The organism is Cohnella sp. LGH, from assembly GCF_017671885.1.
Classification (GTDB): domain Bacteria; phylum Bacillota; class Bacilli; order Paenibacillales; family Paenibacillaceae; genus Cohnella; species Cohnella phaseoli.
On record NZ_CP072117.1, the window covers coordinates 5933196 to 6163881 of the forward strand.

Consider the following 230686-nt stretch of genomic DNA (forward strand, 5'->3'; position numbering starts at 1 on the left):
GCGACATACACCTTGTTATTGAAGCGAACCGCATTCGTGAAGACACGCTCTTGATCCGCTTCAGCAGGAAGAAACGCACCGCGATAATCCTTCCACATATCCAGATAAGCTTCCATTGGCGTCATTTCTTCCAACAATCCGTTTTGTGCTTCATTATATTTGTAGAACGTACCCGCAGAGTTGGGGCGCCAGTTAATAATAGGATACAAGTAAGGAACCAACATGCCGATTGTATCGGAATAATTGATGAAACGCAGCATGTAGCCGTTGAAGGCAACTAATTTCTGGAAGTAGTCAGCGTCGCTTCCCGCCGTATTGTAAGTGCCTTCTTCCGTAATATAAATCGGCTTCACGTTATTTGAATTCACCATATGTGCATTGAGCAGGTCTAGCACGGCTTCCAATCGTCCGCTCAGGAAGCCATCCGAGTTGTTCTCTCTGTCATGTATGAACAGGTTGGCATTTTCATAGAAGTGATGTGAATACCAATCCAGTGAATCCTTCGTGTCATCCATAAATTTTAACTGGGCGCGCGCTTCATTGAAATCATTTTTCTCCAGATACATGAATGCGCTTGACGGTCCGCCCACCAAAACATCCGGATTCACAGCCTTTACCTCTTCAGCTACCTTATTATGGAACTCGGACAAGTAGCTCCAAGCCTGCTCCGGCTCCGACTGGAAGAACCACCATTCCTGCGGGATCGTTGATTCGTTCTTAACCTCCACATACTTGGGACCCAGTCCGTCAAATCTTGTATCGATGCTCTTGATCAGCTTGGCTGACGCGTCGGCAGCAGCATCAAAGTTGGCGCGGGACGGTGTGCCAAAGTGCTCCGATTGCCCGGAATTAGGGTTCTCCCACATCCACCTTGGCCAGCCATCCAGCGTCAGTACATAGTCCTTGCCGATAGATGGATACAGACCTTCGAATTTGTCGATGGCAGGCTGACTCTTGACATAAACCTCGTTCGTCGCGGTAAAGTCTGCATATCCAGGACGCGTCGAATCCTCCTTGAGACCAGCCCAGCTCGTCATCAGCGTGTAATGAAATGCGCCGCGCCCGGGAATAAACCCATAATCATGAGTCGTTTTGTGATACGCCTCGTCCAGCACCGTAAATTCGCCGCCCGCTTGCTCGATACCGATAGGACCGCTGTTCACATGGTAACGCTTGAACACTTCCTCGGGCAGCTTGTTAACGCCGTCCATGCTTAAGTTGGTAAGCGCATCTACATCGACGGAGACGTCTAGTATATCCTGCTCACCTCCAAGAACGGTCCATGCGGAAGTATCAAACTCCAGAGGAACGCCTTCTTCTTCCCAGTGATAAACGCTGCGCAGCGTTCCGTTTCCGACGATTTTCATTTTGTAGCCTTCATAGATAATATCGCCGTTCGTATCCTTAATCAGCCAAGGATGGGTAATCCCCTCCGTTGGGTTGTCTTCCTGGAAGCCCATCTTCGTATAGTTCGTATATAGACCAGTTATGCGGTCATTCCAGCCACCGTTCTGGAATACGGTCCATTCTGTTTCCACATCATTGGGGTCAATCACGTAAAGCTTCATCGTCTGCGCAACAGAGCCCTCAAAGCGCACATCACTGAACAGACGCCACACTTTCGCATTCATTGCAGGGATATCAATCGTTACTTCGCCACTAATCTGCAAATAATGCCCATCCGGGTATTGCAGAAAGTTAATGCGCTGAATACGGCTTTCGCCGTTAATGCTGTTGAAGTACGCCACCGCATTATTGCCGAACTGATTCCTGTAATGCTCAGCAACGGCTGGAATGGTATCAAAATCTGCCTTGTCGGTTCTAATGTTTACGGGAAGCTCGTCGCTTGCCTCTTCTGCGTAACTGACCCCCCCGACACCAGCAAGACAAGATACGATCAGTACGGCCGCACTCAAAAATACAGTCAACCATTGTTTAATTTTTGAATACGCTTTCAAAATTAATGCACCATCCCTTCTATTCGTGTGGCGAAAGTGGAGAGCTTCCCCCGGGACCAAGGATACCAGGGAAAGCTCTCAGTTGTTTGCGATTATTGTTGGGCACTCTTAAAGCGGTCGTACGCCGTTTGATAAATGTTGATCAACTCGTCAATCTTCATTTTTTCCAGATCGGCCAGATATTTGTCCCATTCGCCGTCTACTCCGCCTTGAAGCAGCCACTTGGCGCTTGTTTGGTTCACGTAGCTGTTAATGTCGGTATCCAGCACTTTAATTTTTTGAGACTCCTCAGCCGTGAACAATACGCCAGGAAACGTCTCCGATGTCATATAAGGCAAATAATTCTCTTTAATGCCATCTGTCTTCACTTTATCCTTGTCAGCCATCGCAAGACGAGTTCCATACGTATTTTCTAAAATAGCATAAGGAGCTTCAACTGGCGCCGTCTTGAATACATATTCGTCCGTTGTCATGCCAGCCGGCGCTTCCTTGAGCGTCAAGGTTCCGCCTTTGTCTTCCAATGTTGTTCCGATTGGTCCCCAGCCTGCTTCGATCGACGTATCCGTTGCGTAGGACAAGTCAATCCACTGCATCGTAAGCTCTGGATGCTTGTTAGCGGCTGTCATCGAGAATGCAAAAGGATTCACGCCTTGATTATTATTCAAAGACTTTCTCCACACTTGATCGCCGTTTGGTCCTTTCAGAGCTGGAACCACCACATACTTCGGATCATTGTCGACACCGACAACCGAGAAGGCATTCCAAGAGAAGAATCCGCCCAGGCGCTGCTCTGTTCCGCTTCCTTTGCCCACTAGCTGATTGCGGTCCTGCGCAAGACTCTCTTTATCAAACAATCCATCCTTGATGTAGGTGTGGAAATATTGAATTGCTTCCTTGTACTCCGGTTCCTTCGCAGAGAAGACCACCTTGCCATCTTCGACGAAGATATGGTTGGCAGAATCCGCTCTGCCGAAGCTGCCGAACAACGAGCCGATGCCCATTACGTTATAATTCGCGAAATCCCACAGGAAGGAGAATGGAATTTCGTCATTTTTGCCATTGCCGTTCGGGTCCTTTGTCTTAAATGCTTCCAGAACGATCCGCAGCTCATCCGTAGTTGTCGGAACGGCAAGTCCCAGCTTGTCCAGCCATTCCTTGTTCAGATACATCATGTCGGGAGAGAGCCACAGCATCAGCTCGCGGATGCTTGGCAGCGAATAGATATGGCCATCCGGCGCTGTCAGCATCGCTTTGTACTTCGGATTCTGTTCAATCAACGCCGTCAGATTAGGCATCGTTTCCTTCGTGATGTATTGCTCCAAAGGAACCAGCATGCCTTGGCCGCCATAGTTAATCACGTCATTGCCTGTCAGTGCAAGTGTGCCGTAGAACGCATCCGGCAGCTCGCCGCTTGCCAGAATCAGATTGCGTTGCTCCTCGCATTGCGCAAATTCGATGTCTGTCCATTCAATCTGCACATTTGTTTTCTCTTCATATTGCTTGAAGAAATCCATTTCCTCGAACGGCCCGTTGTTAGGGTGCTTACAGGTTACCATCTCGAGCGTAACCTTCTCCGCTAACGGGAATACACCTTGCTCAGCCCCTCCGTCCGTTGTTTCAGGCGTCTGCGACGCTTCCGTTTGATTCGGCTCCTTGGATGGCTCCGCATTTTTAGTGTTGTTTCCTGCACAAGCACTTAGAACAGATAAGCTCATAATGACTGAAAGAAAGGATACCAACAGTTTTTTTCTCCGATTGTTCAAATCGATGACCTCCTAATTTTGCATTCGTATGCGCTTACATTAACTACAGCAAACCAACAAAGTTGTCTGGCATGCACCTCCCTTCCGTTATAACGGCTCCATCCATTACCCCTTGATGCTTCCTATCATGACGCCTTTTACAAAATAGTTCTGCAGGAAAGGATACAGAATAAGCAACGGCAGCGCCGCAATAATAATCATGCCGTATTTGATTAGTTCCGCCGCTCGGAGTCGGTCCCCCATGGAGGACAGGTCCGTCATCATGTCGTTGCTAATCTGATTCTCGATAAGAATGGATCGAAGCACGAGCTGCAGGGGGTACAGCTCCTGGTCCCGCAGGTAGATCAATGCGTTGAAGTAGGAATTCCAATGCGCAACGCCGTAGAACAACACCATAATCGCAATAAGCGCCTGAGACAGGGGAAGCACCATTTTCCAAAAAAACTTGGCATCGGAGCAGCCGTCAATCTTCGCCGCCTCCAGAAGCTCATCCGGAATCGTAGACTGGAAAAACGTTCGAGCAATGATGAGATTCCATGCGCCTACCGCATTGGGTATGACCATCGCCCAGACCGAGTCAAGCAGGCCAAGCTCCTTGACCGTTAAGTAGGTAGGAATAAGTCCACCGCTGAAAAACATCGTGAACGTAATAACGAGCATAATCGTACTGCGGCCCTTCATATCCTTCCGCGACAGGGCGTAGGCTGCAGGAAGGGTCAGACATAAATTGATAATCGTTCCTAAGATTGCGTATACAAAAGAATTTTTGTAGCCCACCCACAAGTTATCGCTGTCCAGTATCTTCTTGTAGCCCTCCAGACTGAACTTCTCCGGCCAGAACAGGGTCATCTGAACAGCACCAGGGTCCGTCACTGAGGCCAGCACAACGAAGTAGAGGGGGTAGACAATAATGGCCAATCCGGTCAAAATCAACAGCATATTCACTCGATCGAACCAGATGTCTGCTAGACTCCGTTTAAACATATTGAACCTCCCCGCTTCTTACCATAACGATGTATTGGAAGCTTTTTTGGCAATTTGGTTGACTGTGATGAGAATGATGAAATTGATAATTGAGTTGAACAATCCTACAGCGGTCGAGAAGCTATATTGCGCGCCAACCAGGCCTGTCTTGTACACATAGGTGGAAATAATCTCCGATGAGGGCAGGTTAAGCGGCGTTTGCAGCAGATAGACCTTCTCGAAGCCGAGACTCATAATATTGCCCGTGCTCAGAATTAACAGAATAACGGCCGTCGGCATAATGCCGGGGATATCAATATGCAGAATCCGCTGAAATTTGTTCGCGCCATCCACGACCGCCGATTCATGGAGCTCGGGACTAATCGTCGTAAGCGCTGCCAGATAAATGATCGTGCCCCACCCTGTGTTCTGCCAAATCTCCGACAGCACGTACACGGGCCTGAACCAGTCGGGATCACCCATAAAAAATACCGGCTCGCCGCCAAACAATCCGATGAGCTTGTTGATCATGCCCGTATCCGGCGACAGGAATAAAAACAACATGCCCGCAATAACTACCGTCGAAATAAAGTGAGGCGCATAAATGACGGTCTGCACAAACTTCTTGAGCCTCTTGTGCATGAGCTGATTAAGCATCAGTGCGAGTATGATAGGAGCTGGGAAGCCTACAACGAGCTGCAGGACACTAAGCTTGATCGTGTTCAAAATAATTCTCGTAAATTCGAAGGAACGGAAAAAACGTTCGAAATGCTCCAGACCCACCCATGGACTGCCCGCTATGCCCTTGAAGGCCAGGAAGTTTTTGAAGGCAATCTGAATGCCGTATAACGGCACATAATGGAAGAGCACGTAATACAAGACAGCGGGAAGCACAAACAAATATAGCTGGTAACTCTTCAGCAGCCTTGAGGCTTTTTGCTTCAATGGCGTCCCGCGCTTGATGTCGGGTACGTCCAGCTGCCGGACTTCATTCACATTTTCCACAACAAGCACTCCTTCTTTCTGTATTAGCCGGTGATGGAGACTGCACTTTATGAACACTCACCTAATTACTCAAGCTCACCCCTCCCTTGCAAGCGATTACAAATCACTTATAAAAATGATGAGTTTTCGAAACTACTATTCAATATTATGATTAGCATATAAATAATCGAAACTCGTTTCGTTTTTATTATAGTTCTGCCATCATATTCCGTCAATACCCTATGCAAATGGAACAAAAAGAAAAACTGTCCAGAAAAGTGATGTAACCACTCTTCCAGACAGCCCAGGCCGGCCGCTTATGCTCCTGTTATCCGAAGCGTATCGAAACGGTCGGTACGAATCAGCTCCCGCAGGAGCTGTTCTGTCATCATACAACGAACGTGAGCGTATTCAGAATTATTCCATAGATTGTTTTGCTCACGAGGATCTGCCGCCAGATCGAACAGCAGCCCCTCATCGGAATTTATATACACTGTTAATTTATATTGCTCCGCAACGAGTGTGCGCATTCGGGTCGTCTCGGGCGCATACCAATCCTCATCGTATTCCACAAGCGCCGGACGGGGAGGCAGCTCCTTGCCCTCTTCAACGGCATCGCGCAGACTGCGGCCCGGCAAGCCTAGCGGCGGCGCGCTGTAGATGCCGCGGGTATCCATGACAGCCTGATCTATACCGGCAAAGTCCAGAATCGTCGGCACGAAGTCAAGCAGGCTGACGACGCGCTCACGATAGACGCCCTGTCCGGCAGCGCGTGGAGCTCTCCAGATATAGGGAACATTCAGGAGTTCCTCCCAAGGCCACTCTGCCTTGGTCAGCAGCCGATGGGAGCCCAAATATTCTCCATGATCCGCCATGAAGACAATAATGGTGTTCTCATAGAGTCCACACTCCTTCAGCTTGTCCAGCACGTCCCCTATACAGCTGTCCACATGTGTAATCATGCCATAGGTCTGCGCTAATATGTCACGCAGAGTGGCTTCATCGAACTGCGTGTGCCCAGGATGAACGGCTCTCAAGCCCTTCAGCCAATCGATGGAATCCGCTTCATCATTCCACCCCTCCGGCAGCGTCAGCGACTGCGGATCATACATCTCGCTATAAGGACGACAGGCTGCGAAGGGATGATGCGGATCTGGGAAGGAGCACCAGAGATAGAAGGGCTCCTCCTGCCTAAGCCCTTCCAGGAAAGCCGCTGAGCGGCGAGCGATCCACCGGTTGTAATGCAGCTCTTCAGGCAGATCGATCTTCCAATGCTGCTCGTACAGGCTATTTTTCTCATAGGCTCCCGCCCGCAGCAATCGCTCCCTTCCTCCCGGCAGCTCCTGCTCCAGCCATGTCAAATAATCGCCAAAGCAATCGACATGCCCACCAACATGCTCCGTCGTCTGGTAGCCGTAATAATCGCTTGGCAGCGCTGTAATCTCTCCAGCCTCCCAACGCGCTCTGCTCTCCCATGAGAAAGCCATCTCCTCGCCCATGCTGACAGAGCCGATTGGCTGATGATGAAGCTTGCCTACGGCATGTGTCCGATATCCGTCCTCGGCGAGCACCCTCGGCAGTGTAGGCAGCCCTTCAGGGACAGCGCTGCCATTGGTCAAGCAGCCATGCTGGCGGGGAGTAAGTCCCGTCAACAGGGTCGCGCGCGAAGGCATACATACGGGATTGTTGCAGTAGGCTCTGGAGAAGGACACCCCTTCTAGACCCAGCTGATCTAAATTCGGCGTCCGCACGTCCGGATGGCCATGCAGAGACATCGTGCGAGCTTGCATCTGATCCACAACAAATACAACAAAATTAGGCTTCATCTATTGACCCACCTTCCGTTAGCCTAGCTCTAACAATATTTTGGCTACGGCGCCTGGACCGCTCAGCAGCTTGTCGAAGCATGCCTTACCGTTCTCCAGCGGCTCATGCACGGTCCATGTCTCCAGGCCAGTGCCGCTCTCTTCGATCCACTTGAGCGCGATTTGAAAGTCGATTGGATTATAGCCGAAGGAGCCCAGCATCGTGAGCTCGTTGCGAATAGCGGTATTGACGGGCACAACACTGTCTGCCGTATGAAGACCTGAGAACACCACTCTACCGCCTGGTCTGGCGATACCCATACACTGCTGCCTGGTGGCATCGATGCCGACAGCATCCACGCACTTGTCGAAGCCTCGCGCCGGTGTCACTCTGGCCAGATCCTCATCACAGGAGACGGCAATACCTCCCATTGCCCTGACAATGCCAAGCCTCTCCGCATTTAAATCCATAACCGCTGTATGCTGAACGCCATACCGCTGCGCAGCCCGGAGCACAAACAGGCCAATAGGCCCAGCACCGGCAATGAACAGACTGTCTGATGGCTCCAGCGCGGCCAAGCGGGCAATACGAACCGCACAGGCAAACGGCTCCGCTAGCGCAGCAGCGTCTAATGAAACGGATTCAGGAAGCACGTGAATGTTCCCGGCAGGAACAACGGCATATTCGGCGAACGCCCCTGGCCTGCCTGCTCCGACAAGACTTCGCTTCGGACACAAGTTCGCCCTACCGCTGTAACAATCCATACAGATCCCGCAGGAGATCAGAGGATTAGCTGTCGCCCGATCACCTGACTGAAGTCCCTCCACTCGGGTGCCAGCCTGCTCGATCACTCCCGCAAATTCATGCCCCATCACAAGCGGAGGCTTCCTGAGCGAGTTATGTCCCAGATAGCCGCTCAGCTCTGAGCCGCATATGCCCGCCCAGTGAACACGTACAAGCACCTCGTGTTCCCCGGGCTGGGGAATCTCCATGGTACGAAGCTCCATCTGCCGGGGACCTTCATACACTAACGCTCGCATCGTTTCAGCCATACTTTCTCCCCCTGTCCTTCTTATTTACCATTCCGCGTAGGAGCCGTCTTCGTTGCGCCAGATAGGGGAATGCCAGTTATGCCCCTTTTTGGCCGCTTCTCTGACCGCAGCTTCATTGATTTCAATACCGAGGCCAGGCTTGCCGGACATGCGCACATAACCCGCTTCATATTGGAATACATCCGGGTCCTTTAAGTAGCCGAGAACATCGCTGCCTTGATTATAATGAATGCCTAACCCTTGCTCCTGAATAACGAAATTCGGCGTGCAATTGTCGACCTGGAAGCATGAGGCCAGCGCGATCGGTCCAAGCGGGCAATGCGGCGCCAGACTGACATCGTATGCTTCCGCCATAGCTGCGATCTTCTTTGTCTCCAGAATACCGCCTGCATGGGAGAGGTCTGGTTGGATAATATCTACATATCCATCCTGCAGCAGCTGCTTGAAGCCCCAGCGCGTATACATACGCTCGCCCGTTGCAATCGGCGTATTCGTCATTCTAGCAATGTCCCTCAGCGCTTCGTTATGCTCCGGCAGCACAGGCTCCTCAATAAACATAGGTCTGAACGGCTCCAGCTCCTTTACAAGAATCTTGGCCATCGACTTATGCACCCTGCCATGGAAGTCAACCGCAATGCCGACATCCGGCCCCACCGCAGCCCGCACAGCCTGCATCCGCTCAACGGCCTGGTCGATCTTCCTATAATCGTCTATATAATGAAGTTCTTCCGTTGCGTTCATTTTCAGCGCCTTGAAGCCCAGGGCAACCTGCATCAGGGCATGATTGCTCACATCGCTTGGCCGATCTCCGCCAATCCAGGCGTACACCTTGATCTTGTCGCGTACCGAGCCGCCAAGAAGATCGTAGATCGGCGCGTTGTAGTATTTGCCCTTGATATCCCATAATGCCTGCTCGATACCTGAGATCGCGCTCATGAGGATGGGACCGCCCCGATAGAAGCCGCCGCGGTACATGACCTGGAAGAGATCCTCGATCTTCAGCGGATCCTTCCCTATCAGGTAATCCTTCAGCTCCTCAACCGCCGCCCTGGTGGTGGAGGCCCTGCCTTCCAGAATGGGCTCGCCCCAGCCCTCGAAGCCCGTGTCCGTGCTGATCTTCACAAACAGCCATCTAGGCTCAATCTGGAACAGCTCTATATCCGTTATCTTCATTACTCGAACCTCCCTTGAAATGCGGCCCTTCCCGCATAATGCCTGCCGATATCTTCATGAATTCGGAGCAGCTGATTATATTTGGCGAGCCGCGAGGAACCAGCTACAGAGCCGATCTTAATCTGACCGCCGTTCAGCCCCACTGCAAGGTCCACCAGCGTATAATCCTCAGTCTCGCCGGATCGAGCAGATATAACGGTTAACAAGCCCGAGGATTCGGCGAGCTTGATCGCCTCCACAGTCTCCGATAACGTACCGATTTGATTCATCTTTACAAGAACAGCGTTGCCCGCCTTCTCCAGAATTCCTCTCTGAATTCGCTCCCGGTTGGTAGTAAATAAATCGTCTCCCACTAGTTGGATCTTGTGGCCAAGACGTTTCGTAAGCAGCACCCAGCCGCTCCAGTCCTCTTCAGCTAGTCCATCCTCAATCGAGATGATGGGATACCTGTCTACCCATGACTCCAGCAGCGCTACCATTTCTTCGGACTGCAGCATTCGATGATCCGCTCCCAGCCGGTATATACCCTTATCCTCTTCGTAGAAATGGGAGGCTGCAACATCTAGTGCAATCGCCATATCATCTCGCAGCTTATAGCCGCATGCTTCGATCGCCTCGCACAATATATCCAGCGCCTCTTCATGACTGCCAAGGGCAGGTCCGAATCCCCCTTCATCCGCGAGCAGGCGGGATTGATAGCCCTTGGCTGCTAGTAAGCGCTGCGTACGGAAGTAAACGGCTGATATCATTTCCAGAGCCTCCGGATAGGAGGAAGCTCCTACCGGCATAATGAGAAAATCCTGAATATCAATATTGCCCCCGGCATGCAGACCACCGCTAATGATATTGACCATAGGCAGCGGTAGAGCAGGCGTATCTCCTTCAGCTAGAAACCGGTTGGCGAAATAGCGATACAAGGGCAGGCCTTCGGCTGCCGCTTGGGCATGAGCTGCTGCAAAGGATAAGCCAAGAATCGCATTGGCTCCCACTCTCGACTTGTTAGGCGTGCCGTCAAGTTCTACAAGCAGCTGATCCAGCATATGATGTTCTCCCGCCTCGACACCTGCAACAGCCTTCGACAGCTCATGATTGATATGGTCAACGGCCTTCCGTACTCCCTTGCCCTGGAAGCGTGCAGGCTCGCCGTCCCGAAGTTCCCATGCTTCGAATCTGCCTGTCGATGCACCTGACGGGACCATCATACGCCCGCGATGTCCGCTCTCCAGGACAACATCGACCTCTACGGTTGGGTATCCCCGTGAATCCAGTATTTCTCTCCCGATAACATGTTTAATTTTGGCCATGGCCGACCCTCACTCCCAAACCTTGCGCAATTACTTCTCTTGCCTGCTCCTTGCTCGAACTTAACAACCATTGCTTGCCTAACCAACTTACATGCTCCATCATCGCGGCATTCGTGATGTACTCCACTGGCGATTTGCCATCTATCCTTGCCAACAGCATAAGGCCTAGATGCTTCATGAGTCCTGAAGGGACGGCACCATAACCAGATAATAACGCTTCAATGCTCCGCCTCGCATCCTCCTCACGCCCGTATGCTATTCCCTTCAGTACGAGATGGCCGATACAGAAGGCCAGATCGAACACCGGATTGCCCCAATGTCCGACCTCATAATCAAGTAATATGACCTCATCATATCCCGCAACCAGTATGTTTTTGGGCGAAAAGTCGCCATGCACAAAGCAACGGCCAACCTCCGTCACTTCCCGCTTCAAGTCCTCAATAGGGCCAAGCAGCTCAGGGTATTTCCTGGCTAGTTCATTATGGAACGGATCGATGCGCAACTCATCAAAATACTTCATATCCTGAAGTGAATCGATGCTCTCCATCGGAAGGCTTCGGCTTGCCACATGCATCCTCCGCATCATCCTTCCGACAGCCTCTGCCGTTTCTGTCCGGAAGTGTCCCTCCTGTAACTGCGACTTCCAGGTTACCGCTCCTTCTGGCGCGCAGGTCATCATATATAGATACGCATCCTTATCCTGATAGACGATTGAGGGAACTTGACCAACATCCAGCAGGGGGTACAAGGCGAGCATCGCCTCCTGCTCCCGTTCAATTCTAGCTACATCTGAGAACCATTCCGATTGAACCTTTAACTGAGGAAGAGCTTGCTTTAACACCCATCGCCCCCGGCCTGTTACAATCTTCCATACCTGACAGCTTACGCCTCCGCTAAGTTCGGTAATGACACTCGGCTCGTCAGCGGTCAGCCACTCCACACTCAGCAGGTAAGCTCTCACCTCGTTTGCAGACCCCAGAATCATGGTGCCAACTCCTCTCCATCATGTAGCATGACGATTTTGACTGTTGGCTTCGTCTTGTTCCGCAGCGCTTCAAAAGCCTCCTCGTATTGGTCAATAGAGAAGCGATGCGTAATAAGCACTTCCAGCTCCAGCTTGTGGGCTTCCAACAGCTTCAGCGCTTGATGCCAGGACTTCGTCGTATAGGAGAAGATGCCATGCACAGTCAAATCTCTCAGCATCATATAATCGCTCTCCACGACTAGCTTCTTGCCTGTTCCAGCGACACCAGTCAGCACAATATGGCCTCCGCTGCGCGCCAGCTCCATGCTAAGCCTGACCGCCTCTTCACTGCCAGATGTCTCGACAATGAGGTCAGCGCCTTGCCCTTCTGTCCAGACTTGGATGGCGGCGTGCACGTCCATAATGCGGCTGTTGACGAAATGCGAAGCGCCGATAGTTCGTCCTAGCTCCAACTGCTCATTCCTCCGTCCGATCAGACAGATGCAATCCACGCCGAAAGCTTTCAATAGCTGTACGGTCAACAAACCAAGCGTACCAGGTCCAATAATAACCGCTTTCATTCCAGGCTGAATTGGCGTTCTCGTAATGCCGCGAAGTACCGTCGCAGCCGGTTCGATTAATACAGCAGCTTCATAGGAGACTTCAGCCGGGATAAGATGGACGGCTCGGGCAGGAACAATGACCAACTCCGCCCCGCCGCCAGGGCGGGTGAAGCCAAGCTGATCATATTGATGGCAGAGATTCGTCCGCCCTTCTCGGCAGTAGGCGCAGCTGCCGCATGACAATAAGCCTTCGGCAATGACCCTGTCCCCTGGCCTGACGCTTGTCACCTCGGTGCCGCATTCTACGACTATTCCGCTCCATTCATGTCCAGGTACAACGGGATACTTCACGAAATCGGAGGAAATCTGCCCTTCATAAATTTCGAGATCCGTCCCGCAGATGCCGACGGCCTTGGATCGAACTCGAACATCATGAGGACCTAACGGCTGGGCCTCCATCTCCTCCAGTTGCATATGATGCGGGTTGCGGATAACCAAGGCTTTCATCGATCAGCATCCCTTCATGACATTGGTCAAGGCTCCGAGCTTCTCAATTTTAACGGTGACGACATCCCCGTCCTTCAGCCAAACCTGACGTTCTTCCGGATAACCGGCCACCACGCCCTCAGGCGTCCCGGTAAGAATAAGGTCGCCAGGCTCCAGCGTCATATATTGGGAGATGTATTGAATAATTTCTGGAACGGTGAAAATCATGTCTCTCGTGTTCGAGCTCTGCCGCAGCTCCCCGTTTAGATATAGCTTAATATCCAGCGCGTTGGGATCGCCTACTTCATCCGCTGTGACAAGATAAGGGCCAGCCGGACAGAAGCCGTCTAATATTTTGCCAAGCATCCACTGGCTCGTACGCATCTGAAGATCACGCGCAGACAGGTCATTGACGTTGCAGTAGCCGAATACGACATCCAGCGCTTCTTCTTGTTTGACGTTTCTGGCCGTCTTGCCGATCACGATGCCCAGCTCAGCCTCGTAATCGTATTTGACCGCTTGAGCGGGAAGCCCCACTTCCACTCCATGTCCGACGGGGCCATTGGAGAATTTGTTGAACAGAATAGGCACCTGAGGTACGGGGAGTCCCGCCTCCTCCGCGTGCTTCTTGTAATTAAGACCGACGCAAATAATTTTTTTCCCTGCCGGTATGGAGGGTGCGAACATTACCTCTTGCTCCGGCAGCCACTCACCATGGCTTGCAGCGGCAAGTTCCGTTGCATCAGCCCTTCCGGCAATAACGTCCTCCAGGCTCGCTTCAATCGGCAGAATCCCTTGCTCTCCCGCAACCGCGCAGGTTAACTTGCCCTCTAATTGAATGTGTACCAGCTTCATTCTTGTTGCCTCCTCATGGGATATCGAATTGATAATAGAATCGTATCACGGCTTATCCCGCAATTAAATGAAACAATTCGCCATATTGTTGGATTTTTCCGATTAAAATCGAAACAAGTTTCTATCGACTCACGCGAGGCCTATTCGACGACTTTAACCTTACAGGTATTGGATACGGCTTGGATAGAAGTGCATATCGCCTTTATCGCAAGCTCGCCTGGCTTGGTGCCCTGTACAAGGAGCAGTCCTCTGCCCTGCTCTGTCACAAGGCTTGTGCTCTGATAAGTCTGCACATTGTCAGGGCTGCCATTGTCTACCCCAAGAATGCGGCATTCACCCTCAACCTCGAAGGCAAGCTCCACATTTTGGTTCGTAATGGCATGCCCCTGTTCATCCAATAGCTGAACGGTTACATGAATGACATGATCGGGATGAATCTGGAGGGTGTCCTTGTCCACAAGCAGCTTGATGGTATGAAGGGGGCCTACCGTATAAATACTGGCAGAGGTTGATTCACCGGCTCGCTTGCCGACAGCTCTCATCTCTCCTGCGGCATAAGGCACTGCCCATTTGTAGATATGGTCCTCGAACTGCTCCAGGCGTTTGGCGGCAAGCAAGGTGTCGTTCAAATACAAGGAAACCTCTTCGCAATTGGAATATACCTCCACCACAACCAGCTCTCCATCCCTATAGTTCCAATGGGAATTTACGTCATGCCAGAACCACACTCTCTCCTGCCAGCCGCCAGGCACCTTCTCCACCAGCTCACCGGCCTCATTCAGGCGATACAAGGATTCCTCCAAAGCCTGCGTGACGAGATGGACATTCGGCTCTTCATTCCATAAGCTCTTGAACATATGATAGGAAGGCTTCTGGAACCCGGCGAAATCCAGCAGACCAAGATTGGAGCCCTTCCGCGGCCAAGGCTTCTGAATGGCTTCGCCCATATGATCGATGCCTGTCCAGAGGAAGATGCCCGGAATATGCTCTCTCTCCAGCACCGCCTTCCATTCATGCCACTGGGCTACATTCTCCGTTCCCAGTATCGGCTTGTCGGGATAATGCTGATGTCCGTAATCATAGATCACCCGGCGGTAGCTGTACCCTGCAATATCCAGCTCGTCGATATAGCCCGTTTCGTAGCTTGCGCTGGGCAGAATGCAATTCGCTGTAACGGGTCTCGTTGTATCCAGCTCCTTGGTCCAGCGTGTCAAGAGCCGGGCTGTCTTGTCAATGTCATAGGCGTCTCTTGGCAGCCCCTGAATGATCTCGCGAATTTTATCCTTGCTGTTCGGCGGAAGTGTCCAGAAATAATTTCCAGATGCATTCATGCCGAAGTAGCCGGTCGCCTCATTATATTTCGGATACGTCCATTCAATTTCATTGCCTATGCTCCATTGGAAAATACAAGGATGGTTCCGGTCCCGCAGCACCGTGTCCTGCAGATCCTGCTTGGCATACTCGCGGAAATATTCGGCATGCCCCCGCGTAATATAATCCACCCGCTGCTCCCCGCCGTTGCTGCGCTTATCCTTCGGATTATCCCATTCATCGAAGAACTCCTCCTGCACCAGGAAGCCCATCTCGTCGCATAGATCCAGGAAGTCCTCCGAGGCTGGGTTATGGGCTGTCCGGATGGCATTGCATCCGCATGCCTTCAGCGTCTCCAGCCTGCGTCTCCATACATCCAGAGGCACCGCCGCGCCAACAAGCCCGCCATCATGATGCAGATTGACCCCTTTAATTAACGTGTTCCTTCCATTAAAAAAGAAGCCTTTGTCGGCATCGAATCGGAACTCTCGTATGCCTATACGATCCTCTACCGTCTGGATGGTCCGTCCGTCTCCCACTACCTCAACAATTGCGCGGTACAGCTTGCCATCATGAATTTCCCATCGCTCCGGATTCGGAATCTTCCATTCCATCTGAAGCTCCTCTGATTGATTACCTACCAGAGAGCAGCTCACTCTCTCCTTGGCTACAAGCTGACCATCCGGTCCGAAGAGGCTGCCGATCAGTTCCGCTTGCTGCAGGCCCGCTTCATCATTCCGCAAGGTGATGACCCCACGTACAACAGCAAACGCATCATCGACGACCGGCGTCGTGTAATAGGTGCCCCACACGGGGATATGAAGCTTAGGCATAATATGAAGGGCTGCCTTTCGATAAATGCCGGAGCCCGTATACCATCTGCTGTCCGCGTAGCGGGAATGATCGACCTTCACCGCAATGAGATTGTCCTCGCCCTCAGCATGCAGGCAATCCGTTATATCCACCAGGCATGGCGAATAGCCGTAGGGATGGAACCGTACAAGCTGCCCGTTGCAATAGATGCTTGCCCGATTATAGATGCCGTCGAAGTTGATGATGATCTTGCTTCCGATCATCTCAGGCGTGGACGTGAAGCGCTTGCGATACCAGCCAATTCCCCCGGGCAGATAGCCGGTGCAGGCTTCCCCCTTCTCCTGATCAAACGGGAACTCCACACTCCAATCATGGGGCAGATCCAGTGTTCGCCATGAGGTATCATCCGTTACCAGCAAATGGGGAGACTCCGGCTCCCCCAGCATAAACTTCCAGTCCTGTATAAAAGGAATTCCTCTCATCTCGCTATCTCTCCCTTGGTTCATTCTCATTCATAAATGCGAAGCTCGACACATAGATGAAGCGTTCCCCGCGCGCCAACAGATGACACTTCTGCTCCGGATACTGCTCGTATACATACTGCACGAACGAGCCCGGCTTCTCTGTATTCCAATCGAACGTATCATAATGAAGAGGGATCACGGTGTCCGCGCCAATCTCCCAAGACAGCTCCGCTGCCTCCCGATAATTCATATTGCCGGCAATATTCCGGCTGGCGCGATAATAGTCGCGTCCATTAATAGGCAGACAGGCTACATCTATGCACGCACTCCGCAGCCGTGCGGCCAATCCGTCATAGACCAGCGTATCTCCCGCATGATACAGGGTCACGCCATTCAATCGGATGACGTATCCGACATACCGATGCTCCCCGCCAGCGTCAACTTCGAACTGCTCATGCATGGCCGGTATAGACCATACTTGAAGCCGATCGCCAAGCAGCGACAGAGGCTCCTCTGTATGGGCATTGAAGACACGATGAGGCGCAAAGCCAAGCTCCACAATCGTGCTGGCGCAATATTTGGGAACGACAACAAGGCTGTCCGGGCTGCTATGACAGATAACCTTCATCGTACCGGCATCCAGATGATCCTCATGGTCATGCGTAATGAGACTGACAGCAGCATTCGTAATATCGGCTGGAACAAGCGGCGGCTCATACAATCGCTGGAGACCCAGCTTGCTCCTCACATCATCGGATACGAAGGGATCGAAGTAGAGAAGGATGCCGTCCCCCTTCACCACAATGCTTTCCTGGCCCAGCAGCCAGATCGCAAGGGTGCCGTAAGGCGGAGTTGTTGCATTCATTTCGTCAATCAGCCTCTCATTAGCTCGTATGCGCGAGCCTTGCAGCATTTATCCTTCACCACCTATTCCTAATAAGGAATCAGCCTGCGGTCGGTAGACCGCAGGCCAATCTGACGACAATTACTTATAATTAATGAAAACAGTTCGCTTCTGCATGTACCCCTCAAGCCCATATTCGCCATCCTCACCGCCAAGACCGCTCAGCTTGTGACCGCTGTGGTAGGCTTGCATGCAGCCCGACATACCTTGGTTGACGAATACAGTGCCTGCCTGAATGACGTCAGTACCGTGCATCATCTTTTTGATATCGCTCGTGAACAGATAGGCGGCCAAGCCTAGTTCACTTGCATTTACAATTTTGATAGCCTCTTCGAAGCTTTTAATTTTTACAATCGGCAGCACCGGGCCAAATATCTCCTTCTGCGCAGCTGCCATGTCCGGCTTCACATCAACAAGGACAGTCGGCTCATACCAATAGCCCTTATCGAAGATGCCGCCGCTAGGACGCTTGCCTCCAAAGGCTACCTTGGCGCCTTGGGCTACCGTTTCTTGAACAATGTCGTCAATTTTTTGCAGATCATTGCCATTCGCCTTAGGCCCCATCGTTACAGTGCTGTCGAAAGGATCCCCCACTTTAATAGCCTTCATATGCTCCAGAAGCTTGGCTGTGAAGGCTTCCGCCACCATCTCGTGAACAAGCACCAGCTCATTGCACACACATACCTGCCCGCAGTTCGCGAATCGGGCTGAGACAGCCGCTGCCGCCGCTTGGTCAATATCAGCATCCTCCAATACGATGAACGGGGCTTTGCCGCCCAGCTCCAGAGACAATGCGGTAATGTTGTCGGAAGCCGCCTTGTAGATCTGCTGACCCGCGCGTACGCTGCCGGTTACCGTTACCATCTTCGTAATTGGGCTGCTCACCAGAAGCTGTCCCACCTCCGCGCCTGTGCCTGTCACGAAGTTCGCAACGCCAGGAGGGAAGCCTGCCTCATGAATCAGGTTAAAAAATTCGGCCGAAGCGATTGGCGTAAGCTCATGCGGCTTAATGATCATCGTATTGCCCGTCACAAGCGCCGGTCCAAGCTTCCTGCCGATCAAGGCCAGCGGATAGTTCCATGCGCATAAGCCAATAGTGACGCCATATGGCACCTTGCGAATCTGCAGCATCTCGCCTTCCTTATTGGAAGGAAGAATATCGCCTTTAATTTTGTTGGCGGATTCCACGGCGAACATCATATAAGCCATCGTATCTTCCACTTCTCCGAGCGCCTCACGATACGTCTTGCCCTGTTCCATCACCAGCAGCTTGGCTAGGAACTCGCGCTTCTCCTTCACCTTCTCCACCAATTTGACCAAATAAGACGCACGCTTCACGGCAGGCAGCGCCTGCCACGCCTGCTGCGCCCGCTCGGACGATTCCAGCGCCTTCTGCACATCCTCGGCAGAGGCATCGCTTACCCGTCCAATCACCTCTTCATTCGCCGGGTTCTGCACCTCAATCAGCCGATCCGATGATGCCTCCACCCATTGACCGTCTATATATAAACGATAATAGTCTTGTCCATTGCGATTGCCCTTCATCATTGTGCTCCATCTCCCTTTCGCTTCTATTATTATTGGCCCTTGAATTGCGGAGCTCTCTTCTCCTTAAAGGCTGCCTTGCCCTCCTGCGCGTCCTCTGTCGTGAAGCAGAAGGAGAACAGGCTGTTCTCATATTGCAGGCCTGCGTCAAGCGGCATATTCATGGCCGCTCGAAGTGCAAGCTTCGCGTTCTCAACAGCGATTGGACTATATGCCGCGATGGCGCCTGCCGTCTCGTAGACCAGCTTCTTCAGCTCACCAGGCTCCACGACCTGCTCAACCAATCCGCAACGCAAAGCTTCCTCCGCTGACAACAGCCTCCCCGTCAACACCATCTCCGCAGCCTTGCCTGCACCTACAATTCTCGGAAGCAACTGCGTGCTTCCGCTGCCTCCGATCCAGCCCAGCTTAATTTCAGCTGCGCTGAACCTGGCATTGGATGACGCCATACGAATATCGGCCTGCAGCGCAAGCTCCAGTCCTCCGCCAATGGCATACCCATTAACCATAGCGATGACAGGCTTGCGAATGCTGCGAATCGCCATACAATAATCATCTCGATTACGCAGATCCCATGGACTTCCGTAATCATCCAGCACATCAATGTCGCTGCCGGCGGAGAAGCTCTTCTCGCCTTCGCCGGTGAGAACGACGACTCGTACGCCCTTATCCTTGTTGATCCCCTGACAAAGCTCGCTGAGCCGCTCGCCCATCGCCCGCGTGACGGTATTCAGCTTGCCCGGTCTGGCAAGCGTAATCGTTCCTACATAATTGTCAACCTCATATCGAATATCGTTGTTGTCCATCGACTTACCTCCCTCCATCGTTGTCCACCGAACCCTCAAGACCGAAGTCCCTATTAATTCGTACCGTGTGCTCGCCGACTGGAGGCGCTCCTTTCTCATGCTTGAGCAGCTGTCCGTTCACCCTTGCCGGGTAACGCGTCGTCTTGAACACCTCGCCGCTTGGCCTTACGACCTCCTGGAACATATCCAGCACCTTGATGCCTTCATGCTGAAGAGTCTGCTCCCAATCGAACACCTCAGCGCACCAATAATCGGCCGGCTCGAGAATATCGAGCCACTCCTTTGTCGACCTCGTCTTCAGATGACGATTCAATATTCCCTTAATGGTGTCCCGCTCATCGAACCAAGCTGACCGCTCCGTATAGACGAGCAGCTCTTCGCACTGCAGCAGTTCGCCTAATGTCAGAATGGAGCCCATAGCCAGCGCGATATAGCCATCCTTTGTTTCATAGATGCCATATGGCGCGCCAAGGTAAGCATGGGCATTCCGGAACCTGCTTCGCTTGGGCAGCTCTCTCGGCTCTTTGTTCATATAAGCGCTCAGCACTTCGAATTGGAAATCCAGAGCCGCCTCCATCAGACTGATCTCCACTAGTCCGCCCTGACCGGTCTTCTCTCGCTTGTACAGCAAGCCCAGCAAGGCCTGAACAAATACGGAGCTGGTATGCAAATCAATTGTTGCTAATCCGAAGGGAACAGGCGGCTGCTCGCCGTCGCCGTTCAGCCAGGCTAAGCCGGACATAGATTGAACCAGCAAATCCTGACCCGGCTTGTTCTTCCAAGGGCCTTCCACGCCGTAGCCAGTAATGCTGCCGTATATAATGCCAGGATTCAGCGCCTTGACCGATTCATAGTCAAGACCGAGCTTCTCCATAGCGCCGGGGCGAAAATTTTCAATGATGACATCCGCCTGCTGGATCAACCGTTTTACTTTTGCGAGATCAGAGGGGTCCTTCAGGTTGGCAGCATAGCTTTCCTTGTTCCGATTCATAGACTGGAATACGGTGCTCTCTCCGTCTACCCTTAGATTTGACAATGTCAGCTGGCGGCTTCCATCACCCGCGTTCGGCCTTTCGATCTTGATGACTCGCGCCCCCAAATCGGCTAACCGAAGCGCTGAGACAGGACCTGCCAGATATTGGCTGAAATCCAGTACAACAATATCCTCCAGCAGCTTCATTCTGCTCACATCCCCGTTTCCTGATGCTCTCGTCTAACCTGTATATGCATTTCGTTTAAGGTTTGAATAACCGTTCTCCGCTCCGGCGCCTGATTCATCAGGCGGTACCGAATCAGATTGCCAGCCTGCTCCTGGAAGCTGATATAGCCATGGAAACGCGGTCTCATGGAGCCGTGTGTCAATGTGTCCAGCGTGTTCTTGAAGAAGCCGCCGGAGAGACGATTCACCTCGGGGTCCAGCCATGCCTCCCGATGGCCTGGCTGACCGTCATTCAGGAAAAACGAGGTGCGCTGGAACTCTGGTGAAGCGACCATAACGGCGAAACTGGCAGCGATGTCAGAATGCCGGCATTGCGACGAAATCGCAAGCCCTACACCGCCAATCATGCTGCCGCTTGGCACGCCGCTGTCAGATGGAATGTTGCCGAAGCTCGCCAGGTACGGTCGAAAGCCGACTCTCGCATAATTGGAATACCCGTAGATAAGCGGAATGTACGCTATTTCATTGCTGGTACCCATAAGATTCAGCATTTGAATGGGATCCTGATGCACCGATTCCGAATGTACATACGGCATCAGGCTTTCCATAAGCGCAAGCGCCTGCTCGCCTACCTCCATAGGAAGATCAAGACCTTCACTCCAATAGGCCCGGTTCGACAGCTGCGCGCATAACGTGAAGAAAGTTGAATACGCATGCACTGGCACAAGCGGTAGGCCAATTGACTGCCCTTTGGGCAGTTTCTTGGCGATGGCGAGCACGTCGCTCCAGCTTCGGGCAGGCGATAGACCGACCTGATCCAGCAAATCCTGTCTGTAGGCGCTGACTTGAGCTGCTGCATCCACAGGCAGCGCCCACTGCTTGCCTTCATACGTATAGCTGGCGTAGCTTAATCCTGTCGAATGAAGCTCCTGATCCTTCAGAAAAGCCTCCTCTACCCGATCATTCAAGGGCAACAGCAGTCCCTTCGCAACTGCTGTTCCTATATGGGGGTGATCAATCATAATGAGATCATAGGTATCTGCAAGCAGCTCCAGCGGATACAGCTCGAAATCAGACAGAGAACGCGCGTCCCATTCAATCTCGACGTTAGGCTCCAGCTTGCGGAACGCCTCAGAGGCGGCTGCCAATGGGTTCAAGCCGCGCTCATGAGACCATGTCATTCCTTTTAATTTCAATTTCATCACCATCTCTTCAACGTGTAATGTTCCATTCCGATTCAACAACGGCGTTATGCTCTCCAATACGCGGCGCTCCTCTAGAGGACTGCAGCCGATGGCCGTTCAACCTGATGGGACAGGAGATTGCCGTCATACGGGCTCCGTTGCTTCGATAGATGTCCTGCGTCATACGCAGCTCTCTGAACGCTTCCTCCTGCATAAGCTGCATCCAATCCAGCAGCTCCTCGCAAGGAATGCCGGCCTTTTGCAGTTCAACGCTCCAATAATGAGCAGGACGTGTTGTCAGCAACTCCTCCATGCGGGCAGCCGTAGCTTCGCCGAGCGTATCCAAGGTGAAGTGAGGGGCAATCGCCTGGGCCAATGTGTGAAGAGGCATATCGCCGAGCGCAATATAGCCTGCAGCTGTTGGATACAGCCCCTTCAGCCAGCGGATGGACTCCGATCCTTCTGCTCCTTCGACAGGTAAGCTAGAGCCTCGATCCGGCATCCACTTTTCCTCCCAGATCTCCTGCATGGCATCCAAGGTGGATGCCAGCATATTGACCTCTACAAATGCGCCGCTGCCTTGGATGGATCGACGCACAAGAGCCGCCAGCATGCCTTGCACAAGGTGGGCTCCGGTTATCATATCTGCAATGGCAAGACCAAATGGGATAGGCACCCGTCTCGACTTGTCTCGGTGCAGCCAGGGCAGCCCCGTGAGCGCCTGGAGCAGCAGATCCTGTCCAGGTCTATCACGGAGTGGACTGTTCCCTCCATATCCGCTAATAGAGCCGTAGATGAGACGCGGATTAATGGCTTTCACCTCTTCATAGCCGAAACCAAGCTTCTCAATGACACCCGGCCGAAAATTCTGAACCATCATATCCGCATGGCTCAGCAGCTTCCGCACCTTGCAACGATCAGCCTCGGACTTCAAGTCGACAGCATAGCTTTCCTTATTCCGATTGATGGAGTGAAACAGCGTGCTGTCCCCATCCAGCTCCAAATTCGAAATATACAGCCTTCTGCACAAATCCCCGCAGTCCAGCCGCTCAATCTTTATGACTCGCGCGCCCAAATCCGCTAATCGCAAGCCTGCATAAGGACCAGACAGGAATTGACTGAAGTCAAGCACAAGCAAGCCCTCCAGCGGTCTCGGCATCATGATGTATCACTCTCGCTTCAACTTAATATGCAGCTGCTGCGGCTATAGCAGCTGAAATTCCGCCTCAAGCCTGGCGTTGTCCATGCCCGCCTGCCCAACTCCACGGCGACTTCCCATATAGTTGTTGTCGAATCGAATGGGACAATAAGGCGTAAGGAATAAGCCTCGCTCCTCCGCTTGCACCTGCTGTATATTCCGCAAGGCTAGGAAGCCTTCGTGCTGAAGCAGTTCGTCAACCGTCTGAACCACGGCGCACCAGTAGCCGCCCGCTACCAGGTCCTCCGCCCAGTCCGCAGCCGCTTTGGTTCTGAGATGATCGGCGAGCAGACCTTTAATTTCATCCCGCCTCAAGAACCAGCTGGCAACATCCTCATAGTGGGCCAAAGCTTCGCATTGCAGCAGCGCGCCCAGCTCCAGCACAGAGCCCATAGCCAGAGCCAAATACCCATCAGCCGTCTCATAGATTCCATATGGAGCCGCCAGATAAGCATGGGCATTATTTAACGAGCTTCGCTGCGGCAACTGTCCTCCATCATTAAGATGAGTCGTCAACACCTCGAATTGATAATCAATCGCCGACTCCAGCAGACTAACCTCAACAAGCATTCCCTCCCCCGACTTGGAACGGAGCACAAGAGCGGCCAGAATGCCTTGCACGAGATTTGCGCTTGCGAACATCTCCACCGTGGACAGCGGGAATGGGATTGGGGGATCATTGGCATTTCCGCTCAGCCAAGGCATGCCCGTGAGTGACTGGACGAACAAGTCATCATACGGCTTCGCACTCCAGGCTCCTTTCCGGCCATAACCCGTTATGCTGGCATGGATCAGCTTGGCATTCAGCGCTTGCGTTCTCTCATAGGGGAGCAGCGTTGTCTGCAACCCGCTTGCAGGCGGCCCTTCGATGAGAACATCAGCTTCCGCAATCAGCTTGCTCAGCTTCGCATGCTCTCCTCCAGTGGCGACGCAGAACTGAAATCTCTCCTTGTTGCGGTACAAGCTGATGAGCGGAAGCGGCTCATCCTCCGTCCCCTCGATTCGGATGACACGCGCCCCAAGATCAGCCAGTCTTAACCCCGCGAAGGGACCGGCAAGCTGCGTGCAGTATTCCACAACGAGCAAACCCTCTAATGGAAGCAAGCCATCCCCTCCTGAGCCGTTACAATCTTCCAAGAAACAGGGGAAGGGATGGAACAAACGTAGTCGCATGTTCATCCCTTACTCCCTCAAGAATCGATAATTATTCAACCGCTTGCCGATATTATTCCAGCTCCCAAAGCTCAGGGTTGTAGCGGTAATAGCTGTGGCCATATTCATCGCGCAGCTTGTTGCTTTCGTCCAGATGCTCGATACAAATGCGCTTCGCTTCGGCCTGATCGCCAATAAGCAGCTTGTAGGCATTGCTGGCCAGCACGCTGCCGCCTTGCTTCAACGTCAGCGCAACCGAGAACTCGCCTGCCGCGTCAGCATCCACCTTCCATGCAATGTCGCTGAATTTGGCGGAGCTGTTAGAAGCGACTTGCGCCTCTATCGTTCCGCTCTGTACAACCTCGCCTTTATGATTGCTTAGCGTCCATTCCAGCTCGGTGTCCCCGTAGGCCTCATGGTAGTCATTCACAATCCACAGCTCGCCTTGGAACGTCTCGCCCGGGTTCCATCTTCTCTTCGCGAATGCCAAGCTTGGCAGAAGCGGCTGATAGCTCCTCTTGACATAGTCGAAGCTGATTTTTTTCTGACCATAATAATCGACAAGCCCCCACTTGATGTCAGGCCAGTGCGTAATGAAGTGACAGAGTGACACGCCGCTCATACGAGGCTTCCGTCTGCGGTACAATTCAAGGGCAAACTGCAGAATCGTGCCGTGGGCGATTTGAGTCGATTCCACGAACTGCTCCAGTGAATCCATTCTCTTATCGCCGAACACCTCAATGTTCAGTCCTTGGAGAATGTGGATATCGGCCCAGTGGTAGCCCCAGCTTGGTCCCATCGGCCAAAGCTCGTTCTCCGGAATAAACTTCCTCAGGCTTTCGATAGATGGCGCCGACGCCGCCGTCAATTCCGGAATGATGGAGCAATCCAGAGCCGGGTAATATTCCTCCATGAAGCTTCGGCCGCCGCCGTAATAATGCTCGTTGGCGTGCTGGGACTCCTTGGGCTTGAAGCCCATGCTCTGGCCGAACTCATTGCTAAGCGGCGATGCAAGCCCGTAAGGAACGGAGGTGTATGCCCCAATGGCAACGCCGATCGCTTCCATGAGCTCCTTGTTGCCGCTCTCAATATGAGCATCTGTGAAAAACACCTCTTCGCCGCCCATCCAATAAATATTGGAGGGGTGATTGCGGCGAAGCTTCACAATTTCAATACATTCCTTCGCTACCGAGTCTACAAATGCGGGCTCATTGGAGAAGGCTTGTGTAGAGAACGTGAAGTTCGTCCACACTGTAATGCCGAGCTCATCGCACAGCTTATAGAAGGTCGGAATTTCCGGCGGATGCCAGCCGAAGATACGCAGATTGTTGATATTGCTCTCCTTCACCAGACGAAGCAGATGCTCATATTTCTTCGTGCTGTTCCGTCCATACAGGAAGGACGGCTGGCCGCCCCAGCATGCCGAGCGCAGGAATTGGCGCTTGCCGTTAATAACGAAGGTCCACGGATATTCCGACTCCGCTTCGGTGAAGCCTGGATTCTTCTCCATCTGAATCGTACGGATACCGATTCTGTCCTCAACACGATCCTGCTCCGAACCGTTCTTCCGGACTGTAATTGCCATATCGTACAAATTCGGAGTGCCCATATCCCAAGGCCACCACAGCTTAGCGTCCGCAACGTCTACACTTGCCTTCACAGTATGGCTGCCGGCTTGAACCTCTGCCTCCACCGTACGAGTGATCGTCTCAGATTCGAAATTATGGCCCTTCAACGCGATCTGGAGCTGGACGGTTGCCGACTCTGCAGCCATATTGTCGAGCTCAACCTCCACATGAACGGCAGCGCCCCCATCCTTAAGCTCGGACTCGGTGCGATAATTCACAATGCGCACATCCTCAGTAGCCACGAGGCGTACGGGACGCCAGATGCCGAATGGCACCAGGCCGGTGAAATAATCGCCAGAGAAGTTCACCTTCTTGCCGCCGACATTGCGGAAATTCTTCGGCGGCGGGTCCAGCTTGACCGCCAGCTGATTGGAGCCGCCAGCCCATTCATCAAAGTTGAGGTACTGGCTGACCTCGAAGGAGAAAGGAGAGAACATGCCCTCATGACTGCCCAGCAATTGGCCGTTCAGCCATACGGTGCAGCTGTAGTCAACGCCTTCAAATTCCAGATGCACCTTCTTGCCCTTCATATCCTGCGAGACGTTGAACCTGCGAATGTACCACCACTCATATTCCTGCACCCACTTGGCCTTGTGCATGTTGCGACCGAAGTAAGGATCCTCCAATTCACCAGCGCGCTGCAAATCCGTGTATACATCCCCTGGCACAGAAGCATAATTCCAGCTGAATATAACACCCTGCCGCTCTGCCGGAAGGATATGGAACCCTTCTCGTTCCCCTTCGCCTACTCTCATCTTCTCCATCTGCCAGAGCTTGCCGCTTAAATCTTTCACTACACGTGACATGCCATAACCTCCCATTATAGGTCCACATTTTAATACAGAACAACAATCCGAAAATTTTGTTTTTTTTAATTATTTTCGGAACATTGTTCCGTTTTTAGTTGATTATACAGTTGGATAGGCTAGGCGTCAATACGTTTTTACTCATCTTCCTTAAACACAGGTCTTAAGGTGAATTGGAAATCAAATTGCTTCTCCTTCAGCTGGTACTTATCCATCAGCTTGGGACCACATGAGTGCGAGCCTACCCCGCTCATCTTGTAATCGAGCTGAACGATCGTTTCCTTCCTCTGCTGAAGCTCATACGTATGCTTGGCTGCCGTCAGATCCTGAGGCAAATAACGGGAAGCGTTCAACGAGAAGGGTTCTGTACCGTCCAGCAGCAGCCCCATGCCCAGCTCATTGGATACGACAGCCCAATCCGTGCCCCATCTGGAGCCGTTCTCTTGCGGCATAATATAAGACTCGCCCATTTCCTCAACGCGCTGTACATATCTGCCCTTGCGTACGCTCTGACGCTTGTCCACATAGCTCTCATGCGGTCCATAACCGACATACTCCACCGTATTCATGGCTGCCGGCAATCTTAGCTGCAAGCCGAAGCGAGGCAGGAAGTCTATCTCCTTCTTCACCTCTGCGCTTGCCTTCACCGTTACCGCGCCTTGGGCATCGAACAGCCACTGGGCTGACCCTCGCACAATAGGCTTACGCGTGTAGAGACCCAAGGAAAACTCAACGGTCACGACAACCTCGCCCTCGGCACGCTGCTCCCAATCACAGCGATACACCTTCATGCCGGCATGCTCCAGCCCTTCATATTGCCATCTCGCGACCAGCGGTCTGTCGTTATCTAGAGGCGCTCGCCACATATTGAAGGATAGAGGCTGCTCCAGCAGCGCCACCCCGTGCCTTGTCAGCTGATCCGGCATACCCTTCCGCAGATCGAAGGAATGGCTGAAGTCAAAGCCAGTAATAAGGAGCTTACGCTCCACCTCCAGCACTTGGATGGAGGTATGAGAGGCCTTGTTTTCAAATAGCTTGGAAGCACCGCTGCCAACACTTGCCGTCAGCTCAAATTGCTGGAACATGATTTCATGCCCACGCTCCGCCCACACGTTTTCCTCCTCCAGGCAGCAGGATATGGTCAAGCTAACCGCATCCAGAGTGAACAGCTTCGGTTGCAGCGGAAGCTCCACCACTTCTCCGGTATGCGGAGCCGTTCGCAAGTCCCGAAGCTCGCCTTGCTGGAGGATCACGCCCTCACGCTCCACCTTCCAATAGAAGACCAAATGGGAGAGGTCCACGAAGTCATACAGATTGCGAATCTGCAGCCGGCCCTTCTCCAGCTCAACGGCATCCATCCGAACAGGCGCTATGACCTGCTTCAGCTCCAGCAGGCCGGTATGCGGCGTACGATCGGGAGCTACCAGGCCATCAATGCAGAAATTGCCGTCATGCGGCTTCTCGCCGAAGTCGCCGCCGTACGCATAATACGTTTCGCCATGCTCGGTTTCCCTCTCAATGCCGTGGTCGCACCATTCCCACACACAGCCGCCCATCAGCTTTGGCTCGGCGTAGATGACTTTCCAGTAGTCCAGCAAATCGCCGGGGCCATTGCCCATGGCGTGGCTGTATTCGCACAGGAACAGCGGCTTCAGCTTCGACTCATCCTTGGCATAGGCTTCAATCTCCGGAACAGATGCATACATGCGGCTTTCCATGTCCAACGCGCTTGTATCGGGATGACCCAGGTACAGGGAGGCCCCTCCTTCATAATGAACAGGCCTTGCGCTGTCCCTCTCCCGCGTCCACTTCGCCATGGCAATATGATTAGGACCGTATCCCGACTCGTTGCCCATCGACCAGATCACCACGCAAGGGTTGTTTTTATCGCGCTCCACCATGCGAACCGCCCGATCGACGAAGGCCTCCTCCCAATCAGGATTGTTGGACAGCTCATGGAAGTCCGTATAGGATTGCATCCCAAGCCCTTTGGCCATATTGTCCCAGTTATCGGCGATAGCCAGCCCATGGCACTCCAGGTCCGCTTCGTCCACTACATAGAAGCCGTATTCATTGCAGAGCTCCAGAAATCTGGGATCATTGGGATAATGAGATGCCCGAATGGTATTGATATTGTGCCGCTTCATCACCTGAAGATCCTGAATCATATGCTGCAGAGGAATGGTCTGGCCAAGGCTTGGATGGGAATCGTGGCGATTGACGCCCTTCAGCTTCACGGGAACGCCATTGATCTGGAACACGCCCTCTTGAATCTCCACTCGGCGGAAGCCAACGCTGAAGCGCAGCACCTCTTCACCCGAGGACAAAAGCAGCTCATACAGCACCGGCTGCTCCGCACTCCAGAGCTGCGGGTCCAGCACCTGCATATGAAGCTGTCCCCCTTGTTGCCCTATTTCACCTTGCGCCGCAGCTATTTCAAGGCCGCTTGGATCTCGCAGAACAGCTTGTACAACGGCACCGCCGGCCATCTCCAGCTCGATATTCAGTTGAGCCTCACGGTCGCCGTTCAGCAGCGTTGTACGCACGAACACGTCGCGAATATGCGCCTTATCCCTCGCCAGCATATAGACATCCCGGAATATGCCCGTATATCTCCATAAATCCTGATCCTCGAGGTAAGTGCCATCACAAAATTTCAGCACCATAACCGCCATCCGGTTAACGCCAGAGACAAGGTGCTTGCTGATGTTGAACTCGGCAGGCACCCGGCTTCCTTGGCTATAGCCGACGAAGCTTCCGTTCACCCATAGATAGAAGCACGCATTCACACCCTCGAACACCACATATTTTTCCTTCTCCGTCCAATCCGGTGAGAGGTTGAACTCCCGAATGTACAGCCCTGCGGGATTGTCGTCCGGCACAAAGGGAGGGTCGCATGGAATGGTGTAGTTCAGATTGGAATAATGCATGCCGTCGTAGCCGTTATTCTGCCAGCAGGAGGGGACTAATAGGGAGGACCAGCTTCCTGCATCATAAGCCGCTTCATAGAAGCTGTCGCGAACCTCCTCCACACTGGCGTAGTATTGGAATTTCCAAGCGCCATTTAAGGTCTGATAATAAGGAGAGCGCCCTCTCTTCCGGGAGGCAGCTCCATCGGCATCCGCATGCGGAATATAATAAGCTCTTGGCTTCTCGCGGTTTATGTGCAGTGTACGGGGATCTTCCCAATATTTATCGATTTCCAACAAAGGTATCACTCCTATAATAGTTAGACTATTCCCTTAAGGGAGACGAAGAGCACCCGTTTCCGAAGGACCCGAGTGCTCTATGTGTTATTCAGCCGGGCAAGACATCAATTGCCATCAGCAGCAATCCAGTCTGGATAGCTGGTTCTCACCCGATTGGCGATCCATTCATTCACATCGCATAGATCTGCAACAGGCTGCTTCGTAAAGGCAAGCGTCGGCATATAGGGTACTGGCCCAAATTCAGGCGTCATCGTGCTTACAGCTTCCCCCTGCGACTGGCGACGGCTGAACATCCGCTTCCACCAGCCCTCGAAGCGTTCCCGCTCCATGCTCCATTCCGGTGCTGCAGGATGCGGAACCTGCGGGCCCTGGGAGAAGCCGATTCTGCCATGGATATGATGGGTGTGTGCGATGGCAAGCTCAATCTCCTCCTCCATGTCATGAAGGAGAGATTCACATACATTCGTCCAATGGCTGAAATCTGCCGTAATTCGCAACTCCGGGAACTTATGCAGCAGTCTTGCCGTTGTCCACGGCGAGAACATGGCCCGATGCCTATGTGTCTCGTGTGCAACTATTATACCGTTGTCCCCCTCTATTCGGAGCGCCGCCTCGAAGAACCGATCCTGCTCATCATGGCTCATACGATCCCGGGCGCTGTGCGAAACAATGAGCTGGGGCTCGAAGCCGGCAGCTCTCTCCACCTGCTCCTTGAAGGATTCAATATGATCCTCACCGCCAGTGAAAATCTGGGCGATATAGGCAAGCGAATAGGTCTGAAGCGCTTCGCGGAAGGCCGCCTCCTGCTCTGGCAGAGGCATTGGCGCTTCAATGCCGGTATACCCCGCATCCGCCGCTCGCTTGAACTGCTCGCTATAGGTGCCTTCCATCCCCCAGAGCGCTTTGTATAGATGTAATTTCATGGATTTCACCTTTTCTCAGCTCTGCAGTCGCAGCTTGTATTGATCAGGCTGGAGCGAACCCGCTTCCGTTATAGGATCGTATATGGTCACTATGCGTCCATGGAATTGGTCCGCCAGTCCCTCCGCCAGCTTGTAGGCGCATGCCGGCGCTTCCTGAGGATTCGCTACGCCATTACGTATCCATTCCTCCATATCAGGGAAATACCGTTTCCCTTCCGGCGTTGCTCGCAGAGCTCTTGTCATCTCCGAATCATTCAGTCCTGGATTCAACGCAAACACCTTGATAGAAGCTCCCGTCTCCTCCAGCTCCTCCGCCAAATTTTCTGTAAATCTGGCAACCGCCGTCTTTGCCGTTCCATAAGCGTTGCTGTTCTTCATCGCATGAGTGGTTCCGCCGCCAATTAAGTTGACGATGCGGCCGAAGCCCTGTCTCAGCATCATGGGGACAATCGCATGGACGCCATAGAAGGTTCCTCTAAGATTAATATCCACATCTTCTCCCCACGTCTCAGGGTCCACCTCCCATGTCGGTCCAATCGCTCGATTCACGCCTGCATTATTGATCCAGACATGAACAACCCCAAGCTCCGACTCCAGTCGACGGACAAGATCCTTCATCTCCTCATACCTGCGAACATCCACCTGGAAGACTCTTCCTGGCGTCGGGAAGGCTGCAAGCTCCTCCTGAAGGGCATTCATGCGATTGCGATCCCTGCCCGTGCCAATGACTTGATAGCCTTTATTCCCAAAATAAAGCGCCATGTTGCGGCCAATGCCGCTTGTAGCTCCCGTAATGACAACAGTCTTAGTCTCACGCGTCATGGGATCCCTACTTTCATGTCAGAGTGCTATCTGCCCATCCATCCGCCGTCCACCGTAACAATCGTCCCGGTTACGTAATCGGATGCGGAGGAAGCCAGATAGATAACAGCTCCATTCAGGTCCTCCGGTCTTCCCCAGCGAGCTGCAGGTATCCGGCCCAGAATTGCCTCATAACGGACAGGGTCCCCTCTCAGTTGCTCCGTATTATCCGTCTCGATGTAGCCGGGAGCAATCGCATTCACCTGAATGCCGCGCGAGGACCATTCATTCGCCAGCGCCTTGGTCAGCTGTCCAATGCCGCCCTTGCTCGCTGCATAGCCAGGCACGTTAATGCCGCCCTGATACGTAAGAAGAGACGCGGTGAAAATAATTTTGCCCACTCCACGCTCCAGCATGCCTTGTCCGATCTCCCTGGCCAATATGAATTGGGAGTTGAGATTCACTTCGATAACATGATCCCAATAATCATCGGGATGCTCCGCTGCCGGCTTGCGCATGATGGTGCCGGCATTGTTCACCATAATATCGATATCAGCATGTTCTTCCTTCAGCTTGGTGATAAACGCGTACAACGCGTTGCGGTCGCTGAAGTCGCAGGCATAACCGGCGAAGCTTCGCCCTGCCTGGCGCACCTCCTGCTCCACCTCGCTCCCTGGCTCCAGGGTTGCGCTTACGCCAACAATATCCGCACCAGCCTGCGCCAGCGCAATCGCCATAGATTTGCCGATGCCCCGCTTGCAGCCCGTCACCAATGCTTTTTTGCCCCGCAGTGAAAATAAATCCAATATAGCCATCCCGCTACCTCCCGCTTAATTGCACTGAATAAGAACCTTCATCACGCCGCTGCCGGATTCCATCTGCTGAAAGCCCGCTTGAATCTGCTCGATAGGATAGACCTCGCTGATCAGACGATCAAGCCCAAGCTCGCCGCTTGCCGCAAGCTGAATCGCTTGCTCGAAGTCCTTATGCTCATACACGCGCGCGCCGAACAGCTGAAGCTCTCTCCAGAAGAAGCGATGCAGATCTACCGGGACAGGCTTGCTGAATATGCCAACAATGACAATACGTCCTCTAACCTTCGGCAGCTTGGTCATGACCTCAGCGCCAGCCAGAGAGGAGGTCACCTCGAACACAACATCGGCGCCTTTGCCGCCAGTTGCTTCCTGCACATACTCCGCCAAATCCCGCTCCTTGGAGTTGCATGTTTCGAAGCCAAGCTCCTCCAACAGCTGGAGACGATATGGATTAATCTCCGCTACAACTACCCTTGCTCCAGCAGCACGGGCAACAAGCGCTATCAACGTACCGATGGGCCCTCCGCCGATTACAACGGCATATTCGCCCTGCGCTACTTGACCCAGTCGAACGTCATGACAAGCTACGGCGAGCGGCTCAATCATCGCGCCATGCTGCAGGCTGAGCTCATCTGGCAGCCTATGCAGCGTGCTTGCGGGAACGGTCCAATAGGATTGGAACGCGCCGTCTGTCTCGATGCCCATGAACTGCAAGCGATGGCAGATATGGCTGCAGCCATCCTGACATGCCGGACATTCTCCGCATGGCCCCAGCGGCTTCACCGTAACCTTGTCGCCCGGCTTATAGTCCGCAACCTCGCCGCCAACACGCTCGATGACGCCCGACATCTCGTGCCCCATCACTTGAGGCAGCTTCACACGATGGTCCATGTGGCCGTGATAAATATGCAGGTCCGTTCCGCATATGCCCGCATAAGCGACCTTGATCTCTACCTCGGCAGGCCCTGGCTCTCTGCGCGCGCCTGTACCCACTACAATGCTTTTGTTCCCCTCATAGAATGCAGCTTTCATTGCCATCCACTCCCTATTAGATGTTTAAAATAATTGCTTGTAAGGCTGAAGCAACTCCCACCGGAACACCACTCCTGTGCCCGGCACATCGGGCGCGACGGCTCTTCCATCCTGAATAACAAGCGGCCGCTTCGTATATTGATCAATCGGGAAGCTGTGCACCTCCAGATACGACGCGTTCGGCATCGCCGACATTAAGCTGACGTGCAGCTCCTGCATGCCATGTGTGCACACAGGCAGATTGTAAGCGTAAGCAAGATTCGCAATCTTCAGCCAGCCCGTTACGCCGCCAATATTGGACGCGTCAGGCTGCGGGAAATCAATGTTGCCGCGAGTAATCATGTTCACGAATTCATAGACGGTATGGAAGTTCTCGCCTGCCGCGATAGGCAAGCCGCCCTCCGCGCCGATCCGGCGGTAGCCGTCATAATCGTCTGGAATTGTCGGCTCCTCCAGCCAGAAGATATCATGTGGCGCTAACAGTTTAGCAGCCTTGATGGAGGTCTCCACCGACCATTTCATATTGGCATCCACCATGAAGGTGCGGTCAGGTCCAATCAGTTCTCTAACGGCTGCTACACGCTCGATGTCCTCTGCCAGACGCTCTTGTCCCAGCTTGATCTTCACGGCCTGGAACCCTTTATCCATATACCCTTGAATATTAGCTAACAGCTTCTCCTTGTTGAAATTGAGATCAATAGCTCCCGCATAAGCCTTCGTGGAGGAGGCATGGCCGCCGAGCAGCTTCCACAGCGGCTCGTCGCAGCTCTTCCCGCGTAGATCCCAGAGGGCGATATCAACAGCCGAGATGGCAAATGAAGCAATGCCGCCGCGCCCTACATAATGAATCTTCCAATTCATCTCTTCCCAATGCTTCTCGATGCAGCTGGCGTCCTTGCCCAGCAGGAACGGCTTCAGATCATGTTCGATCATCTGACAGACCGCTCTTCCACCTACGCCGCCCGTGTAGGTATAGCCGACACCTTCACTGCCGTTCTCCAGACCAATCGTGACGGTAATTAATTCGAAATGCGAATGAATGCCGTGCCGCGCATCTCCCAATTGCTCCGAGAGAGGCACGAGGAAATAATCGATTTGAATATGAGTAATTCGTTTTCCATTAGCCATTATGATCACCCTCTATTGTCAATGATCGGAAGTCAAACGTTCCAATTAATTAAATGTTATTACACTAAATATATTAAGTCAACAATAAATCGGAACAATGTATCATTTTTATTTCAAGATTGACTCATTTCAAAACATTATTTAAAATAACGGAATAGAGATGAAGCGAAAGAAGGTGTTTCCTTTGAGCATGGAAACGAATAAAACGAGCTCCACCTTAGAACGCGCGCTATTCCTGCTTGAGCAACTGGCATTAAATAAGGGTGGATCAGGAATCGGAGAATTGTCGGAAGCGACTCGACTTCCCAAGAGTACGACACACCGTATACTGGAGACACTCATGAAGGCGGGTTTTGTTATGCAGGAGCCGTCAACGGAGAAGTATTTTGTAGGACTGAAGGCTATTGAGATCGGGATGGCCGGCCTTCATAACATCGATCTGGTAGAAGCCGCGATTCCTCATCTTCAGGATCTGGCTGCACAGACGGGTCAAACCGCGTTCCTTTCCGTATACAATGAGGGCGAGGTTATCTATATCTATAAGGTAGACGGGAGCGCATCCGTTATTATGAATGCGATTCTCGGCTCTAGAAACCCCGTTCATTGCACGGGTCTAGGGAAAGCCATTATGGCTTACTTCTCACTTGAAGATGTCGACAAAATCATCAGCGAGAAAGGGCTTAAGCAATACACTCCAACTACAATTACAGACCATCAGCAATTTCTTCAAGAGCTGAGCAAGATCAGACAGACGGGCATATCCGTCAATCGCGAGGAATACGACGAAGGCTTAAGCTCTATCGCCGGACCCGTGTTCAACTATACAGGAAAAGTAATCGCGGCCATTAGCGTAGCGGGACCAACCGCTCGCATCTTCGACAAGCAGGATGAACTGGAGGCGCACGTCAAGGAGAAGTCTTCCCTGATCTCCAAGCGATTGGGCTTCGCACCCTCCATGCGCTCTGTCTATCTCTCCTAAATTCTCGTATCGTCGTCAGGAATGGCTTGCCGATATGACAAAAAGCCGAGTGTCTGCAGCAGACAGCTCGGCTTTTACCTCTTAATCCTTTTCTCGCTGCGCTTTCTTGCCTAACCAGAGCACCTCAGGGTTCACCTTATTCGCATAGTGATGCTTGTAATCCTCCACCGTTCTGAATTTTAGAATATGGTTCCACTTGGAATGGACGTTATGGCACAAGCCCCAGCGAATGCCCTCAAGCGGACTGCGTTCTGTATCCTCGGTCCGGAATGGCCCCGCCGCCTCTGGCGGATTTTTAATGACGGCCTCAATCTCAAAGTTAATGCCATCATGTGCATATTGGATCGTATTTTTCTCCGGACCGTCTGTCGAGAGAAGCCCCGCCATGCCCCCACGATAGTGCCAAAGCAGCGTCTCATGACCGCTATTGGTCACCGGATTGTATTCCGATTTCACGTACGGACCCTCCGGATGATCGGAGATCGCAACGCCCCACTTTGTCGTCCTTCCGCCGAAGGTCATCTCTTCGCCCTTCTGCTCGCCCTTATAATAGAGCCAGAACTGGTTATTATAATGGAAGAGAACAGGATCATGCACCTTCAGGCTGTCGAAGTCGCCCTTATGCTTCACGGTCAAACGATTATCGCCATCGCCGAACCATTCGCCGTTCATCGCAGGACGAAGAATCGGCACATCCAGCTTGCGCCAAGGTCCCTCTGGCGACTCAGCGATCGCCATGGCAATATTTTCGTATTTCCTGAGCAGGTATTGGCCTTCAATAACTTGATACACCAGATAAAACTTGCCGTCATGATGCAGTATCTCAGGCGTGAACACACTTCGGTCATCATAAGAGCCCTTGGGACCCCGGCCCACTGCAAGCCCTTGCTCCGTCCAAGTCTTGGAATCCGGAGAGGTTGCATACCACACCTCAGATTGATCCCACGGGAACACCTTAGCTTCCGGGTCGCCTGTATTAAAGCCTACAGCTTCGCCAACGGACTTCGTATACCATACATAATAAAGCTTTCCCACCTTGATCACACTGCTGGGATCACGGCGATGAACGCCCTCTTCATAGCCCAGACCATCAACCGGCTCATACGTAAACTCACAGAACCAGTCGGCATTTTTCGTATATTGTTTGCCTCGAATCGTTGCAGCGCTTTCTTTTTTCATGTTTAAACATTCTCCCTCCTGGATGATATAAGACAACAAACCATTTAATTAATAAATTTCTTTGAAATTCGGAATTCATTTCATTTTTATTGATACTTGAATTATAACCCTCACTTGTATTTTGGTCAACAAGCTAGTTGTCCAAACAAGCGATTTCTCCATACCAAGCCGATAGCAAGGAAGAACCCCCGCCTGCATACAGGTAGGGGCTCGCTATCTTAGAAGCTTATTCGCTCTTCTTATAAATAATCGGGTTCAGCTTGCTTGCCGCAAGATCGCCAGGTACAAGGCTCGGCAGCCATTTCTGCAGATCAGTCTTGCGAGCGTTCGTGTCCGGCTCTATGACCTTCGCGTCATCCGCGTAATAGATGACTGTCATGACCTCGCGCATCGTGTTTGTCGGATTGCCTGGAGCGCTATGCAGCGTCCAGCCATAATGCCAGGTTGCGTCGCCCGCTTCCAGTGCACCGTAATTTTCAACCTCAAGACCTTTGGCTTCAATATATTGACCCAGCGTTTTCTGAGATTCATCGGAGATTGCTAGCTTGCTGATGTAGCCAAACTTGTGGGAGGCGTTCGCAAAGTTCATCGAGCCTACTTCCTCTGATACAGGAACAAGCGGCATCCACATAGTGATGAAGTTATCCGTATCTACAGGCCAGTAGATTTGGTCTTGGTGCCATGGAGTAATTCCACCGCCCGGCTCCTTGAACAGCGCTTGATCGTGGTAGATGCGAACGCCGTCTACACCCAGCAGCTCAGCAGCAATCTTGGCGAATCGGCGTGCAAATACGAAGCGTTGGATTTCCGCGGATTTCTCCCAAATGTTCGAAACCTGAATGAAGGCTTTGCCGTAAGTGTCCCGCTCCTCGATCGGCTTGTTATGATAATTCAGCTCCTTCACCTTCTCACCGATGATGGAACGGTATACACCCACCTCTTCGTTGGATGCGACTTGACTCAGCTTAATATGTCCCTTTTCCTGGAACTGTTGAATTTGCTCCATCGTGAGTCCATAATCACTTGATAGTTCTGGCAGATTATTCAAATCCGACATTCCCATTCACTCCTCATATTGTTGTTCGACTCTTGATATCCCATATGTTATCATGGGTATACTTGTTTGTATTTGAACGATTGAGGTCAATAGTTGCACTTTACCGACTTATGAAACAGGGGGAGTTCAGAGTGCAAGCAACAGCTGAAATCAGACGATTAAATCCGGTTGTCCATTGGGCGCAGCAGCATCGGCAGGCCAAGGAGCGGCTTATTGAGCGGCGTATTCGAGATTTCGAAATTCTGCTGCTGGAGCATGGCGAGGTCGAGGTTCAGATTGAATCGGAGGCGCCCTTCCGCGTTCAGCCTGGCCAGTTCTTTCTGCTGCCCGCGAAGCTCAGGCATCGTGTAGAGGTGCTGTCGCAGCCAGACGCGTTGTTTCTGGGCGTTCACTTTGACTTCTACAATGAGCTCTATATCGCGAAGGACGAAGACATCATTGTCTCTCTCGATCATAACGAGGACGATCATCATTATGGCAGCATGCCTCAGACGCCGGAATTTCTGGAATGGATAAACGCTGGCAGCCTGCATGCGACCTCTGAGGTTTACAGCCTGCTGGAAGCCGTTATACATGAATTCACCCATCGGCCGGCAGGCTATATGATGTGCTGTCAGGGCCTGCTGCTGCAGCTATTCGCTCATCTGTCGAGAGCCATTCATCAGCGTCAGCGGGGGGGCGCAAGCGCGGGCATGCAGCTGGCGATTGCTGAATTAGCCACTGCTATTGAGCAGAACGCAGGGGAACTGTGGTCCAATGAGAGAATGGCAGACATGCTGAATATTAATGTGGATTATATGGGACGTCTGTTCAAAAAAATCATGGGCATCAGTCCCAACAAATTCGTCCAGCAGATCCGTCACACCCAAGCGAAACGACTGCTCCGCGATACCAACGACACGATCGAATGGATCGGACATACGATCGGCTACACGGATGTACATTATTTCGTTCGGATCTTCCACAAGTGGGAGGGCATGCCGCCAGGCGAATATCGCAAGTTTTGCAGGCTGCTGTAGATGGAAGATGCCAATGGAGGAGCAGACAATGCAGCTATCGCTATTATAATAAAGTTCATTTTTGACATCCTCGCATCTTCTCCTTTCCGGTTTTCCCCCTAGTGATTGAACTTATTACTGCACAAATGCTTCGTCGTTTCATCCACCTCGAACTTCTGAATATAATGCCATTGGCTGTTAATCTCATGACTGAGTCCCCAGCGCAGGCCTTCCAGCGGATGAATATCAGGATGCTCCGTACGGAACGGGCCTCCCGCTTCCGGAGGGTGCTCGATAAAGGCTTGAATTTCGAACTGCAGCCCGTCCTGAGCGAATTGGATCGTGTTGCGTTCCGGTCCATCTGTCGTCAACAAAGCCGCCATGCCTCCCCTGTATGGCCAGAGCAATGTCTCATGGCCGCTGTTCGTTATCGGATTGTAGACCGATTTGGTATAAGGCCCCTCCGGTCGGTCCGCTACAGCGACTCCCCATTTGGTTTCCCTGCCCGCGCAGGTTAGCTGCTCACCCATAGGATAACCTTTATAATAAAGCCAGAATTGATTGTTATAAAAGAAAAGACATGGATCATTGGTCTTATGGCTGTCGAAGTCGCCCCTGTGCTTGACTAGGTGGCGGTTGTCCACATCTCCGAACCACTCTCCATTGCTCGCAGGTGACAGGATCGGCTCATCAGCCTTCAACCATGGACCGTCAGGAGAGCTCGATTGAGCCAGTCCGATATATTCCTTGGAGCGTCTCAAATAGGGATGCTTCACGACCTGATAGACAAGGTAATACTTGCCGTTATGGGCCAGCACCTCAGGTGTAAATACGCTTCGATCATCATAAGCGCCGGGCTCTCCTCGACCTACTGCGAGGCCCTGTTCATGCCAGTTCACCCCGTCGTTGGATATTGCATACCAAATCTCGGACCAATCCCATGGCCATACCTTGGCATCCAAATCGCCAGTATCATAGCCGACGCTTGGACCCGAGGATTTGGTATACCAGACATAATAAACCTCTCCGATCTTGATTACACTGCTGGGATCCCGCCGGTGAATGCCTTCCTCATATCCCAACCCCGTTACAGGAGCATATTTGAACTGGCAATACCAAGTGCTGTCCTTCCCATACTCGCGTTCTCTTGCTCTGCGCATAGCCAAGCTTTCTTGTCTCATGATTAACACTCCTCTTATATACTTTAATTTCATCTTATATCACCCTATTTTCATATGACATGCAATAAACTATCATAAAGGATATACTTTATTTCATTGGAGAGGGCCGGCCATGATCGAAATACTTACCGGGGAAATTCAACTGCTTCATTATCATTATTGGGAGAAAAAACAAGTTTTTCGGTTTGAAGAAGACACTTACTCCTATTGGGTAGTTTTCGCTGTTCAAGAAGGACGCTTTCGCTACAAATTAGGCGACAGCGATGATGGGGAAGCCATTAGCGGCGATTGGGTCATTTGTCCGCCGGGGACATCATTTGGTCGCGAAGTTATACACCCGCTCAGCTTTTTTTATTTAGGCTTTAATTGGTCAACGCCGCCATCTAACCTTCCGTTGGGCAAACTTACTTTCACCGACCAAGAACGTCTTGCCTCTGCTTATCGCTACCTGCAACAGTTATACGCTCTCCCACCCGAGCAGGCCATGTTATGGCGGAACCGCTTCGTTCAAGAAATTTGGGATGGTTATGTCCTGCAGCAGCTTCTTCCAGAAACAGCAGATCGAAACGCCAAAGATTCGCTTATGCTCAGCGCACGCCGCAAGCTCCGAGAGCAGGCCTTTCAATGCCTATCATTGAAAGCGATCGCAGATGAATTAAGGTTAAGTCCCGTCCAGTTTACACGACGCTTCAAAGTTGCGTTTGGCTGCTCCCCCTCCGAGTACGTTCGGCAGCTTCGCCTCGACCACGGGAAACGACTCTTGATGGAAAGCACTCTTACCGTGGATCTGATCTCGCAGGAGTGCGGGTATGAGAATGGCTTCTACTTCAGTCGAGTATTTTCCCTTCATATAGGGATGAGCCCCTCGAAATACCGAAGGGCTCATCGATTGTGATCGCTTATCTGATTCAATTCCACCCTCGCTGCCCCTTTTATTAACTCAGCGGCACTTTTTTTACCGCAGCGCTGAGCGAATGGACATGCTGCGCGGCAAGTTGATCTTGCGCATGCCGCATACCGTTCTTTGACTGGTTTGGATGGCTCCAACACTGCATGAGATATATCCGACATTCTAACAGCTCCTATTCCGTGAAAGTTTGGTTTAATTCTCCTTATCATACTTAAATGTATGAATTCTGTATTTGAACAATCAAGCTTAATCGTTGCAGTATTCCGACAAACAACAAGGGCTGGCAGGTTCATCCCACACTTCCCCTTGAACGTTCGAATGAAGTGGCATACTATAGAGTTATGAATCGGTTTAAAATGGAGGCTATCCGCGCTCATGACGAATAAAAAATATAAAGCTCCCGCTGCCGAGAAGGTGCTGGATATTCTGGAGCTAATGGCTAGAGAAAACAAGCCCTTTTCGGTTACGGAGATCAGCAATTCATTATCCATAACGACTAACTCAGTCTTCCGAATCTTGAAGGAGCTTGAGGAAAAAAAGTATATTCAGAAAAAAGAGAGTGAAAGCACCTACCAGTTGACCGGCAAGCTGTATTACCTTGGCAGCTCTATCGCCAACCGGATTACGCTGAAGGAAGTAGCGGAGCCTTCCATGCGGGCTCTTAGAGATGGCACGAGGGAAACGACCTTGCTGACGAAGCCTAGCTCGCTGGGTAGAACACTGGTTGTCGATCAACTGGAGAGTCTGGAACCGATTAAGTTTCTCTCGACTGTCGGCTTGGAGTATCCCTCCCATACCTCCGCCATGGGCAAGGCGATGCTGGCCTACAGCCCGGACCTGCTGGAGCTGTATTTGGCCCATCACGAGCTCGAACCCGCAACTCCGGGCTCTATTGCCGATCCGGCGAAGCTCAGAGAAGAAGCGGAGCAGATTCGCGCGCAAGGCTATGCCCTCGACATGGAGGAATCCTGTGAGGGCCTTCGGTGCATCGGCGTGCCGATTATGAATGCGGCTGGGCAGCTAGAAGGAGCCATTGGTGTATCCGGTCCCATCTTCCGAATGTCCAAGAAGACGATGGACCGATATATTGGGCTCGCTTTGCAGCAATCCAAAGCGATTTCCGAGCAGTTGGGCTACAGGAGTCCTTAGCGGATGAAAGTGACAAGCTACAATTCTGTGATTTCTCCTGATGAGGCCGGAGTTACAGTGTAAACTATGTCCATCAACTCCTCTTTCAACAACCAGAAGAAAAGCCCGGAAGCACAAAGAGGCCACTGAAGAATTTTCGTTACTCTTCGCTGGCAAGTTAGGCAAAAGTAAAAAAAGCATCCCGCCCCATTTTTCGGGGGCGGGATGCTTTTTTCTCTAGCTTCTGTGGGCTTCTTTTTCTGGTATTCTCAGATTATTGGTTTCAGTATACGCTTGAGATTTACGGTAAATTGGTCATTGCACCTTGCGATTCCATGCCATGCAGCCCCGAGGATGTAGCCACATGTTACTTCGCCTGAATGATTTTATCTCCGCGTTCTTTAATGTTGGCGATCGTTGTTTTTAGATCATTCTGTTTAACCAAATACTTTTCAACTTCTTCTGTAATGATCTTCTCATAATTGACGTTGTTAGCGCCCATGATTTTCTCTCCAACAAATATCGCATCCGGGCTGGTAAAAATATATTCAAGCTGCTCAACTTTAATATCGTCACCCGCTAAAGACTCGCCAAACACTTTAAACAATTCATTCTGCTCCACGGTGCGATTCGCCGATTCAGAGGAATCGGCATACTTGGCAGACAGTCTGCTCAGATCAAGACCGATTTCTAATGCAAGCTTGGGGTCTGCCGAAGTCGGCGATATAGCAAGACCATTTACAATTCCCCAAGTTTTCATCTTATCACCGCTATCTACCGGCATTGGGGCAACGCCAATCTTCCAATCTCTAGGGAACTTTTCTTTGTCCGCAGCCCAAGGCAATACCCAACCGCCTTGAATATCCATGCCATATTGGCCGTTCATAAAGGACGTTGCGCCTGTTTTTGAAGTGATTGTATTCGCATGCGTTGGCGTGCTTTCATCGATATGCATCATATTGAACAAGCGTTCCATCGAACGGGCGAATGCCGGATTTTCGATATTGGACAACCCTTGGTCGTTGTAGAAGTTCTCTCCTCCGCCTAATTCCATAATGGCATCTCCATACCAGAACGTGCCCCATGGCAGATAGAATGCACCATAAGTCTTGTCAGCACCAGAACCACTTGTCAGCTTCTTGGCTACATCGCGATACTGATCCCAGGTCATCGGAATTTTGTCATCGGGATAAGGTACACTGGTTTTATCGAAGATGGATTTATTATAATAAAGCGCCCACCTTGTGATATTGTGCGGAACCATGAAGATTTGGCCGTTGTTGCTTGCATTCTCTACATAAGGACCAAACTCTTGATTGAAATCAACTCCTGTCTCTTTGATAAGATCGTCAAGAGGAACAATCGTACCTGCGTCGGCCCACTGTTGTTGAATAATCGGATTAGCAACAATAATGATATCCACTTGCTTACCGCCAGCGATTGAGATCGGAACCGAAGTCAAAAAGTCTGCTTCTCTTCCGTGAAATTCGAAGGCAACATGACTGTACTTATCCAGGGTTTGAATTTCTTCCATAGCTTTTTTCATCTTAATGTCCTCATCAATACCGTTAAGATGAATAATCATTTTAATTGGATCTTTTTTAGCAACACTCTCCGGCGTACTAACACTTTGGTTAGTTGCCGTTGAGTTGCTGTTTTCCGTAGAGTTGCTGCATGCACTAAGCACTACGAATGCCAGAACCGCTACAAGAAGTAAACTAACTGTTCTTTTCATCTAAATTTCCCCTTTAATATTTATTGATCAAGCAGTACAAAAACTGCTTAATTTCGATCTGTTGCAATTACCCTTTGACCCCGGACATGGCAACCCCTTCAATAAATCGTTTCTGAGCAAACAGATAAACCACGATAATCGGAATTAATGCTAATGTTGCTCCAGCCATTTGGACGGCAAAGTTGCCCGAATATTCACCCTTGAAACTGGCAATTCCTACGCTTAATACTTGCTTATTCGTATCGTTGATATAAATTAAAGCGCTGAAGTACTCATTCCAGCCCCAAGTGAATGCAAGGATAAACAAGGCTGAAATTTGCGATTTGGCTAGCGGAAGTACGATTCGGAAGAAAGTCGTATATTCATTGCACCCGTCAATTCTCGCCGCCTCTATGAGATCATTCGGAATTGAAGTAAAGAATTGCCTCATCAGAAAAATCGAGAAGGCATTGAACATCCAAGGAAGAGCAACGCTAAGCACATTGTCGATTAATCCCATGGACTTGAAAATCATAAACTGGGGAATGATACGCACTTCTACCGGAATCATCATCGTTGCGATGAAGATGAGAAATATCGCATCTCTACCTTTAAAATTGAGTTTCGCAAAGGCATAGCCAGCAATCGTGCTTACTGTCAGAACCAACACAACGATATATATCGTCACTAACGCCGTATTGGCATACCAGGTCGCAAACGGGAAGTCGGTAACAGCCATTGCATAATTACTAGGATTAAACTTTTTGGGAATCCATTCAATCGGCATCTTGAATACGTCACTCTCATATTTAAATGACGCCGATAACATCCAAGCAATCGGAAACACCATAACAATACCAACAACGGCTAACAATGCGGTAAGCAGCGTTCTGCCGCCAAGTGTACTCTTAATCATGACTTCGCTGCCCCCTTATACATATTTGACCCATTTCTTCTGACCGATCCATTGAATTAACGTGATGATCACTACCAGCACGAAGAATACCCACGATACGGCTGAAGCGTAACCCATATGATATTGCTTGAACGCCGTATCATAGATATGGTAGACGATTGTCATAGAAGCCGTGCCTGGCCCGCCTTGCGTCATTACCTGTACTTCAGCGAATACTTGAAAGGAAGAAATAACCGACGTAATGATGAGAAAGAATGTCGTAGGCGAGCTGATTGGTACAGTTATATGAAAGAACTGTTGCAGTTTGTTGGCCCCGTCTATCGAAGCTGCTTCATAATAACTTTTGGATATTCCTTGCAAGCTCGCTAGATAAATAACGGTGCAATATCCAACGTTCTTCCACACCCAGAATAATGCGATTGTAGGCAACGCCCACTTCACGCTTGTTGCCCAGCCCGGTGTGGATTCAATGCCTAACGAGCGCAAGAAAGAATTGATAGGACCAAACTCCGGATGGAATAGTGCCGAGAATACCAATGCCGAAGCCGTAATTGTCGTTATATATGGCACAAAATACATAGCCCTCAACAGTCCGCGTCCGAAAATTTTGGCGTTTAACAGGTTGGCGATAACAAGAGCTAACACAATTAAAAGCGGGACCCCCATTATCATTAGCAGCAGATTATGCAGCAGGCCAGATCGGAAGTATTCATTTTGAAATACCTCTTTATAGTTATCTAGTCCGATGAACGTCGATCCTGCGGCTCCTTTGAACATGTTCCAATCCATAAAACTTAGGTACAAGGAATTGAACAAGGGATAAGCCATAAACATTAGGAACCCAATGACGGCAGGTATTATAAACGAATAGCCTACCAAATTTTTTCTGATGCTTCTCTTCCACCTCAGATTCATCCACTCCCCGTAGTCATGCCATGATAGCTTTGTTTTTGATCAAGCTCAACATACTATACTTAAAATCACTATTTATATTTAGATAATATTGAAAGCACTTTCATGTGTCAAGTTAAAATTTTATATATCAATAACAAAATTATATATAGACATATTCAACTTAAGCATGTACTCCTCTTATTTTGTCTATATATAAATATGTTGACTATATTTAAAACAAGCATTACAATTTATTACAGCGTAGCTCGTGAAGACGTTAGACTGTAATCGCTTTCATTTATCGAGAAAGGAGAGTTGAGTCGCCCCCCTTACATGTCAAAATACGAATTCAATTCATTCGGCATTTAAATTTTTTATTCAGGAGGTAATTGAAGATGCTAAACAAAATGTTGTTCAAACAAGTATGCTTGACCATAATTGCTGCATTAGCAATTATGGCTCTTCAAGTTCCACAGTCTGCTAAAGCAGCCGATCCCGTAACTTATCAAGGACTTGGCAAGGCCGTGTACGCGGGTAAGACTTACTTTGAAAATAAAATAACATCAACAACAAAGGTACTCGTAACACCAAGCGATACGTTAAGTTCAATTCAAACAAAGCTTGACGCCGGTGGCATCATTCAATTCGCGGCCGGCACATACAATTTAGGCGTCATGAAAATCAACCAATCCAATACTCGCGTGGAGGTTGATCGCAATGCCATCTTCAACATGAACAGCAACATCTTGTTTGATATTCGCCCGGCAACTGTGACATCACCAAGAATCGAGAATGTAGAAATAGCATCGATTGGCCCAGGCCGCTTTAAAATTAATACAAATGGCAATGTTGGCGGCGATAAGCGCCCTGTTCGATTATCAAATGTGAAGAACTTTGCTGTTTCCGGAATTAATATTTCAGGAAATTACGAGGGACAGCCCTTTATCGTATTAGCACCCTATCAAGACGGTAGCCCTGGGACTATATTGGTAGATGGCCAACAAACCTATAATCCCATTTTCGGACTCGTTCCTACCTACGGCGTGATTCAAAATGTAGGGGCTACCAAGATTCACGGCGGATATGCCACAGTACAAATGTTTGGTGGAAACAACGTCCTTATGCGTAATATTGACGGAGATAATGGAGTAACTGTCCGTTTAGAACCGGGCAGCGGAAAGAATACGGATTATATAAGCATGTCCGGACCAGATCTGGGAGCCTTACACAATATCGCACTGGTAAATATCAGCAACACAAACGGTTTTGCAACGGTCTATTTGAAGCCCCATGCTAAACTTAACCACAATATTACCTTAGCGAATATTTCAGCAGTCAACAGCGCATTCGCCATACATGCAGATGTAGCTAAGTTTAAAGCAGATGACAATGTCACGGTTTCTTATGGAGGTGACACCTATAATGTTCACAGGCAGCGCGGGCGTTTTGAAAATGTAAAGCTCAAGGGGGAAATTTCACTAACACAACAAGGAACAGATAAGCTAGCCTGGTTCGCTATTAGTGATCTTCTGTATATCGAATATAGTAAGCGAGACGGAGCAGGAAATTATTCGGATTACGCTCCAAACATTGAAGGCTCCAAACGTCTAACGACTCCAGTCGTACCCGTGCTTATGATTTCGCAGGAATACCGGTCGGATACCGAGTTCAGTATTGAACGCGGAAATTATACGATGGATTTCACTACTGCCAACATTCAGTCTATTGGATTCACTCATTCCTTAGCTACGAATGGAGGCGTACTTTACAGAGAAGATGGCAGAACGAAAACAAACAAACCATTGACGGCGGAACAAATCATGGATTATTAACTTTTAAGTCGCAATAATACAAGCAATCTGCGAGCAACTGCGCTTGCGACTTGTCGCATTTATTTCCGGTAAACCTGGCTTTCGAGATTCATAATAGCCTAGAACACAGAATGACCGATGAAGCACTTTGCTGTGCTTCATCGGCCTTTGTGTGTCGTTAGTTATTTGTCGTATTTAGCTGAAACAATCGATAGATAAGCATAGCTGCTTCAGCTCTTGTAGCAGACTTGTGTGGCCCGAAACGTCCGTCTTCGAAACCAATCATGATTGCCGACTCCGTTTACGATCCCTCTGACAGCCAACGCTTCAATCCCCTCCCGGGCCCATAGAACAGTGTCAAGATCCTCGAAAGAATGCTTCTGCTACATCAGTGTCCAACTTATCTGGGTCGACAAGTTGGACTGACATCTCGACATGATCTGAGGAAGACCCTATGTACCGTAATCAACCATAGAGGGAACGATGCCGTTGCCAGTCCCATATCCTCCGTCAGGACGGCTAAGTTGAAGGGCTGCTATTCGTCTTCTGTCAGGATCGGTGCGATTCGCAGCTCAAAGGCCATCTCCTTATCGCTCAACTGGTACTGCTCCAGTAGATCGGTTCCGCAGGAGCTGGAGCCGATCCCGTTCATCTTGTAATCCAGATGCACGATCGTCTCCTTGCGCCTACGCAGGGAATGCGTATGCTTCGCCTGGGTCATATCCTCCGGCGTGTAATGGAGCGCCTGGAACGAGAACTCCGAGCCCGGGCTGGTGAACAGGAGACCCATGCCGAGTGCATTGCTGACGGAGGCCCACTCCGTACCGTAACGCGAGCCGTTCTCCTGCGGCACTACATACGAATGGTGCATATCGTCGACGGTCAGCTCATATTTGCCCTTTCTGACGCTTTGGCGCTTGTCAATATAGCTTTCATGAGGTCCGTAGCCGAAATATTCCACCTGCTCATTTCCTGCCGGCATGACGAGTTGCAGTCCGAAGCGAGGCAGGTATGGCAGATCCTCCCGCACCTGAACCGAAGTCTTCATTGTAATGACTCCGGCACCGTCAACCTCCCACACGGCCTTGCCCTTGAGTAGCGGCTGCTTGATGTTGCAGGTCAGTGCGAAGTCCACTTCAATCTGAACCCGCTTCGCCGACACATGGGTGACCTCTGCGCGGTAGACCTTGGTCATGGCGCGCTCATAGCCTTCCTTGCTCCAAAGCACCTTGATCTTGCGGTCATTATCCGCCGGCGCACGCCAAATACTGAACTGCGGCTTGCCTTGAATGAGCGGCACGCCATGCTTGGTCACCTTGGTAAACGCTCCGGCGTGGAGATCGAATACATGAAGGAAATCAAAGCCTTCCACGATCACCTCATCGTCCTTCTGCTCCACGGCGATGTCCGGCCATACCCGCAGCTCCGCAGCCGGTGCAGGCACTGAAGCAGGCACCGGCAGCTCGAACTGCTCATTGGTCAGCTCATGACCTGAAGCTGCCCAAAGCTTGTCTGTACGCTGCGTCACGAACAGGCTGAGGAACCAACGTCCCGCCGCATTCGGAAGCGAATAAGGAATGGTAACGAGCTCCGTTCCGTGAGGAGGCGTCTGCAACGACGGCAACTCGCCCTGCTCCACAGTTTCACCATCACGCTCGACCCGCCAGCTTATCACGACATCCGAGAGGTCGATGAAATCATAGCGGTTCGTCACGCGAACCTTGCCTTCGGCGGCAGCTTCAGCCTCCAACAGCACCGGCGCCATAACTTTCTTCAGCTCCAGCAGGTTGGTATGGGGAATCCGGTCCGGGCTGACCAGCCCGTCAATGCAGAAATTACCGTCGTTCTGCACATCTCCGAAATCACCGCCATAGCCAAAGAACATCTGCCCGTCTAGGGATTGAGTTTTGATGCCGTGGTCGCACCATTCCCAAACGCAGCCGCCCATCAGCTTCGGATACGCATAGATAACGTGCCAGTAATCCTTCAGGTCTCCGCAACTGTTGCCCATGGCATGGCTATACTCGCATAGCAGGAGAGGCTTGGTCTGGCTCTCATCGCTGCCGTAGGCGACCATCTCCTGCACGGTGGCGTACATTCTGCTATTCATATCAAGGCAGCTGGTATCGGGATGGCCGTTATATTTCAGCGCCGCCCCTTCATAATGCACAAGCCGGGTCGTATCGCGTTCTCGGGTCCAACGTGCCATCGCAATATGATTTACGCCATAGCCGGATTCATTCCCCATGGACCAGATCACGACAGACGGATGGTTCTTGTCCCGTTCGACCATACGGACAGCACGGTCCAGAAACGCCGCTTCCCACTCCGGATTCTTGGTGAGCATGTGATAATCCCCAGCATGCAACACCCCGTGCGCCTCCAGATCGGCTTCATCAATTACATAGAAGCCATACTGGTCGCACAAATCCAGGAATCTCGGGTCGTTCGGGTAATGGGAGGTACGGATCGTGTTGATGTTATGCTGCTTCATAAGCTTCAAATCCTGAATCATATGCTTCAGCGGAATCGTCTGTCCCAACTCTGGATGGGAATCATGGCGGTTAACACCCTTCAGCTTGATGTCCTGGCCGTTGATGCGGAAGACCCCGTCCAGCACCTCTACCTTACGGAGCCCGACATGGAAATGCAGCACTTCGCCAGCACCACTCACAAGCAGCGAATACAAATACGGATTTTCTGCACTCCACAGCATAGGGCTTGCAATGTCCAACCGAAGCGTTTCCTTGCCTTTCACCCGGGCAGTGCTTGCGCCGATCACGCGCCCCTCGGCATCCAGCAGCTGAATCTGCACCTCTACGCTGCCCTGGCTCTCGATATCACAGCGCAACAAGGCCGACTTGTAATCCGTAGATAAATCAGCTTGATAGAACACGTCGCGGATCCGCTCATTGCTGCGGGCGAGAAGATATACATCTCTGAAAATGCCGGAGTAGCGCCACGCATCCTGATCCTCCAGATAGGTGCCGTCGCACCATTTGAGCACCATAACAGCCATGCGGTTTCTTCCGCTGCGCACATAGGAGGTCAGATCAAATTCTGCCGGAATGCGGCTGCCCTGGCTATAGCCGACAAAAGTACCGTTAACCCACAAATAGAAACAGGAATTCACGCCTTCAAAGACGATGTGTGTGGCCTGGTCCTTCCAATCGGTGCAAACGTTGAACTCCCGGATATACAAGCCCGCCGGATTCTCGTCCGGAACGAAGGGCGGATCGCACGGAATCGGATAATTCACATTGCAATACTGCATCTGGTCATAGCCGTTTGACTGCCAGCAGGAAGGCACAAGCAGGTCATCCCAGCCGGAGTAATCATAAGCCTCCTCGTAAAAAGCCTCCCGCACCTCTTGCACGCTGCGGTGGTAGCGGAACTTCCATTGTCCGTTGAGTGTTTGGTAATAAGGGGATTTCCCTCGCTTCCCCTTCCTCGCCGATTCTGTATTAGCATACGGTATATAGTAAGCTCTCGGGGCTTCCCGATTGATATGAAGCACGTCAAGATTTTCCCAGACCTTCTTCAGATCCTTCATTTAAATAACCTCCTGAGTACAAAATATGATGTTTCAAAGTTTCGGATGCCCGATATCGGCATCCGAGGCCTTATTCCCATCATATCTGCTGGGCAGAGCCTTTTGCCATGCACATACCCTAACAATAGTAGTACTATTTTTACCTTCTCGCGAGAGTAGTACTATCATTACTTCTTAATACCCTGCCGTACCAGTTGCTTGACGGTTCCACCCGCTCTCATCAAGGTCTGCATTCTGGCCAAATTGTCCCCCTGCATCAAATGGTAGTTGTTCACAGTATTTCGAGCTTGCTGCATATCTTCAAGGTCGGCTAACGGCCCCAGTCCGTCCCGCCACTCTGTAAGCCGCTGAAGCAGCTCCTCCTTGATGTCGGCATAGTCCGGAGTATGGAACAGGTTATGTGATTCTCCGGGGTCCTGCTCCAGCTGATACAGCTCGCCCTCCACGACGTCCTCAAGGAACATATGCGTGAACTTCAAGCAGTGGTCATTCATAAGCCGATCGTGAAGCTCCTCCTGTCCTGGATACCAGGTGAGCTTCCATGGCCCCTTGCGGATCATTAGCGCCGGCTCGCGCTGCAGGCCGCCCGTGAAGATATGCCCGAACACTTCGTTCTTGGCAGCTCCCGGCTCTTTGTTGAGCATCGGCAGGAGTGATTGTCCCTGCACGCAGTCCGGGATGTCGATGCCGGCGGCATCCAGAAGGGTCGGCATGATGTCTACAATTTCTGCGAAGGCCTCATAGGTTCCCTGGAGCATGTTCTTAGGAAACTTGATCAGGAGCGGAATCCGGGACACCTCTTCGTACATAATCCCCCATTTCTCGATAAAGCCATGCTCTCCCATCATCGAGCCGTGATCCGATGTAAATACGATAATGGACTCATCGTACAGGCCAAGCTCCTTCAGCTTCGCCAGAACCTGGCCAACACGGTCATCCACATGCGTGACCAGACCGTAATAGCTGGCCATGCTCTTGCGGTAATCCTCCTCCGTCAAGCGGTTAAACCCGCGCGCCCGGTAGTAATAGCGATGCAGCAACGGCTTGGTGGAGAGGTCCTCCCTCCAGGTATCCGGCAGGGGCATTTCCCGGTAGTCATACATCGACGCATAGGGCTCCACTGGAAAATACGGCGTATGCGGGTCAATGATCGACAGCCGGTGGAACAAGGGCCGCTCACTGTCCTTCAGGTCATTCAGCCGCTTGATATAAGCCTGTGTCAGCAGCGAATCAGCCGTTTCCTCGGGCTTCTGCGGGTTCACTCCGTGAATGACGAGCGAAACCTCGCCTTCATTTTTCTTATATACACTCTTCTTCAACAGCTCGCGGTCCGTGACGCCGAACACGCCGACCTCTCCGCCGGCAAACTGCCCGCGGGGATAGTGCTCCTCAAAGCCGAAGGAGCCCGGCGTATTATAGTGGATTTTTCCGTAGTTGATCGTATGATACCCTTGATGGCTCATCGTGCTGTAGAGTGACATTTCATCCTCCACCGGGGCGAAGGCGTTATCCAGCACGCCGTGGCTGAGGCCGTAGCGTCCGGTAGCCAGGCTTACGCGCGCCGGGGCGCACATTGGGCAGTTCGTATACGCATTCGTAAATACAGCACAGTCCTTCGCAAACGCATCCAGATGGGGCGTCTGCACTGTGCTATGGCCCATATATCCCAGCGTGTCCGCCCGCAACTCATCGGTCATTATAAAAAACACATGCGGCTTCTTGGCCATCCCATTCATGCCTCCTTTTTACTTTGGCTTCTACAGTCTCGTCCTTTGCGCCGCGCGCAGACTTGCGACAGCCCTACTCGTATGCCCGAATCTCGTACACACCTATCCTCTTCGCGCCATTGGTCCGGTGGAAGACGACCTTCAGCTCATCCGTCCAGACCGGATCAAAGCACAGCTTGTTGACGCGCTGGTAATTGTCTGTCACCGAGATCAGCTCGTGGTAATCCCCATTCTGTTTGCAGTAGACGGTATAGTCCTTCACCAGGGTCTGGAATACCGTGAAATCCTGATAGATCTCAAGGTTGTCATAGTGATAGTTCAGATTGGAGTCAAAGACGAGCTGGATCCGGCTGACGTTCCGAGCTTCCTGAAAAGCCACGGTAATGGACTCATCCCCTTTGGTCAGTGCAGACAGCCACATGTTAGGCAGGCCGTGGTTTCTCGACAGTCCGTTGTTCAGGTTGCCCCCGTTATAAATGTCCTGGTCCGTGCCTGTACGGTAGCAAGGAAGCCCCTTCTCCGCTCGCCACATTTCTTTCTTCACCTCCAGGGTATCTATATCGCAGAAGGTCGTGCGACGGTTCATGGCATGCTTTTTCAGGAAAAATACGCCGTTTAGTTCGTCATCGCACATGCCCAACTGAATCGACTCATTCGGCTCAAATTCAATGAACAGCTTGCCGCTCTCGCTCTTGCCGTTCAGCGGCAGGTTCACCCAACGAAGCTCTGACGAGGCCGGTACGGTAATCTCGCCCTCATACAACTTGTGCTGCGGTGAATAGTTCTGCAGCTTCACCGGCGTGTAGACGGTATACCGGAGACGGCTTTCGCTCTGGCTGCTAAAGCGCAGCGCCACCTGTTGAATTGGCTCTTTCACAGGCACAATGAAAGCATACCGCCCATCCAGCGGCAGGCTGAAATCCGCACTTTCAAGGAAGGAAGGCTGCACCGAACTGACCTGAATATCGGCGTGACGGCACAAATCCAGCGGATCATGGCTGCGCTGCCCGATGATGTATTGGTCATTCGCCATCAGAAGCTGCTGCAGTTCCTCCATATGCTGCTCGTAAATGGTTCTTGGCTGCACATTGTATTTCCTGCACAAGTGGGCAGCGGCGGCACAGGATTGCCCCAGCATTGCAAGCGTAGCCATAACGCGGGTAGAACCGAAGGCCACGTGAGTGGTGGACATGCAGCGGCTGGCCACAAACAGATTGTTTACATTTTTGGAGTAGCAGCTGCGGTACGGAATGGAATACACTCCCCGCAACACGAAGTGGCGGGTCGTCATATCCTTCGAGAAAAAACCTTCGACCGCATGCAGGTCAATCGACCAGCCGCCATAACCGATCGTGTCCTCGAAATCCTTCTGCTCAACGACATCTCCTTCGGTCAGGATATAATCCCCCATCAGCCTTCTCGATTCTCTCTTCCCCGGAACGCCGCTCACATACTCAAGATCATATTGGGAAGCATCGTAATTTCTGCTGTTCTTGATATGATTCCAGATTCCGTATACGAGCTCTCTGTGGCTTTGCATAATTTCCTCGTTCTGGCTGATCGGATCCTTCCCGTGGCCAATCTCATAAAACCACTGCATTCGGTATGCCTCATAACGCGAATTGCCCGGAATGCGATCTGGAATCTGCCGATACTGGAGCGCTTCCTCTACCTTCAGGCTTTTGGCGAATTCCGGCATGACGAACCGCGCAGGGCGTCCGGTGTCCTTTGAATACCAGGACAGGGTGCTCAGCAGCATATTCTCGTCCGCTTCATCCGGGGCGATCCGCTCATTGAATTCCGACTTCGCTTCCCTTCCCGTGCGATACTCCGCACCGGCAAGATAGCCGATCGTTCCATCCCCGGTATCATCGAGAAACAGCGGGCTGTAAAAGTCAAAGCGCTTCTCCGCCCCCAGCTGCGATCCTGACACATACAGGATGTTACCGTTTCCATCCGTTTCGACTTTATCAATATTCGTATTCAGAAATAGAGATACATTGGGCTCTCCCAGGACAAAATCCAGCAGAATCGATTCCCACAAATACGCATTGCCCTGCGGATTCCGGTACAGGTTCTCGAGGCGCAGCTCTTCCATAATGCCTGACTCCCGTGCATAGAAGTTAAACTCCTGAGCACCATCGGCACCGACTACATTGATCCGGTTCTCCGGGCTCGCATTACCGCCCAAATACCCCCGGTTGTTGATTAATGACACCTTCATGCCGAGCCTTGCAGCCTGAATTGCAGCACAGATGCCCGGCATTCCGCCCCCGACAATCGTCAGGTCCCGCTCCACCTTGATGGGTGTAAATTCCATCAGACTTCCTCCTTCGCATTTACCATATATCCATATGATAGTGCAGCGTCAGAGCTTTAAAAATACATGGGAATGCAAAATTGATATCTTATTTCAACTTATATACAATGTTTCTAAACGAAAGGCTGAAGGGGGAACCGTGCAAATGGAGCAGCGTGTCATGATAAACCGCAGCGAACTGCCTGCTTTAATTACGATGGGGGTGTTCAAGCCGGCGCAGCCCTGGATTCACGTTGACCGGATCTTGCATATGGATACCCTGCTGTATGTCGTGGACGGAGCCGTTTCCGTGTGCGAGGAGGATACCGACTATACGATCGGCAGCGGACAAGCTTTTTTTCTCAAAAATCAGTGCCGTCACTGGGGAAAAGCCCCCGTCGCGCCCGGCTCGACATGGTACTGGGTCTCCTTCGTACCGTTCCAGCCCCGGGCGGAGCAAGAGCCGCTCTTTCTACCCAAGCAGCTCACCTTATCCTCACCGGAGTCGTTTATCGATATCCTGAACACCATGCTGAGGCTGTACCGTTCTGCTGCCCCATTCAGTACCGAGCGCATGAACGGCTTGCTCTATCAGGCGCTGTATGAGCTACTGCAGCAGGATCTGCGGCGAAGGGACGAGCACCGTGCCTCCGCGCTCTCCTCCAAAATCATGGCCTGCCTGAAGCATCAGATTGAACAGCCCTTTGACAGCCGGAGGATTGCCAACAGTCTAAGCATGAACTACACCTATTTAGGGCGGGTGTTCAAAGCCGATACCGGAAGCACGATCAATGAATACTACCGCAAGCTGAAAATCCAGCGCGCAATTGAGCTGATGCACGCTGAAGCGCTAAACATATCCCAGATCAGCGAGCAGCTGCAGTTTCCGAACCCCTATTATTTCAGCCGGGTGTTCAAGCAGGTCACCGGATTGTCGCCGCGCGATTACCAGCAGCAGCTGTATCGGTAACAAGAGAAAGGGACGATCCGCCGAGCAAGCTTCGGTAGATCGTCCCTTGTTGTTATCTTAAATTGACTAGCATGTGTGCTTTATGGCACCGGCTTAACCTCCAGTAGCAGCACCTGCTCCGAGCCCAGGCTGAAGCTCGCAGGCGAGCTCTTGCCGGTCATCAGGTTTTTGACGGTGACATTTTTGTTGTTCGCCATTTTCAGACTGATATTGGATGTGTTCTTCCCTATGTTAACGATCGTCATCAGGTAGGTGTTCGCGCCATTTGGCACGACCCGCCAGAAGGCTCCCTTGGATGGCAGGCCATTATTCTCCGTCAGGACAACCGGTGGCAGCTGACCTTTGGCCGACAGCTCTATCATTACCTTGGATACGATGCCGGACACCGCATTGTTTGTCATCTTGATCAGCTTGCCAGATCCTGCGGTCAGGGTCTTTGCGCGAGGCCGCTTGTATTCATTGAACTTGAGGCTGACATCATCAATGATTACCGTTCCCCCGTTGTCCAGATAAATTTGCAGCGCGTTAAATTCCGCTTCGGTTACTTCTTCGGTCTTGCGGACTACGATGACATCCCAATCCGTGTTCGGCTGCTTGAAAATAATGTTCTTCGTTGCAAAGCCGAGCGGTACCCCGCTAAAGTACATAGACTCATACAGATCGAATTGATCCTCCATATAATTATAATCATTGATTGCCGCTGCTTCGGAGTAGAACAGGCGAACCGGCTTGCGCTCCCGCTGGAATTTGACGATCTCATTCGAGAAGGCGTTCATGTCCATCATCGTCTTGGTGAGTTCCTGCGCCACTCTCGGCTGCTGTGCCACAGAGGCAGCATACGACTCACCAAGGCCGCCTGTCGCATTTTGCAACCGCTCTTCAATCGAGCCGTCGGCGTTACGACCCCATAACCATGTCAGACCTCCGTTCAAGCCGTGAAGCGTGGTTTGCCAGTATGTGGAGCGAACATACTCGGGCTTCATGTACAGATCTCGGTATTGTGTAGTCGAAAGCAGATGCACCTCGGAGTTAAAGTGTGGCTTGTTCGGGCTGACGGAATCCATAAAGTCATACGACATCGCCATCTCCTCCCAGTAGTAGGCGTACTTGGACTCCCAGCTCTCCGGACCCGTGCTGTTCATGTTACGCTTGCGGATCTTCGCATCGTCGCCGATGATCTCTGTCATCTCTGTCAGCGCCTCAAAGTCGATCCCGTGATCACGAGGGCCCTCGACGAAGAGGTCCGGCATAATCTTCAGCTGTGTCCGGGCCGCTGGATCATATTTCTTGATCTCATCATGCAGGAAGGTCAGCCATTCTGTTCCCCGGTCCATATTGAAGCGTGACCAGTCATACCGGATTGGAGTGTTCTCGTAGGACGCATCCAGTGGAATGGAAAGATTCACCTGGTTGAAGCTGGTGTAGCTCGTCTCCCACAGCCCATTCAGCTTTGCAATGGTGCCGTGCTTGGCCTCAAGCCATGTTCTGAATTTGCTCATCGTGTACGTAGAGACGTTTGAAACGGCGGCCCAATGCCCTTTAGCCGTAAACCAGTGCGGCTCATTGGCGAGAATGTAACCGAGCTTGGTGTAATTTTTGCCGGCCGTCGTCGGGATCGTTCCCTTGAAGACATCCTTCCAGATTTCCCGTACCTGAGGGTGGTCAATGTCATATTTGGTGAAGAAGCTCTGTCCCTTCAATATTTCTGGCCCATACTTGGATGCTGCCCATTGCGGCAGCGGATCATGCCACAGCATGAGGTATCCGGCTGTATTGGTCGGGCGATTCTTTAGATCAGCCAGCTTGGTCTGATCGATTGTCCCGGCCTCGTCCAGGGCGAAGATCGGGCTAATGGCCTTCGGATGATCCAGCTTGCCCAAGTATTCGTTATACAGTGTCGGATCGGAAGTTGTAATATTCAGCGGCTTAGAGAAGTAATCGTACAGGAACACCGGCTTTCCGTTTGACATGAATTGATCGTTCTGCACCGTAATGTTCGACCAGTTCACCTTCGGTACTGCCCGGCGCGTCACAGCTCCGTTGATTACCTGTGTCAGTTCGGATTTGGCCGTATCCAGCATTTGAATGACTTCTCTGCGCTCAAAATTGGGCAGGTCATTCGCAAGCTGCTGCGCGTTATTCTGGAACATTTTTACTCGTTCGAACTGTGCCTTGTTCTTGGCAACGTTGGCAGCGTCCCAGTCTGCGTATTTAATAAACTCACTTGCCATCCATACCGCACTTTCTTCCCGGGTGGTGTCAATTCCACTTCCTTTCGCCTGTGTGATCAACGCGTTCAGCTCGCCCATCTTTCTGACGGCCTCCTGCTTCGGGGTTTCAGCAGCTAATGCGATTGACGAGCGGTCTGCTGCGGTCATACCCATGATCAATCCGACACACAAGGTCAGGCTGATCAGCATCTGTTTTGTTCCCATTCACGCACCTCCGTTTAAATTTAAAATTTAATTTCACATTTATATTATTTTACATGAGTTGTTAAGTAAATACATTTTTTGTATTTTCTAAAATTATTAATGTAGTAACTTTAGGGCATGCAGGAAAAGAAGCACGCTCTGTTCAGGAGCGGCTTCTTTCCTTTCCTTTGATTTGTGTTGGTTCCCTGTGCCTTGCAAATACGGTTTAATGCCTTATTTATTGAAGCTCAAGCAGACGCTCCAGCAGCACAGCTGCCTGGGCCCGCGTCGTGAGATCCTTCGGACCAAATCGTCCGTTGCTCGAGCCCTCCAGCAAGCCGGAGGTCTGCAAAGCCTTTACGCTGGCTGCAGCATAGCCGGATATCAGCTGTTCATCCTTGAAGGCTTGTAAAGAGCCTGTGCCTGCAGGCAGTGAAATACGCTCTGCTTCCAGCAAGCGATGCACCATGACCGCCATTTCCTGTCTCGTTATGGAGTCATGAACACCGAAGTTGCCATCCGGCTTGCCGGAAATGATTCCAAGCGCCTGTGCTGTGCCGAGTGCCCCGCTGTACCATGCTTCCTGTTCCACGTCTTTGAAAGTAGAGACCGCAGGCTCGCCAGAGCCAAGCTCAAAGGCGTTGACGAGCATTTGAACAAACTGGGCGCGGCTCACTTGCTTCACTGGCTGGAAGGCTCCAGCGCCAGTACCCTGCACGATGTCCCGCGCTGCCAGAGACAGAATGCTCTCCTCAGCCCATGGAACAGTCGCCAGGTCCTTGAAGCTGACGCTTGCTGCAGCTACCGTATAGTAGCTGAAATGCTTCACATGGAATATAAGCATTCCTGACTTCTCGTCATAGCGGCTGTTCTTAACCACCTCCAGCTCGCTCTTGTCGTTAATGTAATAGGCAACAATGTACTTCGGCTTAGCGCCAGCCTTCAGCGTATAAGGCAACTGCAACTCCACGGTATGTCTGTTGCCGAAATGGCTGATCGCCGTCCCGTCTACGGACAGTGTGAAGTCATAGACAGGATTGTCTTTTACCACGGCCCGTGTCTTCTCGCTGTCCAGCTTCACGGAGGTCTTCTTCACCGTGATCTCTACATTTTGGGCGTTAGAGCCCAAGTCCTTCTGCAGCATGGACAGCGGGATCGAGACGACAGCGAGGCCGGTATCGATCGTCAGCTTCTTGATCTGCGCCTTACCTGCAGCGCTCACGCTTGAAGCGGGAAGCTGAAGCTGTATTTCATTCACGGCTGCCGGCACCTCTACCTGAATACGCACCGTGCCGTTTACAGCCTGTTCCACTGCACTTTGCAGCAGGCTGCCAGAGAGCTTGGAGCGCGCGACACCGTTCTTAATGGTGTCCGCTGTCACTTTAACTGGAGCGGAAGGCTGTTTTACCGGTCCGCTATTGTCCGGGGCCGGACTTCCGCCTCCTGCTGGTACCGCCTGAAGCTCCAGTAGCATGACTCCTTCCGGCTTCAGTGTCCAGGACGTACCGAGGCTTTGGCCTGTCATCATGTCTCTCACTGTGAATGATTGGTTGTCGGCCATCGCTGCCTTCAGCGAAGCCTCATGCTTGCCAAGGTTCACAATCGTCATCATATATCGGTCGTCGCCATACGGTACTACACGCCACATAGCCCCGCGCTGACTCGATCCGTTGGTCTCCATCAGGTTGACCGGAGAAAGGCTGTCTTTCTGCTCAAGCACGCCAAACGCCTGCTCTGCCATGTTCACAGCTGATTCGTCCACCGGCTTGAGAAGCACACCGCTTCCTTGGGTTAATGCGGCTGTGCGCGGCTTCTTGTACTCGGTCGCCTTCAAGCTGCCGGCATCTGTAATGACCGTTCCTCCCTGATTTAAATAAGACTGCAGCGCGGCAAATTCAGCGTCAGTGACTTCCTCGGTCTTGCGGATCACCACGGCATCCCAGTTGGAATGCGGCTGCTTCTCCAGTATGCTTGCGGTCACAAACCCGACCGGCACACCGCTGAAGTACAAGGCTTCGTACAGCTCAAATTGATCCTCCATATAATGCGTATCATTGATTGCCGCAGTTTCAGAGTAGAAGATACGCACTGGCTTGCGCTGCTCCTGGAACTTCACAATCTCCTCGGAGAAAGCGTTCAGGTCCATCATCGTCTTGCTCAGCTCATTCGCTACCCGTGGCTGCTGAGCAACGGTTCCCGGATATGACTCCAGCAGCCCCTGCACCGAGGTGGTCATCAGACGATTCTCAATCGAGCCATCCGGATTTCGTCCCCAGAACCATGTAAAGCCTGCATCCATACCGAGCAGAGTGGCAAGCCAGTATGTGTTGCGTACATATTCCGGCTTCATATACAGATCCCGGTAAGCGACGGTAGACAGGAAATGCACCTCTGAGTTTATATGGGCCTTCTCCGGGCTGACCGAGGACATAAAGTCGTAGGACATGGCCAGCTCTTTCCACATATAGGAGTAATGCTCCTTCCAATCCTCCGCTTGTCCGGTTGACTTGAAGTTCTCCTTCCGGGTCTTCGCATCGTCGCCGATGATATCGACCATTTCCGTGAGCTTCTCAAAGTCGATGCCATGTGTCCGGTTGTCCTCAACGAACAGGTCCGGCATAATTTTGATATGCGTGTTTGCTTCTGGATCATTTTTCTTCACCTGCTCATGCAGGAAGCGCAGCCATTCCGTTCCCCGCTCCATATTGAACAAGCTGACATCATATCCGATCGGCGTTCCTTTATACTTCTTATCCAGTGGAATGACGCTCCGCGAAGCCACATCAAAGCTTGCATAGCTCGTTCCCCACAGTGCATTCAGGTCACTGATCGTCTGATGGCGCTCCTGCAGCCATGATGCGAATTGCTGCAAGGCAATGTCGGAAATACCCTCTTGGCCATTTACTTTTTTAGGTGTTGCCCAGTGGCCTTTCTCCAGGAACCAGTGCGGCTCGTTCGCCAGCAGATATCCCAGCTCCGTGTAAGGCTTTCCGCTCGTGATTGGTCCGGTCTGCTTCAGCACATTACTCCAGATCGAACGGATCTCCGGGTGATTAATGTCGTATTTCGTAAAGGTTGTAATGCCGTCACGGAGCGTCTCCCCGTGCTTACTGGTGGCCCAAGCGGGAGCGGGATCATGCCACAAGATGGTATAGCCCATGTTGTTGCTCGGACGGTTCTGTAAATCTCCGTACTTGTCTGCAGTCGGCGTACCATTTTCGTCGCTTACAAAGCTCGGATTGATGGATTTGGGCACATCTATTTTGCCGAGATAGTCGTTGTACAGGGTCGCGTTGTCTTTCGACACATCAAGTGGCTTGGAGAAATAGTCGTGCAGGAATACAGGCTTGCCCTCGCTGTAGAAATTACTTCCCTGCAGCTCAATGCCGTCCCAATCCACGAGCCGCACCGGCCTCCGCACGACCGTTCCGTCCAGCACCGCTGTCAGCTCGGCAATTGACGTATCCAGCAGCGCGATGACTTCCGTACGCTGGAACTCCGGCAGTTCCAGCGCGAGCTCCTCCGGTGACCTGCCACCCGGGCTGTAGGATGGAATAACCCCGAACATCTTCTTGTTCACATCAATATTCTTCTCATCCCAGTCGGCATATTTGTCATATTCTTTCGCGAACCAGACCGCCCCCTTCTCCCGCTCTGTATCAAGCTGGCGGGCCTGCGCTTTTAGGATCAGGGCTTCCAGCTCGCTGATTTTGGACTGAATGCGTGCCTTTAGCTCTGCCGCGGACAGTGCGCCGTATTTCAAAATACTCTTCGACACAATGCCCCCGTTCTTCAGATCAGCTTCAATCGTCGCCGTCCGGCCATCCGTTGCCTTCACGGTCACGGTCACCTTCTTCTGCTCCATCGACTTCACCGTCAGATAGATGCGCCCGTCCTGGATATCAGCCGCCAGAGCAGCTTCATCCGAGGATTCAGCCGAGTCGCCAACCATACCAAGCTTGGACTCGGTATTCGTAGTGCTGGCATCAATGTAGGTTCCGCTGGATTGAACGGCAATCTCCTTCGGAATGGAGCCGATCACCGTAAGCTCCGCACCTGACTGTACGCTCAGTTCCGTCGTCAGCGACGTAATGAGCGGCTTCAGGACGGTCGCTTTACCTGTTGTGATCTCCATGCGATTCTTCGCATACATGCTCAGCTTGGAATTTGGCTCTACCCGAAGCATCCCGGTGTCACCGATCGTCTCTCCCTTGCCCTTGATGTACATGGCACTGCCTGGCTCGAACACCGCGGACCCAATACCGCTAGCTCCGACAATGCCATTGCCGATAATGAAGCCTTCATCGCGGAAGTCCTGCAGCTGCCCCTTTACCTGAATGACTGCATGAACCGTCATTTGGGCCGTGAATTTCAGCCGCACATTAGAGGGCACGGTCAGTTTTTTCGTAACAGTAACCGGCTTGAACACTTCCACGACATGGAACGTCTTCTCGCCTACTCTTTCGTCAGCCAAGCGTCTTGCCACAGACTCTGCGCCTCCGTTCAGACCGTTCATTGCCTCCAGCAGCTCATCCGCCGTCGCAATCTCCTCGGCCAGCACCGCACCTGGCTGCTTCGCATCGTTAAAGGCTTGAGCTGCAGCCTCCAGCGCTGCGGCTGCAGTCTGATAGTCGCTCTCCGTAGCCGAGCTGTTGTTCTTCGTCATGACCGCGTCTTCAATATTCTGGGCGAATACATCTTGATGCGCTGCCGTTACCCAGTATTGATCTGACGTAAGTCCGGCACCGTTCACGCTGACCGGCGTGGAGGATATATTAGCCTCAGCCAGCTGGATCAGCTCATTCAGCCTTACAAGGATAGCGCTAACCGGCGTATAGTCAACACCGGCCCCAATATTGGAGGCCGAGGCGTTAAATATGGCCTCTGAGGCTACTGTAATCCGCTGCACCACGGACGTCATAACCGGCTTGGCCAGGGTTACAATGCCGGAAGCGATACGCAGATGGTGATTCCCCCGCATCTCTACACTCGAATCTGCACCCAGCTTGAATATACCGTTCGGACCCACCACCTCGGTGCCTTGCTGATAGTAGCTGCTTCCCGTGCGGAACACCACGGCACCGGAACCGTTGCCAGCAAGCCCTGCTCCTCGCTTGTCCGGTGTGCGGCTGTCCTGAACGGTGCCCGACACGGTCACAGCCGCATTCACGGTCATGTTGGCAAAGCTTTGCAGCTTCACGCCCGCCGGAATGGACAGCGGCTCGGTAATCGCAATTGATTCATAAAGCTCCACAGTATTTCCACTCAACTTCACCAGCGTGTCATTCACGGTCACATTTCTGAGCCAGTCCGTAAGATCCTGTGCGGTCTTAATCTCCGCAGGCAGGCCCGTACGGGTGCCATCCTGCTTAGCAGCATCAAATACCTGGACTGCTGCTGCCAGGGAAGCCTCCGCTTCCGTGACCTGACTCTGGGTGGCCGCGGCATCATCCCTGACCCCGATGGCCGATTGAATGGCTGTTATTAAGGCATCCGCAGCCGATGATGTAACCCATTTTCCGGACGATGGCACATCTGTACCATCCACGCTAACTGCCGTGGCGTCTTTGTTGGCAATCGCTCCGGAGATCGCCTGGACCAGCGCGGCCTTGTCTACCGCTTGATCCGATCCCGTAGGGACAGGCGTTACAACGACAACATCATTATTGATTACTCCTTTGACTTCGAATTTCGCTCCCTCTGCAACTTCAATCCTCTTGAACATATCTGACGTCACCGTCTTGCCGGCCGCCACTGTGACCGTCCCGGAGGTTACGTACAGCTCGCTGTTTGCCAGCAGCCTCACGCTGGAATCGGCCCCTGGCTGCAGAACGCCGGCCGCTCCCACGACCTCAATGCCTTGCTGGTAGTAGCTGCTCCCCGAATTCAGCAGCACCGAGCCGATACCGGTGCCAACAACACCATCCCGGCGAAATTCAAGAGCTCGGCTGTCCTGCAGCTTCCCGTCTACCGTAACTTCTTCCTGAATGCCCAACTTCACGAACAGCTGCAGCTTCACACCGACCGGTACGTTGAACGTCTCGTTAATCGTAACCGGGGTGCTGACCTGTGCTGTCATGTTACCGTCAGCCGTTTTGATCTTGGAAGCATCCCCGCCTACATCCAGCTTCGTGCGGAGGAACTCCACTAACTGCTGCGCATCCGCAATCATGGCGGCTTGCAGCGGAGTAGGAGGAACCACCAGTGCTGCAATGAGACTCAGGCTCATAAATAAGGACAATAATCTTTTCATGTCGGCCTCCTTAGAAAAACGTTTACATTTTGTGAACTTATGGCACTCTATTCCCTGTTCTATCTACAATCAGCGGTTGAGAAAAAGCCGCATCTTTGCATGTAAAGGAGTTTACCCTCTACCCGCCAAAGATATGGCTCCTTGATTCTAAACTAATGCTTATTTCGAGGAATCATAGTATTTCTGATACAGGGCTACATACTCTTCCACTCTCAGCTTCTTCAGTTGGGCCAGGTGATTATCCCAATCTGCATCGGTGAAACCATTCATGACGAATTTGGCAAAGGTGCTGGCATAATAGCCGTTCTTGCCATTCAGGTCCAGGTTGATGCCGGCGAGCGTCTCGCCGTCTTCCAGCGACCACAGCATCTCGTGAATGAGCTCGGTGGATGCAAATGGCATATACATCTTATAATGCTCGCGCTTCTCGTCCGCCTGATCATCAATCAGCCGATCTACCATATTCTTCAGCACCATCACGGTAGCGCCGTTGCCCGGTGCCTCCGAGTGCTTAAAGTCACCAGAGTTCATACCCTCCGGAACCGGCTGCTTGTCAAAAGTACCGTCCGGATTCTCCTTCACGGTCAGGCCAATTGGGCCTACCTCGAACTGGAAGCTCAGCTTTTCTTCATACATTGTATCCATCCACTTCAGCGTCACTTCTGGGTGTTTGTTTTTTGACGTAATTGCGAATGCTCCCTTGCTGAGCGATACCGGCATACGGAGCCAGCCTTGCTCGCCATTAGCTCCCTTCAGCGGCAGCACTGGAACATAATCCTCATTGATCGAACCGAATACCCCTTGGTTGGAGTAGGTGAAGAACGATCCGATCGGCACATCCTCACTGCGCACCTTCGTCAGGTACGTGTTCTGGTCATGAGTAAAGACCTCCGGGTCAATCAGCTTCTCCTTGAACAGCTTGTTCATATACTGCATGTAGTTCTCGTACTCCGGCTGCTCCGGCGCATATTTAACGGTGCCATTGTCCACGTACAGGTTGTTGCGCGGATCATCCAGCTTGATGCCAAAAGAGCCTGCCAGAGAATTAGCCCCGTTCTGAGCATTATTGAAGAGGAAGGAGAATGGAATCTCATCCGGCTTGCCGTTTCCGTTCGGATCCTTCTCTTTAAACGCTTTCAGTACATTGTAGAAATCATCAATCGTTTCAGGAACGGACAGGCCGAGCTGATCCAGCCACTTTTTGTTGATGTACAGTACGGAACCGATTTCGTTGAAATCTCTTTCCACCAAGGTCGGTAGCGTGTAAATATGGCCATCCGGTGCTGTAAGCATCTTCTTGAACTCGGGGCGCTGTTCAAACACCTTCTGAAGGTTCGGTGCATACTGCTCTATCATTCCCTCCAGCGGAATCAATGCACCCTGGCTGCCCAACTTGACGATCTCCTGATCCAGCAGCACAGCCCGTCCGTAAAATACATCCGGCAAGTCGCCGCTCGCGATAATGATGTTCTTCTTCTCGGCCAGATGCTCCCATCCGACCTGAGTCCATTCCACTTCCACGTTGGTCATCTCGTTCAGCTCTTTGAACATCTGCATGTCGTTATAGTCCTTCTTGACCTGCGGCGCCGTATTCGCAAAAATTTTCAGCTTGATCGGTTTCTCCAGTGGGAACTTGAATTTGTCCTCCGTACCTGCGGACGGTGCCTCCGCCGAAGCCTTTGGATTCTCTGAAGCCGTCGGTGTGCCGCCTTCCGAACACCCGCTGATGAATAGCGCCATCGTTGCCATTGCACTTACACAGGGGACCAACCATTTCTTTCTCATGTGTACAACCTCCCAAAAATGTTTTTTTGACTACCATGACCCTCGTCATACATGAAGCGCTTACATCTCGTTGTGTGATTCACAATAGCAGAGAAGGCAGGCTTATTGCAATCAGCCAAAATTGGAGGCATATGCGAAACGGCGAAGTATCAAAAAGCTTGATATACCAAGCCTCTCAAGCTCTAAACCTCCGATAGGTGAGATTCGGCAGAGGGGGATCACGTGCCTTTGATGGGCATTTGCAAGCAGAAAAAAGGCCCGCTCCCCAGATATCAGAATCTTGCGGGAGCAGCCTCGTTACAGGATTAGTATGAAACCATCACGCTCTCGGGAACCAGACGCTCATGTCACTTTCTTCCCGGTTCGCCCAGGAGAAATACGGGATCAGTCTGACCGTCACGGTCTTGTTCTGATCCTGCACTAGCGGATGATACAGCGCATCGCCCTTCGGCCGGATGACCATCTCTGTCTGCAAGCCTACCATATGATAAGGCAGCTCGGCAATCGGCACCTCTTGGAAGGTGGAGTTTATAGGAAGTGCCAGCTCATCCAGTGTTGCTTCGCCAGAGATATCACAGCCCTCCAGGCAATATACTACCGGTCCGCGCTTTACAGCAACCATTCCGTTAGCTTGCTCTACCATCGGATTCGCCTGATACAGTTGTGCCTTCATCGGCAACATAATCGTAATTTCCTCCCCGACCTGAACCGTCACTTCATGAATGCCGCTTTGAATCGGCTGGCCGTTGCAGGTCGCATCCGTGCACCATGCAGGAATTCGGAAGGAGAGCTTCATGCCCTCTGAAGGCGCCTGGTCAATATAAATCTTCACTTCCTGGTCCCATGGATAGTTCGTCTCCATGCGAAGCTTCACCGGCGCTCCGTTTGCCAACTGGGAGTTTAGTTCGCAGCCTGCGAACAGGTTAATCGCTACGCCCTGTTCAGATGTGGAGTAGATCCATTTCGGCATGCCGGTCAGGGTTCTCCACAGCTGCGGTGGACAGCACCAGCATCCGAAGGTGACAAACCGTTCATTAGGCGCATGCGCGTATTGGCGGAAAGTCGGCTTAATGCGCTCGTGAACCCGATGCGCCAGCGGATTCGCGTAGAAGTACCGGGTCATATCCAAGCTTCCTCCGGAGATGCCGGCATTGTACAGAATGCTTTCCATCCAGTCTCCGTAAACAGCTTTATTCGTCACATGCAGCATCCGGTGCGCCCACATGGCGGCAGCGATATTGGCACAGGTTTCGTTATAAGCAATACGGTGCGGCAGGTTATACTCATCACCGAATGCCTCCTGAACCCGGTCCCCCCGTTCTGAAACACCTTCATAGATCGGACATACTCCGCCCGTGATATAAATTCTCCGAGTGATCATGTCATTCCAGATTCTCTCCAGTGCGGTCAACAGAGTCTCGTCCTGAGTATGTGCGTAAACGTCCGCTGCCCCGGCGTAGAGGTAAGAAGCCGTTACAGCATGGCCAACTGGCTTATATTCCTCGCGGAGAGCCAAACGATTCTGATTCTGGTCTCCGTTGCCCAGCTTGGTGCCGCGCATGGTAACAAATATGTCCGCCAGCTCCAGATAACGCTGGGTACCGGTCAGACGGTACAGATCCACGAGCCCCATAATCTGGCTCGGGTTGAAGCAGAAGTCGCCCAGTTCCGCATTCAGTGGCATAAATACCGTGCACAAATAATCTGCGCAACGTACCGCAACCTGAAGCAAACGGTCATCCCCTGCAGCTTCATGCAGCGAACAAGCTGCTGTAAACAAATGGCCGATGTTGTACAGCTCATGGTGCGCCGGGTGCTTCCAACGCTCCTTGTCTGTCAGCAGGATTTGGGTGTTAATATATCCGTCCGGCTCCTGAGAGGCTTCGATCCATGGAATGTATTTGTCCAGAATCTCCAAAATTTGCGGGTCTTTGGACACTGCATACTGATTGGCACAACCTTCAATAAATTTGTAGCAATCTCCATCGGACCAATCATTGTCGTGGAACTTTCCTTCAATCTCCCCCGCAGCAATGCCAAAATTGATCAGGCGTGCAGCATTGTCCGGGTGCATCAGGGAGCTTTCCATGCTCTTGATGACGTGCATATAATCATCCACCCGATTTCCCCAGAAGCCACCAGTTAATTTAGCCTCTCCCAGCCTGACAGGTTGAAACTTTACGATCGTATCCGTACTCATGTCATTTGCCCCTTTCATTACAATACATAATTTAGAAGAAAGCTAGACCTGGATCAGATCCAGGTCCAGCTCGATCAAGAGATTTACTTCCCGTTCGTTGCGTCGTAATATTTTTGGTACAGCGCTACGTATTCGTCCGCCTTCAGCTTCTTCAGCTGTGCCAGGTGATTGTCCCAATCGGCCTGGGTAAAGCCATTCATGACAAACTTGGCGAAGGTGCTTGCGTAGTATCCATTTTTACCATTTAAGTCAAGGTTAATGGCGGCCAACTTCTCGCCATCTTCTGCGGACCACAGCATATCCTGAATGACATCCTTGGATGCAACTGGATCATACATTTCGTAGTATTCACGCTTCTCATCAGCCTGCTCGTCGATGAGGCGGTCTACCACATCCTGCAGTACAATAACGGTTGCGCCGTTACCTGGAGCTTCCGAGTGCTTGAAGTCACCCGAGTTCATACCGTCCGGAATCGGCATTTTGTCGAAAGTACCATCCGGATTTTCCTTCACCGTCAAGCCAACCGGGCCAATCTCGAATTGGAAGCTCAGCATTTCTTCATACATCGCATCCATCCACTTCATCGTCACTTCCGGATGCTCGTTAGAAGCTGTGATGGCAAAAGAGCCCTTGATCACCGCGGCCGGCATCCGCAGCCAACCCTGCTCGCCATCCGGTCCTTTCAGCGAAAGAACAGGCACATAATCCTCGTTCAGGTTGCCGAAGATGCTTCTTTGCGAGTAACCGAAGAACGCGCCGATCGGAACGTCATTGCTTCTAACCTTTGTCAAATATGTGTTCTGGTCATGCGTGAACACTTCCTGATCCACAAGTTTTTCCTTAAAAAGCTTGTTCAAGTATTCCAGATATGCCTTGTAGCCCGGCTGCTCTGGTGCATATTTTACGACTCCGTTATCCAGATACAAGTTGTTTCTCGGATCGTCTTGTTTAATTCCAAAGGATCCCGCAAGAGCGTTCGAGCCGTTCTGTGCATTGTTGAACAGGAAGGAGAATGGAACTTCGTCTGCTTTGCCGTTACCGTTCGGATCCTTCTCCTTGAAAGCCTTTAGTACATCATAAAATTCGTCTATGGTCGTCGGGACAGACAGACCGAGCTGGTCCAGCCACTTCTTGTTAATGAACAGCACCGAAGGGATTTCGTTGAAATCCCGCTCCACAAATGTTGGCAGGGAGTAAATATGGCCATCCGTCGCGGTCAGCATCGTTTTGAAATCAGGACGCTGCTCGAACACCTTCTTCAGGTTAGGCGCATGCTGCTCGATGAGGTCCTCCAGCGGAATAATAGCCCCCTGGCTGCCCAACTTCACGATTTCCTGATCAAGCAGGACTCCACGTCCATAGAATGCATCCGGAAGGTCGCCGCTCGCAATGACGATATTTTTCTTCTCCGCCAACTGCTCCCAGCCGACCTGTGTCCATTCCACTTCAACATTGGTCATCTCGTTCAGTTCTTTGAACATCTGCATTTCGTTGTAGTTCTTCTTAACCTGCGGCGCTGTGCTTGCGAGAATTTCAAGCTTGACCGGCTTCTCCAGGGGAAACTGAATTTCTGTTGTCTCTGTCGACTTACCGATGTCCTTCTTTGAAGCTGATTGAGTGCTGTCGGAGCTTGTACAGGCGCTCAACAACAGCGCTGCAGCCAGTATGGCGCTCAAGCTTGCAGACAATTTCTTGTTTTTCATTTCATGACCTCCCAGGGTATAAGTTCAAATACTGCTTTTATATTCATGAAGCTCTGTTAGCCTTTAACGGAGCCGATCATGACACCTTTGACAAAATAACGCTGCAGGAAAGGATACAATACGAGCACCGGCAGGCTCGCTACTACGACCATGCCGTACTTCACAAGGCCAGCGACCTTTTGCTCCTCCACAGCGTCGTTGGAACTATCGATCATATCCAGCTGTGCTTCGCTGACAATCAGAATTTTGCGGAGAATAATTTGCAGCGGATGCAGGCTTGCATCATTCAGATAAATCAGGGCCTGGAAATAGGAGTTCCACAGCGCCACCGCATTAAACAGCACCATGACCGCAATAATCGGCAGAGACAATGGAATAACCATTCTTATGAAAAACTTGAAGTTGCCGCAGCCGTCCACCATCGCTGCCTCCAGCATTTCTCCAGGAATCGTGTTCTGGAAAAAGGTTCTGACAATAATGAGCTGATACACACTGACCGCACCGGGAACGATCATAGCCCAGACGGTGTTGACCATACCGAGCTCCTTCACCAGCAGGTACGTCGGAATCAGACCTCCGTTGAAGAACATCGTAAACAGGATCAGAACCATCAAGACACCGGAGAACGGAAGGTCCTTACGCGACAAGGCATAACCGCCAGTAATGATCAAGCTGACACGGAACAACGTCCCTAAGAAGGTATAAAATATAGAGTTCGAATACCCCCGCCAGATCTCATCATCGTTGAATATTCGTTCATAACCGATCCAGGTGACATCCTTTGGCAGAAAGCGAATTTGTCCGGAATTGACCAGATCCGGATCGCTGACGGATGCTACGATAATGAAATACAGCGGATAAATAACCACAAACAGGATTCCGCAGAACAGCAGTACATTAAACCAATCAAACAGCTTATCGGACCTGCTTTTGTTTAATACGTCCATCTCTTTTCCCTCCTACCACAGACTCGCTTTGCCGAAGCGTTTGGCGATCAGATTGACAACGACAAGCAGGATACAGTTCACGACAGAGTTAAACATCCCGATCGCTGCCGAGTAGCTGTACTGTGCATTGAGCAAGCCACTCTTGTACACATACGTTTGAATGATTTCGGCAGAGTTGATGTTAAGCGGATTCTGCATCAGATACACCTTCTCGAAGCCGACGGACATAAAGCTGCCGATATTCAGAATAAGCAGGACAATGACCGTAGGCATGATGCCCGGCAAATCAATATGAAGAATGCGCTTTAATTTGCTGGCGCCGTCTACGACAGCAGATTCATGCAGCTCCGGGCTAATGGCGGTTAGGGCTGCTAGGTATATAATTGTGCCCCAGCCTGCGTTCTGCCACACACCGGACCAGACGAAGATGGATGCGAACCATTCAGCCTTTGCCATAAAATATTGGCTTTCAATACCAAGGCCCATCAGCATATGGTTGATGACACCACTAGTAGGCGACAGGAACAAATACAGCATCCCAACAATGACCACAGTGGAGATAAAATGCGGCGCATACGTTACGGTCTGGACCAGCTTCTTGAAGCGCTGGCTCGTCAACTGGTTAATAAGCAGCGCGAGAATGACCGGAATCGGGAATAACGCCAGCTCATATAAGCTGATTGTCAGCGTGTTTAAGAGAATTTCCCAGAACTTGTAATTCTCAAAGAACCGCTGGAAGTTCTCGAATCCGACCCAGGGGCTGTCTGCAATCCCCTTGAAAGGCAGGAAATTCTTAAAGGCAATTTGCAAGCCGTAAATGGGGCCATATTCAAAAATGGCGAAATAAATCAGTGTTGGAAACAGCAGTAAGTATAGTTCATAGTGCCTTTTCCATTGCTTCAGCAAAGCTTTCCCTCCCGTTCTTTCAAAATGTTGATTGTGGTTTCAAGCGCTTTCACCGTAATGCAATTTATATTACCAACCACCTTATAAAGTGCGCAATCAGCCAAATTCAGAGCGGTATGCGAAATATATAAAGCCCGGAAACCCTTATATAGCAAGGGTTTCCGGGCTTACTTAGAGCAACCTGCCTTACTTCTTGTCCTCATTCTGCTGCAGTCGTTTCCGATACTCTCCCGGCGTCAGTTGAACCTCGGCTTTAAATTTGCGGATAAAGCTCGAAGGATCGCTGTAGCCGATTTTTTGCACGATTATAGCGATCGACAAGTCGGTGTCGATCAGCAGCCTTTTTGCTTTGTTGATCCGTATGGCATGAAGATGCTCCGATATCGTCTGGCCGGTCTGCTCTTTGAAATAACGCGACAGTGAGGAGATGGATTGAGAGAAATAGCTGGACATGCTCTGGATGCTGAACTGCGGATCGGCATATTTCTCCTGCAGAAGCTCAATCATCTCCTGCAGCAGAATGCGGTCCTGCTCAACAGGAGCTTCCTTCATCAACAACGGCCGGATTTGTTCAAACGTGTTCCAGACAATCTCATCCATTTGCTGATAGGAGGTGCATGAGGTTAATGCGATGACGTCAGGATACTCTACAGACATGCCTCTCTCCGCACCGGCCTCGGCTGCTGCCTTAACCTGCGTATTAATGAGATCAAAATAAATGTACTTTGCCGACAGCAGCGATGAGCTGCTGCTATGAATGTGTTCCAGCAGCTGCTTGATATGCTGCTTCACCTTGTCAGTATCATGGTCGCGCAGGAGCATGGGCAACGTCTGGAACTGCTGCGCGGAATAAACCGGCAGCTTTTGATGCTCCTGATTCAGTTGGTGCGGCAGAATTACACGATCATTCCCTAGAATAAGCCGATATTGCAGCGCCGTCGTTGCACTGATGTAAGACTTCGGCAACAGCGTCAAATCCTCTACTGCCTCCCCGACCCCGATAGTCCAAGTAAGGCCGGTCGACTCCTTCAACTTCTGATGCCACTCGTTCCAGCTTTCGCCGCCGCCGGATTCCGGCGGACAGGACTGGATCCATATCCACTGCTCGGGCTGAATCGTATCAATGGAATACAGCTCGATGAAGTGCGGCACTACAGACCTCCATAAAGCGGGAAGCTGTTCCCGAATCAAGCTCAATTCTGCGCCTTGATGGGCCTGGAGACAGACCACCCGGTACTGGTCGGTCTGCAGGGTTATGCCGAGGGGGGTCCCCAGCTCCTTGAACTCGGACCACTCCCGGATCTGTCCCGACAGCAGTTGGTTTAGCAGTTGCTGTCGCATCGCTGGGCGTCCGCGCTCTATCTGCGATTCCAGCGTGTGGCTACGGTCGCTCATATAATCGAAGGCAGAGCGAAGCTTCTCCAGGCCTCCGGAAGGGCTTTTAACATTTGCAAGATGAAGCTTGCTGTCCACCACATCAATCAGCTTGCGAAGCGGATGATAGTGAACGTTCATATTGATATAAATGATACTGGAGCCGACAACAAGTATGAGTGCCAGCGCAATTCCAGCCTTCAGTTGCATCTGTTCTATGGGCTTCATCAGCTCGGTTTCCGAAACAACCGTCACATAGGTCCAGCCGGAAGAAGTCGAGATCACCTTAGATACATAGTATTGATCTCCATCTAACTTTCGAATTTCACTGCTTTCCGATTTCACGTCTAAGAGGCCGTACGGTACACTTCCAGTATCGACAAGAGAAGCTACCAACTGTCCCTGGCCATCTATAAGATACACATTACTTTTCCGATAAGGCAAGAAGGACGAGAACATTTGCTTGACCTTCTTCTCCTTGATCAGAAATAACAGCGTTCCCTTGTTCTTGCTGGTGGAACCGAATGCCGGGACAGGAATGGCATAGCTCAAATAACGATCCGAGAGATACGGCTCCAGAGACTGGCTGGCGTTTGCAGCATTTACCGTGGGCACATCCGACTCCAGCAGCCGCAAGTATTGATCATAGGTCAGGTGCTGGCTCAGAAACATGTTATAGAACACGACGGAAAGATACGTACTTTTGGAAGAGATCAGCATGTCCTGATTTCTAGCTTTATACACTACCTCCGAGAAGAAGGCATTGGCTTCCGCATACAAGCTGATTTTGTCCTTTGCCTCATAAATGGAATAATTACTGCTCAGCCTCTCGGGATCAAATTCACGCTGCACGGATAGTTGAATAGCAATATTCCTCATCTCAGCCAATTGGCCATCCATCGTGTCCCTCACCTGCTCAAGCATTGCCCGGTTCGTCTGCTGCACCTGCGTTTGAAGCGTGGAAACAATAAAATGATTCACAAAAAGTCCGATGACGATAACAGGAAGGATCAACAACAAGGCATAGGAAATTAGGTATTTGTAAAATAGTGAAATGTTCTTTAATTTCTTCAGCCTGGCAAATCGCACCTTCCATCTCACCTCTTCTCTGAAGTCATGGCATAAAGACCTCTATCCAGTGCAAAAAAGCCGCACTGGATAGGGTATCTGTGTGTATCTTACTTCTCCTGAATCGTTTTGTCCCCCCGGGACTTGATGTTCTGAATCAGCCTGCTCAACTCTACGGCAATGTCCAGTGCAGGTTCAGGATTTGCCGAGGTCGGCGAGATACCGAAATCGTTTAAACACTGCTCTAGTTCTTGGTCATCTCCCCGCTGTCCACCGGAAACTGTGCTACCCCTAGCTTCCAATCCCGCGGAAACTTCTCCTTTTTTCGCCGCCCAAGGTGGCACCCAGCCTCCCTGGATATTCATGCCGTTTTATCCATTCATAAGGCAAGAGGATTAATCTTGAAGGTGACCTTACTCGCATGGGTCGGCATGCTTTGGTCAACATTCATCATATTATAAATTCGTTCCAGCGATCTTGTAAACACAGGGTCCTCGATATTGAAGTTGTTATATCCGTGAAGATTTGAAAGGTAGAAATGATCCATGTAATGACCAGAAAGAAGGTTGTCTGACTTCATTTCTGGTAAATCTAAATATAAAATAATAATGTATATATATAATAATAAAAGCGTTTTCAAATGTCAACTGATTATACAGAGATTCAAGATTATAATTTATTTATAAATTTGTTGACTATATATAAAAGGTCGAGTATGGTTAATTTATACGTCCGTTATCGTTGAAGATCTATCATGATTAAAGGAGTGATTCCATTGACGACAAATACCAGACCGCATGTATTCTTTCTGATGTGCGATGAGCTCAGGGCTGACAGCCTGGGATTTATGGGGAATTCTGTAGTTCAGACTCCTCATCTTGACGAGCTGGCCCAGGATTCCGTCATATTTGAGAATGCCTATACGAACTGTCCGATGTGTGTGCCTGCGAGAGCTAGCATGATGACAGGACGCAATCCGCTCAGCAACGGTGTGCTGGACAATGCTATGCGGATGGTAGAGGATGAGAAGCCTCTGCCTGACCTGCTTCGCAAGAACGGCTATACCACAACGATGTACGGCAAGCTGCATGTCCACCGGACCCCAGAGGAATGTGGCTTTGATGAATTTAAGTTTGGATATCCGGACCCGTACACCAGCTTCCTCGGCATTCAGGACACAGAGGTCCGCAAGAACGCCACCTTCAAGAAGAATGAGGGTGATATTCCGTTAGTCATTCACGGCGAGAGCCCTACGCACCCGGATCAGACTTCATGCTCTCGCCTGACTGCGGACTATATTCAACGAATGGACCGTATTCAGACCGATGAGAAACCAATCTTCCATTACCTGTCGCTTCTGGATCCGCATACGCCATACATGCCGACGAAGCCTTATTCGGAAATCTACAACCCGGAGGAGCTGCCGCTGCCCCAGAATGCCGGGCGCACGTTGGCTGACAAACCGATTACGCAGCGCTATTTTCACAAGGTGCGTGGCTTTGACAAGCTGAATGAAGAGGATTACCGGAAGAGTCTGGCCAGTTACTACGGTCTTGTAACCCATGTGGATGACCGCATCGGCAAAGTAATTGACCGCCTGAAGGAGCTTGAGTTGTATGACGATGCGCTCATAGTTTTCACCTCCGACCACGGATCGATGATGGGAGAGCACGGCTTTATCGAGAAATGGGGCCATATGTATGAGCCGGTTGTCCGCATCCCGCTGCTGGTCAAGCTGCCGAAGAATTATAATTCCGGCCTTCGCCTGGATACGTTTGCCGAGATCATTGACCTGCTGCCGACCGTACTGGACGCAGCCGACATTGAAATTCCGGAAGAGGTTCAAGGCATGAGCCTCATGCCGGTTTGCCGGGGAGAGCGCACGGTCCACCGGACCGAAGCGCACAGCCAGTACTTCTGTGGATCCATCCACGTAGAGCCTGCACTTATGATTCGAGACCATGACTTCAAGCTGACGGTATATCCGGAGCAGGAATCCATTCACGAGAAACTGTACGGGGACCATTATCTGAAATATTCTGCATTCTTTGATCAGCCGCTCGTGGAAGGAGAGCTCTACGATCTCCGCAACGACCCTTATGAGGAGCGAAACCTGTTCGGAGACCCGGATTACGCACAGCAGCAAGCCCGTCTTCAGTTCAAACTGGCACATTGGAAGGAAGGGCTAGGCCCGCTGGCCGATTACCGTGGGCTGAGGCAGGCGAACATGAAGACCCTGTATAAATTTATTCTGGATCAGGCGAACAACTGGACCAAAGTGTCGGATGCCTTGAAGGCAGACCAGGGACTGACCCAGTGCGACAGACAGAAAACTCAGGAGTCCGTTAAATCGTAAAGCATTCAAATATTTATAGAGTGATTATCTGTTGAGTGAACCATGAACAAGTTTATAATGAAAGGCAGCCATTCCAACAATGGTTTGCCTCCCTTACGTTAGGACAAGTGAAATAATTGCCTGTTGCCGTGATGGGGGGCATGCATGAGTAGAACATACGGTTGCACAAAAGTTCAGCTTCAATTAACAGATTGGGTGCGGACAAGTTGGGGTTAAAGAGGCTACACAAAATTGGGCATGAGCAAATTAAAAAGCCTTAGTTCGATCTCAGAACTAAGGCTTATTCATTTATTTTTTGTGCTGTCTATTTGCGGATACTGCTCCATATCGGGACTGCCTCCCGTTATATTACTGCGATTCCCCCCTGCTTTCAAAAGCTGTGCCTGGTCCATGTGGCGCTAGCGCCGTCATTATATATGGATTGATGCAAGCATCCCCTACCTTGTACGCGAAAGACCAGATCCGCTTAGATAACTCCTTCACTACGAAGCTGAACTCCTTTTTGCCAAACAGATTATTGGTCTCTTGGGGATCATTAATTAAATCGTACAACTCCTCATAATCAAATCCGTTGTAAACAAACTTCCATCTCTTCGTCATGACAGAACGCTGAATTCCATACAACTCGTTTCCGTTGGATTGAGTAAAAACAGCGTCCCTCCACGACCCCGTTTTCTGGTTCTTCAAAAAGGGCATTAGACTTTCACCCGCAAAGCTCCGATCTGCCTGCACACCGGCTAGTTCCAGGATAGTTGGCGCGATGTCGGCCAAAATAACGAAAGCGCTCTCACATCTTCCTGGACTTGAGATGCCGCATGGCCATCGCATGGCAAGCGGGATATGGTATGCCCCTTTGAAGCAGGGTAGACCCTTGCACCACAGTCCATGCTCCGCCATATAATCCCCATGATCGGATAAGTAAACGACCAGCGTATTCTCGGCTTCGCCTGACTTCTCGAGTGCCTCCAGCAACTTCCCAAACAGTGCATCCTCGTATGTACAGAAGGCTAGGTAATGTCTAATCGCCTCCTTGTGCTCCTGTTCGCTCAATTGATCGAACCGCTCCCGGATTTTCCGGTACAATGAGGGTTTATCCTCCATCCTGTCTGCGTAGTTGTCGGGAAGCACAATATCTTCCAGCTGATACATATCCAAATACCTTTGAGGAACAAAATAAGGATCGTGCGGTCCAAGGGTGCCCACATAACGGCACCATGGCTTACCGTTTACATGTTTCTTGATGGCTTCAACAGCTTCATTCACAACATTGTTGTCATTGAAAGGATTATCACTTTCTCCGTAGTGGACGTAACGGGGATAGCCATCTCGAATTATTTCTCCTTCAGTCCGAACTTCAACTTGATTCCTTCTATGGTTGGTATATCTATCCCATTCGGCCGGATCAGGCAGTTTATGTCTGTATATCTTGTCCTCCGACATTGAAAACTCCCCATTGAAGCCCCTATCTGCCGGCTGTTCAAGATCACTTACGTGCCATTTTCCATGAAAGTATAAATCATAGTCCGCATCTCGCAAATCCTCACTCCACAAGCGGACACCTTCATAAAGACCTTTAGAGAGCGCACTGCCAACACTGACATTGTTCCACACACCGTGCTGAGAAGGATACAATCCCGTGAAAAAAGTAGCTCTGGACGGACAACAATGCGGCGATACTGTATAGGCATTCGAAAAGACAAGACCCTGTTTGCAAAATCGGTCAAGGTGAGGAGTCAGCGCCAATCCGTAAGGCGGTATAGTGTCTCCCCGCTGCTGATCAGTCATAAAAATAAGAATGTTCGGCTTGCTTATCAAATTAGACCACTCCCTTCGCAAGAAATGGAAAACAGGTTACAAGAGACTAATTACAGTTTTACCCATATGCAGCAAATTCGAATTGGCATATACGACAATTGATCCTGCTTCGCCGGCTCGCGAGCGCACAATGACCAGGCATTTGCCGGAAAATGTAGAAATGCTCATGGCGCTGAATGAGGTTGTGCTGGTGGGATCGCCATTGTCCACAGCCACAATCTCACCTGGCCCCTCCAAACAGAAGGACACAGGGTGATTTGCACGGGGGCAGAGAATCCCCTGCTCATCGACTATGCTAACCGTTACGAAGGACAAATCCTCTCCATCCGCCCGGATAACGTTCCGGTCCGCCTCCAATTGGACAGAGGCAGGTGCACCCGCTGTACGGACCTCGTGCGTCATGGCCGGTGCCTCGTTCTCATCATAAGCGACTACCCGAAGGCATCCGGGCTCATACGGGACGGCGTTCCAGCGCAGTCGATACCGCTCTGGCTGAGAAGAAGCTGATTTTCGCCGAATACCAAGCGAGGCACCGTTCAGAAACAATTCGGCCGCCTGATAGCTGGTGTAGCAGACGACGGGAATTTCCCGGCACTCGTGTCCTTCCCAGTTCCAATGCGGCAGTAGATGCAGCACCGGCTTGCTTGACCACTGGCTTTGATACAGATAATACCGGTCCTTCGGTAGCCCGCACAGATCCATAATGCCGAAATACGAGCTACGGCTTGGCCATTCCTTCCGATAAGGCGTCGGCTCTCCCAAGTAGTCGAACCCGGTCCAGACGAATTCGCCCAGCATATAAGGTAGATCCTCCTGGGCCATGAACTCCTGATCCGGTGTAGTTCCCCATGGAGGAGCACTCAAATCATAGGAGCTTGCCTGCAGATCTGACTTCGGCTCCACGGGTATGTCCTCTACAGCAGGCAGGTGATATACACCCCGGGAGCTTACCGTCGAGGCGGTTTCGCTGCCGTACATGATCCAGTCCAGATGATGGAGATGATACTCCTCATATCGATGGGGCTTGTAGTTCCAGCCCGGAATATCCACAGCGGCCGCCAGACCGTTCTCTATCGCGTCATCCGACATGCTGAAACCGGCCGTCACCGGACGGGTAGGATCGGCGTCGTGGACAATTCCAGTTAGAAACGCAGTCGTTATGGCTCCACTCTCTAGCCGCTGCTCCCGCATTTCATTGCCGATGCTCCACATGATAATAGACGGATGGTTGCGGTCGCGGGAGATCATGGCCCGCAAATCCTGTTCGGCCCAGTCCTTAAACAGTCGGTGGTATCCGTTCTCCACCTTTCCTACGCCCCACTCGTCGAAGGCCTCGTCGATGACCAGCAGCCCCATGGCATCGCATAAATCCAAGAGCTCGGGCGCGGGAGGGTTGTGGCTCATGCGGATGGCGTTGCAGCCCATCTCCTTCATCAGCTCCAGTTGCCGCTCCATCGCCCGGACGTGAACGGCCGCGCCTAACGGGCCTAGATCATGGTGCAGGCAGACGCCTTTCAGCTTCATGTACTCCCCGTTCAGGCGAAAGCCTTCCTTTGCGTCAAAGGAAATCGTCCTGATGCCAAAGGGCGTTTCGTATTGGTCCACTTCCACCCCGTCCAGCAGCACAGTGGAGACTGCCTTGTACAACCTGGGATGAGCGGTACCCCATAGCGCAGGCCGCTTCACCGTCAGGTGCTGCTCGAATTCCGCATGGGCGCATACCTCCTGCACCGAGGTAGCCTGCGCGCAGAGGATCCCTTCAGGGTTTAGGAGCTGCGTTATCAGTTCCACCTTCGCTGCGGAGTCCGAGCTGCCGGCTACGTTCGTGCGGACCCTGATTGAAGCACACTGCTCCGAGATATCCGATGCCGTAATATACGTGCCCCATGGGGCAACATGAACGGGGCTCTTGACGACAAGCCTCACCTGACGGTAGATGCCTGCTCCGGGGTACCAGCGGGAGGAACTTGGTAGTGAGCAGACCTGCACTGCAAGAACATTCTCCCCGCCAAACGTCACATGCTCGGTCAGATCGAAGGTAAAGGAGGTGTAACCATACGGCCAGGAGCCACACTCTGTTCCGTTCATGTAAACGGTGCTGTTCGACATCACCCCATCGAACTCCACTGTAATGAGCCGGCCTCTCCATGCCTCCGGAATGATAATGTGAAGGCGGTACCAGCCGATTCCGACGATCGGCAAAGCACCCGTCCTGCCGACATGCGTAATGTTGTCATGAATGCCGTCCTCCATAACCGAATTGACATGGACATCATGATCCGGGTGAAACGGGCCGGCAATAGCCCAGTCATGCGGCACTCTCACCGTCTCCCATCCGCTCTCATCCAGATGAACCCGGCTTCCCTGCACGGGTTCGGGCTCCTCCAGCGAATGCCGTGTAAATTTCCAGCCTTCCTTCAGCGGGATGATCTGCCTTCCGTTTTGTTCCTCATTCGTCATCGCTTTCATTGCACTTCCCACCTAGCACTTTATTGTCAGGCTCCATAAATCCGCGGCATCGGCATTGGCTCCTTGCCCAGCTCCGCCCAGGCATAATTGAGCAGCAGCTCGCTCTTCAGCCGCTGGCTGCCGTGATCGTCCCATAAATTGTTCAACTCCTGCGGGTCCTCCTGCAGATCGAACAGCTCGCCGTATGTCTGGTTATAGTACACCGTCAACTTGTAACGGTCGTTCACGTAGGTTTTCTGGTGAATCGTCGAAGGCTCATGGCGGAACTCACACAAAATGTGATCCCGAGCTCGGCTCTTTCGTCCCAGCCATACCTCAGACTGATCGATTCCGGTCATGTGTGGGGGAACCTGCAGTTCAGCAAGGGATAGTAGCGTAGGCGCAAGATCCACAAGCGACACCATCGCATCACTCTTAAGGTCTGCCTCCACCTGGCCCGGATACCGGACGATGAAAGGTACCTTGATCAGATCCTCATACATGAAGCCGCCCTTAGCCTGAAGCCCGTGCTGACCGAAGAAATGCCCGTGGTCCGAGGTAAAGACGACGATGGTGTTGTCCGCCAGTCCCAGCTCATCCAGCCGATCCAGAATGCGGCCAATGTATTTATCCATCATGCTGACCATGCCATAATAGGTCGCTACCAGTTGCTTGCGCTCCTCCTCAGACTTGAGATGGGAATGGTATCCATGAATGGGCTGCCCGCTTTCACGCAAGGAAGAAAAGTCCGGGCGTACCTGCTGGGTTTTGCCAAAATGCGGCGGATTGCGGTCATGCTCACCGGGCACGACAGCCGGGATCGTGAGTTCCTCCGGATCGTACATCGTATCCCACGGCGCCGGCACCAGATATGGCGGATGCGGGTCAAAGAAGCTCGCCCAAAGGAAAAAGCTGTCTTCTTCCTGCTGATATTTGTACAGCTGTGCCTCGGTCCGCTCGGCAATCCAGGTGTTGTAGTGGTATTCCTCCGGAATATCCCAGGTATGCTGTTTGTCCGGATCCATCGTTCCTGTAGGCGACTTGAAATAATCCCTCCAGTTGGTGCAGCCCTTCTCTTCGAGCCAGATCGCATAGTGCTGGCCTACATGAGCTTCGTTGGTATGGTTCCGTGCCAGCTCCACATGGTTAAATCCGTAGAAGTTTTCTTTAAACTGGCGCCAAAACTCCAGGTCCTGCAGAAGCGGATACGACTCCAGTGACGGGTATTCCTCCGTGCTGTGAAGCGGCTGAAAGTGAGCCTTTCCAATGAGAGCCGTTTGATAGCCCGCGGACTGAAAATAGTCACCGACCACCTTGCGGTCTTCCATCAGCTTGGTCCCGAGCGTCCAGGCTCCGTGCTGGCTCGGATACTGGCCGGTAATGATGGATGCGCGGGTGGGTGTGCAGGTCGGATTCGGGCAGTATGCACGCTGAAAGGTCGTCCCCTCCCGCACGAGCCGGTCCAGATTCGGTGTAGACAGCTCCGGCTGAATGGCACCGATCGTATTCCAGTGCTGCTGGTCACTTGTAATTAGCAAAATGTTAGGTTTTTTCATAGCGCTCCCCCTCCCCCAGATTCAATTCTTATATCGAATGTTACTGTCAAATAAGTCCTGAATTCATATCAGAATGTTAGGTCAGGTAGCTGCTCTGACCGTGGGCTACTCCGACCTGTTCATGTTCACGCGCACCTTCACCGCCCAACGGCTGCCCGCTTGTGTATAGGTTCGAATTAGAACTTTAAATGTCCGGGGTACCGATATTCCACGGAATATTCCACTTCGGGATTGCCCGGTACATATGGTTCAGAATGATGCGGGTGCCTTCCAACTTGTGCTGCTGGTAATCCGGATCATCCCACAGATTGTTCGTTTCCTTCGGATCCTGCTTCAGATCGTACAATTCACCATAATCCCGGTCCATATAGTGCACAGTCTTAATTCCGTTATAGATGCAGCCCTTTATCGCACCGGCCTCCATGTACACAACATCTCTGACCTTGACCTCCTTATTCCGATCCCAGTAGCCGTTATATGAGAAGCTCGATAGCTTCTCTGGCACCTCTGCTTCCGCGGCCTCCAAGCAGGTGGCAGCAATGTCGATATTCAAGACCTCATCGGCTACCTCTATGCCTTTAAAGCCCTTGACAGGCGGCTTTACGAATAACGGAACCCGCATCAGGCTGTCGGTCAGGCATTGCAACTTCTCCACCATGCCGAAGTCGCCCATAAAGTCTCCGTGGTCGGAGGTGTAAATAATGAGCGTATCCTCATACATATCGCGATCCTTCAACATTTGAATTACTTCGCCGATCTTTTGGTCAATTAAGGAAATGTTCGCATAATAGGAGCGTTTCGTCTTCTTGAACTGCTCCTCGGTGAAATCTTTCAGATATATTTGGGCATAGGAATCCATGCCCTTAAATTGAGGCGGCTTCTGGTCCAACTGCTCATAGGTCGTATCGGGAGACGAGAGCTCATTGAGATCATAAGCCTCGGCGTATTCAGTCCCTTCCAGATCATAAGGGTGGTGCGGACCGGAGAATGAGAGCGTGAAGAACCATGGCTTGGCGTCTTCCTCCTGCTTCTCTTGAGCTTTATTTTCCAGCCAGGTTTTACCCAACTCACCCAGAAAATCATCCAGATGATACTTGGTGTCCACGTTCCAGCGGCCGCCGCTGATGAACTCTTTCGTATATACGGACTTTCGGTCGATGCCGTTTTCCTTGAGGAAATCCAGATAAGGCTGAATATACTGGTTCTCAGCGAAAGCGCCGTGGCCGTCCACGATCATCTCATCATCAAAGCCCCGCTTGATTTCAGAGCCTGCAAAATGCTGCTTGCCGACTACCGCCGTATGATAACCGGCCTCCTGCAGGCGTGTCATGAAGGTCGTTTCATAAGCCGGCAGTTGGGTGATATAAGAAGGGCATTCGCACTCTGACGGAAATTTCCCTGTCATAATTGCAGCCCTGGAAGGCACGCAGGAAGGATTAGCACAGCGGGCGTTCGTAAAGAACACACTATCCTTGATCAGTTCATCAAGGTGAGGGGTTTGAACCTCGGGATTAATACAGGAAAAGGTGTCATATCGCTGCTGGTCGGTCATAAGAAACAATATATTTGGTCTTTTTTTAATAGTCATGTGATGTTGACTCTCCTTCCGTTATATTTGTGGAGCTCCGTAATTCCACGGCATGCATGAGCACTCTCCTAACGCAAGCAACTCATCTATTAGCAACGTCTTTAGTTGCTCCTTGACGCCGGCCGCCGCAGCATCTTCCCACCGGTTATACCGTTCCCAGGGATCCTCCTTGATGTGGTACAGCTCACCGTATGGCCGTCCCCGGTAATAGACCAGCTTCCACTCCTCCGTCCGCACGGCGCGCAAATCTCCGGCCTCCATGTACATGGTCTCCCTGCGCGGTGCCGCAGGCGGCCGCTCCCAGAAGGGATTCAGGTCAACGCTGTCCATGCGTTCCGGCACCTCTGCCCCGGCGGCTCTTAGGCAGGTCGCTGCAATGTCCAGGTTCGAGACGAAAGCTTCCTCCGTCCTCCCGGCAAACCCGGAACCCGGCGGCTTGACGATGAACGGCACACGCATGAGCACCTCGGACAGATACTGGCCCTTGCCCATCATTCCAAAATCACCCATATATTCGCCGTGATCGGACGTAAACAGGATGAGCGTATTATCATACTCGCCGACTGCCTTCAACTCTGCAATAATTTCGCCAATCTTTTGGTCAATTAATGTCATGTTCGCATAATAGGTCAGCCGGGTCTCCTTGAGTTCCTGCTCGGTCATGCCAAAGGCGTTGGCCCCGCCGGGATTGCCCTGCCCGGTCCGGAGCTGCTCCTTGAAGTGAGGCGGCTTGCCATCAAGGTCGCCCTCCGAGGTCAGGGGCAGATCGATCTGCTCCAACCGGTATGCTTCCTCCTGTGGGAGCCCCGCGCCATCAAATGGCATGTGAGGCCCGGGGAAGGAAACACAGCAGTACCAAGGCTTGTCTACCGGCCTTTGGTGCCGGATCCACGACTTGCCCAGCTCTCCGATATAATCGTCGATATGGTACTTGACATCAGCCGTCCATCGTCTGCAGAAACGGTTGACAGGCTCACTAAACTCAGACGTCTTGGTGAAGCCGGACGCTTTCAGAAATTTCATGTACGAGGTTTCCGACTCCCCGCTACGCTCCCACTCGCCCGGCCCGTGCAAATCGATGATGTCTGCATGATCGTAGCCCTGATCAATGAGCGAATCGCCGAAATGCTGCTTCCCCAATACCGCGGTGTGGTAACCCTGCTGCTGCAGCAGGGAGGTAAATGTGACCTCGGAGGAGGGCAGATGGGTAATGTAGGTTGGAGCGCCGCACTTGCTAGGATACCTCCCGGTATTAATGGCAGCTCTCGCCGGCACACAGGACGGGTTCGTTGTATATGCACGCGTGAACAATATTCCTTCCTCTGCCAGCTGGTCCAGTACCGGTGTTCTTACCGCAGGATTTACGACTCCCAAGGTGTCGAACCGCTGCTCATCCGTCATAATGAACAAAATATTTGGCCTCAAAAATGTCCGTCTCCTCTCCCGTTTACGACCGATCCTGTGAATTCGCCGCTTGAAGTGTAATCGTAATAACCCTTTTTCAGAAATGAAGTAGGATTGGTGCCGGTCACCTGCTTGAACACTCTCGTAAAATAGTAAGGGTTGGAGTAGCCCAGCTTCTCGCTAATTTGCGAGATGTTCATAGAACTTTCGCTGAACAAGCGAATCGCTTCCTTGATCTTCTGCTCCATAATGTACCGCTGAATGGACAGGCCAGCCGTCTTGGAAAACACTCGGCTGATGTAGGAGTAATTCATTGCCAACGACCGGGTTAAGTCCGTAGAACGGATTTCCTCGTGAACATGGCTGTGCACGAATTTCTTCACATCGGTCACCAGCTTCTGATTGCCGCTTCTCTTCCGATTTATCTCCCGGTACAGATCCAGCAGCAAATCTAGCGTCCCGACCTTCAACTTGAGCTCATCATAATCGGAGCCGCTGATATAATGGTCTAGCAGCTTGGTCAGCCTGACACAGGTACGCTGGTAATCCTCAACCTCCAGCCATTTCATATCCACCGAGCCGGGTGTGGAGGAAGCCGCGGGCGTAAACGTGATCCAGTTCCACTCCGAACCCGCCTGGGTCTTCTTGTGGCCGTAATGCCGGACCCCGTGCTTCATAAAAAACACCTGTCCGGGGCCGATATAGTACTCCTCGTCCGCTTCAATAATATGGACAAGCCCTTTTCTGACAAAAATCAGCACGTCGCTATCCACTACGCGGTCCATATGTGCCCATACGTCCTGGGTGCGGAACAGCCCCATATTTTGCACGTCGGGAAGAACATCCAGATTGAATTGAACGCCGTTCATCCCTGGCATTCACCTCCTTGCGTATGAAGCTGCACCTTGAATGGCTTAGTCGCCGGAGAGGCTTTGAATCATCCTGGCTGTATTTCGCTCGATCGTCTCGAAATCGCCGGCAAGAATATCCTTCATCGTAACCAGACTGCTGCCTAGACCGACACCGACAGCGCCATTGCGGATATACTCCGCAGCATTCAGTGCGTTCACGCCGCCGACGGCAATAATCTTGGCCTGATTTAATGGAGCCAGAATTTCCTTCACGTATCCGGGTCCGAAGGAGGAGCACGGAAACAGCTTGACATATTTAGAGCCGGCTTCCATCGCACGGACAATTTCTGTCGGCGTCATGGCACCCGGAAGCGGAAGCACATCACGGGCAAGGGCCGTCTCAATGACCGCCTCACTGACGTGGGGGGAGATCAGGAACTCCGCTCCCGCCTCCATGGCCTCCTTCGCATCTTCGCGGTTCATGACCGTCCCCGCTCCAATCAGCATGCGGCCATGAAAGGCTTTCCGCATGGAAGCAATGCCGGACAGCGCGCCTTCCGAATTCAACGTAATTTCGGCAAGGCGCACTCCTCCGGCGTACAACGCGTCCATCACCTTGTTCAAGCGATCCGGGGGAACATTACGCAAAATGGCAATAACTTGATGTTGTTCGATTTTTTCCTGTACGGTACTCAGCATGACGGCATACCTCCAATGTAGTATTGATACAGCCTGGCAGCCCCATACATACTCAGCAAATCGGACTCCTGCTCGGAAACCACTTCAATCTGCAGGCCGGGATAAGCTTCAACGAGGATAGGGGCGACAAGCGACGGAAACAGCGGCTTTCCGTACAGCACAATCCGCTTCACGCCTTCCAGCATGTGCGGAGTCAGCATCGACAGATCCATAGCGATCACCACGCCCAGCAAAAAGCTCGTCACCGCCTGCTTGCTGTGGCCGGACAGCAGCCCTAAAGTCCGAACAGAGAACAGCGCATGGCCCGTGCCATACGTATTGGCTGCTTGGAGCCCCTTCTTCACCCAGGGAAGCTCAGGAACCACCTCGTCCAGTGAAAGAACGCTGTCCTTTAGGATCGTATGCTGGGACACCGCCATCAGCAGCTCACCTGACACCGAGGTCAAGCAGCCCTCAATGGACTGCTCCCGCAGCTTGATCCACTTGTGGTGAGAGCCATAGTGCATGACGAGCTGGCACGCGTTATCCTGGCCCGGTCGTTCTTGACGGCTCAGATACCCGTATATTTCCGTTTCTTCTCCCCGCATCATATCACTTTCTTCTTCCTGCTCCCGAATGAATTTAATCCCGGGTACGAACAGGATCGGATAGGGAATGACTTCTGATAACAACTGCCGTTCCATCCGTGCCGCCACAGACCTTTCATCCACCGGCCCAAGCACATGAGCCACTTCATACAGCCCAGCATTGGACGTAATCATACCGGATGCAATGACCGCTTCCACCTGTGACATGAGCTTCGGGTGGAGGGTGCATAGCTGCATATAGCTTTCCTTCAACGCGGCCTTTAACGGATCGCTGCTGCCAGAGATTGCAACATCCTTAGCTCCTACCGGTTTCTTGATGCTTACAACCAAAGTATGATGATCCAACAACCTCATGCGGCAGTTGGTCGTTCCGCAGTCAATGACTAACAACTTCACGATGCTTCCCCCTAAGTTAATAGCAGGGAGCGGGCAGATGTCGATCAGCCCGCCCCCCGCTTGATGGGATCTCTTATTTTCGAATAGAAATACGCTTGATGTAGTAGTACTCCTCCAGGCTATAGGTTGAGCAGTCCTTGCCTACGCCGCTTTCCTTCATCCCGCCATGCGGAAGGGTCACATTATAGTGCGGGCCGTTGACACATACAGTGCCTGCCTCAAGCGTCTCTGAAATATTCAGAACATGCTGAAGATTCGTGCCGAACACATACGAAGCCAGGCCGAATTCCGTGCTGTTCGCTTCCTTCACCACATCCTCCACCTCACGGAACGTCAGGAGCGACAACACCGGACCAAAAATTTCTTCCTTGAAGATGTCCATATCCGGACGTACACCGCTGATAACGGTTGGCTCCAGGTAGTAGCCCGCCCTCTTGTCTGCAGGTACGTTGCCGCCGATTTCAATCTCAGCCCCTGCCGATACAGCGGAAGCGATCAGCTTCTGCACCCGCAAACGGTGGCCGTCTGTAATCATCGGACCCATACCTGCCCCAGGCTCACGTCCCCAGCCCAGAACGATCTGCTTCGTTTTCTCCACAACCTTCTCTTTAAAAGCCTCCTGCACGGATTCGTGGACAAATACCCGATTCGGCGATACACAGATCTGGCCGGCATTGCCGAACTTCAGGGACACCAGTTGGCTGGCTGCCTGCTCCAGATCTGCATCAGCAAGCACGATGGCCGGCGCATTGCCACCCAACTCTAGCGAGTAGCGCTTGATCGACGTATTCGATTGCCCGATGATGGCCTTGCCGGCTGCAGTCGAGCCGATCAACGTAATCATTCGTGGAATGGTGCTTTGGTTCATGACGGCTGCCAGCTTCAGGGTATCCCCTGTAATTACATTAATGACGCCAGCTGGGAATCCGATTTCCTCGGCAATTGCGCCGATCATCAGCGTAGAGAGTGGCGTCAACGGCGATGGCTTCAGCACGCATGTACATCCCGAGGCTAATACCGGACCGAGCTTGTAGGCGAGGTTCAGCATCGGAAAGTTCCAGGCCAGATAACCGACCACTACGCCTACCGGCTGCCTTTTGATCAAATTCATATATGAATTGTCTTCGTCTTCGATAATTCGCCCATGCAGGCGCTTTGCTTCCTCATAATAGTAACGCAAGCAGCGAGGCAGCATTTCGAAATCCTCTTCCGCCTGGGCCAGCGGCTTGCCGGTCTCGCTCATCAGTACATCCAGGATCAGCTCCCGCTTCTCCTCAATTGCTTGTGCCAGACGCTCCATCCAATCTCCACGCTTCTGTAGCGGAGTGCGCGACCATTCCGGGAATGCCTTCTCGGCGCTCTTTAATGCGGCTTCGGCTTGAACCTCTGTTGCCATGCGCAGTTCTCCGGCCAGCTGCTCTGTCGCAGGATTGTGGACGAGCATCACATCACCCACACCCTCTACGGCAATACCACCAATATAATGACTGTACATTGGCCCCAACTCCATTTTTAAATTTTCATTCTATATTTAAATGATAGCGACAGCATTTTCAGCTGTCAATGCTTAACTTTAAATAAATTTAAATATTAAAAATTATTTTATATATAGTTGGTTAGTTGAATTCGTTTTCTACAAACAAGATTTAAAACTGCTCCCGCAGGCTGGATATTCTAGAGTTTATGGCAAAAGAAAACAAGCATTTTTCAGTCACTGAGTTAAATCAACACCCGTATCCCGCCACTGTCCCTTGTAACCTAAAAGGTAAAAATAGTACTACTTTTGTTCCTTCTACTGCATGGATGAGGGTGTGAAATATGACTACAATGGCTTTAAGAACATCACATTTTCATACAGGAGGACTACCCTTGAAACAAGACATTCGTAAAGTAAAACCTCTTCAAATGACAGCCGCCCGCTGGACGACTGGATTCTGGGCGGACCGCTTTGGACTTTGCCACAACGAGATGATTGATTCCATGGAGAAGGCACTGCAGGTAAAGGAGAACGGTGCATATATGCCGAACTTCGAGGTGGCTGCTGGTCTGAAAACCGACAGGCATTACGGCGAGGACTGGTCTGACGGCGACTGCTACAAGTTTCTGGAAGCGTGTGCGCACGTATATGGCCTGACCAAGGACACTGAGCTGAACCAAAAGATGGACAAGTATATAGGCTTTATCGCGAAGGCTCAGGAAGAAGACGGCTACATCAGCACGAACGTGCAGCTCAGCCACAAGCAGCGCTGGGGACAACGGATTTTCCATGAGGATTATAACTTCGGGCACCTCCTGACGGCGGCGTGCGTGCACCATACAGCGACCGGCAAGGACAATTTCCTCAACGTTGCTATCAAAGCGGCGGACTATCTGAACCATACCTTCAACCCTTGTCCGAAGCACCTGATCCACTATGGCTGGAACCCATCCAACATTATGGGCCTTGTGGAACTATACCGTATAACAGACAATGAGCAGCACCTGAAGCTGGCAGATATTTTTATGACCATGAGAGGAGCAGGCTACGGCGGCGAAGACCAGAACCAGGACCGCACACCGCTTCGTGAGGAGATCGAGGCCACAGGCCATGCGGTTACCGCTGTTTATCTGTATGCTGGTGCTGCGGATGTGTACGCCCACACCCAAGAGAAATCCATTATGAACGCGCTGGAGAAAATATGGGACAATATGTACCTTAAGAAGATGTACATCACCGGAGGAATCGGTTCCATTTACAACGGTCTCTCTCCGAACGGCGACAAAATCTGGGAAGCCTTTGGCACCGACTATCATCTACCGAATCGTTCCGCTTATACCGAAACATGCGCAAACATCGGGAATGCCATGTGGTCCATGCGGATGTTTGACCTGACCCAGAACCCTAAATATATGGATGTTTTTGAAAAAGTCGTCTACAACAATCTGTTGGGCTCCATGTCCCTTGACGGCCAGCATTTCTGCTACACCAACCCACTGGAAACCCGCGGCGGCAAGCTGTTCAACCATTCCTCGCTCCAGACCCAACATTTCCGGACGCAGCGCTGGTTCACGCATACCTGCTACTGCTGCCCGCCGCAGGTGCTGCGTACAGTGGCCAAGCTGAATCAGTGGGCTTACGGACAATCCATTGACGGATTGTACTTCCACCTCTACAGCGGCAATGAGCTGAAGACGGTGCTGGAATCCGGAGAAACGCTGGAGTTGGACGTTCAGACCCGCTTCCCGGCCGAGGAAACCGTCCGCATCACGGTCAAGAGCAGCCTGAAGCAAGAAACCTCCATCTTCCTGCGCATTCCGACTTGGGCGGAGGGAGCTTCCGTGAAGGTGAACGGGCAAGCGCTTGAAGGCGTTACGGCTAGTAACTATTTCGAGACCCGTCAGGCCTGGAAGGCGGGCGATGCTATTGAGCTCGTCTTGCCGATGCAGGTTCGCATGATCGCAGCCAATCCGATGGTGGAGGAAGCGCGCGGACAAGTTACGTTTACGTACGGTCCCTTCGTATACTGCCTGGAGAGCGTCGACCTTCCGGAAGACACTTGCATCGACCAGATCCGTATTCCGCATCAGATCAAGCTTACGGCACAGTACGACAGCGAGTTGCTGGGCGGTGTAACGAGACTGAAGGGAACTGCCGTAAAGCTTCCGCCTGCTGATCATAGCGATGCTCTATACAAGCCGTTCTCGCCTTTGCAGACGGAAGATATCGAGATTAATCTCGTTCCTTACTATGCCTGGAACAACCGCAGCCACAGCGACATGTCGGTCTGGCTGCCATTAATCTAGCATCAGCTTGTGAAAAGCCGGCCAGGCCCTCTGTTATTCGGGAGCGGCTGGCTTTTTATATATAAGCGAGGACTCTGATGAATATACTTATGCACACGCCAAAGAGGCAGCGTAACGGAGCATTCCCGGCCGCTGCCTTTTTACATCATTGCTTGCGAAGTATCGCCACGCCCTTGCTAGTCTCTGTCTACTGCTGTGCGGTTAGCATCACTTCATTTCCTCTTTAAACGGCAAAATCATGCCCTTTAAATCCTTCACCGCATATTTCTCAATAATCTCGCGATTGATCTCCACACCAATACCAGGTCCATCCGGAATCGACACCATACCGTCCTTCATCGTAATGGCATGACCGATCAGATCCGCACGGAATGGATGGGACGATTGATCGTATTCCAGCATAGGCTCCTCAGGGAACAGGCCCAGCGGGGTCGGCGCCAGGGACGCAATGAATTGGAGCGAGGCCGCCAGGCCAACTCCCGAACCCCAAACATGAGGAACCATCATCGTATTCCAGGCTTGTGCGAGCGTTGCAATCTTCTTGCATTCCGTGAAGCCTCCCGAGGAGCAGAGATCAGGCTGCACAATGTCAAGCGCGCCTTGCGCAATCCAGTGACGGTAGCCCATCTTGCCAAACAGATTCTCACCGGATGCAATTAATGTTCCTGTAGCATGACGAATCGCTTTGTAGCCGTCTATATCCTCCGGAGCCAGCAATTCTTCCATAAAATACAGCTTAGACGACTCCGACTCCAGCAGCAGCCTTCTTGCCAGTCCCGTGTTATAGGCGCCATTGGCATCCGCCATGAGCCGCATTTCCGGTCCCACCGCTTCCCGGACGGAGGTGATCAAGGCCAGATCCTCGTCTATGCCGAAGCCGATCTTAAGCTTCATGGCACGAAGACCATTCGCCTTATGCTGCAACGCCTCTGCTACGCCATCCGCGGGGTAGCTGCCCTTCGCCGTCCGGTAGAAGCCGGTCGCATACGGCATAACCTGCGTGCGGAACGTGCCGCCGAGCAGCTTGCTGACGGGAAGGCCGCAGCTTTTGCCCTTAATGTCCCACAATGCGATATCAATGCCGCTTATAGCATTCACCGCCGCGCCGCCTTGGCCGTAAGGACGCGACAGATTGTACATTTCCTCCCAGAGCACATCCGTGTCATGAGGATCTCTTCCTATTAGAAGTGGCGCAAACGCGTGTCTAATAAAGGCGGCGGCAATCTCCGGCGGCTGGAGCCCATGGCACAGGCACTCTCCCCACCCTGTAATGTCGGCATCCGTCTCGATCTCCACCAGCACCGACGAGCGCTGCTTCACCCAGCCTTGAGAGAAATAAAAAGGTTCCTCCAGCAGCGATTTCATGACATGCACTTGAACGTTTGTTATCCGCATCCCGCATTCCCCTTTGCGTTCGATTACTTCAATTATACCCCCTTCATTTTTTATGTCAAACACAATTTTATATATAAACTTAAGTAGGTAAAATAAGACACTCCAGCTTACAGCGCTGAAGCGTCTTGTTCACGCAGTCAATAATCATTATGCAGCCGGATCGAAACCCCGCCGTCAATCACAAGAGAGGAGCCCGTCATATAGGATGCCTTGTCGCTTGCAAGAAAGGCGACCAGCTCGCCAATCTCGTCAGGCTCCGCCATTCTTCCCAGCGGGATATTCCGGGTCAGCTCCGCTTCCCTCGTCTTGCGGTTATCAACGGGAATGGTGCTCAGGTATCGATCCATAGCTATGTTCCGCGTTAATCCTGGCAGAACGGCATTAATCCGGATGCCGAATGGCGCCAGCTCCAACGCAAGACTCCTCGACATGGCCGTTACTCCGCCCTTGATCGCCGCATAGGAGCTGAAGCCCGGAAGCGTAACATGCGCATGTACGGAGGCGATATTAATAATGGAACCTGACTGGTTCCGCTTCATATGAGGCAGCACCTGTTGAATTAGGAGGAACTGCCCCTTCAGGTCCGTCCGCAACACACGATCCAATTCCTCCGAATGAATCTGCTCCACCGGCCTGTAATAATGAGTTCCTACATTATTAACCAGAATGTGAACATCACCGAATTGGGAGACGGTCTGCTCCACAGCCGCCTGCAATTCCTCCTCCTTGGCTACATCCGTACGTATGAACAGCACTTCACCGCCGGTAGCAGTCAGCTCTGACATGGCCGCTTGGCCAGCATCCTCGTTCCAGTCCAGCATAGCGACGCGGCAGCCCTCTCGAAGCAGCACCTCGACGATGCCTCTGCCAATGCCTCCAGCGGCGCCCGTTACAATCGCAACCTTTCCTTTCATATCGCTAATCGGCCTCCTTGTCCTGAAGCTGCTTAACCCTTCACGCCAGAGAACGCAACGCCCTTCTCAATATACTTCTGCGCGAACAGAAAGATCAGCAGCAGTGGAATCATAGATACGAACGCGCTGGCCATCAGCATGTTTTGCAGCACGCTTGGCTGATTTTGCAGATCGTTGAGCGCAACGGTAAAGGTCCAATATTTCGGCGAGCTGTTGACGACAAGCGGCCACAGAAACTCATTCCATACCGGTATGAAGGTCATAACGCCGACCGTAGTGAAGATTGGAATGGACAGTGGCGTCACGATTTGCAGAAAGGTTCTGAGCTCTGATGCGCCATCCACTCTGGCCGCCTGCAGCAGCTCCTTGGACACCTGATCGAAGAAGCCTTTGAACAGGAAGATCACAATCCCCCACGCGGTGTGCGGCAGGATAACCGCAAGCAGAGAGTTGACGAGACCCAAGTCTTTCATTAGAAGGTACAGGGGCAGCAGCAAGGATATATCCGGAATCATAATAGTGGCCAAGAAGAACATCACCCATATAAACTTCCATCTCTTGCTCTCGATCAGATGAGCCAGCGCATAACCGGCAAGCCCGCCCAGCACCATCTGCACAAGCACGCTCGCCACTGTAATAATGGCGCTGTTCAGGAAGTATTGGGCGAAGCCCAGCGCCCCGGCCGTATCCTGCGCCACCTTGTTCAGCGCCGTATAGCTGCTGAATATCCGAATCCAATTGGATGTCTCGCTAATGGCAACTACTTGACCTTTAACCAGCTCATTGGATCCGTAGAAGGCCGAGAAGCGAGTGGACAGATCCGACTCCGCTATAGAAGGCGTTACCGCTATGCTCTTGCCGCCCTCCCCCTCCCAATTGAACTTGGACAGCTTGTTCTCCCGAATAATCGGCAGCTTCTTATCCATCATCTTGTCGTTGAAGATCGTGGTTGGCACAACCTTGGGCTGTCCTACGAAGAACATGGAGGAGACGGTCTCTGCCGTATAGAGCGTTCGCCCGTCCTTCACGCCAGTCACGGTCACATCGCCGATGCTTTCCCGAATATTTTTCATCCACGGGTACCACATGGCTCTCATGGCGTCCTTCTCGTAAAACTCCGGATCGCTTTCATTGATCCCCGTATAATCGATGGTCACTTCAATGGATTGGGGAATCGTCGGCAGCCACTTGGGCGGATAGGAGTTAATATCCTTCTCCGTCTTAAGCGAGGAGGCGAACATCCACAGAATGGGGATCAACGCAAAGATTACGAATGATATCGTCACCACATAGGCCGTAATCCTAAGCGATCTTCCGCCTTTTTCCCTGATGCGTGTACGTTCCATATATGATCAATCCTTTTCTGCGGAAATTTTATTCTGAATGAGGGTCAGCACCGCAATGACGATAAACATAAATACGGATACCGCACCGGATATGCCGAATCGGGATTGCTGGAAGGCCGAGTTGACCACGAGCATGGACACCACGGTTGTGCTTCCGGCCGGTCCGCCTTGCGTCATAATATAGATATGGTCATAAGCCAGCAATACGCCTGACATAAAGGCTACAAATTGAATAACTATAATAAATTTGATGTTGGGCAGAAGCATCGTCCACATTCTTCTCCATGGACCAGCTCCATCCATCTTCGCCGCCTCCAATATTTCCGTTGGAATGGACTTCAGCGCAGAATAATACAGGAGCAGCGATATGCCGTTGCCGGCGAATACAGCGGGCAACACAATCGCAAGCTTCGTCATCGTGGCGTCGTTGAGCCACAGGTATGGACCTAATCCTACAAAATCAAGCCAATAGTTGAGCAGACCAAAATCCGGGTTGTACATCCACTTCCACACGAGCACCCCGCCTACAAGCGGCATGATTGTCGGCATTTGATACATGAATCGAAAAAACGCATTACCCTTCTGAATGTCGTATAGGAACAAAGCCTGAACAATAGGAATCCAGAACGTCAGGCCCAAATAAAGCGCAAAAAATATAAATGTATTCGAAATCGCTTGCCAGAACGTGGTTGAGCTCAGAAATTCTGTATAGTTGGCGAAGCCGATGAATTTGCCAGGCGGATTAACGATGCTATAGTCAAAAAAACTAATATACGCCATATTCAACAACGGATAATATTTGAACAGCAAATAACATACGACGGAAGGCAACAGAAACAGAACAGGCACCCAGCGAATGTTTAATGTACGCAACATATGTCTCCCTCACCCCAGGAACGGCTATCGGGATTCCCCCTGCCGGGAGAATCCCAATGGCTATTATTTTTTAACTTCTTGATTATATTTGTCTACGACTTCACGCTGTGCCAGACCCTGCGCCTTCTGCATAACCGCCATAGGATCCGCTTTCTCATCCAGAAGCACCTCTTGAACAGCTTTGACCACATAAGGGCTCAGACGCGCTTTCAGGAAGTATTCCAGACGCCCTTCGCCGGCAGCCGCTTGCACGTTCTCAATCAGCTCTTGGGGCATACCTTCTACGAATTGGGATGCGTCAACATCAGATCTTACATTCAGCAGATTCGGGAAGATTCCGTTATCCATTTGATATTGCAGCAGGCCATCCTGTACTTCCTTTGACATCAGGTACGTTGCGTATGTGAACGCCGCTTGCTGCTTCTCTGGCGTTGCCTTCGGATTAAAGATCCACACCGCGCCGCCTACCTGTGCTGGGGATGTTCCGCCTGGGCCCGGAGGCAGTGCGGAGAAGCCAATATTTTCAATATCCATGCCCGAGGATACCATACCGCCGAACCAGTTGGATGCCGCAATCATCGAAGCTGCGCGTCCTTGATAGAAGTCATTGGTATTCTCATCCAGGCTTTGTACCACATTTTTTTGTGTCGCTTTATACTTGAATTTCAGATCTTGGTAGTATTGAAGCGCCTTTACGGCAGGCTCAGATGTGAAGGTCAGCTTAGCGCTTCCATCTTCCTGCTGCTCGGTCAGGTCGCCGCCGGCTTGCCATACATAATATTCGAAGAACCAGTCCGCCCAATCCATACCCAGCAGAGCGTAGCCATATTGATTTTTGGAGGCGTCCGTCAGCTTCTGCGCCGCTTCTCCAAAGGACTCCCAGTCCTTCAAGGCTTCTTTTTCATCCAGGCCCGCGTCAGCAAACATTTGTTTGTTGTAAGCCAGTCCCGTTACATACATGAAGTTCGGAATGCCGTAAATTTTGCCGTCTCTTGTAGCTGCCTGTGTAGCGGATGGCAGGAACATATCCTTCTGCGCGTAGTTGTTCCACAGCTCCGTAATATCAGCCGCAATGCCTTGGTCGATGTAGGATTCCATATCCGGGAACGCATTTGCGTACAGATCCGGCTGCTCGCCGCCTACAACGGCTGTCATGAACTGCTCTCTTTCTTTGGTCAGCGTCTGCATGACGTGTTCAACCTTGATATTGGGATACTTCTCGGCGAAATCCTTGAACACCTGCTCCCAATATGGCTTAGCCGGGTCGCCGTCCTGCGGCATGTCCCATGATACAATCTCAACCACTTCATCCGTAGCAGGCGGTGCTGACGCGGCATCATCTCCGTTGCCGCTTCCATTATTGCCGCCGCCGTTGTTGCCGGAGCATGCTGCCATGAACAGCGATACAACAAGAGTCAGGGCCAGAACAGCCATTAGCTTTGCTTTCTTTTTCACTGATAGTTCCCCCATTCGAGTGATGTGCTTAAACTTTGCTTTGCTTTGCTTTACACTTCTTATTGTAGAAGGAATGGGGGCGTGAGCTGTAAGAATATATTAAGCGGTTCATACGAAAATCTTAACCATACATACAGAAACGAGCGGAAGCCTTGGAAGGCTGTCCGCTCGCCTGGATTAGTCGAACTCCATATTATAAGCGTCAATGACCTCGCGCTGAGCTTTCTCCTGCGCTCGGGTGAGGGCATCATATGGCTTTGTGTTTTCATTCAGCAGAACCTCCTGAACCGCAGCAGAGACATAAGGGCTTAGACGGGACTTCAGGAAATATTCAAGCCGACTCCCCTCGGCTGCCCGCTGAATACTGCGGACAAGCTCCTCCGGCATCCCTTCGGCGTAAGAGATAGGATCAACATCCTCCCGCACTGACAATAGATTGGGCAGCATACCGTGCTCCTTCTGGAATCGAAGCATCTCCTCCAACGCGTATTTGGATGTCATGAAGGTCGCGTAGGTGAAGGCTGCCCGCTGCTTCTCTTCCGTTGCGTTCGGGTTCAATATCCAGATGCCCCCGCCCACTTGTGCGAGTGACACGCCGGCGGGACCCTTCGGAAACGTCATCACACCGATATCATCCATGTCAACACCCGATTCCAGCATTTCCCCGAACCAGTTGGAGGCTGTAATCATCGTCGCGGCGCGCCCAGCGTAGAAGTCTTTTTTGTTGTCATCCAGACTTTGCAGCGTGTTGGGCTGCGTCACGCCATAGCGGAACTTCAAATCCTGATAATAGCTCAGCGCCTGAACCGCGGCATTGGAATTAAAGGTCAGCTGCACGGTTCCATCAGGATTCTTGCTGGTAAGATCACCTCCGGCTTGCCACACATAATATTCATAGAACCAATCCGCCCACTCGGTTCCCAGAATGGTATAGCCATATTGATTGCTGGAGCGGTCGGTCACTTGCTCCGCCGCCGCTGCGAAGGAGTCCCAATTCAAGAACGCTTCCTCCGGGTTGATGCCATTCTCCTCAAAAATCCGTTTGTTATACGCCAAGGCTGTCACATACATGAAGTTAGGAATACCATAGATTCGTCCATCCTTCTCCGCTGTCGTCATAGCAATGGAGGAATAGTCGGCGCTGTCCGGATATTGTGTCCACAGCTCTGTAATATCGGCAGGAATGCCCTGATCAATGTACGACTCCATATCGGGAAATGCGGCATTGTACAAATCCGGCTGCTCGCCCCCTGCGACAGCGGTCATAAACTGCTCGCGTTCCTTCTGGAAGGCCGCCTCCATATGAATCACCCGGATATGGGGATAGGCCTGCTCGAATTCCTGAAACATGCGCTCGTAATACGCCTTCTCTGCCGAGCCCGCGAATGGCTTGTCCCAGACAACAATTTCGATAACAGGGTCCGTCAAGCCATCTTCCAGCTTCAGATGGTTATCTCCGGAGCACGCGGTCAAAGACAATAGGAACCATAGGACAGCGCCCGCCGCTAATGTCGCTCTTGTCACAATACCTGCAACCATCCTTCTCCCCTCCTTTCTACGCATGCGGAGCGCTCTTATCCCTATATTGGCCTGGAGTAGCGCCAAAGCGCTTGCGGAATACGCTTCCGAAATAAGCCGCATCGTCGAAACCGACCCTCTCGCTGATATCGCGTATCTTCATATCGGTCTCCACCAGCAGCCGCGCCGCTTCCTTCATCCGAAGCCCATTCAAGAAATCAACAAAGGATTCCCCGTATTTCTCCTTAAAGCGCTTGGAGAAGTAATTGGGATGAATAAAGAACCGTTCCGCAATCATCGCCAGCTGGATAGGCTCTGCGTAATGGCGCTCCAAGTAGAGCCGAACCGCCTCCATAATTTCTTTTCCTTCAATATTATTGGATTTGGACAATAAGCCAATCATATTCGTAACGAGCCGCTTCATCTGCTCGACAATCTCATGCCATGCTGTCGCTTGCTGCAGCTCTCGCTGCAAATCTGTCAGCTCGCCGATCGCCCACTGCGAATCCGTGGCATGGGTGATCCAATATTTGTTGAGGAATAGATACAAATCCACGCAGAACCATTCCACCATCACATAGCTGGAGGCGGGCTCCTGCACAATGGCGCCAAGCCGCCGCTCGATCCACTTGTGAACCTTGTCCTTCTCCCACTTGCCCAGCCAATCCTCCAGAAGCTTGACATCCTCTTGGCCGATAAAGGACTTCCGTTGCGCCTCTTGGCCCCCATTCGCTGCGCCCTGGGCCTGATAGATCCGATTCCCTCCATGAAGGATCGCGTTCCTGGCGATCTGCTTCGCTTCCCGGTAGCTCTCCTGCACCTTCGCCATTTGTGGCTGATAAGGCCCTACGCCTATCGTGACTCCCAGCTTGAGATACTTCCGAATGCCGAACGAAATCGCTTCCAGCGTATAGGTCACTCCCGCGCTGTCCTGCCCCTTCTGAAGTCCAAGCACGTACACCAGCTCGAAGCGCCTCAGCGAATGATGCACAAGGATGCCCCTGATAGCATTGGACAGGAAGCGCTCCGTTACAATATTTTTGATTGCGAACCAGAGCAGCTCCTCCTCACCTGGACCAAAGGAGCCATGAGGCACCTTGAACGGCTCCAATTGGAGGACAACCGCCGTAAAGGCAGCTCCATGCTTCGCAAGCTCATTCAGCTCGCTGCTGGCCTCCGCGAAGTCCTCTTCCTGCAGGAATTGGGTAAGCGCCTGCTGACGGGAAGCCTCCTGGCTTGTTTCAGCCACGCACTTCAGCTCCTGAATCATCTGATCCGTCTGCTGCTCCGCCTCTCTGCGCTCCAACAGCTCCATCAGCGTAGCATACAGCTCATCGTCCTCCAGCGGCTTCACCAGATAATTGCTGACTCCGTATTTGATCGCTTGCCTGGCGTAATCAAATTGATCATAGCCGGTGACAATGATCAGCTTAACCCGGGCATCCAGCTCCAACGCATGTCGGATAAATTCCAGACCGTTCATGCCGGGCATATGAATATCCGTTACAATCAGCTCCGGCTTCGCTGTCTTCATCAGCTCCAGCCCCTTGAGCCCGTCCCCCGCTTCCGCTACGACCTCTACAGGCAGACCGGTTTGACGAATCTTATGGATGATGCCTTGTCGAATAATGGGCTCGTCATCCAACACCATAATTCTCATATCGTTTAAGCCTCCTGGTCGGGCAAATAGGTTTTGATCGTAATTGAAAAGGTTGTCCCATATTGCTCGTCGCTGCTGAACGTAATGCCGCATTCCGAACCATATAACATGCGGATACGGGATTGCACATTGTGAAGGCCAATAGAAGCCTGTTGATGTTCAAGCCCTGCAGGAGCATCCTCCAGTTGCAGCAGCGCCCTCAGCCACTGCTGCCGCTCCTCATCAATGACCAAACCATTATTCCATATTTTCACCTGAAGCTCGTCCTGACTCAGAGAAATCGCTTCAATTCGGACAATCCCGCCATCAATGCTATGGCTGATTCCATGATTGACGCTGTTCTCCACTAGCGGCTGGAACAGAAGCTTTGGGATCGGCACCTGCTCCAGACCCGGCTCCAAATAAATGGTGTAGTCCAGCCTGCTGTCGAACCGGATTTTCTGTATGGACAAATAGAGCCTGATTTGCTGAAATTCCGCATCCAGCTTGGACACATCATTGCCGCTTATATTATAACGGAACATCTTGGCCAGCGAGCGGCTGATCAGAGATACTCGATCGTCCCCGTGCAGCGAGGAGATACTATCGATAATGCCTAAGGTGTTGTACAGGAAATGGGGATTAATCTGCGATTGCAGCGATTTGATTTCCGCATTTTTTTCACTATTTCCGATTCATATACCTTGCTGATCAGACGGTTAATCTCCCTGGTCATACGATTGAAGGATTTGCTCAGATACCCGATCTCATCCTCGGTACGCACGGGAAGCACGACGGAATAATTACCCTTCTCAATCGCTTTCATGCCTTTGCTGAGCAGCTTAAGCGGCGTAATGGTGCGGGACGATATAAATCCCGCCAACAGCATGGAGAACAGCAGGGTGAACACGCCAATCCAGATCGTCCGCTTCGTGAAATTGTCGGCAGACTCCGTCAGCACCCGAGTAGGCACCTCCGTAACGACAAGCCAGCCCGTATGACCCAGACTGTCATAAGCGATCAATTGGTTTTCTCCTAAGCTGGAACGGTAATAGTGGCCTTTGCTCTGGCTGCCCACCATCAGCAGCTCCTCAGCGGTCAAGATGCGCTTGCCCCGCTCAGCGGCATGCCTGGAATACACGATGGTGCCAAGCTCCTTATCCACCAGATAGGTTCTGCCCTCTCGGCTCCCCTCGCTTTCCGCCAGCCACTGCTCCAGCGATTCCGATGACAGCGTAAAATGCATCACACCAATAATGGGACCGGGCGATGTCAAGGTAATTTGTCGAATCGCTTGGACATACGACAGCGTGTAACCGACCTGCTGTCCTGACGCGCTGGGATTGTACATGTCCGTAGGCAGCCACAAGCCTTTGCCATTGGCTCCAATCGCGACTTCCGTCAAGCGCTGCATTTCACTGGGGGCAATCAGGGTGGATACCAGACCGCCTACCCGCATAGCGAAGCCGTCAAGCTGCGAGATCACCACATTCGATACAATGGGATGATTGTATACAAAATTGGATATTTTGCCGCGGTAAGAGCTTTGTCCCTCCGGATCCGTGCCCATACCGCGCACAAACTGATGAAAGTCAAAGTCTCCAAAGTAGTTCCAGGCAAAGCTTTTGACGTTCGTCATATTTGCGTTCAGCGTGGAAGCGGATTGCTGCGTCAGGCGAAGATGACTATCTACTGCCTGTGCCCGCAAGTCATTAGCCGTTCGGAAATAGAAGTCGAACAGGAGCACGAATACAATTAAAGCGATAATAATCAAATAAGACAATAATATTTTGCGATACAGGGACTTGCCGATGTATCGGCTTATAGCATACAAGACTCGCAATGCTCCACCTCTCCTTCCCAGTATCACGTCCTCTTATTGTAAGGGATGAGATACAAAGTGGAAAAGAGCACCCGTTTCCAATTGGAAACAAAGTGCTCAAACCAGCGGGACAGCCTACTTCTGTGACAAACGAAGGTTATCGATCACGAACGAATCTCCGCTCTCCGGCGCATCCTCCCACAGATACAGCTGAATGGAGGCGATTCCCGAAGCGTCGAGCCCCGTCGCTTCCGCTCCCCAGAAGCCCTCTTGCTCCCCCCATACAGGGTCGGAGGCCTTGAACTGGGCTATCGAAATCGTGCGGGATTCCTTGGCCCCAATGGCAAAATAATACGTACGAAGCGCGCCCTTCTTATCCGTTACATTCGCGCGAAGCTGGATCGGCAGCGCATTGGGATTGGTCACATCGGCGACCACGAGCGGCTTGCTTCCCAGGTTCCATGGGGCTGCCGGCTTGATCTCCACTCCGGAGTAATCCGCGTCTAGCGTACCTACGCTAACCTTCATCGCCCGTTTGCCATCCGTTGCGCCAGTGGCTCCATACTGAACAACGGCTGTTTTGTAGGCTGTAACGATGGACAAATCCTCGTTCGACTCAAAGGACATCAGCCACTCCTTGCCTGGCTGGCCGCCTCCTGTACCTGTGCCCTTGCCAAGAAACCGGATGTCATATGCTCTCGCATGCACATCCTTTGCAGCGCTAACCATTTCCTCGTAAGGCACATCGGCTACATCCACAAAACCTAGGTTGTAATTTTCCCCGTCCCATGCGCGTCCAAGCAGCGGCTGATCCACATATTGGAACCAATGCGCACCGACAAAATAAGGATTGTTCAGTACAGTCTCCATATAATGAACATACTTCTCGCCGCGATTCTCTTGATCCACAGCCGACGTATCCGCGTTTGGTCCCGTTCCGAACATGCCTCTGTCATCCGAAGCGAAAGCAAATTCACCGATAATCGCCGGCATATCGAGCTCCTCAAGATGCATCCAGTTTTCGCCTTCCACATCCTCTTTATACACATTGAAGCTGATGACGTCCACATACTTCGCCGCTGCCTTCTGCACCTCTTCGCTTGTGCCCCACTCCGCAAATCTCGAGCCCAGATAAAGGGTATCGGGAAGCTTCGCGCTCACCGCTTTATCCACAATGCGGAAGTACTCATCCGCCAGAAGACTCAGCATGGTCGAATAGTCAGGCAGCATGCCCTCGGACAGCTCTGCCGGCTGATAAGGCTTGCCAAGAGCGTCAAAGGAGGCGAAGCTGGTGCCCCATTGGCTGTTCAGACTTTCAATTTTGTTTTGATAAACAGACTTCAGGTGGGCAATCATTGTGCGTTTGGCATAGCTGCTCTTGGCTGAGCTGTCCATGGCCATAATGTTGCTGATCAGCGCGTACTTGCTTCCCGTATTGGCGGGATTGCCCCAAGCGATCTCGTTGTCGATGTACACCCCAATCATATACTTGTCATCTTCAACGCCATACGCCAATATTTGTTCGTCCAGCATGTCGTCCACGCTTGTCTTGAACGCCGGATCGAATGGATCTGCTACCGGCGCCCAGCCGCCTCCGCTTGGAATGGTGGCATGCTGTCCCCAATGCGTCCAGCCATTGGCAACATAAGCGATACCATGCTCATCGCCCTTCCCGAAGAATAATGCCGGGTCCGACCAGTTACCGATCGAGCTGAAGCCCCAGCTCTTGAAGCGATCCACAGAGATGTCCTTCCATGCCTTCACGTAGTCCTGTCCGTATTTGCGCTCCAGATTGGCCTGGTAATGGTTGAACAGCCAGCCCTCTGTTTGCCCCAGTGGAGGAGCCCCTACTATGGATGTATAAGTGTAATGCTCGCCCAGCTCTCCATCCTTGGAGGGGAGCTCCGTGAACATATTTTCCCGGCCTGAGATCCAGGTATTCATATCATCCAGTCGAACGATATCAAGACCATTGGAGAAGAACAAGTAGCCCTCGGGATCCACCAGCGTCCACTTGCCTTCATGCTTCGCCACACGGAAGTGCCCGGTAGCTTCAAGCTTCGGTCCGTTCAGCCAACCGCCATATTTGCTTGTTTCCAACGGCTTGGCGCTGGCGAGCGCAGCAGCCTCTTCCTTCTTGTCAGCAAGGAAATCCCCATCGGTATGTACCTTGCCCTCCCAGTCCAAGCCCCTGTATTGGCCATAGCCATCCACCAGGTCGTCCATGTAGCTGAGATCCGTATTGGGATCGCCGATTACGGCAATGTTATCGAATAGGAGAGTGGATTCCTGCTTCGTATACATTTGCCACAGCTGGAATTCCACGATATGGCTGCTGTCCAGCCCCTTCTCTCCCCAGCCGTAGCCAAGCTGGCTGCCGGCAGGATTGGGCGGCAGAAACCGCATCCCGAGATCCAGCGCTTCCGAGCCCATGCTGAGAAAATATTTTTGTGTACTGTTTGCTTTCGCAACGGCAGCGCTTACAGTGGAATGCGCCACGCCGTCCGCGCTTTTGTCATCATCCATACGCAGATAGAAGGTAATGTCCTTGTCCGTCGGATTCGTGACCTCGAAGGACAATGCTTTGCCGCTGCCGAATTGCCAAGGCGTAGTCGCCGTGAATTTGACAGTCGGGAAGTCCGCAGCGGCGTACACGACCTTTAGCGCCTTGGAGTCCGTTGCCTCGTTGTGGACAACCTCAATCGTGGAATCTCCTGTCGTTACAAAGTCTGGAATTGCACCATTCTCGAAATCAAGAGAAGGGAATCCATATCGATGCGAGATGACACGGTCAAGCGCTGTCACCAGCTCTGCGAACGTAATTTTCGCTTGAGGGCGCAGCTTGCTCCCGTTGCCTACGAACACTCCAGCACCATATACGGTCTTAAGCGCCGCCTTCCCTTCAGCGCTCATACCGGCAATATCCCGGAAAATCCGGTCCAGCTCAACGCTTCCTGCAGCATCATCGCTTATGAATGCAGAAGCGACAATGACAGCTTCCTCTCGAGTAACTCCTTTATTGGCCTGATCAATAGACTTACCTTGGGACGCTTGAACAGCCCAAGCCGCTGCTCCCGCATTCGACTGTCTCGAAGCATCCATGGCTTCCCAGCCGATGGAGCTCCCAATCAGCTTCGCCGCATCCTCGCGAGAGAGCGCGCGATTCGGATTTTTTACCTCTTCTGATGCCGCCTCAACATATCCCGCCTGCACCCAAGCCTGTATTGTGCCATCCGCCCAGTGCTTGGAGGACATGCCATACGCCTGCGATGAGAACGCTCCCATCATGAGGAGGAAGACCAGAATCATCAAACTGTGTCGCTTCATTCCTTGTTAACCCCTTTCCGATTCATCTGCCCCTTCATTCTATCGAACTATGCTGGGCCAATCGCATAAATATCTTAAGCATTTGCATGGCAATCCTATAAAAATCGTAAGCGTTCTCCCAGCCTGTACAAGAAAGAGCAGCGAGGGCTTAACCTTTCAGCCCCGCTGCTCCTATATGGCTTCTTAACCTCTATTAGGCATAATTCAAGTAAACAGTACGCTTTTGGAGATAGCCCTCAATACCGTATTCGCCATCCTCGCCGCCGATGCCGCTCAGCTTATGGCCGCTGTGATGGCCCTGCATGCAGCCTGACATGCCTTGGTTCAGGAATACCGTTCCCACCTCCAGCACCTGGATTGCCTGCATCAGCTTGCGATAATCATTGGTGTACAGATAAGCCGATAAGCCAAGCTCGCTGGCATTAATGATGCTCACCGCTTCCTCGAAGCTTCCGATCCGAACAATCGGCAGGACCGGTCCAAAGATCTCTTCTCGTGCTGCAGCCATATCAGGCGTAACATTCGTGAGTACCGTCGGCTCGTACCAGTAGCCCTTCTGGAACCCGTCTCCTGTTGGACGTTTGCCGCCGGCAGCCAGAGTAGCGCCTTGTCGGACCGTCTCCTGCACGATAGCATCAATCTTCTCCAGATCCCGCCCGTTCGCCTTCGGCCCCATCGTCACCGACTCGTCGAAGGGATCGCCTAGCTTAATGGACTTCACTCGCTCCAGCAGCTTCTCCGTAAATGCATCGGCAATGCTCTCATGCACAAGCACCATCTCATTGCAGATGCACACCTGCCCGCAGTTCGCGAAGCGCGCGCCAACAGCCGCTTCTACCGCTTGATCCACATCAGCGTCCTCCAGCACAACAAACGGCGCTTTGCCGCCCAGCTCCAGAGATAACGCCGTAATGTTGTCCGACGCCGCCTTGTAGATCGCCTGTCCCGCTCTAACGCTGCCCGTAACAGTGACTAGCTTCGTAATGGGACTGCTGACCAGCGCCCCTCCGACCTCCACGCCTGTGCCCGTAACGAGATTGGCCACTCCAGGCGGGAAGCCAACCTCATCAATGAGACGGAACAGCTCGGCAGACGCAATCGGCGTGAGCTCATGCGGCTTAATGATCATCGTGTTCCCTGTCACCAGCGCCGGGCCCAGCTTGCGGCCAATGAGCGCGAGGGGATAGTTCCAGGCGCACAGCCCTACAGTGACGCCGTACGGCACCTTCTGAATCATAAGCATCTCGCCCTGACGGTTAGCCGGCAGCACATCGCCCTTCAAGCGGGTAGCCGATTCCGCCGCGTACATGAAATAAGCCATCGTATCGTCGACTTCGCCAAGCGCCTCGCGATAGGTCTTGCCTTGCTCAAGCACAAGCAGCCGGGCGAAATGCTCCCGCTCCTCTTGGATGCGGTCCACCAGCTTGACCAAATACCGAGCCCGCTCAACAGCAGGCAGCAGCTTCCACGAGCGCTGAGCTTTCTCCGAGGAGAGCAGCGCCTTCTGCACATCCTCCAGGTCCGCATCGCTGACATATCCAATCACTTCTTCATTGGCCGGGTTCAACACCTCAGTCAAGCGCCCGGAGGCCGAATCCATCCATAGTCCGTCTATATAAAGTCGATAATAGGTCGTATTCCCTTTTGTCCCCGTCATCATAACCTTCACCTCTTAATTGTAGGATTTCATCATTTTAAACTCTTCCCTCTTTTAAGCAGTACGAATATATTAATGAGGCTCTATAAATATATTAGCTTTTTTAAGCTTCATTATTCCGCTCAATACAGCCTGAATATACCCTTATTATGTGATCACGATCGATGTCTCGCGTTTGGTGGATGAGATACCTGAGAGGGTCGATAGCCAGGGAAACTCATCCGATAAATGAGGACTTGGCACCAGGTAAGTCGGGTCCTGCTCCAATTGATTCGGCCAAGCGATCGTAGAGATTTATCACTCTAGAATGCGCATAATGATTGTGCATGGTGCTTTTGTAGTTATTGTATAGTTTCTACCGATTGCCACTTGTGGCCTCACGTAATCCTGCATTTTCGGAGCATTATGGTACATGGGATTCTGGCATATTAAACGAGTCAAAAAACGGTTCGAAAAATTATGTTTTTTATGAAAACCGTACAGATCATCTGTAAAATGACCGAAGGGCTGCAGGGCTGTGATACGTTTACAGGCCACTTCACAAAACCTCGTTTAATAAATTCCGGTTTTCTCCCCCTGAAAATATGGCCTGCCATACATCACTTGAAGTTCGGCGTCGAATACTTTCCGATATACAACCTGCAAGCGACTGGAGGATGCGTCAATGACCATGCCGTTACCGGCATAAATGCCGACATGCGTTATATCCATAAATCGCCCATTTTGCTCGTAGCTCCAGAAAATTAGGTCGCCAGCCATTAGTTCATCAGCAGTTAGTGTCAGTCCGATTTCTACGATAAAACGCGCCTGCTCTGCCGCCGTTCTTGGCAAACCGACTTCCAATTGCTGATACACCCACTGAACGAGATAGCTGCAATCTGTAAAGTTGCCCTGTCCTGCCTTTAGCTGACTGTAAGGATCACCCAGCCGAGTCAACGCCATATCAACAGCCTGGCTTCCAAGCACCCCCGCTGGTAAGTCTGTTCGGACCGCCTCAAGCTCCCCGGATGACAAGCCTACATGCTCGTCCTTGCCAAGTAGCGCAAGCATCATGGGACGAAATTCGGCTGACAACAATTCGTTTATCATATCGGTCTGCTCAGAATTAAAATCATAGAAAGCCGCTTGCTGCTCTGCCGTTCGGGCTGTAATCGATAGACGCAAGACACGTTCATATTGTGTCACCTGTTGTTCCTCTGTACTTCCATCCTCCTGCTCAATGACTACCATTTCCGTAAGCTCCAGCGTCTCCACATGCGAATCGAGCTGATTCATATCCCAATAAACCGTTTGCAACAGTTCTACCCGCTTGCGATCCATCGTTGCCACGTCGATGCCCACCGTGGACATGGACGTTTTGACCGAAAAAACGGCCAATACCTCCGGCCAGTTGTCGATACGGCTGTTGTCCGCGCTGCCAACGTAATGCATTTCTACGCGATCTACATTTCCAGCCGCCTGACGTTCCTGCACCAATCGAGTCTTAAATTGTTCATCCAACTCCTCTACAATCAACGATAGCTTCTGTGTACCGGGTTCTGTATTTTCATCTGCCACGAATATGGCAAACGGGGAGGAGAGAAGCGCCGCGATGATCATAATGATGCATAGCAGGATAATAACGCTACTGCTGACTCCCATTAGAGCAGCCATTCCCTTCACCAATAGTGCTATGGCTCGAACGAGTATTTTCATCAAACGAAGATTCATGTGAGCGACTGCTCGTGCCGCATGAATCGAATGCCGAGCCTGGGTTACAGTCTGTAGCATTCGCTTCTGCTGAACATCATGCTTTGCTTCCTTACGAGCATGACCTGCCTCTGATGCGGAGAGATGAACAGACTTAATCGTGCGATCCACCATCTTAAGCGCTATCCTCTGGCGAATTGTTCCTTTCTGTTTCATCTTCTCCGCTAACGGAGAAGCCGCCGCAGCGGCCATCCGCCGCGGCGCATATCCTTTCACTTTTACGTTGTGGGCCGCTTTGATACTGGCTGTTTCATGTCCAACCCTCTTTTTCCCGGCTGGTTGCCTCTCAGGCAGGTGTTGACCCACCGCCTTTCCAGTTAAGCGCTGCGATTTCCGCCTTGCGTTTCGTGGTTTCATCCCGTTAATTGGCCACCGCATTAATCGGATAGGCATGCTCGCCCGCGAATCTCGGTCGGCTTCTGGATGAGAATGATATGCCTGATCGACAAGGTGCCATCGCTTTCGGATAATGGTTGCAGCTACCATTGATACACGTACGATGCTTCCTATTGCTCGCTGCATATTCGCATCATTGCGGTCCTGTATCTCCTCCGAAGTAGAACGAGGCCGCTCCTGCTCTCTGTAGCGGGCGGTGTTGTTCCTTCGAAGTACCCCTCTCTGGAGTACGCGAGCCTGCTTGTTAATCTGCTTGATCGACTTGACGATACGTTTGGTTTTTAGCTTTTTCACCGCTATTACCCTCCCTACCTACCGGCTGCGTTCTGCTTTGAACTTAACGGGAGGGATTTGAACCTTGCAGTATTCGGGATAGCGAAGACGGATTGCTTCAACAAAGTAAGGAGCAAAACCACAATCGAAAAGCTCGTGCGGAGTGGAATATCGTTCCGCTCCAGCCTGGCTCCAGCCATTCCAGAGATTAAATGCCAAGCGGCAAGTACGGACAGAACTGCCCGTTTGCCATGGGGCGGACAAGCCCTCCGGCTTAATCCCCCCGTTAGAAAAGTCGAATACGTCGTGAATGTTTCCGCGGGTATCCTTGGATATACCCAGCGTGTAAAACAATGCGCGATGATAGCCGTCTACGTTTCGACATTCATCCAGCATCCGATAGTAGAAGGCTTCGTGTTCGGAGTCTAGGAATAAAGTGGGCTTCATGTTTATTCACCTCTCAAAATAATCGATAGAAGCAAGAAGGCCAAAAAAGTCCTTCTACTATCCGTTTCATTTTGGAGCTCGAATCGGGCACTCTACGTTCCATATGTTATGTTTCAAATGATGATCTTTCTACCGATCTCACGGCTCATCTACTCCGATTTTAACAACCGTGCTAGTCGATGAAGTCCCCGTTCAATCGACTTACGAACGGTACTTTCATCAATTTGCTCCGATCGCGCGATCGCTACTTTGCTCATACCCAACATATAATGCGCATAAATGCGTTGCACCCATTTGTCCGGCAATTGACACAGGGCTTTGTACAATTCTTCACGGGAAGCCTTATGTAACAGCAGCTCCTCTGGAGAAGCCGTATTGTACAAGGCTTCTTGCTCAATACCATCCTCCCGATTCAGGGAGAAATAGGCACGATTACGATATCGCTTTAAAATATATGCGTTTTCATCTAATTCAAACTGTCTCAGTTCACGAGCCATCTCTTCTTCTACCTCCACCCAAACATCCGTTTGATAGAAGGGATAGATTTCGCGCAGGTTGACTTTTAGCTTCATTATTACCGCCTCCAGATTGGTTTTTTTGATAAACCAAACCGGAGGCGGAGAACGGCAGCCCTTGCTGCTTGCCCATCGCTTCCTTCGACGTTCTGGCAAACAAAAAGAACCTCCAGCTTGAGAGGTTCCGGCACCAACATATTTCGGCCAACGAATAACCGATTGACTCAAGAAAGCAGACTGCCCACTACCGGCAGCAAGAAATCGGAAAGTAACTAAACGATCGTGCGTTCGAGGAGATCGCATATCTATCAGCTCCTGCCTGCAAGGCAGCACCACTGTGATTGCTTGTCTCGAGTTGTCTTGGCGCTAACCGAGATGCAAATGATGGATGATCGAAACCTCAAGCCTGATACTCCACTTAAATTATTTAGTTCTAAAAGACTATTGGTTGAAGAATCTAAATTAGGTTAATATTCCCTTATATATAATGTCGCTTTATAGTCGCAAAATCACATAAAACGTCAAAAAATTATTGCTCTATGACGAAGGGATTAGGGATTCGACACCATATATCGGGAGTGTCCGCTCGCAGGAGGCACTCCATCTAGGAATGAACAACGCCTTTGGAACCAATTTAGATTACGGAGGGGATTTGCCAGCCGCTCCGTTCCATTAGTCGTTGTCTTTGTACCTGAATTAGAAGGAGGACGCGAATTTGATGAAGCTCAGGAGTAATGAAACGTTTTTCGTGGATGTGTTTCGCAAGTATTTCACCCGAGTTTTGAACTACTGCAAGAGGCTAATGAGGGGACAGGCTATCGAGATGGCCGAGGAATGTGCGCAGAACACCTTTGTACAGGTGCAAGAGAATATCACGGCCTTGCAGGCTCATCCTAATCTAGCGGGATGGTTGTGCAAGACCGCGAGGAATCAAGTGAACGCTTATTACCGGAAGCTCTATCGACGACGAAAGTACGAAATTGCGATCAGCGACAGCATAGCCAATCAACTGACAGCCAATAGTTGTGAATTGTACGAGGTTTTAATCGGCACATTGGACATGAACAAAATGGTTCGTCATGTCTTGCAGCAGCTCAGCCGCACGGAAACGGAATTTTATGTTGATTACTTCAAGGATCACCTTTCCATACACGCGCTCAGCCAAAAATACAACCTCTCGAAAACGGCTGTCACAACGCGAATCTATCGCTTGCGAAAAAAGATCAAGCAAACGGCTCGCCAAACTCTCTTTGGATAGCTGGAATACTTGATTCTATGATAAAATGGGAGGAACCTAGGCCCAGTGCCACAGTTCCTCCCTTTTGAGGTTTCATCATACTTTGAACTGATTGTTACTTAGCGAGCGCATTGGCATGGCGGGCAGCTATCTAGCTCAAGTAGAACGCGGCGAAATCAGGCATGTTTATTCCCCTGGCTTCGTCGTCATCAATTGATACAGCATTGTGTCCCGCGGGAACTGATCGGCGAAGGGTACCAACGAGTTGCCGATCTTCATCAATCCGTTTCCGGCGTCCACATTGGTAATGTAGGAGAGCTGCAAGTCCGAAATGTTCAGCAGCTCAGCGAGCTCCTTCCGATCGGTGCTGGACTGGTTAAGCATCACGATAAATTCGCTATTAGCCAGCATCGTTCGGGCGGTATGGCTTTGCAGCAAATCGTCCACGTTCTGCGTAATGCCCGTACAAAAAGCACCATACTTTCGGACGCGCTTCCACAAGGCGTACAGAAAGTTAGCGCTATATTCGTGCTGGAACAGCAAATAGATTTCATCAATGAAGATATACGTGTTTTTGCCCTTTACCCGGTTTTGCGTGATGCGGTTGATAATGCTATCTAGCACAACCAGCATCCCAATCGGCAGCAATTGTTTGCCCAAATCCAATATGTCGTAGCTGATCAGCCGATTATGAACATTCACGTTGGTCGGTTGGGCAAAGGTGTTCAGGCTACCCGACGTGAACAATTCTATCGCGAGTGCGATGTCCTGTGCCTCCGGCTCCGCTTGCCTAAGCAGCTCCGCATGGAAGTCTCGTAGCGTCGGAGGCTCCCCCTTATACTGGCTCTGCAAAAAACTTCGATAGACACTGGCGGTGCAACGGTCGATCAGCGATTTTTCCTTCGCCCCGAGCGGATACCCGCCCATCAACTGCTCACACAGCGACAACACAAACTCGGACTTCAGAATGATCGGATTGGCTCCGTCGCCATACTGCCGGTTCAAATCCATGGCATTAATGTGGTTCGGCGATGTGGCCGAGATATGAATCGTCTCGCCGCCAAGCGCCTTCACCAAGGCGGAATATTCCCTTTCCGGGTCGATCAGGATCACATCATCGTCGCTTGCCAGCACCTGATTCACGATTTCCCGTTTTGCCGTGAAGCTTTTGCCGGAGCCGGGAACGCCCAAAATAAAGCTGTTTCCGTTAAGCAATTGCTTGCGACTGGCAAAGATCATGTTTTTGCTGATGACGTTCTGCCCTTGGTAAACGCCGCCGGGATGCATGACCTCCTGGGCGCGAAACGGGATGAAGACTGCCGTGCTTTCGGTCGTGAGCGTCCGCAACGCCTGTACCTTGCGCAGCCCATACGGCAACACTGTATTCAGGCCGTCCATCTGCTGGAAGGTCAGCGGAGCAAGCTGGCACAGATGCTTGCGGGCTGTCGTCAGTAAGGCTTCGGTATCCTGGTCAAGCTGCTCCTTGCTCTCTGCAATATGCACCATCGTGAGTAATCCGAACATCATTCGCTGATCCCGGGTGGTCAGGTCGTCCAGAAACTCCTTGCTCTCCTTGCGCTGCTGCTCCATGTTATAAGGGATAACCGCCGAAAAGTTGTTGTTCTTATTTTGCCGCCGCTGCCAGTTCGTAATGTTGGTCTCCACGCCAAGCAGCCGGTTTTCCACCTCCCTCACCGCCTCGTCGGTCGGGATCGGGATGACATCGAGCGACAGCAGCAGGTTTCGATTCAGGTCGCACAGCTCGGCAACCATGCTGTCCTTGATATAGCTGGCGTATTCCCGCAGGAAGATCACGCGGCCGTAGAAACGCCCCATCCGAAAATGATCCCGCTCAAACTCCAGCGTATCTGGACAGATATAGTCCTTGAAATCATGCCCCTTGCGCATCGTTTCCGACAAATCGAAACGAAATCCGCCCTCTTCGCCTATTCGGTAAAAATCATGTAGTCTGCGCAAGCGATCCGTCGCATTCAGCTCCGTACATTTGGAGCCGAGCCGTGTAAAATGCCCGGACAACTCGGCACCGATCCGCGCAAAATATTGCCGCGCTTCCTCAATGTTCTTTTTTGCAATCGAGACGGTGATATATTTTTCCTGATACGTTTCATTGGCACCGGTCGCTTTGTCGAGCAGCATACGATTATATTCTTCCCGGTACGAGTCTAAGCCGTCCTCCCGCAACGGGATCAAAATCGAATCGGCCAGGTCCGTCCGGTTCAGTCGGCGGTTGTTGATTGTAATTTTCGTCGTTGCACCGCTGTCCAACGAATTAAGCAACTCTCCGTATGCGAGGAACATCGCTTCCTTGTCCTCTCGTGAGGCCACAGCATAATTAATATCCTCAAAGCAAAAAGACTTAGAAAATTTGTTGCCAACCAAAAAAATCCCGTCCGGCCACATGGCTCGAATCGGGATCGCTTGCTGAACACCCTTTGGAACGACAAAACGTTCCTTGTCTTGGCTCAGGATGCGCTTGAGCGTTTTAATCATCGTGTCTCCTCCAGACCACGCTGCCGTAGCTTCACCCGCAACGCTTCAACATAATGGTTGGTCGAATGGAAGACGAGCCGCTTCGGCATCAAAAACTCCGACTTTATATACGCCCATAACAATTGCTCTGCGGTCATGCCGTGATACTCAATGAAGCCCAGCGCGGCGTAAGGAGCAGCCCCCAGGATACACATCCAACTCACCGTTTCGATTCCAAAATGGTTGCGTAAGCCAAAGTACAGGCCAATCGCCGCTCCTACAGCCAAAACAGAAAAAAAGAACTGCCGCAAGGACAGTCCAAAGAATAAGCTTTCCGTATACGCCCGGATCTCCCGGTTAATTTTGATCTCCATCTGCATCACTCCCAAGCTAACGATTAATCAGACCACGAGCCCTAAACCTTGTTCATCTTGCTGCTACTCTAAAAAAAACTGACAATGGGGCAGTAACTCAAATGCCCCTGCCCCCTTCCTCCCTTTATCTCACCGTATGACGTCGTTTGGCCTTTCTTTGTTGATATTGAGCAACCAATTCATCTACGATACGGCTTTGCTTCTGAACCTTTGGATTATCTGCCAACGGAATTGATTGTTTTAACGATTCTAATCCAAGTTGGTTCAGCTTTTGCCGTTCCTTTTCCAATATTTTTAGAAAACGGCTCATTCATCCACTCCTCTGTTCGGTTTACATACCCATTCCTTTGTAAATAGTAGACAACGACGGCAGATTTTAATGCGATTATCGGTTTATTTTATTTTAATTCGATATTCGCATTAAAACAACCATGCCATTTCGTACAATGTAAACCATTGTGAGGTGTCCACCATGAAGCATCGAAAAGACCCGCCTGGCGACAAAAATATTATCGGTTCCCGGGTTGTTGTCATTCGCAAAGCAAGGAAGATGAAGCAAAAGGAGTTTCTGGCTCGTCTGCAGACTTTGGGTCTTGATCTCAGTCCGACCAGTCTATCACGTCTAGAAGGCCAAGATCGACTGGTACAAGACTTCGAAGTACTGATTATTGCCAAAGCCTTGGAGATTACTGTCGGCCATTTGCTCGGCGAGGAAACGGAGTAAGAGTTCCGTTCTCTACAAGCCCATCATCTCTCGCACGACTCGATCTGCCATTTTGACAACACCAACCAGAACCAGCATGTTAAAGATCAACTCGCCAATGTAGGTCCAAACCATCGTCACCGCTCCGGCTCCATCTGCAACAGCAGGGGGCGCTTCGGCGAAAGCTGCATAAATGATACAGGCCAGTACAATGATCGCCCCCTCCAGGCATGCCGCCGCATATCCCTTGAGGAAGGAGGTTCCAATGCTTTGGCTCGGCTCACCAGCATATGCTGACAATGGAACAGGCGCTATCGCGGTATACAAATAGATACGGAAAAATCGGCCATAGACAGATAGAATCATAATAAACGACAGCACGGTAATAAACAGGCTGCCAAGCAAGGAGACAATCCACAACGGGATACTCTCCCAAAACCCAACGTCCTCAATCGCCTGTGAAATCGTACCCGGCAGGCTGATCCCTTCCATCGCCCCAAAGCCGGAGTTCCCCATAATGGTCGATATGACGCCTTGTACGATGGTGAACAGCCCCATCATCAACTCCAACCCGTAGGTCACAACCGCCTTGGCGAGAATAAAGCGAATAAACAGTTTGACGGCCAGTTCGGGCCGCTTGATTTCGGCAAAATTGCCCGCTGTTTTCATCACACCTACCACGAAAAACAGCACCAGCAGCGCAAGCCCGGTCGCCTGCAGCGCACCATGGATATCCGTGACGACCTGCCAGATCGCTCCACCTTTAAAATCAGCTGGCGACTGTGTGACTAGCTGCCAAATCTCGTTCATCTTGTCGTTCCAGGTGTTTAACGCGTTCTCCAGATTTTCTTCGACCCAACTGTTTTTCGACATGCTCTCACCCTTTAGTACAGAAGGGGAGTAGCGAGTACTCCCCTTCGGCGTGATCGTTATCCCGCAATTAAAGCTAGAATCTCCTTCGTAAACGTAATAATGATGCCACCTGCCAGGGTTAAAAATCCGTTGGCTCGTTGAGACGGGTCATGCGACTTGAGCGACAAGCCGATCTGAACGATGCCGAAACCCAAGATGATCATCCCTACCGCCCTGATCAGGCCAAAAATGAAATCAGAGAAGTTATTGACCGTCTCCATCGGATCGCCTGCAGCATAGGCCGTCGAAGCCCACAGGGTTCCGAATGCAAGCATCACACCCAACGTTAGCAACCCCTGCATTTTACGCTTCAATGCCGATCATCTCCTTGTAAAATCAACTCTTCTAGTTCTCTCTCTGACAGCAATTCATAGTCGCCTTGCTCATGCAGCATCACCTTCGTCCAGTCCACAGCGTGCTCCGCGTCTCCGTGACGATAGGCTTCTCCATGACCGTCCAGCGTCAATGAAACATTGGGATGCCGAAGCACGTTATACTTCTCATCCAGCACCGGCCGTTCGCCGCGGATAAACAAAATGGCATAACGGTTGTCCAACAGCCGAACCTCGTCCGGCATCAGCAGTTCCCGACCTGTTTGCTGATAATTGATCGAATAACTGCCATTGCGTCCTCTGCTGAGTCCATACGTATTCGTGTCAAGCGTCTCCTTGCCCAGAAGCTCCGACACATACTTATGCGTGGATTGCTCATTGCCCCCGAGATACAGGAACAGGTCGCAGTTGCCGACAATCGATTCCCATTCATCCTTGTACAACGCCTTGAGCTGGGCCAAATTTTGCAGGATGATGGACACCGAAATTTCCCGGCTCCGCATGGTCGAGAGTAGCTTGTCGAACTCTGTTGGCAACGCGACGTTCGCAAACTCGTCCATCACAAAATGGACATGAACGGGCAAGCGCCCCCCATGCCGATAATCGGCTTCATACATCAAGCTCTGGAACAGCTGCGTGTACAGCATGCCGACGATAAAGTTGAAGCTGCTGTCGTTATCGGGAATGACGGCGAAAAGCGCCGTCTTTTTCGTGCCCATAGCGGACAAGTCTAGTTCATCCACCACACTCATGCCTGCAATGGTGGGCAAATTGAACTTTTCCAGCCGTACCCCGAGACCGATGAGAATGGACTTGGCCGTCTTGCCTGCTGCCAGCTTGAAAATGTTGTATTGCTTAACCGCCAAATGCTCTGGCTCTCGCATGGCCAGCCGCTCGAAAAGTTCATCCAGCGGGCTTTGATACGTTTCATCTTCTTCGCGAACCTCCGCTGCTGCGATCATCTCCATCACCATGGGGAAATTTTGCTCCTCGGGCGGCGCTTCGTAGAGCAGGTATAGCACAAGCGCTTCCAGCAGCGCCGTTTCGGAACGCTCCCAAAACGGATCATTCGTATTGCTTCCCTTCGGTGTCGTGTTGCGAATGAGGTTCGTTACCAGCTTTAGTACGTCCTTGTCGTCCCGTAAGTAGGCAAACGCATTGTAGCCGTGCGACAGGTGAGGGTTGATGAGATCCAGCACCTTGATATCGTATCCTTCTGTCTGGAGCAAGCCGCCGGTATCCCGCAAAATTTCTCCCTTGGGATCAAGCACTACAAAAGACGTTGCGGCCTGCATTACGTTCGGCTTTGCATAAAAGCGCGTTTTACCGGCTCCCGAGCCGCCGACCACCAGTACATTCACATTTCGCCGATGCTTGCGGCCGTCAAGGCCGATCCGAACGTGTTGCGTCAGGATTTTGTTTTGCTCCAGCTCTTTACTTCGGTATATGGCATTGAGCTGCTTTGCTTTTCCCCAGCGGGCACTGCCATGCTCCTCACGCCTGCGATAATTACGCAACGAGGACATATACACACCTATACAGACGGCATACGCCAGCGTAAAGAGCAGTAGGCTGCGCGGCGTATCCGCCACCCAACGGATATGGAGGGGATGCTCCATTGCTGCGTTGAGCTGCAACAGCAAGGCAGGCAAGCCTTCCGATAGGGCAGGGGCAGCATGCAGCGCCAGCCAGATGACCGGCAATAAAAATACCGCAACGAGTATAAGCTGACTCGTTGCGGAATTAGCGCGCCGCATGCTCGCTCCGATGCTTCGCTTTTCGATAGGGGGCATCTATCGTTTTCAGCAGCAGGTCATCCACGGCATCTGTCGACCGCCGCTCCCCGATCAAGCCATTACGCAGGGTATTCAGGGCGTTGATGACGATACCATGCTCGTAATGATCCAAGCTAAGAATACGCTCGTCCTCTTTCATTGGCCTTCCTCCCACGTCATCGAAATGTTCATTTGCCAGCCATGGCGTTAACGAACCGTGTCACGGCGACTCGGCTGCTGCCGCAATTGGCCTAGCAGGTGGTACATTCGGCTATTCATCGTATGGGCTGTGTCCCGAATGATAGATAGTTCCGTACGAATCTGTTGAGGCTCCAGCCCTTTCAGCCTTTCTACAACACGGTTTAAGCAAAAGCACGATGTCTCCACGCCAAACTGCTTGCTCAGCATATATGCAACACTGTACGCTTGGGCCTGGTGATCCGAGCGGCTGTAGTCGGCCTTACCCTGATCTAGTTCCGCATGCGCCAGTTCCTGCGCAAGCGAACGAAAAATATCACTTGCCGACAGCCCGCGCCGAATCACAATCTGGCGGACATCCGGCTGATAAAGAGCATGCATGCCCTCTGGCAAGGCGTCGCCCATCTGAATCGGAACGGGAGAGCGATGCATGAGCGCCTTGATCTGGGTTCGTTCATCCGGTGGAGGGGGTAGATCCGGTTTCTCTCCGATAACTTGGGCAACGTCAAACATCTTTTTCGGATTGTAGCTTACTGTTGCGTTGCCATCCTCCCGTTTATAAGTCTCGCCCGGCTCCAAAATATAGAAGCCTGTTTCTTTCCGACGTATGCGAAAACCCATTGCCTTCCAGCCCTCGAAATCGGCAATTCGCGTTGCCTCCGGCCGCTGCGCCATAATAAGTAATGCATTAGAAACACTGTACCGGCCAAAGCGGCTTTGTATATTCAAATACTGTTGAAACTGTTCGCCGGTTTGCACGGCCAAAGCCGTGGTCACGTCAATGGTTTCATAAGTCCATTGGCGCAGCTCCTGTTTCTTCTGCACCCAGGCTTCCTTGTCGAAGGGCTGATCTTGTGCGGTAGCGATCACGGGTGGTGCTTCTTGACGAAACAAATCATCCCATTCGCTCATTTTGATTTCCCCTTTCGCTTGCTACGCTTCGGTGTCTCGATAGGTGCGTTAATGGCAACAGGTGCCATGCCCCGATTCTTCCGTTTGGGCAAGCCGAGCTCCCTCTCCTTCTGCTGTTGCTGCCGCTGTTTCTCCACGGCACGGCTCTCTTCCCGAATCTCGCGCAGCAATTGCCGTACAGACACCTTCGCCTTCGGCTGTTCAAAAATCATTTCGGATGCCTCTCTGTGCGCGGAGATAGGCACGGACGGAGAGAGGCGTTCCACTTGGTTCTGGCTCTCGGATTGGCGAGGCAGAGATAACTGCTCCAACTCCTCCGCTTCGGCCCGCGGCTCTTCCTCGTGCACCTGCTGATCTCTTTCCCGCGCCTCGTTTCCCTGCTCCACCCCTTCCGGCGGTTCCGGCTTTCCCAGAAGTTCGTCCAAAAACTCCTCGCTGATTGCCGCTGCAGGAGCCTCTTGCTCCTCTGCTACCGGCTCTTGATGCTCCGCAGCTTCCATCGCTCGTTCCGCTTCCAGGCTGTCCGGCAGCTTCTCTTGACGGGCTTGTTCAATTTCCTGCCTGATGCTAGCCGTATCCACGGTCGCCAACTGGAAGCGTTCCACGATTCGATTAATTTTGGAGGCATCCTCGGCGCGCACCATCACATCGCACAGACCATCCACGTTCTTTTTGTCCCGCAACGCGCAATACAGGACACCATAGCGCTTCGCTTCCTTGCAAAAGGTGGGCAAGTCCTCATTCCGCACGGCGAATACCTTCAGTTCCTTCCCGCTGCGGAGCAGATTCTCAAGCCGGGTGCGGCCCCTCGTCTGTTTTTGCCCTTGCAGCACGGCGAACAAATAGGCCGCGAGATGCTTTGCACCTTCGCCAGATATTTTCGCCATCACTTCAATACCGCGCAGACTCATGCTGACGACCTGATCGGCCGCCTCGTTTCCGCTCATGGGCTTCTACCTCCTTGTGCCTGGATTTTTCTTCATGCTCTTCATGCTGCCGCAGCTTGTCCTTGATTGTAGCGGAACGCGCCAAAATGCCCGCGCAAAGCCTCACCTCCTTTCGAAGCTGCGCCAGTTGCCAAGAATACTCTGCGATCTGCTCCCGGTGCGCTGCAATCTGCTCGGGTTGTCGGCAACTACGCAAGCGTCTGCGGCAGTTTTGGCGGTCAAGACGCAGTCCCTTCATCTCAGCCTGTCGGGGTTCAACATAGCTGGTCAACTGCACTAGGCTGGCTATCCGATGACGACAGAGCAGCTTGGTTTGTTCAATGATCTGCGACAAGTGACGTAAATCCTCCCTCAACAAAAAAGACGCTCGTCTCCGAGACGAACGGTAGCGAGGCACAATTCCCAGTGCAAACAGATAACGGACATACAAAGCTTGAAGGCCGGTAAGCTTGCGATGCTTGACCAGGCGTTTTCCACGAACCAGAACCACGCGCTTACGATTTGGAAGCGACAGTGCTGATTTTTTCTTGGGCAATGCACTGCCCAAAATTCGTTGCTTGATCGCTTCCTCCCCGTAGGCTTCGCCCAAGATATGTAGGCGAACAAATCTTTCTTTACCTGGTGGACGAACGGCTACATGTTTGACATGTGCCTTGATTTCGTAGCCCGTTGCTTGGAGATATGCATAAAATTGACTCATTGTCCTTGCCCCAGCAATAGCGGCGTCCATGTCCTCCCGAATGACGCCGCGCCATGTCGGCTTGCTTTCCTGATCGGCTCGCCATTCTCCGTACTGCTTGGCTTTCCCGCGCTCCGGCTGCTCAATGACGGATAAGGCATGCTCCCGGCATAGCTGGTCGGAGGTTTTCCGCATTAGCGCATAGGAAGCCTTATTATCGTAGTATCGTTTGCCATCCATGAAGGAGACGGAATTGAGAACAAAGTGATTATGCAAATGATCTTTGTCGAGATGGGTGGCAACTACCACTTCAAAGCGTTCCCCCCATAGCGCTTGCGCCAGCTTCACGCCAATGGCATGCGCCTGCTCCGGTGTCGTTTCCCCCGGCGCAAAGGACTGGTAGCCATGAAATGCGACGATGCCGTCCGTTTTCTGAAACCGCTTCTTGGTTCGCTGCATTTGCTCATGGGCGCTGATGGGATCACAATTGATGCCTCTCACATAAAGCTGCCGCTCTGTTTTCGCATTCGAGCTAGTGTAGGCAAGTGTCTGCTGCAAACCATCCGCTTCCATGCGCCCCTGTTCTGTTTTATCTGGATTGACGGCGTAGTTCAATACACGCTTCAGACGATCGGTCACGTCCCATATCGCGGTCGTAGCCATATTGCTTGTACCCTATGTGGTTCAAGAAAGTGCACTGCGCGACTCCGGCGCAGTCACCGCCTCTTGAATCCGTTGGACAGCTCGACGCAAATCATCCGCTTCACGCTGGAAGGAAGCGTGATCCAGATGACTGGTCGTATGCGCCTTCACCGCAAGCTGGTTCAGGTTATTGCCAATGGCGTGAAGCTCGCGCAGCATAGTGTAATAATCTAGGGGTGGCAACATTTTTGGAACATAGCCGTTAATCAGCGAGCGAAGGTAGGCTTCCCGTGACAGCCCCGACTGTTGCGCTTGCTTTTGAAGCCTTCGAACCTCTTCCTGATTGACCCAAACTTGAATGCGAATGCTTCTTTTTCGCATGTGACGTCTCCTTTCTGAAAATGGAGTTAATCATGAGAACAAGGCATCTTAAGAATGCCCGTTCCAAATACAACCATTTATTCAACAAGCAAACATTTCGATCCGCCAGGCGAGGGTATTAGGGGCGTAGCCCCTAACAAGCGAATTTGGGAGACCAAATTCAGTGCTTGCTGCAACGTTACACGTTGCCCCGAGGCACCTGCCGGGAAAAAGTGGAGCTGCGGGTAAACAAAAAAGACGCCGTGCGGAAACAATGTCATTAAGTTAAGATGCAGGGCCAAAAATCAAAAAAGAGCAGGTTATCGAAAAGATAGCCCGCTCTTTTTTGCATGAAAAAGAAAAAGAACTTGACATGCGGATGGAAGTGTATGGCGTGGCCCCTTGAAAAAAATGAGGAGGTTTCGCCAATGAATGAGTACGCCAATTCGCTTAAAGAAACGCTGACATCTCTCATACGAGGAATGGCAGCTGCACCTTGCACCTTATGTCCAAAACCCTGAAACAGATTTTACTCAAAAAAAGAAGCTACCCTATGAAACGGTCATGGAACTCCTGATCTCCATGGGGGGCAACAGCAACTACAAGGAACTCTTGGAATCACAGGACTAAGACGTAAACACTGCAACCACTTCTGCTTTTGTCCAGCAGAGGAATAAAATTCTGCCGACTGCTGTGGAATTCTTGTTTCACGCATTTACAGAGTCGTATACGGATATCAAGGACTACCGAGGGTATCGGTTACTTGCCATTGACGGTTCCGATTTCCATATCGCAACAGACCCTACGGACACGGCTACCTATTTTCAAAGTCAACCAAACACGAAAGGCTATAACCAGCTGCATTTGAACGCAGCGTATGACCTCTGTAACAGACTTTATGTGGATGCCATTGTTCAGCCACGAAGATTGTGCAACGAAGGAAGGGCGCTCGCTACTATGGTTGACCGTTCCCCCATCAAGGGCAAAACCATTGCGATTGCGGATGTGTTTAATCATTTGAAATTACCCCAAAAAATCTTGGTGCTCTGACGTGGAAAATTTCCAGCACAGTAGACATGGTTTACATGGAGGGGCGGGCATGATAGGCTAGCCTGCCTCTGCGAAGCCCATGGCTTCGCCCTTTCGCAGGGATTCATGCCCGTAGAGGCTCCATGTCAACCGTGTCGTCATTTCCAGCTACAGACGATTTTTATGGGTAACCTAACATGATTTTTCGGGGTAATTTTGCTTGATAAAATACATGCGGATCGTGGTTATGAAAGTTACAACAATTTTGCGCATCTTGAGCGCAAAGGGTGGAACTATGTCATACGAGTAAAGGATTTGAACTCCAGTGGTATTCTTTCGGCTTATGTTTACCCGCTAACGGAGAGTTTGATTTTGAAGTTCATCTGACATTGACAAAAAAACAAACCAAAGAGGTCAAGGCTCATCCCGAGATTTACAGGTTCGTCCCTTCGACGTCTACCTTTGAATTTTTGGATTTGCAAGAGAATTTGTTTTACCCGATTTCCTTTCGGGTTGTTCGTTTCGTCTTGCCGAGTGGCGATTATGAAACCTTCATTACGTTTCCGCCGGTGATTTCCCACCCGATGAACTCCGGGCCATTATCACATGCGATGGGGCATTGAAACCTCTTTCCGGGCCTTAAAATACACCGTCGGTCTAACGAGTTTTCACGCTAAGAAGCAAGCGTTCATTACCCAAGAGATTTTCGCAAGAATGATCATGTACAATTTCGCTGAAATGATGACCTCTCACGTCGTCATTTCCCAAATGGATAAACGGCACCAATATCAAGTCAACTTCACGGTTGCCGTTCATGTTTGTAGACGTTTCCTGCGCTCACGGGACGCCCCGCCCGATGTTAAAGCACTGATTCGCAAAACATTTTGCCGATTCGACCCATTCGACCAGGACAGAAGAATACGCGCAAAATCCGTTGGAAGTCAGCTGTTAGCTTCGTCTAAAGCGTAGCATAATCCCGTTCACATGAACACTTTTTAAAACGGATCTTCCATCCGTTTTATTTGCTGTACGCTTTTTTCATTTCTTGCACCAAAAAAGAAACGGCACAGGACTTTTTCCCATGCCGTTTCGGATCCATTTTTATTGCCGGACTAGACTTTGAGTTTAACTTAATGACATTGACCTTCAGGTGATCCTTTTGATAAATGGATTCTGTAGAGCAAGTGAACTAGGTGGTGCTGAACGTCTCTTTCGGATTTTTTTTTGAAGGCCTCTTAAAAACCAGCTATTTTTCGAGCGAAAATGTATTAACAATTTCCTCGAATTCGTCCTTTGTCAGGGATGGGTTCTGGCTTTGAAATTGATAAATATGTTTATTATCAACATAAATAATGAAGCGCAATTCTGTTATACGCGCATCCACTTTAGATTCAATCGCGTATTTATAAACAGATAAGTTATCTTTTGTTGCCTTTGTAACATCCTCAAGAAGTGTATTATTTGCTTCATTCATTGCTAATGAACTTTGGATCTTTGATTCTAGCCATTTTTCTATACCCTCTTCAGGAATGTCATATGTATCAAATGAAATAAATTTTTCCGTTTCAGTTTCTCTCAAAAGGTCATCACTTTCATAGTCCCACGTCATCGGATATTGAACCGACCAACCGTTACTGCTTTTATATATTTTTTTATCAGAACTTGTTTCAGTTGGCTTATCACTCTCTGTTGGCTGAATCACATTAGCAGGAGTAGATGAACATGCTGAGATTGTAAATAAAATCACGCTAAACAAAATTAAAGTAATCTGTTTTCTCAATTTCATCCCTCCAATTATTGTAGCTGTGTCCCATAACACACCAAGTAAGAAAAAAGGTGTGTTATGAGAATTGATTTTTAAGGTGTAACTATTGCGGTACATGCACTTCCACCCATTGTACATTTGTAATAATCATATTTGTTAGATGTAGAATTAGGACTAGAACTTGGTTGGTCATACTTCGGTATCATAAAAGCAGACTTATAAGTTGCAGCTGTATGGGGGTTGTCAGCTTTTACCATCCAATTAACCACTTCAGATGTAGTGTAAACATTGTTCAAGTCGTAAGAGAAATTATCACCCGATTTTGTCATTTGTACACTAATCCAATTTGATGTTCCATCTTTTCTATGGTATAAGGTAACCGAATTTGAGTTGAGAGATGATTTAACCCCTGAATCCACTTCATAAGCTACAACCTTAGCGACATTATTAGTCCAAGTCACAAGTGAAATAAAATCTAAATCACGACCATAGTTCCAATTACTAGTCCATCTATAATAGGGCTCAGTTCTCGTCCAAACCATAGTACCTGATCTGCTTGTTCTTGTACCATAATGGAGATGTGCGCCAACTTTACCGCCTTCATTTCCCGACTCAGCAATTTGAGTTCCTTTCGTTACGAGATTGGTGCTAGACGTACCAACAAAACCAACATCATCCAGGTGATCGTAATAAATTTCCAAATTGTCATTATTTAAACCATCACCATTAACATCACATTTCAAAGCTAATTCATAGGCTGTAGTATCATTTTGATATGTAACAAATCCATTACATATTGCATTAACTCGAGTGCCTGAAGTTGCATAAAGATCGACTCCTTGATGTGGGTTAGAACCATCTACTAGACGTGGTTGATTCCATTGAGAATTCACATCAGGATATCCGGTGATTGGAGTGGCTAAATTTAGTGTTCCAGCCCCCGGGCCAACTCCGCCAAACCTAATATTATAAGTAGCCGATACAGAAGTTGTAAATATAGTCGATATTAACGTTATGAAAAGAAACAGCGATAATTTTTTATTCATTAGCCTCACCTCTCAATTCCACAGATATCAACTTCGCATTGCTCTCACCTGATTTTTCAACATTTAATAATAATGTATCGTTATTCACCCAATCAGGTGTTGCGGTATATATTTCGTTATCTGAGGATCCAAATGTCTGCGTACTTCCAACTCCAATATCTGTAACATACACAATTCGTTCTCCCTTCGTACCCGCGTACTCTAAGGCAACTACTTTGTCTCCCTCTGGTGAGAATTTGGCAGTTGGATCGAATTGAATCCCTGTTCCGACTGATAATATTTGATGTTTCTCCTTTGTCTCTATGTCAAAAACCCAAAAATCTTTACTAGGTCTGCTAGGAGAGTAAAGTAATTTCTTTCCATCTCGAGATAGATCTTTGATATCTACATTTTCAAGCAATGCTGGAGAAGTTTCACCCTTGAGTGAAAGTTCCTTAATTGAATATAAAGATCCGTCATGGGAGTCTTCCCATATAATAAGATTTTTTGTACTCGTCCAACCAAATGTACCAACAGGTTGTGTACTACTGTATACTTTCCTTTCTGTTCCATTCAAAAGATCGATAACCCAAATTTCCATACTGGTATTATCAACCGCAGTTCTATTAGATAGATAAGATACTTGAGTACCATCCAGACTCCAAACAGGATTAGTTGCCCAGAATAAAGACTGCTCTTTCTCCTTAAGTTCATTGTGTAACTTGTTTTTGTCATATCCGTCAACATAATCTTGAGTAATTTGTGTAACACTCAAAGATTTAGTATCAATTGTAAATATAGAATTCATATCTTCGAACAAGTATTTTCCACCATCGGGTGATGGGATCAATGCAGGAGTAGCCGTTGTATTATTTGGAACAAGTTCTACTCCATTTTGTGTGACTACTTTATGAAGGTATAAATTTCGGACTGACTCTACTCCAGACGGATTTTTTACTGTATATTGAAGGATTGTTGTTTCATCATTTAGATTGCTCGATTGTTTTGTCGTATCATTAATGGAGAAAATCTTCTGAGCAGGATATGAGGAATCTGGTTTAAGATTAAATGAAGCGGACTCATCAACATGTTCTCCTTTTTCAATGAGTTCTGTTCTTAGTTGACTAGCTATTCTCTGTTCCTCTGATGATGGTGTCGTAGAAATAATATTATTAGAAGTAACAATATATTTACCAACACCTAGTTCTGTCACAGCATTATTTTGCCCGGAGACATAACTATATGAGGCTGCTGTAGCACCAAATAACAATGCAGCAGACACCAGTCCGTAGGCAACCAGCTTTTTCTTTCTCATAATTCTTCGCTCCTCAGAAAAAAATTTGTTTAGAAATTTGAATGAATCTAACAGGAAAGAAACCTATTTATGATTATACAGTGCTCACCTTCGAATCCGGTACGTCGTCAGATTTTAATGTAATTACCAGTATCATTTCTCCCTCCGTTCCCTTATTATTTGAGTAAGATTCATGCACAAAAGATATTTCTGGAATACTTGTTTATTATAGGAAGTTTATCCATTGACGTCTATAGGAGATAAAGGCGAATAATGTCGATAATATAGTCGGTATGAACTCGTCCATACCGAGACATGGTGTTGGCAACGGCATGTGCGCTGCCGCGTCGATGTTTCACTTTTTCCTTTTCCGGCTGCTCCTTATTCACATCACGTAACAAACCAAAAAAAGACAACCTCATTAGGACGTGCGGCCAACGTCTTTGTGAAGCCCTCATCCAGTTCAGGATTCTACAACACCCTTGCGCAACGTTCTTTTTGATTGATCTTGCGACGCGCCTCACGCATGAATTGATGATGATCATGGCGTGTCTTGTCGCTGCCAGCTTGCTCCTCTGCCTCCACCACTGCCGCTTCAATCTTCTCCGTATCCCAACTTGTCTCGCCTTACTCGTTTTCATTTCTCGACTGCATGCTCAGTCCTCCCCTGAAATGGATACTATTTTATTATTGCGAATGATGAGTTGGCATGCCATTGTACAACACACGCTATCTTGATGGATATTCACGTTGTTTCTTGTACGCCATCAAGTCCTCATTTACATCTTTTTGCACGGGTGGTTCATTCTCCAACTGATAGCTCTGAGCCAGTTGCTGTTCGATCATCTCTGCTGCCAAGCGTCCCGGTTCATCATTGTCCAAATGCAGCACCAGTCGCTTTACATCCGCGTGGCGATCAAGATAGGAGAGAAGAGCAGCCGGAAGAATCGACCCTTCCTTATTCTCTGTGGGTCGGTATATCCCCGCAAGCGACAGAAGATGGACTTGCCGCCAGTCCTTTCCCCACTTCAACATGAATGTACAATAGGACAGAAGATCAATGGCACTCTCAAACAAATGCAATTCAGTGCTGTTCTCTGCTGCTGGAAGCGAGAAGGCATAGCGCTTATCGCTGCCCGGTACTTCGCACATATAGCGAGTGCTTGTCGTTCCGCGAATCGCCGCGTATCGAGGCTCGTCATGCTCATCAAAGCCGACAAATACAGCATTGTGATAGTTCCGACTTTCATACAGACGCCCCGTTTCAAGACACACCTCAAGCACCTCGTGGGAAATCCCCCGCCCGTGCAAGTAAGCAACCACTCGGCTTGCATTTTCATAGGCTTCGGGAAGCGCGAATGGCTTAGCCCCATCCTCCCGGAAAACTTGTGCTGCCGGAGAGGACGATGGTGTGTGCTGATCGTTCAGATGCAGCACTGCCTCCGGCAAGGAGATTCCCCGCACCTTAATGAGATAATCCAGCGCCGTGCGCCCCCCAAACCCACGCGACCACCAAAACCACTTGCCGTTGGAAATCTTTAAGCTGTCATGACTGCGGGTCGCATAAGCATTTCGTGAGCACTTCACCAATTCGTAAGGCTCGACATGCTGTAAATACGTTAGCAAGTCCCACTGCTTGGCAAGTTCGATTTGTTCTTTACTTACATAGGCCATCTACTCACTCCTTTCCGGCCTTTCATCCTCCTCAACAACCGGCAACACTTATCCCCAACGTTATTCACAATTTGCACACAACTGAGAAAAACGTTAATAAGCCTGTTACCAGTCGGCAACAGACTTGTCAGGCTCATCACATGTAATCTCTATGGTTAGAGAGCCCCTAATTTTTTCAGGTATGCATAGCAATCTGCATGCCCTTGCCAATAAAGCGCCATTCGTTCCAGGCGTACCGTTTCATCTAACGTCTTTTGAATCTCCAACCATGCTTGATAATCCTGGTCGCTTGGAAAAACACAAGCATCGCCATCCATCACGCTCTTTACAAACGGATGCTGCACTTGAATCTCGACTCTCCGCTGAACCCACATCATATAAGCCTCTTCACCGCGCAAACGCCGGGTGATTTCATTCTCCAAAACGTCAAAGCTTTGCTCCAACTGCTGCCAGCATCCCTTTTCCATGCACGCTCCCTCCCTTAACCAACATACCCGATTCGGGCGTAGCGCGCGAACCTGCCATGATCAAGAGAGGGTATTCTCTTTGTTTCCTTCGCCCACCGAAAGCTCACACGATCCGTTCGCTTAGCGTTCCTGCCGATTCATTCTCCTTCGCTCCAGCAGCCCCGGTTCTTCGTCCACTCCTCCAGCTTCTATCATCTCGTTCTCCCGCTTATCCATATTCAGCAGCACATTCAGCTCCGTCAGCCTCGCTGACTTCTCCTGCAATTCCAACTCCTGCTTGAAGGGAGCTGCAATCTCCGCCTTCGCCGTTTCCATTTGCTTATGGAGTGTGGTCAGTTGATCGCGGCAATAGGCAAGCTTCTCCGGCAATCCAAAAAGCACATTATTCAGCCGAGTCAGATTGCCACTTGCATCGGCTCCAAGCGAAATATGATGCCCCAGTGCGCCGCGCAAGGTTGCTTTGTACTCCTTGTTGAAGCTGTCAAATGAAAGCCATAGGGAGAAGCCCTGGTAATGGCCGATCTCCTGCGGATCAGGAGAAATCATCCCCTTGCAGGCTTCCAGCAATGCAGCGCCTGCCGATGCCCGTTCCTTATACGTGAACTCCTTGATCGTCATTCCGGCAAAGGCGACTTCTTCACCGTCTATCCTTTCGGCATCCTGACGCATATACAAGGCCACATCCTGCTCATACCCAGCGATCCGCTCTTCCGTCGACTTGATCTGCTGCGGCAACAGCTTGAGCAGCCGATCCTCCAGCGCATAACGCTGGCTCAGATGGTTGGCCTTGAGCAGCTTGAGCTTAGACACTTGAATATCTAAGTCCATCTTCTCTTTTATAAACGGATTGCCGGTCGCCAGCGCCTTAACTTCGGCATAGGAGAGCGCCGCTTCATCGATGTCTTCCGCAGAGCGAACCGGCGACTTGCTCGTCATAATTTGCGAAATAAAGCGTTGCTTGTTTTCAAGCGTCTGATACAGGTACGCATCGAACGTATTTTCCGTCACGTATCGGTAGATATAGGCTTCACTATTTTGGTTTCCTTGACGAATCACCCGACCCAAACGCTGTTCCAAATCTCTCGGTCGCCAAGGGCAGTCAAGGTCATGAATGGCCACCAGCTTCGTTTGGACATTCGTGCCGGCTCCCATTTTAAACGTCGATCCCAGCAAAACGCGAACCTGACCCGTCCGTACCTTGCCAAACAGTTCCTTCTTCTGCGCATCCGTATTGGCATCGTGAATGTAGGCGATCTCTGTCACCGGAACACCCTTCTCCAGCAGTTTGCGCTTGATCTCATCATAGACATTAAACGCTCCATCCGCCTTCGGGGTAGACAAATCGCAAAATACCAGTTGCGTGAGCCGCTGCTGATGCCCCTCCTGCCAATGCTGGTAAATGTTATTCACGCATGCGCTAATCTTGCTGCCCTCGTCATCCGGCAACAGTGGATTCGCCAGCCGCTGATCAAGCGCCAGCTTGCGCCCGTCATTCGTAATGAGCAGCATATTATCCTCGTGCGGCTCAACTGCCTTGGCCCGAACCTGTTCCGCGCGGCGGGCAAGATCGGCAACCATATCGCGCTGAAACTCGCTTGGCGGGACAGCCACATTATGAAAATGCGCCTTCGGCACCGGGAGCTGGAGCATATCTGCAGTTTGAATGTCGGCCACTTCTTTTAACATATTCATCAGCTCAGGCAAGTTATAAAAGCGTGCAAAGCGCGTTTTCGCCTGATAGCCTGTTCCTGCTGGAGCCAGTTCAATTGCCGTGACGGTTTCGCCAAACGTGGACGCCCAAGAATCGAAATGCTGCATGCCATGCTTTTGCAGGCTCTTGTATTGCAAATACCGCTGCATCGTGTACATTTCCGTAATGGAGTTAGAGATTGGCGTTCCCGTTGCAAAGATGATGCCACGCCCTCCGGTCAGTTCATCCAGATAACGGCACTTCATGAACATGTCCGATGATTTCTGTGCTTCGGTTTGTGACAGCCCGGCAACATTGCGCATTTTCGTGTATAAGAACAGGTTCTTGTACGAATCCGCCTCGTCCACGAATAGCCGATCCACGCCTAATTCCTCAAACGTCACCACATCGTCCTTACGGCTTGTGTCGTTCAACTTCTCCAGCTTGACCTGTAACGTCTTCTTCGTCTTCTCCATTTGCTTGATCGCATAGCGCTCGCCCTTAGCTTCCTTCAATTCCCGAATACCGCCGGTGATCTCGTAGATCTGCTCCTCCAACTGCTGCCGTTGTCGCTCCATGGAAATCGGAATCTTCTCAAATTGCGAATGACCGATAACGATTGCATCGTAGTCTCCAGTGGCAATGCGGGCACAAAACGTTTTACGGTTTTTCGTCTCAAAATCCTTTTTTGTCGTCACCAACACATTGGCGGAAGGGTAAAGCTGCAAAAACTCCGCCGCCCACTGCTCAATCAAATGGTTCGGGACAACGAACATGCTCTTGTTGCACAAGCCCAAATGCTTACTCTCCATTGCCGCTGCGGCCATCGCGAACGTCTTGCCCGCGCCGACACAATGGGCAAAGAGCGCATTGCCGCCGTAAAGCGCGCGGGCAACGGCATTGACCTGATGCTGCCTGAGCCGAATTTCCGGGTTCATGCCAGTAAAGCGAATATGGCCACCATTATACTCCCGCGGCCGGATTGCATTGAACCGATCATTGTAGAGGCGCGTCAGCCGTTCGCGGCGCTGCGGATCTCGCCACAGCCATTCGCCAAATGCCTCCTTCATTAGCTCCTGCTTTTGCTGGGCAATAGCCGTGTCCTTCCGGTTCAGCACCCGTTTTTCCACGCCATTTTCAATCACCGTATCGAAAATGCGTACATCCCGCAGGTTGAGCGTATCCTCCAGAATTTTGTAGCCGTTGATTCGTTCGGTGCCAAAGGTGACGTTAGCCTTGATGTTGTTGCTACGATCGTCGTTTTTACCCCGTACGTTCCACGCCGCTGTATAATCAGAATAGAACACCTGAATGGTAGGCCGGAACATCGGAGGCGTATCCAGAAGCTCGAACATAAAATCGCGAATGACCTCGGAAGGCAGCCAGGTCGCCCCCAGCCGGACATCGATCTCGGAAGCGGTCAAATCCGGCGGCTGAACCGCTGCCAGCGCCAAGACGTTTTCGGTATACCGTTCCGCGTCATGGGCTGCGAATGACATGGCAATTCTCAGCTTGTCGCGTACATGACCAGATAAATAAGCGTCCGCCGTCTCGTAGACCGGCTCTCCGTCCTCGTCCATCTGCTCGGGATTGGGGAAGATGATACCGCGCAGTTCCTTTACCAGCTTATCTTCAGGGATACCGCTAAGCTCGCTCATATAGGCCAAATCCACCCGCGCCTTGACACCGATGGATACCGCCAATGCTTCGGAGGGGGTATCCACTCGCTCTACCAGCGACCGCTGCCGAATGGTGCGCTTCGTAAACATGTCTGCCTTGCGCAGCATGCGCCCTTCATCGTCAAGGATTTCCAGCGAGCATAGCAGGAAGTAGGCGCTGTCGTCTGAAAAGGCGAGACTGTTGGCGCGGCTATTGATCAGCCCATACTGTGCCGCAAAACGATCATACTGCACCGTCAGATTGCGCTGCTGCTCACGAATGGCTTCCTCACTGTAATCCTCGGTCTGATATTCGATTAGGTCGCGCACCGTGTCACGCAGTTGAATTAGCCCCTTGATGCGTCCCATTGCTGTAGCCGAGGCTTCAACCGGATGCATTTGGCTGTTTTGTCGGAAATAGACCTTTCCTTCCACCAGTGCAAAGCTGAAATTGCGCACATTCGGATCGGCAGGCATGGAGGCCTCCGCTTCCTCCGGCTGCTCTTCGCGTTCCCCCTCTACCCATTCGGCATGAATGTTGGCCAGCGCCTCGCGCAGTAGCTCATCAAGCGGCGCATCCGGGTAAGGGCGGCACGTCGTTTCCTCGCGATTGCCATACATTTTGTCATCAAACGCCATTGTGCCCAGCACCATATCCGGCTGAGCGGCAAAGTAGGCGTTAATCGGGACACCATCCGACGTCTCAGCCAGCGCCAGCCACGGCTCGCTTTGCTCATTGACTGTCACCATGCGATCCCGTTTTTGCAAAAAGAGAATGTCTGCAGTAACCTCCGTTCCGGCATTCGCCAGAAACGCATTGCTCGGCAGACGCACTGCCCCGAGCAAAGCCGCCCGTTCCGCGATGTACCTGCGCACCGCCGGATTTTGCTTGTCCATCGTACCCTTGGAGGTAATGAAGGCCATGATGCCACCTGGCCGCACCTTGTCGAGTGTTTTCGCAAAAAAGTAATCATGAATCAAAAACTTGTGTTTGTCATACTTTTTGTCAGCTACACCGTAGCCGCCAAACGGCACATTGCCGACAGCCAGGTCAAAGAAGCTGTCCGGCAGATTTGTCCGCTCATATCCACTGATCGCAATCGACGCCTGCGGGTACAACTGCTTGGCGATTCGACCGGTCAAGCTATCCAATTCCACGCCAAATAGCCGCGAATCCTGAAACGATTCCGGCACCAGACCAAAGAAATGACCAATCCCACAGGAAGGCTCCAATACATTGCCGCGCCGAAAGCCCATTTGCTCCAGGCATTCATACATCGCCTGAATAACGATAGGGGACGTATAGTGGGCGTTCAAGGTCGAGGCGCGGGCGGACGCAAACTCTTCCGGGGTTAGCAGTGCCAGCAGCTCGGCATATTCCGCAGACCAGTGGCTGTTGGCATCATCGAAGGCCTGCGGAATGCCGCCCCAGCCGACATAATGCGCCAGCGCCGCTTGCTCCTCCGCACTTGCTTGACGGTTTTCCTCCTCCAACTGCTGGAGCAGCTGGATGGCTTCCACGTTACGACGGAACTTCGTTTTTGCACCGCCATGCCCCAAGGAAACGTCCACAATGCGATAATTGCTTGGCGGATGGCGTGGGTGAGAGGGGGCTTCGGAAACAGGCGAAATGGGAATTTCGTTCGATTCAGTTTGTGCGGGTGCAGCCCGCGCTGACATCGCTTGCTCCGGTTCCCCCGAGTGATCATCCATCCCCTCGTTTTCCCATAACGCTACGTCCGCCTCGGACAAGGGTTCATCGGTCATCAAATGATCATTCAGCGGATTGTCGCGCAGCAGACGTTCTAACTCGCTCCGGCTTAGTTCCTTTGAAAACAGCGGGAATTGCTTATCCTGTAACCATACCTTTTCAGGCTCCAACTGAGCGATTTCATATTCATCTGCTCCGATGAAGACGGAGTTGCCTTCGACATACGCATAGCGCAGCTTCATCCGGTCACGCGGTGGGACATCTGGCGGTGGCTCAGGCAATAAGGAGCGCCGTTCCCGCAGCTCGGCCTCGCGCTTCCTGCGCTGCTCCGCCTGTTGCTCGGCATACACAGGCAGTTGCTCTACTTCCCTGCGGTTCAAATATCGTCCAGCCGCCAACAGCTCACTGATCCGCTTCTGCACTTTCATCCAGGGCAGTACCAGCTTCTCTTCCTCAGCCGCTCGAAACCCGCGCTCCAACGCAATGCCCTTGCTGTCATGATGTTCATGAATATTCGTACCGATCAAGGCCGGAACGCGACCGCCTGTCCCATATTCCCGTTTCAAAAACTCAGCATTGTCCTGCGCCGACAGCGATTGCTGAAAATGAAGGGCAATTCGCAGCTTGACATTTTCAATGCCGCTTCCGTTTTGCAGCACGGCATCTATGACTTCCTGCGGCCATACAAAAGCAGACGCATGAGCATCCGCCGCTTCCTCCAGCCACATCATTTGCTGCGCGGCAGACGGTTGCTGCGTCCGATCCCATTCCTTCAGTAGCAGCATGCTATGGATATGACCGGCAATGACGCCCCAATCGTAGAACCCTTGCGCCGTTCGGCTGTCCGACTTGCCCGTCCAGATATGCAGTACATTTTGATAAGGCTCCACACCAAGCCAGTTATCCGGCTCTAGCTCCAGCTCCGTTATTCCTTGCGGAAACAAGCTTCTCACATAAAGCGCACGTTCACGCGCATAATCGCTGCTTTCAAAAAAGACGGCGACCTCCGTCTTGCTCACAAGGAGCGGCGCAGTTCGCAGCATATCGTTGATCTGATTTCCGTCATGAAAAAACGGAAGACGATTGTCCTCCGTTCCCCGGTCATGCCATTTTAGCGATACACTAGTTCGGTCAGAATTAGTTCCTCCGCTTGTTGCTTCAGATTGTTCAGGTGACCCGTCCAGCCCAGCGGATCGGTTGCTTTGTCCGGTGCCGGGTGCTGCATCAACAGTTGTGCCAAGGTCTGCTCGATCTGCTCCCTCGCTGTCCGGTCGATCTCCGCCAGATGCTGGTGTAGCTGTTCCGAGAGCATCAGGTGGGCGTAGGTGCCCTTCCGCTCGGTTTTCAGAAACGTCTTGCGCAGCAGGCCGTATTTCCCGATGCTCATCGACACCGGCTGTACCAGATCCGGCAGCAGGTAATCCCCGTTCTGTGTGTAGTTCAGCTCCATGCTCCATCTCTCCTTCGCGTGATTTAGCTTCATTGTGCAGTAGTGTTTCTGGCCTTGCAACGGTGTGGCTTGGGTCCAGCATCTGATTTCGTATGTTTTCGCGGCGCTGCGCCCGGATGGTGGACTCGATTTCCCGCAGAATCGTTTCCGCCACATCGCTTATCGCAGCGCCCAAATGCGATAGTACGGGCAGGGTATTAAAATAACCGACACCAGACAAGTCATCGGTACTGATATAAGGGGTCGGCTCCTGCCCGCAGCGAACCATTGTCATATAGGTGACGGCATATTGCGCGGCTTCCCGGAACAGCAGTTCCACATGCGCATCATCCAGTTCTTCAAGCAGACTGTTGTCGCGCTCGGAGAGTAGCATCTGGACATAATCGGCGCTGTGGTCCTCCATGGCGTTCCGCGCCGCTGTGAGCAGGGCGCCGGGCAGATCCATACCCTGCTCTTGTTCGTATCCAAAGGCGTTCTCCAGCGTTTCAAGGACAGCCTCCGTATCCGCCTCATCCATTCTCCAAAGCGGTACGGCTTGAGATTGGCGGCTTTGCGTGTCCGTCACGTCAAACACATGGCGCAGTCCCAGGCTACTGCCCCGATCTTCAATCAGCGCAATGCCCTTCGCGCCACGTCTAACCCAGCGGTCCAGCTTTTTATTCCACACTTCAATCGGAGCACAGGCGGTGGCATCGGGACGCTGCGCGTAGATTAGCAATTGATCCTGAAACGGATATTTGTAGTTCCATGCGGCGGTGCGCAAAAAATCGGCCCATTGTCCGGTATCGTTCACCAGCGCCTGCGAGGTACGGGCAGACAGCTCTACCATGCGCTGCAGCTTGGCTGTCATGGGTACACCTCCTTACCGGATCGTAATTTTGTTGGTCAATCGAATGCCTTCCTCCGAATAGCGTGAGGTGAGCAGAATCAATCCGTTTTGTTCCAGACGATGCAGGTTGCGGCGGATAGCAGAGGTCGAAAGACCAACCTCTGCCGCGAGGCGGCGGGAGGACAACCACACCGTGCTGCTTTGTCCACCCGCAAAATCCAGTAAATAGCTGTACATCAGCTTGGCCGCTGGGGAAAGATCGGCCTCCGCCAGCAGCCGATAACGTGTCAAATCATGCATGGCGTCCTCCTACCGTTGTGGCTCCGTCTTTTTCTTCTGCGATGCAGGAGCGGAGGGCGCTTGCCGATGCTGCTCAGTCACGCGCTCCGGGCGGGCGTAGCAATACAGGTAAAAGTTGTAATCTCCGGCAAAGGGAAAGCAGCGCAAATAGTAGCGATGCTCCTTCGTCTCCATGCGAAAGCCGTATACGTCCGTGCTCCTTGCCCCGGCAATGCGCGCCTCCGGGTGCTTGCTGCAAAAGTGAAGCATATGCTGACGGCTTTTCAGCACATCACGATCACCTATCATTTGAAACACCTTGCCCAATTCGTCCTTGAAGGCTGGCGTTTCAAAGGGGGAGTTCCGCGGAAACCAGGACACCCAAAACTCCTCACCCGAGCGCCCGAAATCCCCTCGCAGGTGGCCTATGCAGGAACGCCCCCTCTCAAGCTCAGCCGAACCTGAATAAAAATAGGCCGCTTCCTCAGGAGCGGCGCTTTGCAGCTTCTCAATCATGTTCATCCCTCCCGCTTGGTGAAATCAGTGGGTGCCGCCCGCGCCAAAATCGTCGTAGCTGGACAAATCGGCATGATAAAACGCTACGTCGCCGTCCAGCAAGGAGAACCTGGCACCATAGGGATCAACAAAGCTGCGGCCAAAGCCCTCCATTTGCCACTGGTTGTTCAGCGGTGCACTTTTGTATTGCAAATGCGGCTGACTGGTATTTCGGTTGCGTATGGTCTCGATGTTGAAATTAACGATCAGATAGCCATCACGCAGGAAAATTGGAGACTGGTCATCCAGCTTGTGCTTACGTCCGTATTCGGCCACATTAAAACCCGCAGGCACCGCAAACGGCGCAGCAGGCAAGCTATATTCCCCGCGCCAAAGCTGAACGGCCGCATTCGCCCGCGCCGTATCGACGCCGGTTGGCACCTGCATGCTGCCGATGAAGGTACGAAGCTGTGGCGGCAGCAGCAAGCCGTCATAACCACCAACGTAAATCTTCTTTTGCGCCGCATCCTTTAAAAATTGCTGCACATAAGTGGTCTGATTACCAGTAGCACCACTTAGCCTCCAGAGGGAACCCGCGGTATTCGTTAGTTCTTGCTGCGGGACATTTCGCAGCCGGGTGTCCAGCGTCACCAGCCGCTGCTCCGTGTCCTCCGCAGAGCCGATGTGAATAAAACGCTTGTTGCCCGAGTGATAATACAAGTCCACCGGCTGGCGGTTCTGCCCTCTTTTGTCCACGAAATAGAAGGTTGGCGTAATTAGGATGCCGTCGCCCGCACCAAACATATTGCCGAGCGTCTTCACCTCAAATTTGAAATGATAGCCTGTCTTTATCGCGACATTCTTCTTACCGATCTCCGGATTGCTGCCTGGACGAATTGGCAGCACGTAAGGACTTGTATTGCCACGCGCCGCACCGTCAATCCCCTTCGAGCCCACCCAATAGCTGTTGCCGGTTGGCGTGGCGCTCCCCTTTGCCGTACGGAACACGGTCTCCCACTGGTAGTCCGCAATATCGGTGATACGGAAATCAAACAATCGGCCAATCACCTCGACCGGCACCACCTGCGTGGCGACATGATGGCTCACATCCAGATTGGCATTCGGCTGCGAGGTAAATGATGCCGGGCTGTTTTCGGCAAAGGAGCGGAACAGCACATCATAATTTCCCTCGTCTACCCAAACGGGCAAATAAAACGTTGTCTGTAGCTGGCCGACCGAGATCGACGTCCAGGTATCCTTCGGAATCAACGTGGTTCGGTCGGCCTTGTACACATCGAAGGGGAATCGCACTTGCTTGTCCCGAATATACTTCGCATAATCCCGGTTGCCATAGCCCGTTATGTCTCGGTGCTGTCCGCTGGTCGGAATGGTCACGGTAATGGGTCGATTCAATATTAGCGCCGAACGCCCGGATGTCGGTACTGTCTTCTGATTATGCGCTTGATCATCAGAGATGGTGGCCCGATTCACAACCGGCGTATGCACCGTCACAGGATTAATGCCGGAAATCGGGAAGGTTTGATTGCTACCGCCTCCGATGCCCTTGATCAGCGCGTAGGAGAGCGTCCCGCTGCTTGGTTGCGCAGCCTTGTTGCTTTTGCCCGAATCAATGACAAACCCGCTGCCGTACAACACGTTCTGCCCGATCATGGGCGCAGTTGGAATCACGCCCGGAATCGGGGCTGTTTCTTCAATTATGCGGTTGTCCATGATGGTCTGTCCGTTAAAGACAAGCGAATCGTTTCTCACCTTGATCTTCCCGACCGCCTGCTCCGCCTCCGATTTCCAGTTCTCGGTTGGTACTGACGGGCGGCTGGAGCCGCCGTTCAGTGATTGGATAGGTAAGGTCACATTACGATACACTGGATCCGTCACATGCGCCGAGACGGATGCCTCATGGTTACCTGAGACTGTGGGGGCTGTGTAGCCGCTTGGTTGCAGCGTCACCTTGGCGCTCGGCAAGGCATAGTTGGCTACCTCAGCGCGCTGCAAACTGTATACCTCCAGCCGGTCGATGAGCCAGAAGCTATACTTGCGCTCCACCGTATAGCTTTGGGTAACAGTTTGCGAATCCGAACGCGGTACCGGCACAGTGGTCGGGTTGCCCTTACTGTCCGGAGGGCCGGAGACATACTCGGTCCATGACAACGAGTAGGTGCGGCTGACCGTAATCGGATACGTTTTCGTTCCTTTGATCTCCGTGAACTGGTTCCGGTACAAATAAGCTTTGGCTCTAGCGTTCACGTACAGGCTCTCCGAAGTCGGGATGCCCTTGCTCACATCAAAACGTTCTGCTCCTCGCACATCTGCCTTAATCACCGCCGATGCCGATGCATCCATGTCTTCGCGCTGCTGCTCGGAGCCGTTATGTGGAGGCTCTCCGCCTCGATTGATCAGTACTGTATGATCGGCGGTCGAATCTCCCTTCTGGTTGTCCTTGTCTGTCACCACGACTGTAATTTTAACGGTGACTTGATCGCTGCTGCCAAACGGAATGCGAATCGGCAGCGACTTGCTGGCCGATGTGCCGCTCAGTGTGCCGGTCTGCTGGCTGGCGTTGACCAGTTGGGCGTTTTCGATGCTCGTAATCCGGTACGATGCAAGCTGGCTTGGCGACTTGGCTTCAAACGTAAAATCTCCCGTAACTGTAGTTTCCGTTGAAGCCGCCTGCCCAGGCGCGTCGATGCGGGAGGTCACCGTAACGGGCGAAGGCACCTTGTAGATACCGACAAAGTTGGAGCCGCTCGGGCCGACTAGAATGGATCGCTCGCGCAGCTTGCTGTCGCCCTTTTCCTGAATGAATAGCTTCTCGGATAAATTGCTGTTGCTCGTAATGTAGGAGCGAATAATTTCATACGTTTGCCCGCCCTTAGTGATCGTAGCCTCAAAGGTGTGATTCGACTCTGAGCCTGCCGCGAACTCGCCCTTATCCACCTCCTGCAGCACTGTGCCGTCTTCCTTCTGGTAGATAACCTTTACAGGACTCGCAGCTTCCTCATACTCGGCAATTGCATCCGATCCGCCCAATGCGACCGTAAAGCTTCGAATACGGACTTTATCGTTGGTTTCGGGATTTTCCTGCAACCACTTCTTCTGTGTTGTATCCTGCTTGGGCGACAAGTAGGAGCGGACGATCCGATACGTTTTTCCACCATCGTTTAGTGTCGCTGGAAACTCATGGTCAACCGTTTCCCCGATTTTGTACTTGCCCTTTAAAAACGTTACATCCGGCTTATGAATGATTCGGCCATTCACGGTTTTGGCCACGACATCTACTGGAAACTCCGCACTGCGATAGGGAATGTGAAGACCGAAATAGTCGTCCAAATCGTCAGGAACCCTCCAGCCCTCTGCCTGCTTGATGCCCGACAAGGTATAAAAGGGACCTTTACGGACAGAGCCATCTCCGTTGATCGATACCATGACCGCATAAAAGTACAGATTGTCATTGTCCTGAATACCGTCCATGCCTGCCGCCCAAAGTCTTTGTGTGACGACTGATTCCGGTACTTCATAAAACGCCGTCAGAGGTTGTCCTGGGATTGGCGGGTTTGGGTTTAGTCCTGTCTGCACAATTTCATCGTTGGAAAAAATGGCATGCAGTTTGTTTCTCGGATCAGAGCACTGTTTCCCTGATGCCGTTTGCGAACAGAGTTGTTCCCTACTCACAGCCCAGCCAACGGTCTGATAGCGGATAGAAGTGCTTGCCGCAGTGCTGGTAATCTTAAATTGCACGATCCCATCTCGTATTGTAATGTCAGGTGCTGCATGCGATGGAGCAATCTCGAAAAAAGAAAATAAAAAAATGCACGCCATAAGCGTGCATACCAAACGTGTAAATCTTCTCGTCCTATTCACTTTTTTCAGCCACCTTCACAAACATATAGTTGGAGAAGAGACTTGCGGTTGGAGAAACTTTTAATGTGCTTCCCCAGTCTCCACCAACATTGGTACTCATCTGAATGTCGGTATACCCTTCATACCATGTTCCCTTTTCAAAACGGAGATCGTTCGGAAACCATTGATCATATAACAGACGTTCTGATTTATCATAAGAAACAAAGCGTACCCGGAAATGAGCGCGAATATGATCGGACCCAAAACCATCATAGAAGCTCATGCTCGGTTCAGGATCGAGGTACCCTTCAATACGTATGTGGTTTTCTTTTACCCAACTCACATATTCTCGAATGCGTCGCAACTCTCCATCTGAATTCTGCATCTTGGTCGCGAAAAGCGCCTGTGCCCACGAATCGTCAATTGTCCGATAATCCACATTCAGCCAGATACTCCCGAACATCTTAAGACGGGCCATCCAAATATCCTTGTTTTGCTTGCTATATTCAGCCTGGCCTGCAACGATAGCTGCCACTTTGTTTCTTTCCTCATGATGATAAGGATACGTCATTTCGTACATTGCGTTAGGAACATCTGCCAGAATATACGGATAATTCGCTGCATTTTTCGGGAGATTGGTCGTGCGAATCAACCTGCCCCACGGATCAGTCTTGACATTCAGTTGTTCCGTTGTAGTCAAAAAAACCGTATTCGTTTTACTGTCCCACTCCACCGCCACGCCAAGGATTTCGCTGACAAATCGCAACGGTACAAAGGTGCGTCCGCCTTGCATCACTGCTTGGGTATCAAAGGCCACTTCTTCGTCATTGACCGTTGCGATATTGCTGCCAATGTTCAAGCGGATGCTTTGAGTCTCCTTCTGAATCGGAACCGATCTGTTCTCCGCTTCCCAGCCTACCTTTGCGCCGAGCGCCTCCGCTACAAACCGCACCGGAACCAACGTCCGCTGGTTTTCGTCGATGAACGCTTGTGCATCAGGAAACCACAGCTTCTTGCCGTCCATCACGACCGTGACAAACGTTGGCGGCAGACTCGCTGCACTTACTGTTGTTGTCATGCTACCGAGCATCATCACAACCGTCAACATAAGCAACCACTTCTTCAACACATCCACTCCTTCATTTATTATCATCCTTCAAAAGCAAAACTCGGAGTACCAGTTGGAAGATATTTCTTTTCTTTTATGATAGTAGATTGGCTTCGAAGCTGTCCACCCTACCTGTAAAAGTCCTTTTGATATGCAAGTTTTAAAAGTTTTGTGAGAAAATTTAATATCATGTTAGCATCCGAGATGAGCTCAATTCCAACTGAAAAGGATGTCCTGTATCGTGCTCCCTGCTCACTTTCAGCTCGATAACCACGTTCAGGAAGGTATACTTCCAGGAGGGCTGTATGCTGTGTTCAGTGTCCAGCATACAGCCGAAGCTATTCAGCACGCTTGGCAACAGATTTTTGGTGCTATTCAGCTAAGTGACTACCAGATGGACAACCGCCCTATACTGGAGAAATACAGCGGTGATATGACGATACAAGAAAACTGCGAGATTTGCGTTCCAATTAAACAAGCGTGACTGGAAGCCCTCCATGGTAGCGTGCTAGGTTCATTGGCTTCATTACTTGCTCTTTCTCTTCTGGTATACGGCCAACAAAATGACGATCAACAGGATAACGCCGTAGAAATAAACACGAGATAAAAAGAAGCGTCGTTCTTCATCCATAAACTCACTATCCGCCGTCTGGTGTTGGGATAGGGTGATCGCTTGATTCACTTCAAATAGCAAAACCTTGCGCACTGTATGTCCATTCACGGCGGTTTTTACTTCGGCCAGATAAGCCCCCTGCTGCAACGAATGCTCCAGTTTCATTTGAACCTGTGCCGCAGTTCCGGCATAAATGAAGCCGACGGCACCCTCCCATGCCAGCACCTGTTTGTTACCTTCTTGTTGTGTAATTTCAACTTCCAGATGCGGCATGGACAGACTATCTCCTTCATTAATCAATAGAACGGAAAAAACAGCCTTTCCGTTGTCTATCGCATACGCTGCTGCATGGGGGAAGGCCTCAGGCGGCTTGGCTTCCGCCAGCCGATAATTCAGCACCACTTGCACGCCTGCTTTGTAAACCATCGTTGTATGGGATTGCTCCTCACCCCAAGTTTCATTCTTTAAGGCTCTATTAGGATCCATATAAACCCCGATTACCGACACATATTGACCGGGCTGGACATGCTCCGGTATGCGCATTTTCATGAAGAAACGTTGTGTCTCTCCGGCTCGAAGCGTGATCGTCTGATCCGGTGTCGTGTACCAAGCAGCAGCTCCCAAATCCAGATCGGTCGGCAAGGTAAAATTATTGCCCTCACCAATCGCGGGTATGGCATCTGCAGCGTAAAGAAGCGCCGTTACCTCTTCATCGGTCGGATTGGTTACATCGATCGGATATTCGCGTTCGTCGCCGGGGATTATCTCCTCAACATAGGCATTCAGTTGCGGATGGATACGGCTCGATTCACCGGCTACTGCCAGTGGTTGTTCCTCCGTAATTTCTGAAAATCCCATCAGTCCTATCAATGCCGCTACCATTAGCATCGAACGAAATATCATGCGGCTCCTCTCCATTCTTGCTTATTCAGTTTCAGGGGCAAGACAGCGGCATATAGCCCTTTTGTGCAGCTGCCTGCTCAGTGACAAACACCTCTTCACGCGGGTAGCCATAGCCACAAGAGCTGCGGTAGTACACCTTCATTGCGCCCTTTCTTGCGCCGATAATCGCCTCCTGCTTCAACACCCGACTCCCGCCCAGCGCGTAGCTGTTGTACTGCCGTGCGCCCATCGGAATGCCTTGCAAAAACGCTAGAACGCCTACGTCGTCGATACTGTTGCTCCAGTCCTCATCCGGAATCAACGGCAAGGTGAACACGTAAGAAAATCCATCCCGAGAGACCGTTTCGTTGTATTGGTTGATCCGATAGGCCAGCTCGTCCTGAATCGCCCCGACAATCGTGCTGCGCCTTGTCCGCTCAAATTGTTCGGCATCCTGCAGAAGCGGAATCGACGTTTGCTGCCGAATGTCCTGCCGCAAGCCCTCGTGCCAGCTTCCACTCGCCCCATCGTAGGCCAGTACCTCCTGGTCCAGCGTAAACGACAGGCTGTTGCCCGCCGCATCGGCATAGGCATACGGGTTCTTCGCTCCCCATACCGGCTTCATGATCGTTTTTCCGTCCGTACCCGTCCATTCCTGTTCGCTGTAGACGTAGAAGCCGTCATAACCGACGATCACAATCGCCGGAATGTAGCGGTGCAAAGCGCCTTGTGCCACGGGGTCACTTGCAACACCAAAGCCCGCATCAAGCGTCTGGTAGAACGCAGCAACTGCGTCTTCCTTATTGAGTGCAATCCGCTTGTCCGAGCCATACTGCGCTTCCCGTTGCTGGCTGGCATTGCCGATCAACTGGCTCGCCGCATCGTCCACCGCTGCATCTAGCGCCGCATTGTAACGCAGCTCGGTTAGCAGCGTCCGGCGCAACGCATCCGTCTCGATGCGGTTGATCGTCGCAAACGGGAGGAACAACAGTGCGCCGACGATGGCCCACTCAATCCATCGCATGGCGCACCATCCTCCCGTAAGGAATGACGATCTTTTCATTCGGGCCGATCGTGTTGTTCAGCATGTCAAAGATCAGCGTACCTGCCGTCCGGTTCGTATTGCGCACCGTAACCGAGAAGCTGTCGCCCTCCCGCATGCGGTATCGACGGTCTGGGGCATCCTTGGCCTGCGTATTGTCGGGAAACAGCACCGGCAAAATCTGCGCATTGTAATAAGCATCATAATGAATTTCGTAAGTACCGCGGAACGATTCCGGCCGGTTTGGGTCATCGTAGACCGGCACATAGGTCTTGCTACCATGCTCCATCTCAACGACAAAGCTGTTGCCGGTTGCCGCCAGCGCGGTCATAAAATCGTTGTACATCACAGGCGTAATGCCGCCCTTGTCGCGCACCGCATCCACAAACGAGGTCGTCGCTCGCAGCGCAATCAGCTCGGAAATATCATCCTGCTGGTCAAAGGCGGCGGAGAGGGGATACAGGTAGAGCAGTAGGAGCGCAATCAGCACCGCGAACAGCTTGATCAGCGTATTCATGGCACACGCCTTAACAGCAGTCGCAGCAAATGCCCATCCGCGTCACGTTCACCATCGGGCACATATTTCGCCAGCAAAGGAATTCCCGTTGCGCGAAGCTGCTCCCGTTCTAATGGCGCTGCGTACCGCACACCGTCCACAATCATTTCCGCATCGCCTTCCTCCAGCCGTGCCAGCACATGAAGCACCTCCGCGCCACTCATTGTGCCGTCGCCCGCTAGTAGTGGACTTACAGTTTGATGCAGGCTTCGATCCTGGGCTTGACTCGAGATGTAAGCCAACGTGTTCAGCGAAGCTCCGTTTTGAAACAACAGTAGCCCCGTTCCCGCAGCCAGCAAAAACGCCAAAAATGCAACACTTATCTCCATCATCGTTCTCGGAGCGTTATCCATCCAAGGTTCCTCCCTTCACACGAAAGCGCCCGGGTTGCCCCGGACACTTCCAAGCCTTCCTTCGGTCTTACTGCTGTTGGAACACAATCCCGCGAATGACATTACTGCTGTCCAGCACGAGGCTCGCACGGAACTTTCCACTCGGATTCACGTAGTTGATGTCAGCCTCGTCTACGGTTTGCGCGATCAAGCCCGGAGCCACACCGACGACCGTACCATAGGTCACGTTGTCCATCGGAACGCTCGTATTGATCGTTTTGCCATACCATTGTCCAGCCGGGTTTTTACCGGTGTAAATCTGAATACCAAATTGATCGACATCACGGAATTTGCGCAACGCGTTGACAACCTGGCTGCCCGACAATGTCGTATTGTCGTATACCGTAAAGGCCGTTTGCGAGAGCTCGGTTTGAATATTGCTGAAATTGCTTTGCGCCGCTTTGGTGGAATCCTGGGCTGAAACAAACAAGACCACAGCCAGGGTAATGAGGGCGATGGCGAGGAAAATCCCCGCTGCCATCACAAGTGCTTTTTGTGCATTGGACATTGAATTCGCTCCTTATGATTGGGATCGACAAAAAAACTTCCCCGTGAAGAAAAGGAAGGATCATCGTGCCGCTTACTGAATACGTTGAAGCTGCTCATAGTAGGCGGTCATTTGCTGCAGGCTGACGACGATAAGCGGGATAACCAAATACCCGAAGATCAGCGTCATCAAGGGAGTAAAGCCAATCAAGCGTCCCCAGCCTGCCTTTTGCTCAATCAACTGCTCGTACTCCTGCTTGCGCTGCTCCCGCGCAAAGGCCTGCTCTGCTTCGAGATCATCGAACGCCTGACGAATCGTCAAATGCTGCGAAGCCAGCTCCAGCTTCTCTACCGTCCGTACAAACGGCAGAAACGGCGCATCCTCCTTGAGCTGTGCCAGCGCCTGCTCCTCTCCTTGCTCAAAGTGGAGCAAACACACCTGCAGCGGCTCCTTGAATACACGGGCAAACTGTTCCATCCAAATCAGCAGTTGTTCTACCGACATGCGCTCCATCCCGGCCAGCATGGCGATCACCGCTTGCAGTTGATCGACCTCGTGCTTCATCTCCATCCGCCGCATGCGGCGCTCAAACAACCGAATGCCTACGGGAAGCCCATACCCGCCCCAGCCTGCGGCAAGAGCCAGAAACACCTCCCACCACAGCAGCCACGGCCGCTCCAGTTGCTCAAGCTTCTCCATCACCCGCCGTGCGGTCAGGCGAAGCTGCTCCTCCTGTTCACCGCCAACCGCCTGCTGACGGAGCACGTTCATGACTATGCGTTCGTTGCGCGGCCTCACCTCCTTTACTTGTTCCAAAATCCGACGATCCAGCGCCGCAGCTTCCTGCGCTTTGGCTTCCTCCTCGATCGACAACTGACCGAACAGCATTCCCGGCTTGACTGGCGCATAGAGCAGTTGATGTCGCTCCGCTGCATGCATGGACACGAACAGCCCCAGTACGGCAGCAAAAGCCAACGCGCCCGCGACCAAGCGCTGTACATAGAACCATTCCAGCCGCAGCGGTGAAGCCGTATCCTTGAGTAGCCGAGTTACCCGCTCAGCTTCACGCGAATCAGGAGCCGGCCCCAGCCGCTGCACGATCCAGCGCACCCAAGGCCAACCATACACACGCTTTTCCCAGCGATTGCGGCTCGTATGCCGCGCTCCACCATCCAGTTCCGCTAGCGCTCGGAGCAGCACATAAGACAGCCATACGACCACGAGCAGGGTCAGCTTCGCCAGCCAGCCAAGCGCCCCGGCGTAGAAGGCGTCCATCGACGGAAAGAAGTGGCTTGCCCATGCCTCAATCGGACGGGTAAAGAGCAGCGGTACCAGTGCAATTATGGTCAGCCCTTGCAGCAAATAGCTGAGCTTTTCTCGACGCAGCAGCTCCAGATTCAGCTCACCGGACAGTTTTTCCAGCCCTTTCAGGTAGACCGAGCCGCTATCGGTTTGCCGATCGCCATGTTCTTTAATGAGATAAGACAATCCGGCCAGACCTTGCAAATAACGGTTGGGAGCCAGCTCCACATATTGCGCCAATTTTTCCTCTGCATCGCTGTCCGTCAGCATCTCGTACAGCTCCTGCCCATGTAACGCCATTTCATAAGGCGCACTGTCCGCCGCTTCATAAATCGCTTCCTCCACCATGCCATGCCGGTGGTAGTGATGGCGGATATCTCCGAAGAACGTGCGAAGCTGCCGTAGCAGGCGCAGTTCCAGCCGATGCACGCCAATGTCCGCTAACACGCCATGGCCTACCCATAGACCGAGTAGAAGCATGCCCCAGGTGAACAGATCGCGTACCATGACAGCAAGCGGAATAACGATTAAGAGAAGAAGACTCCATACACTCAAAGCTGACTTCATCGTCTCCAGCCGCAGCTTCCACTCGTCGCCAAGCCGAACGATCAGGAGACGTTTGCGCAGGTGATACAAATAGGCGCGCAGGATTGGCACCTGCTCGCACACGCTGTACAACTGTTGCAGAAAACTGTACATCGCTTGCCTGCGCGATGCTTGTCCCGGCTTACGCAGCGATTCGTAACGCCGTATGGCAGCAATGTCTGAATCACGGCGGGATAGCCACAGGAACGCCGCAACCGCCATCAAGAAAAGAACCGTCGAAATGCCGAGCAGTGGAGAAAGCCATTCTCGAATCATGGTGTTTCCCCCCAATTGCTGTCCAGAAAGGCATCAAAAACCGCTTGATCCGGGCCGCTCAAAAAGGTCGCCATGTCCTGACGGCTTTGCTCGGACAACGGATGAACGGCAACATACCGTCCGTCACGGTACTCGATCAGATTCCGCGCGGTATACAGCGAGCGATCCGTCGAGCGCCGAAAAAACTCCAGCACCGTTTCCATAAAAGCGGCCAGCCGCACATCCTTGGTCATTCTGCCGGTAAAGTCAGCCGGATAATCTGCCACCTGTGGCTCCGGCACACATTCCGTAATACGTTCGATATAACGCCTACCATCCAAGTCACGGCGCAGATGAATATCAAAATTGACCACGCTGACGACCTGCTGCTCCGCAACACGCTCACTGCTGAACACTCCGGTTTTAAGCAGCGAATTACGCAGCGACAGCACCAAATCGCGGAACGTTTTGGCGTGATGGGTGAACAGTGTAAAAAGGGAAGCAACTTGCGCCATCTGCACCATCCAGGCTGCAACCGGGTCGGTCGCTACCTCACCCAAAATGTTCACCGAGCCGTCCGTCTTCTTCTGAATATCCAGCCCTTGCTGGCCAGTAATCGTTTCCGTCTCACGCAGGCTGACAATGTTGCGGTTCGGGTAAATCTTGCGCAGTTGCAGCTCAAAGCTCATTTCCTGTACCCGAATCGGCAGCACCGCTGGGATATGGCGCACCATCGCCATCAGCAGGGTTGTCTTGCCACTGCCTTGTGCGCCGGAGATTGCCGTATTACGGGCGCCTGCCACCAGATAGCGGATGAGTCCGATCGGCAATTCCGCGTTTTCGTCCTGAATCAGTTGCTCTAGCGTGGCGCTCTGCACATCAAATTTGCGCACAAAAAAAGCCCACGATTCTGAAAACCGGGGGCGCAATACGACGACGCGGGACCCATCGCCCATTTCATTGACCTTATAGCCATTTGCTTCGGATAGTTGGCCGGGAAAATTGTGCTTGTAGATGATCTGACAGACGCGGCGCAGCTCCTGCTCTGAGCCAAACGACAGGAAGCTCAAATGAATGGACTTGCCCTTGTAAAACAGCCAGACACTATCGTGCGCACGAGGAAGCGCCTGCCACTGTACCACGTCCTCCAGCGCCCATTCGCCCTCCCACATCAGTGGCGGCAGCCCGGATACGCCCCCGGACACACCGTCGATCCGCATATCGCGCAGCTCGTCGATGACGCTAAAGCCCTTGTAATGCTGATAAATTCGCTGCACGACAATGCGAAGCTTGTCTTCGGTCTGTAAGGAGGGCGATTCCTTCGCGTAGATCTCCCGGATCTCCGCCCTCGAAATCCGGTAAGCCTCAAGCTGCTCGTCCTCATCGAATCGTTGCCGATCTAGCTCATATGCCTGAAGCATCTGCTCCAGCGCCCGCAGCCCGAATTGCTGCTTGTAACGATCCAGCAGGATGTCGAACTGATCCTGGGCGGTGAGCGCGTCGGGTTGATGAAATGGCAGCAGCAGATTCAAGTGCGCATCGTTCAATACGTATTGCTGCATCAGCAAATCGACGATCACTTGCTTCACGTATTCCTTGTCCCGCAAGTCGCCGGAGGTGCAGCCGCGAAGCGCCTTCTTTAACTCTGCCCGCTTGTTCTTGCGGCGGCGATACTCCTCCTCAGACAAGCCAAAATCGCTGAGATGGCTTGTTGTCATTTCGTGCAACGTGTCTTTGACGAACGCCGTCATCGCCTCCAGCGAATAGGCCGTTTCTTCCGTGGTTCCCTCCGGCAGACGTCGGCTCATGCGCAAATAGAGAAAGAAAACGGCCAGGAGCAGCAACGAAATGACAATCAAGGTGTTCAACAGCGTCATCATGGCTTGTCCTCCTTGCCGCTGAACAAAGGCTGATTCATGCCCACGTCTTCGATAAGCGCATGCGCCAGTGCCCGTACCTGACGGACAAAGTGATGGTTCTCATGCTGGCGCATAGTCTTGCGATTACGAAACCAGTACGGAATCGCCTCCCCCTGCTGCACCGCATCGAGCCACCCTGTATTGTGCATGACCGAAAAGGCCCGTTGCTGCCATCGAAATCGGCGTTGGAGGTTATTGATGGTCAGGGACGAGGCCGGATCGAACTGTCCAAACACAAATATTGCTTTCCGAGCGCTGAGTAGCGCACTTTCCGGCGATTGAAAAAAGCGCTCCAGCAGCAAGCGATTCTGCGGCAGGCAAACGACGAGGAGATCCGCCCAATTCCGCAACTCCTCCCGCCAGCCCGGAGCGGTCCCGCTACCGCCGTCTAGCAGCACTACATCGTAGGCGCGCCTGGCGGTGTCCAAAAGCGGCTCCAGCCAGCGTTCTGCCATGCCGGCAAATCCTGCGCTTGGCTTCGCCGAGCCGGGAAGCACATCCAGCCGCTCCCGGAGCAGCGGCTGCGCATAATCTCGCAGCATACTCCCCTCCAGCTTGCGGTTTTGCAGCAGCCGCAATAGCGCATCCATGCCGGTATCCGGCAGTGAGGACGGATTTTTTTCCGGCGTGTAAAAGGCGCGCTGCACCGCTTCATCCTCCTCGCGCAAAAGGCCGAGGAGCAGCATTCGCGACGAATATTCCAGCCCCATACATGTCGCTGACGCAAGCAGGCTGGTCGTCGTTCCGGCCTGGCCGGGGAAGGGACTCCAAAACACAACCATCATTCCCATCGTTCCACTCCTTTCTACCAGGCTCGCCATCGCTTTTGGGCAGTCGCCCAAGCGCGCCGCGCGGTCTTCGCATCGCAATCTCCAAGCTGTTGCAGCATCGTGAGCAGCACCTGCCGAAATGCTCCGCTGACACGGCGAAGGTCAATACGATGCTGATGCTGATTGTGCACATCCGCTATGGCATCGCGTTCATCCAGCGGGAAATGAAAGGAAGGCTCCAGCCACTCCACATGGCGCAGCCGTGTTTCCGCCCGCCAAGCAGGCAAGCTGCCCGGTAACGCCGGAGACAGCCAATCATAAAAAGAGAGCGGCGCTTCCGCTTCGTGCAAGCACAAGCGCAGCAGCAGCTCTTCATTTTTTTGCAGCGACAACCGCTTGCCGTCCCAACACCACACCCGCTTGTCAAAGTCGGGCAAATTGCGTCCCGTTACCATTTGGGTATGATCGGTGTCGAGTAGCAGCACATCGTACGCGCCAAGTGTTCCCGCCTGTTCCAGTGCGTGATCCAGTTGCGCTGCAGTTATGTAGCCGTAGGCTACATCCATGTCCTCAAACTCCTGCACGGCGCTGCCGGTGAAGACGGGCGGCAAATAGCCCTGAACAGCTTGCCCCACTGTGGAATCCACTAGCAGCACTTTCTTCCCCATTGCCGAGAGCAAGCGCCCCAGTGCCAGTAGCACATGGCTCTTGTCTGCTGAACCGAGAAATATCATTTTTTTCATGGCCGTCTCCCTTACTGATTGAGTATGTCCTCCCACCGCTCTTCTCCCGACGGTGTTTCTGTTTCCGTCACCGCTTCCGTTCCGCTTGAAGTTGAAGGAGGAACGGTTGATTCTGCCGGGGCAGAAGGAGTCTGTGGTTCCTGCGTAGGTACTGTAGAAGCAGTGGGTTGCCCCTCTCCTGAAGGTCGGTTATTGGATACCTCCGTCTCCGAAGTCCCACGGTCCGACTGCGGCTGCGCTTCAAACATGGCATTGCCCTGCCGGGTAGTTGCACGTTCATTTTGCAATTGCTGCTGTACTGTAACATTCCCACTGGAGGCCCGCAGTTTGTCCGACTCACTGACCGCATTTAAATTAGTATCCAGCGTTTGGCGCAGGCTTCGAGCCAGTTCCGTTTTTGCCTTTGCAAGCAGATTCGGGTCGATTTCCATCAAATCCAGCACCTCCGGATTGGCTGGATAGTTTACAACAGCCGCCTCCTGCAAGCCAGGCTCGATATAGGGGAGCGCATAAAGCCGTGCCCCTTGCAGATAGGCGTCGATGATCGCACTGGACGTTTGCAGCAAATCCATCTCGTTTAATTCCAGCCAAATCACATTGCCCGACAACTGCCGCACCTGCTTTTTGGACAGCAGAACAAAATCCTCGCCAGTCGGGAAACCGATCCGTACATCGATAAACTGATCAGTCTTCAGATTGGAAGGAAGCTGAATCACCTGAAATTCCTTGAGCCGTACATCCTTTGGAACTGGCTGTCCTTCGAACAACAAAGAAGCGAGTAGCGGCGTACCCGCCTCCAGTTCCACCTTAGCATGTTTTCCGATAATCGCTTCCCGATCCGTAAGAATACCCGCCGGAACAAGTGTTATGGGCATCGGAATCGCCTGTAGATCATTTGCCGTCAATTCATTGCCTGCCCCAACATTTCGGCTTACTATCCACACTTCTCGGCTGTTCAATTCTTTCTCTTGCTTCAATTGCGCGAGCTGACGCTCGTAGCTTTCTTGCATCTGTTGTTGTATTTGCTGTTGCTCGTTATGCTGCATGAGCAAAAAGACCGCCGCCGCCACAAGCAACACCAGGCTTACCGCAATGGCACCGATAACAAGTGCCTTGCGATTGCGATAGTTCCAAGACATCGCGAACGACTCCTTCCTTCATTCAAAATGATTCCCGTTTTGTTTAGCGGGTGTCCCGCGACTTAGGCTTCTGTTGCTTCTCTGCATGATGAAGCGCCAGCTTCTCCTGTGCCCATGCTGGTATATGCTCCGGTTTTAGGAAGCCCAGCAGGTCTTCCCGATTATAGCGGCATTCGTCACCTGAATAGAGCCTCATCGCGAAAACGGCCCTTCCGCGTGAATTACCCGATGCACCCAAGCCCCCCGTCACCCTAATCAATTGGTGATCTGCTGTGCGAAATTCCGGTCGCAGTCTTTCCGGTCGAATTACGACAAGCCTGCTGCCGAGTTCATCCTCGCTTTTGATGGGCAGACAATGGGCAGATTGGATAGGAGGCATTGATTCTGGAATGGCAGAACGCTCGGTTTGAAGCTTCTCAATTTCCCACTGCAATAGCTTGCCAAACTCCTGCATCGCCTCCAGATAGTCCGCGAATCCTTCTCCGCCATAATACTGATCAATGCCAAACAAATTATTCTGATCACAATAGCAGACAAGATAGGGCTTCTCGCTATTCGTCGTGTCGATGCCCAAAATAACCTCGACCCTGCCAATGGGCAACGTCTGATAGACCTCATAGTCGCCAGCCATTCGTTTCTCCTGCTCCATCGTCAGTCCTCCCGACACCGTTTGCGATTAGTCTGCTTCGGCTTGGTTACCGTTCCTGTTGCCTGCTTCCTAATCGGCCGTTCCTCCTTCTTGGACGGACAGCTCTGCGTGAAACCCGGCTTTTCCTTCATTAGTTGCTCATACTGACGCCGTCTTCCTTCGGTAAAATCCATCGGGCTGCTCCTTTCTGCAAAAATGGGCATAAAAAAATCTCTCCATCTGAGAGAGAAGATAGGGTAAATTAACGCTCGTGTTCCCGTTCCCGCTGTTTCCTGCGATACCAGTTTTCCAACAATTGCACAAGCAGGTCTTCCTTTTGCTGCTCGGTAAATTCTTGCGGAAAGAACTTTTCAATACGCTCCTTACGGATCGTCAGCTTTTCCTTTTGGTTCGGTTTTTCCTCTGTCAAAATAGCAAAGATAACATCAACATTCAGCTTGCCATCCTGATTAAGCTTTTTCATACGCTGCGCCTGCGCCAGTGAGGGCGTACAGTCCTCGGCCTGCATCGTTTCCAGCAGGGCTTGCTGCTCTTTCTCGGCCAGGTAAGAGATTTCCACCGCCGGGCCAAATGCCATTTCCTTATCGTCTACCATTTCAAGAATGGGAGGAATGAGTTCGGTCAGGCGGATATATCGTTTAATCTGATTACGACTTTCGCCAACTTGATCCGCCAAAATCTCCACAGAATATTTACCATTTATATCCTGCCCAACTTGGGCAGCATTTTCTTTGCTCGGTCTGCCTGCCTGGCGTTTCATAGCATTCAGCTTCATCCTATAAGCAAATGCCTTTTCACTCGGAGACACATGCTCCCTCTGCAAGTTACTGTCCACCATAATAATGGTCGCCTGATCGTCGTCCAATTCACGAACAATGCACGGAATGGATTCCATTCCCGCCATTTCACTTGCCTTCTTACGCCGATGCCCGGCCACCATTTCAAAGCCGCCATCCGTTTTGGGACGTACCAGCACAGGAACCAGTACCCCGTATTGCTTTACGCTTTCCGCCATCTCCAGCATTGCATCGTCCGCCTTTACTTTAAAGGGGTGATCAAGGAAATCACTGATCTCTGCCAGCGGAATTTCCCTGATCTGTTCCTTCTGTGTCGCACTCCGGGTTTCTTCCGTCGTAAACAAATCATCGACTGTGGTCAGCTTTATGCTGGCGCGCCGGTCTTCTTTCGCTGCCAATATCCTGCACCTCCTTCGTTAATGAAGCGTATGCCTTGGCGACTTGTCCGTTCGGATCGTGTGCATAAATACTTTTGCCGCGTGCGCTGGTTTCCGCCGCGCGGATAGAGAGAGGAATTTCCGTTTGAAACACGCGCAGCTTGTCTCCATAATCGCGGCGAAGGATGAAAGAAATATCCTTAGCAAAATTGGTGCGGCTGTCCACCATTGTGAGCAACACGCCCTCCACCACCAGCTTTTTGTTAATTTGGCGGCGAACGCGGGCAACCGTCTGCAATAACTGTGTCATCCCTTTCGCCGGTAAATAATGCGCCTGAACAGGAATGATGACGCTATCTGCCGCTGCCAAAGCATTAATCGTCATCATGCCCATGCTTGGCATACAGTCGATCAGGATATAATCATAGTTCTCTTTTACCGAATCAACGTACCCGCGCAGTATCGTTTCTCGGCTCATCGTATTGACTAGCGCTACTTCCACGGCAGATAGTTCAATGTTTCCGGGCATCAGGTCAATTCCTTCGTAATGCTGCAAAATACCCTCCTGTGGGTCGAAGGCTTCCTCTGCCATACATTTTTGCAGCATTGTCGCCAGCGATACCGGGAGGTTGTCCGGCTCTTGAAAGCCAAGCGAATCTGTTAAATTCCCTTGTGCGTCAGCATCCAGCAGCAGCACCCGATTGCCTTCCGCCGCCAACCCGATGCCTAGGTTGACCGCTGTCGTTGTTTTGCCCACACCGCCCTTCTGATTGGCGAGAGCAATTACCTTGGCCATGTGGTTCAGTCTCCTTTCAATAGAAAAGGTCGGTTGCTTCAAGGAACCAGAGCACCGGCCTTTCAAAGTTATCTATATAAAAAGAGAGCACCCAAAAAGGATGAACTCTTGGATATTCAACTTCATAGGGTACTATTAAACCGGCAATAGCATGTTGCATTTCCATCAAGCTGCTTACTTTCTGCGCTGCAAAAGAAACTAAAAACAACGAATGCCTGTACCTTTGCAGGCTCTATACCTGCGGGAAAGCTGAAATTTTCATTTAAAAATAATCCACCTGTAACTTATGCAAAAACACATATGGTCGGATGAATGGTAGACATAGAATAATTTATCCAGCGGACAGCGGTTGACTGTCTCCATAAGCGCAGGCTTGCGCTTCCTCCAGGATCGCTGCAGGCCGCCCCCATTGCGATAAGCTGTGGCTGGACGGAAGTATCATGGTCCCTCCACGCAGGTCATCGCCGAAAATGGAACCACCATTTCGTTATGCATCACGGTGTCGCTTTCATCTTGACCTGCGTCTCAGACGGATGGGCAGGAACAAAACGGTCATGGCGCGCTTGCATACTGGCTTTCCTTCGAGGCTGCATGGGGAATGTACCGGAGAAACTTGTATTAAATTATCAAAGAGCGGTGACGAGGAATTTCAGTCCCTCTATAAGCCGTTTCATTTTTTGGGGAAATTCGGGTAGCAAGACGAAAAAAAATGAGGAGAATATACAAATAAAGATTCTTATTTACTTTTGCAGTTGTAGGAGGTAAGAATGCAAGGTGAATTACAGAACTGAAAACACGTTTAAATAGGCCATTCCTAGTGGCACAGGATGAGCAGAATAGTAATGAGCTTCGTAAGCGCACAGAGACGGGAAGTAAATCTAACGGAGCTCTTGAATGCGAATTCATTCAAGATCAAGGAAAATTTTTTTCTGCGAAACTCATTGATGTTACTAATATACGAATGTTGTCGAATTAAAGGACTTTCCCAACTTTTCATAGAAGTATATACCATAAATAGAAGAGGATTGAGGTGTAGGAATGTCCGCTAACGGAAGATACAGGGAACACAGTAGCGTCACTGAGTATTTTTGGAGAGATTTGGAAGTGAGTTTCGATGCTATAAATGAATTGAGCACAGTGCAGCAATCAAGACGCTTTGAGGCTTTTTTAGATGTTATGTCTTTGGAAGAACTTAAGGACCTAGCCGATGTAACTGAAGTAATACTAAAAGACTCGACAAATAAAGAGCAATGTAAGAAAGACATGTCCCTAATCTCTAAGGAAAGGATGTTACTTACCCTCCTTTTGCGCGACTTCCAAAACCGTAAGAAACGTAGTATTCCTACTTTTTATGAAAGTAACTCTAACGAGTTAAGGCATAAAACTCCGTTAGCACAGCTACATCATTTGTTTGAACAATCTCCAGCATTGTTATTTTCTTTGCTGACTTATCATTTATGGACGGTGCGTGGAACAGGTGATTTACTCGCATTGGATAAGAACATAGGTCCTGGGAAAGCCAGACAAGTTCTAACAGAGAAAGGCTTTGAAGATACCCTCTGCAATTTGCTTTATAAAGGGTCGAAAGAGACCAATAAATATCGCATATTTTCATATTCAATTGTTGGAGAAAACCGTTTTATTTGTCTAATGTACAAGCAAGTTAATGATACCTCCATACCTGACTATAACCAAGGAATTAGGCACCAGGAAGTCAATACACTTATGTTTGAGTTGAACTCTGAAAGTGGTACTGTAGAAATAAAGACCAAAGTTCAATTTGAAGGTACAGCTATCAAAAAGTATATTGAAGAAACCTTTGAAGGTGTTCTATCTGCTTATAAAACAGAGGTATTTCAAGAATTCAACAAGACGACATTTATTGAATCAGTCTTGAATGGGAAGACTGCAAGTGGTAAACCAGTTAATGATTTTCTTGTCGAGAAGGTAGTGTTTCGTTCTAGTCCGATAAAAAACTCACCTGAGATTACTCTTCAGTCTAAAAATATGGATGTATGGCCATCTGTCATCGATGCTAGCGATAAGGGATGTGTAAATATTGAGAGTATAAAAGATCTAGCATCAATAGCATTCAAATCGTCAGGGGTTGGACGAACCATTCGTTCAATTGTAAAGGATGATGGGCATGTTGTTTTCACTATGGACGATAGCTTAATTGAGAAAGAAACACTTGAATCTATTAAAACGAAGTTTTTTGAGAAATTCGGAGTTCCAATGTTTCAGGAGATTGCCAACAACAAATTTTCTGATGGACAAGCGGATTTACTTGACTACGTTATGGGACAACGTGATCACAATAAACACAGCCAAGGAGATACAAAAGTACTTTACGAGACACTAATCAAGAAAAAATTTCTTAAAAATATTACAGAAGTGTATGCAGAGTGTACCAACAGTGATTGTCCTCACGAAACGAAGATTGATGATCCTACTGTGGTACTTAGTGAATGTCCTATCTGTGACAGTCCTCTTGGGGTTAGAGATAACATTTCGACTCAAATTGGAGTTAGCGAGGTAAGGGCTGAGGTTAAAAGAAAACTAAGAGTTTGGTGTGCCGATGAGAGTTGGATTATGCTTGGAGACTCCAATTTGACATTTGGTAATAACACGTTAAAGTTAATTAAGTTGGAGCGAGCTATTGATCAACGGCCACTCCAAATTCTTATTACTGAGCACACTCTTGATGGGAGACTCTTGTCCAAGCTTTATAAAATGATGAACCCACTAATTGTAGTTTTCGTAGGGCAACAAGAGAAATTTATTGGGAAGTACACAAGCGAGTGTATTCAAGCCATTAGCTTCGGAAAACTTTATGTTCAAAAGGACGATGACCTCAAACTTTTTTTCGACAGCATTTATTCTAATCTAGAATTAAGGGCAAAAAACTACTTGGCTTCTGCTGCGAACAAATCCTACCAATCATTATGTGGTATTCACTGTCCACCAGATAGTCTTGACAAAGCAAAGTACACCCCCGGCGATCTTGAGGATGATGGATATGCACTATTAAAAGACATGTTCCCCAACTCAGTTAAGTGGGGGAAACAGCAAAGTGGAAAACAACTTCCGGAAGGTGTCTTTTCGTTATCTTATGTCAGGGGTGATAAAGAAAGGTACGCTTTTTCATTTGATTTCAAACTTTCATATAAAAATGAGGGATACCCTTTAGAAATCGGAGAACAAAGGAAGGCTGTACAATATGTCAATGATCTTAACGACTCTGATTTAATTATCAGTTACGCCAAACATAGAAAACTGAGTGGACATATATTCATCTCAAATTGTTTTAATACAGCCCAGGTTGAAACGACTCTCAAGTATTTCGAAGCTCAGATACCTAGTTCAGTTATTACTAAGCCCATCTTTATCACAACAGATGTTCTCACTCATCTCCACTTAAAATATAGAGAAAACTTCGAAGAAGTTGAACTGGCTAAAAATTACTATATGCATTGGCTTTTTGAAGCACTCGTTAATAAGTCACACTACGTAACCCGCGACCACGTGGATACAATCTTCAAAAAGCTGCTCACTAAGCAGTATCGTGAGATTGATGTAATGGATATGACACTCCTTACCGATGAAGTAACAAAAAAAGATGCTATTTAATATGTTTGATTGCAAACGAGCCGTTCCTTTCACTCCCAGCTCGATTCTTCATCCCATTATAGTGTTCGGGTTTTATCACACTTGAATTTCTTCACATTTACTGGTAAAGTAGAATTGTCCGAAAGCATCGGCAGAGTCCTCTGTGGGAAGCACCCACGAGGACTTTTTTTGTGAATTTATTGTGGTTGGATTTGTTTTTTCAATTAAGAAGTGACCATTGTCTAATAAAGTTCGTGTGACCTTGTAGATACACGCTTATCCATGACAGTTATCATCTCTTTTTTACTAATCTAGCCAGTCTCTCCGCTAGAATAACATTGATTGATTGGTCGCAGGGAGTTGCAAGCCATGATCTCTTGCGCCCCTTGCTCCCCGCGCGGCTAGCCCAGCAAGGAATTACTGGGCTTTGTAGTAGCGTATGAACAGGGACATCTGTGATGACTCTCGTTTTTTAGTTTTTGGAGTTAACACGAAGATTTTACAAACTCTTAGTAAACGACTCTCAGGCTTGATAGATTAATGGATCTGTTCAATTTTAACAATCACAGAATAGACACTTTATCTCATCAATTTTGGACTAGGCAGCAAAAAATTATCCTTTTTTTCACTTTCATATATTCCTAGATTGGTTTAATAATATATTCTTCACCTAGATCAACAATATTTACATCTAAACCCTTAGTAACAGCGTTTATTTCGTCTATTGTTAATGATGATGCCACGACACTTTGCCCTTTTAACTCTGTAAGGGAAGAGAACAACTTTTTGGTACTATTAATATTCATTTGTTGCTGCCCTGGTTCGTCCAATAGTATAACTTGTGGATGATTACCACCTAATTGATTTGTAATAAATAGTAAAGTAAGTGTGTATGCCCATTTGAGCCTTATGAAATCACTAGCCGAAGAATCAAACTTAATATCAAAGCCTCTAACAATAGGCGTATATTTATCTTGTGAGAATTCAATATCATCAAATGGTGTGCTACTATAACCAAACTCGTTTAAGTAATACTTAAACTGTTTTTCAAATTGATCAAGTTTTTTCTTATCGAGTTCAGAAAAAAAATCGTCTGGTACATCACTTGATTTTTTTAAATACTGTCCCCATTTGTGCTTTACCAGCTCAATTTTCGAATCCATCTCAATAAATTCAGTGTTGGCTTCTTGAAGTTCTTTAATTTTCCACTTCAAGTTGATTGTCTCATCAACATCAAGATTTGAAATCATACGTGGGTCTTCTCTTAATTCCAGCTTCATATTCCGTAATTTTTTTCTTTCAACTTCCATTGTCTCTGTAATTGCACGCAGTTTCTTATTTTTAGTGTTAAGTAAGATTTGCGATTGGTTTAAAGCAAACTGTATAGTATAGATTTGGTCTTTAATAAACTTTATATTTTCTTCCAATGACATTGGTTGAAATTCAATATCCTGCGGAAGTAGAGTTTCATGGATTTTTTGATTACAAGTAGGACAAATCCCTTTGGCCACATATAAATTTTTATCTGACCCAAGATCAAACAATTTTTTGGCATCTTGATTACTTTTTAGATCATGTTCTAGCTGACTTATATTCTCCTCTAAGGTTTTATTATTTATCATTGCAGAATTAATCTCTTGTCTAATAAAGCTTGCTTCACTCTGAAGAGCTAAGACTTTATTTTCGAGATTTTCAATCCTTTGTTCGTGTTCATCTTCTACATCTTGTATGTTCCTGATGACATTTGCTCTTTCATTAAACTCTCGAATACTTTCATTAATTTTATCTATCAGGTTAACTAAATTTTGATTTTTATCGTACACATAAATAGCATAAGAAAGTAACAGCTCTGGTTTACTAGGCAAACCTTCTACAATAGCACCAATTCCATTAGCTTTTTCCCTAATAGAGTTAGTTAGACTAGACCACTCCTGTGAAAGCAAAATTTTCTCTATGCGTAGCTCTTCTTTTAATTTGTTGTTCTTTAATACGTCAAGCCCTAGAAGAAACTCAATCGCTCGTGTAGAAAGTTCCCTTATGCCGTAATTTGTGGAAGGTTGAGCATAGAAAGAACTCCATCCTTTTAGTTGCTCTACAAAAAATAAAGGGAATAAGGTTTGAATGTAGAGTAAGCGCTCTTTACCGTCAAATGATGGAACAAGGGGAATATTCCAACCTATAAATTGCGCTAAAAAAGAATGAAAGCCAGATTCATTTTGAGCGGAACCCTGATAATGAACATAGTAATCTTGTCTAGCGTATTTATTCTGTGTTGTTAAAGAAGGACCAAATTCAATTTCAACTAATCTTTCTTCCCTTGCTGTACTAATGATCCACCTTCGAATCGTTATAGTCTCATTATTTTCATTTGTAATCTGCAACTCAATGTTGGATTCTAGTACCTTGTGCTTTGCTGTTTGATATCTTAACTCATCTCTAAGGACGGGTTTCATCGTTTTTCCATTTGTACCACCAAGTAGTTCCTCTACCCCCAATGCATATAAAACTGAGTTCATTAATGAGCTTTTGCCTGTCGAATTTTTTGCCCTAACAATATTAAGTCCTGTAGTAAATTTAATAAAACTCTGAAATGGTCCTTGATCTGTAATAACATTGATTTTCAACGCATTGATTATTATTTGCGGCATGTCAGAATGCCCTCTCTTTAAATAGTATTGAGATAACTTTATCAGTTACTCTTTGGCCTAATTTCTTTAAAAGTGCCTTTTCAGATAAAAGTACACTTTTGTCATTTACGATAGCTTCTGCAAATTCTTCACCTTTAGAAGTCAAGGTGAATTTTCCTGTTGAATTATTGAATGACATTAACTTCTCAGCGACCGCAAATTGCAACGCTCTGTTGACACTCGGATCCATACTAATAAGAGGTGTAGTTATTAGTGGATCTATTGTTATATCAACAACTATTTTTTCTCTATCAGAAGATTTAAACGCCCAATTAATTAATTGAAATTTTTGCAAATTAGCACTTTTCCCTCTTGATGACAAAAACAAAACCAATATTAACTGTGCAATTTTAATTACTGGTCTGTATTCAGGTGATACTGAAGTCTTCCTGCGCTTAAATGTAATTTTCTCAGCCAGCTCGTATGGTAATTCCATTAAATCACTTCCTCGAAGTCAAGTGGGCATCGTACTAGCCAATCCGCTTCAGCTTCTCTAATAACATCTTGCTGAAGTGCATATGAAATAATTTGACTAAAGGATTCTGTTCCTAATGCCATTTCATACTTTTCTTGAATTGCTTTATTAAATTGTTTTGGTTTAAGAGTTGATAAAAATATCTCTTGTTCTAGATGAGATTCAATACTATTTTTAATGCGCACAACTTTTTCTAGTAACGTAGGATGGTTCTCTCTTAATTCATTCATTACTTTTTGACCTTTTATCAAATTTCTTATAACGAGATCAACATATTTATTAGTCATTGCATCAGCATTACTGCTTCCACTAAACAACTTAGAAATCTTACAAAACAGAATTTTTACGGATTCAGCTTCACACTCTTTCCAATTAATAATTTCGTCTGCACTAGGAGCGACTATATTAATGTCTATTTTTTCGTTAAGAATAGCTTTAACATAAAGTAATTCTTCTACAAAAAAACCTTCATCTTGTACAAATACATCAAACTCTTGATCCAAAATATCAAATAAATCTGATTTCCCTCTATATTCCGATGCTTTGTCTTGACAATGAGAGATCAACTCTTTATTCTTAATGATTGGTGTGAGAAAAATCCATTTTTTGATTTTCACTCCTCCCAAATATCTAATCAATTCTCTTTTATTTTTTGAAAGTTTGTTTAGGTCTGTTGTTATTTTATCACGTTGAGCTTCATACAGCTTCTTACTTTCAAACTCTTCATCTGGGCAATAGCATTGAAACACTGTACCACTTCTAGTAAATCCCTCTATTCCTAGATCTCCATGAGTATGAGCTGACATCTCTTGATATCCCTCAGCCTCATACTTCCTTTTAAGAAACAATTGGCATGCTTCTTCCCAAGAATCACCGTTATAACTGCCATGTTTAGTTCGAATCAATTTGCAACCCCCTTGCATCCTGCTACTTTAATTAAAGTCATAGTTCTTTGGGTACAAAAAATACAAATCATGATCTACTTCTACATCCATGTGCCTACCACCTTCCAAACATACGTTTCATTTCCTATACTTGGCTGAAAACTCCCGATTACATTCCACACTACAAAGTTTTATTCATCAGGTAGAAATAATAAAAGAGAAGCTATCAAATTAACTGGATAGCCTCTCTTTATGTATTCACTATGTGCAAAATCAATGACTTTTCTCTAGTTCTATTAATAGCGGCACTGTATTTGCTTTACCAGCATTATTGATACCAATCTTGGAAGCCTTTAATACTTTAAATACTTCTTGCTCACTATACCAATAGTTTATATAATACATATTGTTATACGGCTTTTTTAAATACTTGAGTAATGAATCTACTGCGTTCAAATCCATAGAATTAATTATTGTTACATTAGCAAGTTTTTGCCGGAATTTCAATGCATTAGAGCTCTCATATATTTTCCACTCTTGGTCAGGCTTTGTTGTCGAAAGCAACAAGGTCTTATCTTCATCCCAATTAATTTGAAAGTCCTTCTGATCTTTAAACTTAAGAATACCGTATGGCATTATAAAAATAGCTCTAAATCCTTTCTCTAAAATGGTCCTTGCAAATTCATAGTCATTTTTATTTTTCAAGCCTAGTAACAACACCGCACTCTCTACGGGCACCTCATCAATTACTTTTATCAAAGAAGTTACTTCTTTTTCGGATGATCTATTATTTGCTAGAATCGAGAGTTTTTTTTCTTTTAGGAGATTTACATTTCCAATACAGTAAAAGTTTTGACTTGAACGACCTAAGAATTCTTTTGGGTAAGCTTCATCATTGGGAAGAATGGTTATTACATTATGTTTTGCAAGTTGATCCGTCCACTCATTAGTTTCAATCCTTTTTGTTGAACTAGAAGGATTAAACACAAGGATCTTTGCATCTAGGTTGGCCAAGTAAAGAACGATCATTTCCTTAACTTTCGTCCAATCAAGCCCCCCATGACCACAGCCTAAAGCTGGCAATGTAACAACTGCTTCTTTTTTGTCAATTAAATACTCTTGTAACCATACTAACCCTTTTTCAATGTATTCATATTCAGAAGGGTTTCTCCAGTGAATTTTGGTAGGAAAATTTATAATTGTACTAGTTGAGATTAAATTTGATTCTATCCACACGTGTGGTTTACCTGGTGCAACCTCTTTATTCTTACAAGCTTTGAAATAATCTTTGAACATATCAGGATATCTATTTTTAAATGCTAATGCTACTCCAGCACCCATAACGCCTACGCAATTTACAGTATTAATTCGTATGTCCGCTTCAAAATCGAAAAAGTCCCCAGTAACAAATTCAAGCATCAAAGTCCCTCCTTTCTAGTATATTATATGGATTTTGTTTGATATTTAATACCCTTACTTTTCACATTATTGTTCTTGTATAATTTTAGTTAATTGTTCCAGTACGTCTAATACATTACGTTCAAACTTCCAATTTCATGAGCAATTCTACTAATATTAAAGACTGTCTATTAATTGAGGAATACTTTCTTTCACTTTAGAATACCAGTAATTACTTATTGACTTGATATCGGCTAGTGATATTGCGATGAGCATGTTTAGTTCTCTTTTTGTTAATTTCAGATCCCTTAATTCTTTTTCACTTCTCCCTTTTCCAATTATATCGCCTATCAAATCATGATAAGCTACTAACAAACATATTGATTTTATTTCATTCACTAAGAGAGTTTCGAATTCATTTACAAGAATTCTGTGCAACATTTTTAGTGAATCCGCGGGATGATCTGCATATACTGGCTGTATACCATCTCTCCACTTGGACTTTGGTCCTTTTCCAATATCATGAAAGTACGCCGCAAGTTTTACGATTAATTTATCATCTTTAGTTAGTTTATCATAGTGATCAATGGACACTAATTGATTAACTACATCTTTTGTATGTTCACATACCTTATTACTATGAACATCATTCTTCGTTTCAAGATTATTTATTCCTTCTAATTCAGGTATAACACAAAAATTACTTCTTATCTTTTGAAGAGCATCTTTAACAGTTTGAAAGGAGGGATTTGCAATTGTATTTGTTGCTCTATCTTCTATTACAGAATCAATTACTTCATGGTACTCATCTTTTAACATCCTAGGACCTGTTATCAATGATTCATTTTTTCTTCCTTCAAAAAAAACTTTCGTGAAAAATAAATTTATATCATATGGTTCGTATTCAATTTTTGGTTTTTCTAAGTCTCTTTCCTCGAGAAGCTTTTTAATTTTCTTTTTACTTGTTTTATTAAAGACAACAAAAGATTCTATCCAATCTAACGGTACTTCTTTGTGTACCAAAACCTCTGCCATTCTAGCATGCAATTCATCTTTGCTCGGAGTCTTCCATTTCTTGCTATCAATTAAATTCCAGTTTAGTCTATCTAAGTGTTGAGGGTCATTAAAAAAATTGGGTATCACTTTTGTATTAACTGAAGCATCGGTGAAAACTACATTATCATTGCTCAACTTACTTATCTTTAAAACGATGTACACTATATCGATCTGATCTACATTTTTGCTATTTAGCACTGAAAGTAGCATTGGATTGGTCGCAGCAAAATAAAATGGAACATAGTCATGTATATTTCCATGAGGGGCACAAGGAACCTGAGTGCTGCTCCTTCTTTCTTGAATGCCTTGATTAGCAACATTTACATGATTAATTTCCTTTTTGTATTTTTCATTAGTTGAAATCAAACCATTATCTAGTATCGATTCTATGTTGTCTACATGCGTAAAATGATAGAAATGCCTGTTTTGAAATTTAGCTGGAATCAACTCAAATCCCCCTTAGTTCTTTTGGACTATGGAAGACATTCGACACCAATCAACAATTTCCTTCTTAAGAATATATTATGAAGTATTTCCGAACGAAATTAGTTCTTTAATACTTGGATATTATTCACACAATTCAAGTAAGGCTTATTGAATCATTAAACTAAATCTATAAGTTTAGTCATTGACATCGTTATTGAGTGAGATAACCTGTTGGGGCTAGGTTTTGTGAAGAACCACCTGATGGATGAGTCTAATCTTGCTATCACTCATCCAATTTACATGCGGACCACGAATCTCGTAGTGCTACAGGCTGAGAAAAAAGCTGCCCGAAATATCCGCAGATCTATTTCTTCCAAGACCGAAGAAGAATTGATCAAAATTTACTTTATTAAAAAATCACTGCCTTTTCCTGCTTGAATCCATTTGCTGCTGCCTAAACTTTTGTTCACCAGGCATCTTCGTGGATATTCTGACAAAATTGAGCCGCCACTCCGTTTGCGAGAGCCATCGCTAAATTCTCATAAGAGGCTTTATATGGAGATCGGGCATGATAGGCTGCCTGCCTTGCGATATGCTTATTATAGGATATCGCACTTATCGCAATAAATCATGCCCGAAGAGGCTTCATGTCAAGCCGGAAAAAGCAACCTAGCAAGTGGCTCTCACTTACCGGAATCAGGGTTCAAACGGCTCCGGAATATTCATCTTCGTCGAACAGACTTCTAAAAAAACATCACTATTAATCGGGCAATAAAAAGTCTAGAGCAATTCTACTTTCTTCTTTAAAATCATCCTTTTCATAAAGCATTTGTATTCGTTAATTTCGCATAGTTGACTAATAAATCATACCTAGTTATACTCTCATCAGCAGCTTCGTATATCAAGTAAATGTAAGGTGCGTATTTCTTTTTTTGCGCATAACCTGCAGATGCTTGGTTCGTATATCTAAGCTGAGAAAATTAAAGTTATGCGAAAACAAAGTGACAAAAGCGAAGTCGATAGGGCGGGAAAAGCCATACCCCGAAAGGGATTCAGGCATTTTTGATAATTCAAAAAAAGGTTCGCATAATTAGGTGTTATACGAAAGACCACCTTTGTTTCCTTACAAGGTGGTCTTTCAACGTTTTGACGCTTATTCATTTTCAACGTTCATGTCATAAATAGTATCAGAATACTGATCCTTGTATGTTAAAAATCGCTCGTCATATCTACCCACTTCAAATCCAGCACAACCGAAACTTTAATCGTATCTCTCAACACCTTGTTCTTATAGTCACCGTCATCCTCTACAAAGGAGAAATACTTCGCCGAATGCTGAAAACTATAGACTTCTAGGTATCGACTCGACATATCCCCACCACGCACTCCACATGCCCCGTCATCGGAAACATATCCACCGGCTGAACCTCCACCGTCCTATATCCCCCATCCTCCAGCAATCGCAAATCCCGTGCCAATGTTGAAGGGTTACACGAAACATAGACGATACGAGATGGTTCCAGCTTCAGCATGGTCTCAATCAGCGCTGGGTCGCACCCTTTGCGAGGAGGATCGACGACGATGACGTCCGGTGTAATACCTGCCTTTTGCCATCGGGGCATGACGACTTCGGATGCACCAACCTCAAACTCCACGTTATTCATTCCGTTGATCGTGGCGTTCCTGCGAGCATCTTCGATCGCTTCGGGAACGATCTCCACGCCGAATACGCGATCAGCATGTCTTGCGAGGAACAGAGAGATCGTGCCGATGCCGCAGTAAGCATCGATGACGGTTTCCTTGCCGGTAAGGCCGGCGTATTCCACCGCTTTGCCGTATAGGCGAACCGTCTGTTCGGGATTGACCTGGAAGAACGAACGAGGAGAAATGGCGAATTGAATGCCGTCGATTTCGTCGTAGATGACGTCCTCGCCCCATAGGGTACGGGTTTCGTCTCCGAAGACGACAGGAGTCTCGGACGTCTGGATGTTCTGGCAGATGCTTGCGATGCCGGGAACCCGCTCCCGGATTAACTCGACAAGCTCCTGAGCGTGAGGGATATCGCGGCCGTTCGTGACGAGAACGACCATTCGCTGCCCTGTCGTCCGCGCATGGCGCACAACGACATGCCGCAGCAGACCGCGGCCTATCGCCCGGTTGTACGGGGATATTGCCAGCATTCGAGCAGCTTCCTTAACAGCCCGTACTGTTTCTTCGTTCTCTTCCTGTTGGATAAGGCACGAATCCATCTCGACGATGTCGTGGCTACCCATCTCGTAGAAGCCTCCGATCAAGCCGCCTTCGCCATGACCAATCGGAACCTGAGCTTTATTTCGATAGCGCCAAGGCTCGTCCATCCCAATCGTTGGATGGACGATAACAGCCGAGCGATCGCCTAAAGCCTCTGCACCCGTTCCCGATTGATCCCCAGCCACTTGCAGCTTCCCGATCCGCTGCAAATTATCGACAACATGCTGTCGCTTCCACTTGAGCTGCTCCTGATAGTCTAGATGCTGAAGCTGGCAGCCGCCGCATGTGTCGTGGATTGGACAAGGCGGTTCAACTCGTCGTCCCGTGCCTCGATCTACAATCTCCGTCATCTGAGCTCGGCCGAACGATTTGCCGATGCTCAGCACCTCTGCACGCACCCGTTCTCCAGGCAGCGCACCACGAACAAAAAGGGTATAGCCCTCTACTCGGCCAACCCCTTCTCCGTCATGCGTCAATCCGACGATGTCGCTCTCGATCCGCTGCCCAACCTGAACCGGAACACCAGCAAGCGTCGAAGATGGAGTGCGCGACCCGCTCCCTCTGGTCCCGCTACCTCTACCGCCGCGATCGTCAAAGCGCCTGCCTTTGGCTCCGCCATTACTGCCTCCGTTGCCCTTGCCGCCAAGGCTATGCTTCCCCGACGCTCCGCGCCCCGACTTCATCTCATTCCCTCTTCCCTTACCGCTCCTCATAGCTGAAGCGCCCGCCCTGCGCCATGCTTACTATAAGAGGATTCTCCGGACTCGTCCATGATGACGTTGAGGTGAGAAGGCAGCAGATTAAACGAGCAAGGAAGCGTGCCGCCGAACTCGCCGTCCACGTTCAGCTGTACGCGATCGTCCGAATCGACCTCGACTCGGTTCGTCTGGAAATGGATGATATGCGGGTCTTCCAAAATCTCTTCCCCGCGCAGCACGATCGTCGCAAGGCGAATAAACTCCGGCAGGTTGCATTTGCGCAGAGCGAGCACGTCGAATACGCCGTCGCAGGTGCTTGCGTGCGGAGCCAGACGGTCGAAGCCTGCTACGGAGTTGCTGTTAGCGATCAGGAACAGCATAAATTCCTCGTCGAACTCGCCGATACCCTCGGCCCTGATCTGCATGCGAGTCGGATGGAGACGCGTGATCTTCTCCAATCCCTTCATATAATAGGCCAGCTGTCCGACCATCGTCTTCAGCTTGCTTGGAACCTCGTACGTCAGTTCGGTTAGCGAACCGCCGCCGGCAATGTTAATGAAGTAACGGTCGTTCGCCTGCCCGACGTCGACCGGCTTCGTGTAGCGCCGCGTAATCAGATCGCAAGCATCCTCCCATTTCCGCGGAATGCCGTGCGCACGCGCGAAGTCGTTCGTCGTGCCCAGCGGAAGGATGCCCAGCGACGGCCTGCGCTCGCACATCGACAAGCCGTTCACCACTTCATTGAGCGTTCCGTCGCCGCCAGCGGAAATAACCATGTCAAAACCGCGCTCCGACGCCTCGACGGCAGCCCGAATCGCGTCTCCCTTGCCTTCCGTCGCATGGCAGGACGTCTCCACGCCGCCTTTCTCCAAGCGCTGCAGGATCGCGCCCAGCTTGCGCTTAGCCTCCTCCCGGCCGGAGGTCGGATTATAGATTAATCGTGCCCGAATGATATCCAACAGGATCCCCTCTCATTTTCCCTACCCTATTTTCCCGTATCCGTTTTGCCTTGCCCTTGTACCTATGTATATGTACTTATCTGTACGTCTAGTTGCCGATTTCCCGTTCCAGACCGCGTTCCCGGACTTCCAACCACTCCCGAGCCTGCCGAACGACCCAAGCGGCAACCTGCGGATGCGGCATCAGTGCCGCGCCGTCATAACGGCATACTTCAAGCCCGCCTGAGCTTGCCAGATGGCGGGGGATCACCGTCTTCGTAAAATAACCCTCGCTTAAGAATAACCCGACCGCCAATATTCGGAGGTCGGGCCGATCGCGTCTGATCGTATCGATCCGTTCGGCGACTTGGCTAGGTAGCAGTAACGCTATCGAAGCGGCATGAAATCCCGCTCGCACTCTGACCCGTTCCGCGATCCCGGACAATTCCCGCTCCCAGCTCTCGCGAAAGCCGGCTTCTTCGCTTCCGTGTCCGATCAGCAGCACGTGTTCCTCGGAAGGCTCTTCCGACAGCCTCATTAATCGATCGAGCACGATGCTGTCGATCTCCGCGGCTTCTCCCATCGGTTGCCCGTAATCGATGCGCAGCCCGCCAAGCTCGAACGGCTCCAATTCAGTTGCAGTCCGTGCCTCCGGATATACTCCGAGCGCCCAGCCGATCTCGTCCACATGAGTGCTTCCCGACGACACGAACAACGGAAGGACCAACGCCTCCGTTACGCCTTCCGCGAGCAGCCGGTTAATTCCATCCTGAATAAGCCGTCCATCCACCAGTTCAAGAAACACAGCTTCCACGACCAGCTCCGTTCCCAATTGCGAGCGAACGGCCTCTATCGTCTCATCCACCAGGGCAATCCAGCCGTGTTCTCTGGAGCCGTGACTAATTACCAGTAAGCCTCTCTTCTCCAAGTCTAAGAGCTGCCCCTTTCTCTGCGATGCAATGCCTTTCTATCCATGCTATCTAAACGTTAAGCCAATGTCAACGTAGACGAGAAAGCCGGCCCGTCTGTCGCCGCATTGGCAACGAACGGGCCGGCTTAGCTTGCGGCCGCCTGCTCTTATTCTCCCCGAATGGTGGACAGCGTAATCCATGTCGGGCCTGCGAAAGCCGAAGCTTCCTCCCCTTTCGGATTGCGAAGGCGGAACAGATAGCGATCGCCTTCCTCCGCTTCCCAGACGATATAGTCCCGAATTCCGTCCTCGCCCGTGGACTGAAGATACAGCTCGGCATAGCCTAGCGGATGCTCTACAAGCTCGCCGCTATGCTCGGAGACAGTGCCGAATGCCTTCAGCTCCTCCTCGGCGGACTTGCGAACGGACTCCAAGTCGTCGTTCGCTGACAGCCGCTCGATATCGACGTAATAATCCGTGTTGTCCGTCAGAGTTAGACGACCAGATGCCGCGTCAAAGCTGAATCCCTCGAATACGTACAAGGAGAATCCCTCTCCTTGCTGCAATGTCGCGGATTTCTGCTGATACCCATCCTCCGTCATCAGCTCGAAGCTATCGGTCTGCGGACGTTCCGTCGGGAAGCTCTGCTCCGGAGCCGTGGACGACTCGACTGGCGGTGGGGTCTCGGTGACGCTTCCTCCGCTCCCGGGTGAGCTTATCCCCGACGGCGGAGGCGAAACCGGCGTTTCGTCCCCTCCGGTACAAGCCGCAAGCGCGAATGCCGCGGCGACAGCGGGAATGATTTTAATCGCTTGATTTCGCCGAATCATTACCTTCTCTCCCTTCCTGCCCCGATGCAGTTGTCTCGGTCAGGCCTTAAATCAAACCCTTTCCTAATGTATAAACGATTATTCCACAGAAAGAAACGAATATTTCAAAATTGTAATTATCCTAATCTCCTCCACAGTTAAAAATAAACCGTCAGGGAAGCTCCCTGACGGCTGCATGAAAATTTTATACGAACTTATCTGGAAGCTAAGAAAGCGTCCAACTGCTTCTGTTTCTCGGCGATAACGTCGTCCAGTCCGTTTTGCTTCAATTTGTTGTAGTACTCTTCAACCTTCGCCGGGTCAACTCCTCCCGTCTCAAGACCCGGGGCGTATTGCGACTGCACGTTTTTGAGCGCTGCAACCTGAGTCTTGACCGGCTCCGCGTCGAACGTAAAGCCGAGCGCCGGGGAGTTGATCGAGCCTTCGTTAAACTTCTTGAACTGATCCCATTTGTCTGTCGCTTCCGTATCCCAGATATAGTTCAGGAATTGGTTGCCGAGCATCCATGTCGAGGATCCCGCGATATAGTTCGCCTTGCCCGGAGCGTCGGACATCACTTCGCCGTTCAGCGTGTAGTGCTCGCCTTCGATGCCGAAGTTGATCAGGTTGTTCAGGTACTTATCCGTATAGAGCAGGTCGATGAACATCATCGCGCGCTCCGGATTTTTCGATGTCGAGGAGATTGCGAGCATCGAGCCCGTCGTCTCGCCCGTGGAAGTCGTAATCGATGTGATGCCGACTTGCCCGATTTTGCCTGGCAGGTTGGCCGCAGCGGCCATCTCGGCGTCTTTGCCCGGTTTAAGCGGAGAGACGACCATAAAGACGTTGCCCTTCTTCAAAGCGTCCGTAGGCGACAGCTGCGAAGTTGCGGCATCGGAATTAACCAACTTCTTCGTGAACATTTCGCGAGCGATGTTCAAATAATCCTTATACACCGGATACTCCATCGCCGGCTTGATCGTCGTGTCGGTGCCGTCCTTCAGTACGACGCCTTCCAGCTTCGTGTCGCCGAAGAAGTCGAACTTGTTCATGTAGTGGGAATTCAGATTTTCTCCGTCCTTCACGTACAGCGGCGTCCAGTCCGGCTTCTTCGCCTTCACTTCCTCCAGGATCGGGATGAGATCGGCCGGCGATTTCACCGCCTGAATTTTCTCGGTCAGCCCCAGCTCATCGGCAATATCCGTACGGAACAGAATGCCGCCTTGCTCCGCCATCTCCTTCAGTGCAGGAACGCCGTAGTTTTTGCCGTTAATTTGCGCGCCGTCCAGAATCGCCTGGGAGACGACGCTCTTGATGCCCTTGCCGTATTCGTCCAGCAGCCCTTCGTTCAGCGCCAGATAAGCGCCTTTACCTACGTTGGTCGCGTGACCGTTCCATGCCGCTGTGAAAATGATATCCATCACTTCCCGTCCGGAGACGTACAGGTTCATTTTCTGATCGTATTGTCCCCAGTCGAGCATACGAATGTCCAGCGTGGCGTTGATTTTCGTTTTCAAATATTCGTTGATCTTCTCTTCGACCTTCTTCTCGTCCTTCGGCGGGGTTCCCGGGAAGTACAAGGTCAATTCGACAGGCTCCAGCTTGCTGACATCGATGCCTTCGGACGCAGCCGCAGACTCGGACGGCGCAGCGGATTCCGACGGAGATGCCGATGGAGATGCCGATGGAGAAGCAGAGGAAGCGGACGGCGATGCGCCTTCCTTATTGTTGTTGTCGCCGCCGCAGCCTGCAAGAACGACGGACAACGTCATGACAACCGCGAGCATCAGTGCCCAGGACTTGCTCTTTCTGAACATGGTGGTGCCTCCCTTTTCTTGATTAATAAATTTATGCTCAACCGGCCGGTAAACCGGTAGAAGCCACAGTTACCCATCCCGCCTCTAACCTTTGACGGCGCCCACCGTTAATCCTGCCACAAAATACCGCTGGAAGAACGGATAAGCGAATATAATCGGTCCGATCCCGACAACCGCCATCGCCATCCGGGCCGTTTCTCCCGGCATTGTGAAGTTCGGATCGTTCGCCGCAAGGGCCGAATACGCCGCGGCGTTCGCGCTCAGATACTGGATGTCGAGCAGCGTCTTATACATCCGGAACTGAATGCTGACGACCGATTCGGAGTCGGTAATGAACAGCAAGCTGAGAAACCAGTCGTTCCAGTAGGTCAGCGTCGTGAACAGACCCACTGTGGCGAGCACCGGCAGCGAAAGCGGCAGCACGACCGTGAAGAAGATGCGCCACTCCCCCGCTCCGTCGATCTTAGCCGATTCGTACAGCTCCTTCGGAATCGAATTGGAGAAAAACGTACGAATGAGCAGAACGAAAAATCCGCTTATAAAATAGGGCATCATGAGTACGAGCAGCGTGTTCTGAAGATGAAGCCCCTGCGTATAGACCAGATAGAAGGGGACAAGTCCGCCGTTAAACAAAATCGTAAAGAACATGAAGAAGGAGAAAAAGTTACGATGCGGATAATCCTTGCGGGAGATGGGAAACGCGTACAGCGCCATCATCGCCAGACCGATCACTGTACCGAGCACCGTCAACAGTATCGAAAACCCGTACGACTTCACAATCGCCTGCCAATCCTTGAGCAGGAAGTCGTATGCGCCAAGGCTCCATTTTTCCGGAAGGAGACTGTAGCCGTTAATCAGAATCGTATTCTCGTCCGTGAACGAGGCGATGACGACGACGATCAACGGAAACACGCATAGAAACGTGTAGATCCAGAAGAACGAATTGATCGCGAAGTTCGCGCCTCCCGAGACTTGCTTGGCCAGCTTAAGATCAGACTGTGCGGCCGCTTGTGCCATATGGAATCCTCCTAATGCTTTCTAGAACAGGGCATCGTCCTTGCTGATTTTGCGGATGACTAGGTTGGCCGTAAACACGAGCAAGAATCCAACCACGGCTTGATATAGTCCGGCCGCCGACGACATGCCGATATCCCCTGCGTTGATGAAGCTCTGGTACACATACGTATCGATAACGCGCGTCGTATCGTAGATCGCCCCGGCGTTGCGGGTCACTTGCCAGAACAGACCGAAATCCGCGTTGAAAATTCTCCCCACCTGCAGCAGCACCATAACGATAATAACCGGACGGATCAGCGGGATCGTAATTGCGGTAATCTGCTTCCATTTGGAGGCTCCGTCTATCGTCGCTGCCTCGTAATACTCGTCGTCGATACCGATGATCGCCGCCATGAAGATAATCGCGTAATAGCCGATTCCCTTCCAGGTGTTGACCAGCGGCAGAATGAGCGGCCACCACTTCGGATCGCTATACCATTCGACAGCATTCGCGCCGAACAGCGGGAGGATCACCTTGTTCATCAGCCCCAGCTCGTTGTTCAGGAAGGCATACACCAGATAGCTCACAATGACCATCGACATAAAAAACGGAAGAAACATCGTCGTCTGATGGAACTTGGCGAGCCAGCGATTCCTCATCGAGTTGAACATGATCGCAAACGCGATGCCGATGACCGTATTCAGTACGATAAACACCGCGTTGTACAGCACCGTATTTCTCGTAATGAGCCAGGCGTCAGACGTCTTGAACAGAAATTCGAAGTTGAACAGGCCGACCCAGGGGCTGCGCAGGAAGCTCTCGAACAGCGTTTCTCCGGGTGCGAACTTGATGTTCTTGAAGGCGATTAGAGAGCCCACCATCGGAATATAGTTGTTGATGAGCAGAAACACGATCGTCGGGGCCATCATCACGTAGAAGGCGCCGAATCGGCGAAAATGTCCCCGCCCAAGCCTTGCCGGCTTCTTGCGCAGAGCCGGCCTTGTCGACGGCGTTTGCGCAGCTGCGGAAGCTTGCTCCATCCCTATCACAATCCTTTATGCATATTGGCAATCTTTGTTTGTGTCCTCATTTTAGCGCGCGCCGTCCTCCCCCATCTATCTACTGACATGACCTACATAGCACTTTAGTGACTTTTCGAGGCGGAAAAGCTTCGTAATGGCCCAAAGGGCTGTCTTTTTTTGCGGCGCCCCTATTGCACACGTGAGTTTACGCCCTACGAAGAAACCTCCGCGAGGGAAGTTAGTTGGAAAATCGTACAAAGCAGCTCGGACCGGGCTCAAATGGCGGACATTTGTACGAAAAATCGTACAGAGCAGCTCGGATCAGGCCCAAATGGCGGACGTTTGTATGGAAAATCGTACAAAGTGACTCAATGTGTAAACGACGGACGTTTATACAGAAAGCCGTACAAAGCGCTCAAAACCAAAGGGGTGTATGTCTCTAAAGCGTCTTCGATGAATATATGGGCAGCTACTGGAAATCCGGATGTGTCATGGATCATGATTAGGTCCCCAGGAGCTCCCCCTTCTTTATATCGATCAAGCAATTCTGCTTATAAGCCCCCTCCCTTTGCGGAGACGATAGAGCCAGTTAAAACAAAAATCCCCCGCGCCGTCCGGATTCGCCAGTAACAGCGAGTCGTCGGACAGACGCGGGGGATGCGCTTAACGCATAATCTGGTGCTTCTTGCGATATTCCTGCGGGGACAGCCCCGTCATCTTCTTGAACAGCTTGGCGAAATAGGAGAAGTGCACATAGCTTAAATCCTCGGCGATCCGGCTAATCTTGTCGTTCGTCTCCGCCAGCAGCCGCTTGGCCCGCTCGATCCGGCACTGTGTAATGTAGTCGGTGAGGGACAGTCCGGTTTCCTTGCGGAACAGCCGAGACACGTAGGCCGGATTGCGAAATACCGAACGGGCGATATCGTCGCGATTCAATTCCGCTTGCAGATTGTCCTGAATAAACGACTGCACCTTCGCCACAATAGCCGACGAATCTCTCATCTTGTCCTGGAACGCCTCCGCGCATTTGCGCACGACGCGCACCGACCACGTTTTCAGCGCTAGCGGGGATCGGATCGCCTGGGAATCTCCCAGGTCCGACGGGTCCAGCGCCTCATAGATCGATACCCCGGCTCGGAAAGCGGCTTGATAGAGCAGATGAAGCAGCCCGTAGCGGAACAGCTCCAGCGTCTCCCTCCCCGCGGCCTCCCGCGCGAATTGATCGGCAGTCGCCTCGATCGCCCGGACCAGCTCGTCTTGACGGCCGTTGTCCAGCAATGTGCCCCATTCCAGAAAAGAAGGCAAAGCAATGGCCTGCCCTCCCTGGGCCTCTTCACCACCAACGGCAGCATCGATCACGACCTGCGAAGCGGTGACGTTGGCGCGTTCAAGCTGCAGCAACCTCTCAACGGCGGCCGGCAACTCACCCACGCTAACCACACTTCCGATATAGCAGGACACGCGACAATGAAAATAATCGCGGCACGCCTGCACGAACTGCCGGCATCTTCCCATCAGCGCCTGCCGATCGGGAGTGTCCGATTCGCCCAAGTACAGGAGGCCCAGACTGAACTCCCCGGGGTCCTGCACCACCGTTCCGGCTTTCTCCCCCATGATCGTCTCCGCCGCCGCTTTGCGCAGCGCATACTCCATAATGCTCTCGTCGCGGGAATCCAGCTCGACGTCCCACTGCTCCACGCTAAGCAGAATCGGCAGTACCCGCCCCTTCTCCGCCGTCAGCGGAATGTCGAGCTGAGCAAACTCTCGGTCGAGCCTCTCCTGCGACCGGCCAAATCGCCCCTCCAGCAGCTCGCGCCAGAAGCGGTCGACCAGAATCGGCAGCTGACTGACCCATTGGCGGCGATAGTCGTCCAGCTTCTTCTCGAAGTCGGCCTGCTCTCTGCGGCGCTCTACCTCCTCGATTGCCCGGGCGACGATGCCCTTCAGCACATCGTGATCGATCGGCTTCAGCACGTAATCGAAACAGCCCATATGCAGCGCTTCTTGCGCATATTCGAATCGGGCGTGCCCGGTCAAGAACACCGTCAGCGTCTGCGGGCTCGCTTCGCGAATATAGCGGAGCAGCTCTAGGCCGTTAGCTTCCGGCATCTCAATATCGGAGATCAGCAGGTCGACCGTCTGCCGCTCGATATGGGCCTTCGCCTCGGCAACGCTCTCCGCTTCGAGAATCGTTCCGATCGGCAGATCGCTCCAATCGATCCCTTGGGTAATGCCCTTCAAAGCGTACAGCTCGTCGTCAACGACCAGCATTGTCAGCATCGGACTCCTCCTCCTTCGCCGCGGCGGCGGCACTCTTCTCCTCAAGCTCGAACGAAGTGTCCCGCTCCCTCGGCAGCTTCACCAGCACGCATGCCCCGTTCTTCTCTCCGTTGCCGAATACGATGGCGCCCTTGCCTCCGAACAGCATTTTGAAACGGCGCAGCACGTTCCAGATGCCCAGATGATTGGAGACGGTTTGCGCGACATAGGCCGAACCGTTCAGCTCCGCAAGCATCGTCTCCGGAAAGCCCGGTCCGTTGTCTTCGATCCGCAACAGCGCATACGTCCCCGACTCGTCGTCATCGTCATCATCCTCGCAGCGGATGACAATTCGGAATGGCGTGCCGTCTTGCTTGCGCTTGTTTAACCCGTGAATGACGCTGTTCTCAATGAAGGGCTGCAGCATCAGCGGGGCAATCTCCCAACTCATATACTCCTCGGGTACGTCGATCTCGTATTCCAGCTTAGAGACGTAACGGATTTTCTGGATTTCCAGATAGTGCTCGATGTGGCGAATTTCATCCTCAAGCCGGACGACAGCTCGATGCCCAAGCATCAGAAACCGAAAATAATCGGCCAAATGCAGCGACAGCTTCTGCACCGTCTTGAAATCCTTCAAAGCGGCCAGATTGTAGATAATATTTAGGCTATTCATATAGAAATGAGGATTGATCTGAATTTGCAGATGCTTATACTCCGCCCGTTGCAGCCGCAGCTGCTCCTCATAGACGTCGATCTTAAGACTCTCGATCTGTTCGGCCATCTTGTTGAACGTTCCCGACAAGAAGCTGAACTCGCTGCTGGCGGCGAGCGCCGGCAGACGGGTATCGAACTGTCCCTGGCCCAGCTTGCGCATACCGCGGATCAGGCGCACGAACGGCTGGAACATGACCCGCTGAAGGAACAGCAAATAGATCGACAGAATAATCGCCAGCGCCAGCGGCATCCAGAAGTTGAGCACCTTTTGGAAAAACGGGAGATTTTTCAGAATATAAGATTCATTCATCACCAGCGTATACCGAACGTCGGCGTATTGGGACGGCTGAGACAGAACGATATACGATTGGCCGTTATAGACGAGCCCGGTTTCCACTCCGTTCAGGTCTTTGAGCTTGGCCATAAAGCCGGCGTCCTTAAGCGGCGCATACTCGACCTCCGTAAGAACGTTGCCGCCGGAATCCAGCAAGAAAGCCGAACCGTCCTGACCGACGTCGAAGTTGTTCATGACGCTCTGCAGCGCCTCCGCCTGGACGAGCGCTCCGGAGATTATCTTGAAGCCGAGGTCGTGCGTCTTCATCAGGAATGTCTGCCCGGCGATTCTCATCAGCTCCCACTGGCGCTCTTGATCGGGAACGCCCTTTGGCACGTTCTCCTTCGCCCAGGCCGACAGGAGGTCGAGCTTCTCCAGTGAATTGTATACGTATTGCGTTGCATATACGAGCTCTCCGGCCTTATCCGAGTAGACAAAAAAAGTATCGATCAGCGAGCTGTAAAAAATTGAATCGATCGCCAGCTTCTCGTGCAGCCGGGTTTTGGACAGCGTGTACTCGTCGCTCGATGTCTCCAGCAGCGGCAAAGCTTGAATCTCCTGCTCCCGCTCCAGATTGATCAAGTAGTGGTAGTAGTCGAGCATACTCTTGTCGTTGTTGCGCACATACTCGGTCAGCATAATGTTGTAATGGGACGAGACCTGTTCCTTTACGACGCGTATTGCATACAGATTGTTGTAGATAACGAAGGCGGCAATAGGCAGCAGCACCAGAAAAAAGCCGACGACGATCTTGAAGCGGACAGACTGCCAGAAGCGCATAGATTCTCCCCCGATTGCGCCGACGCTGAATTGGAATAAGCTTCCTCTAGCATAGCTTACTTTTTTTGGTGCTAGCAATATGATTTTTTGGCATCTTTATATGTACGGTGACAGTACGAAGCGTCTATAATTGACGGCAGCGCGAGTGGAACAGAGAGACTCTTAATGGATGTCTCTATCGTGATAAAAGCATATTTGAAGCAAATCGAAGAGGAATTTCCGGGGTGAGAGCGCCCCCAACGCTTTGGGCTTTGCTCCTCCAATCGACGTCCTCATCGCCATGGCCAGTTCTGGCGGACAGTGTTTACGCGCATGCAACGGTAGACGATTCCGGTGCTCCGGGTTGTCTGTCCTGTCTGCAACAAAACGATGAGCCTGTTGCCCGACTTTGTCGAGACGCATCACCAGACGGCTGTGGACATCAAAGAAGAAGTCATCCTCCAAAGCTGCGAGCAGCGAAGCCTAACCGAGATCGCCGAAGAGCCGCTAAGCGCGACCGGAGGCAGCTACGCCGAAAAAAAATTATGGCGCTGGCTTCGTAGATGGGAGAAGCGTCGAATTCGGCAGGAAGCTCAACTTCGGTCTCTGTTACTATGCCAAGGCCAGGCTGAGCCTCTCCCTCGGGTACAAAAGTCCGTTTGGATTGAGTTGTTTGCGATCTGGCACATTGCCGGAGAAGAATCTCTTCTCGCTGCTCTACTTCGTCTTGAACGCTCACTCTCACCAGCATAGATCGACGAAATCGCACAATAGCTGGCTTTAGAGCCTCCTCCTCCCCGCCTTCACAATGGAGCTTGGGCCCCTATATAAGCCCAACGAATTGTAGATGCGCGTGAGCCGTAAGTGAGTAAATCACAGGGAGGAAATCATCATGTCAGAACACCCGATTAAAGACGAACTGTTTCACGTTTACTACAAACGCTGGATTACGGTTTACAAAGAAGGGGCCATACGGTGAGTTACAATGGCTAAATATTTGATGACGCATCAATGGTTGGTCAAATTAGTCCCTCACTTGACTCGCTTATGCGAGAAAGCCAAGTACCCAACATTTCAATCCACGGCTTGCGGCACACACATGTATCGCTTCTATTGTTTGCAGGTGTCTCCATTGCGAGTGTGGCACGACGGCTTGGACATGCGAGCATGACCACGACTCAGAAAACATACCTCCACATCATCCAAAAACTTAAAAATAAAGACATCGATATCGTCATGCGTTCATTATCTGGCTTAAGCTAACCCTCATCATTGGCCTTAACTTACGCTGATGAAGGGTGATGAGGTTGTCGAGTTGGGTGAAGAAAGCTGTAATTTCCTAAAGCCTTACTGTCCAATTCTTCGTTCTAAGTACCATGATGGATGGAAACAGAAAGTATCTGTAACGAATCATTCCCTCGTTTGTTTCTCTCCGTGTATAGCTCCCCCAACCTCCGAGCCTCCCACGCCCCATAAAACCCAGGAAACCTTACCTTAGGAACATTCTCTTTATTTTCGCTCATTTCTGCTCTCCCTGTAGCTTCTTGATTTCTCTATCGAAATCTGAGACTATTTTTTGATGCTTATTGAATTCTTTGTACTCGCCGATTGCCTTTTCCTTAGCTGTGCTCTGTGCAATACGTCCATTCCCGTCCAAGATTTCATAGCGGTTGAATTTCAGGAATTCATCAATACTTGTCGCAAAGTCCTGCATGCCCAATAAAACTTCATCTTCGAGCAGACGCTCTACATAGTCAAAATAAGCGGAGACGTTACGCTCCAAGCTGCGAATTTCCTTTGCCGTCAAATAATTTTTCGCAACGACGACGTCGGATTGTAGAATTCGCCCATCTGGAGAGTTCTTCCAAGAAGTAAGCCCCATGTATTCTTTGTCTTTATCGGCACTATCATATACAATTTCCGCAGCAGTTTTGCCAGTAATCGCATAATGAAACTTGTTTTGCACTGTCGCATAAAACTTCTTGGTGATCTCTGCGTTCCGATCATAATCATATGAAATTTCCGCAAAAACATCTGATATTTGTTGCCATATCCGTCGTTCACTTGCTCGAATGGAACGAACCGTTTCAAGCAATTCACGAAAATAATCCTTGCCAAAAGCATTCTCGCCTTGTTTCATACGTTCAACATCAATTTTGAAGCCTTTTAGAATATACTCTTTTAAGACATCCGTTGCCCATATCCGAAACTTCGTTGCCTTTTGCGAATTTACACGATAGCCTGTTGAGATGATGGCATCCAGATTATAATATTTCACTGGTTTTGTTTGGGTTTTCCCTTCAATTGCACCGTGCTGAGTGGTATGTGCAATTTCTGCACTAACCACTTGTTCCTCAAGCTCACCCGTCTCAAAAATATTTTTCAAATGACGAGAAATGGATGTTCTATCGACACCGAACAATTGGGCAATAACCTTCTGAGTCGCCCAAATCGTTTCATCCTGAACAAGAACCTCGACTCTTTCATCGGCATCGTACATTAGAAATTGTATTTCTTTCATCACGACCTCCAATCCGCATCATCTGCTGAAAATCCGCCACCCGTCACCCTCCATATCCGCAATCCGGTTCGTTCTTGAATAGGCTTGAATTAAATTGGCGCATTTCAAGGTTCTATCTAAATAAAGCGTATTGAGACCGGGAGCGTCAAAACCGATTAATAATTGGTCGAAATTCGTGCCTTTCTAAAATTAAATTTCAGTTAAGATACTTGCATCTTATATGATTGTTCTTAAAAATGAAAATACAAAAATTTTAATTTTTCAAAATTACATTTCCACAAAAAAAGCTGCCCGCCCTGTTAAAGAGCAAACAACTTTTTGTTCTCGTATCCCTATTAAACGCAGATCAAATCCTCTATTCCGCCGCCCCGTCATTACCAAAACGCCCGAGACGTTCCAGAGCCAGCTTGTACCCGTCGTTGCCGTAGTTCAGACAACGCTTCACGCGGGAGATCGTCGCCGTGCTCGCCCCCGTCTCCAGCTCGATCTGGTTGTAGGTGTTGCCTTTGCCGAGCATCCGCGCTACCTCAAGTCTCTGAGACAACGATTGAATCTCATTCACCGTGCACAGATCGTCGAAAAAAACATAGCATTCCTCCACGCTCTTCAGCGTCAAAATCGCTTCGAAAAGTTGATCTATAGATTTATCGTTCAGCTTCTTCAGTTGCATACGCTCGCACCCTTTCCTCGATCCGCTGGGCTGGACGACGCGGCCTAAGCGCCTGTCGAGAAGCGCAACGCCTCAATCTTGCTTTGGTTTAATTGTACTGTGTAACGGCCGACAGTTCAAGCGTTAGCGTATTCACGCATCACAGAGGTAAAAGGTTTGAGTTCAACCTGAGCAATTTTCCCCTGGGCGCGGGCATTCGTCCATTCCGAAGGCTCCAGCCCGGCATAGATTAGGGTAGTAGAAAGGGTGTGATCCTATGACCGATCCGCAGCCTCCCTCTCTGCATGGCTGGGGTCCTGATTTCGGACAGAACGTTTTCCCCGGCATTGACGGCGGGTTCTCCGGCCCTCCGGCCGTCATAGATGATGCGGTTGTTCCCGTACAAGCAGCGGCTACCGCAACGAAAAGCGCCCTCCCCTTCAACCTCTCCAATCTTGGCATCTCCAATATTGGAGATCTGAAAGCGATGTTCGAACGTATGGGAGGCATCGAAGGGGTCATCTCGACGATGGGAAAGGTCCAGAAATTTATGTCCACGATGCAGCAGGTCGCTCCTATGCTCAAGCTTTTTATGAGCAAAGGGGGCAAGGCGGCTGCAGCCACCACCGGCAGGACCCCCTCCCGCAGAAGGACGACCAAGCGCTCCACGCCGCGGAGAACGAGCAACAAACGGCGGCCGACCAAACGGCGGCGTTAACGGAAACTTAAAAGAGGCTATTCCCCGGTTTTCCTCAGCTCGGGATTAGCCTCTTCTTCTTTTTAGCTCTCATATTCCAGGAACGGATCCGGGATTCGAATCGCGTGCGCCTCGGCATCGCTGACTCCGGTATACAGGGAGGCGGTTCCATCCTCATGCCGTACAATTCCACCGCTGAAAATGACGTCCTGCAGATCCGGTCGTTTGGCCGGGCCGTCCTGGAACATCGCCCTTGTCGCGATCAGCTTGATCGGCGTATAGCGATAATCTTCCGGATTGAACGCGAAAACCATCGGGTAATAGTGCCGGATATTGAATTCCTCCATCCAGGCAATATGGCCCAGCACGCCGATCAGTCCGCCCTTGAGAAGATGCGCTTCATTCGCACCGCCCCACTCGTCGGGCAGAAACTGCTGGCGCAGCAGATGGGCCTCGTTGATCGCCTCTTCCGTCAAGCCGTCCAACGAATCGATTTCCGCATAGCCGATCAACGCGCGAGCGCCGTCGACCATCATCGGCCTAGTGAATACGCCGATACGTCCGTTTTCCCGTTGGATCAGACGAATGTCCTTCATCGTTAGCGGCCCTTTAGCAAAAGGGACAAGATCGTCAATGGAATAGCCGCGATAAAACACGGTGCGCCAGGAAGTCACATAATGCGGATCATCCCCGTCGAAATACACCTCAACCCCGCCGAACACCAATTCTTCGCCAATAAAGGTGAAAAACGGATCCTGAAGCGCGAACACCGGAGCCCCGTTCCGCGGAACCCACTTGCCTTGACGTTCGACGAAGAACATCACCTCGGAGGACTCCTTATCGCGGTCCTCTACGCGTCCGGCGATAACTCGCTCCCCCCGATCAAGGAACGGAGCGCTAATATTATACACATCGCGATGACCGACGCCGGAGAAAATCAGCTTCTCTCCTGCATACGCCGGATTGCCTGCGAGAAATTCCTTCAGCAGCTCGACAGTCGGTTTCGCTTGTTCCGTATACGCAAGCATAGAAGGTCCTCCTGACTGGACAAAGATTACAGCTTCTTTATTCCATTGTAGCAATCTCGAACGTTCAGGTTCGGGTTATCGGATTTAATGCATGAATAGTGCCAACACATAATAGATAAGCGCCGCCACGACGGAGACGATCGGAATCGTAATCAGCCAGGTCAGTACGATCCGGCCGGCCATGCTCCATTTGACGCTGGAAAACTTCTTCGCCGAGCCGACGCCCAGAATCGACGATGTGATCGCATGGGTCGTACTTACCGGGAAATGAGTCAACGTTGCGCCGAGAATAACCGAGGCGGAAGCCAAGTCGGCGGAAAAGCCGTTGATCGGTCCGATCTTGAAGATTTTCGTCCCCATCGTCTTAATGATCTTCCAGCCGCCCAACGAGGTTCCGAGCGCCATCGCCAATGCTGCGGACAGCTTAACCCACAGCGCGATTTCCAGATCCGACTGGATGTTCGCGGCCACTAGCGCCATCGTGATAATACCCATCGCCTTCTGCGCATCGTTCGTGCCGTGCGTGAACGATTGGAACGCCGCAGTAACCACCTGACCGCCGCGGAAAAGCTTGTTCACGCGATGAGGACTGGAATTGGCGAAAAGATGCTTCAACACGAACATAATAATGAAACCAAGGCCAAAAGCGATGAATGGAGACAGGATAAGCCCCTGCAAAATGGACGAAAAGCCCGAGTAGTTAATCCCGCTCCAGCCTTCCGATGCGATCGCCGCTCCAGCCAGCGCTCCGATCAGCGCATGGGAAGAGGACGAGGGAATGCCCACCCACCATGTGATCAGATTCCAGACTATGGCCGCAATCAAAGTCGCGATAACGACCGTTAGCCCGTGCTCCAGCTTAAACGGATCGGTAATCTTGCCTCCGATCGTCTTCGCAACTCCCGTAAAGCTTAAGGCTCCAACCAGGTTCATCGTAGATGCGAGGATAATCGCCCTCCGCGGCGTCAAGGCGCGCGTCGATACGGACGTCGCAATCGCGTTGGCCGTATCGTGAAACCCGTTGATGAAGTCAAAGCCCAAGGCCAGCACAACGATAATGACAACTATCAGTAAGGTATAATCCATGATATTCTATTCCGTCCCCGCTTGCGCCGATCAAGAATTGCGCATAATGATGGATTGCAGCGTATTCGCGACATCCTCGCACGAATCGGTCGTCTGTTCCAGCCGCTCGTAAATTTCCTTGTGCTTGATGAGCTCGATCGGATCGGAAACGTTCACGAACAGATTCTTGATCCCCTGACGCATCAGGTCGTCGCCTTCGTTCTCCAGCTCGTTGATGTTGACGCAATGCGGCTGCATCGCGAGCAGCTTCTTCTGACTGAGCAGATAGATCGCCGATTTAATTTCCTGCGCGCTCCGTTTCAGGCAATCGCCGAATTTGCGGATGTACGGGTCGGCTTTCGTAATCTGGTACATCTCGAAGCGAGAAGCGCAAGCCTCGATGCCGTCCAGCACGTCGTCCAGCTTCTTGATCAGCTCCATAATATCTTCGCGCTCGATCGGCGTAATGAACGTTTTGTTAAGCTCGGTGAGAATAATGTGCGTACACTTGTCCCCACGATGCTCAAATTCCTTCATCTCGCGAGCGAATGCAGCGACGTCCGGGAAGTCTCCATTCACGGCATTGACGAAATGTTCGACCGTCTCCACGATAATGTCCGACATTTCCTCCAATGTCTTAAAAAAAATGTCCTTTTTCCGAAACACGGACAGCCCTTCTTTCCCATATATGTACCTGGCTAAATTTTACACACCGTTAATCCAGCGATAACGGTGCGTTAACTTAATTATTTTATCACATGCCGGACAGGCTGGGTACAGCTTACTTTCGACACTTTTCAATTTTTTATGGCAAAATGCCACAAAAACCGGACTCCCGGATCCTTATCATTCGTTTGATTTCGACGTAATATTCCCTTGACCGCTGTCGAAAACACTAATGTCGAGCGAGCCCGACCGAGCTACAATTGCTTACATGATGCTCATTACCCCATTTATCTATCAGGTCACCGCAAATCTTAGTATTTACCAAATTTCTCTTCACAAGCACAAAATAAGCTCATTGCCGATACTTTGGAAAAAGGGGCCGCCCCGGGTCGCAACGACCGGAACAGCCCCTTCGCATTATTGATATGTAACCAGCTTGTCCAACGGATTGGAAGTCGGTACGACATGATAATAAGTCGTCCCAGGCAAGAACGGCAGCTCCTGTCCGTCCTTCATCAACCGGATGATGTCGCCCTCCTTGCGCTCCCACTTGCATACAATCGCTTTGCCTTGCTGGAACAAAATCGCTTCCCCGCCTTTGTTCAGATCGACGACCAATCGACCTACGTCGTCCTTAATATCGTGCTTGGCGGACAGCACGACCAGATTGGACGCCGACAGCTGCTCGTTGTTGTTCTTGTCGATGTGCGGCTCGTTGTTGATCGAACGATAGTACAGCCCTTTGGTGCTGTCGTAGGCATAGGAGACCTTGTAGCTAGATAGCATAAACTTGATGTCGATGTTCGCGGCGCTCGTCGCGGTCGCCAGAGCCGGAGGCGTGTCATTGAATGTAAATACGGGCACGTTAGCCGTAGTTCCGTATTTCCGCTTCTCCGCACCCTCGCGCAGCTTTTCGAGCGTGGAATAAACGTTGTGCGGCGCTTTGCGAGACTTGTCCCGGTAAAAGTAAGCTCCGGCATTCGTAATCTCGTCCAGATGCTCCTTCTTCTGCTTCTGCAAAATCGCAAAGCCGTCGTTGCTCGCTCCCGCGTGAACAAGCACGCCGCCATAGAATTCTCCGACCTGGATGTAGTAAGGACGAATACTGCGGATCGGTCCGATCGGCTCGACAAACTCCTTGCTCTGAAACACAGCGACAAACCGCGTAATTCCGCCTTCGGCCAGCAGCTCCCACACCACATCCGCCTGCGTCATCCCCGATTGAGGCCTTGCCGGCGCAAGATTGTTGATCATGACCGCGAACGGTCGATTCGTCACTTCCTTCTCCGCCGGCAGCCCCGTTAACGGCGCCAGGAAAGCTGCAGCAGGCGGCGAAGGGGATTCGCTCGAAGTCGCGGAAGCGCTTGCGGTAGGCGGCTGAGTCTCAGCCGGGGGCGTTGTTTCCGCCTCCTTATTCCCGCCGCCGCAGGCAGTCAACCCCACGATCGCGGCAGCCAGCGTCAGCTGCAACGCGATTCGCATTCGTTGCGTCATGCTCATTCTCCTTTTCCCATGTATGTACCCTATAATTAAACCATATAGAGCGCGTGGGGAAAAAGGGTGAAATTTCTTTTATTGCGTCCGATTAGGTCGATCCGTATGACTTATTGAAAACGATAGACTTTCCATAGCCCGTCCACTTTAACGAAAATGTAATCTCCGGTACCTACGGTTTCCTTTAAGCTGCTATCCAATGTTTTAGTTGAAATTTTAACGATAGTTACTTCTTCTGCTGCCTGCTTTAGATCGTATTCATCGGTCACAGCCTTGACCCTTGAATTATCTTGCTCGATTTTTGTGACAGCTAAGATATATGGCTCTGCTGCTGAAAATTCGTCAAAGGAAGGATCATAAGTAAGATTCAATCTAGCATCTTTATCCTTATTTTTAACAGCATGAAGAAGAGACATAACGGACTCCAACAGATCGCCTTTCACGTTTACATTTTCAATATGGTCAAGATCCAATTCTCCTTTGCGTTTCTGCTTTTCGCGATTCTCCCCTTCAATTGGTTCCGCTGTCTCCAACTTGTGTTGGGATATTGACGTATTGGGCGACTCGCTTTCAGCAACAGGAGCTTTCGGCTGCTGTTCTTCGTTTTTTTCTGAAGTCGAACATGCGGATACTACCAAGCACAAACTTAATATAACCATTAATTTTTTTCATAAATTTTACACCTCTCTCCAATAATTAGACGCAATGAGGCTGCCGGAAGTTTCAAAAGATATCCCTACTTCCACAAATCATTTGTTGAACTGATGACTTTGACTGTAAATTTCCCCATCATTATTATCACCCCGATTACTTCTAGATAGAGGAATTTATAGGATATTTTATTTTTTTTGGTTGTAAAATTTTGTTTTATTCTCCCTATATGTAGACACTTTTTTTGTAGTATGTAGTTTAATGGGAGGGAATTGACATGAACCAACAAACGATGTATGAGCGTTATAAGAGAGAAATTTATCGGATTGGCTGGAGATTGCAATATCGAACCAAAAAGATAAAAAAACGAGAGCGGCCTATATCTGAGTATGAATTTGCCAGCACTGCATTTACAAACTCGTCGGATGATAAAATATTAATAGAACAATATATGAATAAACTGCCCAATAACGGAAAATTAATTTTGCAAAAAATTTACATAGAAGGCCACACAGAAGTCGAGGTCGCTCGTCAACTAAATATGAGTCAGCAGGCGGTGAACAAATGGAAACTCAAAATGATACAGCAGTTATCAAAGATAGTGAATTCATAGTTATTGTTAACGCCGCGAAGGATAATGATTCCAAAGCAATACTTCAGCTTATAGAGTTATTTAAAACAGATATACTTTATCTTAGCAAATATATTTGTTTGCCAGTTGAGGAAGTCATATCCGAAATTATTGTTGAATTTCTCGAGTTTGTTCACAAAGATATTCAATAACTTGAAATTCAAGTTGTAGAATACAAAAAAAAACTCCCTTATTTATGAGAAGAAAAACACGGCCAACTTCTCCGTCTGATCAGACAAAAAAATAATAATGGGAGTGATTCTAAATGTGGCAACATTTTAAGAGAACAATTAATGGGGTCTCTACAGAAGTTTACACACTTATTAGACATGTCGACGAATTTAAGGTGGGCTCGCTGGGCAACTCTAGTGTCTATAACTCTTCCATACAAGGTGTAAACGGGACGTTTTATGGAGCAAATGTTTTGGGTATCGCTGTACAAGATGGGGCTGCTGTCCGTCCTAGTTCCTCGTACCCTCAAAATTGCCTAAAAAACGGAAGCTCTACTGTTGACCGAAATAGAGGTACCATGTACCGAACAACTAACGGAATTGTTTCTTTCAAAAAACAGTTCTTGCGAAAGATCTGACAGGTTCCCTTAGTAACCTTAAGTGGGCAATTGGAGGTATTAGCCTACATCTTGATCAAACACTATCAAAATCTGCTTATGATACTTTAATTGCTTCAGAAGCAGAAGGTGTCGGTGGTACTGCGGATAAGCGTCCTCGTACAATGATGGGCTATATTCCAAGTACCGAGCAAGTAGTCCTTGCTATTGCTGTTGATAATGCAAATCGTAACAATGCAAACTATGGAATAACCTTTTATGATGCCCGCACAATTATGAAGGATTTGGGATGTACAATGGCGATTCATCTAGATGGCGGAAGTTCAACATCTATTCGTTTAAGAGATCAACCACAGGACGGCCCGGAAGTAGTTATTCGTCATAAAGTAACAGATAATGCACAGCAGGTAACCGCCTATTTTGATACTATCTGGTTCCAACAGTATTCGCCTAGTCAATGGACTGACCTGTAAATTTCAGTTACAAAGCCCAGCATCTAAATGATGCTGGGCTTTGTAACTCACCATGAAGGGAAGATTTTAATATGGATAGTGTAGTTCTCGAAAATATAGGAAAGCTAGTCGGAACAATAGGGTTCCCTGGGCTTATTGCCATTATACTACTCAGAACTATTCTGGGAAGTTTTAATCAGCGCCTGGAGACACTTGATAGAAGATTGAACCAGTTAAACAACTCAATTGTGTTGGTGACAAAAACTTTAACTCAGTTATCAAAAGAGGATTCCACTAAACTTAATACCATATTCACTCCTGTTGTTGAACACTCAAATAACCAAACAAGCAATTAATTTCTTTCAATGTTAATTCCTACGATTCTTCTGCTTGCAAACTTACAATTGAACAAAAAGGTTAAGTCTAATGAATTGTTTATGTTTTTACCACTTGTTACGCAAATCATCCCTACTCTGAGAGTGGGATGATTTTGTTTATTTTTGATTTAGATCTACTACTAATACGAAAAAATATCCTTGTTTTGTCCGACAATTTTCTGAATGATCGGTAATATCGACTTTATAATCGGGCAACTTTACAATTCTGTCCATATGGAATTTTTCTGCTAGTCTGGTAAGCAAACAATACTCGCTCTGGGAAAAGGGGTAAAATCCCCTCTTCATGAGATTTCCTCATTTGTCAGATCTAAAGCCGATCCATTCCCCCGAATAACGACAGCCTCAAGCTTCGTCCCACAGCCTGAGAACGTTGTCCAAGCCGATGGCGGTTCCTTCCCGGCTTTCCTCCATGCCTTCGAATTCCAAAGTCAGATAGCCGTCGTAGCCCGAGCCTTTGATGAGCTTGAGCAGACTTCTTACCGGCAGGTCTCCCTGACCGAATATCGAGCCCCTTAAGAAGTTGCCGTTCGCGGTGCGGAACCATTTGCCGTCTCCGGGATTCTGATCGGCCCCGCGATAATAGAAGTCTTTCAGGTGGACGATCGAAGCCAAAGGCAGATTTTTGGCGACCCCGATCAATGGCGGTTCGTCGACGCACAGGAAATTGCCGATGTCCAGCACCGTCCGGAAATTCGGGCGATTCACCTCGGCGATTACCCGTTGGACGCGATCGCTGTGCTGCACGCCCCAGCCATGGTTTTCGATGTTCGTCGCGATGCCGCGCTCGGCGGCGTAGTCCGCGATAAGCCGACTGCCCTCGGCGATTCGCGGCAGATTCTTCTCGAAATGCGCGATGTCGGCTTCCTCTTGCGGAATCGTAAACGCCACCACGTCGTGACGCATAGAGCGAATTCCCATTGCCGCTAGCAAATCGACATGCCCCTTCAAGCGCTCCACTTCGGCAAGGAAGTCTTCCTCCGATTCGTGCGCGAAGTTGGCCGGAAGCGCATAGTTGGACAGCTCAAGACCGAGCTGTTCCGCTTTGCGCCGGACCCGCTCCGCGAGGTCTCCGTCGTCGACCAGCGAATAACCGTAGGGCACGAGCTCCACATGCTCGCAACGCTGCTCCTTCGCCCATTCCAAAACATCGAGGACGGTCATCTCCCCGCCGCGCAGCTTATCGACCAGACAATACGTGCTTATTCCGAGCTTCATCTCCCGTACTCCCTTCCGTTGGCGCCGATCGGATTCGGAGCGATCAGCCTTTGACCGCCCCGCCGACCAGTCCCTTAATAATAAATCTTTGTACGAACATGAACAGCAGAGTAATCGGCATAGCGACCAGCGCCGAAGCGGCGAACAGCTGCGGCCAATTGGCCGAGTACTGCGTTTTGAAGAACATAAGCCCGATCGGCAGCGTCCGGCTGTTCGGAGACGACAGGTAGACGAGCGGACCGAAAAAATCGTTCCACGAATTGATCGCAATTACGATAATGCAAGTCGAGGTTACCGGCAGCGTCAGCGGAACGACAACCTGCCAGAAAATCCGTATCGGCGAGCAGCCGTCGATCATCGCCGCTTCCTCGATTTCCAGCGGAACGGTTTTGAAAAACTGAAAGTACAGGAAGATCGGCAGAGCCATCCCCCCGGCCACTTGAATGATCGAGAGGCCCAGATGGGTGTTGAGCAGCGATAGCTCCCGGAGCAGCAGGAAGGACTGGATCGTTCCGGCGAAGCCGGGCAGGATCATGCCGAGAAGAAAATAAGAGAACAGCCAATCGGCCCTCCACGCTCTACCGTGTCGCAGCGCGTACCCGGCCAGAATGGCGCATACGAGCGTCACCGATAAGGAAACGGCCAGCACGGTCACGCTGTTCGTGAAGTACAGGACGAGACGCCCGACTTCGATCGCCTTCGGATAGTTGCTCCAGTAGTACGTCTCCGGCAAACCCAGCGGATTCAGCGTTCCAGACGAATTTTGCAGCGATACGGTCGCCAGCACAAACAACGGAACGAGAATGACGGCCAAGCAGACCGCGACGATTCCGTATGAAGAAATTTTGGCCGCCCTCATTGCTTAACCTCCCATCTGTTCAGCACCCGGATGATCGTGACCGTCACCAGCATGATGAGAATGGACAGCAGAATAGCCATCGCCGTTCCATAGCCCGGCTGCGACGTCTTGAACGCGAATTGATAGATCAGCGTCCCGAACACTTGCGTCGAGTTGGCCGGCCCTCCCTGCGTCATGACCCAAATATGCTCGAACTGCTTCATGTTCCCGATGACCGACAGCACTGTATTGACGGTGATGGCCGGCACGAGGAGCGGCAGCGTAATCTTGAAAAATTTCTGCCGGGCATTGGCGCCGTCAATGCTGGCCGATTCGTAGATGTCCGACGAGATCCCTTGCAACCCGGCCATGTAGATCATCATCGAGTACCCGGTGTACTGCCAGATAATGACGAACGAGATGGCGTAGATCGCCGTATCCGTACGTCCCAGCCAATCGATGCCCGCCAGCGTGTCCAGGCCGAGCGCCTCGAAAAACTTGGGCAGAAAGCCGACGAACGGCGAGTACATATAGCTCCAGATATAGCCGATGACGACCGTATTCAGAATGGCCGGGTAAAAAATGACCGCGCGCATCCAGACGACGCCCCGCAGCTTCTGGTCGAGCAGGACGGCCAGGAAAATGGAGATCGCGTGCTGAATGGCGATAACGACGATGGACAGAATCAACATGTTGCGCAGCGCGGTGGCGAACAGCGGATCGGAGAAGACGTTCTTGAAATTGTCCAGACCGATCCAGTTCGCGCTGAAGGAAACGCCTTTCCAGTCGGTGAAGCCGTAATATAGTCCGCTGACGATCGGACCCGCGTAGAATAGCGAATAAAGCAGCAGCGCGGGGGCCAGGAACAGAAGAAAGGTTTTCAGATTCAGTATTCTCATAAGGTCCCTCCCGTGTGTGCGAGGCAAGCCTGCGAAGAAGCAAAGACCCGGGCTTCTATCCCCGGGTCGGAGCTGTCCGTTCGCGCCTTGCGCGGCGAATTACTTGTAGTCCTTCTCCTGCGCCTTCTGCATCTCTTCCATCAGCTTCGCCAAATCCGGCTTCTGTTTAAGCAGAATCTGCTGCAGCATCGGGAAATACGCCGGCTCCATGGAAGGCGTCAAGCTCGGGAAGATCGTCGAGATATTCGACTCGATGCTCTTCGTCAGCTCTTCCGCGATCGGATGGTAGGTCGGGGAAGTGCCGCCAACGACAGTTACTGCCGATTTCGTATCGTCGGACCACAGCTTGGCCGTCTCCGGCCGGGCGATGAAGTCCATGAACAGCTTTACTTCCTCGGGATGCTTGCTCCAAGAGATGCCGGTGAAAATATTGTCCGAGATCAGGTTGACGACGAGCGGCTCGCCGGCCTTGTTAAGCGGGATCGGGAACGCGCCCACCTCGAACTCCTTGAAGTCCGCGGGGAATTCGTCGAGCGCCCAGCTTCCCATCGGATACATCGCGGCCTTCCCTTCCTTGAACACCTGCACGACTTGGGCGTTGCCCAGCCCGACCGAATTTTCGAGGAAATACCCCTTGTCCGCCAATTCGCTCAGAGGGCCGAAGAAGTCCGCGAATTCCGGATCGGTCCACTTTTTCTCCCCGGAAGCCAGCTTCTCGAACACGAGAGGATCCTTGTGCTGATAAGCGCCGAATTGGCCGCTGGACATGAACTGGGTCGCCCAGGCGTCCTTGCCACCCGTCACGAACGGCGCGAGTCCGCTAGCCTTGATTTTCTCGCTGACGTCCAGCAGCTCTTCCCAGGTCGTCGGAACGTTTAAGCCGAGATTCTTGAATACGTCTCGATTGTAGAAAACGACAACGGCGTAATAGTTGTACGGCACTCCGTAGGTTTTGCCGTCCACCGTGCCTAGTTGAACGGCGGATTCCAGATAATTGTCCTTCCAGGCTTCCCCGGACATGTCCATCAAGACGTTCTGGTCGACATACTCGCGCATCTGATTCGGGAACATCCACGCGATGTCCATGTCGGCCTTCGAGACGATTCTCGTCCGGATGACTTCCCGGTACTGGTCGGCGATCTGATCCGGCTCCACAGTAATGTACGGATATTGCTCCTCGAACTTCTCGATTACCTTCTGGCTCAGCGGATTCCAGCTGGAAATTTTCAGGGTAACCGGTTCTTTGTCCTCTCCCGAAGGCGCCGAACCGGATTCGGAAGCCGAAGGACTCGCGCCGGAGCCGCTTGACGCGGGAGCTCCCGAATTCTTGTTGCCCCCGCATGCGGAGACGATAAGCGATACGGCCAATACGAGAAGCAGCAATGCGGATAAGCGAGAACGCTTCATGTTAAAACCTCCCTTTGATCTATAAAACGCTTACAAGGTTCATTATAGGAGTCGTCCTGTCCCCTCGCCATGAACGGTTTATGAGATATTGTCTCTTTGTTTTGCCCACTTTCGGGCGCGTCCACAAAAAAATGTACGATTCTTATGAAATCGTACATCTTTTTGATCGGCCGCCTCAGGAACCGTTTCGGTACTCGATCGGAGATTGCCCGACACATTCCTTGAACAGCTTGCTGAAATAGTGCGAATGCGCGTAGCCGACCTTCTCCGCCACCTCGTAAATTCTTAGATTCGTTCTGCGAAGAAGCTCCTTGGCTCGCTCCATCTTTTTGCGTATGACGTAATCGCTAAAATTGACCCCGGTCTCCTTGAGAAAGATCCGGCTGAGATGAGCGGGACTAACGTGGGCGAACTCAGCGCAAGAAGACAGGGACACGTCCTCGCAGAAGTGCAGATCGACATAGTCCATCGCCATGCGAACGGCCTGTCCGACAGCCCCTTCGGCCTCCCCGAGTTCCCGCTGCAGCTCCCCGTACGCCGTTCTCAGACCGGGAACATCGCTTGCAAGCGCGCCTCCGGAGAAGACCAGCGCGACGTTAAGCAGATTGGCCAAATTTTTCTTCAGCTCCGCCAGATACTCGTTCCAGATCCGTTCTCCGCTGCGGGCTTGCGCCGGCGCCAGCCACAGCAGCTCGTCCCGCTCTCCGTTCGCCACCGCGCCTCCCCAATCGTGCGACACATACTTCTCGATGAAGTACCTGGCCGCCGCGAAGCGCGAGCCGCTCTTCTCCGGCTCCTCTTCCCTTCCTCCCGACGCCGGACGGATGCCGACCAGCCGAACCCCGTCCGCCAGCGCGGGCAAACCGAGAGCGCCATACTGCTTCTCCAGCCGCCCCTCTTCGTCCGTTCCCGAGAGCAAAGCTTTCAGAAATTCGTCTCTCTCCTTCTCCGTCGTTCCCGCCGGAGTCAAGGAAGGTCCGTACGTTCGTTCCAGATTGTCCAGCACCTTCTTCAGCATATCTACGATCTCTTCCTTCGCCATCGTAGGCTTGTGCAAATAATCCGTAACGCCCAGACGCAGCGCCTCCTGAACGTAAGGAAAATCGTCGTAGCTGCTGATTACGATGACCTGGATTCCTCCGCCGCGTTCTTTAATTTTCTTCGTTAACTGAATTCCGTCCATCACCGGCATGCGGATGTCGGTCATGACGATATGAATTTCCTCTTCCTCGATGATATTCCAAGCTTCCTCGCCATTGGAGGCCTCCGCCTTCCAGACGACGCCGTAGCTCTCCCAATCGACCAGGTAACGCAATCCGATCCGGACGATCGACTCGTCCTCAACGACCAGCATGTTCCACATCGGCGTTCTCCCCTCTCGGTTGATACGGAAGCAGCAGAATCGCTTTCGTCCCCTCGCCCGGCGCGCTGTCGATCGTCAGACCGTAGGCCGCTCCGTATCTAAGCCTTATGCGTTCCCGAACGTTCCGGACCCCGATGCTTTCTTCCCCGTCCGCGGCCGGATCGTTCAACTCCTTGACCTTGGCGGCGTCGATTCCTTTGCCGTCGTCCGCGACGACAATACGCAGCGTTCGCCCTTCATCCGCGATCTCCGCCGACACCTCGATGCGAAGCTGCCGTTCCATGCTGCTCGGCCCGTGAAAAATCGCGTTTTCCAGCAGCGGCTGCAGCAGCATAACCGGCATTTGGGCTTTCAACGCAGCGTCGGACACCTTCCATCTGACAACGAAGCGGTTCGTATAGCGAAGCTCCATCAGCAGCGTATATTCCTTGAGCAGCTCCAGTTCTTCCCCCAAGCTGACAAGGTCCTTGACCATCTTCATATTGGAGTGCAGCAGCTTGCTGAGCGATTGCAGCAATTTGGCGATATGCTCGGATTGTTGAATGAGCGCCAGCATGCGAATCGAATTAATCGTATTGTACAGAAAATGGGGATTGATGCGGGCGCGAAGCGCGTACAGCTCCGCGTTTCTCTTCTGCTTCTCCGACTCCTCGATCGAATTGACCAGCTCGTCCAGATGCGTCACCATCCGGTTGTACCGGAATTGCAGCTGGCCGATCTCGTCCCTTCTCTCGTAGGGTAGCGACAAGGTCGATTCGAAGTTGCCCATCTCCACCTTGCTCATCGACCGCATCAGGCTGCGAATCGGCTTGGACAGGCCTTTGGCCAGCAGCCAGGACACGACCGCCGCTCCGATAAAAATAAACAAAACGACAAGCAGAGTCAATTTTTTAATCGCCGCGCTCTCCTGAAGCAGCTCCTCCCGGTCGACCAGCAAATAAGTCGTCCAGCCGGTGTATTCGTTGAATTTCTCCACGCCGTTCCAGGAGCGATGGTTGCCGTCCACCGTCGACTGCAGACGGAAGGCGTTCGCGGATTCCGAACCTCCCGCGGCGACGCTTCGCACTTTGGCATATTTGGACACTCCGCCGGCCTTCTCGCCTGTCTCAGCCTGCGAAGAGCGGAACTCCAGCAGCTTCTCGGTAATTTCCGGCTCCGAGGAATAGACATAACCGTCGGGAGCGGCTACGGTGACGTGAACGTTCTTAAAGCTGAGCGAACGGACCGTCTTCTGGATGAACGCCGGCTTAATGTCGACGGCCACGACGGCGGCGGGCTTGAAATCCCGGTCGATCAGCTGCCGCGCGATCGTAATCGTCTTGAACGTGGTTCCGTTGAATTGAGCTTCGTCGCGCAAGCCGGAGATGACCAACCCGCCTTCCCTGTCGATCGCCTGCTTGTACCACGCCTCTTCGTATGGCTTGTAATCCGGGTTGATGGATTTGTCCCCGCTCGTCCGATAACCGTAGATGCTCCCATTCGTTCCGTAGAACAGCATGCCTTCGATCATCGAGTTAACGGAGGGATAGGTCGTAATGAGCTGGATAAGCCGCTGTTGGTTGATTAACTCCCGATAGCCCCATTGGTCTCTAGGCGAGAACGGCGAAGCGATAATTTCAAAAATTTCTTCCGTGGAATAGGGGAGCATGCTATAGCGTTCGAAATCCTGTACCTGCTTCTCCAGCGTATTGTTGAACTGTCCGATGATGACCTGCAGATCCTCGTTAACCCTTTTCTCCAATGAATCCGCCGACTGGCGATACGCAATAAGCCCCACGCTGGCCGTGGGGATGACGCATAGCATATAGATCGCGCATAAGAGCTTCGTCTGGAAGCTCAGACCGTTCCACCATCTCAGAAGCATCGCTGTCTCTCTCCATCCCGTCTCATACTCCTAGTTTAGCGATGTTGGGACGGATGCGACAGATAGGAAGCTATCTTTTTTGGGGAGAAGATTAACTTGATCGACAAGAACATACATACAAAGCCCGCGCAAACCGGCCCAAGTCAACGCTTCTTCAGCCAGAACGAACCGCCTCGGGCCGGGACGCCCTGCGGACCGATCGCTCCGAGAACCGTCTGCGCGAGACCGGCCAATTCCGCGTCTTGCGAGACATAGTGGCTCGGAAACGCCACCTCGTATGCGGGCTCCTGCGGATTTTGCGCCAGTAAATAAGCCGCCAGCATATACTGCTCGTTGTAGTAGCGGCGAGACCAGCTCTCCGGATAGTCGTCCGGCAGAAAAATATCGTGAAAATGAACGAGAACGCCGGACTTCAGCCGCGGCATAACCTCCAGAAATACGATGTTGGCATCCGAATTCTGGAACACATAGTGGCTGCTGTCCACGAACAGAATGTCCCCGGCCTCCAGCTCCTCGAACAACGACAAATCGGTCTCCTCAAGCGGCTTGCGCACGATACGACTGCAAATCTCGTCGATCTCCTCGCGGGGGAACGGATCGATCGAGACGATCTCCGTCGTCAGCCCGTGGTCCGCAGCGGCGCTCTTGGCGAACATCGTGGAGTTGCCCGAGCCGATCTCGCAGTAGCGTTTCGGACGCCGCTCCGCCACGATGCCGTACAGCGCCAGCGCATCTAATCCGCTGAACCAGTCATTGTTCCAGGAGGGCTGCGCAGGAGCGGCATCGTCATGCTCGTACGCTATGGCGACCAACTGTTCGGCGTAACGCGCAAAAGCCCGCAATTCGGCCTCGTAGCGAGACCGATTGCCGGCAATGATCGCATGCAGCGGGCCATGCGTCGGCCTATTGCCGCCGAACCGCGGCCTCGGGCTTATCGGATAATTGACGTAGATCGGATAGAGTGCCATTCCATCGACTCCTCTCATCCTACCACCGTATTCCGTTTGGCTTTCGATGGTGTCCGCCGTCTAGCTTAAATGCTCCAATGCTGCCAATCCTGCTGACGCTTCTCGTGGGTCGCCAGCCAATCCAAGGTGGATTGGTACAGCTCGTTTTTGTGAACTCCTTGGGAGTACGTGTGGTCCGCTTGGAAAAGAATGTTCTTATCGCAGCGCCCTTCGCCGCGAAGCCAGAATGTCTTCTCCAGCAGAAAGCTGTAATCGGCCGGAATGACGTCATCCGACGTTCCGTGCGCGATGAAGACGTCGCCCGAGAACTTGGACGCTTCCTGGAACGGCTGATGCTGCTGCAGCGACTCGAAAAACTCGGGCTTCAGCTTGTAGCCCTGATAGTCCGCCTGACCTTTCTTGACCGTTTCGTCGTACACGCCGCGCCCGACGATTTTCACAATGTCGCTGAATGGATAGGAGACGGGAGACCACAGCGCCAGCGATTTCACGCGGCGATCTCTCGTTCCCGTCAGCAGAGCGACGGCTCCCCCGAGACTGTGTCCGAGCAGCGTCACTCTGAGCGGGTCCACGCAATCGAGGCTTAAGCCGTAGTCCAGCACGGATCGCGTCTGCGCAATCATCGAATCGAGACCGTGCTCGCCGTACACGCCTTCGCTCTCACCGCAGCCGGCAAAGTCAAAACGAATGACGAGGAAGCCCCGTTGCGCCAGCAATCGGCTTGCCAGCAGGAACAGCCGATCCACGCCAATCCGGTTGCCGATAAAGCCGTGGCAGATAACGACTAGCGGCATTTTCTTCTCCGGGCAGGCTCCGTCCCGAACCGGATAATGTATCGTAGCCGTTAAGGCAAGATTATCATGCTGAATCGTAATTGGTTTTTCCATCGTCGAAAACCCCTTATCCTTATATTCCGATTAAAATAGTATGAATTAAAGTTATCATCTCCCTCGCCTTCTGTCAACCCCAAAAAAAAGGGCTGTCCCATAAGCACTCCAAGTTGCTCTGACAGATGATCGATACTAAAGGTTAACGGGGTATATACCTCCTTCCGCTGCTATACGCTCCTGAAATCTGAATGGGGAAACTCGTGAAAAGGGGATTTCAGGAGCGTATGAGGCAGTCTACAGGAGGTATATACCCCTATCTTTGTTTTTCGATCATTTCAAGCAACTCTGCTTATGGGACAGGCCCTTTCAAAATATGCCGTTGACTCAGTTACTTCACATAGAACGTTGCGTCGGCTTGGTCGAGGGCGTTCGTAATCGACGAGATTTCCAGTACACCGCTCCGGTGTCTCAGGTAGATGCCCGAGAAACTGTACGTTTCGAACGAAGCCGCCCATCCGCTGGAGAAGCCGGTGCGCAAACGCCAGGTGGCGTCGTTCTTGTATAGCGTCGTATTGGCATACGGGTCAAGCCACACCTTGCCGTCGCGGTGACGCAAATAGTAGCCCGGATACGTTGCCGATTCGATCGACACCGCCGACGGATCGGCCAGTCCCGGCACGAGCTTCCACTGCGATTCCGGCGCGTACTGGCTTCCGTCCATTTTGCCCCGGCCCGCGTCGACGCGGACGTAGTTGCCGATGTTGTAGCTCTCCAGCTGATTGACGGGGATTTCGACGTCGACCCGCTGCAGCTTCCAGTTCTGCGTATCCAGCCCGTTGGCCGTCCATTGGATGACCTTCGTTCCGGCCGGAGAGCCCCCGCCCGCATTGTCCAGCATCAGGCTGCTATGCTCGTTCATGCTCGTATAATAGCCGCTCCCCTTATAGGAGAACTTCCATCGCTGCGTATCCAAGTAATTGTCGGTCCACAGCACGACCTTCGTCCCCGGAGTCGTCACGCCGTTCGGATCGTCCAACACCAAGCCCGTATTCACGTTCATCACCCGGAAAAATCCGTTGCTCCGATAATCCGGCACCCACCACTGGGTGTCTAAGCCGAGATCGTTCCATTGGATCACTTCCGTGCCGGCCGGCGATCCGCCCCCTGCATTATCCAGCAGCAGACTATTATTCTGGTTGATCAGCTTGTAGATGCCCCCGGAGACGATAGAGGACTCCCCGTTCATCTGCACGACGTTCGCCCGAATTTCGTTGCGGCTGCCGACTTTGACCGTGTTGACCTCCAGCAGCAGCGAATGATCGAGCGGCAGCAGCGTTCCGCTCCATGCGGCGGGGGTATTCTGGTTGCTTCCCTTGACGGTCAGCGGCGCGTCCACCAGAGACCACGTTGCTCCGTAATTGGAGCTGGTGAACATTTTATTGGCCGTGGGCACGACGTCGGTCATCCCGCGCACGTAAAATCTGCCGTTCGGGCTGCCGTCGTCCACATACGCGATTTCGGGAGTTTGCGAAGCGCGATAGATGCCTGTGCCGACTACAGTGCCGAGATCGGTCGGGCTTCCCCAATTGATGCCGTCGGTCGAGGTCTTGAACCGGACGGCGAAGTTCGGAGCGGCTCCCAGCATCTCGAAAAACATAAAATACGTTCCGTTCTTCGCCCGAACGACCCGAGGCATGCCCGGACGCCAGTCCCAGTTCGTCGAGCTTCCGACGGTCAGGCTATAACTGCCCCAAGTCAACCCTCCGTCGCTCGAAATCTCCTGAGCGAGCGCCTGATTGTAGCCCGGCTGCCGCTCATCGGAGTAGTAGCAGATCAGCCGGCCGTCGGCGGTGACGGCGAACTCGGGCTCCCAGGTGCGCTTCGTGCCCGCCGTTCCGCGCGCTGCCAGATGGCTATGAAGCTGCCAGGTCGCTCCGTTGTCCGTGCTCCGCCAAATATGAATCGTATAAGCGGACGTATTGTCCCAATCCGTCGAGGCGAACAGCAGCGTGCCCGCCGGATAAGCTCCGACCTGCTGCGGCAGCACGTAGAGCGTCGTCATTCCCTGCTGGTCCCGGTTCAAGCCGTAATTGTTCGGGTCGATCTCGCTGAGCAGCGACCAGCTTTTCCCGTTGTCGGAGCTGCGGTAGATCGGGAATGGCTTCATCCCGACCCAACCGGTATTTCCGGGAAACCTGCGTGTGAACGTGGTCAGCACATCCCCGTTGCCCAGCTTAACCGCTCTGGCGTAATACGGCTCGGTTTCCGTTCCGCTGCTGGAGACGACCGATCCGGTCGTCGCCGCTTGAACGGAAGCTCCGCCCAGCAACGACATCAGCATAACTAAAGACAGTACAAGCAGCCATCCTTTTCGAACGCTTCTTCCCATCTTCATTCCCCCGCGACAGATGATTATTTTTTCTCCCCGGAAGGTCGTTGGATCTCATGCTCGTCGCTTAGCGGCACGCCGAAATCCGGCGTCCCGTCCGGATTCCAGCCGAAACGCTGAATGCGCGTGCTGCGCAGCCCCGTATCGGCTCCCGGCTCCGGCAGCGCGTGAAAGACGATCCAATCCTCCGTCCCGTCCGGCGACATCGTAAAGCTGTTATGCCCAGTGGCGTACACGCGATTTTCGACGCTTTTGCGAAATACCGGCTCCGCCGACTTGCGCCAGGAGGCCGCATCCATCGGATCGTCCCCCTCCTTCATCGTCAACATGCCTAAAGCGTAATCCTCGGACCAGGTCGTACTTGCCGAATAGACGAGAAAAATAAAGCCGTTTCTGCGCAAAATGACAGGTCCCTCGTTGATCGCCATTCCGCCCTGTTTTTCCCACTCCAGCGTAGGGGCCGTAAGCAGCACGTGACCTCCGTCAAGCGCCAGCGTCCATGGGTTGTCCATCCGGACAATGAAAATCGCCGAGCCGTAATCGGGATACCGCCCATAGCCGGCATACATAAAATACAAGCTTCCTCCCAGCTCCATCACCGTCCCGTCCAGCCCGGGCAGCGGCGTATCGAGAGCCCCTTTCCAGATCCACTCTCCTTCCGTCGGATCGGCTTCGCCGTTTTCCAGCACGCAAATTTTGCGGGATTCATCACCTCCTCCATCGTTGGCGGTGTAGTAGATGTACCACATGCCTTCCAGCCAGTGCAGCTCGGGCGCCCAGAGATTGTGACTGTACGGACCGTTCTCCTCCGGAATCCATACTTTTTTCTTGGCGCCTGTTGCGATCCCGGTCATTGAAGCGGATTTCGTAATTTCCAGACAGCCGAACTGCGTGGACATAAAATAGTAGAAGCCGTCGCTATGCTTCAGCAGCCAAGGATCGGCGGCGTTTCGGACGATCGGATTGCGAAAAGTTGCAGTCATGGGTGCGTTCTCTCCTTTTTTACCCCTTCATTCCGGTCAAGGTAATGCCCTCGACGAAGTATCTTTGCGCGAAAAAGAACAGCAGCAGCGTCGGAATCAGCGCCAGCACCGAACCGGCCATAATATACGTCCATTGAGACGTGTAGAAGCCTTGGAACGACGCCAGCACGAGCTGAAGCGTGAACTTCTCCGGAGTGTTGATGTAAATCAGCGGTCCCAGAAAATCGTTGTACCCGGCGAGAAAGCCGAACAGACCTTGCGTAATAAGAGCGGGCTTGGACAGCGGAACCATAATCCGGATGAAAATCTGAAACGGATTCATCCCGTCTACCTTCGCCGCCTCCTCCAGCTCTCTCGGAATGGTCATAAAAAACTGCCGCAGCAAAAACACGCCCGCCGCCGCCCCGAACATCCCCGGTACCATTAACGGCAGCCAGCTGTCGATCCAGCCAATTTCCTTAAACAGAATAAACGTCGGAATCATCGTCACAACGCCCGGAATCATCATCGTTGCCAGCAGCAGCGTGAACAGCACATTTTTCGCCGGAAAATCCATCCTTGCGAACGCATTGGCCGCCAGCGCGCTCGTGAACAAGCCGACGATGCAGGGCAGGGAGATGAGGAGCAGCGTGTTGAAAAAACCTTTAAGCAGGTTCGCTTCCGTCAATACGAAGACGTAGTTGCTCCATTCGAACGCTTCGGGAATCCAGCGCGGCGGCATTTCGAACTCGCGGCCTTGCTGCTTGAGCGAGGTGGACAGCATCCAGAGAAAGGGGATCGCCATCACGAGCGCTCCCGCAGTCAGGAACGCATAGGCGACGGTCTGACGGACCATCTCCCCCGCTTTCTTCCTCCTCTGGCGGACGCTCCTTCCGACTAACGTACTCGACATGCTTTTTTCCCCCTATTCGTAGTGCACCCAGCGTTTGGACAGCCAGAAATTCAGCAGCGTAATCGCCAGAATCAGCAGCCCGAGCACCCAGGCCATTGCCGATGCATATCCCATGCTCATATACCGGAACGCGTTCTGGAACAAGTAATAAACAATCGTTGTCGTCGAGTAGTTCGGACCGCCCTCGGTCATGATCTGGAAGCGCGGAAAATCCTGCAAAGCCCCGATAATCGACGTAATCAAAATGTACAGCGTCGTCGGCGAAATGCACGGAATCGTAATCCGCACGAACCTCTGCCAGCGGCTGGCCCCGTCGATCTCCGCCGCTTCGTGGAAGCTCTTCGGAACGCCTTGCAGCGCGGCCAGATAGAGCACCATGTTGATTCCCAGTCCCGCCCACACGCCTTGAATGATCATCGCCGGCATTGCCCATTTCTCGCTGCTCAACCAGGCAGGCCCTTGAATGCCGATCAGCTCCAGCAAGTAGTTCAGCAAGCCGTAGCTATCGTTGAAAATCCATTTCCACAGCAGCGTCAGCGCGATAACCGAGCTGATTGTCGGCAGAAAAAACATCGTCCGGAAAAACCGGATGCCGCGCACCTTCTGATTCAGCGCCGTGGCGATGAACAGCGCCAGCGCCATGCCGATCGGGATGCTTAGCGCCGCGTAGAACGTATTGAACATCGTCTTCCAGAACAGCTCGTCGTTCAGCGCAAGCTTGGCGTAATTCGCAGTTCCCGTGAATACGGGAGGCTGGTAGCCGCTATACTCCGTAAAGCTGACATAGACGGAATAGCTGAGCGGCACGAACGCGAACAGCAGAAACCCCAAAATGGGGGCGGAGACGAATAAGTAGGCCCAGGCGTATTCCTTGCGTTTCATTCGTTCACCTCCGTCTTTACTTGCAGAGGGGGGCTGTAAGCAATTCAAGTCGCTCTGAGGAATGATCGATGATAAAGGCTTGCAAGGTGTATGTATCTCCCTCCGATGCTATACGCTCCTGAAATCTGAATAGGTAAACTCGTTACAGGGTGATTTCAGGAGCGTATGAGGCATTCTCCGGGAGGTACATACACCTCTTTTTTTTATCGATCATCTCAAGCAACCATACTTATAGACAGCCCCTACTGCCGATAATTCTCTTACTTGAATACCGCCGGGTTGCCTTCCTTGATCGCCGCGTCGATCTTCGGCTTCAGATCGTTTAACACGTCCGCGGCCGATTTCTTGCCTTCCCACATCGGGGCGAGTCCTTGGGACAGCATATCGAACCATTTGGCGTTCGGCAGATTCGTCCACGGACCGGGCACCTCGTTCTCGGCAGCCTTGATGAACACTTCTGCATGCTCGGGCTTCTGCCCCGGCTGCAGGAAGACGTCGGTGGCGGCCATCGACTTGAAGCTCGGAATGGCGAAGCCCATCAGCGATTGCTCCTTCTGTCCTTCCGGTCCTCCCAAGTACTCAACAAGCTTGTAAGCAGCCTCGATATGCTTCGACTTACTGTAGATGCCGAGTCCGACCGAGCCGCTCCAGCCCGCCCACTTGTTCACCGGCAGCGGAGCAACGTCCCAATCGAAGGCCAGCTTGCGGAACTCCGGCACCATCCAGCGCCCGGTAATCATCATCGCCAGTCTGCCCGTCTGGAACATCTGGCTATCGTTCATATCCTTCAGCGCCGCTGCGTTCGGAACGACCTTGTGCTGGTTGGACAGATCCGCGGCAAACTGCAGCGCCTCCACCGCAGCCGTTCCGTTGCCTAGAAACTCGCGGCGATCGTCGCTCAGGAACGCGCCGCCGTTGCCGAGCACGAAGCCTTCCCACCAGATCGGTCCCATGCCGTATTGCTTGACCTTTCCGTTTTCCTCTATCGTCAGCTTTTTCGCCGTGTCCAGCAGCTGCTCGAACGTCATCGGCGTGTCCGCGCTCGGGAACGGTACGTTCATTTTGGTGAACAGGTCCTTGTTGTAGTAAAGGACGGTCGGGCCGATGTCCTTAGGCAGCGCGTATAGCGGTCCCTGCCCGTTCACCGCTCCGTCGTAACGATATCTGATCAAGCCGGATTCCCACATGTCCCCCGTATCGATCGAACTGCCGTTGACGAGATCCTCGATGGGATGCAGCAGCCCTTGGCTCACCCAACGTCCGAAGTCCCCATCCGGTACGTAGAATACGTCAGGCGCGTCTCCGCCCGCTAGAATTGTGTTCATTTTACCGACGTAGTCGGCCGGGATGTGCAAGTACTCCACCTTGATCGTCGGGTACTTCTCCTCGAAGCCTTTGAGCAGTTTCGTAAATACCTCTTTCTCCGATGGATCTCCCCAGCCGGCGAACTTGATTTTGACCGGGTCTCCTCCCGACTCCGCGCTCTGAGAGGAGCTGCCCGTCGCCGAGGCGCCAGGGCTTGCAGCAGGCTCCTTCCCTCCGCTGTTTCCTCCGCCGCACCCGGTCGTCAACCCCGCAAGCAGCGCGATCGATGCCGTGAACACCAGCAATCTTTGGCTTTTACCGAGATTCATCTTATAGACACTCCCTTTTTGTATTGGATCTGCCTTCACCTTTAATTATAGAGGGACAGCGTGGGCGAACAATTGTGAAAACGCTTTATTAAATTCACAAAAAGAATCGTAACCTCGGCGATTTCGACGGTCGAAAACGATAATGTGTGGCGGTCGTGGCGGGAGGTGGCGAGTTTGTGGGGATCTAACGGTTCGGGAGGCCGTTAGAAGCATCGAGTGGCGAGTTTGCGGCGGTCTAACGGTCCGGGAGGCCGTTAGAGGCAGCGAGGGCGGGTCTGCGGCGGTCTAACGGTCCGGGAGGCCGTTAGAGGCAGCGAGTGGCGAGTTTGCGACGGTCTAACGGTCCGGGAGACCGTTAGAGGCATCGAGTGGTGAGTTTGCGACGGTCTAACGGTCCGGGAGGCCGTTAGAGGCATCGAGTGGTGAGTTTGCGACGGTCTAACGGTCCAGGAGGCCGTTAGAAGCATCGAGTGGCGAGTTTGCGACGGTCTAACGGTCCGGGAGACCGTTAGAGGCATCGAGTGGCGAGTTTGCGGCGATCTAACGGTCCGGGAGGCCGTTAGAGGCATCGAGTGGCGAGTTTGTGGGGATCTAACGGTTCGGGAGGCCGTTAGAAGCATCGAGTGGCGAGTTTGCGGCGGTCTAGCGTTCCGAACAGAGAATTAGCCATACAGCGCAGCAAGTTTGCAACAATCTAACCCCCGGTAGAACGCCAAAGAGGCCCTTTCAGACCGCCCCCGGTCTGAAAGAGCCCCTCCGCTCCACTACTTCTGCTGATGCTGCTTGCGCCACTCAAGCGGAGTGACTCCGACGGATTTGACGAACTGCTCGTAAAATCGGCTGGAGCTCGTAAAACCCACCTCGGAGGAAATAAACTCGATCGCCTTGCCCGTCTGTCGCAGCAGCCTTTTGGCTTCCTCAATCCGCAAGTTGATAACGTATTGCTTGGGAGATACGCCGACCGCTTCCGAAAACTTCTTGCGAAGCATGCTCTCCGACAAATAATGGCGAGAGGCGATCTCGTGAATCGTAATCGGCGTATTGTAGTTTCTGTGGATTTCCTTCAGCACCTCTTGCACGATTCGCTTGTCGCTGCTCAGCTCCGCGTCTTGAGCGACGACTACGTTGCGGTGAAACAGCAGCAGCACCGTCTCGAAGGCGATTCGCATCAAATCGTAGGAATTGTCGCTGGTCTCCTCGGAATGCCATCCCCGCTCCAGACGCGACAGGCTCATCTCCGCCCAGCTTCTGTCGTCCGCGTCCAGTCGCGCGCTCCATAGCCGATGCGGCTTTTGATAGGCGTTGAGAAACAGATACTGGCAGTACGCCGGAACCTTCGCATAGAGAAAATGCACCGACAACCCCGTCCACGGCTCGGTACAGACAAAGCCATGATGAAGGCCGGAAGGAATCAGAATCAGATCTCCCTCCGATACTTTGATGTTCTGATCGTGAGCGCTGTAGTAGCCCTCTCCGCCCAATATCAAAGTCAGCTCGTCATGCTCATGCGAATGGGACATGAACAAGCCTTCTCCTTGCTCCGCCTGAAAAGTGTGCGGCTTGAAACGCTCAATGCTCGTAATAAAGCCTCTGGCCATATCGGACATGCGCCCTTCCCTTATCCGTCTTGGCGACCTGCGGAAAACCGTCCGTCAGACTCGTGATGCTCTTATATTACCATGCACTCGGAGGAAGGAGCCATAGTCCGAGCCCTTCCGCAGCAGTCTCATTTTTCCGCGCAAACGGGGAATGCTACCGAGTAACCTTGCTCGTTCCCAACCGGATCAGCGGACAAGCAACATTTTTCCTCATGAGGAGATGAGGCCATGGAAGCCTTCGTCAAATGGGTATCGTCCCACGCCTTGACCGTTCTGATTATTCTTGGCGTCATTTATGCGATCGCCTTTGTGCTGACCAACCGCAAGTCGCTGTTTTATAAAGAATAAGCCCCCGGCGGGCAAGCCCGCTAAAAAAGCAGGCTGTCCCCTACCGGAGGCTCAGTTAGCGAGCAAGATCTTTACACAAGCGCCTTGGCCGCAATGTCCGTGCGATTTTGTTTGCCTTCGAATGTGATGCCGGCTGCAGCCGCATACGCATTGGCCCGCGCCTCTGCGATACCCGCGCCGCGTCCGACAACGCCCAATACTCGGCCGCCGTTCGTCACGATTTGACCGTCCTTCAGCGCAGTTCCCGCATGGAACACAAGCGCTCCGGGTACGGTTACGCTGTCCAAACCGTCGATCGGGAATCCTTTGGGATAAGACCCCGGATAGCCGCCGGAAGCGAGCACGACGCAGACCGCCGCCTCGTCGCTCCAGCGAATGTCGATAGCCGCCAATGTGCCGTCAATCGAAGCCAGGAAAATTTCCAGCAAATCCGTCTCCAACCGAGGCAGAACAACCTGCGTCTCGGGATCGCCGAAACGGGCGTTGAATTCGATCGTTTTCGGACCGTCCTTCGTAATCATCAAGCCAGCGAACAGAACGCCGCGGAACGGACGGCCTTCCGATACCATCGCGCGAGCCGTCGGTTTAATGATGTTCTCGATCGCGTCCTCGATAATCGCCGAATCGATATGCGGAAGCGGAGAATACGTGCCCATGCCGCCGGTATTCGGTCCTTTGTCGTTGTCGAACACCTGCTTATGGTCTTGCGCAGGCGACATTGCCCGCACCGTCTCTCCGTCCACAAACGCGAGAATCGACATTTCCTGGCCTTCAAGGAACTCCTCGATAACAACCTTGTCGCCGGCCGAGCCGAACGACTTGCTCACCATCGTCTCCTCCAGCGCCTTGTCCGCTTCCTCGCGCGTGAAGCATACCGTTACGCCCTTTCCTGCCGCCAGCCCGTCCGCTTTGATGACGATCGGAACCGACTGCTGAGCCAAATACGCCTTAGCCGACTCGTAGTCGGTGAACGTCTCGTATTTCGCGGTCGGAATGCTGTACTTGCGCAGCAGGTCTTTCATGAAAATTTTGCTACCTTCGATTTCGGCCGCGTTTTTGCGCGGACCGTACACCGGAATCGCCGCCGCCTCAAACTCATCCACGATGCCCGCTGCCAGCGGATCGTCCGGACCGACGACGACCAGATCGATCGCCTGCTCTTTGGCAAAACCGACAAGACGGGCAAATTCCATCTCCCCAATCTCGACGTTCTCCGCCAATTGGGCGATTCCGGCGTTGCCTGGAGCGCAGAAAATTTTCTCGACTTTGGGACTCTTCTTGAGCGCCCAGACGATCGCGTGCTCGCGTCCGCCGCGTCCGATCACCAGAATGCGCACCTTAAGCCCCTCCTTCGGAATCCTTGTTGACGACCTTCAGAGTCACTTCGCCGTCGGAGATACGGATCGTTTTCACGAGCAAGGAAATTTTGTTGTCCTCGTTCAGCAGGTTCCAGTAAAATTGCGCCGTCTCCTGCTCGTCGTCGAACAGCGGAGCAAGCTGCGGCTCTCCAGCGAAGGAAGGCAGCGGATTGCCGTCCCCGACATACGTCGAGATGAAATGTCCGTATCCTGCGAGCGCCTTTTCATAGTGGAAGAATTGGCGTTTCGTCTGGGACTCGTCGTTCTCGTTCGTCTTGAGGATCGATAGCTTGTAGGCGTTCAGCTTGTCGTTCAAGTCGACGATGCCCGAGATACGAGGCGTAAAATTCGGCGGGTCCGGCTCGTACGTACGCTGCGACAATGCATCCTCGAAGCGACCTCCATTGCGAAGCGCCTCCCAGATCGTGTCCGTCTGGTCGCCGTTGGTGACGATATGTGCGCCGCCCTCATGACGAAGCGGATAGTAAATAATAAGCGACGGATCGGACAGCTTGGCCGGATCGCGCGCTTCCGTACGCAGAAACCCGTTCTCCTCCGGCACGAAAATCCGATTGCGGCTGTTCTCGCTTCTGCCCATGATCCAGTACACCTGTACAAACCGCGATGCGTCAGGCGTCAATCCGATAATGATTCCGCGGCCCGGATAAGCGTTCGTCTTCAACTGCTGCACGGTGCGATCCGCCAGCTCTTGCCATTTTGCAGACATTGTCGTCGTCCCTTCCTCTTCAAATAAAGGTTCAAAAAGTCCGATTTTCAGCACCTCTTCGTGATCAAAATTGGACTTTTTGAACTACCTCTTTTAGTGATGGAATAGGCGTACGCCCGAATATACCATTACCATATTATAGTCGTTCGCAGCTTGCACCACTTCTTCGTCGCGCAGCGACTTGCCGGCTTGGATGACGTATTTGACGCCGCTCCGGCTGGCCCGGTCGAGATTGTCGCGGAAAGGAAGGAAAGCGTCGGAGCCGTAAGAAACGCCTTGCAGACCGTTCAACCATTCGCGCTTCTCTTCGCGCGTCAGTCGGGTTGGTACAACCTCGAAGCAGCTTTCCCATGCCGCTTGCTCGATTGGCGTGACTTCGTCCTCCAGCCACAGGTCGATCGCATTGTTCTGTTCGGCGCGAGCCAGACCTTCGCGGAACTTCATGTTCAGTGCGGCCGGATGCTGACGAAGATACCAGCGGTCTGCCTTGTCCCCGGCAAGACGGGTACAGTGAATACGGGATTGCTGGCCTGCGCCGATGCCGATCGTCTGGCCGTCCAGCGTGTAGCAGATGGAGTTGGATTGCGTGTATTTGAGCGTAATGAGCGCCACAAGCATGTCGCGCTTGGCGCTGTCCGGAATTTCCTTATTCGCGGTAATGACGTTCGCGAGGTCAAACACGGAAGCATCCGGCACGGCGCTGTTGCGCTCCTGTTGAAACTTCATGCCGAATAGCGTACGAGTCTCGATCGCTTCCGGCACATATTCCGGATCGATCTGGAGAATCAGATACTTGCCGCCCTTCTTCTGCTTCAGAATATCGAGCGCTTCAGGCGTGTAGCCGGGAGCTACGACCAGGTCGGACACTTCGCGCTTGAGCAGCGTCGCCGTAGATGCATCCACGACATCGCTCAATGCGGCCGCGTCTCCGAAGGAGGACATGCGATCGGCTCCGCGCGCGCGGGCGTAAGCGATTGCGAGCTCCGACAGCCCTTCCGCCTCGACAAAATAAGCTTTAGCCAGTTCAGGCGACAGCGGCGCATAGACGGCCGCGCCCGCAGGGCTGACGTGCTTGAAGGATGCGGCTGCCGGAAGTCCGGTCGCCTGACGAAGCTCGCGCACGAGTTGGAACGCGTTCAGCGCGTCCAGCAGATTGATGAAGCCCGGGTCCCCGTTCAGTACGGTCAGCGGCAGCGGTTGGCCGTCGGCGCTGAATAGCTTCGCTTCTTTCTGATGCGGGTTCATGCCATAGCGTAAAGCAATTTCGTGATTCTCGCTCATGGATTGTTTTCGTCCTCTCGTGTTTTGCTTCGTTGCCTATATAAGTGTTGAACCAATGAAGGTGAAGTCCATATCATTCCGAAAAGAATGGCTTTGCCGACTTCAAACTGCCTGAGTTAACCGAGACGAATACTCACTTTCCGATCGTTTAACGTCACGCGGCCCTCCGCAATCCAGCGAACCGTCTGCGGCAGCAGTTCATGCTCGATCGCATGCACGCGCTCCCCCAACGAATCCTCCGTATCTTCGTCCCGCACCTCGACCGCTTTTTGCGCGATAATCGGGCCTGTATCCATCCCACCGTCGACAAAATGCACCGTAACGCCGGTCAGCTTAACGCCGTATTCCAAAGCCTGACGAACCGACCGCACTCCTGGAAAAGAGGGCAGAAGCGCCGGGTGAATATTGATCATCCGTCCGTAAAAAGGCTCCACCAGCGTCGCAGTGACCAACCTCATATAACCCGCCAGCACGATCAATTCGACGCCTTCGGCGCGAAGACGGTCGATGATCTCCGCTTCATAGGCTTCCCTTGTCTCATACGACTTCGGGTTGAACAGATGAGTCGGCACGCCAAGCGACTCCGCCCGCTGTACGACTCTCGCCCCCGGCTTATCGCAGACGAGGAGCGATACGGTCGCAGGAATGCCCTGTCCCCGTATCGCTTCGACGAGTGCCTGAAAATTGCTTCCGCTTCCGGAAGCGAACACGGCTATTTTTAACGGCTGCTGCGCTTTCGCTTGGTCAACCGAGGTCATGGCAGCTCAACGCCGTCGAAGGTTACGATTTTGGAGCCTTCCGTCACCGTTCCGATGCGGTAAGCTTGCTCGCCCTGCTCCTTCGCGATCGCCAGCGCCTGCTCGGCTTGCTCCGCAGGCACGACCAGCACCATGCCGACGCCCATGTTAAACGTCGTAAACATGTCGCGGTCGGTAATGTTGCCCACACGCTGCATCAGTTGGAAGATCGGAAGCACCGGCCAAGAACCCTGATTAATGTCCACGTTAACGCCTTCCGGCAGCACGCGCGGAATATTTTCGATGAAGCCGCCGCCCGTGATGTGGGCCATTCCTTTAATTTTAACGGATTCGAGCAATTTAAGAATTTGCTTCACGTAAATGCGCGTCGGCTCGATCAGCACATCGCCCAGCGTAGAGCCGCCCAGCTCTTCCGGCTTGTCCGTCAGCGCATAGCCCTGCTGCTCCAGCAGCAGACGGCGAACGAGCGAAAAGCCGTTCGAGTGAATGCCGCTCGACGCCAATCCGATGACTGCGTCTCCCGCTTGAATCGTGGAGCCGTCGATTGCCTTCGGACGATCTACGATACCCACTGTGAAGCCAGCGATATCGTATTCGCCGTCGGAGTACATGCCTGGCATCTCAGCCGTCTCGCCGCCGATCAGCGCGCAGCCGGCTTGCTCGCAACCGTCGGCTACGCCTTTAACGATGGCCTCGATTTTCTCGGGAACGACTTTGTCGCAAGCGAGATAATCGAGGAAAAAAAGCGGCTCCGCACCGGTAACGATAACGTCGTTAACGCACATGGCCACCGCGTCGATGCCGATCGTATCGTGCTTGTCCATCGCGAACGCCAGCTTCAGCTTCGTGCCGACGCCGTCCGTACCGCTAACGAGCACCGGCTCCTCATACTTCTCTTTGTTCAGGCTGAACAATCCGCCGAACCCGCCAAGACCGGTCAGCACTTCCGGACGGAACGTTTTCTTAACGTGCTTCTTCATCCGCTCGACCGCTTCGTTGCCTGCCGCAATATCGACCCCGGCCTGTTTGTACGCCTCCGACAATGATTTCAGCTCCCTTAATCGTTGTAAACTCTCACACGTACACCTATACGCATACACGAATACGCGCCTCTGTACCTGACTCGCTCATAAAACACACTAACTCTTTATAATTTCGGAGCGAATAAGCCCGCGAGACGGCCTTATTCCCGCTTCCCCAACCGTCGGAGAACCGAATAAGTCCCTGCCGCACCCTTATTCCCGCTTCCCCGACACCGGTGGAGCGAATAAGTCCCTGCCGCACCCTTATTCCGCCCAGCCGCCTCCCCCCGCCGCAAATCAATCGCAGCTGCAAGAAGTCAGCTTAGCATCCTCGAACCTGACCGGAGTCGGGTAATCGTTATTGAAGCAAGCCATGCACAAGCCGTTGGCGTATTCGTCCGGGTAGATGCCGACGGCGTCGCGCAGCCCTCTTTCCGTCAGGAAGTAGAGCGAGTCCGCGTTGATCGCCTGGCGAATCTCCTCGACCGACTTGCTGGAGGCGATCAGATCCGCCGGATTCGGCGTATCGATGCCGTAGTAGCAAGGGTTCATAAACGGCGGAGAAGTAATCCGCACATGTACCTCAAGCGCCCCGGCTTCGCGAAGCATGTTGACGATCCGCAGCGAGGTCGTGCCCCGCACGATCGAATCGTCGATCATGACGACGCGTTTGCCTTCCACGACTTTGCGGACGGCGGACAGCTTCATCTTAACGCCCTTTTCGCGCAGCTCCTGCGAAGGCTGGATAAACGTCCGTCCGGTATATTTGTTTTTGATCAAGCCCAGCTCGTAAGGAATGCCCGTCTGCTCCGCATAACCGATCGCCGCCGAAATACTCGAATCCGGCACCCCGGTCACAATGTCAGCATCGACAAAAGACTCCTGAGCCAAAATCTGCCCCATCCGCTTCCGCGTCGAGTGCAGGTTAGCCCCGTAGATGTCGCTGTCCGGACGAGCGAAGTAAATGTACTCCATCGAGCACATCGCCCGCCGCTCCATCGGAGCAAAACGATCCTCCCGAAGCCCGTCCTTATCCAGAACAAGCAGTTCCCCCGGCTGAACGTCGCGGACGAACTCGGCTCCGATCGTCTCCAGCGCGCACGACTCGGAGGAGAAAATATAAGCTTCCCCTAGCCGCCCCATCACCATCGGACGAAGCCCTTGCGGATCGCACGCCGCGATCAGGTAGTCCTTCGTTTGAATCAGGAATGCGAAGCCCCCGATCAACCGCAGGAACGCATCCTTAACCGCTTCAACCAAATCCTTGGAGGACCGCGCAATCAAATGCGCAATAACCTCCGTATCGCTCGTCGTCTGAAAAATCGATCCCGATTCCTCAAGCTCCTTGCGAATAATCGGCTCGTTGACCAAATTTCCGTTCGTACAGACCGCCAGATCGCCGCCGCGATATTTGAACACAAGCGGTTGAGCGTTCCCCAGGTGGCTGGAACCGGAGGTGGAATAACGAACGTGACCGATTGCCTGTTTGCCCTTCAGAGATTCGAGACGGTCGCGGTCAAACACTTCCTTGACCAGTCCCATCCCCCGATGATAGTGGAACGTGCCGTCATCCGACGTGCAGATGCCGCAGCTCTCTTCGCCTCGGTGCTGCAGCGCATGCAGACCGTAATAGGAAAGGTTGGCCGCGTCGGGATGACCGAACACCCCGAACACGCCGCACTCTTCCTTCACTTTGTCGAAAATGGATTCCTTGCTGCCGTTGCCCTCGTTGTAATAATCCCCGGTCCAGAGCCGCGTCACTTCTGTTCCCCCGTTCGCAACGCTAGATGTCATGCGTTCTTACCGCTCATATGGTTTGGAATCGCCTGCGACCATGCCGCGCGCAGTTCCGCAACAGCAGCGTCGATGGCGACATGCCCGCCAACGCTCACCTTCAACCGATCGCCGCCAACTGTACCCAGACGCTGAACCGGCACGCCAGCAGCCTTCAAGAATGCCGCCAGACCTTCCGCCTTCTCGGCGCCCGCCGTCAGCAAAATCCGCGACTGCGATTCGCTGAACAAAGCCAAGTCCGGACGCAAATTCGTCTCGAACGTTACATCCGCGCCCAAGCCGCGGCCGAAGCCCGCTTCCGCCAGCGCAGCCGCGAGACCGCCTTCGGACAAGTCGTGCGCCGAAGCGACCAGACCGTCGCGAATGGCGCCAAGCACCGTTTGCTGCAGCTTCTTCTCCGTCGCCAGATCCAGCTCCGGTGGACGGCCTTCCGTTACGCCGTGAACCGCGTATTGGAACTCGCTGCCGCCGATTTCCGCCTTCGTCTCGCCAAGCAAGAAGATAACGTCGCCATCCGCTTTAAACTCTTGCGTCGTAATATGATCAACATCGTGTACGAGACCAACCATGCCGACAACCGGCGTTGGGTAGATCGCTCCGCGCGTATTTTCGTTGTACAACGATACGTTACCGCCGATAACCGGCGTGTCCAGGAAGCGGCAAGCTTCCGCCATGCCGTCGACCGCCTTCTCCATCTGCCAGAACACTTCCGGCTTCTCCGGACTGCCGAAGTTCAGGTTATCCGTAATCGCCAGCGGCTCAGCGCCGGAGCAGACGATATTCCGTCCCGCTTCCGCAACCGCGATGCGTCCGCCGACTTCCGGATCGAGATACACATAACGTCCGTTACAGTCCGTCGTCATCGCCAAGCCTTTGCGCGTGCCGCGAATTGTCACGACAGCCGCATCCGAACCTGGACGAACCGCCGTTTCCGTACGCACCATGTAGTCGTATTGGTTGTAGACCCACTCTTTGCTCGCCAACGACGGCGAACCGAGCACCTTCAGCAAAGCATCGTTCAAATCCAGCACTTGCTCGTAACGATTCGTGTCTACCGAACCATTTTTCAAATAGTATTCTGGAACCGCAGACGGCTTCTCATACACCGGGCAGTCGTCAACGAGCGCCTTAACCGGCATATCGCCAACCAGTTCGCCTTTGTGGAACAGCTTCAGACGGCCGTCGTCGGACACTTTGCCGACCTTCGCGCAATGCAGTCCCCAACGAGCAAAAATCCCCTTAGCCTGCTCCTCATGCTGAGGCTCGCAAACAAACAGCATCCGCTCCTGCGACTCGGACAGCATCATTTCATAAGCTGTCATGCCTTCCTCACGCTGCGGCACTTCATCCAAGTACAGCTCCATGCCGTTGCCCGCTTTGCTCGCCATCTCCGCGCTGGAGCAAGTGAGTCCCGCCGCGCCCATATCTTGAATGCCAAGCACGATGCCGGAATCGATCAGCTCCAAAGTCGCTTCCATAACAAGCTTCTCCATGAACGGATCGCCGACTTGAACCGCCGAACGCTTCGCTTCCGACTCCGCCGTCAAATCCTCGGACGCGAAAGTCGCGCCATGGATACCGTCGCGGCCCGTAGCCGGTCCGACGTAGAACACCGGGTTGCCGATGCCTTTGGCGACGCCGCGTTGAATTTTATCGTGATCGATCAGCCCGACGCACATGGCGTTAACGAGCGGATTGCCTTCATATGCTTCGTCGAACATGATCTCGCCCGCAACCGTCGGAATGCCGATACAGTTGCCGTAGCCCGCGATGCCGCTGACAACGTGCTCGAACAGGTAGCGCACGCGCTCATTTTCCAGACGGCCGAACCGCAACGAGTTCAACAGCGCAACCGGACGCGCCCCCATCGAGAAAATATCGCGAATAATGCCGCCCACGCCCGTCGCCGCGCCTTGGTACGGCTCTACTGCGGACGGGTGGTTGTGCGATTCGATTTTGAACACGACTGCTTGGTTGTCTCCGATGTCGACGATACCCGCGCCTTCGCCCGGTCCCATCAGAACGCGCGGCCCCGAAGTCGGGAATCTGCGCAGCAGCGGCTTGGAGTTTTTGTACGCGCAGTGCTCGGACCACATAACGCTAAAAACACCAATCTCCGTATAGTTAGGCTGACGCCCCATAAATTCGCAGATCAGCTCGTATTCTTTTTCCGACACGCCGAATTGCTTGTAGATTTTCTGCTCCGCGATCTGCAGGGCTGTTGGTTCCTTAGCGGATACTTGCTGCGCCATGACGTTCCCTCCAAGCGTTTAATACTGACTTAAACATCCGCGCGCCGTCGGCGGACCCGAGAATTTCCTTAACCGCCCGCTCCGGGTGCGGCATCATGCCCACAATATTGCCCGCTTCGTTGCACACGCCAGCGATATCGTCCACCGAGCCGTTCGGGTTGTCGCCCGCATAGCGGAAAACGATCTGATCGTTCGCCTTCAACTGCGCCAACGCCGCATCGTCCACATAATAGCTGCCTTCGCCGTGAGCGATCGGAATCTGGATAACCTCGCCCTGCGCGTAGTCGTTCGTAAAGCCGGTTTTGTTGTTCTCGACAACGAGACCGACCTGATGACAGCGGAATTTCAACGAATTGTTGCGAATGAGCGCTCCCGGCAGGAGGCCCGCTTCGGTCAGAATCTGGAACCCGTTGCAGATACCGAGAATAAACTTGCCTTGCTCGGCCGCCTTCTTCACTTCGGCCATGACCGGAGCGAATTGTGCGATGGCGCCGCAACGCAGATAGTCCCCGTAGGAGAAACCGCCCGGCACGAGAATCGCATCATAGTCCGACAGATCGGTCGCTGTGTGGAACACGTAATCGACTTGCTCGCCTACCGTATCCTCTACCGCCTTGTAGCAGTCAATGTCACAGTTGGAACCCGGAAATACCAGTACCGCGAATTTCATGAGCGCCTCAGCCCTCCAATTCGAAACGATAGTCTTCGACAACCGTGTTCGCCAGCAGCTTTTCGCACATCACCTTAAGCTTTTCTTCCGCTTGCGCGCGATCGTTCGTATCCAGCTCAAGCTCCAAATACTTGCCAATTCTCACCTTGCCTACTTCGCCGAATCCGAGCGTATGCAGCGCGCCTTGCACCGCGTTCCCTTGCGGGTCGAGCACGTTTTCCTTAATCGTCACGTATACCTTTGCTTTCATGGGGAGGTTCCTCCTGATTTGTAGGTTGGTGGATGGTTTCATCTATAAGAACGTCTAGCGTGTGAAAAAGTAAATCCTCGTGCAGATATGACCAGCTAGATCCATTTGGGTGATACGTTACTCGTGGCGAGACTTTAGCGCCGACCCTTCCGGTCTGACAGACCGTTACACGCTCCCGCCAGCTACTTTCGCCGACCCTTCCGGTCTGACAGACCGTTACGCGCTCCCGCCAGCCACTTTCGCCGACTCTTACGGTCTGACAGACCGTTACACACTCCCGCCGACCACTTTTGTCGACTCTTACGGTCTGACAGACCGCTACATGCTTCCGCCAACCACTTTGGCCGGCTCTTACGGTCTGACAGACCGTTACACGCTTCCGCCGACCACTTTCGCCGACTCTAACGGTCCCACAGACCGTTACACGCTCTCGCCGACCACTTTGGCCGTCTCTAACGGTCTGACAGACCGTTACGCGCTCCCGCCGACCACTTTTGTCGGCTCTAACGGTCCCACAGACCGTTACGAGCTCCCGAGCCTGCGCCGATGCGAGCTACTACTACTCCGTCAGCCTGCGAGCGATGTCGCGGTAACGATCCGTCGTCGCCGCGACGACTTCGGCAGGCAGCGCTGGAGGCGGGCTGTTCTTGTCCCAATCCGATCCGGCCAAGTAGGCGCGAACCGGCTCCTTGTCCATGCTGTCGATCTCGACGTCCAGCTTGTAGTTCTCCTCCGCCCAGAAGCGCGAGGAGTCCGGCGTAAACAGCTCATCGATGAGGATGATCTCCCCGTCGATCAGGCCGAACTCAAACTTGCAGTCGGCGAGGATAATTCCCCGCTTGGCGCAATAGTCGCGGCCGAACTCGTACAGCTTCAGGCTGCGCTCACGCAAAGCCTCCGCCAGCTCCGCACCGACGCGGCGAGCCATCTCCTCGAACGGGATGTCCTCGTCGTGGCCGACGTCGTTTTTGCCGGCGGGCGTGAAGATCGGCTGCTCCAGCTTCGAGTTCTTGTGCAGCCCTTCCGGCAGCTTAATTCCGTTGACCTCGCCGGAAGATTGATACTGTCGCCAGCCGCCGCCCGTAATGTAGCCGCGAACGACGCACTCGATGTCGACGCGCTGCGCCTTGCGGCTAACCATGATCCGTCCGGCCAACTTGTCCGGCTCGGTCACGATGTCGCCCAGCAGCGCTACGTCCGTATGCACGACATGGTTCGGCTGAAAACCAGCCGTTTGCTCGAACCAGTGCGCGCTCAGCCCGTTCAGGACACTGCCTTTTCCGGGAACCGGAGGGTCCAGCACATAGTCGAACGCCGAGATGCGGTCCGTTACTACAATTAATAAGTGCTCGCCGAGATCGTACAGCTCCCGGACCTTGCCTTTGTGAATCAGCGGGGCGTTCACGAGCCCTTCGGCCGTCGCCAAAGCTTGGGTAGTCATTGCTGCCTCCTAGCGGCGCATGCTAGCGCGCGTATTATTTCAACCCTAACCGGTCGAAAATCGTATCCACATGCTTCAGATGCCAAGTCGGATCGAAGCAATCGGCAATTTCCTCAGCAGACAGAACGTCGGTAATTTCCTTCGTCGACTGCACGATATCGCGGAAATCGCGCTGTTCCTCCCAAGCCTGCATCGCGCGCGGCTGCACCGTGTCGTACGCCTGCTCGCGGGCGAAGCCTTTGTCGATCAGCTTCGTCATGACGCGGCCGGAGAACGGCACGTTGTACGTGCGGGTCATGTTGCGCTTCATGTTTTCCGGGAACACCGTCAAGTTCTTCACGATGTTGCCAAAACGGTTCAGCATGTAGTTCAGCAGCATCGTCGCATCCGGCAGGATAACGCGCTCGGCCGAGGAGTGCGAAATGTCGCGTTCATGCCACAGCGGCACGTTCTCGTAGGCGGTCAGCATGTGGCCGCGAATGACGCGGGACAAGCCGCTCATGTTCTCGCAGCCGATCGGGTTGCGCTTGTGCGGCATCGCCGACGAGCCTTTTTGCCCTTTGCCGAACGGCTCTTCGACTTCGCGGAACTCGCTCTTCTGCAAGCCGCGGATTTCCGTCGCGAACTTGTCGATCGACGTGGCGATCAGCGCCAACGTCGCCATATATTCCGCATGACGGTCGCGCTGCAGCGTCTGCGTCGAGATCGGCGCAGCTTGGATACCGAGCTTCTTGCATACGAACCCTTCCACCGCAGGATCGATGTTGGCGTACGTGCCGACCGCGCCGGACATTTTGCCAAACTCGACGCCCGCGGCCGCATGCTCAAACCGCTCCAGGTTGCGCTTCATTTCCTCGTGCCACAGCGCCAGCTTCAAGCCGAAAGTCGTCGGCTCGGCATGAACGCCGTGCGTACGGCCCATCATCGGAGTGTTCTTATATTGAATAGCCTGATCGCGAAGGATGGCGATAAAGTTCTGAATATCTTTGCGCAAAATTTCATTCGCCTGACGAAGCAGGTAGCCCATCGCCGTATCGACGACGTCCGTCGAAGTGAGGCCGTAGTGCACCCATTTGCGTTCCGCTCCGAGACTTTCGGATACGGCGCGCGTAAAGGCGATCACGTCATGGCGGGTTTCCAGCTCGATCTGGTAAATGCGGTCGATGTCGAACTTGGCGTTTTTGCGCAGCTCGACCGTGTCTTCATGAGGAATGTGTCCCAGTTCGGCCCATGCCTCGCAGGCGCACAGCTCGACTTCCAACCACGCTTGGAACTTGTTTTGTTCCGTCCAGATCGCCCGCATCTCGGGCCGGCTATAACGTTCTAACATGTGTAATTAAACCCTCCATATTTTCGATTGAGCAATCCATTCCAGCGCCGCGTCCACATTCGGAGCAAGCACGTTCAGATGGCCCATCTTGCGCTTATGTTTGGCTTCCGCCTTGCCGTACAGGTGAACCTTGACCTCGACGCCCAGCTTCTCGGCCGCCGCATCCTTCTCGCCCATCCATTCCAGTAACGGCTCCATATGCTCGCCGAGAATGTTCGCCATGACGACCGGCGTCAGCAGCGACGGATCGCCGAGCGGCAGATCGCAGATCGCCCGAACATGCTGTTCGAACTGCGACGTGCGGCAGGCTTCCATCGTATAGTGACCGGAGTTGTGCGGTCTTGGCGCCAGTTCGTTGACGTACAATTCGCCGTCCGCCGTAAGGAACATTTCAACGGCGATCAGACCAACCGCACCCAGCGTCTCCGCGATCGAAACCGCGAGCTTCTCGGCCTCCGCACGAACCTTGTCCGAAATGCGCGCCGGAACGATGGATAGATGCAATATATTATGAACGTGGATATTTTCCGCAGGCGGGAACGTCTTCACTTCTCCCGAAGGGCTTCTCGCCGCGATCACGGAAATTTCCTTATCGAAAACAATAAACTTCTCCAGCACGAGCTGCGTACCGGCCCGACTCGCCTCTTCCCAAGCCGTCGCCAGCTCGTCCTCGCTGCGCAGCACCCACTGGCCTTTGCCGTCGTAGCCGCCGGTCGCGGTTTTCAGCACCGCCGGGAGTCCCAGCCGAGCCGCCGCTTCCTGCAACCCGGCCAGGCTCTCGATCTCGGCATAAGGCGCAACCTGCGCCCCCGCCGCTTCGACCGCATGTTTCTCGCGCAGCCGATGCTGCGTCGTGTACAGCAGCTTGCTGCCTTGCGGCACGTACGATTCGCGCTCCAGCATTTCCGCTACGCCGGCGTCGACGTTCTCGAACTCGTACGTGATCACGTCGGAGCGCTGCGCCAATTCCCGCGCCGCCTCCCGATCGTCGTACGCCGCCACGATCTGCGCCGCCGTCTGTCCGCACGGGCTGTCCGGCGTCGGGTCGAGCGTCACGAAGCGGTAGCCGAGCCGATTGCCCGCATGAGCGAGCATCCGTCCAAGCTGTCCGCCGCCGAGCACGCCGACCGTTGCACCGGGCAGAATCGCACGCCGCGCCGATACTGTCTCAGCCTTCGGCCCCGCTTCCGCACCAGCCTTCACGTCAGCCTCCGAACCTGCCGACACTGACGCCCCCTGCTCGCTCGCCTCGGCCATCTCCGCCGATGCAGCCTGGCCGTCCGTTCCCGCATCCCCGGCACCTGGAATCGCACAGCCAAACTCATCGCAAGCCGCGCCTTCGCCCTCGAACAGGTTGACAAGCTTGTTCACGTTATCCCCTCCGCTCATGAAGGCAGCTCCGCATTGTCCAGCACGTCCTGCGTAATGCGCTCGCGCCTTGCGGCGACACGCGCCTGAACCTCTGGATCGAACGAGCCGATGAATTGCGCCGCGAGCAAGCCCGCGTTCGTCGCGCCGGCCGCGCCGATCGCCACCGTCGCGACTGGAATGCCCCCCGGCATCTGCACGATCGAAAGCAACGAATCCAGCCCGTTCAATGCTTTCGATTGAACGGGCACTCCGATAACGGGCAGGACGGTTTTGGCCGCGACCATACCCGGCAGATGAGCGGCGCCGCCGGCGCCGGCAATAATAACCTTCAGACCGCGTTCCACCGCGGTTTCCGCATATTCGAACATCAAATCCGGCGTCCGATGCGCGGAGACGACTTTTTTCTCGTACGGAATGTTTAACTCCTCAAGTATCTCGCACGCCTTCTTCATCGTTTCCCAATCCGACGTACTTCCCATGATGACGCCGACAAGTGACGACATGATTCCACCCTTCCCCGGTTGCGTTCTGTTCTTTTCCGCCATAAATGAAAAAAAGACCGATGGGAACATCAACAGTATTCCCCAATCGACCTACGTTCTCCACTTTCGACACGATCACCCGTAGCGACAAGACAAAGCCCGAACCTTGATGGGGTTCGCGCTTCTATTTTATGCCACCTGCGACTGCCGCGTAGTCCGAAAATTAGGGTTTTCGGGTAGAGACGTTCGGGCCGATTCCCGACATATACGCGCTTGGCGCCTTGCCTGTCGAAAGGCAAGCCATTTTGCTTATTTACGCTTCTAAGTTTACCTTAGAGCACGGGGGACTGTCAAACAAAGACGAACGCTTTCATTGATAAAGATTATTAATGTTCGGTTTTTCACGCAATCGATTTCGATATAGCCGCGGCGCTGAAGCAACTTTTTCTGGACGGTGCAGGCAAGGATTAGCGTAAACGACTTGTTAGTCTAAGGCGGAAAAGCCGCTTTAAAAGTTCTGCCGCACTATTTCGAGGGCGAATAGAGCGGGTTTCCCGCTTTAATTCCGCAAAATGACTCATTTTGAAAAGATAAGTCTGATTTTCCTGCTTAAATCGATCATTTTCACCCTTTTTGTCGGATTAAGATGGGCTTTCCGTTTTAAATTTTCAATGGATTTTATCCTTTCTGAATTTCCGAGAAAAGGTCCCCCGCATCCCGGCGGAGCGTGAAGACCTTCCTCCCTGAAGTCAATCGATTCGAATTAACGCGACGATTCGCGGGCGCTATCCAAGTACCGATGCCAGATTGAAGACTCTTCGTCGGTCATTTTGCCGTTCATTGTCGAAAAGTCGATATAACGCTCCGAATGCTTTGTCAGCAGAGCGAATTGCGGGAAGGAAACCGACGCCCGCTTCAGCGAGGCCGACTTCGCCACCTTCTCCAAACCGCCGATTTCGGGGCCGCCTTGCAGCTCCAAACTATGCAGGTTTGGCAACTCGCCGAGAGCCGATGCGTCCTGTACCGACGAATCCGCGATCGTGACCTTCCGGAGCTTGCGGCAATTGCGCAAGAAATCAAGACTCTTTAAGCTGACCTCGTCCAAGTGAAGAGCTTCCAGCTTACTCAGCTGTCCTAATGCCTCCAGCTCGCTTTCGGCTCCGGCACCCAGTCGAGTGATCGTCAGCTCCTTAAGCTGCCTAAGCTCGGCCAGCTCGCGGACCTGCTCCGCATCCGGGTCGCTGACTTTCAAAGCGCGCAGACTTGCGAGCTGCCGCAGCGGAGAGTAATCGCGAACCGGCGTTAGCTGAACATCTAGCGACTGCAGGCCGGTCATCGCGCTTAACGGGGATAGATCGGCAACGGCGGACTCGAGCAGAATCAGCTCCTTCAAGTGCGCAAGACCTTGCAAGGGACGGAGATCCGTAACGGGATTGCCGCCCAGATACAGAGTCTTCAGCTGCGTACAGCCGCTTAATGGCGCAATGGAGCTAATTTCGTTCCTGCTTAGAACGAGCTCTCTTACTTCCTTGCAGCGGCCTAGAGGAGAAATATCGGTCAGCCCCTCGCGGATAAACATCAGCCTTTTTGCCCCGAAAAATTTTTCCGGCGTACCTCCATTGTTCGCGACCCGGGTTTGCCACTCCGAATCGAGCCCGCTCATCCATTCCGCGGCGTCCGTTTCCGATGTCTTGGAATGGACCGGTTCGAGCACTGGGAGCTCCTGCGAGCGAATCGTGTCGAACAGATGCGTGCCGCTATCGCGTCCCAATGTCCAATGACGGTATTCGTCCTCTTCATGTACAGTATAATTGCCTGCTTTGGCCGTATCGTGAATAAATTGCAGCCAGTGCGAGAGATTACGGGCAATGACGTATTTGATTTCTTCGTCGCGGCCGAAATTGATGATCTGCCCCGCTGTTCCTTCCCGGTCCGGGTCTATGTCGACACCTAAATTGTTGCCGCCCCAATCTTTGCTGATCGGCAGCCACCCGCGATTGATATACTGCTCTTTAATCCAGCCTGCGGGAACGGAGTAATGCTCCGATTCCAGCCCCTCCATCTGTTCCTCTAAATCCGCCCAGATTCTCCACTCCGCCATCATTCCATCTAGTGGAAGAAACGGCAGGCCGAAAAACAGACCGGGGCCATCTTCTTTTTCTCCATTATGAGTCAGATAGAGCTCCCACAGCTCCGTAGGCAAGGAAAATCCGAGCTCTTCCTCAGCCTTGTGAAGCTCATCTTCGGAAGCCGGCGGATTCAGCGAATGGCCCAGCTCGGGAAGCTCGTCCCGCAGCAGCTCGGCGATCTCTTGCAATGTTTGCTTTATTTTCATCCTCTCATCTCCCGTCTAATCTACGCATATCCATAGTAAAACCCCGCCCCACCTCCGTCAATTCGGAAGTGAAGCGGGGTTGATTTATGCCATGAGCCCGCGAAGGCTCATAAACGCGATTATTCTCCGCCTACGAATACGTAGCGCGCGATAACGATGAAGAACAGCACCCACATGAGCCAGTGGATTTTGTGCTTTTTGTCGCCGGCCAGATTGGCAACGAACGCCAGCAGCACGTAAGAAACGATACCGAACGAAATCCCGTTAGCGATATTGTACGTGAACGGCATGATCGTAACCGTCAAGAACGCCGGAATACCGATGACAAGATCCGTAAAGTCGATTTCTTTAACCGATTGCACCATGAGCACGCCAACGATGATCAGAGCCGCGCTTGTAGCCGGTCCCGGAATTAGCAGCGCCAGCGGCAAAAGGAACAGTGCAAGCAGGAAGCATGCGCCCGTCGTAACTGCTGTCAGACCGGAGCGTCCGCCTTCGGCGATCCCCGCAGAGCTTTCTACGTAAGCCGTTACCGTACTTGTGCCGAGCATCGCACCGCCGCTGACTGCAAGAGAGTCCACGAACATCGCTTTGCCGACTTTTTTGTTGCCTTCTTCTTTATTTTTGAAAAATCCGGCTCTGTTGGCCGTACCGACCAAGGTTCCGAATGTATCAAACAATTCTACGAACGTGAAGGTAGCGATCGCCGTCAGCAAGCCCGTCGTAAACAGATCGGCGAAATCCATATGCCAGAAGTTCAGCTCGCCGAAGTTCGGAGTCCAGCTTGCTTCCTTCAATGTATTAAAGTGAACAAGGTCAACGCCCGGAAGAGCGCCAAGCAACGTAATAACCAACATACCGATCAGAATCGCGCCTTTAACGCGCAGTACCATCAGCAGGGCGATAATGCCCAGGCCCACGATGGTCAGCCACACCGTAGGATCCTTCAGATGTCCCATCGTCAACAGCGTTCCGCCATCTTCGAACGTAATGATCGACATCAGGCCGCTGTTTTTCATGCCTACGATCGCGATAAACAAACCGATACCAACCGTAATCGCATGCTTCAGCGCATCCGGAATGGCCACGACCAGAATCTGTCGAACCTGCGTTACCGTTAGGATGAAGAAAATAATCCCCGAAATAAATACGGCCGCCAAGCCCATCTCCGCCGTAATCTCGTGACCGGTCGCCTTGGAGGTGATGACCGTTGTCGCGAAGAAGGCGTTCAGGCCCATCCCCGGAGCGAGCGCAACCGGAAAGTTAACGAACAAGCCCATTGCGATCGTAAAAATACCAGCCGCCAACGCGGTTGCCAGGAATACGGACTCGAAAGACAGTCCCGCTCCCGATAAAATGCCTGGGTTAACGACTAGAATGTAAGCCATCGTCATGAAGGTCGTAATCCCTGCCATGATCTCCGTGCGTACGTTCGTTCCCAGTTCCTTCAGCTTAAAGAAACTTTCCATGTTCCCATAAACTCTCCCTTCAAAATTTGAATGAATTGGAACTAAACCAAACATAAAAAACCCAGAAGACTTCTCCTCTAGGTTCCGCACAACCGGGAAAATCATTCCGATAGGCGCAATCGCCCCTCGGTCTGCTTCCCTTTTCGTAGACAGATCATTTGCGGTGACCTCGTAGAGACTCCCGGGCCGATTCCCGGGATTATACGAAAAGATTATTCAGTTGTTGCTTGTCCATCACATATTCTAGGTCGAAAGCCCTTCGATGTCAACGATTATTTACGTATATTCAGTGCTAGTAAGCGGATGTAATGTTCGGAAATTGCTTTCTTGTCTAGTGGGAACCTTGTCGAAACATCTATTGAAAGCGAAAACAAAGCATATGGTGGATGGAAAATACAACAATCGCCCCGGGCTGCGGCCCGAAGCGACTGCGATCTATCGATTGTGCGAGGGGGTTTCGATTGTGATTGTGACTGCGATTGCGGTTACGGTCGCGATTCGAGCAGCGCCACGATCAGCTTCGCCGACTCCGCGCGGGTTCCGCCTGCCAGCGGGCGAAACTTGCCGTTCCCGCTGCCGTTCACCAGCCCCAGCTCGTGCGCTTTGGCTACCGCTTCCTTCGCCCACGCTTGAGCTCCGCTCATGTCGGAGAACGTATTGCCTCCGCTTGCTTTCTGCACAGTCGTGCCATGCAGAATCTCATACGCTCTGACGATCATAGCCGCCATTTCCTGACGGGAAATGCCCGCATTCGGCCGGAAGGCGCTGCCTGAAGAGCCGTTCACCAATCCCGCTTCCTTCGCGGCGGCTATCGCTTCCGCATACCAAGTCCTTTGAGCCACGTCCGCGAAGCCAGCCGGGCTCGAAGCTTGCAGCCCCAGCTCGCGGACAAGCATCGCGGTGAATTCGGCGCGCGTCACTTCGCGATTCGGCGCGAATCGCTCTCCGTCGATTCCGTTGACGCTGCGACTGGCTGCCAGCTGCGCGACATACTCGTATGCCCAGTGACCGGACGGCAGATCCGCATAGCTCATTTTGTAGTCAAGCAGCATATAGGTGCGACCTGGGACGAGATCGACTTCCGTTCCGTTAGCCGTTCTCTTGCCCTTCACGTACGTCGCCGTTCCATCGGCGGCAATCTCGTACACGCCTGTCAGCTTGTTCTTCGTTCCCGCGGGAATCGTCAGCGTCGCATTCGCAGCTCCGTTCTTATGCGCCCGCTTACCGTCTGTATCAACCGAGGACAGGCTGATCCGGAAGGCTCCGCCGACCCGCTCCAACGCCGCTTTCTCCTTCTGCTGCGCCTGACGTACGCGCTCGGCCGACTTCGTCGCATCGTCCACGACGACTTCAAGCGCCAGCAGATCGCCATTCCCAAGTCCCGCAGCCGCCGACCGCAATTGCGCCGGGGACAGCTTCAGAACCAGGGAGCCTCCCAACGTCAGCTCCAGCCCTCCGGTTTTAAGCGCGTCTCCCGCATTCGCCGGAAGCCGTACCTCTCCGCCCGCTCCGGTTAGGTCAACAGTCAGCTTGCCTGCAGATTGCGTTTGAGCCCATTCGGCCTCGGTCACAGAACGAATCGGCAAGCCCGACTCGTTGACGGACGTTTCCGGCTGCGGATTCGGTTTCGCGCCGCCGGATGGACCTCCCGTAAACGGGGTGCCCGGGGAAGGAGTGCTTGGGGACGAGTCCTTCTTCACGATCGTATGGTCGTCCACGAGATCCCCATTATCCGTACGGGCTTGAATCTGTATCCGATCTTGACCGATCTCGATGGCGGAGTATACCGCAACGTTGTCGTCGAATACAAAATCGAGATAATCGTATTTCGTTCCGTCGTAGAACTTCCAGCCCGACGCTCCGCCGTCCAAGTAAAGCGTGCCTCTTTCTCCGTTTTTAAGCGGCTGGCCCTGCTTCATCGGATACGTGCGAGCATAGACGTGATCGTGCCCGACGAGCACAAGGTCGACTCCCTGCTTTTCAAGAATCGGAGCGAAATAGGTTTGCGTGTATTCGATCAGCTTGTCCCGTCCCGCCTCGGTATGGTAAGCAGGCCGATGGAACATCGCGACCTTCCACTTTTTCTTGCTCTTGGCCAGATCCGCTTCCAGCCATTCCGCCTGCTTGATCATATTTTCCTCGGTCGCCTCGGAATTGAGCACGACAAAGTGCGCGTTCCCCGTATCGAACGAATAAGCGTATTTCTTCTGCGTGTCCGGACCGTTGTCCGGGAAGCCGGTTCCTCTGGTGAAAACGTCCTTGCCTTCGCTCTTCACGTCATGATTGCCGATCGCCTGGGCCGAAGGTACGGAAGTGGCGTAGATCGAGGAAGCCTCCCAGAATCGGTTCCATTCGTTCAACGCGCCGCCATTGTCCACGATGTCGCCGCCGTGCATGACGAATCGGGTATTCGGATAATTTTCGAAAACGTTGCCCATCAGCCTCTG

Annotated in this window: 172 protein-coding genes, 1 pseudogene and 2 riboswitches (2 of these 175 only partly in view); of the genes and pseudogenes, 18 read left to right on the plus strand and 155 right to left on the minus strand. The window is 51.6% G+C overall.

Annotated elements, in window-relative coordinates; genetic code table 11:
- The 26 genes from J4772_RS24930 to J4772_RS25055 all read right to left on the minus strand — a co-directional run.
- On the minus strand, nucleotides 1–1958 hold the 5' portion of the coding sequence (locus J4772_RS24930; protein WP_209071862.1) for an S-layer homology domain-containing protein. Its footprint begins 3568 nt before the window's first position; only the first 1958 of its 5526 coding nucleotides appear in the window; its start codon is at nucleotides 1956–1958; its stop codon lies beyond the left edge, outside the window.
- 92 nt (nucleotides 1959–2050) lie between these two features.
- Complete coding sequence (locus J4772_RS24935; protein WP_247740844.1) at nucleotides 2051–3721, minus strand: extracellular solute-binding protein; 1671 nt, start codon at nucleotides 3719–3721, stop codon at nucleotides 2051–2053.
- Between the two features lie 105 nt (nucleotides 3722–3826).
- Entirely contained in the window at nucleotides 3827–4705 is an 879-nt protein-coding gene (locus J4772_RS24940) for a carbohydrate ABC transporter permease (protein WP_087568963.1), read from the minus strand.
- Nucleotides 4706–4723: 18 nt separating this feature from the next.
- Nucleotides 4724–5680 (minus strand): ABC transporter permease, encoded by a 957-nt coding sequence (locus J4772_RS24945; RefSeq protein ID WP_371822915.1) that lies wholly within the window; start codon nucleotides 5678–5680, stop codon nucleotides 4724–4726.
- Nucleotides 5681–5985: 305 nt separating this feature from the next.
- Nucleotides 5986–7494 carry a sulfatase family protein gene (locus J4772_RS24950; RefSeq protein ID WP_209071863.1) on the minus strand — a complete coding sequence of 503 codons (1509 nt, stop codon included), beginning with the start codon at nucleotides 7492–7494 and terminating at the stop codon, nucleotides 5986–5988.
- Nucleotides 7495–7512: 18 nt separating this feature from the next.
- On the minus strand, nucleotides 7513–8526 hold the full coding sequence (locus J4772_RS24955; protein WP_247740846.1) for a zinc-dependent alcohol dehydrogenase: 1014 nt from the start codon (nucleotides 8524–8526) through the stop codon (nucleotides 7513–7515).
- Nucleotides 8527–8550: 24 nt separating this feature from the next.
- Nucleotides 8551–9699 carry a galactonate dehydratase gene (gene dgoD, locus J4772_RS24960; protein ID WP_209071864.1) on the minus strand — a complete coding sequence of 383 codons (1149 nt, stop codon included), beginning with the start codon at nucleotides 9697–9699 and terminating at the stop codon, nucleotides 8551–8553.
- Entirely contained in the window at nucleotides 9699–11003 is a 1305-nt protein-coding gene (eno, locus tag J4772_RS24965; protein WP_209071865.1) for a phosphopyruvate hydratase, read from the minus strand. Before eno ends, dgoD begins: the two co-directional genes overlap by 1 nt.
- Complete coding sequence (locus J4772_RS24970) at nucleotides 10990–11988, minus strand: phosphotransferase family protein (RefSeq protein WP_209071866.1); 999 nt, start codon at nucleotides 11986–11988, stop codon at nucleotides 10990–10992. Before J4772_RS24970 ends, eno begins: the two co-directional genes overlap by 14 nt.
- On the minus strand, nucleotides 11985–13037 hold the full coding sequence (locus J4772_RS24975; protein WP_209071867.1) for a zinc-dependent alcohol dehydrogenase: 1053 nt from the start codon (nucleotides 13035–13037) through the stop codon (nucleotides 11985–11987). The genes J4772_RS24970 and J4772_RS24975 overlap by 4 nt, the downstream gene beginning before the upstream one ends.
- A gap of 3 nt (nucleotides 13038–13040) precedes the next feature.
- Nucleotides 13041–13871, minus strand: a complete 831-nt coding sequence (locus J4772_RS24980; protein ID WP_209071868.1) for a fumarylacetoacetate hydrolase family protein — start codon at nucleotides 13869–13871, stop codon at nucleotides 13041–13043.
- A 140-nt stretch (nucleotides 13872–14011) separates the two neighbouring features.
- Nucleotides 14012–16477 carry a glycoside hydrolase family 2 TIM barrel-domain containing protein gene (locus tag J4772_RS24985; RefSeq protein WP_209071869.1) on the minus strand — a complete coding sequence of 822 codons (2466 nt, stop codon included), beginning with the start codon at nucleotides 16475–16477 and terminating at the stop codon, nucleotides 14012–14014.
- A gap of 4 nt (nucleotides 16478–16481) precedes the next feature.
- A complete protein-coding gene (locus tag J4772_RS24990) occupies nucleotides 16482–17324 on the minus strand; it encodes an MBL fold metallo-hydrolase (RefSeq protein ID WP_247740847.1) in 843 nt (280 codons plus the stop codon).
- 120 nt (nucleotides 17325–17444) lie between these two features.
- Nucleotides 17445–18911 (minus strand): aldehyde dehydrogenase, encoded by a 1467-nt coding sequence (aldA, locus tag J4772_RS24995; protein ID WP_209071871.1) that lies wholly within the window; start codon nucleotides 18909–18911, stop codon nucleotides 17445–17447.
- A gap of 29 nt (nucleotides 18912–18940) precedes the next feature.
- Nucleotides 18941–19714, minus strand: coding sequence for an enoyl-CoA hydratase/isomerase family protein (locus J4772_RS25000; RefSeq protein ID WP_209071872.1), 774 nt, complete (start codon nucleotides 19712–19714; stop codon nucleotides 18941–18943).
- A gap of 4 nt (nucleotides 19715–19718) precedes the next feature.
- Complete coding sequence (locus J4772_RS25005; protein WP_087568975.1) at nucleotides 19719–20894, minus strand: CaiB/BaiF CoA transferase family protein; 1176 nt, start codon at nucleotides 20892–20894, stop codon at nucleotides 19719–19721.
- Between the two features lie 5 nt (nucleotides 20895–20899).
- Nucleotides 20900–22075 carry an ABC transporter substrate-binding protein gene (locus tag J4772_RS25010; protein ID WP_247740848.1) on the minus strand — a complete coding sequence of 392 codons (1176 nt, stop codon included), beginning with the start codon at nucleotides 22073–22075 and terminating at the stop codon, nucleotides 20900–20902.
- Between the two features lie 10 nt (nucleotides 22076–22085).
- On the minus strand, nucleotides 22086–23219 hold the full coding sequence (locus tag J4772_RS25015; protein WP_209071873.1) for a CaiB/BaiF CoA transferase family protein: 1134 nt from the start codon (nucleotides 23217–23219) through the stop codon (nucleotides 22086–22088).
- A 42-nt stretch (nucleotides 23220–23261) separates the two neighbouring features.
- Nucleotides 23262–24359 (minus strand): CoA transferase, encoded by a 1098-nt coding sequence (locus J4772_RS25020; RefSeq protein ID WP_087568977.1) that lies wholly within the window; start codon nucleotides 24357–24359, stop codon nucleotides 23262–23264.
- Between the two features lie 121 nt (nucleotides 24360–24480).
- Nucleotides 24481–26841 (minus strand): glycoside hydrolase family 2 protein, encoded by a 2361-nt coding sequence (locus J4772_RS25025; RefSeq protein WP_209071874.1) that lies wholly within the window; start codon nucleotides 26839–26841, stop codon nucleotides 24481–24483.
- 137 nt (nucleotides 26842–26978) lie between these two features.
- Nucleotides 26979–30059, minus strand: coding sequence for a glycoside hydrolase family 2 TIM barrel-domain containing protein (locus J4772_RS25030; protein ID WP_343222603.1), 3081 nt, complete (start codon nucleotides 30057–30059; stop codon nucleotides 26979–26981).
- Between the two features lie 95 nt (nucleotides 30060–30154).
- On the minus strand, nucleotides 30155–30973 hold the full coding sequence (locus J4772_RS25035; protein WP_209071876.1) for a sugar phosphate isomerase/epimerase family protein: 819 nt from the start codon (nucleotides 30971–30973) through the stop codon (nucleotides 30155–30157).
- A 15-nt stretch (nucleotides 30974–30988) separates the two neighbouring features.
- Nucleotides 30989–31795: an SDR family oxidoreductase gene (locus J4772_RS25040; RefSeq protein ID WP_209071877.1), complete on the minus strand. Its 807-nt coding sequence runs from the start codon at nucleotides 31793–31795 to the stop codon at nucleotides 30989–30991.
- 26 nt (nucleotides 31796–31821) lie between these two features.
- Nucleotides 31822–32589, minus strand: coding sequence for an SDR family oxidoreductase (locus J4772_RS25045; protein ID WP_087568982.1), 768 nt, complete (start codon nucleotides 32587–32589; stop codon nucleotides 31822–31824).
- A 15-nt stretch (nucleotides 32590–32604) separates the two neighbouring features.
- Complete coding sequence (locus J4772_RS25050) at nucleotides 32605–33621, minus strand: zinc-dependent alcohol dehydrogenase (protein ID WP_087568983.1); 1017 nt, start codon at nucleotides 33619–33621, stop codon at nucleotides 32605–32607.
- A 24-nt stretch (nucleotides 33622–33645) separates the two neighbouring features.
- On the minus strand, nucleotides 33646–34749 hold the full coding sequence (locus tag J4772_RS25055; protein WP_209071878.1) for a mandelate racemase/muconate lactonizing enzyme family protein: 1104 nt from the start codon (nucleotides 34747–34749) through the stop codon (nucleotides 33646–33648).
- 190 nt (nucleotides 34750–34939) lie between these two features.
- On the opposite strand from J4772_RS25055, the gene J4772_RS25060 reads away from it, so the two are divergent.
- Complete coding sequence (locus J4772_RS25060; RefSeq protein WP_209071879.1) at nucleotides 34940–35728, plus strand: IclR family transcriptional regulator; 789 nt, start codon at nucleotides 34940–34942, stop codon at nucleotides 35726–35728.
- A gap of 81 nt (nucleotides 35729–35809) precedes the next feature.
- On the opposite strand, the gene J4772_RS25065 is transcribed toward J4772_RS25060, so the two are convergent.
- Both J4772_RS25065 and J4772_RS25070 read right to left on the minus strand, forming a co-directional pair.
- Nucleotides 35810–36907, minus strand: coding sequence for a glycoside hydrolase family 117 protein (locus tag J4772_RS25065; protein ID WP_209071880.1), 1098 nt, complete (start codon nucleotides 36905–36907; stop codon nucleotides 35810–35812).
- Between the two features lie 226 nt (nucleotides 36908–37133).
- Complete coding sequence (locus J4772_RS25070) at nucleotides 37134–37964, minus strand: phytanoyl-CoA dioxygenase family protein (protein WP_209071881.1); 831 nt, start codon at nucleotides 37962–37964, stop codon at nucleotides 37134–37136.
- Nucleotides 37965–38095: 131 nt separating this feature from the next.
- Here J4772_RS25070 and J4772_RS25075 point away from each other — a divergent pair, with 131 nt between their 5' ends.
- The gene (locus tag J4772_RS25075; RefSeq protein ID WP_209071882.1) at nucleotides 38096–38983 is read left to right on the plus strand and encodes a helix-turn-helix transcriptional regulator; all 888 of its coding nucleotides are present in this window, start codon (nucleotides 38096–38098) and stop codon (nucleotides 38981–38983) included.
- A 98-nt stretch (nucleotides 38984–39081) separates the two neighbouring features.
- On the opposite strand, the gene J4772_RS25080 is transcribed toward J4772_RS25075, so the two are convergent.
- Nucleotides 39082–40143: a glycoside hydrolase family 117 protein gene (locus J4772_RS25080; RefSeq protein WP_209071883.1), complete on the minus strand. Its 1062-nt coding sequence runs from the start codon at nucleotides 40141–40143 to the stop codon at nucleotides 39082–39084.
- A 112-nt stretch (nucleotides 40144–40255) separates the two neighbouring features.
- On the opposite strand from J4772_RS25080, the gene J4772_RS25085 reads away from it, so the two are divergent.
- Nucleotides 40256–41038: an AraC family transcriptional regulator gene (locus J4772_RS25085; protein WP_209071884.1), complete on the plus strand. Its 783-nt coding sequence runs from the start codon at nucleotides 40256–40258 to the stop codon at nucleotides 41036–41038.
- 390 nt (nucleotides 41039–41428) lie between these two features.
- The gene (locus J4772_RS25090; RefSeq protein ID WP_209071885.1) at nucleotides 41429–42202 is read left to right on the plus strand and encodes an IclR family transcriptional regulator; all 774 of its coding nucleotides are present in this window, start codon (nucleotides 41429–41431) and stop codon (nucleotides 42200–42202) included.
- Nucleotides 42203–42548: 346 nt separating this feature from the next.
- Here the strand turns inward: J4772_RS25090 and J4772_RS25095 are convergent, their stop codons facing one another.
- The 3 genes from J4772_RS25095 to J4772_RS25105 form a co-directional block, all read right to left on the minus strand.
- Nucleotides 42549–43916 (minus strand): ABC transporter substrate-binding protein, encoded by a 1368-nt coding sequence (locus tag J4772_RS25095; protein ID WP_209071886.1) that lies wholly within the window; start codon nucleotides 43914–43916, stop codon nucleotides 42549–42551.
- A 67-nt stretch (nucleotides 43917–43983) separates the two neighbouring features.
- Complete coding sequence (locus tag J4772_RS25100; protein ID WP_209071887.1) at nucleotides 43984–44811, minus strand: carbohydrate ABC transporter permease; 828 nt, start codon at nucleotides 44809–44811, stop codon at nucleotides 43984–43986.
- Between the two features lie 15 nt (nucleotides 44812–44826).
- Nucleotides 44827–45588 (minus strand): carbohydrate ABC transporter permease, encoded by a 762-nt coding sequence (locus J4772_RS25105; protein WP_247740849.1) that lies wholly within the window; start codon nucleotides 45586–45588, stop codon nucleotides 44827–44829.
- 512 nt (nucleotides 45589–46100) lie between these two features.
- Here J4772_RS25105 and J4772_RS25110 point away from each other — a divergent pair.
- Nucleotides 46101–47537 (plus strand): hypothetical protein, encoded by a 1437-nt coding sequence (locus tag J4772_RS25110; RefSeq protein ID WP_209071888.1) that lies wholly within the window; start codon nucleotides 46101–46103, stop codon nucleotides 47535–47537.
- Between the two features lie 157 nt (nucleotides 47538–47694).
- On the opposite strand, the gene J4772_RS37635 is transcribed toward J4772_RS25110, so the two are convergent.
- The 4 genes from J4772_RS37635 to J4772_RS25130 form a co-directional block, all read right to left on the minus strand.
- Nucleotides 47695–47805: an S-layer homology domain-containing protein gene (locus tag J4772_RS37635; protein WP_371822916.1), complete on the minus strand. Its 111-nt coding sequence runs from the start codon at nucleotides 47803–47805 to the stop codon at nucleotides 47695–47697.
- A gap of 246 nt (nucleotides 47806–48051) precedes the next feature.
- Nucleotides 48052–51069 carry a glycoside hydrolase family 2 TIM barrel-domain containing protein gene (locus tag J4772_RS25120; RefSeq protein WP_087568997.1) on the minus strand — a complete coding sequence of 1006 codons (3018 nt, stop codon included), beginning with the start codon at nucleotides 51067–51069 and terminating at the stop codon, nucleotides 48052–48054.
- Between the two features lie 167 nt (nucleotides 51070–51236).
- Complete coding sequence (locus J4772_RS25125) at nucleotides 51237–52796, minus strand: sulfatase-like hydrolase/transferase (protein WP_087568998.1); 1560 nt, start codon at nucleotides 52794–52796, stop codon at nucleotides 51237–51239.
- Between the two features lie 73 nt (nucleotides 52797–52869).
- The gene (locus J4772_RS25130) at nucleotides 52870–55116 is read right to left on the minus strand and encodes an FAD-dependent oxidoreductase (RefSeq protein WP_087568999.1); all 2247 of its coding nucleotides are present in this window, start codon (nucleotides 55114–55116) and stop codon (nucleotides 52870–52872) included.
- A gap of 145 nt (nucleotides 55117–55261) precedes the next feature.
- On the opposite strand from J4772_RS25130, the gene J4772_RS25135 reads away from it, so the two are divergent.
- Complete coding sequence (locus J4772_RS25135; protein ID WP_087569000.1) at nucleotides 55262–56065, plus strand: helix-turn-helix domain-containing protein; 804 nt, start codon at nucleotides 55262–55264, stop codon at nucleotides 56063–56065.
- A gap of 80 nt (nucleotides 56066–56145) precedes the next feature.
- Here J4772_RS25135 and J4772_RS25140 read toward each other — a convergent pair whose 3' ends face one another.
- The 8 genes from J4772_RS25140 to J4772_RS25175 all read right to left on the minus strand — a co-directional run bounded on the left by J4772_RS25140 (nucleotide 56146) and on the right by J4772_RS25175 (nucleotide 74736).
- A complete protein-coding gene (locus J4772_RS25140) occupies nucleotides 56146–58500 on the minus strand; it encodes a beta-galactosidase (RefSeq protein ID WP_087569001.1) in 2355 nt (784 codons plus the stop codon).
- A gap of 217 nt (nucleotides 58501–58717) precedes the next feature.
- Complete coding sequence (locus J4772_RS25145; protein ID WP_209071889.1) at nucleotides 58718–64732, minus strand: S-layer homology domain-containing protein; 6015 nt, start codon at nucleotides 64730–64732, stop codon at nucleotides 58718–58720.
- Nucleotides 64733–64891: 159 nt separating this feature from the next.
- Nucleotides 64892–66517 (minus strand): extracellular solute-binding protein, encoded by a 1626-nt coding sequence (locus J4772_RS25150; protein WP_209071890.1) that lies wholly within the window; start codon nucleotides 66515–66517, stop codon nucleotides 64892–64894.
- Between the two features lie 319 nt (nucleotides 66518–66836).
- Nucleotides 66837–68717, minus strand: coding sequence for a glycoside hydrolase family 127 protein (locus J4772_RS25155; RefSeq protein ID WP_209071891.1), 1881 nt, complete (start codon nucleotides 68715–68717; stop codon nucleotides 66837–66839).
- Nucleotides 68718–68800: 83 nt separating this feature from the next.
- On the minus strand, nucleotides 68801–70420 hold the full coding sequence (locus J4772_RS25160; protein WP_209071892.1) for an extracellular solute-binding protein: 1620 nt from the start codon (nucleotides 70418–70420) through the stop codon (nucleotides 68801–68803).
- Nucleotides 70421–70476: 56 nt separating this feature from the next.
- A complete protein-coding gene (locus J4772_RS25165) occupies nucleotides 70477–71367 on the minus strand; it encodes a carbohydrate ABC transporter permease (RefSeq protein ID WP_209071893.1) in 891 nt (296 codons plus the stop codon).
- 12 nt (nucleotides 71368–71379) lie between these two features.
- Complete coding sequence (locus J4772_RS25170; RefSeq protein ID WP_087569007.1) at nucleotides 71380–72273, minus strand: ABC transporter permease; 894 nt, start codon at nucleotides 72271–72273, stop codon at nucleotides 71380–71382.
- 186 nt (nucleotides 72274–72459) lie between these two features.
- Nucleotides 72460–74736, minus strand: a complete 2277-nt coding sequence (locus J4772_RS25175; RefSeq protein ID WP_209071894.1) for a helix-turn-helix domain-containing protein — start codon at nucleotides 74734–74736, stop codon at nucleotides 72460–72462.
- Nucleotides 74737–75481: 745 nt separating this feature from the next.
- Between J4772_RS25175 and J4772_RS25180 the strand changes: the two genes are divergently transcribed.
- A complete protein-coding gene (locus tag J4772_RS25180; protein WP_209077430.1) occupies nucleotides 75482–77071 on the plus strand; it encodes a sulfatase family protein in 1590 nt (529 codons plus the stop codon).
- Between the two features lie 348 nt (nucleotides 77072–77419).
- Here J4772_RS25180 and J4772_RS25185 read toward each other — a convergent pair whose 3' ends face one another.
- From J4772_RS25185 to J4772_RS25225, 9 genes are all read right to left on the minus strand, one after another.
- The gene (locus J4772_RS25185) at nucleotides 77420–78886 is read right to left on the minus strand and encodes a sulfatase family protein (protein ID WP_209071895.1); all 1467 of its coding nucleotides are present in this window, start codon (nucleotides 78884–78886) and stop codon (nucleotides 77420–77422) included.
- 36 nt (nucleotides 78887–78922) lie between these two features.
- Complete coding sequence (gene galB / locus J4772_RS25190) at nucleotides 78923–81355, minus strand: beta-galactosidase GalB (protein ID WP_209071896.1); 2433 nt, start codon at nucleotides 81353–81355, stop codon at nucleotides 78923–78925.
- A gap of 26 nt (nucleotides 81356–81381) precedes the next feature.
- Entirely contained in the window at nucleotides 81382–82890 is a 1509-nt protein-coding gene (locus J4772_RS25195) for a sulfatase family protein (RefSeq protein ID WP_087569011.1), read from the minus strand.
- A 184-nt stretch (nucleotides 82891–83074) separates the two neighbouring features.
- Entirely contained in the window at nucleotides 83075–84478 is a 1404-nt protein-coding gene (locus tag J4772_RS25200) for a sulfatase family protein (protein WP_087569012.1), read from the minus strand.
- Between the two features lie 21 nt (nucleotides 84479–84499).
- A complete protein-coding gene (locus J4772_RS25205) occupies nucleotides 84500–85903 on the minus strand; it encodes a sulfatase family protein (RefSeq protein WP_087569013.1) in 1404 nt (467 codons plus the stop codon).
- Nucleotides 85900–86751 carry a helix-turn-helix domain-containing protein gene (locus J4772_RS25210; RefSeq protein WP_209071897.1) on the minus strand — a complete coding sequence of 284 codons (852 nt, stop codon included), beginning with the start codon at nucleotides 86749–86751 and terminating at the stop codon, nucleotides 85900–85902. The genes J4772_RS25205 and J4772_RS25210 overlap by 4 nt, the downstream gene beginning before the upstream one ends.
- A 45-nt stretch (nucleotides 86752–86796) precedes the next feature.
- Entirely contained in the window at nucleotides 86797–87432 is a 636-nt protein-coding gene (locus J4772_RS25215; protein WP_087569015.1) for a bifunctional 4-hydroxy-2-oxoglutarate aldolase/2-dehydro-3-deoxy-phosphogluconate aldolase, read from the minus strand.
- A complete protein-coding gene (locus J4772_RS25220) occupies nucleotides 87426–88415 on the minus strand; it encodes a 2-dehydro-3-deoxygalactonokinase (RefSeq protein ID WP_087569016.1) in 990 nt (329 codons plus the stop codon). Before J4772_RS25220 ends, J4772_RS25215 begins: the two co-directional genes overlap by 7 nt.
- A 73-nt stretch (nucleotides 88416–88488) precedes the next feature.
- Nucleotides 88489–89910 (minus strand): NAD-dependent succinate-semialdehyde dehydrogenase, encoded by a 1422-nt coding sequence (locus J4772_RS25225; protein WP_087569017.1) that lies wholly within the window; start codon nucleotides 89908–89910, stop codon nucleotides 88489–88491.
- Between the two features lie 374 nt (nucleotides 89911–90284).
- Between J4772_RS25225 and J4772_RS25230 the strand changes: the two genes are divergently transcribed.
- Complete coding sequence (locus J4772_RS25230) at nucleotides 90285–92198, plus strand: glycoside hydrolase family 127 protein (RefSeq protein WP_209071898.1); 1914 nt, start codon at nucleotides 90285–90287, stop codon at nucleotides 92196–92198.
- Nucleotides 92199–92405: 207 nt separating this feature from the next.
- On the opposite strand, the gene J4772_RS25235 is transcribed toward J4772_RS25230, so the two are convergent.
- The 14 genes from J4772_RS25235 to J4772_RS25300 all read right to left on the minus strand — a co-directional run bounded on the left by J4772_RS25235 (nucleotide 92406) and on the right by J4772_RS25300 (nucleotide 111584).
- Nucleotides 92406–93593 carry a mandelate racemase/muconate lactonizing enzyme family protein gene (locus J4772_RS25235; protein ID WP_087569019.1) on the minus strand — a complete coding sequence of 396 codons (1188 nt, stop codon included), beginning with the start codon at nucleotides 93591–93593 and terminating at the stop codon, nucleotides 92406–92408.
- A 137-nt stretch (nucleotides 93594–93730) separates the two neighbouring features.
- On the minus strand, nucleotides 93731–94507 hold the full coding sequence (locus J4772_RS25240; protein ID WP_209071899.1) for an SDR family NAD(P)-dependent oxidoreductase: 777 nt from the start codon (nucleotides 94505–94507) through the stop codon (nucleotides 93731–93733).
- A 32-nt stretch (nucleotides 94508–94539) separates the two neighbouring features.
- On the minus strand, nucleotides 94540–95853 hold the full coding sequence (locus J4772_RS25245) for a carbohydrate ABC transporter permease (protein ID WP_087569021.1): 1314 nt from the start codon (nucleotides 95851–95853) through the stop codon (nucleotides 94540–94542).
- 6 nt (nucleotides 95854–95859) lie between these two features.
- Nucleotides 95860–96729, minus strand: coding sequence for a carbohydrate ABC transporter permease (locus tag J4772_RS25250; protein WP_087569022.1), 870 nt, complete (start codon nucleotides 96727–96729; stop codon nucleotides 95860–95862).
- 63 nt (nucleotides 96730–96792) lie between these two features.
- The gene (locus tag J4772_RS25255) at nucleotides 96793–98184 is read right to left on the minus strand and encodes an extracellular solute-binding protein (RefSeq protein WP_247740850.1); all 1392 of its coding nucleotides are present in this window, start codon (nucleotides 98182–98184) and stop codon (nucleotides 96793–96795) included.
- Nucleotides 98185–98361: 177 nt separating this feature from the next.
- Nucleotides 98362–99723: an extracellular solute-binding protein gene (locus J4772_RS25260; RefSeq protein WP_087569024.1), complete on the minus strand. Its 1362-nt coding sequence runs from the start codon at nucleotides 99721–99723 to the stop codon at nucleotides 98362–98364.
- Nucleotides 99724–99739: 16 nt separating this feature from the next.
- A complete protein-coding gene (locus tag J4772_RS25265) occupies nucleotides 99740–101362 on the minus strand; it encodes a response regulator (RefSeq protein WP_209071901.1) in 1623 nt (540 codons plus the stop codon).
- A 5-nt stretch (nucleotides 101363–101367) separates the two neighbouring features.
- Complete coding sequence (locus J4772_RS25270) at nucleotides 101368–102036, minus strand: sensor histidine kinase (RefSeq protein ID WP_371822917.1); 669 nt, start codon at nucleotides 102034–102036, stop codon at nucleotides 101368–101370.
- The gene (locus J4772_RS25275; RefSeq protein WP_209071903.1) at nucleotides 101958–103184 is read right to left on the minus strand and encodes a cache domain-containing sensor histidine kinase; all 1227 of its coding nucleotides are present in this window, start codon (nucleotides 103182–103184) and stop codon (nucleotides 101958–101960) included. The genes J4772_RS25270 and J4772_RS25275 overlap by 79 nt, the downstream gene beginning before the upstream one ends.
- Nucleotides 103185–103298: 114 nt before the next feature.
- The gene (locus J4772_RS25280) at nucleotides 103299–106490 is read right to left on the minus strand and encodes an S-layer homology domain-containing protein (protein ID WP_209071904.1); all 3192 of its coding nucleotides are present in this window, start codon (nucleotides 106488–106490) and stop codon (nucleotides 103299–103301) included.
- A gap of 193 nt (nucleotides 106491–106683) precedes the next feature.
- Nucleotides 106684–108150, minus strand: a complete 1467-nt coding sequence (locus tag J4772_RS25285) for an aldehyde dehydrogenase family protein (protein ID WP_087569028.1) — start codon at nucleotides 108148–108150, stop codon at nucleotides 106684–106686.
- Between the two features lie 549 nt (nucleotides 108151–108699).
- Nucleotides 108700–110586, minus strand: coding sequence for a C40 family peptidase (locus tag J4772_RS25290; protein WP_209071905.1), 1887 nt, complete (start codon nucleotides 110584–110586; stop codon nucleotides 108700–108702).
- An 18-nt stretch (nucleotides 110587–110604) separates the two neighbouring features.
- On the minus strand, nucleotides 110605–111012 hold the full coding sequence (locus tag J4772_RS25295) for a DUF6075 family protein (protein WP_087569029.1): 408 nt from the start codon (nucleotides 111010–111012) through the stop codon (nucleotides 110605–110607).
- 149 nt (nucleotides 111013–111161) lie between these two features.
- A complete protein-coding gene (locus J4772_RS25300; protein WP_087569030.1) occupies nucleotides 111162–111584 on the minus strand; it encodes an RNA polymerase sigma factor in 423 nt (140 codons plus the stop codon).
- Nucleotides 111585–112245: 661 nt separating this feature from the next.
- On the opposite strand from J4772_RS25300, the gene J4772_RS25305 reads away from it, so the two are divergent.
- Complete coding sequence (locus J4772_RS25305; protein ID WP_087569031.1) at nucleotides 112246–112785, plus strand: RNA polymerase sigma factor; 540 nt, start codon at nucleotides 112246–112248, stop codon at nucleotides 112783–112785.
- A gap of 165 nt (nucleotides 112786–112950) precedes the next feature.
- Here J4772_RS25305 and J4772_RS25310 read toward each other — a convergent pair whose 3' ends face one another.
- The 3 genes from J4772_RS25310 to J4772_RS25320 all read right to left on the minus strand — a co-directional run bounded on the left by J4772_RS25310 (nucleotide 112951) and on the right by J4772_RS25320 (nucleotide 115938).
- A complete protein-coding gene (locus J4772_RS25310; protein WP_087569032.1) occupies nucleotides 112951–115275 on the minus strand; it encodes a VirB4-like conjugal transfer ATPase, CD1110 family in 2325 nt (774 codons plus the stop codon).
- Nucleotides 115272–115628: a PrgI family protein gene (locus J4772_RS25315; RefSeq protein ID WP_087569033.1), complete on the minus strand. Its 357-nt coding sequence runs from the start codon at nucleotides 115626–115628 to the stop codon at nucleotides 115272–115274. Before J4772_RS25315 ends, J4772_RS25310 begins: the two co-directional genes overlap by 4 nt.
- Before the next feature lie 124 nt (nucleotides 115629–115752).
- Nucleotides 115753–115938, minus strand: a complete 186-nt coding sequence (locus tag J4772_RS25320; RefSeq protein ID WP_087569034.1) for a hypothetical protein — start codon at nucleotides 115936–115938, stop codon at nucleotides 115753–115755.
- A gap of 162 nt (nucleotides 115939–116100) precedes the next feature.
- On the opposite strand from J4772_RS25320, the gene J4772_RS25325 reads away from it, so the two are divergent.
- Nucleotides 116101–116352, plus strand: a complete 252-nt coding sequence (locus J4772_RS25325) for a helix-turn-helix domain-containing protein (RefSeq protein WP_087569035.1) — start codon at nucleotides 116101–116103, stop codon at nucleotides 116350–116352.
- A 12-nt stretch (nucleotides 116353–116364) separates the two neighbouring features.
- Here J4772_RS25325 and J4772_RS25330 read toward each other — a convergent pair whose 3' ends face one another.
- From J4772_RS25330 to mobC, 8 genes are read right to left on the minus strand one after another with little or no spacing between them, the layout of a single operon-like run.
- Nucleotides 116365–117204, minus strand: coding sequence for a VirB6/TrbL-like conjugal transfer protein, CD1112 family (locus tag J4772_RS25330; protein ID WP_087569036.1), 840 nt, complete (start codon nucleotides 117202–117204; stop codon nucleotides 116365–116367).
- 56 nt (nucleotides 117205–117260) lie between these two features.
- Nucleotides 117261–117545: a glutamyl-tRNA amidotransferase gene (locus J4772_RS25335; protein ID WP_087569058.1), complete on the minus strand. Its 285-nt coding sequence runs from the start codon at nucleotides 117543–117545 to the stop codon at nucleotides 117261–117263.
- Between the two features lie 8 nt (nucleotides 117546–117553).
- Nucleotides 117554–119332 (minus strand): VirD4-like conjugal transfer protein, CD1115 family, encoded by a 1779-nt coding sequence (locus J4772_RS25340; RefSeq protein ID WP_209071906.1) that lies wholly within the window; start codon nucleotides 119330–119332, stop codon nucleotides 117554–117556.
- The gene (locus J4772_RS25345) at nucleotides 119319–119510 is read right to left on the minus strand and encodes a hypothetical protein (protein ID WP_087569038.1); all 192 of its coding nucleotides are present in this window, start codon (nucleotides 119508–119510) and stop codon (nucleotides 119319–119321) included. The genes J4772_RS25340 and J4772_RS25345 overlap by 14 nt, the downstream gene beginning before the upstream one ends.
- 47 nt (nucleotides 119511–119557) lie before the next feature.
- Nucleotides 119558–120460 (minus strand): hypothetical protein, encoded by a 903-nt coding sequence (locus J4772_RS25350; protein ID WP_209071907.1) that lies wholly within the window; start codon nucleotides 120458–120460, stop codon nucleotides 119558–119560.
- On the minus strand, nucleotides 120457–121407 hold the full coding sequence (locus J4772_RS25355) for a PcfB family protein (RefSeq protein ID WP_246608282.1): 951 nt from the start codon (nucleotides 121405–121407) through the stop codon (nucleotides 120457–120459). The genes J4772_RS25350 and J4772_RS25355 overlap by 4 nt, the downstream gene beginning before the upstream one ends.
- Nucleotides 121352–122749: a relaxase/mobilization nuclease domain-containing protein gene (locus tag J4772_RS25360; protein ID WP_209071908.1), complete on the minus strand. Its 1398-nt coding sequence runs from the start codon at nucleotides 122747–122749 to the stop codon at nucleotides 121352–121354. Before J4772_RS25360 ends, J4772_RS25355 begins: the two co-directional genes overlap by 56 nt.
- A gap of 21 nt (nucleotides 122750–122770) precedes the next feature.
- A complete protein-coding gene (gene mobC, locus J4772_RS25365) occupies nucleotides 122771–123109 on the minus strand; it encodes a plasmid mobilization protein (RefSeq protein WP_087569041.1) in 339 nt (112 codons plus the stop codon).
- A 1224-nt stretch (nucleotides 123110–124333) separates the two neighbouring features.
- Between mobC and J4772_RS37640 the strand changes: the two genes are divergently transcribed.
- Both J4772_RS37640 and J4772_RS37645 read left to right on the plus strand, forming a co-directional pair.
- Nucleotides 124334–124504, plus strand: a complete 171-nt coding sequence (locus J4772_RS37640) for a transposase (protein WP_209071909.1) — start codon at nucleotides 124334–124336, stop codon at nucleotides 124502–124504.
- A 219-nt stretch (nucleotides 124505–124723) separates the two neighbouring features.
- Nucleotides 124724–125086, plus strand: a complete 363-nt coding sequence (locus tag J4772_RS37645; RefSeq protein WP_209071910.1) for a transposase — start codon at nucleotides 124724–124726, stop codon at nucleotides 125084–125086.
- A 277-nt stretch (nucleotides 125087–125363) separates the two neighbouring features.
- On the opposite strand, the gene J4772_RS25380 is transcribed toward J4772_RS37645, so the two are convergent.
- From J4772_RS25380 to J4772_RS25425, 11 genes are all read right to left on the minus strand, one after another.
- Nucleotides 125364–125897 (minus strand): hypothetical protein, encoded by a 534-nt coding sequence (locus tag J4772_RS25380; RefSeq protein WP_209071911.1) that lies wholly within the window; start codon nucleotides 125895–125897, stop codon nucleotides 125364–125366.
- Between the two features lie 77 nt (nucleotides 125898–125974).
- Nucleotides 125975–126928, minus strand: coding sequence for a M23 family metallopeptidase (locus J4772_RS25385; RefSeq protein ID WP_209071912.1), 954 nt, complete (start codon nucleotides 126926–126928; stop codon nucleotides 125975–125977).
- Nucleotides 126921–128222, minus strand: coding sequence for a TolB family protein (locus J4772_RS25390; protein WP_209071913.1), 1302 nt, complete (start codon nucleotides 128220–128222; stop codon nucleotides 126921–126923). The genes J4772_RS25385 and J4772_RS25390 overlap by 8 nt, the downstream gene beginning before the upstream one ends.
- 708 nt (nucleotides 128223–128930) lie before the next feature.
- Nucleotides 128931–129875 (minus strand): DUF3991 and TOPRIM domain-containing protein, encoded by a 945-nt coding sequence (locus J4772_RS25395; protein WP_209071914.1) that lies wholly within the window; start codon nucleotides 129873–129875, stop codon nucleotides 128931–128933.
- 155 nt (nucleotides 129876–130030) lie between these two features.
- The gene (locus J4772_RS25400) at nucleotides 130031–130342 is read right to left on the minus strand and encodes a DUF6664 family protein (protein ID WP_209071915.1); all 312 of its coding nucleotides are present in this window, start codon (nucleotides 130340–130342) and stop codon (nucleotides 130031–130033) included.
- 120 nt (nucleotides 130343–130462) lie between these two features.
- A complete protein-coding gene (locus tag J4772_RS37650; RefSeq protein ID WP_371822743.1) occupies nucleotides 130463–136444 on the minus strand; it encodes a helicase-related protein in 5982 nt (1993 codons plus the stop codon).
- 68 nt (nucleotides 136445–136512) lie between these two features.
- On the minus strand, nucleotides 136513–137007 hold the full coding sequence (locus J4772_RS37655; RefSeq protein ID WP_371822745.1) for a TnpV protein: 495 nt from the start codon (nucleotides 137005–137007) through the stop codon (nucleotides 136513–136515).
- A 706-nt stretch (nucleotides 137008–137713) separates the two neighbouring features.
- A complete protein-coding gene (locus J4772_RS25410) occupies nucleotides 137714–137980 on the minus strand; it encodes a helix-turn-helix domain-containing protein (RefSeq protein ID WP_209071917.1) in 267 nt (88 codons plus the stop codon).
- A gap of 9 nt (nucleotides 137981–137989) precedes the next feature.
- Nucleotides 137990–138475, minus strand: coding sequence for a hypothetical protein (locus J4772_RS25415; RefSeq protein ID WP_209071918.1), 486 nt, complete (start codon nucleotides 138473–138475; stop codon nucleotides 137990–137992).
- A 24-nt stretch (nucleotides 138476–138499) separates the two neighbouring features.
- On the minus strand, nucleotides 138500–141943 hold the full coding sequence (locus J4772_RS25420; RefSeq protein WP_209071919.1) for a DUF5704 domain-containing protein: 3444 nt from the start codon (nucleotides 141941–141943) through the stop codon (nucleotides 138500–138502).
- A gap of 382 nt (nucleotides 141944–142325) precedes the next feature.
- Nucleotides 142326–143438 carry a copper amine oxidase N-terminal domain-containing protein gene (locus J4772_RS25425; protein WP_209071920.1) on the minus strand — a complete coding sequence of 371 codons (1113 nt, stop codon included), beginning with the start codon at nucleotides 143436–143438 and terminating at the stop codon, nucleotides 142326–142328.
- Between the two features lie 211 nt (nucleotides 143439–143649).
- On the opposite strand from J4772_RS25425, the gene J4772_RS37660 reads away from it, so the two are divergent.
- On the plus strand, nucleotides 143650–143904 hold the full coding sequence (locus J4772_RS37660) for a GyrI-like domain-containing protein (RefSeq protein ID WP_371822746.1): 255 nt from the start codon (nucleotides 143650–143652) through the stop codon (nucleotides 143902–143904).
- A 42-nt stretch (nucleotides 143905–143946) separates the two neighbouring features.
- Here J4772_RS37660 and J4772_RS25435 read toward each other — a convergent pair whose 3' ends face one another.
- The 14 genes from J4772_RS25435 to J4772_RS25500 all read right to left on the minus strand — a co-directional run bounded on the left by J4772_RS25435 (nucleotide 143947) and on the right by J4772_RS25500 (nucleotide 156724).
- Nucleotides 143947–144936: a COG1470 family protein gene (locus J4772_RS25435; RefSeq protein ID WP_209071922.1), complete on the minus strand. Its 990-nt coding sequence runs from the start codon at nucleotides 144934–144936 to the stop codon at nucleotides 143947–143949.
- A gap of 31 nt (nucleotides 144937–144967) precedes the next feature.
- Nucleotides 144968–145939, minus strand: a complete 972-nt coding sequence (locus J4772_RS25440; RefSeq protein ID WP_209071923.1) for a hypothetical protein — start codon at nucleotides 145937–145939, stop codon at nucleotides 144968–144970.
- Entirely contained in the window at nucleotides 145926–146474 is a 549-nt protein-coding gene (locus J4772_RS25445) for a hypothetical protein (RefSeq protein WP_209071924.1), read from the minus strand. The genes J4772_RS25440 and J4772_RS25445 overlap by 14 nt, the downstream gene beginning before the upstream one ends.
- Nucleotides 146471–146866, minus strand: a complete 396-nt coding sequence (locus tag J4772_RS25450) for a hypothetical protein (RefSeq protein WP_209071925.1) — start codon at nucleotides 146864–146866, stop codon at nucleotides 146471–146473. The genes J4772_RS25445 and J4772_RS25450 overlap by 4 nt, the downstream gene beginning before the upstream one ends.
- Nucleotides 146867–146933: 67 nt before the next feature.
- A complete protein-coding gene (locus J4772_RS25455) occupies nucleotides 146934–147413 on the minus strand; it encodes an ABC transporter permease (protein ID WP_209071926.1) in 480 nt (159 codons plus the stop codon).
- 72 nt (nucleotides 147414–147485) lie between these two features.
- Nucleotides 147486–149555 (minus strand): hypothetical protein, encoded by a 2070-nt coding sequence (locus J4772_RS25460; RefSeq protein WP_209071927.1) that lies wholly within the window; start codon nucleotides 149553–149555, stop codon nucleotides 147486–147488.
- A complete protein-coding gene (locus J4772_RS25465; protein WP_209071928.1) occupies nucleotides 149552–151414 on the minus strand; it encodes an ATPase, T2SS/T4P/T4SS family in 1863 nt (620 codons plus the stop codon). Before J4772_RS25465 ends, J4772_RS25460 begins: the two co-directional genes overlap by 4 nt.
- Nucleotides 151411–152244: a hypothetical protein gene (locus J4772_RS25470; RefSeq protein WP_209071929.1), complete on the minus strand. Its 834-nt coding sequence runs from the start codon at nucleotides 152242–152244 to the stop codon at nucleotides 151411–151413. Before J4772_RS25470 ends, J4772_RS25465 begins: the two co-directional genes overlap by 4 nt.
- A 14-nt stretch (nucleotides 152245–152258) precedes the next feature.
- Nucleotides 152259–152924, minus strand: a complete 666-nt coding sequence (locus tag J4772_RS25475; protein ID WP_247740851.1) for a hypothetical protein — start codon at nucleotides 152922–152924, stop codon at nucleotides 152259–152261.
- A gap of 53 nt (nucleotides 152925–152977) precedes the next feature.
- Complete coding sequence (locus J4772_RS25480) at nucleotides 152978–154105, minus strand: SAF domain-containing protein (RefSeq protein ID WP_209071931.1); 1128 nt, start codon at nucleotides 154103–154105, stop codon at nucleotides 152978–152980.
- A 43-nt stretch (nucleotides 154106–154148) separates the two neighbouring features.
- Nucleotides 154149–154754 carry a hypothetical protein gene (locus J4772_RS25485; protein ID WP_209071932.1) on the minus strand — a complete coding sequence of 202 codons (606 nt, stop codon included), beginning with the start codon at nucleotides 154752–154754 and terminating at the stop codon, nucleotides 154149–154151.
- 2 nt (nucleotides 154755–154756) lie between these two features.
- Entirely contained in the window at nucleotides 154757–154927 is a 171-nt protein-coding gene (locus tag J4772_RS25490) for a hypothetical protein (protein ID WP_179215976.1), read from the minus strand.
- Between the two features lie 68 nt (nucleotides 154928–154995).
- A complete protein-coding gene (locus J4772_RS25495) occupies nucleotides 154996–155949 on the minus strand; it encodes a ParB/RepB/Spo0J family partition protein (RefSeq protein ID WP_209071933.1) in 954 nt (317 codons plus the stop codon).
- On the minus strand, nucleotides 155897–156724 hold the full coding sequence (locus J4772_RS25500; RefSeq protein WP_209071934.1) for a ParA family protein: 828 nt from the start codon (nucleotides 156722–156724) through the stop codon (nucleotides 155897–155899). The genes J4772_RS25495 and J4772_RS25500 overlap by 53 nt, the downstream gene beginning before the upstream one ends.
- Nucleotides 156725–157828: 1104 nt before the next feature.
- Here J4772_RS25500 and J4772_RS25505 point away from each other — a divergent pair.
- Nucleotides 157829–160354 (plus strand): hypothetical protein, encoded by a 2526-nt coding sequence (locus J4772_RS25505; RefSeq protein WP_209071935.1) that lies wholly within the window; start codon nucleotides 157829–157831, stop codon nucleotides 160352–160354.
- Between the two features lie 620 nt (nucleotides 160355–160974).
- Here J4772_RS25505 and J4772_RS25510 read toward each other — a convergent pair.
- The 14 genes from J4772_RS25510 to J4772_RS25575 form a co-directional block, all read right to left on the minus strand.
- Nucleotides 160975–162981 (minus strand): coiled-coil domain-containing protein, encoded by a 2007-nt coding sequence (locus J4772_RS25510; protein ID WP_209071936.1) that lies wholly within the window; start codon nucleotides 162979–162981, stop codon nucleotides 160975–160977.
- Nucleotide 162982: 1 nt separating this feature from the next.
- The gene (locus J4772_RS25515) at nucleotides 162983–163456 is read right to left on the minus strand and encodes a hypothetical protein (RefSeq protein WP_209071937.1); all 474 of its coding nucleotides are present in this window, start codon (nucleotides 163454–163456) and stop codon (nucleotides 162983–162985) included.
- Nucleotides 163456–164400, minus strand: coding sequence for a hypothetical protein (locus tag J4772_RS25520; protein WP_209071938.1), 945 nt, complete (start codon nucleotides 164398–164400; stop codon nucleotides 163456–163458). The genes J4772_RS25515 and J4772_RS25520 overlap by 1 nt, the downstream gene beginning before the upstream one ends.
- 252 nt (nucleotides 164401–164652) lie before the next feature.
- On the minus strand, nucleotides 164653–165798 hold the full coding sequence (locus tag J4772_RS25525) for a macro domain-containing protein (protein ID WP_209071939.1): 1146 nt from the start codon (nucleotides 165796–165798) through the stop codon (nucleotides 164653–164655).
- 156 nt (nucleotides 165799–165954) lie between these two features.
- The gene (locus tag J4772_RS25530; protein ID WP_209071940.1) at nucleotides 165955–167280 is read right to left on the minus strand and encodes a type II toxin-antitoxin system toxin DNA ADP-ribosyl transferase DarT; all 1326 of its coding nucleotides are present in this window, start codon (nucleotides 167278–167280) and stop codon (nucleotides 165955–165957) included.
- A gap of 1331 nt (nucleotides 167281–168611) precedes the next feature.
- Nucleotides 168612–170192 carry a 23S rRNA (uracil(1939)-C(5))-methyltransferase RlmD gene (gene rlmD, locus J4772_RS25535; RefSeq protein ID WP_209071941.1) on the minus strand — a complete coding sequence of 527 codons (1581 nt, stop codon included), beginning with the start codon at nucleotides 170190–170192 and terminating at the stop codon, nucleotides 168612–168614.
- A 26-nt stretch (nucleotides 170193–170218) separates the two neighbouring features.
- A complete protein-coding gene (locus tag J4772_RS25540; RefSeq protein WP_209071942.1) occupies nucleotides 170219–171166 on the minus strand; it encodes a diacylglycerol kinase in 948 nt (315 codons plus the stop codon).
- Between the two features lie 88 nt (nucleotides 171167–171254).
- Nucleotides 171255–172073, minus strand: a complete 819-nt coding sequence (locus tag J4772_RS25545) for a sirohydrochlorin chelatase (RefSeq protein WP_209071943.1) — start codon at nucleotides 172071–172073, stop codon at nucleotides 171255–171257.
- A gap of 149 nt (nucleotides 172074–172222) precedes the next feature.
- Complete coding sequence (locus J4772_RS25550) at nucleotides 172223–172885, minus strand: hypothetical protein (RefSeq protein WP_209071944.1); 663 nt, start codon at nucleotides 172883–172885, stop codon at nucleotides 172223–172225.
- Nucleotides 172886–173079: 194 nt separating this feature from the next.
- On the minus strand, nucleotides 173080–174681 hold the full coding sequence (locus tag J4772_RS25555; protein WP_209071945.1) for an ABC transporter substrate-binding protein: 1602 nt from the start codon (nucleotides 174679–174681) through the stop codon (nucleotides 173080–173082).
- 84 nt (nucleotides 174682–174765) lie between these two features.
- Entirely contained in the window at nucleotides 174766–175698 is a 933-nt protein-coding gene (locus J4772_RS25560; protein WP_116065875.1) for a carbohydrate ABC transporter permease, read from the minus strand.
- 21 nt (nucleotides 175699–175719) lie between these two features.
- Nucleotides 175720–176718 carry an ABC transporter permease gene (locus tag J4772_RS25565; protein WP_209071946.1) on the minus strand — a complete coding sequence of 333 codons (999 nt, stop codon included), beginning with the start codon at nucleotides 176716–176718 and terminating at the stop codon, nucleotides 175720–175722.
- Between the two features lie 645 nt (nucleotides 176719–177363).
- Nucleotides 177364–178980 (minus strand): response regulator, encoded by a 1617-nt coding sequence (locus J4772_RS25570; protein WP_209071947.1) that lies wholly within the window; start codon nucleotides 178978–178980, stop codon nucleotides 177364–177366.
- Nucleotides 178958–180790, minus strand: coding sequence for a sensor histidine kinase (locus J4772_RS25575; RefSeq protein ID WP_209071948.1), 1833 nt, complete (start codon nucleotides 180788–180790; stop codon nucleotides 178958–178960). Before J4772_RS25575 ends, J4772_RS25570 begins: the two co-directional genes overlap by 23 nt.
- A 1026-nt stretch (nucleotides 180791–181816) precedes the next feature.
- Here J4772_RS25575 and J4772_RS25580 point away from each other — a divergent pair.
- Complete coding sequence (locus J4772_RS25580; protein ID WP_247741227.1) at nucleotides 181817–182032, plus strand: tyrosine-type recombinase/integrase; 216 nt, start codon at nucleotides 181817–181819, stop codon at nucleotides 182030–182032.
- Between the two features lie 256 nt (nucleotides 182033–182288).
- On the opposite strand, the gene rhuM is transcribed toward J4772_RS25580, so the two are convergent.
- From rhuM to J4772_RS25590, 3 genes and pseudogenes are all read right to left on the minus strand, one after another.
- Nucleotides 182289–183290 (minus strand): RhuM family protein, encoded by a 1002-nt coding sequence (rhuM, locus tag J4772_RS25585; RefSeq protein ID WP_116065880.1) that lies wholly within the window; start codon nucleotides 183288–183290, stop codon nucleotides 182289–182291.
- A 63-nt stretch (nucleotides 183291–183353) separates the two neighbouring features.
- Nucleotides 183354–183458, minus strand: a pseudogene (locus tag J4772_RS37665) (hypothetical protein); the annotation flags it as partial.
- Between the two features lie 187 nt (nucleotides 183459–183645).
- The gene (locus J4772_RS25590; RefSeq protein ID WP_116065881.1) at nucleotides 183646–183960 is read right to left on the minus strand and encodes a YerC/YecD family TrpR-related protein; all 315 of its coding nucleotides are present in this window, start codon (nucleotides 183958–183960) and stop codon (nucleotides 183646–183648) included.
- A 256-nt stretch (nucleotides 183961–184216) separates the two neighbouring features.
- Between J4772_RS25590 and J4772_RS25595 the strand changes: the two genes are divergently transcribed.
- Nucleotides 184217–184657: a phage tail tape measure protein gene (locus tag J4772_RS25595; RefSeq protein ID WP_209071950.1), complete on the plus strand. Its 441-nt coding sequence runs from the start codon at nucleotides 184217–184219 to the stop codon at nucleotides 184655–184657.
- A gap of 62 nt (nucleotides 184658–184719) precedes the next feature.
- Here the strand turns inward: J4772_RS25595 and J4772_RS25600 are convergent, their stop codons facing one another.
- The 5 genes from J4772_RS25600 to J4772_RS25620 form a co-directional block, all read right to left on the minus strand.
- On the minus strand, nucleotides 184720–185664 hold the full coding sequence (locus J4772_RS25600; protein ID WP_209071951.1) for a DUF1861 family protein: 945 nt from the start codon (nucleotides 185662–185664) through the stop codon (nucleotides 184720–184722).
- Between the two features lie 84 nt (nucleotides 185665–185748).
- Entirely contained in the window at nucleotides 185749–186750 is a 1002-nt protein-coding gene (locus J4772_RS25605; protein ID WP_209071952.1) for an inorganic phosphate transporter, read from the minus strand.
- Nucleotides 186751–186780: 30 nt separating this feature from the next.
- Entirely contained in the window at nucleotides 186781–187395 is a 615-nt protein-coding gene (locus J4772_RS25610; protein ID WP_209071953.1) for a DUF47 domain-containing protein, read from the minus strand.
- 417 nt (nucleotides 187396–187812) lie between these two features.
- Nucleotides 187813–188889, minus strand: coding sequence for a DUF3048 domain-containing protein (locus tag J4772_RS25615; protein WP_247740852.1), 1077 nt, complete (start codon nucleotides 188887–188889; stop codon nucleotides 187813–187815).
- Nucleotides 188890–188999: 110 nt separating this feature from the next.
- Entirely contained in the window at nucleotides 189000–189548 is a 549-nt protein-coding gene (locus J4772_RS25620; protein ID WP_209071955.1) for a hypothetical protein, read from the minus strand.
- Nucleotides 189549–189817: 269 nt separating this feature from the next.
- Here J4772_RS25620 and J4772_RS25625 point away from each other — a divergent pair, with 269 nt between their 5' ends.
- Nucleotides 189818–190153 (plus strand): sigma factor-like helix-turn-helix DNA-binding protein, encoded by a 336-nt coding sequence (locus J4772_RS25625; protein WP_116065888.1) that lies wholly within the window; start codon nucleotides 189818–189820, stop codon nucleotides 190151–190153.
- A 696-nt stretch (nucleotides 190154–190849) separates the two neighbouring features.
- Entirely contained in the window at nucleotides 190850–191212 is a 363-nt protein-coding gene (locus J4772_RS25630) for a phosphodiester glycosidase family protein (protein ID WP_256442740.1), read from the plus strand.
- A gap of 719 nt (nucleotides 191213–191931) precedes the next feature.
- Here J4772_RS25630 and J4772_RS25635 read toward each other — a convergent pair.
- The 30 genes from J4772_RS25635 to J4772_RS25780 all read right to left on the minus strand — a co-directional run.
- Entirely contained in the window at nucleotides 191932–192804 is an 873-nt protein-coding gene (locus J4772_RS25635; RefSeq protein WP_209071957.1) for a sugar phosphate isomerase/epimerase family protein, read from the minus strand.
- Between the two features lie 43 nt (nucleotides 192805–192847).
- A complete protein-coding gene (locus J4772_RS25640) occupies nucleotides 192848–193663 on the minus strand; it encodes a carbohydrate ABC transporter permease (protein WP_209071958.1) in 816 nt (271 codons plus the stop codon).
- Nucleotides 193660–194541 (minus strand): carbohydrate ABC transporter permease, encoded by an 882-nt coding sequence (locus tag J4772_RS25645; RefSeq protein WP_209071959.1) that lies wholly within the window; start codon nucleotides 194539–194541, stop codon nucleotides 193660–193662. The genes J4772_RS25640 and J4772_RS25645 overlap by 4 nt, the downstream gene beginning before the upstream one ends.
- A 99-nt stretch (nucleotides 194542–194640) precedes the next feature.
- Nucleotides 194641–195948 carry an ABC transporter substrate-binding protein gene (locus J4772_RS25650; RefSeq protein ID WP_209071960.1) on the minus strand — a complete coding sequence of 436 codons (1308 nt, stop codon included), beginning with the start codon at nucleotides 195946–195948 and terminating at the stop codon, nucleotides 194641–194643.
- A 175-nt stretch (nucleotides 195949–196123) separates the two neighbouring features.
- Nucleotides 196124–197311, minus strand: a complete 1188-nt coding sequence (locus tag J4772_RS25655) for a response regulator transcription factor (protein WP_209071961.1) — start codon at nucleotides 197309–197311, stop codon at nucleotides 196124–196126.
- Entirely contained in the window at nucleotides 197289–199175 is a 1887-nt protein-coding gene (locus J4772_RS25660; protein WP_209071962.1) for a cache domain-containing sensor histidine kinase, read from the minus strand. Before J4772_RS25660 ends, J4772_RS25655 begins: the two co-directional genes overlap by 23 nt.
- Before the next feature lie 143 nt (nucleotides 199176–199318).
- The gene (locus tag J4772_RS25665; protein ID WP_209071963.1) at nucleotides 199319–200143 is read right to left on the minus strand and encodes a class I SAM-dependent methyltransferase; all 825 of its coding nucleotides are present in this window, start codon (nucleotides 200141–200143) and stop codon (nucleotides 199319–199321) included.
- Nucleotides 200144–200208: 65 nt separating this feature from the next.
- Nucleotides 200209–201030, minus strand: coding sequence for an alpha/beta hydrolase family protein (locus tag J4772_RS25670; RefSeq protein WP_209071964.1), 822 nt, complete (start codon nucleotides 201028–201030; stop codon nucleotides 200209–200211).
- 331 nt (nucleotides 201031–201361) lie between these two features.
- A complete protein-coding gene (locus tag J4772_RS25675) occupies nucleotides 201362–203362 on the minus strand; it encodes an AbfB domain-containing protein (RefSeq protein ID WP_209071965.1) in 2001 nt (666 codons plus the stop codon).
- 23 nt (nucleotides 203363–203385) lie between these two features.
- Entirely contained in the window at nucleotides 203386–204345 is a 960-nt protein-coding gene (locus J4772_RS25680; protein ID WP_209071966.1) for a glycoside hydrolase family 43 protein, read from the minus strand.
- A gap of 19 nt (nucleotides 204346–204364) precedes the next feature.
- Nucleotides 204365–205237: a carbohydrate ABC transporter permease gene (locus tag J4772_RS25685; RefSeq protein WP_116065214.1), complete on the minus strand. Its 873-nt coding sequence runs from the start codon at nucleotides 205235–205237 to the stop codon at nucleotides 204365–204367.
- 12 nt (nucleotides 205238–205249) lie between these two features.
- Nucleotides 205250–206119, minus strand: coding sequence for a carbohydrate ABC transporter permease (locus J4772_RS25690; RefSeq protein ID WP_116065213.1), 870 nt, complete (start codon nucleotides 206117–206119; stop codon nucleotides 205250–205252).
- A 260-nt stretch (nucleotides 206120–206379) separates the two neighbouring features.
- On the minus strand, nucleotides 206380–207753 hold the full coding sequence (locus J4772_RS25695) for an ABC transporter substrate-binding protein (protein ID WP_209071967.1): 1374 nt from the start codon (nucleotides 207751–207753) through the stop codon (nucleotides 206380–206382).
- Nucleotides 207754–208517: 764 nt separating this feature from the next.
- Nucleotides 208518–209360: an AraC family transcriptional regulator gene (locus J4772_RS25700; RefSeq protein ID WP_209071968.1), complete on the minus strand. Its 843-nt coding sequence runs from the start codon at nucleotides 209358–209360 to the stop codon at nucleotides 208518–208520.
- Nucleotides 209361–209770: 410 nt separating this feature from the next.
- On the minus strand, nucleotides 209771–211036 hold the full coding sequence (gene purD, locus J4772_RS25705; RefSeq protein WP_209071969.1) for a phosphoribosylamine--glycine ligase: 1266 nt from the start codon (nucleotides 211034–211036) through the stop codon (nucleotides 209771–209773).
- Nucleotide 211037: 1 nt separating this feature from the next.
- A complete protein-coding gene (locus J4772_RS25710; RefSeq protein ID WP_209071970.1) occupies nucleotides 211038–211784 on the minus strand; it encodes an IMP cyclohydrolase in 747 nt (248 codons plus the stop codon).
- Nucleotides 211785–211877: 93 nt separating this feature from the next.
- Entirely contained in the window at nucleotides 211878–213065 is a 1188-nt protein-coding gene (locus J4772_RS25715; RefSeq protein WP_209071971.1) for a phosphoribosylaminoimidazolecarboxamide formyltransferase, read from the minus strand.
- Nucleotides 213066–213181: 116 nt separating this feature from the next.
- Nucleotides 213182–213823: a phosphoribosylglycinamide formyltransferase gene (purN, locus tag J4772_RS25720; protein ID WP_209071972.1), complete on the minus strand. Its 642-nt coding sequence runs from the start codon at nucleotides 213821–213823 to the stop codon at nucleotides 213182–213184.
- A complete protein-coding gene (gene purM / locus J4772_RS25725) occupies nucleotides 213820–214866 on the minus strand; it encodes a phosphoribosylformylglycinamidine cyclo-ligase (RefSeq protein ID WP_209071973.1) in 1047 nt (348 codons plus the stop codon). Before purM ends, purN begins: the two co-directional genes overlap by 4 nt.
- 276 nt (nucleotides 214867–215142) lie before the next feature.
- Nucleotides 215143–216639, minus strand: a complete 1497-nt coding sequence (gene purF / locus J4772_RS25730) for an amidophosphoribosyltransferase (RefSeq protein WP_209071974.1) — start codon at nucleotides 216637–216639, stop codon at nucleotides 215143–215145.
- The gene (purL, locus tag J4772_RS25735) at nucleotides 216636–218891 is read right to left on the minus strand and encodes a phosphoribosylformylglycinamidine synthase subunit PurL (protein WP_209071975.1); all 2256 of its coding nucleotides are present in this window, start codon (nucleotides 218889–218891) and stop codon (nucleotides 216636–216638) included. Before purL ends, purF begins: the two co-directional genes overlap by 4 nt.
- On the minus strand, nucleotides 218869–219561 hold the full coding sequence (gene purQ / locus J4772_RS25740) for a phosphoribosylformylglycinamidine synthase subunit PurQ (RefSeq protein WP_116065202.1): 693 nt from the start codon (nucleotides 219559–219561) through the stop codon (nucleotides 218869–218871). The genes purL and purQ overlap by 23 nt, the downstream gene beginning before the upstream one ends.
- Nucleotides 219562–219568: 7 nt before the next feature.
- Nucleotides 219569–219811, minus strand: a complete 243-nt coding sequence (purS, locus tag J4772_RS25745) for a phosphoribosylformylglycinamidine synthase subunit PurS (protein WP_116065201.1) — start codon at nucleotides 219809–219811, stop codon at nucleotides 219569–219571.
- Nucleotides 219812–220370: 559 nt separating this feature from the next.
- Nucleotides 220371–221252 carry a phosphoribosylaminoimidazolesuccinocarboxamide synthase gene (locus J4772_RS25750; protein ID WP_209071976.1) on the minus strand — a complete coding sequence of 294 codons (882 nt, stop codon included), beginning with the start codon at nucleotides 221250–221252 and terminating at the stop codon, nucleotides 220371–220373.
- 34 nt (nucleotides 221253–221286) lie between these two features.
- Nucleotides 221287–222582: an adenylosuccinate lyase gene (purB, locus tag J4772_RS25755; protein ID WP_209071977.1), complete on the minus strand. Its 1296-nt coding sequence runs from the start codon at nucleotides 222580–222582 to the stop codon at nucleotides 221287–221289.
- 6 nt (nucleotides 222583–222588) lie between these two features.
- On the minus strand, nucleotides 222589–223971 hold the full coding sequence (purK, locus tag J4772_RS25760) for a 5-(carboxyamino)imidazole ribonucleotide synthase (RefSeq protein WP_247740853.1): 1383 nt from the start codon (nucleotides 223969–223971) through the stop codon (nucleotides 222589–222591).
- Nucleotides 223968–224456: a 5-(carboxyamino)imidazole ribonucleotide mutase gene (purE, locus tag J4772_RS25765; RefSeq protein WP_116065198.1), complete on the minus strand. Its 489-nt coding sequence runs from the start codon at nucleotides 224454–224456 to the stop codon at nucleotides 223968–223970. Before purE ends, purK begins: the two co-directional genes overlap by 4 nt.
- Nucleotides 224457–224643: 187 nt before the next feature.
- A riboswitch (purine riboswitch) is annotated at nucleotides 224644–224707 on the minus strand.
- 491 nt (nucleotides 224708–225198) lie between these two features.
- Complete coding sequence (locus J4772_RS25770; RefSeq protein ID WP_209071978.1) at nucleotides 225199–226770, minus strand: SMI1/KNR4 family protein; 1572 nt, start codon at nucleotides 226768–226770, stop codon at nucleotides 225199–225201.
- 119 nt (nucleotides 226771–226889) lie between these two features.
- Nucleotides 226890–228239, minus strand: coding sequence for an NCS2 family permease (locus tag J4772_RS25775; RefSeq protein ID WP_116065196.1), 1350 nt, complete (start codon nucleotides 228237–228239; stop codon nucleotides 226890–226892).
- Nucleotides 228240–228365: 126 nt separating this feature from the next.
- Nucleotides 228366–228466, minus strand: a riboswitch (purine riboswitch).
- Between the two features lie 258 nt (nucleotides 228467–228724).
- On the minus strand, nucleotides 228725–230686 hold the 3' portion of the coding sequence (locus J4772_RS25780) for an S-layer homology domain-containing protein (protein WP_209071979.1). It continues 2205 nt past the right edge of the window; 1962 of the gene's 4167 nt are visible here — the last part of the coding sequence; its start codon lies beyond the right edge, outside the window; the stop codon is at nucleotides 228725–228727.

Excerpts from the sequence above, each read along its gene's own strand:
- J4772_RS25110 (WP_209071888.1), top strand. The coding sequence starts at position 46,101 with ATGCTAAACAAAATGTTGTTCAAACAAGTATGCTTGACCATAATTGCT.
- J4772_RS24955 (WP_247740846.1), bottom strand. The coding sequence starts at position 8,526 with ATGGCTGAAACGATGCGAGCGTTAGTGTATGAAGGTCCCCGGCAGATG.
- J4772_RS25120 (WP_087568997.1), bottom strand. The coding sequence starts at position 51,069 with ATGAAGGATCTGAAGAAGGTCTGGGAAAATCTTGACGTGCTTCATATC.
- J4772_RS25685 (WP_116065214.1), bottom strand. The coding sequence starts at position 205,237 with ATGTCGAGTACGTTAGTCGGAAGGAGCGTCCGCCAGAGGAGGAAGAAA.
- J4772_RS25315 (WP_087569033.1), bottom strand. The coding sequence starts at position 115,628 with ATGGAGATCAAAATTAACCGGGAGATCCGGGCGTATACGGAAAGCTTA.
- purK (WP_247740853.1), bottom strand. The coding sequence starts at position 223,971 with ATGAGCGGAGGGGATAACGTGAACAAGCTTGTCAACCTGTTCGAGGGC.
- J4772_RS25595 (WP_209071950.1), top strand. The coding sequence starts at position 184,217 with ATGACCGATCCGCAGCCTCCCTCTCTGCATGGCTGGGGTCCTGATTTC.
- J4772_RS25440 (WP_209071923.1), bottom strand. The coding sequence starts at position 145,939 with ATGCGATGGATTGAGTGGGCCATCGTCGGCGCACTGTTGTTCCTCCCG.
- J4772_RS25655 (WP_209071961.1), bottom strand. The coding sequence starts at position 197,311 with ATGTGGAACATGCTGGTCGTTGAGGACGAGTCGATCGTCCGGATCGGA.
- J4772_RS25010 (WP_247740848.1), bottom strand. The coding sequence starts at position 22,075 with ATGAAATTGAAATTAAAAGGAATGACATGGTCTCATGAGCGCGGCTTG.
- J4772_RS25400 (WP_209071915.1), bottom strand. The coding sequence starts at position 130,342 with ATGGAAAAGGGATGCTGGCAGCAGTTGGAGCAAAGCTTTGACGTTTTG.
- J4772_RS25465 (WP_209071928.1), bottom strand. The coding sequence starts at position 151,414 with ATGATGACGCTGTTGAACACCTTGATTGTCATTTCGTTGCTGCTCCTG.
- J4772_RS25045 (WP_087568982.1), bottom strand. The coding sequence starts at position 32,589 with ATGGCTATATTGGATTTATTTTCACTGCGGGGCAAAAAAGCATTGGTG.
- J4772_RS25250 (WP_087569022.1), bottom strand. The coding sequence starts at position 96,729 with ATGTTGCGTACATTAAACATTCGCTGGGTGCCTGTTCTGTTTCTGTTG.
- J4772_RS25325 (WP_087569035.1), top strand. The coding sequence starts at position 116,101 with ATGAAGCATCGAAAAGACCCGCCTGGCGACAAAAATATTATCGGTTCC.
- J4772_RS25055 (WP_209071878.1), bottom strand. The coding sequence starts at position 34,749 with ATGGCTAATGGAAAACGAATTACTCATATTCAAATCGATTATTTCCTC.
- J4772_RS25620 (WP_209071955.1), bottom strand. The coding sequence starts at position 189,548 with ATGGTTATATTAAGTTTGTGCTTGGTAGTATCCGCATGTTCGACTTCA.
- J4772_RS25005 (WP_087568975.1), bottom strand. The coding sequence starts at position 20,894 with ATGAAGCTGCTGGAGGATATTGTTGTACTGGATTTCAGCCAATATCTG.
- J4772_RS25635 (WP_209071957.1), bottom strand. The coding sequence starts at position 192,804 with ATGAAGCTCGGAATAAGCACGTATTGTCTGGTCGATAAGCTGCGCGGC.
- J4772_RS25710 (WP_209071970.1), bottom strand. The coding sequence starts at position 211,784 with ATGTCTGCAAAATGGCAAGAGCTGGCGGATCGCACCGTGCAGCAGTTG.
- eno (WP_209071865.1), bottom strand. The coding sequence starts at position 11,003 with ATGGCCAAAATTAAACATGTTATCGGGAGAGAAATACTGGATTCACGG.
- J4772_RS25580 (WP_247741227.1), top strand. The coding sequence starts at position 181,817 with ATGCGAGAAAGCCAAGTACCCAACATTTCAATCCACGGCTTGCGGCAC.
- J4772_RS25125 (WP_087568998.1), bottom strand. The coding sequence starts at position 52,796 with ATGGCCAAGAAGCCGCATGTGTTTTTTATAATGACCGATGAGTTGCGG.
- J4772_RS25515 (WP_209071937.1), bottom strand. The coding sequence starts at position 163,456 with ATGGAATTACCATACGAGCTGGCTGAGAAAATTACATTTAAGCGCAGG.
- J4772_RS25140 (WP_087569001.1), bottom strand. The coding sequence starts at position 58,500 with ATGGGAACAAAACAGATGCTGATCAGCCTGACCTTGTGTGTCGGATTG.
- rlmD (WP_209071941.1), bottom strand. The coding sequence starts at position 170,192 with ATGAAGTCGGGGCGCGGAGCGTCGGGGAAGCATAGCCTTGGCGGCAAG.
- J4772_RS25690 (WP_116065213.1), bottom strand. The coding sequence starts at position 206,119 with ATGAAACGCAAGGAATACGCCTGGGCCTACTTATTCGTCTCCGCCCCC.
- J4772_RS37650 (WP_371822743.1), bottom strand. The coding sequence starts at position 136,444 with ATGCTGCGAACTGCGCCGCTCCTTGTGAGCAAGACGGAGGTCGCCGTC.
- J4772_RS25245 (WP_087569021.1), bottom strand. The coding sequence starts at position 95,853 with ATGGAACGTACACGCATCAGGGAAAAAGGCGGAAGATCGCTTAGGATT.
- J4772_RS25285 (WP_087569028.1), bottom strand. The coding sequence starts at position 108,150 with ATGATGACGGGGACAAAAGGGAATACGACCTATTATCGACTTTATATA.
- J4772_RS25080 (WP_209071883.1), bottom strand. The coding sequence starts at position 40,143 with ATGAGACAAGAAAGCTTGGCTATGCGCAGAGCAAGAGAACGCGAGTAT.
- J4772_RS24980 (WP_209071868.1), bottom strand. The coding sequence starts at position 13,871 with ATGAAGCTGGTACACATTCAATTAGAGGGCAAGTTAACCTGCGCGGTT.
- J4772_RS25090 (WP_209071885.1), top strand. The coding sequence starts at position 41,429 with ATGACGAATAAAAAATATAAAGCTCCCGCTGCCGAGAAGGTGCTGGAT.
- J4772_RS25455 (WP_209071926.1), bottom strand. The coding sequence starts at position 147,413 with ATGTCCAATGCACAAAAAGCACTTGTGATGGCAGCGGGGATTTTCCTC.
- J4772_RS25260 (WP_087569024.1), bottom strand. The coding sequence starts at position 99,723 with ATGGTTGCAGGTATTGTGACAAGAGCGACATTAGCGGCGGGCGCTGTC.
- J4772_RS25605 (WP_209071952.1), bottom strand. The coding sequence starts at position 186,750 with ATGGATTATACCTTACTGATAGTTGTCATTATCGTTGTGCTGGCCTTG.
- J4772_RS25615 (WP_247740852.1), bottom strand. The coding sequence starts at position 188,889 with ATGACGCAACGAATGCGAATCGCGTTGCAGCTGACGCTGGCTGCCGCG.
- dgoD (WP_209071864.1), bottom strand. The coding sequence starts at position 9,699 with ATGAAGATAACGGATATAGAGCTGTTCCAGATTGAGCCTAGATGGCTG.
- J4772_RS25355 (WP_246608282.1), bottom strand. The coding sequence starts at position 121,407 with ATGAGCGGAAACGAGGCGGCCGATCAGGTCGTCAGCATGAGTCTGCGC.
- J4772_RS25570 (WP_209071947.1), bottom strand. The coding sequence starts at position 178,980 with ATGCTGACAATGCTGGTCGTTGACGACGAGCTGTACGCTTTGAAGGGC.
- J4772_RS25680 (WP_209071966.1), bottom strand. The coding sequence starts at position 204,345 with ATGACTGCAACTTTTCGCAATCCGATCGTCCGAAACGCCGCCGATCCT.
- J4772_RS25150 (WP_209071890.1), bottom strand. The coding sequence starts at position 66,517 with ATGAGAAAGAAATGGTTGGTCCCCTGTGTAAGTGCAATGGCAACGATG.
- purQ (WP_116065202.1), bottom strand. The coding sequence starts at position 219,561 with ATGAAATTCGCGGTACTGGTATTTCCGGGTTCCAACTGTGACATTGAC.
- J4772_RS37655 (WP_371822745.1), bottom strand. The coding sequence starts at position 137,007 with ATGTGGCGGAAACGATTCTGCGGGAAATCGAGTCCACCATCCGGGCGC.
- J4772_RS25165 (WP_209071893.1), bottom strand. The coding sequence starts at position 71,367 with ATGGACGTATTAAACAAAAGCAGGTCCGATAAGCTGTTTGATTGGTTT.
- J4772_RS25210 (WP_209071897.1), bottom strand. The coding sequence starts at position 86,751 with ATGAACGGCGTTCAATTCAATCTGGATGTTCTTCCCGACGTGCAAAAT.
- J4772_RS25435 (WP_209071922.1), bottom strand. The coding sequence starts at position 144,936 with ATGATATTTCGTTCGATGCTAATGGTAGCGGCATTGATAGGACTGATG.
- J4772_RS25035 (WP_209071876.1), bottom strand. The coding sequence starts at position 30,973 with ATGAAATTACATCTATACAAAGCGCTCTGGGGGATGGAAGGCACCTAT.
- J4772_RS25095 (WP_209071886.1), bottom strand. The coding sequence starts at position 43,916 with ATGAAAAGAACAGTTAGTTTACTTCTTGTAGCGGTTCTGGCATTCGTA.
- J4772_RS37645 (WP_209071910.1), top strand. The coding sequence starts at position 124,724 with ATGCGATGGGGCATTGAAACCTCTTTCCGGGCCTTAAAATACACCGTC.
- J4772_RS25490 (WP_179215976.1), bottom strand. The coding sequence starts at position 154,927 with ATGGATTTTACCGAAGGAAGACGGCGTCAGTATGAGCAACTAATGAAG.
- J4772_RS24990 (WP_247740847.1), bottom strand. The coding sequence starts at position 17,324 with ATGAATGCAACAACTCCGCCTTACGGCACCCTTGCGATCTGGCTGCTG.
- J4772_RS25555 (WP_209071945.1), bottom strand. The coding sequence starts at position 174,681 with ATGTTCAGAAAGAGCAAGTCCTGGGCACTGATGCTCGCGGTTGTCATG.
- purB (WP_209071977.1), bottom strand. The coding sequence starts at position 222,582 with ATGTTAGAACGTTATAGCCGGCCCGAGATGCGGGCGATCTGGACGGAA.
- J4772_RS25360 (WP_209071908.1), bottom strand. The coding sequence starts at position 122,749 with ATGGCTACGACCGCGATATGGGACGTGACCGATCGTCTGAAGCGTGTA.
- J4772_RS25665 (WP_209071963.1), bottom strand. The coding sequence starts at position 200,143 with ATGGCACTCTATCCGATCTACGTCAATTATCCGATAAGCCCGAGGCCG.
- J4772_RS25015 (WP_209071873.1), bottom strand. The coding sequence starts at position 23,219 with ATGATGCCGAGACCGCTGGAGGGCTTGCTTGTGCTTGACTTCAGTCAA.
- J4772_RS25000 (WP_209071872.1), bottom strand. The coding sequence starts at position 19,714 with ATGGACAACAACGATATTCGATATGAGGTTGACAATTATGTAGGAACG.
- J4772_RS25675 (WP_209071965.1), bottom strand. The coding sequence starts at position 203,362 with ATGGGAAGAAGCGTTCGAAAAGGATGGCTGCTTGTACTGTCTTTAGTT.
- J4772_RS25235 (WP_087569019.1), bottom strand. The coding sequence starts at position 93,593 with ATGCGGATAACAAACGTTCAAGTGCATGTCATGAAATCGCTGCTGGAG.
- J4772_RS25305 (WP_087569031.1), top strand. The coding sequence starts at position 112,246 with ATGAAGCTCAGGAGTAATGAAACGTTTTTCGTGGATGTGTTTCGCAAG.
- J4772_RS25470 (WP_209071929.1), bottom strand. The coding sequence starts at position 152,244 with ATGGGAATGATGGTTGTGTTTTGGAGTCCCTTCCCCGGCCAGGCCGGA.
- J4772_RS25345 (WP_087569038.1), bottom strand. The coding sequence starts at position 119,510 with ATGAAAGAGGACGAGCGTATTCTTAGCTTGGATCATTACGAGCATGGT.
- J4772_RS25100 (WP_209071887.1), bottom strand. The coding sequence starts at position 44,811 with ATGATTAAGAGTACACTTGGCGGCAGAACGCTGCTTACCGCATTGTTA.
- J4772_RS25600 (WP_209071951.1), bottom strand. The coding sequence starts at position 185,664 with ATGCTTGCGTATACGGAACAAGCGAAACCGACTGTCGAGCTGCTGAAG.
- aldA (WP_209071871.1), bottom strand. The coding sequence starts at position 18,911 with ATGATGAAGGGCAATCGCAATGGACAAGACTATTATCGTTTATATATA.
- J4772_RS25565 (WP_209071946.1), bottom strand. The coding sequence starts at position 176,718 with ATGGAGCAAGCTTCCGCAGCTGCGCAAACGCCGTCGACAAGGCCGGCT.
- purF (WP_209071974.1), bottom strand. The coding sequence starts at position 216,639 with ATGACATCTAGCGTTGCGAACGGGGGAACAGAAGTGACGCGGCTCTGG.
- J4772_RS25420 (WP_209071919.1), bottom strand. The coding sequence starts at position 141,943 with ATGGACGGTATTCAGGACAATGACAATCTGTACTTTTATGCGGTCATG.
- J4772_RS25660 (WP_209071962.1), bottom strand. The coding sequence starts at position 199,175 with ATGCTTCTGAGATGGTGGAACGGTCTGAGCTTCCAGACGAAGCTCTTA.
- J4772_RS25500 (WP_209071934.1), bottom strand. The coding sequence starts at position 156,724 with ATGGCCAAGGTAATTGCTCTCGCCAATCAGAAGGGCGGTGTGGGCAAA.
- J4772_RS25385 (WP_209071912.1), bottom strand. The coding sequence starts at position 126,928 with ATGAATAAAAAATTATCGCTGTTTCTTTTCATAACGTTAATATCGACT.
- J4772_RS24970 (WP_209071866.1), bottom strand. The coding sequence starts at position 11,988 with ATGATTCTGGGGTCTGCAAACGAGGTGAGAGCTTACCTGCTGAGTGTG.
- J4772_RS25225 (WP_087569017.1), bottom strand. The coding sequence starts at position 89,910 with ATGTACAGTCATTATATTGGTGGTATTGCCGTAGAGGGTGTGGGTGAT.
- rhuM (WP_116065880.1), bottom strand. The coding sequence starts at position 183,290 with ATGAAAGAAATACAATTTCTAATGTACGATGCCGATGAAAGAGTCGAG.
- purL (WP_209071975.1), bottom strand. The coding sequence starts at position 218,891 with ATGGCGCAGCAAGTATCCGCTAAGGAACCAACAGCCCTGCAGATCGCG.
- J4772_RS24950 (WP_209071863.1), bottom strand. The coding sequence starts at position 7,494 with ATGAAGCCTAATTTTGTTGTATTTGTTGTGGATCAGATGCAAGCTCGC.
- J4772_RS25750 (WP_209071976.1), bottom strand. The coding sequence starts at position 221,252 with ATGACTACCCAAGCTTTGGCGACGGCCGAAGGGCTCGTGAACGCCCCG.
- J4772_RS25050 (WP_087568983.1), bottom strand. The coding sequence starts at position 33,621 with ATGAAAGCTGCATTCTATGAGGGGAACAAAAGCATTGTAGTGGGTACA.
- J4772_RS25650 (WP_209071960.1), bottom strand. The coding sequence starts at position 195,948 with ATGAAGCGTTCTCGCTTATCCGCATTGCTGCTTCTCGTATTGGCCGTA.
- J4772_RS25195 (WP_087569011.1), bottom strand. The coding sequence starts at position 82,890 with ATGAAAAAACCTAACATTTTGCTAATTACAAGTGACCAGCAGCACTGG.
- J4772_RS24975 (WP_209071867.1), bottom strand. The coding sequence starts at position 13,037 with ATGAAAGCCTTGGTTATCCGCAACCCGCATCATATGCAACTGGAGGAG.
- J4772_RS25280 (WP_209071904.1), bottom strand. The coding sequence starts at position 106,490 with ATGAAGCGACACAGTTTGATGATTCTGGTCTTCCTCCTCATGATGGGA.
- J4772_RS25145 (WP_209071889.1), bottom strand. The coding sequence starts at position 64,732 with ATGAAAAGATTATTGTCCTTATTTATGAGCCTGAGTCTCATTGCAGCA.
- purS (WP_116065201.1), bottom strand. The coding sequence starts at position 219,811 with ATGAAAGCAAAGGTATACGTGACGATTAAGGAAAACGTGCTCGACCCG.
- J4772_RS25320 (WP_087569034.1), bottom strand. The coding sequence starts at position 115,938 with ATGAGCCGTTTTCTAAAAATATTGGAAAAGGAACGGCAAAAGCTGAAC.
- J4772_RS24985 (WP_209071869.1), bottom strand. The coding sequence starts at position 16,477 with ATGAGAGGAATTCCTTTTATACAGGACTGGAAGTTTATGCTGGGGGAG.
- J4772_RS25415 (WP_209071918.1), bottom strand. The coding sequence starts at position 138,475 with ATGATTGAGAAGCTGCAAAGCGCCGCTCCTGAGGAAGCGGCCTATTTT.
- J4772_RS25450 (WP_209071925.1), bottom strand. The coding sequence starts at position 146,866 with ATGGATAACGCTCCGAGAACGATGATGGAGATAAGTGTTGCATTTTTG.
- J4772_RS25070 (WP_209071881.1), bottom strand. The coding sequence starts at position 37,964 with ATGTCGGATTTGAATAATCTGCCAGAACTATCAAGTGATTATGGACTC.
- J4772_RS25640 (WP_209071958.1), bottom strand. The coding sequence starts at position 193,663 with ATGAGGGCGGCCAAAATTTCTTCATACGGAATCGTCGCGGTCTGCTTG.
- J4772_RS25645 (WP_209071959.1), bottom strand. The coding sequence starts at position 194,541 with ATGAGAATACTGAATCTGAAAACCTTTCTTCTGTTCCTGGCCCCCGCG.
- J4772_RS25480 (WP_209071931.1), bottom strand. The coding sequence starts at position 154,105 with ATGTCTTGGAACTATCGCAATCGCAAGGCACTTGTTATCGGTGCCATT.
- J4772_RS25460 (WP_209071927.1), bottom strand. The coding sequence starts at position 149,555 with ATGATTCGAGAATGGCTTTCTCCACTGCTCGGCATTTCGACGGTTCTT.
- J4772_RS25300 (WP_087569030.1), bottom strand. The coding sequence starts at position 111,584 with ATGAAGCTAAAAGTCAACCTGCGCGAAATCTATCCCTTCTATCAAACG.
- J4772_RS25510 (WP_209071936.1), bottom strand. The coding sequence starts at position 162,981 with ATGCCGCAAATAATAATCAATGCGTTGAAAATCAATGTTATTACAGAT.
- J4772_RS25310 (WP_087569032.1), bottom strand. The coding sequence starts at position 115,275 with ATGATTAAAACGCTCAAGCGCATCCTGAGCCAAGACAAGGAACGTTTT.
- galB (WP_209071896.1), bottom strand. The coding sequence starts at position 81,355 with ATGAAAGCGATGACGAATGAGGAACAAAACGGAAGGCAGATCATCCCG.
- J4772_RS25445 (WP_209071924.1), bottom strand. The coding sequence starts at position 146,474 with ATGAATACGCTGATCAAGCTGTTCGCGGTGCTGATTGCGCTCCTACTG.
- J4772_RS25295 (WP_087569029.1), bottom strand. The coding sequence starts at position 111,012 with ATGAAGCCCACTTTATTCCTAGACTCCGAACACGAAGCCTTCTACTAT.
- J4772_RS25330 (WP_087569036.1), bottom strand. The coding sequence starts at position 117,204 with ATGTCGAAAAACAGTTGGGTCGAAGAAAATCTGGAGAACGCGTTAAAC.
- J4772_RS25160 (WP_209071892.1), bottom strand. The coding sequence starts at position 70,420 with ATGAAAAACAAGAAATTGTCTGCAAGCTTGAGCGCCATACTGGCTGCA.
- J4772_RS25060 (WP_209071879.1), top strand. The coding sequence starts at position 34,940 with ATGGAAACGAATAAAACGAGCTCCACCTTAGAACGCGCGCTATTCCTG.
- J4772_RS25410 (WP_209071917.1), bottom strand. The coding sequence starts at position 137,980 with ATGCATGATTTGACACGTTATCGGCTGCTGGCGGAGGCCGATCTTTCC.
- J4772_RS25155 (WP_209071891.1), bottom strand. The coding sequence starts at position 68,717 with ATGAGTACGGATACGATCGTAAAGTTTCAACCTGTCAGGCTGGGAGAG.
- J4772_RS25390 (WP_209071913.1), bottom strand. The coding sequence starts at position 128,222 with ATGAGAAAGAAAAAGCTGGTTGCCTACGGACTGGTGTCTGCTGCATTG.
- J4772_RS25135 (WP_087569000.1), top strand. The coding sequence starts at position 55,262 with ATGGAGCAGCGTGTCATGATAAACCGCAGCGAACTGCCTGCTTTAATT.
- J4772_RS25625 (WP_116065888.1), top strand. The coding sequence starts at position 189,818 with ATGAACCAACAAACGATGTATGAGCGTTATAAGAGAGAAATTTATCGG.
- purN (WP_209071972.1), bottom strand. The coding sequence starts at position 213,823 with ATGACCTCGGTTGACCAAGCGAAAGCGCAGCAGCCGTTAAAAATAGCC.
- J4772_RS25575 (WP_209071948.1), bottom strand. The coding sequence starts at position 180,790 with ATGCGCTTCTGGCAGTCTGTCCGCTTCAAGATCGTCGTCGGCTTTTTT.
- J4772_RS25700 (WP_209071968.1), bottom strand. The coding sequence starts at position 209,360 with ATGTCCGATATGGCCAGAGGCTTTATTACGAGCATTGAGCGTTTCAAG.
- J4772_RS25200 (WP_087569012.1), bottom strand. The coding sequence starts at position 84,478 with ATGACTATTAAAAAAAGACCAAATATATTGTTTCTTATGACCGACCAG.
- J4772_RS25770 (WP_209071978.1), bottom strand. The coding sequence starts at position 226,770 with ATGAAAATAAAGCAAACATTGCAAGAGATCGCCGAGCTGCTGCGGGAC.
- J4772_RS37660 (WP_371822746.1), top strand. The coding sequence starts at position 143,650 with ATGTCCTGTATCGTGCTCCCTGCTCACTTTCAGCTCGATAACCACGTT.
- J4772_RS25485 (WP_209071932.1), bottom strand. The coding sequence starts at position 154,754 with ATGGAGCAGGAGAAACGAATGGCTGGCGACTATGAGGTCTATCAGACG.
- J4772_RS25340 (WP_209071906.1), bottom strand. The coding sequence starts at position 119,332 with ATGCGGCGCGCTAATTCCGCAACGAGTCAGCTTATACTCGTTGCGGTA.
- J4772_RS25105 (WP_247740849.1), bottom strand. The coding sequence starts at position 45,588 with ATGTTCAAAGGAGCCGCAGGATCGACGTTCATCGGACTAGATAACTAT.
- J4772_RS25550 (WP_209071944.1), bottom strand. The coding sequence starts at position 172,885 with ATGATTCGGCGAAATCAAGCGATTAAAATCATTCCCGCTGTCGCCGCG.
- J4772_RS25215 (WP_087569015.1), bottom strand. The coding sequence starts at position 87,432 with ATGCTGAGTACCGTACAGGAAAAAATCGAACAACATCAAGTTATTGCC.
- J4772_RS24940 (WP_087568963.1), bottom strand. The coding sequence starts at position 4,705 with ATGTTTAAACGGAGTCTAGCAGACATCTGGTTCGATCGAGTGAATATG.
- mobC (WP_087569041.1), bottom strand. The coding sequence starts at position 123,109 with ATGCGAAAAAGAAGCATTCGCATTCAAGTTTGGGTCAATCAGGAAGAG.
- J4772_RS25525 (WP_209071939.1), bottom strand. The coding sequence starts at position 165,798 with ATGCTTGAATTTGTTACTGGGGACTTTTTCGATTTTGAAGCGGACATA.
- J4772_RS25065 (WP_209071880.1), bottom strand. The coding sequence starts at position 36,907 with ATGAAAAAAGAAAGCGCTGCAACGATTCGAGGCAAACAATATACGAAA.
- J4772_RS25025 (WP_209071874.1), bottom strand. The coding sequence starts at position 26,841 with ATGTCACGTGTAGTGAAAGATTTAAGCGGCAAGCTCTGGCAGATGGAG.
- J4772_RS25590 (WP_116065881.1), bottom strand. The coding sequence starts at position 183,960 with ATGCAACTGAAGAAGCTGAACGATAAATCTATAGATCAACTTTTCGAA.
- J4772_RS25085 (WP_209071884.1), top strand. The coding sequence starts at position 40,256 with ATGATCGAAATACTTACCGGGGAAATTCAACTGCTTCATTATCATTAT.
- J4772_RS25775 (WP_116065196.1), bottom strand. The coding sequence starts at position 228,239 with ATGGAAAGTTTCTTTAAGCTGAAGGAACTGGGAACGAACGTACGCACG.
- J4772_RS25240 (WP_209071899.1), bottom strand. The coding sequence starts at position 94,507 with ATGAAAGGAAAGGTTGCGATTGTAACGGGCGCCGCTGGAGGCATTGGC.
- purE (WP_116065198.1), bottom strand. The coding sequence starts at position 224,456 with ATGTCGTCACTTGTCGGCGTCATCATGGGAAGTACGTCGGATTGGGAA.
- J4772_RS25695 (WP_209071967.1), bottom strand. The coding sequence starts at position 207,753 with ATGAATCTCGGTAAAAGCCAAAGATTGCTGGTGTTCACGGCATCGATC.
- J4772_RS25265 (WP_209071901.1), bottom strand. The coding sequence starts at position 101,362 with ATGAGAATTATGGTGTTGGATGACGAGCCCATTATTCGACAAGGCATC.
- J4772_RS25335 (WP_087569058.1), bottom strand. The coding sequence starts at position 117,545 with ATGCAGGGGTTGCTAACGTTGGGTGTGATGCTTGCATTCGGAACCCTG.
- J4772_RS25040 (WP_209071877.1), bottom strand. The coding sequence starts at position 31,795 with ATGACGCGTGAGACTAAGACTGTTGTCATTACGGGAGCTACAAGCGGC.
- J4772_RS25350 (WP_209071907.1), bottom strand. The coding sequence starts at position 120,460 with ATGAGCGAATGGGATGATTTGTTTCGTCAAGAAGCACCACCCGTGATC.
- J4772_RS25130 (WP_087568999.1), bottom strand. The coding sequence starts at position 55,116 with ATGGAATTTACACCCATCAAGGTGGAGCGGGACCTGACGATTGTCGGG.
- J4772_RS25715 (WP_209071971.1), bottom strand. The coding sequence starts at position 213,065 with ATGAGCGAGAATCACGAAATTGCTTTACGCTATGGCATGAACCCGCAT.
- J4772_RS25670 (WP_209071964.1), bottom strand. The coding sequence starts at position 201,030 with ATGGAAAAACCAATTACGATTCAGCATGATAATCTTGCCTTAACGGCT.
- J4772_RS25395 (WP_209071914.1), bottom strand. The coding sequence starts at position 129,875 with ATGGCCTATGTAAGTAAAGAACAAATCGAACTTGCCAAGCAGTGGGAC.
- J4772_RS25560 (WP_116065875.1), bottom strand. The coding sequence starts at position 175,698 with ATGGCACAAGCGGCCGCACAGTCTGATCTTAAGCTGGCCAAGCAAGTC.